The sequence below is a fragment of the Nocardia sp. CA-107356 genome, assembly GCF_050946365.1.
Taxonomy (GTDB): Bacteria; Actinomycetota; Actinomycetes; order Mycobacteriales; family Mycobacteriaceae; genus Nocardia.
Genome location: NZ_CP191992.1, coordinates 7,399,754 through 7,628,407, shown reverse-complemented (window position 1 = coordinate 7,628,407; position 228,654 = coordinate 7,399,754). Strand labels below are relative to the sequence as shown.

General features: G+C 65.0%; 212 protein-coding genes, 2 tRNA genes and 6 pseudogenes (2 of these 220 only partly in view). 130 read left to right on the top strand and 90 right to left on the bottom strand.

Annotated features, from left to right (window positions below; genetic code table 11):
* Positions 1–910 carry the 5' portion of a WS/DGAT/MGAT family O-acyltransferase gene (locus tag ACQP1G_RS34355; protein ID WP_433193841.1) on the bottom strand. 488 nt of this gene lie to the left of the window's left edge, so 910 of the gene's 1,398 nt are visible here — the first part of the coding sequence; the start codon lies at positions 908–910; its stop codon lies beyond the left edge, outside the window.
* Positions 911–1,603: 693 nt separating this feature from the next.
* Here ACQP1G_RS34355 and ACQP1G_RS34350 point away from each other — a divergent pair.
* The 4 genes from ACQP1G_RS34350 to ACQP1G_RS34335 all read left to right on the top strand — a co-directional run bounded on the left by ACQP1G_RS34350 (position 1,604) and on the right by ACQP1G_RS34335 (position 6,564).
* Positions 1,604–2,134, top strand: coding sequence for a hypothetical protein (locus tag ACQP1G_RS34350; RefSeq protein ID WP_433193840.1), 531 nt, complete (start codon positions 1,604–1,606; stop codon positions 2,132–2,134).
* Between the two features lie 587 nt (positions 2,135–2,721).
* A complete protein-coding gene (locus ACQP1G_RS34345) occupies positions 2,722–3,624 on the top strand; it encodes a metal-dependent hydrolase (RefSeq protein ID WP_433193839.1) in 903 nt (300 codons plus the stop codon).
* Positions 3,625–3,635: 11 nt separating this feature from the next.
* The gene (locus ACQP1G_RS34340) at positions 3,636–4,727 is read left to right on the top strand and encodes a PDR/VanB family oxidoreductase (RefSeq protein WP_433193838.1); all 1,092 of its coding nucleotides are present in this window, start codon (positions 3,636–3,638) and stop codon (positions 4,725–4,727) included.
* A 64-nt stretch (positions 4,728–4,791) separates the two neighbouring features.
* Positions 4,792–6,564, top strand: coding sequence for an SDR family oxidoreductase (locus ACQP1G_RS34335; RefSeq protein ID WP_433193837.1), 1,773 nt, complete (start codon positions 4,792–4,794; stop codon positions 6,562–6,564).
* Between the two features lie 6 nt (positions 6,565–6,570).
* Here the strand turns inward: ACQP1G_RS34335 and ACQP1G_RS34330 are convergent, their stop codons facing one another.
* A complete protein-coding gene (locus ACQP1G_RS34330) occupies positions 6,571–7,077 on the bottom strand; it encodes a hypothetical protein (protein ID WP_433193836.1) in 507 nt (168 codons plus the stop codon).
* A 1,062-nt stretch (positions 7,078–8,139) separates the two neighbouring features.
* Here ACQP1G_RS34330 and ACQP1G_RS34325 point away from each other — a divergent pair.
* Together ACQP1G_RS34325 and ACQP1G_RS34320 are read left to right on the top strand one after the other, a co-directional pair.
* Entirely contained in the window at positions 8,140–9,138 is a 999-nt protein-coding gene (locus tag ACQP1G_RS34325) for a zinc-binding dehydrogenase (protein WP_433193835.1), read from the top strand.
* A gap of 67 nt (positions 9,139–9,205) precedes the next feature.
* On the top strand, positions 9,206–9,355 hold the full coding sequence (locus ACQP1G_RS34320; protein WP_433193834.1) for a hypothetical protein: 150 nt from the start codon (positions 9,206–9,208) through the stop codon (positions 9,353–9,355).
* Positions 9,356–9,357: 2 nt separating this feature from the next.
* Here the strand turns inward: ACQP1G_RS34320 and ACQP1G_RS34315 are convergent, their stop codons facing one another.
* On the bottom strand, positions 9,358–9,789 hold the full coding sequence (locus tag ACQP1G_RS34315) for a nitroreductase family deazaflavin-dependent oxidoreductase (RefSeq protein WP_433193833.1): 432 nt from the start codon (positions 9,787–9,789) through the stop codon (positions 9,358–9,360).
* A 157-nt stretch (positions 9,790–9,946) separates the two neighbouring features.
* Between ACQP1G_RS34315 and ACQP1G_RS34310 the strand changes: the two genes are divergently transcribed.
* The 4 genes from ACQP1G_RS34310 to ACQP1G_RS34295 all read left to right on the top strand — a co-directional run bounded on the left by ACQP1G_RS34310 (position 9,947) and on the right by ACQP1G_RS34295 (position 12,419).
* A tRNA-Ile gene (locus tag ACQP1G_RS34310) sits at positions 9,947–10,020 on the top strand.
* A 99-nt stretch (positions 10,021–10,119) separates the two neighbouring features.
* On the top strand, positions 10,120–11,052 hold the full coding sequence (locus ACQP1G_RS34305) for a tyrosine-type recombinase/integrase (protein ID WP_433193832.1): 933 nt from the start codon (positions 10,120–10,122) through the stop codon (positions 11,050–11,052).
* 74 nt (positions 11,053–11,126) lie between these two features.
* Positions 11,127–11,717: an HD domain-containing protein gene (locus tag ACQP1G_RS34300; RefSeq protein ID WP_433193831.1), complete on the top strand. Its 591-nt coding sequence runs from the start codon at positions 11,127–11,129 to the stop codon at positions 11,715–11,717.
* A gap of 45 nt (positions 11,718–11,762) precedes the next feature.
* Entirely contained in the window at positions 11,763–12,419 is a 657-nt protein-coding gene (locus ACQP1G_RS34295) for an HAD family hydrolase (RefSeq protein ID WP_433193830.1), read from the top strand.
* 246 nt (positions 12,420–12,665) lie between these two features.
* On the opposite strand, the gene ACQP1G_RS34290 is transcribed toward ACQP1G_RS34295, so the two are convergent.
* Positions 12,666–13,454: an HNH endonuclease gene (locus tag ACQP1G_RS34290; RefSeq protein WP_433193829.1), complete on the bottom strand. Its 789-nt coding sequence runs from the start codon at positions 13,452–13,454 to the stop codon at positions 12,666–12,668.
* A gap of 262 nt (positions 13,455–13,716) precedes the next feature.
* Entirely contained in the window at positions 13,717–14,985 is a 1,269-nt protein-coding gene (locus ACQP1G_RS34285) for a helix-turn-helix transcriptional regulator (protein ID WP_433193828.1), read from the bottom strand.
* Positions 14,986–15,134: 149 nt separating this feature from the next.
* On the opposite strand from ACQP1G_RS34285, the gene ACQP1G_RS34280 reads away from it, so the two are divergent.
* The 4 genes from ACQP1G_RS34280 (at position 15,135) to ACQP1G_RS34265 (ending at position 17,560) form a co-directional block, all read left to right on the top strand.
* Positions 15,135–15,362, top strand: coding sequence for a helix-turn-helix domain-containing protein (locus tag ACQP1G_RS34280; protein WP_433193827.1), 228 nt, complete (start codon positions 15,135–15,137; stop codon positions 15,360–15,362).
* A gap of 420 nt (positions 15,363–15,782) precedes the next feature.
* Entirely contained in the window at positions 15,783–16,145 is a 363-nt protein-coding gene (locus tag ACQP1G_RS34275) for a hypothetical protein (RefSeq protein WP_433193826.1), read from the top strand.
* Positions 16,142–16,483 carry a hypothetical protein gene (locus ACQP1G_RS34270; protein ID WP_433193825.1) on the top strand — a complete coding sequence of 114 codons (342 nt, stop codon included), beginning with the start codon at positions 16,142–16,144 and terminating at the stop codon, positions 16,481–16,483. The genes ACQP1G_RS34275 and ACQP1G_RS34270 overlap by 4 nt, the downstream gene beginning before the upstream one ends.
* A gap of 176 nt (positions 16,484–16,659) precedes the next feature.
* Positions 16,660–17,560, top strand: a protein-coding gene (locus ACQP1G_RS34265; RefSeq protein WP_433193824.1) for an IS5 family transposase whose coding sequence is annotated in 2 segments (ribosomal slippage) — positions 16,660–17,025 and positions 17,027–17,560 — 900 coding nt in all. Because the reading frame shifts where the segments join, the coding sequence is not laid out codon by codon here.
* Between the two features lie 7 nt (positions 17,561–17,567).
* Here the strand turns inward: ACQP1G_RS34265 and ACQP1G_RS34260 are convergent.
* Positions 17,568–17,768 (bottom strand): hypothetical protein, encoded by a 201-nt coding sequence (locus ACQP1G_RS34260; RefSeq protein WP_433193823.1) that lies wholly within the window; start codon positions 17,766–17,768, stop codon positions 17,568–17,570.
* Between the two features lie 80 nt (positions 17,769–17,848).
* Here ACQP1G_RS34260 and ACQP1G_RS34255 point away from each other — a divergent pair, with 80 nt between their 5' ends.
* From ACQP1G_RS34255 to ACQP1G_RS34180, 16 genes are all read left to right on the top strand, one after another.
* Positions 17,849–18,229 carry a hypothetical protein gene (locus ACQP1G_RS34255; protein WP_433193822.1) on the top strand — a complete coding sequence of 127 codons (381 nt, stop codon included), beginning with the start codon at positions 17,849–17,851 and terminating at the stop codon, positions 18,227–18,229.
* Positions 18,226–19,146, top strand: a complete 921-nt coding sequence (locus tag ACQP1G_RS34250) for a hypothetical protein (protein ID WP_433193821.1) — start codon at positions 18,226–18,228, stop codon at positions 19,144–19,146. Before ACQP1G_RS34255 ends, ACQP1G_RS34250 begins: the two co-directional genes overlap by 4 nt.
* Complete coding sequence (locus ACQP1G_RS34245) at positions 19,143–20,252, top strand: hypothetical protein (protein ID WP_433193820.1); 1,110 nt, start codon at positions 19,143–19,145, stop codon at positions 20,250–20,252. The genes ACQP1G_RS34250 and ACQP1G_RS34245 overlap by 4 nt, the downstream gene beginning before the upstream one ends.
* Positions 20,249–22,258: a hypothetical protein gene (locus tag ACQP1G_RS34240; protein WP_433193819.1), complete on the top strand. Its 2,010-nt coding sequence runs from the start codon at positions 20,249–20,251 to the stop codon at positions 22,256–22,258. Before ACQP1G_RS34245 ends, ACQP1G_RS34240 begins: the two co-directional genes overlap by 4 nt.
* A 49-nt stretch (positions 22,259–22,307) precedes the next feature.
* Positions 22,308–22,907 (top strand): hypothetical protein, encoded by a 600-nt coding sequence (locus tag ACQP1G_RS34235; RefSeq protein WP_433193818.1) that lies wholly within the window; start codon positions 22,308–22,310, stop codon positions 22,905–22,907.
* A 23-nt stretch (positions 22,908–22,930) separates the two neighbouring features.
* A complete protein-coding gene (locus tag ACQP1G_RS34230; protein WP_433193817.1) occupies positions 22,931–23,308 on the top strand; it encodes a hypothetical protein in 378 nt (125 codons plus the stop codon).
* Positions 23,309–23,343: 35 nt separating this feature from the next.
* On the top strand, positions 23,344–25,404 hold the full coding sequence (locus tag ACQP1G_RS34225) for a hypothetical protein (protein ID WP_433193816.1): 2,061 nt from the start codon (positions 23,344–23,346) through the stop codon (positions 25,402–25,404).
* Position 25,405: 1 nt separating this feature from the next.
* Positions 25,406–25,882, top strand: coding sequence for a hypothetical protein (locus ACQP1G_RS34220; RefSeq protein ID WP_433193815.1), 477 nt, complete (start codon positions 25,406–25,408; stop codon positions 25,880–25,882).
* Between the two features lies 1 nt (position 25,883).
* Positions 25,884–26,240 (top strand): hypothetical protein, encoded by a 357-nt coding sequence (locus ACQP1G_RS34215; RefSeq protein ID WP_433193814.1) that lies wholly within the window; start codon positions 25,884–25,886, stop codon positions 26,238–26,240.
* Positions 26,241–26,244: 4 nt separating this feature from the next.
* Entirely contained in the window at positions 26,245–26,724 is a 480-nt protein-coding gene (locus ACQP1G_RS34210; RefSeq protein WP_433193813.1) for a hypothetical protein, read from the top strand.
* Position 26,725: 1 nt separating this feature from the next.
* A complete protein-coding gene (locus ACQP1G_RS34205; protein WP_433193812.1) occupies positions 26,726–27,103 on the top strand; it encodes a hypothetical protein in 378 nt (125 codons plus the stop codon).
* Between the two features lie 2 nt (positions 27,104–27,105).
* Entirely contained in the window at positions 27,106–28,110 is a 1,005-nt protein-coding gene (locus ACQP1G_RS34200; RefSeq protein ID WP_433193811.1) for a toprim domain-containing protein, read from the top strand.
* A gap of 158 nt (positions 28,111–28,268) precedes the next feature.
* On the top strand, positions 28,269–28,487 hold the full coding sequence (locus tag ACQP1G_RS34195; RefSeq protein ID WP_433193810.1) for a hypothetical protein: 219 nt from the start codon (positions 28,269–28,271) through the stop codon (positions 28,485–28,487).
* Between the two features lie 48 nt (positions 28,488–28,535).
* On the top strand, positions 28,536–28,937 hold the full coding sequence (locus ACQP1G_RS34190) for a hypothetical protein (RefSeq protein ID WP_433193809.1): 402 nt from the start codon (positions 28,536–28,538) through the stop codon (positions 28,935–28,937).
* 3 nt (positions 28,938–28,940) lie between these two features.
* On the top strand, positions 28,941–29,891 hold the full coding sequence (locus ACQP1G_RS34185; RefSeq protein WP_433193808.1) for a hypothetical protein: 951 nt from the start codon (positions 28,941–28,943) through the stop codon (positions 29,889–29,891).
* 82 nt (positions 29,892–29,973) lie between these two features.
* A complete protein-coding gene (locus ACQP1G_RS34180; protein WP_433193807.1) occupies positions 29,974–30,729 on the top strand; it encodes a DUF5131 family protein in 756 nt (251 codons plus the stop codon).
* On the opposite strand, the gene ACQP1G_RS34175 is transcribed toward ACQP1G_RS34180, so the two are convergent.
* Positions 30,726–31,823, bottom strand: coding sequence for a three-Cys-motif partner protein TcmP (locus tag ACQP1G_RS34175; protein WP_433193806.1), 1,098 nt, complete (start codon positions 31,821–31,823; stop codon positions 30,726–30,728). The two genes, ACQP1G_RS34180 and ACQP1G_RS34175, sit on opposite strands and share 4 nt — an antisense overlap.
* 1,114 nt (positions 31,824–32,937) lie before the next feature.
* On the opposite strand from ACQP1G_RS34175, the gene ACQP1G_RS34170 reads away from it, so the two are divergent.
* Together ACQP1G_RS34170 and ACQP1G_RS34165 are read left to right on the top strand one after the other, a co-directional pair.
* Positions 32,938–33,459 (top strand): hypothetical protein, encoded by a 522-nt coding sequence (locus ACQP1G_RS34170; RefSeq protein WP_433193805.1) that lies wholly within the window; start codon positions 32,938–32,940, stop codon positions 33,457–33,459.
* Positions 33,460–33,719: 260 nt separating this feature from the next.
* On the top strand, positions 33,720–34,163 hold the full coding sequence (locus ACQP1G_RS34165; protein WP_433193804.1) for a hypothetical protein: 444 nt from the start codon (positions 33,720–33,722) through the stop codon (positions 34,161–34,163).
* Here ACQP1G_RS34165 and ACQP1G_RS34160 read toward each other — a convergent pair.
* The gene (locus ACQP1G_RS34160) at positions 34,154–34,447 is read right to left on the bottom strand and encodes a hypothetical protein (RefSeq protein ID WP_433193803.1); all 294 of its coding nucleotides are present in this window, start codon (positions 34,445–34,447) and stop codon (positions 34,154–34,156) included. The genes ACQP1G_RS34165 and ACQP1G_RS34160 overlap by 10 nt on opposite strands.
* 283 nt (positions 34,448–34,730) lie before the next feature.
* The gene (locus ACQP1G_RS34155) at positions 34,731–35,129 is read right to left on the bottom strand and encodes a hypothetical protein (protein ID WP_433193802.1); all 399 of its coding nucleotides are present in this window, start codon (positions 35,127–35,129) and stop codon (positions 34,731–34,733) included.
* On the opposite strand from ACQP1G_RS34155, the gene ACQP1G_RS34150 reads away from it, so the two are divergent.
* From ACQP1G_RS34150 to ACQP1G_RS34130, 5 genes are all read left to right on the top strand, one after another.
* Positions 35,128–35,313: a hypothetical protein gene (locus tag ACQP1G_RS34150; protein WP_433193801.1), complete on the top strand. Its 186-nt coding sequence runs from the start codon at positions 35,128–35,130 to the stop codon at positions 35,311–35,313. The genes ACQP1G_RS34155 and ACQP1G_RS34150 overlap by 2 nt on opposite strands.
* Positions 35,314–35,378: 65 nt before the next feature.
* Positions 35,379–35,651 (top strand): hypothetical protein, encoded by a 273-nt coding sequence (locus tag ACQP1G_RS34145; RefSeq protein WP_433193800.1) that lies wholly within the window; start codon positions 35,379–35,381, stop codon positions 35,649–35,651.
* Positions 35,648–36,025: a hypothetical protein gene (locus ACQP1G_RS34140; RefSeq protein WP_433193799.1), complete on the top strand. Its 378-nt coding sequence runs from the start codon at positions 35,648–35,650 to the stop codon at positions 36,023–36,025. Before ACQP1G_RS34145 ends, ACQP1G_RS34140 begins: the two co-directional genes overlap by 4 nt.
* Before the next feature lie 260 nt (positions 36,026–36,285).
* On the top strand, positions 36,286–37,596 hold the full coding sequence (locus tag ACQP1G_RS34135; protein WP_433193798.1) for a GTP pyrophosphokinase: 1,311 nt from the start codon (positions 36,286–36,288) through the stop codon (positions 37,594–37,596).
* A gap of 273 nt (positions 37,597–37,869) precedes the next feature.
* Positions 37,870–39,426 (top strand): hypothetical protein, encoded by a 1,557-nt coding sequence (locus ACQP1G_RS34130; RefSeq protein WP_433193797.1) that lies wholly within the window; start codon positions 37,870–37,872, stop codon positions 39,424–39,426.
* Positions 39,427–39,663: 237 nt separating this feature from the next.
* On the opposite strand, the gene ACQP1G_RS34125 is transcribed toward ACQP1G_RS34130, so the two are convergent.
* Positions 39,664–40,922, bottom strand: a protein-coding gene (locus ACQP1G_RS34125; protein ID WP_433191780.1) for an IS3 family transposase whose coding sequence is annotated in 2 segments (ribosomal slippage) — positions 39,664–40,649 and positions 40,649–40,922 — 1,260 coding nt in all. Because the reading frame shifts where the segments join, the coding sequence is not laid out codon by codon here.
* A 145-nt stretch (positions 40,923–41,067) separates the two neighbouring features.
* Here ACQP1G_RS34125 and ACQP1G_RS34120 point away from each other — a divergent pair.
* The 3 genes from ACQP1G_RS34120 to ACQP1G_RS34110 all read left to right on the top strand — a co-directional run bounded on the left by ACQP1G_RS34120 (position 41,068) and on the right by ACQP1G_RS34110 (position 46,618).
* Entirely contained in the window at positions 41,068–41,451 is a 384-nt protein-coding gene (locus tag ACQP1G_RS34120; RefSeq protein WP_433193796.1) for a hypothetical protein, read from the top strand.
* A gap of 368 nt (positions 41,452–41,819) precedes the next feature.
* Positions 41,820–45,542, top strand: coding sequence for an NACHT domain-containing protein (locus ACQP1G_RS34115; protein WP_433193795.1), 3,723 nt, complete (start codon positions 41,820–41,822; stop codon positions 45,540–45,542).
* Between the two features lie 707 nt (positions 45,543–46,249).
* Entirely contained in the window at positions 46,250–46,618 is a 369-nt protein-coding gene (locus ACQP1G_RS34110) for a hypothetical protein (protein WP_433193794.1), read from the top strand.
* A gap of 24 nt (positions 46,619–46,642) precedes the next feature.
* Here the strand turns inward: ACQP1G_RS34110 and ACQP1G_RS34105 are convergent.
* A pseudogene (locus ACQP1G_RS34105) lies at positions 46,643–47,707 on the bottom strand (IS630 family transposase).
* Between the two features lie 443 nt (positions 47,708–48,150).
* Between ACQP1G_RS34105 and ACQP1G_RS34100 the strand changes: the two are divergent.
* From ACQP1G_RS34100 to ACQP1G_RS34090, 3 genes are all read left to right on the top strand, one after another.
* Positions 48,151–48,429 carry a hypothetical protein gene (locus ACQP1G_RS34100; RefSeq protein ID WP_433193793.1) on the top strand — a complete coding sequence of 93 codons (279 nt, stop codon included), beginning with the start codon at positions 48,151–48,153 and terminating at the stop codon, positions 48,427–48,429.
* A gap of 230 nt (positions 48,430–48,659) precedes the next feature.
* Entirely contained in the window at positions 48,660–51,359 is a 2,700-nt protein-coding gene (locus ACQP1G_RS34095; protein WP_433193792.1) for a tetratricopeptide repeat protein, read from the top strand.
* Positions 51,360–51,369: 10 nt separating this feature from the next.
* Positions 51,370–52,266: a phosphotransferase family protein gene (locus ACQP1G_RS34090; protein WP_433193791.1), complete on the top strand. Its 897-nt coding sequence runs from the start codon at positions 51,370–51,372 to the stop codon at positions 52,264–52,266.
* Positions 52,267–52,621: 355 nt separating this feature from the next.
* Here ACQP1G_RS34090 and ACQP1G_RS34085 read toward each other — a convergent pair whose 3' ends face one another.
* From ACQP1G_RS34085 to ACQP1G_RS34065, 5 genes are all read right to left on the bottom strand, one after another.
* Positions 52,622–53,176 (bottom strand): hypothetical protein, encoded by a 555-nt coding sequence (locus ACQP1G_RS34085; RefSeq protein ID WP_433193790.1) that lies wholly within the window; start codon positions 53,174–53,176, stop codon positions 52,622–52,624.
* Positions 53,177–53,183: 7 nt separating this feature from the next.
* Complete coding sequence (locus tag ACQP1G_RS34080) at positions 53,184–54,401, bottom strand: DUF6973 domain-containing protein (protein ID WP_433193789.1); 1,218 nt, start codon at positions 54,399–54,401, stop codon at positions 53,184–53,186.
* Positions 54,402–54,403: 2 nt separating this feature from the next.
* Positions 54,404–54,697, bottom strand: coding sequence for a type VII secretion target (locus tag ACQP1G_RS34075; protein ID WP_433193788.1), 294 nt, complete (start codon positions 54,695–54,697; stop codon positions 54,404–54,406).
* On the bottom strand, positions 54,694–54,933 hold the full coding sequence (locus ACQP1G_RS34070) for a YbaB/EbfC family nucleoid-associated protein (RefSeq protein WP_433193787.1): 240 nt from the start codon (positions 54,931–54,933) through the stop codon (positions 54,694–54,696). Before ACQP1G_RS34070 ends, ACQP1G_RS34075 begins: the two co-directional genes overlap by 4 nt.
* Before the next feature lie 574 nt (positions 54,934–55,507).
* Positions 55,508–57,109: an ISL3 family transposase gene (locus tag ACQP1G_RS34065; RefSeq protein WP_433193786.1), complete on the bottom strand. Its 1,602-nt coding sequence runs from the start codon at positions 57,107–57,109 to the stop codon at positions 55,508–55,510.
* Positions 57,110–57,363: 254 nt separating this feature from the next.
* On the opposite strand from ACQP1G_RS34065, the gene ACQP1G_RS34060 reads away from it, so the two are divergent.
* Positions 57,364–57,774: a hypothetical protein gene (locus tag ACQP1G_RS34060; RefSeq protein ID WP_433193785.1), complete on the top strand. Its 411-nt coding sequence runs from the start codon at positions 57,364–57,366 to the stop codon at positions 57,772–57,774.
* Between the two features lie 468 nt (positions 57,775–58,242).
* Here the strand turns inward: ACQP1G_RS34060 and ACQP1G_RS34055 are convergent.
* Positions 58,243–59,734 (bottom strand): annotated as a pseudogene (locus ACQP1G_RS34055) (transposase); the annotation flags it as partial.
* 418 nt (positions 59,735–60,152) lie between these two features.
* Here ACQP1G_RS34055 and ACQP1G_RS34050 point away from each other — a divergent pair.
* Positions 60,153–60,368 carry a hypothetical protein gene (locus ACQP1G_RS34050; protein ID WP_433193784.1) on the top strand — a complete coding sequence of 72 codons (216 nt, stop codon included), beginning with the start codon at positions 60,153–60,155 and terminating at the stop codon, positions 60,366–60,368.
* A 405-nt stretch (positions 60,369–60,773) separates the two neighbouring features.
* A complete protein-coding gene (locus ACQP1G_RS34045) occupies positions 60,774–62,123 on the top strand; it encodes a serine hydrolase domain-containing protein (protein WP_433193783.1) in 1,350 nt (449 codons plus the stop codon).
* Between the two features lie 692 nt (positions 62,124–62,815).
* On the opposite strand, the gene ACQP1G_RS34040 is transcribed toward ACQP1G_RS34045, so the two are convergent.
* A complete protein-coding gene (locus tag ACQP1G_RS34040; protein ID WP_433193782.1) occupies positions 62,816–62,995 on the bottom strand; it encodes a hypothetical protein in 180 nt (59 codons plus the stop codon).
* Positions 62,996–63,012: 17 nt separating this feature from the next.
* The gene (locus ACQP1G_RS34035) at positions 63,013–64,068 is read right to left on the bottom strand and encodes a saccharopine dehydrogenase NADP-binding domain-containing protein (RefSeq protein ID WP_433193781.1); all 1,056 of its coding nucleotides are present in this window, start codon (positions 64,066–64,068) and stop codon (positions 63,013–63,015) included.
* A 260-nt stretch (positions 64,069–64,328) separates the two neighbouring features.
* Here ACQP1G_RS34035 and ACQP1G_RS34030 point away from each other — a divergent pair, with 260 nt between their 5' ends.
* Positions 64,329–64,970: an IS110 family transposase gene (locus ACQP1G_RS34030; protein ID WP_433209075.1), complete on the top strand. Its 642-nt coding sequence runs from the start codon at positions 64,329–64,331 to the stop codon at positions 64,968–64,970.
* Positions 64,971–64,980: 10 nt separating this feature from the next.
* Positions 64,981–66,438, top strand: a complete 1,458-nt coding sequence (locus ACQP1G_RS34025) for an amidase (protein ID WP_433193780.1) — start codon at positions 64,981–64,983, stop codon at positions 66,436–66,438.
* A 368-nt stretch (positions 66,439–66,806) separates the two neighbouring features.
* Here the strand turns inward: ACQP1G_RS34025 and ACQP1G_RS34020 are convergent, their stop codons facing one another.
* Positions 66,807–67,493 (bottom strand): TetR/AcrR family transcriptional regulator, encoded by a 687-nt coding sequence (locus ACQP1G_RS34020; RefSeq protein WP_433193779.1) that lies wholly within the window; start codon positions 67,491–67,493, stop codon positions 66,807–66,809.
* A 34-nt stretch (positions 67,494–67,527) separates the two neighbouring features.
* Between ACQP1G_RS34020 and ACQP1G_RS34015 the strand changes: the two genes are divergently transcribed.
* A complete protein-coding gene (locus ACQP1G_RS34015) occupies positions 67,528–68,919 on the top strand; it encodes an FAD-dependent monooxygenase (protein ID WP_433193778.1) in 1,392 nt (463 codons plus the stop codon).
* 385 nt (positions 68,920–69,304) lie between these two features.
* Here the strand turns inward: ACQP1G_RS34015 and ACQP1G_RS34010 are convergent, their stop codons facing one another.
* Positions 69,305–69,973 (bottom strand): class I SAM-dependent methyltransferase, encoded by a 669-nt coding sequence (locus ACQP1G_RS34010; RefSeq protein WP_433193777.1) that lies wholly within the window; start codon positions 69,971–69,973, stop codon positions 69,305–69,307.
* A 1,107-nt stretch (positions 69,974–71,080) separates the two neighbouring features.
* Between ACQP1G_RS34010 and ACQP1G_RS34005 the strand changes: the two genes are divergently transcribed.
* The 4 genes from ACQP1G_RS34005 to ACQP1G_RS33990 are packed head-to-tail and all read left to right on the top strand — an operon-like array spanning position 71,081 to position 73,196.
* Positions 71,081–71,410 (top strand): type VII secretion target, encoded by a 330-nt coding sequence (locus tag ACQP1G_RS34005; RefSeq protein WP_433193776.1) that lies wholly within the window; start codon positions 71,081–71,083, stop codon positions 71,408–71,410.
* A complete protein-coding gene (locus tag ACQP1G_RS34000; protein WP_433193775.1) occupies positions 71,410–72,135 on the top strand; it encodes a WXG100 family type VII secretion target in 726 nt (241 codons plus the stop codon). Before ACQP1G_RS34005 ends, ACQP1G_RS34000 begins: the two co-directional genes overlap by 1 nt.
* Positions 72,136–72,624: a hypothetical protein gene (locus tag ACQP1G_RS33995; protein WP_433193774.1), complete on the top strand. Its 489-nt coding sequence runs from the start codon at positions 72,136–72,138 to the stop codon at positions 72,622–72,624. It abuts the gene before it with no gap.
* A complete protein-coding gene (locus ACQP1G_RS33990) occupies positions 72,612–73,196 on the top strand; it encodes a hypothetical protein (RefSeq protein WP_433193773.1) in 585 nt (194 codons plus the stop codon). Before ACQP1G_RS33995 ends, ACQP1G_RS33990 begins: the two co-directional genes overlap by 13 nt.
* 298 nt (positions 73,197–73,494) lie before the next feature.
* Here the strand turns inward: ACQP1G_RS33990 and ACQP1G_RS33985 are convergent, their stop codons facing one another.
* The 5 genes from ACQP1G_RS33985 to ACQP1G_RS33965 all read right to left on the bottom strand — a co-directional run bounded on the left by ACQP1G_RS33985 (position 73,495) and on the right by ACQP1G_RS33965 (position 77,648).
* The gene (locus ACQP1G_RS33985) at positions 73,495–74,298 is read right to left on the bottom strand and encodes an SAM-dependent methyltransferase (RefSeq protein ID WP_433193772.1); all 804 of its coding nucleotides are present in this window, start codon (positions 74,296–74,298) and stop codon (positions 73,495–73,497) included.
* A gap of 748 nt (positions 74,299–75,046) precedes the next feature.
* Positions 75,047–75,469, bottom strand: a complete 423-nt coding sequence (locus ACQP1G_RS33980; protein WP_433193771.1) for a VOC family protein — start codon at positions 75,467–75,469, stop codon at positions 75,047–75,049.
* On the bottom strand, positions 75,466–75,597 hold the full coding sequence (locus tag ACQP1G_RS33975; RefSeq protein ID WP_433193770.1) for a hypothetical protein: 132 nt from the start codon (positions 75,595–75,597) through the stop codon (positions 75,466–75,468). The genes ACQP1G_RS33980 and ACQP1G_RS33975 overlap by 4 nt, the downstream gene beginning before the upstream one ends.
* Positions 75,598–75,615: 18 nt before the next feature.
* Positions 75,616–76,629 (bottom strand): GlxA family transcriptional regulator, encoded by a 1,014-nt coding sequence (locus ACQP1G_RS33970; protein WP_433193769.1) that lies wholly within the window; start codon positions 76,627–76,629, stop codon positions 75,616–75,618.
* A 137-nt stretch (positions 76,630–76,766) separates the two neighbouring features.
* A complete protein-coding gene (locus tag ACQP1G_RS33965) occupies positions 76,767–77,648 on the bottom strand; it encodes an alpha/beta fold hydrolase (RefSeq protein ID WP_433193768.1) in 882 nt (293 codons plus the stop codon).
* Between the two features lie 303 nt (positions 77,649–77,951).
* Here ACQP1G_RS33965 and ACQP1G_RS33960 point away from each other — a divergent pair, with 303 nt between their 5' ends.
* Positions 77,952–78,425: a hypothetical protein gene (locus tag ACQP1G_RS33960; protein WP_433193767.1), complete on the top strand. Its 474-nt coding sequence runs from the start codon at positions 77,952–77,954 to the stop codon at positions 78,423–78,425.
* 343 nt (positions 78,426–78,768) lie between these two features.
* Here the strand turns inward: ACQP1G_RS33960 and ACQP1G_RS33955 are convergent, their stop codons facing one another.
* From ACQP1G_RS33955 to ACQP1G_RS33940, 4 genes are all read right to left on the bottom strand, one after another.
* The gene (locus ACQP1G_RS33955) at positions 78,769–79,290 is read right to left on the bottom strand and encodes a GNAT family N-acetyltransferase (RefSeq protein WP_433193766.1); all 522 of its coding nucleotides are present in this window, start codon (positions 79,288–79,290) and stop codon (positions 78,769–78,771) included.
* Positions 79,291–79,684: 394 nt separating this feature from the next.
* Positions 79,685–81,082, bottom strand: coding sequence for a nucleobase:cation symporter-2 family protein (locus ACQP1G_RS33950; RefSeq protein WP_433193765.1), 1,398 nt, complete (start codon positions 81,080–81,082; stop codon positions 79,685–79,687).
* Between the two features lie 469 nt (positions 81,083–81,551).
* The gene (locus ACQP1G_RS33945) at positions 81,552–82,274 is read right to left on the bottom strand and encodes an alpha/beta fold hydrolase (protein WP_433193764.1); all 723 of its coding nucleotides are present in this window, start codon (positions 82,272–82,274) and stop codon (positions 81,552–81,554) included.
* Positions 82,275–82,387: 113 nt separating this feature from the next.
* Complete coding sequence (locus ACQP1G_RS33940; protein ID WP_433193763.1) at positions 82,388–83,401, bottom strand: GlxA family transcriptional regulator; 1,014 nt, start codon at positions 83,399–83,401, stop codon at positions 82,388–82,390.
* 78 nt (positions 83,402–83,479) lie between these two features.
* On the opposite strand from ACQP1G_RS33940, the gene ACQP1G_RS33935 reads away from it, so the two are divergent.
* The 3 genes from ACQP1G_RS33935 to ACQP1G_RS33925 all read left to right on the top strand — a co-directional run bounded on the left by ACQP1G_RS33935 (position 83,480) and on the right by ACQP1G_RS33925 (position 85,930).
* Positions 83,480–84,112, top strand: a complete 633-nt coding sequence (locus ACQP1G_RS33935; protein ID WP_433193762.1) for a TetR/AcrR family transcriptional regulator — start codon at positions 83,480–83,482, stop codon at positions 84,110–84,112.
* Between the two features lie 134 nt (positions 84,113–84,246).
* A complete protein-coding gene (locus ACQP1G_RS33930; protein WP_433193761.1) occupies positions 84,247–85,209 on the top strand; it encodes an alpha/beta hydrolase in 963 nt (320 codons plus the stop codon).
* A 490-nt stretch (positions 85,210–85,699) separates the two neighbouring features.
* The gene (locus ACQP1G_RS33925) at positions 85,700–85,930 is read left to right on the top strand and encodes a hypothetical protein (protein WP_433193760.1); all 231 of its coding nucleotides are present in this window, start codon (positions 85,700–85,702) and stop codon (positions 85,928–85,930) included.
* A gap of 332 nt (positions 85,931–86,262) precedes the next feature.
* On the opposite strand, the gene ACQP1G_RS33920 is transcribed toward ACQP1G_RS33925, so the two are convergent.
* From ACQP1G_RS33920 to ACQP1G_RS33910, 3 genes are read right to left on the bottom strand one after another with little or no spacing between them, the layout of a single operon-like run.
* Positions 86,263–86,940: a GntR family transcriptional regulator gene (locus tag ACQP1G_RS33920; RefSeq protein WP_433193759.1), complete on the bottom strand. Its 678-nt coding sequence runs from the start codon at positions 86,938–86,940 to the stop codon at positions 86,263–86,265.
* Positions 86,927–87,658, bottom strand: a complete 732-nt coding sequence (locus ACQP1G_RS33915; protein ID WP_433193758.1) for a maleate cis-trans isomerase family protein — start codon at positions 87,656–87,658, stop codon at positions 86,927–86,929. The genes ACQP1G_RS33920 and ACQP1G_RS33915 overlap by 14 nt, the downstream gene beginning before the upstream one ends.
* Before the next feature lie 14 nt (positions 87,659–87,672).
* A complete protein-coding gene (locus tag ACQP1G_RS33910; RefSeq protein WP_433193757.1) occupies positions 87,673–88,413 on the bottom strand; it encodes a maleate cis-trans isomerase family protein in 741 nt (246 codons plus the stop codon).
* Positions 88,414–88,498: 85 nt separating this feature from the next.
* On the opposite strand from ACQP1G_RS33910, the gene ACQP1G_RS33905 reads away from it, so the two are divergent.
* Complete coding sequence (locus tag ACQP1G_RS33905) at positions 88,499–89,464, top strand: D-2-hydroxyacid dehydrogenase (RefSeq protein WP_433193756.1); 966 nt, start codon at positions 88,499–88,501, stop codon at positions 89,462–89,464.
* A gap of 12 nt (positions 89,465–89,476) precedes the next feature.
* The gene (locus ACQP1G_RS33900; protein WP_433193755.1) at positions 89,477–90,871 is read left to right on the top strand and encodes an amidase; all 1,395 of its coding nucleotides are present in this window, start codon (positions 89,477–89,479) and stop codon (positions 90,869–90,871) included.
* A 108-nt stretch (positions 90,872–90,979) separates the two neighbouring features.
* On the opposite strand, the gene ACQP1G_RS33895 is transcribed toward ACQP1G_RS33900, so the two are convergent.
* The gene (locus ACQP1G_RS33895; RefSeq protein ID WP_433193754.1) at positions 90,980–91,474 is read right to left on the bottom strand and encodes a DUF3830 family protein; all 495 of its coding nucleotides are present in this window, start codon (positions 91,472–91,474) and stop codon (positions 90,980–90,982) included.
* Between the two features lie 16 nt (positions 91,475–91,490).
* Entirely contained in the window at positions 91,491–92,738 is a 1,248-nt protein-coding gene (locus ACQP1G_RS33890; RefSeq protein ID WP_433193753.1) for an aspartate aminotransferase family protein, read from the bottom strand.
* A gap of 129 nt (positions 92,739–92,867) precedes the next feature.
* On the opposite strand from ACQP1G_RS33890, the gene ACQP1G_RS33885 reads away from it, so the two are divergent.
* The 7 genes from ACQP1G_RS33885 (at position 92,868) to ACQP1G_RS33855 (ending at position 99,448) form a co-directional block, all read left to right on the top strand.
* Positions 92,868–94,340, top strand: a complete 1,473-nt coding sequence (locus tag ACQP1G_RS33885; RefSeq protein ID WP_433193752.1) for an NAD-dependent succinate-semialdehyde dehydrogenase — start codon at positions 92,868–92,870, stop codon at positions 94,338–94,340.
* Positions 94,337–95,512: a tartrate dehydrogenase gene (locus ACQP1G_RS33880; RefSeq protein ID WP_433193751.1), complete on the top strand. Its 1,176-nt coding sequence runs from the start codon at positions 94,337–94,339 to the stop codon at positions 95,510–95,512. Before ACQP1G_RS33885 ends, ACQP1G_RS33880 begins: the two co-directional genes overlap by 4 nt.
* 118 nt (positions 95,513–95,630) lie before the next feature.
* Positions 95,631–96,518, top strand: coding sequence for an ectoine/hydroxyectoine ABC transporter substrate-binding protein EhuB (gene ehuB, locus ACQP1G_RS33875; RefSeq protein ID WP_433193750.1), 888 nt, complete (start codon positions 95,631–95,633; stop codon positions 96,516–96,518).
* A gap of 4 nt (positions 96,519–96,522) precedes the next feature.
* Entirely contained in the window at positions 96,523–97,248 is a 726-nt protein-coding gene (locus ACQP1G_RS33870) for an amino acid ABC transporter permease (RefSeq protein WP_433193749.1), read from the top strand.
* Positions 97,248–97,916 (top strand): ectoine/hydroxyectoine ABC transporter permease subunit EhuD, encoded by a 669-nt coding sequence (ehuD, locus tag ACQP1G_RS33865; RefSeq protein ID WP_433193748.1) that lies wholly within the window; start codon positions 97,248–97,250, stop codon positions 97,914–97,916. The genes ACQP1G_RS33870 and ehuD overlap by 1 nt, the downstream gene beginning before the upstream one ends.
* A gap of 4 nt (positions 97,917–97,920) precedes the next feature.
* Positions 97,921–98,685, top strand: a complete 765-nt coding sequence (ehuA, locus tag ACQP1G_RS33860; RefSeq protein ID WP_433209072.1) for an ectoine/hydroxyectoine ABC transporter ATP-binding protein EhuA — start codon at positions 97,921–97,923, stop codon at positions 98,683–98,685.
* Positions 98,686–98,710: 25 nt separating this feature from the next.
* Complete coding sequence (locus ACQP1G_RS33855; RefSeq protein WP_433193747.1) at positions 98,711–99,448, top strand: glutamine amidotransferase; 738 nt, start codon at positions 98,711–98,713, stop codon at positions 99,446–99,448.
* 756 nt (positions 99,449–100,204) lie between these two features.
* On the opposite strand, the gene ACQP1G_RS33850 is transcribed toward ACQP1G_RS33855, so the two are convergent.
* The gene (locus ACQP1G_RS33850; protein WP_433193746.1) at positions 100,205–100,774 is read right to left on the bottom strand and encodes a TetR/AcrR family transcriptional regulator; all 570 of its coding nucleotides are present in this window, start codon (positions 100,772–100,774) and stop codon (positions 100,205–100,207) included.
* Between the two features lie 112 nt (positions 100,775–100,886).
* On the opposite strand from ACQP1G_RS33850, the gene ACQP1G_RS33845 reads away from it, so the two are divergent.
* On the top strand, positions 100,887–101,780 hold the full coding sequence (locus tag ACQP1G_RS33845) for an NmrA/HSCARG family protein (RefSeq protein ID WP_433193745.1): 894 nt from the start codon (positions 100,887–100,889) through the stop codon (positions 101,778–101,780).
* Between the two features lie 517 nt (positions 101,781–102,297).
* Here the strand turns inward: ACQP1G_RS33845 and ACQP1G_RS33840 are convergent.
* A complete protein-coding gene (locus ACQP1G_RS33840; protein ID WP_433193744.1) occupies positions 102,298–102,786 on the bottom strand; it encodes a TIGR03618 family F420-dependent PPOX class oxidoreductase in 489 nt (162 codons plus the stop codon).
* Between the two features lie 85 nt (positions 102,787–102,871).
* Between ACQP1G_RS33840 and ACQP1G_RS33835 the strand changes: the two genes are divergently transcribed.
* Positions 102,872–103,315 (top strand): winged helix-turn-helix transcriptional regulator, encoded by a 444-nt coding sequence (locus tag ACQP1G_RS33835; RefSeq protein ID WP_433193743.1) that lies wholly within the window; start codon positions 102,872–102,874, stop codon positions 103,313–103,315.
* Positions 103,316–103,787: 472 nt separating this feature from the next.
* A pseudogene (locus ACQP1G_RS33830) lies at positions 103,788–104,693 on the top strand (IS110 family transposase).
* On the opposite strand, the gene ACQP1G_RS33825 reads toward ACQP1G_RS33830, so the two are convergent.
* Positions 104,690–104,914, bottom strand: coding sequence for a DUF664 domain-containing protein (locus tag ACQP1G_RS33825; RefSeq protein ID WP_433209069.1), 225 nt, complete (start codon positions 104,912–104,914; stop codon positions 104,690–104,692). The pseudogene ACQP1G_RS33830 and the gene ACQP1G_RS33825 overlap by 4 nt on opposite strands.
* A gap of 38 nt (positions 104,915–104,952) precedes the next feature.
* Positions 104,953–105,690 (bottom strand): SDR family NAD(P)-dependent oxidoreductase, encoded by a 738-nt coding sequence (locus tag ACQP1G_RS33820; RefSeq protein ID WP_433193742.1) that lies wholly within the window; start codon positions 105,688–105,690, stop codon positions 104,953–104,955.
* An 84-nt stretch (positions 105,691–105,774) separates the two neighbouring features.
* On the opposite strand from ACQP1G_RS33820, the gene ACQP1G_RS33815 reads away from it, so the two are divergent.
* Positions 105,775–106,374, top strand: a complete 600-nt coding sequence (locus ACQP1G_RS33815; protein ID WP_433193741.1) for a TetR/AcrR family transcriptional regulator — start codon at positions 105,775–105,777, stop codon at positions 106,372–106,374.
* Positions 106,375–106,459: 85 nt separating this feature from the next.
* Here ACQP1G_RS33815 and ACQP1G_RS33810 read toward each other — a convergent pair whose 3' ends face one another.
* A complete protein-coding gene (locus ACQP1G_RS33810; protein WP_433193740.1) occupies positions 106,460–106,669 on the bottom strand; it encodes a hypothetical protein in 210 nt (69 codons plus the stop codon).
* A 293-nt stretch (positions 106,670–106,962) separates the two neighbouring features.
* On the opposite strand from ACQP1G_RS33810, the gene ACQP1G_RS33805 reads away from it, so the two are divergent.
* The 5 genes from ACQP1G_RS33805 to ACQP1G_RS33785 all read left to right on the top strand — a co-directional run bounded on the left by ACQP1G_RS33805 (position 106,963) and on the right by ACQP1G_RS33785 (position 111,930).
* Positions 106,963–107,574, top strand: coding sequence for a hypothetical protein (locus ACQP1G_RS33805; RefSeq protein WP_433193739.1), 612 nt, complete (start codon positions 106,963–106,965; stop codon positions 107,572–107,574).
* Entirely contained in the window at positions 107,483–108,496 is a 1,014-nt protein-coding gene (locus ACQP1G_RS33800; protein WP_433193738.1) for an aminoglycoside phosphotransferase family protein, read from the top strand. The genes ACQP1G_RS33805 and ACQP1G_RS33800 overlap by 92 nt, the downstream gene beginning before the upstream one ends.
* Positions 108,497–108,873: 377 nt before the next feature.
* The gene (locus ACQP1G_RS33795) at positions 108,874–109,053 is read left to right on the top strand and encodes a hypothetical protein (RefSeq protein ID WP_433193737.1); all 180 of its coding nucleotides are present in this window, start codon (positions 108,874–108,876) and stop codon (positions 109,051–109,053) included.
* Positions 109,054–109,435: 382 nt separating this feature from the next.
* Positions 109,436–110,698, top strand: a complete 1,263-nt coding sequence (locus tag ACQP1G_RS33790) for a cytochrome P450 (RefSeq protein ID WP_433193736.1) — start codon at positions 109,436–109,438, stop codon at positions 110,696–110,698.
* 11 nt (positions 110,699–110,709) lie between these two features.
* Positions 110,710–111,930, top strand: a complete 1,221-nt coding sequence (locus ACQP1G_RS33785; protein WP_433193735.1) for a cytochrome P450 family protein — start codon at positions 110,710–110,712, stop codon at positions 111,928–111,930.
* Between the two features lie 63 nt (positions 111,931–111,993).
* Here ACQP1G_RS33785 and ACQP1G_RS33780 read toward each other — a convergent pair.
* From ACQP1G_RS33780 to ACQP1G_RS33755, 6 genes and pseudogenes are all read right to left on the bottom strand, one after another.
* Positions 111,994–112,218: pseudogene (locus ACQP1G_RS33780) on the bottom strand (TrkA C-terminal domain-containing protein); the annotation flags it as partial.
* A gap of 199 nt (positions 112,219–112,417) precedes the next feature.
* Positions 112,418–112,534 (bottom strand): annotated as a pseudogene (locus tag ACQP1G_RS33775) (potassium channel protein); the annotation flags it as partial.
* Between the two features lie 104 nt (positions 112,535–112,638).
* Positions 112,639–113,358 (bottom strand): hypothetical protein, encoded by a 720-nt coding sequence (locus ACQP1G_RS33770; RefSeq protein ID WP_433193734.1) that lies wholly within the window; start codon positions 113,356–113,358, stop codon positions 112,639–112,641.
* Positions 113,359–113,556: 198 nt separating this feature from the next.
* The gene (gene glpD, locus ACQP1G_RS33765) at positions 113,557–115,236 is read right to left on the bottom strand and encodes a glycerol-3-phosphate dehydrogenase (RefSeq protein WP_433193733.1); all 1,680 of its coding nucleotides are present in this window, start codon (positions 115,234–115,236) and stop codon (positions 113,557–113,559) included.
* A 97-nt stretch (positions 115,237–115,333) separates the two neighbouring features.
* Positions 115,334–116,854, bottom strand: coding sequence for a glycerol kinase GlpK (gene glpK / locus ACQP1G_RS33760; protein WP_433193732.1), 1,521 nt, complete (start codon positions 116,852–116,854; stop codon positions 115,334–115,336).
* A 38-nt stretch (positions 116,855–116,892) separates the two neighbouring features.
* A complete protein-coding gene (locus ACQP1G_RS33755) occupies positions 116,893–117,708 on the bottom strand; it encodes an MIP/aquaporin family protein (RefSeq protein WP_433193731.1) in 816 nt (271 codons plus the stop codon).
* Positions 117,709–117,966: 258 nt separating this feature from the next.
* On the opposite strand from ACQP1G_RS33755, the gene ACQP1G_RS33750 reads away from it, so the two are divergent.
* From ACQP1G_RS33750 to ACQP1G_RS33735, 4 genes are all read left to right on the top strand, one after another.
* Positions 117,967–118,731 (top strand): IclR family transcriptional regulator, encoded by a 765-nt coding sequence (locus ACQP1G_RS33750; RefSeq protein ID WP_433193730.1) that lies wholly within the window; start codon positions 117,967–117,969, stop codon positions 118,729–118,731.
* A gap of 62 nt (positions 118,732–118,793) precedes the next feature.
* Complete coding sequence (gene glpK / locus ACQP1G_RS33745; RefSeq protein ID WP_433193729.1) at positions 118,794–120,317, top strand: glycerol kinase GlpK; 1,524 nt, start codon at positions 118,794–118,796, stop codon at positions 120,315–120,317.
* A 288-nt stretch (positions 120,318–120,605) separates the two neighbouring features.
* Positions 120,606–121,499: a DUF5995 family protein gene (locus ACQP1G_RS33740; protein WP_433193728.1), complete on the top strand. Its 894-nt coding sequence runs from the start codon at positions 120,606–120,608 to the stop codon at positions 121,497–121,499.
* 45 nt (positions 121,500–121,544) lie between these two features.
* Positions 121,545–122,858: a vWA domain-containing protein gene (locus ACQP1G_RS33735; RefSeq protein ID WP_433193727.1), complete on the top strand. Its 1,314-nt coding sequence runs from the start codon at positions 121,545–121,547 to the stop codon at positions 122,856–122,858.
* Positions 122,859–122,875: 17 nt separating this feature from the next.
* On the opposite strand, the gene ACQP1G_RS33730 is transcribed toward ACQP1G_RS33735, so the two are convergent.
* Positions 122,876–123,154, bottom strand: a complete 279-nt coding sequence (locus tag ACQP1G_RS33730; protein ID WP_433209066.1) for a hypothetical protein — start codon at positions 123,152–123,154, stop codon at positions 122,876–122,878.
* A gap of 155 nt (positions 123,155–123,309) precedes the next feature.
* On the opposite strand from ACQP1G_RS33730, the pseudogene ACQP1G_RS33725 reads away from it, so the two are divergent.
* The 4 genes and pseudogenes from ACQP1G_RS33725 to ACQP1G_RS33710 all read left to right on the top strand — a co-directional run bounded on the left by ACQP1G_RS33725 (position 123,310) and on the right by ACQP1G_RS33710 (position 127,298).
* Positions 123,310–123,605: pseudogene (locus ACQP1G_RS33725) on the top strand (hypothetical protein).
* Positions 123,606–123,715: 110 nt separating this feature from the next.
* Positions 123,716–125,119, top strand: a complete 1,404-nt coding sequence (locus ACQP1G_RS33720) for a DUF1254 domain-containing protein (RefSeq protein ID WP_433193726.1) — start codon at positions 123,716–123,718, stop codon at positions 125,117–125,119.
* Positions 125,120–125,131: 12 nt separating this feature from the next.
* Positions 125,132–126,559: a DUF1254 domain-containing protein gene (locus tag ACQP1G_RS33715; RefSeq protein ID WP_433193725.1), complete on the top strand. Its 1,428-nt coding sequence runs from the start codon at positions 125,132–125,134 to the stop codon at positions 126,557–126,559.
* A gap of 13 nt (positions 126,560–126,572) precedes the next feature.
* Positions 126,573–127,298 (top strand): hypothetical protein, encoded by a 726-nt coding sequence (locus ACQP1G_RS33710; RefSeq protein ID WP_433193724.1) that lies wholly within the window; start codon positions 126,573–126,575, stop codon positions 127,296–127,298.
* Here the strand turns inward: ACQP1G_RS33710 and ACQP1G_RS33705 are convergent, their stop codons facing one another.
* Positions 127,299–127,742, bottom strand: a complete 444-nt coding sequence (locus tag ACQP1G_RS33705) for a group II truncated hemoglobin (RefSeq protein WP_433193723.1) — start codon at positions 127,740–127,742, stop codon at positions 127,299–127,301.
* A 278-nt stretch (positions 127,743–128,020) separates the two neighbouring features.
* On the opposite strand from ACQP1G_RS33705, the gene ACQP1G_RS33700 reads away from it, so the two are divergent.
* Positions 128,021–129,250: a cytochrome P450 gene (locus ACQP1G_RS33700; protein WP_433209063.1), complete on the top strand. Its 1,230-nt coding sequence runs from the start codon at positions 128,021–128,023 to the stop codon at positions 129,248–129,250.
* 8 nt (positions 129,251–129,258) lie between these two features.
* Positions 129,259–129,984: a TetR/AcrR family transcriptional regulator gene (locus tag ACQP1G_RS33695; RefSeq protein WP_433193722.1), complete on the top strand. Its 726-nt coding sequence runs from the start codon at positions 129,259–129,261 to the stop codon at positions 129,982–129,984.
* Here ACQP1G_RS33695 and ACQP1G_RS33690 read toward each other — a convergent pair.
* Together ACQP1G_RS33690 and ACQP1G_RS33685 are read right to left on the bottom strand one after the other, a co-directional pair.
* The gene (locus tag ACQP1G_RS33690; RefSeq protein ID WP_433193721.1) at positions 129,974–130,735 is read right to left on the bottom strand and encodes an SDR family oxidoreductase; all 762 of its coding nucleotides are present in this window, start codon (positions 130,733–130,735) and stop codon (positions 129,974–129,976) included. The genes ACQP1G_RS33695 and ACQP1G_RS33690 overlap by 11 nt on opposite strands.
* Positions 130,736–131,013: 278 nt before the next feature.
* The gene (locus tag ACQP1G_RS33685) at positions 131,014–132,996 is read right to left on the bottom strand and encodes a TerD family protein (RefSeq protein WP_433193720.1); all 1,983 of its coding nucleotides are present in this window, start codon (positions 132,994–132,996) and stop codon (positions 131,014–131,016) included.
* 230 nt (positions 132,997–133,226) lie between these two features.
* On the opposite strand from ACQP1G_RS33685, the gene ACQP1G_RS33680 reads away from it, so the two are divergent.
* Positions 133,227–133,715, top strand: coding sequence for a hypothetical protein (locus ACQP1G_RS33680; RefSeq protein WP_433193719.1), 489 nt, complete (start codon positions 133,227–133,229; stop codon positions 133,713–133,715).
* Positions 133,716–133,897: 182 nt separating this feature from the next.
* On the opposite strand, the gene pabB is transcribed toward ACQP1G_RS33680, so the two are convergent.
* Positions 133,898–135,985, bottom strand: coding sequence for an aminodeoxychorismate synthase component I (pabB, locus tag ACQP1G_RS33675; RefSeq protein WP_433193718.1), 2,088 nt, complete (start codon positions 135,983–135,985; stop codon positions 133,898–133,900).
* An 89-nt stretch (positions 135,986–136,074) separates the two neighbouring features.
* On the opposite strand from pabB, the gene ACQP1G_RS33670 reads away from it, so the two are divergent.
* The 3 genes from ACQP1G_RS33670 to ACQP1G_RS33660 all read left to right on the top strand — a co-directional run bounded on the left by ACQP1G_RS33670 (position 136,075) and on the right by ACQP1G_RS33660 (position 139,113).
* On the top strand, positions 136,075–137,130 hold the full coding sequence (locus ACQP1G_RS33670) for a phosphotransferase family protein (protein WP_433193717.1): 1,056 nt from the start codon (positions 136,075–136,077) through the stop codon (positions 137,128–137,130).
* 94 nt (positions 137,131–137,224) lie between these two features.
* Positions 137,225–137,809 carry a DinB family protein gene (locus ACQP1G_RS33665; RefSeq protein WP_433193716.1) on the top strand — a complete coding sequence of 195 codons (585 nt, stop codon included), beginning with the start codon at positions 137,225–137,227 and terminating at the stop codon, positions 137,807–137,809.
* A 173-nt stretch (positions 137,810–137,982) separates the two neighbouring features.
* On the top strand, positions 137,983–139,113 hold the full coding sequence (locus ACQP1G_RS33660) for an NDMA-dependent alcohol dehydrogenase (RefSeq protein ID WP_433193715.1): 1,131 nt from the start codon (positions 137,983–137,985) through the stop codon (positions 139,111–139,113).
* A gap of 325 nt (positions 139,114–139,438) precedes the next feature.
* On the opposite strand, the gene ACQP1G_RS33655 is transcribed toward ACQP1G_RS33660, so the two are convergent.
* The gene (locus tag ACQP1G_RS33655) at positions 139,439–140,068 is read right to left on the bottom strand and encodes a winged helix-turn-helix transcriptional regulator (protein ID WP_433193714.1); all 630 of its coding nucleotides are present in this window, start codon (positions 140,066–140,068) and stop codon (positions 139,439–139,441) included.
* 215 nt (positions 140,069–140,283) lie between these two features.
* Positions 140,284–141,474 carry a serine hydrolase domain-containing protein gene (locus tag ACQP1G_RS33650; protein WP_433193713.1) on the bottom strand — a complete coding sequence of 397 codons (1,191 nt, stop codon included), beginning with the start codon at positions 141,472–141,474 and terminating at the stop codon, positions 140,284–140,286.
* Between the two features lie 85 nt (positions 141,475–141,559).
* Here ACQP1G_RS33650 and ACQP1G_RS33645 point away from each other — a divergent pair, with 85 nt between their 5' ends.
* Together ACQP1G_RS33645 and ACQP1G_RS33640 are read left to right on the top strand one after the other, a co-directional pair.
* Positions 141,560–142,390, top strand: coding sequence for a serine hydrolase domain-containing protein (locus ACQP1G_RS33645; RefSeq protein WP_433193712.1), 831 nt, complete (start codon positions 141,560–141,562; stop codon positions 142,388–142,390).
* 121 nt (positions 142,391–142,511) lie between these two features.
* Complete coding sequence (locus ACQP1G_RS33640) at positions 142,512–143,045, top strand: DUF3145 domain-containing protein (RefSeq protein WP_433193711.1); 534 nt, start codon at positions 142,512–142,514, stop codon at positions 143,043–143,045.
* Between the two features lie 87 nt (positions 143,046–143,132).
* Here ACQP1G_RS33640 and ACQP1G_RS33635 read toward each other — a convergent pair whose 3' ends face one another.
* The 4 genes from ACQP1G_RS33635 to ACQP1G_RS33620 are packed head-to-tail and all read right to left on the bottom strand — an operon-like array spanning position 143,133 to position 147,322.
* A complete protein-coding gene (locus ACQP1G_RS33635; RefSeq protein WP_433193710.1) occupies positions 143,133–143,390 on the bottom strand; it encodes an HPr family phosphocarrier protein in 258 nt (85 codons plus the stop codon).
* Positions 143,391–143,426: 36 nt separating this feature from the next.
* Positions 143,427–145,565, bottom strand: coding sequence for a PTS fructose transporter subunit IIABC (locus ACQP1G_RS33630; protein ID WP_433193709.1), 2,139 nt, complete (start codon positions 145,563–145,565; stop codon positions 143,427–143,429).
* A gap of 12 nt (positions 145,566–145,577) precedes the next feature.
* The gene (locus ACQP1G_RS33625) at positions 145,578–146,558 is read right to left on the bottom strand and encodes a 1-phosphofructokinase family hexose kinase (RefSeq protein ID WP_433193708.1); all 981 of its coding nucleotides are present in this window, start codon (positions 146,556–146,558) and stop codon (positions 145,578–145,580) included.
* Positions 146,555–147,322: a DeoR/GlpR family DNA-binding transcription regulator gene (locus ACQP1G_RS33620; protein WP_433193707.1), complete on the bottom strand. Its 768-nt coding sequence runs from the start codon at positions 147,320–147,322 to the stop codon at positions 146,555–146,557. Before ACQP1G_RS33620 ends, ACQP1G_RS33625 begins: the two co-directional genes overlap by 4 nt.
* A gap of 144 nt (positions 147,323–147,466) precedes the next feature.
* On the opposite strand from ACQP1G_RS33620, the gene ACQP1G_RS33615 reads away from it, so the two are divergent.
* On the top strand, positions 147,467–149,173 hold the full coding sequence (locus ACQP1G_RS33615; RefSeq protein ID WP_433193706.1) for a putative PEP-binding protein: 1,707 nt from the start codon (positions 147,467–147,469) through the stop codon (positions 149,171–149,173).
* A 25-nt stretch (positions 149,174–149,198) separates the two neighbouring features.
* On the opposite strand, the gene ACQP1G_RS33610 is transcribed toward ACQP1G_RS33615, so the two are convergent.
* A complete protein-coding gene (locus ACQP1G_RS33610; RefSeq protein WP_433193705.1) occupies positions 149,199–149,675 on the bottom strand; it encodes an SRPBCC family protein in 477 nt (158 codons plus the stop codon).
* 119 nt (positions 149,676–149,794) lie between these two features.
* On the opposite strand from ACQP1G_RS33610, the gene ACQP1G_RS33605 reads away from it, so the two are divergent.
* Complete coding sequence (locus ACQP1G_RS33605; protein ID WP_433193704.1) at positions 149,795–150,328, top strand: winged helix-turn-helix transcriptional regulator; 534 nt, start codon at positions 149,795–149,797, stop codon at positions 150,326–150,328.
* A gap of 26 nt (positions 150,329–150,354) precedes the next feature.
* Complete coding sequence (locus ACQP1G_RS33600; RefSeq protein ID WP_433193703.1) at positions 150,355–150,543, top strand: hypothetical protein; 189 nt, start codon at positions 150,355–150,357, stop codon at positions 150,541–150,543.
* Between the two features lie 32 nt (positions 150,544–150,575).
* Here ACQP1G_RS33600 and ACQP1G_RS33595 read toward each other — a convergent pair whose 3' ends face one another.
* From ACQP1G_RS33595 to ACQP1G_RS33570, 6 genes are all read right to left on the bottom strand, one after another.
* Positions 150,576–151,385, bottom strand: a complete 810-nt coding sequence (locus ACQP1G_RS33595) for an IclR family transcriptional regulator domain-containing protein (RefSeq protein WP_433193702.1) — start codon at positions 151,383–151,385, stop codon at positions 150,576–150,578.
* Positions 151,386–151,407: 22 nt separating this feature from the next.
* Entirely contained in the window at positions 151,408–151,794 is a 387-nt protein-coding gene (pcaC, locus tag ACQP1G_RS33590; RefSeq protein WP_433193701.1) for a 4-carboxymuconolactone decarboxylase, read from the bottom strand.
* An 81-nt stretch (positions 151,795–151,875) separates the two neighbouring features.
* Positions 151,876–153,057, bottom strand: a complete 1,182-nt coding sequence (locus ACQP1G_RS33585; RefSeq protein WP_433193700.1) for a thiolase family protein — start codon at positions 153,055–153,057, stop codon at positions 151,876–151,878.
* Positions 153,054–153,836, bottom strand: a complete 783-nt coding sequence (locus tag ACQP1G_RS33580) for a CoA-transferase subunit beta (RefSeq protein WP_433193699.1) — start codon at positions 153,834–153,836, stop codon at positions 153,054–153,056. Before ACQP1G_RS33580 ends, ACQP1G_RS33585 begins: the two co-directional genes overlap by 4 nt.
* Complete coding sequence (locus ACQP1G_RS33575; protein WP_433193698.1) at positions 153,833–154,654, bottom strand: CoA transferase subunit A; 822 nt, start codon at positions 154,652–154,654, stop codon at positions 153,833–153,835. Before ACQP1G_RS33575 ends, ACQP1G_RS33580 begins: the two co-directional genes overlap by 4 nt.
* 374 nt (positions 154,655–155,028) lie before the next feature.
* Positions 155,029–155,958, bottom strand: coding sequence for a LysR family transcriptional regulator (locus tag ACQP1G_RS33570; protein WP_433193697.1), 930 nt, complete (start codon positions 155,956–155,958; stop codon positions 155,029–155,031).
* A 130-nt stretch (positions 155,959–156,088) separates the two neighbouring features.
* Between ACQP1G_RS33570 and mmsB the strand changes: the two genes are divergently transcribed.
* Positions 156,089–156,982, top strand: a complete 894-nt coding sequence (mmsB, locus tag ACQP1G_RS33565; RefSeq protein WP_433193696.1) for a 3-hydroxyisobutyrate dehydrogenase — start codon at positions 156,089–156,091, stop codon at positions 156,980–156,982.
* A gap of 88 nt (positions 156,983–157,070) precedes the next feature.
* Here the strand turns inward: mmsB and ACQP1G_RS33560 are convergent, their stop codons facing one another.
* On the bottom strand, positions 157,071–157,733 hold the full coding sequence (locus tag ACQP1G_RS33560) for a TetR/AcrR family transcriptional regulator (protein ID WP_433193695.1): 663 nt from the start codon (positions 157,731–157,733) through the stop codon (positions 157,071–157,073).
* 124 nt (positions 157,734–157,857) lie between these two features.
* Here ACQP1G_RS33560 and ACQP1G_RS33555 point away from each other — a divergent pair, with 124 nt between their 5' ends.
* The 5 genes from ACQP1G_RS33555 (at position 157,858) to ACQP1G_RS33535 (ending at position 166,746) form a co-directional block, all read left to right on the top strand.
* A complete protein-coding gene (locus ACQP1G_RS33555; RefSeq protein WP_433193694.1) occupies positions 157,858–158,991 on the top strand; it encodes a VOC family protein in 1,134 nt (377 codons plus the stop codon).
* Positions 158,988–159,926 (top strand): fumarylacetoacetate hydrolase family protein, encoded by a 939-nt coding sequence (locus tag ACQP1G_RS33550; RefSeq protein ID WP_433193693.1) that lies wholly within the window; start codon positions 158,988–158,990, stop codon positions 159,924–159,926. Before ACQP1G_RS33555 ends, ACQP1G_RS33550 begins: the two co-directional genes overlap by 4 nt.
* 11 nt (positions 159,927–159,937) lie before the next feature.
* Entirely contained in the window at positions 159,938–161,824 is a 1,887-nt protein-coding gene (locus ACQP1G_RS33545; RefSeq protein WP_433209060.1) for an acyl-CoA synthetase, read from the top strand.
* Positions 161,825–161,876: 52 nt separating this feature from the next.
* On the top strand, positions 161,877–163,406 hold the full coding sequence (locus ACQP1G_RS33540; protein WP_433193692.1) for a bifunctional 3-(3-hydroxy-phenyl)propionate/3-hydroxycinnamic acid hydroxylase: 1,530 nt from the start codon (positions 161,877–161,879) through the stop codon (positions 163,404–163,406).
* A gap of 1,228 nt (positions 163,407–164,634) precedes the next feature.
* Complete coding sequence (locus ACQP1G_RS33535) at positions 164,635–166,746, top strand: insecticidal delta-endotoxin Cry8Ea1 family protein (protein ID WP_433193691.1); 2,112 nt, start codon at positions 164,635–164,637, stop codon at positions 166,744–166,746.
* 425 nt (positions 166,747–167,171) lie between these two features.
* Here ACQP1G_RS33535 and ACQP1G_RS33530 read toward each other — a convergent pair whose 3' ends face one another.
* The 3 genes from ACQP1G_RS33530 to ACQP1G_RS33520 all read right to left on the bottom strand — a co-directional run bounded on the left by ACQP1G_RS33530 (position 167,172) and on the right by ACQP1G_RS33520 (position 169,054).
* Positions 167,172–167,720 (bottom strand): N-acetylmuramoyl-L-alanine amidase, encoded by a 549-nt coding sequence (locus tag ACQP1G_RS33530; protein ID WP_433193690.1) that lies wholly within the window; start codon positions 167,718–167,720, stop codon positions 167,172–167,174.
* A 16-nt stretch (positions 167,721–167,736) separates the two neighbouring features.
* Complete coding sequence (locus tag ACQP1G_RS33525) at positions 167,737–168,369, bottom strand: DUF1906 domain-containing protein (protein WP_433193689.1); 633 nt, start codon at positions 168,367–168,369, stop codon at positions 167,737–167,739.
* A gap of 406 nt (positions 168,370–168,775) precedes the next feature.
* On the bottom strand, positions 168,776–169,054 hold the full coding sequence (locus tag ACQP1G_RS33520; RefSeq protein WP_433193688.1) for a hypothetical protein: 279 nt from the start codon (positions 169,052–169,054) through the stop codon (positions 168,776–168,778).
* A gap of 112 nt (positions 169,055–169,166) precedes the next feature.
* On the opposite strand from ACQP1G_RS33520, the gene ACQP1G_RS33515 reads away from it, so the two are divergent.
* Positions 169,167–170,099 carry an alpha/beta fold hydrolase gene (locus ACQP1G_RS33515; protein WP_433193687.1) on the top strand — a complete coding sequence of 311 codons (933 nt, stop codon included), beginning with the start codon at positions 169,167–169,169 and terminating at the stop codon, positions 170,097–170,099.
* Positions 170,100–170,110: 11 nt separating this feature from the next.
* Here ACQP1G_RS33515 and ACQP1G_RS33510 read toward each other — a convergent pair whose 3' ends face one another.
* From ACQP1G_RS33510 to ACQP1G_RS33500, 3 genes are all read right to left on the bottom strand, one after another.
* Entirely contained in the window at positions 170,111–171,001 is an 891-nt protein-coding gene (locus tag ACQP1G_RS33510; protein WP_433209057.1) for an SCO6745 family protein, read from the bottom strand.
* Positions 171,002–171,112: 111 nt separating this feature from the next.
* A complete protein-coding gene (locus ACQP1G_RS33505) occupies positions 171,113–172,084 on the bottom strand; it encodes a phosphotriesterase family protein (protein ID WP_433193686.1) in 972 nt (323 codons plus the stop codon).
* On the bottom strand, positions 172,081–173,583 hold the full coding sequence (locus ACQP1G_RS33500) for a long-chain-fatty-acid--CoA ligase (protein WP_433193684.1): 1,503 nt from the start codon (positions 173,581–173,583) through the stop codon (positions 172,081–172,083). Before ACQP1G_RS33500 ends, ACQP1G_RS33505 begins: the two co-directional genes overlap by 4 nt.
* 267 nt (positions 173,584–173,850) lie before the next feature.
* Between ACQP1G_RS33500 and ACQP1G_RS33495 the strand changes: the two genes are divergently transcribed.
* From ACQP1G_RS33495 to ACQP1G_RS33485, 3 genes are all read left to right on the top strand, one after another.
* A complete protein-coding gene (locus ACQP1G_RS33495; RefSeq protein ID WP_433193683.1) occupies positions 173,851–174,429 on the top strand; it encodes a TetR/AcrR family transcriptional regulator in 579 nt (192 codons plus the stop codon).
* Between the two features lie 336 nt (positions 174,430–174,765).
* Complete coding sequence (gene fabG / locus ACQP1G_RS33490) at positions 174,766–175,527, top strand: 3-oxoacyl-ACP reductase FabG (RefSeq protein ID WP_433193681.1); 762 nt, start codon at positions 174,766–174,768, stop codon at positions 175,525–175,527.
* A 9-nt stretch (positions 175,528–175,536) separates the two neighbouring features.
* Positions 175,537–175,989 carry a MaoC family dehydratase gene (locus tag ACQP1G_RS33485; RefSeq protein ID WP_433193680.1) on the top strand — a complete coding sequence of 151 codons (453 nt, stop codon included), beginning with the start codon at positions 175,537–175,539 and terminating at the stop codon, positions 175,987–175,989.
* 61 nt (positions 175,990–176,050) lie between these two features.
* Here the strand turns inward: ACQP1G_RS33485 and ACQP1G_RS33480 are convergent, their stop codons facing one another.
* The 6 genes from ACQP1G_RS33480 to ACQP1G_RS33455 form a co-directional block, all read right to left on the bottom strand.
* Entirely contained in the window at positions 176,051–177,106 is a 1,056-nt protein-coding gene (locus ACQP1G_RS33480; protein WP_433193678.1) for a phosphotransferase family protein, read from the bottom strand.
* 15 nt (positions 177,107–177,121) lie between these two features.
* Positions 177,122–178,351: an acyl-CoA dehydrogenase family protein gene (locus tag ACQP1G_RS33475; protein ID WP_433193677.1), complete on the bottom strand. Its 1,230-nt coding sequence runs from the start codon at positions 178,349–178,351 to the stop codon at positions 177,122–177,124.
* A 58-nt stretch (positions 178,352–178,409) separates the two neighbouring features.
* Positions 178,410–179,030 (bottom strand): HAD family hydrolase, encoded by a 621-nt coding sequence (locus ACQP1G_RS33470; RefSeq protein WP_433193675.1) that lies wholly within the window; start codon positions 179,028–179,030, stop codon positions 178,410–178,412.
* Positions 179,031–179,186: 156 nt separating this feature from the next.
* Positions 179,187–179,996, bottom strand: coding sequence for an SDR family oxidoreductase (locus ACQP1G_RS33465; RefSeq protein ID WP_433193674.1), 810 nt, complete (start codon positions 179,994–179,996; stop codon positions 179,187–179,189).
* Positions 179,996–180,118 (bottom strand): hypothetical protein, encoded by a 123-nt coding sequence (locus tag ACQP1G_RS33460; RefSeq protein ID WP_433193673.1) that lies wholly within the window; start codon positions 180,116–180,118, stop codon positions 179,996–179,998. Before ACQP1G_RS33460 ends, ACQP1G_RS33465 begins: the two co-directional genes overlap by 1 nt.
* A 204-nt stretch (positions 180,119–180,322) precedes the next feature.
* Positions 180,323–180,808, bottom strand: a complete 486-nt coding sequence (locus ACQP1G_RS33455) for a MarR family winged helix-turn-helix transcriptional regulator (RefSeq protein ID WP_433193672.1) — start codon at positions 180,806–180,808, stop codon at positions 180,323–180,325.
* A gap of 210 nt (positions 180,809–181,018) precedes the next feature.
* Between ACQP1G_RS33455 and ACQP1G_RS33450 the strand changes: the two genes are divergently transcribed.
* Complete coding sequence (locus ACQP1G_RS33450) at positions 181,019–183,214, top strand: hypothetical protein (protein ID WP_433193671.1); 2,196 nt, start codon at positions 181,019–181,021, stop codon at positions 183,212–183,214.
* A gap of 4 nt (positions 183,215–183,218) precedes the next feature.
* Here the strand turns inward: ACQP1G_RS33450 and ACQP1G_RS33445 are convergent, their stop codons facing one another.
* Positions 183,219–183,830 carry a TetR/AcrR family transcriptional regulator gene (locus ACQP1G_RS33445; protein ID WP_433193670.1) on the bottom strand — a complete coding sequence of 204 codons (612 nt, stop codon included), beginning with the start codon at positions 183,828–183,830 and terminating at the stop codon, positions 183,219–183,221.
* A gap of 97 nt (positions 183,831–183,927) precedes the next feature.
* Here ACQP1G_RS33445 and ACQP1G_RS33440 point away from each other — a divergent pair, with 97 nt between their 5' ends.
* Genes ACQP1G_RS33440 through fadD11 form a run of 7 tightly spaced genes read left to right on the top strand, consistent with a single transcriptional unit; the run spans position 183,928 to position 191,014 of the window.
* The gene (locus ACQP1G_RS33440; RefSeq protein WP_433193669.1) at positions 183,928–184,809 is read left to right on the top strand and encodes a metal-dependent hydrolase; all 882 of its coding nucleotides are present in this window, start codon (positions 183,928–183,930) and stop codon (positions 184,807–184,809) included.
* On the top strand, positions 184,806–185,837 hold the full coding sequence (locus ACQP1G_RS33435) for a PDR/VanB family oxidoreductase (RefSeq protein ID WP_433193667.1): 1,032 nt from the start codon (positions 184,806–184,808) through the stop codon (positions 185,835–185,837). Before ACQP1G_RS33440 ends, ACQP1G_RS33435 begins: the two co-directional genes overlap by 4 nt.
* A gap of 21 nt (positions 185,838–185,858) precedes the next feature.
* A complete protein-coding gene (locus ACQP1G_RS33430; RefSeq protein ID WP_433193665.1) occupies positions 185,859–186,368 on the top strand; it encodes an SRPBCC family protein in 510 nt (169 codons plus the stop codon).
* Complete coding sequence (locus ACQP1G_RS33425) at positions 186,365–187,858, top strand: flavin-containing monooxygenase (protein ID WP_433193663.1); 1,494 nt, start codon at positions 186,365–186,367, stop codon at positions 187,856–187,858. Before ACQP1G_RS33430 ends, ACQP1G_RS33425 begins: the two co-directional genes overlap by 4 nt.
* Positions 187,858–188,733, top strand: coding sequence for a short-chain dehydrogenase/reductase (locus ACQP1G_RS33420; protein ID WP_433193662.1), 876 nt, complete (start codon positions 187,858–187,860; stop codon positions 188,731–188,733). Before ACQP1G_RS33425 ends, ACQP1G_RS33420 begins: the two co-directional genes overlap by 1 nt.
* A complete protein-coding gene (locus ACQP1G_RS33415) occupies positions 188,730–189,161 on the top strand; it encodes an alpha/beta hydrolase (protein ID WP_433193660.1) in 432 nt (143 codons plus the stop codon). Before ACQP1G_RS33420 ends, ACQP1G_RS33415 begins: the two co-directional genes overlap by 4 nt.
* Entirely contained in the window at positions 189,158–191,014 is a 1,857-nt protein-coding gene (gene fadD11, locus ACQP1G_RS33410) for a fatty acid--CoA ligase FadD11 (protein ID WP_433193659.1), read from the top strand. Before ACQP1G_RS33415 ends, fadD11 begins: the two co-directional genes overlap by 4 nt.
* Positions 191,015–191,056: 42 nt before the next feature.
* On the opposite strand, the gene ACQP1G_RS33405 is transcribed toward fadD11, so the two are convergent.
* Together ACQP1G_RS33405 and ACQP1G_RS33400 are read right to left on the bottom strand one after the other, a co-directional pair.
* Positions 191,057–194,485 (bottom strand): protein kinase domain-containing protein, encoded by a 3,429-nt coding sequence (locus ACQP1G_RS33405; RefSeq protein ID WP_433193658.1) that lies wholly within the window; start codon positions 194,483–194,485, stop codon positions 191,057–191,059.
* Positions 194,486–194,720: 235 nt separating this feature from the next.
* Positions 194,721–195,749: a DUF3068 domain-containing protein gene (locus tag ACQP1G_RS33400; protein WP_433193656.1), complete on the bottom strand. Its 1,029-nt coding sequence runs from the start codon at positions 195,747–195,749 to the stop codon at positions 194,721–194,723.
* Positions 195,750–196,117: 368 nt separating this feature from the next.
* On the opposite strand from ACQP1G_RS33400, the gene ACQP1G_RS33395 reads away from it, so the two are divergent.
* The 3 genes from ACQP1G_RS33395 to ACQP1G_RS33385 all read left to right on the top strand — a co-directional run bounded on the left by ACQP1G_RS33395 (position 196,118) and on the right by ACQP1G_RS33385 (position 201,999).
* Positions 196,118–197,371 (top strand): TetR/AcrR family transcriptional regulator, encoded by a 1,254-nt coding sequence (locus tag ACQP1G_RS33395; RefSeq protein ID WP_433209054.1) that lies wholly within the window; start codon positions 196,118–196,120, stop codon positions 197,369–197,371.
* A 154-nt stretch (positions 197,372–197,525) separates the two neighbouring features.
* Positions 197,526–199,355, top strand: coding sequence for an acyl-CoA dehydrogenase (locus ACQP1G_RS33390; RefSeq protein WP_433193655.1), 1,830 nt, complete (start codon positions 197,526–197,528; stop codon positions 199,353–199,355).
* A gap of 424 nt (positions 199,356–199,779) precedes the next feature.
* The gene (locus ACQP1G_RS33385; RefSeq protein ID WP_433193654.1) at positions 199,780–201,999 is read left to right on the top strand and encodes an MMPL family transporter; all 2,220 of its coding nucleotides are present in this window, start codon (positions 199,780–199,782) and stop codon (positions 201,997–201,999) included.
* Between the two features lie 189 nt (positions 202,000–202,188).
* Here ACQP1G_RS33385 and ACQP1G_RS33380 read toward each other — a convergent pair whose 3' ends face one another.
* Together ACQP1G_RS33380 and ACQP1G_RS33375 are read right to left on the bottom strand one after the other, a co-directional pair.
* Entirely contained in the window at positions 202,189–202,827 is a 639-nt protein-coding gene (locus ACQP1G_RS33380) for a TetR/AcrR family transcriptional regulator (protein WP_433193652.1), read from the bottom strand.
* 137 nt (positions 202,828–202,964) lie between these two features.
* The gene (locus tag ACQP1G_RS33375) at positions 202,965–203,735 is read right to left on the bottom strand and encodes a glycerophosphodiester phosphodiesterase (protein ID WP_433193651.1); all 771 of its coding nucleotides are present in this window, start codon (positions 203,733–203,735) and stop codon (positions 202,965–202,967) included.
* 47 nt (positions 203,736–203,782) lie between these two features.
* Here ACQP1G_RS33375 and ACQP1G_RS33370 point away from each other — a divergent pair, with 47 nt between their 5' ends.
* Positions 203,783–204,229 (top strand): hypothetical protein, encoded by a 447-nt coding sequence (locus ACQP1G_RS33370; protein WP_433193650.1) that lies wholly within the window; start codon positions 203,783–203,785, stop codon positions 204,227–204,229.
* A 26-nt stretch (positions 204,230–204,255) separates the two neighbouring features.
* Here the strand turns inward: ACQP1G_RS33370 and ACQP1G_RS33365 are convergent, their stop codons facing one another.
* Both ACQP1G_RS33365 and ACQP1G_RS33360 read right to left on the bottom strand, forming a co-directional pair.
* A complete protein-coding gene (locus tag ACQP1G_RS33365) occupies positions 204,256–205,518 on the bottom strand; it encodes a serine hydrolase (RefSeq protein WP_433193649.1) in 1,263 nt (420 codons plus the stop codon).
* Positions 205,519–205,523: 5 nt separating this feature from the next.
* Positions 205,524–206,828 carry a serine aminopeptidase domain-containing protein gene (locus ACQP1G_RS33360; RefSeq protein ID WP_433193648.1) on the bottom strand — a complete coding sequence of 435 codons (1,305 nt, stop codon included), beginning with the start codon at positions 206,826–206,828 and terminating at the stop codon, positions 205,524–205,526.
* A 57-nt stretch (positions 206,829–206,885) separates the two neighbouring features.
* Between ACQP1G_RS33360 and ACQP1G_RS33355 the strand changes: the two genes are divergently transcribed.
* Positions 206,886–207,425: a helix-turn-helix domain-containing protein gene (locus ACQP1G_RS33355; protein WP_433193647.1), complete on the top strand. Its 540-nt coding sequence runs from the start codon at positions 206,886–206,888 to the stop codon at positions 207,423–207,425.
* A gap of 187 nt (positions 207,426–207,612) precedes the next feature.
* On the opposite strand, the gene rox is transcribed toward ACQP1G_RS33355, so the two are convergent.
* Positions 207,613–209,037 carry a rifampin monooxygenase gene (gene rox / locus ACQP1G_RS33350; protein ID WP_433193646.1) on the bottom strand — a complete coding sequence of 475 codons (1,425 nt, stop codon included), beginning with the start codon at positions 209,035–209,037 and terminating at the stop codon, positions 207,613–207,615.
* A gap of 868 nt (positions 209,038–209,905) precedes the next feature.
* Here rox and ACQP1G_RS33345 point away from each other — a divergent pair.
* The gene (locus tag ACQP1G_RS33345; protein ID WP_433193645.1) at positions 209,906–211,705 is read left to right on the top strand and encodes a serine/threonine-protein kinase PknD; all 1,800 of its coding nucleotides are present in this window, start codon (positions 209,906–209,908) and stop codon (positions 211,703–211,705) included.
* A 126-nt stretch (positions 211,706–211,831) separates the two neighbouring features.
* Here the strand turns inward: ACQP1G_RS33345 and ACQP1G_RS33340 are convergent.
* The 4 genes from ACQP1G_RS33340 to ACQP1G_RS33325 form a co-directional block, all read right to left on the bottom strand.
* Positions 211,832–211,903 (bottom strand) — tRNA-Val (locus ACQP1G_RS33340).
* A gap of 32 nt (positions 211,904–211,935) precedes the next feature.
* Positions 211,936–212,415, bottom strand: a complete 480-nt coding sequence (locus ACQP1G_RS33335; protein ID WP_433193644.1) for a peroxiredoxin — start codon at positions 212,413–212,415, stop codon at positions 211,936–211,938.
* 72 nt (positions 212,416–212,487) lie between these two features.
* On the bottom strand, positions 212,488–212,910 hold the full coding sequence (locus tag ACQP1G_RS33330) for a DUF3052 domain-containing protein (protein ID WP_433209051.1): 423 nt from the start codon (positions 212,908–212,910) through the stop codon (positions 212,488–212,490).
* Between the two features lie 158 nt (positions 212,911–213,068).
* Positions 213,069–213,626: a hypothetical protein gene (locus ACQP1G_RS33325; RefSeq protein ID WP_433193643.1), complete on the bottom strand. Its 558-nt coding sequence runs from the start codon at positions 213,624–213,626 to the stop codon at positions 213,069–213,071.
* Positions 213,627–213,924: 298 nt separating this feature from the next.
* Here ACQP1G_RS33325 and aceE point away from each other — a divergent pair, with 298 nt between their 5' ends.
* The 8 genes from aceE to ACQP1G_RS33285 all read left to right on the top strand — a co-directional run bounded on the left by aceE (position 213,925) and on the right by ACQP1G_RS33285 (position 224,539).
* Positions 213,925–216,744, top strand: coding sequence for a pyruvate dehydrogenase (acetyl-transferring), homodimeric type (aceE, locus tag ACQP1G_RS33320; protein ID WP_433209048.1), 2,820 nt, complete (start codon positions 213,925–213,927; stop codon positions 216,742–216,744).
* Between the two features lie 11 nt (positions 216,745–216,755).
* Positions 216,756–218,090: a PucR family transcriptional regulator gene (locus tag ACQP1G_RS33315; RefSeq protein ID WP_433193641.1), complete on the top strand. Its 1,335-nt coding sequence runs from the start codon at positions 216,756–216,758 to the stop codon at positions 218,088–218,090.
* Positions 218,091–218,218: 128 nt separating this feature from the next.
* On the top strand, positions 218,219–219,133 hold the full coding sequence (locus ACQP1G_RS33310) for an ACP S-malonyltransferase (RefSeq protein WP_433193640.1): 915 nt from the start codon (positions 218,219–218,221) through the stop codon (positions 219,131–219,133).
* Between the two features lie 122 nt (positions 219,134–219,255).
* Positions 219,256–219,555 carry a meromycolate extension acyl carrier protein AcpM gene (gene acpM, locus ACQP1G_RS33305; protein ID WP_107655016.1) on the top strand — a complete coding sequence of 100 codons (300 nt, stop codon included), beginning with the start codon at positions 219,256–219,258 and terminating at the stop codon, positions 219,553–219,555.
* 10 nt (positions 219,556–219,565) lie between these two features.
* Complete coding sequence (locus tag ACQP1G_RS33300; RefSeq protein WP_433193638.1) at positions 219,566–220,816, top strand: KasA/KasB family beta-ketoacyl-ACP synthase; 1,251 nt, start codon at positions 219,566–219,568, stop codon at positions 220,814–220,816.
* A 197-nt stretch (positions 220,817–221,013) separates the two neighbouring features.
* A complete protein-coding gene (locus ACQP1G_RS33295; RefSeq protein WP_433193637.1) occupies positions 221,014–222,447 on the top strand; it encodes an acyl-CoA carboxylase subunit beta in 1,434 nt (477 codons plus the stop codon).
* Positions 222,448–222,607: 160 nt separating this feature from the next.
* Entirely contained in the window at positions 222,608–223,966 is a 1,359-nt protein-coding gene (gene dctA / locus ACQP1G_RS33290) for a C4-dicarboxylate transporter DctA (protein WP_433193635.1), read from the top strand.
* A gap of 105 nt (positions 223,967–224,071) precedes the next feature.
* Complete coding sequence (locus ACQP1G_RS33285) at positions 224,072–224,539, top strand: winged helix-turn-helix transcriptional regulator (RefSeq protein WP_433193634.1); 468 nt, start codon at positions 224,072–224,074, stop codon at positions 224,537–224,539.
* Here the strand turns inward: ACQP1G_RS33285 and ACQP1G_RS33280 are convergent.
* Positions 224,441–224,851 (bottom strand): nitroreductase family protein, encoded by a 411-nt coding sequence (locus tag ACQP1G_RS33280; protein WP_433193632.1) that lies wholly within the window; start codon positions 224,849–224,851, stop codon positions 224,441–224,443. The genes ACQP1G_RS33285 and ACQP1G_RS33280 overlap by 99 nt on opposite strands.
* A 281-nt stretch (positions 224,852–225,132) precedes the next feature.
* Here ACQP1G_RS33280 and ACQP1G_RS33275 point away from each other — a divergent pair, with 281 nt between their 5' ends.
* The 4 genes in view from ACQP1G_RS33275 to ACQP1G_RS33260 are tightly spaced (at most 58 nt apart) and all read left to right on the top strand, a layout consistent with a single transcriptional unit that may run on beyond the window.
* A complete protein-coding gene (locus ACQP1G_RS33275) occupies positions 225,133–225,492 on the top strand; it encodes a hypothetical protein (RefSeq protein WP_433193631.1) in 360 nt (119 codons plus the stop codon).
* Between the two features lie 58 nt (positions 225,493–225,550).
* Positions 225,551–226,432, top strand: a complete 882-nt coding sequence (locus ACQP1G_RS33270) for an SGNH/GDSL hydrolase family protein (protein ID WP_433193630.1) — start codon at positions 225,551–225,553, stop codon at positions 226,430–226,432.
* Positions 226,429–227,667, top strand: coding sequence for an acyltransferase family protein (locus tag ACQP1G_RS33265; RefSeq protein WP_433193629.1), 1,239 nt, complete (start codon positions 226,429–226,431; stop codon positions 227,665–227,667). Before ACQP1G_RS33270 ends, ACQP1G_RS33265 begins: the two co-directional genes overlap by 4 nt.
* Positions 227,668–227,685: 18 nt before the next feature.
* Positions 227,686–228,654 carry the beginning of an Eco57I restriction-modification methylase domain-containing protein gene (locus tag ACQP1G_RS33260; RefSeq protein ID WP_433193628.1) on the top strand. Its footprint extends 1,254 nt past the window's final position, so 969 of the gene's 2,223 nt are visible here — the first part of the coding sequence; the start codon lies at positions 227,686–227,688; its stop codon lies beyond the right edge, outside the window.

Sequence of the window (228,654 nt, the reverse complement as noted above, 5' to 3'; positions counted from 1 at the left end):
TGTGCCGTGAGGTGTCGTGCACCGAAACCGGCACCGAGGCGATCAGGGATTTGTCGGGCAGTTCATCGTGCTTTTCCAGGTAGGCGCGCAGTACACCCGCGACGATGGTCAGCACCACGTCGTTGACCTTCACATCGAAGGCGGTCTTGATCTCCTTGATCGCGCCGAGATCGGTCTGGGTGAAGGCCACCGCGCGCTCCGGGCTGATCGCGCCATTGAACGGGGTGCGCGGTGCGGTCAACGGTAATGCCATGCCCGCCTGGTTGTTTCGGCGCCGCTGCGCGAAACCGGCAACCATGCCGAGGGTTTTCGGCACCATCCCGACCAGGCCGAGCCTGTTCGGGAGATTCATCACGGCCTCGGCCGCCAACTGCAAGTCGTTCGGCTGGGGTTCGGGCCGCCATTGCTCCGCCGGTTCGGGCTTGCTCAGGCCGGGTTCCAGATCGCACAGATGCATCATCATGTTGGTGCCGGTAATGCCGTCGACAGCGGCGTGGTGGTACTTGCAGATGACCGCGACCTGGCCGTCCTCGAGGTCCTCGACCACATTCATCTGCCACAGCGGGCGGCCGCGATCCATGGGCACACTCGCGATATCGCCGACCAGGTCCGCCAGTTCCTGGCGGGCGAGCGGGCGCGGCGTTTCGATGCGTCGAATGTGGTGGTCCAGGTCGAAGTCCGGGTCCTCCACCCAGATCGGATGATCGAGGTTGAACGGCACCTCGTGGATTCGCCGCCGCATCTGCGGGATCAGCGGCAGTCGGCGGCCGAGTTCTGCTTTGAATGTTTCGAAGGTGTAGTGCGCGCCCCCTGCGGTGGGATCCAGGATCAGCAGCGCACACACGTGCAGGTGCTGGGTCCCGGTCTCGAGATACAGGAAGCTGGCATCCAATCCGGTTAGTCGTTCCATAGCAAGAGCCTACTAGAACGTGTTCTAATGGGCCGGGCAAACGCAGGGATATCGGTCACAGTGGAGCCCTCTATTGTCAGGTGGGGTTGCGGCGTAGGGCTCGTCCGAGGTGTCGCCGCCGTGATCGATACAGATGTGGGGGATGTGTGCGCCGACACACTTGGGGGCTGTGCGCCGTGTGATGCGACGCTGGGCTGCGATACGAGCATCGTGCGCGGCGCGGACGAATATGTCTGCGCCCAGTTCGCCGCAGGTGGTCTATCGGCGCTCGGTCCGGTTCGATGGCTGCTCGATTTGCTGACGTCAGCGACCGTACCGGTCCATCGCAGCACAACACCGCGTCGGCCAACTCGAACAGCGCATCGGCCCGTCCGGTCGAGCACCGGTAGAAGCCCTGACGGAACACGGACGGGTCCCTGGGTTCGGCACTGCCACAACCGATTCGGCCGTGCCCCATTTCCGTCGCAGCGAGCAGGCCGGGACGGGCGCCACCCGGAAGGCGTGACGGATTCTCACCGATCTGGCGAGGATGGCCCGGGTGCCGATTGTCGGCAGATTTAGCAGCCGGCCCCGGCATTCGTCTGCCGTTCGCTCGGCGAAATCCGTTGTCCGAGAGTAAAGTACCGCCTATCGCGCGGGGGAGATTTTGTGGATTCCGGTCGAGTTTCGATGTATCGCGATCAGGCAGGTGCGATGGTCGTTCGCTACACGGCCGGGGCGCAGGCGGCGGTGCGGATTACCCGCGACGAACTGGCGCTGAAATGGCGGAGACCCGAGGTGTGGCTGATCGCCGCGGGCGTCAGCGCTGTCATCATGGCCTACCGCTTCGTCCGGTATCTGATTTCGCAGGCAGGTTCGCCCGGTCGCTATTACACCTGGACCAGCGGTTTCGCCGTGGTAGTGACAGCCATAGCGATCTATGCGGGGGTGCTCGTGATCCTGGTGGTGTTGTCGCTGTTGGAAGTTCGGCGCGGCTCGCCCCGGGTGCGGCGCTATGCGAATCCTGGTGCGGTACTGCAGATCCGGTACCTGAGCGACGGTCTGGAGTTGACGACCGCAGTCGAGTCTGTGACCTACCCCTACAGTCAGATCAAACGGATTCGGATCCAGGAGCACACCGTGGCGTTGTCCGGTGAGATCGGCCTGCGTGTGCTTCCGTGCGAACTCTTTCCCGCAGACGCGCTCTCGTTTCTCGAGCGTTCGGCGGCGGTCAGGCCCCGCTAGCTTGATTTGTAGCCTTTGCGGCGCGGCCGTGGTCCGGTGGGTTTCGACGCTGCCTGGTTGCTGTCGGTCTTGATGTGCACGTCGTAGCGTGGCGCGGGCCGCTGGTTGCGGTGTCCGGTCGGTCGCCCGGGTCCTGGCCGGGTGGGTTTCGATGCATTGGCCGGGCATGGGGTTGGACGGTGCTGCTCGAGGCTTTGTGGGCGATCGTGGACGAGGCTGGGCGCATTGCCTGGCACGTGAGCGCGGACTCGACCATGGACCGCGCCGATATGCATGCGGCGGGAGCTGGCGGAGACGGGCTACCCCGACGCGATCACGCTACGCAGTAATTGAGCCAACTCGGCAGCCGATGAAACCGGCACGGCACTTTCGACACACGCCTTAGGGCGACCGTCCGGCTTGAACGGTGTTCAAGTTGGTTGTTATGGTGCGGCTATGGAGATCGAAACCGGTCCGACGCACATGTGTGTTACTAGAGGTTTCATATATGTGTATGATCATTGCTACGGCCATGCAGGAAGGTATGCAACGTCGCGGTCGTGGCTCGTTACGGGTTGTGGCGCGGCCGGTGAGATCGAGGAGTATCGATGAAGCTACTTCGTAGGGCACAGCAGCGGGCGGACGTCGATCCCGGCGAGGTCGCCCTCAACGCGCGCAATGTGCGATTCGACTGGGCGGATACCCCGCTGCACTGGATGCCCGCGGAACCCATTGCCTCGCATCTGATCAACGCGCTGAACCTGTTGTTGCCCGAGGGTGAGCGCATGTTCTGCGCCGCATATGCCGAGGCGCTGCCGTATGTGAAGGACGAGAAGCTGCGCGAGGCCATGCTCGGCTTCATCGGCCAGGAGTCCATGCACGCCGAGACGCACGACAAGGTGCTGTACGAGGTGCTCGCCGCCAACGGTATCGATCCGGAGCCCTATGTGCGGCAGGCGGAATACCTGTTCCGCAAGTCGCTGGGGCCCAAGGACGTCGACGGGGTGGCACAGCGGCAGGTGATGGTGGAGCGCCTTGCGTTCATCGCCTGCCTGGAACACTTCTTCGCCTACCTCGGAGACTGGGTGCTCAATGCCGATCTGGAGAAGTTCGGCGCCGACCCGCGGGTGGCGGATCTGTTCCGCTGGCACGGTGCCGAGGAGGTCGAGCACCGGCACGTCGCGCACGATGTGGCCGTGTACTTCGGCGCGGGCTACGTGCGCCGTGCGGCGATCATGATGATCGTCTTCCCGATCTTCATCACGCTGGTGGTGCGTGGCACCAAATTCATGGTGCACCAGGATCCTGCGCTGCCCGATCTCGGCTATCCGCGATTGATCACGCGGGTCTTCGGATCGATGTGGCGCGGTGCGCTGCCCGGCGTGCCATCGCTGCTGTGGAGCGCAATGACGACATTCAAGCCCGGCTACAACCCCGAATCGGTCGGGTCGACGGCACAGGCGGTGGCTTATCTCGCCAAATCTCCTGCGGCGCAGGCGGTTGCGTCTTGAGCTGGCGGCCGATGCCGCAGCAGCCGCCCGGGGACCTGTTCGGTAAGCGTGATCAGGATCGGGCGGTCCGGGTGCTCGACGCGGTCGCCTCGGCGCGGCTGCGCTGGACCACCATCGTCAACCGCCGTGATCTGTCGCCACGGGCCGATGATCACCGGCTTTCGCTGGTGGTGACCGGACGACGTATCGAGGCGCACGATCAGGATGTGGTCAGCCTGCGGCTGGAATCGCCCGACGCGCAGGAACTTCCGCCGTGGCGGCCGGGTGCGCATCTCGATCTGGAGCTGCCCTCGGGTCGGTTGCGGCAGTACTCGCTGTGCGGCGATCCGGCCGACACCCGTGCCTACCGTGTTGCGGTGCGCCGCATTCCGAACGGTGGCGGCGGTTCGGTGGAGGTGCACGACGCGCTGCCGGTCGGCTCGCGGATCGTGGTGCGCGGTCCACGCAATGCCTTCCCGTTCGCCGTGCCTGGCCACGGATCACCTTCCGGCCGTTTACATTTCATCGCGGGCGGGATCGGGATCACACCGATTCTGCCGATGGCGCGGCTGGCGATGCGGCTCGGTATCGAGTGGTCGATGGTGTACACCGGGCGCAGCCGCGACGCGATTCCGTTTCTCGACGAGATCGCGGGATTCGGCGATCGGGTCTCGGTGCGCACCGACGACGAATACGGAGTGCCCGATGCGGCGGCGTTGCTCGTCGGTGTCACCAGCGATACCGCGGTGTACTGCTGCGGACCGGTGCCGATGACCACCGCCGTCGCCGCCGCGGTGCGCGAAATACCCGGTGTGGAGCTGCATTCCGAGCGGTTCTCGCCGCCGCCGATCGTGAACGGTATCGCCTTCGAGATCGAATTCGCCTCCACCGGTGCGGTTGTCGAGGTGCCCACGGACAAGTCCGCGCTGGAGACCATTCTGGAGAGCCGCCCGGATCGGCCGTACTCGTGCCGCCAGGGCTTCTGCCGTACCTGCAAGGTGCGAGTGCTGTCCGGTGAACCCGAGCATCGCGAGACCGTGCTCACCGCGGCCGAGCACGAGGCGGGGGAGATGCTGGTCTGCGTATCACGGGCGCGGGGTGGGCGATTGGTGCTCGACCTGTGAGTTGCCGGAGCAAGCGAACCACGGGCACCGCGCCGGTGCCGGGAAACCTCGAGGAGATACGGCAATGACGACGACCGACCTGGCTTCGACCCGGACGCGGCGGACGGTACGTAGCGGCGAATTCGATATCGCCGTCTTCGAACACGGCGATCCGAGCGCGGAAACCATTGTGCTGGTGCACGGCTGGCCCGACACCCATCACCTCTGGGATGCGGTGGTGCCGCTATTGGCCGGACGCTTCCACGTCGTCACCTACGACACCCGCGGTCACGGGGAGTCCACCCGCACCCGGCACGCCAAGGACTTCCGCTTGGATGCGTTGGCCAGTGACTTCTTCGCCGTCGCCGACGCGGTCAGTCCGGATCGGCCGGTGCATGTGCTCGCGCACGACTGGGGTTCGGTGCAGGTGTGGGAGGCGGTGTGTGAACCGCGGGCCGCGGCGCGAGTCGCCTCGTTCACCTCGGTCTCCGGGCCGAACCTCGACCACCTCGCGAAGTGGCTGCGCGCCAGGCTGACCCGGCCGACACCGCGCAATCTGTGGCAGCCGCTCACCCAGGCGCTGTCGTCGGGATACACGGTCTTCTCCATGACGCCCGGACTCGACCGGGTGTTCCGGGTGGTGGCGCACGAGAAGCGCTGGCAGCGCATCGTATCGATCATGAACGACACCGCGCCGTCGAATATCGTGCTCGGCCCGACCTTCCGCCGCGACGCGGTCGAGGGCCTGCTCATCTACCGGGCGAATATCCTGCCGCGGCTGCTCGCCCCGCGCGAGCGCCGCACCGAGGTGCCCGTGCAGTTGATCGTCGCCGGACGCGATGTCGCGGTGCGGCCCGCGGGCTACGACGATGCGCACAAATGGGTTTCGCGGCTGTGGCGCCGCGATGTGCCCGCCGGGCACTGGATGCCGTTCTCCCATCCGGAACTGCTCGCCACCGCGACGACCGAACTCATCGACGCCGTCAATGGCGGTGCGGCGCCGCGTGGTCTGCGCCGCGCCGAAATCGGGCGCAGTCGACGGCCGTTCGAGGATCAGCTCGTGGTGCTCACCGGCGGCGGCAGCGGTATCGGTCGTGCCACGGCGTTGGCGTTCGCGCGGCTCGGCGCGGAAATCGTGCTCTCGGATATCAATCTGGACGCGGCCGAGCAGACAGTGGAGCTGATCGAGGCCGAAAGCGGTGTGGCGCATGCCTATCGGCTCGATGTCTCCGTCGCGGACGAGGTGAACGCGCATGCGGCGGAGGTGTTCGCCGCGCACGGAGTGCCCGACATTCTGATCAACAATGCCGGAATCGGGCAGGCCGGTGGATTCTTCGATACGCCGTCGGCGGAGTTCGACCGGGTGATGCGGGTCAATCTCGGCGGAGTGGTGAACGGCTGTCGTGCGTTCGGGGCCGCCATGACCGAGCGCGGACTCGGCGGGAATATCGTCAACCTGTCCAGTATGGCCGCCTACAGTCCGCAGCAGGGGTTCAGCGCCTATTCCACCAGCAAGTCGGCGGTATTCATGTTCTCCGACTGTCTGCGTGCGGAATTGGCCGGGCGCGGTGTTTCGGTGCATACCATCTGTCCGGGCATTGTGCACACCAATATCGTTGCCACCACTACGTTTTCGGGTGTCAGCGCGACGGAGGAGAAGCGTAAGCAGGAGCAGTATGACAAGCTGTACCGGGCGCGGCGTTACGGTCCGGAGAAGGTGGCGGCACAGATCGTGCGCGCGGTCGAACGCGATCGCAGCATCGTTCCGGTCACCCCGGAAGCGCGGCTGCAGTACCAGTTCAACAAGTTCGTTCCCGCGATGGTGCGGTTCTTCGCCGCGCGGGTGAAGCTCACCTGAGTCGAATCACGAAGGCGTCCTGGTGAGTTCGGCCTCGATGGCCGCGACTCGCTGGGCGTCGATCCCCCATGGATGCTCGACGCCGACCAGGCTGTCGAGATCCCAGAGCACACACCTCTCGCCGGGCTCGGCAACGATCGACCAGGCCACTACGGTGCGGCCGAGTTGTTCGGCCATGGAGCCGTGCGAATTGCCCTGCGCCGGTACGCCTTCCGGAAAATGATGCAGGAACCGGCCGTAGGCCGCGGTGCAGAATGCGGCATACATCTGCGTGCACAGGATGAAGCCGTGCCACGCCTCGTCGACCGCATGCGACGGCATTCCGACCACCTGACCATCACGCATCGCGGCGCCGCAGCAACGTAACCACTGCCGCAACCCGGCCTCCACCAGCTCGCGTGGTTGCCACGGGCTGGTCTTGAAGACCGCATCGGGGAACTCGAGTGCGGCCACCGCTTTGTCGACATCCCGGAGGTCGACCCGGCGAGTACGGTTTCTAGGACGCAAAAGCACCACGATTCACTGTACGTCGATTTGGGAATACCTTGCCGCCGGATCTGAGCAGCGGCCCCAGTGGGAGATCTGCGTCGAACAATGGACCACTGGGTGATCGGAACGGTGGAGATTTTCGATCGAATGCATTTCAGCGGCTCTGAGTCGGTCGCGGGCGATACGATTCGGGAATGCTGGTCTTTTCCGTTGTGCTGCTCGCCATTCTCGTGATCGGTGGTGGTGTCGCGGTGTTGATCGCGGTCCTGATCACACGGGCGACGAGAAGGCCATTGCCGCCGGGGCGGCGCGGCTACCCGGGTCAGAGCGGGAGTGACGGCTCGCCGTGGACTTACGGGGCCGCGGGATTCGAATCGGGGACTTTCGGTGGCTATGACCTCGGCAGCGGCGGGCACGGCCATGGGCATGGACATGGGCATGGACATGGGCACGACAGCGGCAGCGGGAGCAGTTGCGGCGGGGGCAGCAGTTGTAGTGGTGGTAGCAGTTGCGGGGGTGGCGGCAGCAGCTGTGGTGGCGGGAGTAGTTGCGGCGGGGGAGGTTCCTGAATGATGGCGCTGTTTCTGGTCTTTGTGATCACGGTCGTGATCATGGGCGGTGTCGCGGGCTTCGTAGTGCTGGCATCCAACTGGTCGAGTCGGTCTCGCCGGGGCGCGGGGTGGATCGGTGGCTCCAGTTCGTCATGGTCGGCGGGGGATTCCGATGGCAACGACTCGGGAAGCGGGGGTAGTTGCGGTGGCGGCGATGGGGGCAGCAGTTGCGGCGGCGGTAGCAGTGGCTGTGGGGGTGGTAGCAGCAGTAGTAGCTGCGGGGGCGGAAGCAGCTGCGGCGGAGGCGGTTCCTGACCCGCCCGCTGTCGCACCCCGTGACGGTGCCGGTAGGGCGATCGCCAGAAGAGGCCCGGGTCTGGGGTCACCACCCAGCGCGTGGGGTGTCGGCGGAGCTCGATTCCGGGCGGGAGTATTTCCGCGTTCAGCGTAATCATTCCGTTCGACTTGACCTCAACTCGACTTCAGGTTTCAGGCTGGTTCCTGTCGGGATCGAGCGAGAATGTTGGAGGTTGTCATGCGCGCTGTGCACGCTACGGAATTCGGTGGGCCCGAGGTTCTTTCGGTGCGGGAGGTACCCGAGCCGGTTGCCGGGCCGGGCCAGGCGGTTGTCGATGTCGCGGCGGCCGATGTGATGTTCTTGGACGTCCAACTCCGAAGTGGTTGGGGCACTGAATTCTTCAAGCTCGATCCGCCGTATGTGCCGGGCGGCGCGGTCGCGGGGGTTGTCGCTTCGGTCGGTGCGGACGTCGACCCGAGCTGGATCGGAAAGCGCGTCACCACCCAGACCGCCGCCAGCGGCATCGGCGGTGGGCAGCCGATCGGTGGGTACGCGGAGCAGGCCCTTGCCAAGGCCGAAACCCTGGTTCCGGTGCCCGATGAGTTGAGCCTGTCGCAGGCGGTCGCGCTGGCCCATGACGGCAAGACGGCGCTCGCCATCTTCGATCGTGCCACGATCCAGCCTGGTGATCGGGTGCTGATCACCGCGGCGGGCGGGGGATTGGGCACGTTGCTGATCCAACTCGCCCGTGCGGCCGGGGCGCATGTGGTGGCCGCGGCGCGAGGAAGCGCCAAACTGGAGCTCGCGTCGCGACTCGGCGCGCATGCTGTCCTCGACTACTCCGAACCCGACTGGTCGGCGAGGGCGCATGCCGCAACCGGCGGAAGGGGCGCGAGCGTCGTATTGGACGGTGCGGGAGGCGAATTGGGCGCGGGCGCCATCGAAGCCGCAGCGGACGGCGGGCGGTTCATCGGATATGGCGCTGCCGCAGGACAATTCGCTGATTTCGACCGGGAAGCAGTGGCCGCACGCGGCATCGGTGTACTCGGACTGTTCGACCTGACTGCCACGGATGACATCGATTGGCATGCGTTGGCTGAACGTTCGCTCGCCGAGGCGGTGGCGGGGCGGCTGGAAGTCGTTATCGGCCAATCCTTTCCGCTCGAGCTAGCCGACCGCGCCCACGCCACGATCGAGTCTCGAACGGCCATCGGACGCACAGTTCTTACGGTCTGAACGGCCTTGCGTGACAACTTGTCTCACGCATTGTGCAGGCACCCTGGTTCGGCGCTAGGGTGCCCGCGTGGAAACACTGATTATCGTTGTCGTCATCTTGGTTGTATTGGGTCTCGTCTCCTTCAGCGTTCAGCTGGCCAGCCGCCCGCCGCGCAACGAATCCCGTTGGGACCGTGCTGATGTCGACGACGACTATGACCGCTGGGAGAGCGACTGAACTCAGCCGACCGGCGTCAGCACCACCACCGCGATCGGCCGCTCGGTCATCTTCTGATACTCGCTGTAGCGTCCCTGATTGACCTTGTCGACAATCGCCCAACGCCGAGCGTAGTCCGGATCGTCGGGCAACGTAGCCCGCGCGACAACCGCCAGTTTGCGCCGCCCGACCTGAATCTCACACTCCGGCTCAGCCTTTACATTCGCCAACCAACTCGGTGGCCGCGGCGACCCCCCATTCGACGCGGTCACCAAATAATCCGCCCCATCCCGCCCGTAGGTCAGCGCCGAGGTCCGCCGCTGCCCCGTCTTGCGCCCCACCGTCCGCAACAACAACGTCGGATTCCCGAACAGCAGCCGATGTCCCACCACCCCACCACTGTTCTCATAAACCCACTGATGCACCTTCAGAACATTCGTGAACACACTCGCCACAACCGACCCTCCAGCCTGGTTCCGGGGTTACGCCCCCACCCTAACCGCGCCCCGGCCACCTGGCCGTCACCCCGCAGCTGTGTTCCGCGGTATCCGAGTGGTGCCCGCCCCGCTCCATTCGGTACCATCCCCAACGCTGTCGGTATTCACCGCACACGGGGCGGTAGCTCAGTCGGTTAGAGCCGTGGACTCATAATCCATTGGTCGTGGGTTCGAGCCCCACCCGCCCCACAAACCCCCTCTGAGCAGGGGGTTTTTGTTTTTCGCGAGAGGTTTCGATCTAGAACAGTGCTCTTCCACGAATAGATTATTGCGGTAGCATCGGACGGCATGGGGACCGTTTCGCTGGACGACATCCGCGAGTTACGCGACGACTTCGCGACCGAGCTTCGGCGGAAGAACCGCGCCAAGAAAACGATCGACGTCTACATGGTCCACATCGGCTACTTCGCCGATTACCTGATCTCAGAAGCGCTGCCGACGGACGCGCCCGAGATCACCCGTGACCACATCGGCGGGTACATCGAGACCCTGCTGTCAAGGACGAACCGCCGCACCGGTGAGCCACTGTCCCCGCAGTACGCGCGCAGCCAGTATCGGAGCCTTCAGCAGTTCTTCAAATACCTTGCGGCCGAGGAGATCATCGAGTCCAACCCGTTCGACAAGCTGAGTCTGCCGGACGCTCCGGACAAGCTCGTGCCGGTACCGAGTCTCGAATCCCTGCGCGCCCTGCTCGACCAGTGCGCCGGAACCGACTTCGATTCGCGGCGGGACAACGCCATCGTCCGTCTATTCGCGGACACGGGGTGTCGCTGCGGCGAGGTCGCCAACCTCGGTCTGGACGATCTCGACTTCGAGGAAGACAGCGCGCTGGTCGTCGGCAAGGGCGGCCGGCCACGATCGTCACCGTTCGGCGACAAGACGCGCATCGCACTGCGTCGGTACTTGCGGGCCCGCAACCAACATCCGTTCGCGAAGAAGAGTGACCGGCTGTGGCTCGGTCGGCAAGGTCCGATGACCGACCACGGCATACGGCAGATGCTAGAACGCCGCGCGCAGGCCGCGGGCATCGACCACATCCACCCACACATGCTGCGCCACTGGTTCGCCCACAACTGGCTCGCCAACGGCGGCCAGGAGCAGGACCTCATGATGCTGGCCGGATGGCGCTCGAGGCAGATGCTCGATCGATACGGCAAGTCCGTTGCCGACGAACGCGCAAAAGCAGCCCACCGCCGAGCACGTCTCGGGGACAAACTGTGAGATACCCGTACAGCGGCGGGTGCGAGTTGGGTTTGATGACCGGCCGTCGCCCTCAGAGCGGCTACGGTGGCGACATGGCTGCAGAGCTTCTGGAATGGGCCGAACGGACCGCGCAAGAACTGCTGAGCGACCTCCCGACCCGACTTGCGCATGTCGCGGGCGTCGCGCGTCGTGCTGAGCTTGTTGCAGGCTTGGTCGATGATGGCGACCTGCTTATCGCCGCCGCTTGGCTGCACGATGTCGGTTATTCGCCGCGGTTGGTGCGCACAGGGTTTCATCCTGTTGACGGTGCGGAGTTTCTTCGGGACCAGGGGGTGCCGCCCCGGCTGTGCGCGCTCGTCGCAAATCACTCATGCGCACGAGTCGAGGCGCGGAACCGCAAGGTTCCCTTGCCGTGGCCGGACGAGTGCGGTCCGCTTCGCGATGCCCTTTGGTGGGCTGACATGACCACCACGCCGACTGGCGATACCACCGATATTTCAAGCCGCCTCGCCGAAGTGTGCGAGCGCTATGGACCAGACCACATCGTCTCGCGTTCCGTAACCGAGGCTGCACCGGAATTGTTGGCCGCAGGCGCGCGGACCATGGAGGCCGCCCATCTCTCCGGTCAATGGTCACCCGGCCGCTCGAGGACAGGGGCGGGCAGGACCGTACGTCGGGATTGATGAGATCCTGGAAGTTCGAACTCGATGGAAGGAACGGGTAGAGACGTGATCCGTGCTGTGGTCTTCGATGTGGGCGAAACGCTGGTCGACGAGACCCGAGAATATGGAACTTGGGCTGACTGGTTGGGGGTGCCGCGGCACACGTTCGCTGCAGTATTCGGTGCCGTCATTGCGTCCGGCCTCGACTACCGCGAGACCTTCCAGGTATTTCGGCCTGGGTTCGATCTCGACCTCGAGCGGCAGGCTCGGGCTGAGGCTGGCCAGCCCGAGTGGTTCGGAGAAGACGACCTGTATCCCGACGTGAGGCCTGCACTGTCGAAGCTCCGCGAGATGGGCGTGTGGGTCGGAGTCGTCGGTAATCAGACAGTCCGCGCCGGAGGTCTGTTGCGTGGGCTGGATCTGCCGACCGATTTCATTGCCACGTCGGATGATTGGGGAATCCAGAAGCCGGACCCCGAGTTCTTCCGCAAGGTAATCGAGGCCGCGGGCTGCGCTGCGGCTGAAATTGTCTATGTGGGGGATCGGATCGACAACGACGTAGCACCAGCAAAGCAAGTCGGGATGCGGACTGCGTATCTACAGCGCGGTCCGTGGGGTTGGATCCATCGCGAGAAAGAAGAGGTCACGGAACTCTCCGATTGGAGAATCCGTGACCTCAACGAGCTGCCGGGGATAGTCGGCGTTGAGAACGCGGCGACCTAGCTGTGCTGTCTCATGAGGTTGGTTCGGTTCTGCCGGCCGTGGCGGTAACTCGTCGGTCTCGTGCCCGCGCCAGCGCATGAATGCGACCACGTGCGCGTTCAGGCTCGAATCGACCTGAGCGACTGCGGCTTTAGCTCGTTCGTGTAGATCGCGGGTCCGGCCGGACGGTCATGACCGCACCCGACCAACTCCCGCGACGAGACTCCGAACAGCTCGCACTTGAGCCAACCGCATGAGACACCGCGCCTACTGCTCGACGGCCGTGGTCAACCCCCAGCTGGAGACGGCAGCCTCGAAATGGTCGATCAGTGCCGCTGTGCTGATATCGGTCACCTTTACCTGTGTTCCACGCAGCCCGCTGTAGGCCGGGTAGGCATCGAGCTGGGGCGAGACGACCACTTCCATAGTCGTCGGGTCAATCGCGATCAGCCCCGCATCGAACAGTTTGTGAATATCGGCCCGCAGCGGCAAGCCCTCTTCGGGCAGATGTTTTCCGTGTTCCGCGAACTTGCGCAGGTGCGCGGCTTCCAACGCCGAGGGATGGCAGCGGCCCGTGATCGCACACACCAACCCGTCGCGTTGAAGCACGGCATCCCGAAACTTGTCCTGCCCGTTCCGAACCCGCGACTTCACCATCCGGTGCCCACCCGCGATCGGCTTCGACACTTTGGTCTGCCCGCCGGTCGGTTTTCCGGGTGCCAGGGTGGGGAGGAGGACCGCGGCCCGGTCGAGCAACTGATCAAGCAGCTCTATGTCGAGCGGCCGGATCGAGCTTTGCCGATCGTTGTTCGACCTCGCTGTCATGAGGCGTTCTGTCGACAGCGCACCGTCGATGGCCTGCCAATGGTTGGCGATGTGCGCGGTGTACACGGTTCGCGTCTCGTCGCTCACGACCGGATCGTCGAACTTGTGGCCGCCCCGGTCGCAGCGGAACTTCGTCGGACTGCGCTTGAGCCGGCCGACCGAGGCTCTGCCACACTCCGGGCATCGTTTGATCTGCACCGGCACGTCATGTTCGACCGCGATCGCATCCACGACCGAAACACCATGTACGAGTAGGCGATCGTGTACTACGACTGTGTCGCCCTCAGCCACGCGTAGGCAGTTGCCCACTGTGTTCGTGTAGACGTACTGCACGCCCGGGATATCGGGGTACCCGTCGTTGCTGTGCCAGTCCCGATCCTCGCCCACCGACTTGAAAGCCCACGCTGGCACCGATGCCCCTCCTCAGCTGAATATGTGCAGCCGAGACAACATCGACCACGGCGGCCAGCGTACGCAAGCGCGCCGACAACAACTAGCTGATCAGCGAGTTTACCGTCGTGTGCCAGTCGTACAGACGCTCGTCGAGTGCACGGACCGCGGGCAACGAGTCCCACTGACGAAGTGACTGCCGCACAGCTTTGATTCGATCAAGCGCGGTGGCGTACCAATTTCGGGCGAGGAGATCGAGTGCTTCCTCGAGGAGACTGCACGCGGCCTCTGGGTTCTTCTCCAGAACACATGCAGCTGCGGCATCCGCGAGGTAGATCGGTTTCTGTTTGACCTCTTCCGGCGGCAGATCGCCGATCACGCTTACCAGCGTCTCTCGCGCTTCACGGCCTCTCCCGGCAGTGAGTAGCGTGTTGCCCTTGAAGCCAGCCAGTCGGGTCGGCGAAAACCAGTCCATCCACGACGGAGAAGGATCGGTCTCAGGGCTGTAGGTCTTGTATGCATCTTCGGCGTGGTGAATCAGCGTTAGCGCGCGTCGCGTATCTCCGAACCGTGTTTCGACCTCGGCCTCGACAGCGTCAAGCCATGCCGTGAATTCGGCGTTTGCGCCGCCCCGCCGCGCGAAGGCTCGGGCAGCGCGGAGTCGTTCACGCGCTTCCTCCGCGCGTGCCGGTTCGCCGGAGAAGGCCGGAGCGAATGCCATGTGTGCGAGCGCTGCCGCGCCGAGAAGGGAGTCGGACGCCTCATGCGCGGCCTGGAGGGCAAGAACGAGGCTTGTATGTGCTGACTCTGGCTGCTGCAGGTCAAAGAACTCCAACCTGCCAGCGAGCAGGTTTGATTCTGAAACTGCGCGGGCGAGAACCTCTTTCGCAGCGCCGGGCACCTGTGGCAGGAGGTCGATTCCGAGCTGTGCGTGCTCGGCAACAAGCCGATGAAGTCGCGCCGCGGGGATGGACCAATACATGTGGCGATGCGAGACCGTCACGGTTGCGAAATCCGTTGCAACAGAAGGTGGAAGCTGATGCGACGCCGCATTGTGTAGCCGTTGACTGGCTGAGACTCGAGGCTCAGGCAGCCCACTGCGATCGGTTGCTTGGCGTTCATCTGCCCATGGAGGGGTGAATCCAAGCTCGGTGATCGGGCGTCGAAACAGTGCCTCAAGCGCCGACACGTGATCGTGGTGAGGCCATGGCGGTTCCGCCGATTCCCATCTACGCACGGTCCGGGGAGCGACCTCGGCCCGGAGCCCGATCTCGCGGGCCGTGTCAGTCAGCGCCTTCGCCAGATCGGCTTGAGACCTGATGCCAAGGGCCTGCCTGGCGGCGCGAAGTGCTGCGTTACCTGCGGTTGACATGAGGACAGTCTAGTGCCTTAGAGCGGACGTTGCAGCAAAAGCGGCCGTGATTTGTCCCATCAATGGCCTATATTTTGGCCTTTAATAGGACTTTGTGCCGAGAGAGCCTGTCTTGGAAGAACTTTCCGGATTTCCCAGGAGGACTCTCGATGACAATCAATCTCCCTTCTATCCAGGTCCCCGAGGACCTCATCACTGTCAGGACCGCGGCGTCCCTTGTCGACGTCGACGCCAAAACCATCAAGAACTGGATCAAAGCCGGTGACCTCCAGGGATGGCTGGTCAACGGTCGTCGGTGGCGTGTTCGTCGTGCGGCGGTGCTTGCTCTCGTTCAACCGGTCGACGCGCCTACTTCTGTCGCTGGCGGTGCGGCATGAGCACCCCAGTCGAGAGGACGTTGCAGGCTCGGATCGCCGCGCACGAGTCCTGGGCAAAGACCTCGGATCGAGCCGCTCGGACGGCGAAAGCCCGTGATGCGCTGCTGACTAAATTCGATCGCCTCGTTGATCCCGATGGGCTGCTCAGCCCAGAAGAGCGGGCTTACCGAGCGGCGCAGGCGCGGAAGGCCCATTACACCCGGCTGGCTTTGAAGTCGGCCCAGGCTCGTCGTCGCCGCGGTGGCAGGACCCGCTACGAAGGCGGTGAATCGTAATGCGCGCCCGCACCTTTGGTTTCGCGGTTGCTGCAGTGTCGATCGGCTACCTGGTTCTGGAGCATCCCGCGGTTGTCGGTTTCACCGTGATGCTGTTGGGTGCGTTCGCGTTCTGGGGAGCGTCGCGTCGGTGGGGGGTGCGGCGATGAGCTTGAGCGAACCGTTCCACGATCCGGCCGAGTTGCTCGATGAGTTGGATTCGATCATCCATGAGCAGGAGTTGCTGCGGCTGCGGACGATTGCGTTGCAGGCCCGCTACAAGGCGTTGGAAGCGCACGCCGATCGGTTCGATAAGCCGGGGAAGCACGAGCTGTTTCCCGAGGAATACGGGCGCATCAACGTCGAATACGCCGCAAGGAATCTCGGCGACGCGGCTAGAGATATGGCCGGCACATGGAAATACCACCTCGGGCCTGCGCGGGAGTTGGCGGCGAAGGTCCGCGAGTACCCGCAGCCTGAGCGTGAGCAGGCCGATCGGCCGTTGGTTGATCGGGGGCGGTCGCGGTGAGCGCGCCGTGGCAGCCGGGGCCGGTGCCGCAGGGGTACACGGTCACCCATTTCGACCGCGGGCGCGGTGCTCATAACCCGCTGCAGTCGATGGCCGGTCCAGAGTTCACCGGGGTCGGCGCGGTGTATTCCCCGCTCGGTTTGTTGCCGCCGACAGTGCGGCTGGCCGCGTTCGCGGTGATCCTGCTGGTCGGGATGGCCGGGTGCACGGCGGCGATGGTCGATTACCAGCACTACACGCCCTCGCCGAACGTCTGCCGTTCCGCGAATTCTGGTGTGCCACGGGAGAAGCCAGGTTCGTGTGTGCCCGCGTCGCAGATTCCGGGGGTGCAGCGATGAGCACTTCGGATCGAAGCCAGGAGCAAGCGCGTCTAGGACGTGTTTAAGAAGTAGGTTCGCGTTGGTCGCGCGGGTGTGAAAGCGCTTGTCGGGCATGGTGTGTCGTTTACTGGGAATGGGCGAGGTCTCCGGTAAATGGTTTGTTTACCAAGACGAACCAGAACACCGGAGACCTCGTGATCAGCGTAGCAACGAGGCGGGCGGACTTGACCGAGGAGCAGTGGGTGGCGATCGAGCCGTTGCTGCCCGTCGGGAAGAAGTCCGGTCGCCCGCCGAAGTGGACGAAACGGCAGCTCATTGACGGGATTCGGTGGCGAGTCCGGGTCGGGTCGCCATGGCGGGATGTGCCGGCGTGCTACGGATCGTGGGAATCGGTGTACGGGCTGTTTCGACGGTGGCAGCGCGCCGGGGTGTGGACCCGGATTCTGTCGGCGTTGCAAGCGCTCGCCGACTCCGAAGGCCGGATCGCCTGGGATGTCAGCGTCGATTCCACGATCGCGCGAGCGCACCAGCATGCCGCTGGTGCGCGGAAAAGGGGACCTACAGACCGAACCGCCGTGCACCGGGGATGATCCCGAGCCCGACGATCACGGGTTGGGCCGCTCGCGTGGCGGATGGACCACCAAGACACATCTGGCGTGCGAGCAGGGACGAAAGCCGTTGGCGGTGGTGATCACCGCTGGTCAGCGTGGTGACAGTCCACAGTTCGAGGTCGTGCTCGAGCAGATCAGCGTGCCGCGCGTCGGCTCGGGGCGGGCGCGGACCCGCCCCGACCGGGTCTTGGCGGACAAGGCATACAGCTCCCGTGGCAACCGGGCCTACTTGCGGCGGCGCGGTATCAAGGCGACTATCCCGGTGAAGGTCGACCAGGCCGCCAACCGCCGCAAGAAAGGCTCGGCCGGTGGGCGAGCGCCGGCCTTCGACAAGGACACCTACAAACAGCGCCATGCCGTCGAATGCGGCATCAACCTGCTCAAACAGAACCGTGCCGTCGCAACACGATTCGACAAGCTCGCGGTCCGATACAAAGCAACCGTCGAAATCGCCGCCATCAACATCTGGCTCTCAACTTCTTAAACACGGCCTAGAGGCCGAGTTTGAACGCTTGAACCTTGCGCACGGCGTGCTGTCCGACATCGCGCACGCCGTTGCTGACGTGTCGAAGGCGAAGGGATACCGCGACAACGAGTTCGAGATGTCGAGGAATGAGCTCGCCGCAGACAGCAGCGCGGAAGTGCACGCCGAACGGATGGCAGTGTTCGACCAGCTGCTCGACTTCCGTCACTCTGCGGAGTCGGTCGCGAAGATCCGCACCGTCATCGACGGTGGACGGCGGGTCCGTTCCCGTGGAATCGGGCGGTCGCGATGAGCAAATACCTCGATCCAGATGGCGAACGGTACGGGATTCCTACGTGGCCGTGGCGGATGGCGCCGCAGCATTTGCGGACGTGGCGGCAGTTGGACGCGGAGGACCAGCGGCCGACCGGGGAGTACGAGGCGCAGGTGCGCGGCACGGGCAGGCGCCAGGCGTATCTGTACGACTCGCAGCAGGTGCGGCCGAAGCGGAAACCGTCTGCGGCGCAACTGGAGTCGTTGACGATCGCTCGCTGGGTGCGGTCTGCGGATGCGTGTGAGCGCCACGGTGTCAACGCCGCCGACATGCGTGAGGTGATCGAGCAGGCCCGCGCGGATCTGGCTGCCCGCCGTACCCAGCGGCGGGGCCGGGGGATGGAGCGGTCCCGATGAGCCGTCAACCGGTGACCTGTGCGTGTGGTGGTGTCGGGTACGCGCGCGGCATGTGCCGGCCGTGTTATCAGCGGCACCGTAACCGTCAGATTGCCTACGGCCGATGGGATCCGCAGGAGTTCGTTGCCGCCGACGCCGCGCGGGCACACGTCGAGCGCCTGCAGGGCATGGGGATCAATCTGACCCAGCTGGCTGCGCTTTCCGGTGTCGACCGGTCATCGGTCGACCGGATCACCCGCGACGGCGAGATACGTCTCACGTCGGAGATGGAGGCCGCCATTCTGGCGGTCCAGGTGCCCGAGCGGGCCGCTGATGTTGTGCCGGGCAATGCGTTGGTGCCGATTCATGGTGCGCGGCGCCGGATTCAGGCGTTGGTCGCGTTCGGATATCCGCGCAACCAGCTGGCTCGCGAGCTAGGCATGGTGACCAACAGCGGCGTGATGGAGGGCTTGCTCGGCAAACCCCGCAACGCTGAGTCGTTGGCGCGGACGATCTCGGCTGATCGGGAACGTGCGGTGAAGGCGTTGTTCGACCGGTTGCAGATGACGCCGGGACCGTCAGAGCGGGCGCGGGCCCGCGGCCGGCGCAACGGGTGGGCGCTGCCGTTCGAGTGGGACGAAGCCGCGTTGGACGACCCGCGCGGCAAGCCGGTACGGGCGCGGTGGACCCATGCTTCGGCGACCGCGGAGCGCCGTGAGCAAGTCACCGATCTGACCGAGCGCGGCCTGTCCGCCGAACAGATCGCCCATCGACTCGGTGTCACCTCCCGCACCGTCGTACGCGCCCGCGTCCTTACGAAACCGCAATCGACGCAGCCGGTTTCGGAGATCGAGGTGATGGGGGCGCTCGCGTTGCGGGCACGGGGGCAGATCGAGGCCCAGCGTGCGGGCCGTCCAGGAAGGGAGCGAACCCGATGAACCACAAGGACACGACAGCTGGGCGACCGGATCGGTACGCGGCGTTGGAGTTCGAACACCGCGATCGGATCGTGGCAGGTCTGCGTGACACCGGGATCAGCTATCAGGAGATCGCGCGGAAGTTGGGGATCCGGGCGCGGCAGGTCGAGGAAGTGCTCGGTGAGGTCGCCGCGCTGCGGGCTCGCCAGCTCAGTCAGGCCGAGATCGCGCGCCGGGTCGGGTTGCCGCGAACCACGGTGCAGGATCTGCTGCGCGGTGAGCGGGTTTCCCGGTCGACACCACGGAAAACCACTGTGCTGGCTGCGGTTTCGCATATGCACGGGATGCAGTTGGACGTGTTGGGCTGGTTTCTGGGCATGGAACGCAACCACGTCTACAGCCTGGCCAAGCAACTGTATGCCGAAGGCGCGATCCACGCGTTGGAAGACGTACAGGCCGGAGAGAAGTGGGTTGTTCCGACGAGGGTGACCGCGGCCCGCTATCTGGGGTGGCGTCCGTCGGAGTGGCATCCGCCGTTGGGGCTGGCCGAGCACTACCGGGCCGTCGCACAGGCCCGCGTCATGTTGGTCGGCGCCGACCCGCAGCTGTGGACCTCCGAGCGGGTGCTGCGGCACCGGATCGGCAAGACCGCCGAGGCAACCAACCGCAAGGCCAAGCCCCGCGAGGTGCTGGTTTCGACGGGCCGCACCCCGATCTTGGGACACCCGCACGTGCACGACGGCCGGTTCCTGGGTGTGGTGCAGGGCCGCCACGGCTGGTGGGCGCTGGAGGTCGAGCTGTCCAAGAAAGACCCCGAATACATGGATATCGCGTTGAAAGGCGCGATCCGCGCCGCCCGCGACAGCCGCGACGAGGTGATGGCCGGGGTGCTGTACCTGTGTCGCACCGCAGCGGTGTCCGACAACGTCACCGCCGCCTCACAACGGTTGCCCGACAACGAATTCGGCGACGCGCTGGCGCTGGATCTGGTGATCCGTGACTTCGACCGCGAGTGGGCGAAATTCCTGACCCGCTACGCCGCGATACGCGAAGCCCAGAAGCAGCAGAGCCCGAATCGCCGCCGCCGCACCCTCATTCACCTCACCACTCAGGAAGCAGCATCATGACCAACCAGAACTGCCAGCCGATCCTCACTCCCACCGACTGCGCACCGCTAGGCGCACCGACCACCGCACCTACACCGGATCCGGCGGTGCCGGTCGACCAGGCGCCACTGCCGTCGATCGAGGTACACCCGGTCAAACCGCCGGTCACACAGCTCGACGGTATCGACCTGCCCGACATGGCCGCAGTCGCCCACATCGCGGGCGCCGCGACCCTGTGCGGGGTCGTGGTCGTGGCGATGCTGGTCATGATCGTGGCCGTTGCCTACTACTGGCCGCTGGCGCCGCACCGGCTGCGGAACTTCGCGATCGGATCGCTTCTGCTGCCCGCGACCTCGGCGCTGGCCGGGGGCTCCTGGTCGACACCCGCGGTCCTTTTGTGGTCAGGCGCCTCCCGAGTCGCTGATGGTGATTGGGCCGGGCTGCGGATGATGCTCGCGCTCGGTGTGCCGTTCGCGGCGCTGGTCGGCACGTATGTGTGGGCGAAGTTCGTGCACAAAACCCACACCGTCGGGTTGAAGAGCTTGGGGCGCACCGAACGGGTGAAGGACGCGATGGTCGCCCGCAAGCTGGCCCGCGCCGCCCGCGCGGCGAAACTGGGTGCCCCCTACAGCTGTGGTGAGGGGATCGTGCTGGGTCCGCTCGCGGACCGCACCAGCGCGAAACCGGCCGGGTTGTGGCAGGAGCTGACCGCGAGTCATCACCAGTGGATGGTGTTGCCGCACAAGCAGGCCAAACGTCACTTGGTGCTGACCGGCACGACCGGATCCGGGAAGACCGAGACGATCAAACGCTATTTCGTCGGGATGCTCGACTACGAGTGGCGGGCCTTCCAGCAGTGGAAAGACGTGCCCGGAATGCGGCGCAAGCATCCGCGCCCGCTGCTGGCGGTCGTGTCGTGCAAGGGCGGTGAGGACGACAAGGACCTCGGCATCGAGATCCGCGACTACGCCCTGCGGATGGGCATCGACCCAGCCCGGATCGCGATGGTGATGCCCGGTGCCGACCGCCTCGACATGTTCGACATGCCCGCTCGCGACATGCGCGCGGTCGCGGCCGACCTGCTCAACGCGGGCGAGGCCACCACCAGTGAGGGCCAGCATTTCGACGAGATGCGCCGCCGCATCGTGTCTTTGGTGATCGACGCCCCGGTCGGTCCGCCGCGCTCATCCACAGAGTTCCTGGAGCGGTTGCACGCGGACAAGCTGATCGACATCTGGGGCGGGGCGCCGGATGTGAAACGCATGGTCGCCGCGATGCAGGACGAGAAAGTCCCGCAGATCGACGACGTGCTGATCAAGGCATCGAACCTGTTCGACCTTTTGCGAGATCTCAACGGGCAGTTCGTGTTCGACGGCGGCAAACGGCTCGACGACATCGACGTGCTGTATGTGACGGTACCCGGGCAGGACAAGGACGCCGCTCGCGCTCAGGTCTCGGCGATCCTGCGGATGGTGATGCAGCGCGCCGGACGCACCGCGAAAGAGCAGCGCCGCAGCGTGACCCTGATCATCGACGAGGTCTCGGCGACCACCACCAGCAAGGGATCGATCGGGCTGGTCGATGTGTGCGAACGCGGACGCTCCCAAGGTGTGGCGCTGTTGTTCGCGGCCCAGTCCCAGGAGGGATTGGCCGCGGATGCGTGGTCGCTGAATCGGCTGTTGAAGTCGTGCGCGGGTGGCCTGTTGCTCGGCTACAGCGAAAACGCTGGAGACCTGTGCAAACACCTCGGCTCAGTGCGCGGCATGCTGCCGTCGCGTCATCTGATCAAGGGCCAGCGCCACGGCGACGAGGGGCAAGTCTCGGTCGGGGAAATGTGGCTCGTTGATCCGGACCGGCTGCGTCAGCTCGATACCGGCGAATTCGTCTACGCCCGCGCCCGCCGCGCCCAATGGGGCCGCGTCATCCCCGTCGAGGCCACCGAACTCACCCCGCTGCCAGGCACACCCGCCGCCAAGGACGCTGCGGCCGGCACAGCCGCAGCGACCGGCGACACCGCCGCCGCCTGACCACCTCCCATTTCCCTGATTTCACCGATTCGATTGTGAGGCAACACAAATGCGCATCATCCGCGACAACCAAAACCCCGACGACGACCCGGAAAACAACCGCAAGCCAACTCAGCCGAGCGACCCGAAAGCCCTCGGCGACATCCTGGCCGACGAAGTCGCCGACTTCCTCGCCGCCGTCGCCGAGATAGCCGACAACCCCACACCCCGAAACAACCCCGCCACCGAGCCGGTCAAGCCCACACTCCGATTGGTCACCAGCGACGACACCGCGATCCCGGAAGCGGTCACCGATCCGGCCGCGATCGTGAAAGCCGGGCGAGCGGCACGGCGACGGATGATCCGCGGCGCCGCTGGTGGCTCCTCCGTTGTGGTCGGTCTCGCTGTGCTCGCGGGGTGGGGGCAGCCGTGGCTGGTCACCGGCCCGTTGGCCGCTTACGGGACAGGTTGGTTGGCCTACCTGTGGTGGAACGCCGCCCTGCGCCCTTCTATCCCGCAGGTCCTCGGCTCCGCTGTCACCGGCATCGGGCACGCCGTCGCCGCCGTCTTCACCGCGATCGCCGCACTCGTCCACGGGCTGATCGACCGCGCCGATACCGCCCGCACCCGGCACGAAAACCACCGCACCACCACGACAACCGCCCAGTAACCCACCACAAGGAAGGAAATCCATTGAGCACCAACCGAACCCCCGACGACCCGATCCTGCCGGTCCCGTCCGAACTCTACGAAGACCTCGGCGAAGTTCAGGAGCGCGTCGAGGAGCTGTATCGCGACCTGGCGCGGATCCGACGCAGCTACGAGCAACTGAGCCGGTCACCGGAGTCGCTGCGGGTCGATGACCTCGGAAGCCCAACCACCCCGCTCAGGGCATCCGCGCATGCACAGGAGTGGCTCACCGAAGCGGCATCGAGCCTGCGGCGCACGCACGCCGAGATCGACACAGCTCGCGGCCACGGCAGCCGGTTGGCACTCACCGACGCGGCGTGCGAGCACCGCGACAAACAGCCCGAACGGCAGCGATGCGGCGACCGGTGCCGCACCCGATAACCCGAATCCTCTACCGCTGAAAGGAATACAACAACATGACCGACCGTAGTCCCGAAGACGAGTTGATCGCTGAGGCCCGCAAGTTCGGGTACGCGATGAAGGAAATGCTGCGTTTGCACGCCCAGGCCGGGAACTGGCTGGAGCGTCGCCGCATCCGCAAGCAGATCAACCTGGAATTGCGGCAGCAGCGCCGCAGCGAGCAGGCCGACCGCGAGAACCAGCTGGTGTGGACCCAGCAGATGATCGACCGCTACCGCGCGCATTCGGTCGCGGTCACCGACCGCGGTGGCGATCCGAGTGTGGATCATGAACGCCGCTACCGTGATTCCCAAGCCTTGGCGCGGCATGCGGGGGATCTGCGGGCGCGGATCGTCGCCAACGGGCGGTTGACGAAGGTCGAACAGGGCATCGCGCTTGATGGCTTGGACGCGGCCACGATCTTCCCGCGGTTCGAGCCGGGCCGGTTTTTCACCAATGCGCACAAGGTGCGCGGTGTGGACGCGTTGCGGTACCGCGCCCACGTCGCCCGCACCATCCGCGAATACGCCGCTCCGCAGCACGAACAGCGGCGGCAGGCCCCGACCTATCAGGCCAGGCTGGCGTGGATGAGCGGGACGGGGCAGGACCCGGTCACCGAAACCCGTGGGTTCGACACCGCGCGTGAGGGTTTGGAATGGATGCACCGCGATATCGACCACACGATGTGGGTCGACGGGCAAACCGTGGACGCCAGCCTGCGCGATCCGGCCGGCCGCCAGGTGTATCACCGCCACGGCGCCCCGGAAACGGTGGCCGAACAGCTCGAACAGCCCCTCGGCATCATCCGCGACCCCTATGGTGGGTACCGGCAGAACCCGAGTGCGGGATTCTTCGCCGATGCCGACACTCTCGCTGATCACCAGCGCACCGTCGCCGACGCGCACGCCGAGCAGCTGCATCCGGCCGCCGAGCGTCCGCCCCAGCAGCCGGGGAAACCGTTCGTGGTCAACGTCGGTCCCTCCGATGTGCTGCACCTTGACGACGTCGAGTACGCCAAGGTTCCGCCGCAGGACCGTACGCAGTTGCGCACGTTCGACACTCGTGAGCAGGCATACAACTGGACGTTGCATCAGCTCGACACCTACCGCGACACCAGCAGCCGCGCCGGGGAAGACTTCTCGCTCACCATCCGCGAACAGGGCCGAGTACACGACGCCGAGATCGTCGACGGGCCGCTCGGGATGGTCACCGACGAAGTCCGTGCCCTGCGCGAACAGCACCTCCGTCCCCAACGCGGACAGGCCACCGAGCCGTCGAAAACCCGTCCCGCCGAGCAACAGTCGGCCAAATCGGTGGATCCAGATCGGTTCGCTCAGATCGAACGCCAGTTGAGCGACATCTCCGATGACCGGGACCGGCTGGAGAACCGGGTCGGGATGTTGCAGCGCGGTCTGGACGCGGTCACCGCCGACCGCGACGAGATGAAACGCAAACTCGACGCCGCTGAAGGCCACATCGAGGCGTTGAAGAACCGAAACATCCGTCTCGCCAACGAGATCGGTGAACTGCGCGACCGCCCGACCGTGGATCAGGTCGCCGCCGAACGCGACCGGTACAAGCGCGAACACGACGAAGCCGTGCAGAAACTCGCCCAGGCCACACCCGAACACGAGCGGTATGGCAGCCCGGAACACCGTGCCGCCGAGGAACGTCGCAACGGGCGAGCAGAACAGCGGTCCGGCGGCCCAGACTTCCACGCGTGGCGGGCCTGGAAACAGCAGCAACTCGCCGAGCAAGCCGCCGCGGACGCGCGCAGGCAGGAGATGGCCGAGGCGTACGGGGACTCCCAAGCGTTCGCCGAGCACCTGCGTTCGATCGACCCCGATCAGACCCGGTTCACCACGCTCGGGCAGCGCACGGGTGAGTTCATGCGCTGGTGGGACGAGGACGGCGGCGCCGAGAAATACCAGCGCGAACGCAGCAGCCGCGAGACCACCGACCGGGCAGCGGGCCAACGACTCGACGACACCCAGCCGTGGCGGCCCACCGATGTCGACCCCCACCAGGACATCGAACGAAACGGCCAGCGCCGCAACGGAATCGAAAGGAGCCGCTGAGATGAACCACAACGACAAGAACCCGGTACCCAGCAACGCCGAGATCGATGCGGCGGCACGCGAACTCCGGGCGACGATCGCGATCAAGAGCGCCGAACTCGCCGACCGGCTCCTTGCACGCCCCGCATACGGCACACCGGAGTGGGAGCGGGACTGGGACCAGCGCAATACCCCCGAAGGACAGCGGCAGGAGGCGGACTGGCACCTGACCAAACTCCGCATCGACCGAGCCGCTGATGTCGACCCGCTCGGCAACGCGCTCAACGCCCGCGATTTCGGCGCCACCTGGGAACAGATCGGTGGCGCATACGGAATCACCGCAGCCGATGCCGCCGACCGATGGGACCGCACAGCATCCGCATACATCGAAAGCTACAGCGGCACGTCCACTAGTCCGCGTCGTGAAACCAACACCACCGCAACCGAACCCGAGCAGGCCGAGGATCGGCCGCGCCGCCGGATCGAAAGGAGTCGCTGACATGCAACGCGAACACGAAGAAGCCATGCGCGCCGACTTCACCACCTATGTCGAGCTGGGACGGCAGATGTATCGGCCTTCGACCAGCGAGGCCGAGATCCAGGTCCTCGATATGCAGCAGCAGGTTGTGGCCGACCGGTGGGAGTCCGGTCCGCACGCCGAGCATTGGAACTACCTCGAAGACGCCCGCGAGGACTGGCGACGAGCACCAGACACCATGCGGCGGTTCCTGGAAAACGTCGACCACAACGGCGGAGACGGCCTCACCGATATCCAGCACCGCAGCCACGAACAAGCCCGCGACATCACCGCGCAAGACCGCCCGCGGCCACGGTCGCGGATCGAGCGGGGGCGGTGAAGTCATGAGCAGCGAATTCGAGTTCGAGCCGACGCAGTGGCAGTACTACAACGAGCGCGGCGCGGTACCGATGGAAGACGGTATGCGCGCGGACTTCACTCGCGCATACCAGCTGCGCAAGACCGCCGAATACGCCGAAACCACCACCGACCGGGAGATCTTCCTCGGCCGCGCCGCCGCGATCGCCTACCGCTGGACCAGCACGGGCGTGGAAAGTCATTGGCGACGGCTGCAGAACACGGTCGAGAGCTGGGAGCGCTCACCACAGCGGATGGGCGAACAGTACGACTGGATCGCTGAGGCCGAAGGGGTTTCGCGTGCGGTGATGGCGCCGATCAACTGGCGTCACCAGCAGCAGGCCCGCGAACTCACCGGGCACGGCGCCTGGCTGGGGTCGACCCGCCGCGATCAAGCCCGCCACACCCCGGACACTCCGGTGCCGGTGTTCGGTCGTCGCCGCTCTGGGATCGAACGGAGCCGGTGACATGCACATCGAGCACGAGGAAGCGATGCGGGAGGCGTTCACCGAACTGGATCGCCTTACCCGATTGGCTTTCCGGTCCGACTTCGCGACCCAAGCCGATATCAACCGGCTCTACACCGACGGCGCTGCGATCGATCAGGGCTGGCACTTCGGCCCGCACCAGCAGCAGTGGGAATTCCTGAAACAAGCCCGCTCACAGTGGGAATGCGATCCGGAAGCGATGCGGCAGGCCCTGATCGAGTCGCACCGCGCGCCAGGTGGCCGATTGGACGCGGTGCAGCGCCGCAGCATCGAACAGGGCCGCGTGCTAGCCACAGCCGCGCGGATGCGGTTCGAGCCGCCCGGTCCAGCCCGCGGGCAGTCCGAGCGGGGGCGCTGAAGATGGAACCGCAACCACAGCAAGGTCTTTCGTATCAGGTCGTCACCGACGCGTTGACAAGGACGGTTGGGCCACCACCACATCCGCGTGCCCCTCAGCAGTGGACGAACTACCTGTGCCCGGTACACGAGTCCGACGGCGGGCATCACAACCCGTCGCTGGGGGTGCGGTACGACCCGCAGCAGAGCAAAACGATGGTGCGGTGCTGGGCACGCTGCAACGACGAAGACGTGCTGGACCGAATCGGGTTGCGGGTGCGGGACCTATGGGACCGGCTACCCGAACGCGACCCGAACCGGCGCACCACACCACCGGACCGGCCACAGCGTCCAGTGCAACAGCAGTCGCTCACCCCGGTCGAGCGGGCGATCGCCGCAGCACGGTTCCCGATCCTGAGCAAGCCGGACTTGGGGGTTCAGACCGGGCCACCGGTCAATGTGGACACCTACGTCTACCGGTGGCACACCGGTCAGGTCGAAGGCTGCGTCGTGCGGGTGCACACCCCGCACGAGCACGGACACGCCAAGAGCTTCTTCCAGCGCCATTGGACCGGAACCGAATGGGAGAACACCGGTTTCGCGGCACTGCCGTGGCGGCTCAACGACATCCGGGATGCCCTCGACACCGGCCGCGAGATCTACGTGTGCGAAGGCGAAAAGGACGTTCAGGCCGCGAACCGGGCCGGGCTGATCGCGACCTGCAACGCGATGGGCGCCGGATCCTGGACCGACGAGCACGCGCGCTGGTTGCGCGGAGCGGGGCGGGTGATCGTGGTCGCCGACCGCGACCGCCCTGGATACCGGCACGCCGCCAAGGTCACCGACACCCTGCACGGCCACGTCGGCGAAGTCCGGGTCATGGAGGCCCGCGACGGCAAAGACCTCACCGACCACTTCGCCGCCGGACACCGCATCGAAGAACTCGAACCGGTCCCTTACCTCGATCGACCACAGCAACAGCAGCAGCGGCAGCGGTTTCGACCGGTGAGTCGAACCCGCAGCCGCTGAACAGACCACAACGAAGGAGCTCCCAGTGAACCAGCCGACCCCCGAACACCGCGAAATCCGCGACCGCGCCCAGCAACTCGGACGTGAGGTGTTCAACGCCACCGCCGCGGCGAACAACCCTGACATGGTCTACCCCGACTGGCCCCGAAGACGTGCCGTTGCCCGACCTCGGTCACCGTGTGGTCACCGCCGAGGACGCCTACTACCGCCACCTGACCGAGCATCGCGAGCACCTGGGACGCGACACCGAATTCCGGACCGACTACGAGCTCCTGGACTGGCTCAGCGCCGAGGGCGCCGACCTACGCGACTACCAGACCTGGAGCTGCGACCCGGAAGAGCCACTGCGACGCAGCGACCGCCGCCGCAGCCGCTGAAACACCTTCACCTTCATTCGAATTACATCCCAGGAAGGAACCCCCATCATGACCACCTTTGGACAGCGTTTCCGCCGCGCCGCACGACCGTCTTCGGCGTTCAGCAAGACCAGCAACCCGGGCACCACCGTGTACGGGCGCATCACCGCGATCGTCGAGGAGCCCAAGCTCAAATACGGCGGCGCACCCGACGAAGTCGAACTCGACGACAACGGCCAACCGGTCATGCAGCTGGTGATCACCTTCGATACCAGCAGCGGACCGCGGAATCTGTATGTGTCCTGGCGCATGGAACAAGCCATCGGCCTCGCGCTGGAGAACGCCGGAACCGAGGACTTCGCGGTCGGTGCGCTGCTGTCGGTCACCTACACCGGACCCGACCCCGACTACCCGAAAGCCCGGTTGTTCACCGCCGTCTACAACCCCGCCGCCGGGCAGAGCGGTGCGTGAACCGTGACCGGACACGACTCCGGCGCGGACATGGTGCGCAGCAACGACGCTGCGCACCACCACGCACCAGACAATGCACAACCCGGTGCGCAGGCATCGAGACGGCCGGTGCGGGCGTGGCCAGTGCTGTTGCTGGCGCTGCCCGCGTTCGTGGCGATCTGGTCGGGCTGGGTCGGACTCGGCGAGCTGACTGGCTTCGGTCCGGTGCACCCGCTGCCCGGTATCGCCGACGATTTCGAGATCAATACTGCGATCACGTTGCCGATCGGGATGGAGGCATACGCCTCCTACGCGCTCTCGGTGTGGCTGTCCGGCCGGATCCGTTCGAACCGTACCCGCAGCTACGCGAAATATTCGGCGTTCGGCAGCCTCGCGCTCGGCGCGGTCGGCCAAGTCGCCTACCACCTCATGCAAGCCGCCGGTGTGACCGTGGCGCCGTGGCCGGTCACCGTGCTGGTGGCCTGCCTCCCCGTTGTGGTCCTCGGCATGGGCGCGGCACTTGCGCACATGATTATCCGTGAGCACCATGACGCATCAGGCGTGCGCACCGATCCGGAACTGCGGCATAAGCCCGAAGCGGTACGCACCGTCTCGGTGCGTGAAGTCCACACCGAAACCCGGTCGACAACAAGCGAACTGACCGCCCACCACGGCACCTCAGAGCTGACCAGTGCGCAGCCGATCCAGATCGAAGCCGCTGGGCACCACGAACGCACCGACTCACCGCAGCGCACCGACCGGTGGGCGACGGTAGCCGAAAAGGTTTGCAGCACCGACCCCGCCGGACGGCGTGACCCCAGCACCGTCGCCGCGATCCTGCGGCTGAAGTACGAGGAGGGTTGGTCGCACGCACGGATCGCCGAGTACGTCGAACTCAGCGCCTCATCGGTGACCCGGACACTCGCCGCAGCGCAGGAATACACCAAACCCGGTGTGGCAGGCGATGACTATTGAGAAAGGAATCACACGATGCAGCGTGTGGGACTACGAATACGCGGTGTGGACGTAATGTCAACAAGATTCGGGAGGAGGTGTCATGTCGGACAAGTCGGGCATCGAATGGACTGAGGCGACGTGGAACCCGGTGACGGGCTGCGACCGAGTATCGGCCGGGTGCGACCACTGCTATGCGATGGTCCTGGCGAAACGTCTGAAAGCCATGGGCGCCGACAAGTACCAGCGCGACGGCGATTTACGCACGTCCGGGCCAGGTTTCGGGGTGACCATCCACCCGCAGGCGTTGGATGTGCCGCGGCGGTGGCGCGCACCGCGCGTGGTGTTCGTAAATTCGATGTCGGATCTGTTCCACGCCAAGGTACCGGTCGGGTTCATCCGCGACGTGTTCGACGTGATGCGCGAGACCCCGCAGCACACCTATCAGGTGCTGACGAAGCGGTCGCTGCGGTTGAAGCGCCTTGCCGATGGTTTGGACTGGCCGGCCAATGTGTGGATGGGTGTATCGGTCGAAAACATCGACTACCTCGACCGCATCGATCACCTGCGCGAAGTCCCCGCCGCGGTGCGGTTTCTGTCGTGTGAGCCACTTCTGGGACCACTTGATGGGCTCAAGCTCGACGGCATCGGTTGGGTAATCGCAGGTGGGGAGTCCGGTGTCGGTCATCGGCCGATGGACCCGGCATGGGTTCGCGATATCCGTGATGTCTGCCAAGATGCTGACGTGCCGTTCTTCTTCAAACAGTGGGGTGGCAGGACACCGAAGACGCTGGGCCGTGAGCTGGATGGCCGGTTGTGGGACCAGATGCCGACGAGCTCGGTTCCGGTGGTGGTTTAGCTCGATTCGTGAGCCCGGACGTTGCTGGTGAAACGCAGCGGTCCGGGCTCACTCATTTCGATCGCGCCCTTATCGAGCAGCGCGTTCAGAGCGGGAACGACCTGGCTCTCTTTGAAAACCGTGCGGTAGAGCGCAAATGTGCGCAACTGCATCACCGTGCATCCCGCTGGGCCTTCTGCGCGTAGCGCGTTCAGGAGGAGCCGCTTGAGCGGCTCGACGTTCGGCTCGAAAACGATCTCCAGCGTTTGCTGGCCGGGGTCGCGGGGGTCGCGGTAGCCGACGCCGGAGACATCATCCACTTCCCACATGGCCTCCTTCATCTTTTGGAGCCCTCTGCGATGGTCGGTTCCAAAGACCAGGTACAGGGCTTGACCACGGTTGTCGATGAGCTCGAAGTCCAGGACGAAGCCGAAGCCCGCTTTGCGGATCACGTCCCGGTAGTGTTCGATCACCCATCGAGCTTTCCGGTCAGAAGGTAGCTCGCTCACTTTGCGCCAGGTGGTGCCGCCGAACACCTCATCACCATGTTCGATCGAGTCGACCTCAGCGAACCGGGCAAAATATTGGGGCTGGATAGTGATCAGCACTTCGCTGCTGGGGTTCTTCGCGATCCTGCGAACCAGGTCAAGTGGAACACCGCCGCCCCACGTGTCGAGTACGACCAGCATCGGCCGCCCCCATGCCTTGTACTCGGTCAGCAGTCGTTCGAGCGTAGGAACGCACTGACCTTTGCGGATATCCAGGTCGATACCGTATCTGGCCAGATCGTCGAGGCTGACCGGCTGGGATGCGACCTCGAGCCGTTTCCGCAGGAGGGTCACGCAGCGTTCGTCGTGGTCAACGAACAGCAGCCGCATCTTCTTGTATCGAGTTCGGTTTCGCTCGTCTCCGATGAGCGTCTGGAGCGCTATCACTGGCGACCCTGGTTCGCCTTTGGTGTAGATACCTGGGCCGGAGAAGCCCTCCGCGTAGGTGACGTTGCCGCCCCACCCATTGGTCATGATCGGAAACCACTTACTGAAGTACTGCCGATACACAGCGTGCTTGGCGACCGTGTGAGGCTCGATCGGCCACGGAACCGGATTCGTACTCACCGAGCCTCCCCTCCGGCCACCCCGTCATTCCGCGAAGACAGCCGAGCCTGTCAAACCCCTGCTGCCGCAAGAGTTTACCGGCTTGACTCTGCAGAAGCAGGCGCGTTGAACGCTTGGCTATCGCGAACCCACCCGAACAGCGGGCCGCCAGACAGACTGCAGGCGGGGCCTATTCGTATGCGAGAGACCGATATTCCGCCGGGACAGTGCCGGGACAAAGCCGGGACACCGCCGGGATTTCCAGGTCCCGGCAGAGTCCCGGCACATCTCAGCTCAAACTCCGTTTGAGCTGGGTGTTTGGTGCCGTTTCCTGTCCCTGCCCGGCTGACACTCTCTATGGCTTCGCTGTTCATAGAGAGTGTCAGCCGGGCAGGGACAGGAAACAACACCAAACACAAACAAGGAAAGTCCAGAAGGGAAGGGGGAGAAGAGAAGACCACAAAAGAGAGACCACAAAGGAGGGGTTGGGAGCGGGGTACGTCAGGTGCGGAAGTTACGTCTAGAGCAGCGCCACCTCCGGTGGCGTGTTCGCGCGCTAGGGCGCGCTCAGTGCGGTGGTCGAGTCGGGCTGGCGGGCGGCGGTGCAGGGCACGCGAATTCACCGATAGGGAGGTTTATGTAGCGCGTGCGCAGCGTTGATGGTCTGGGAGGGACCACAAGAGGAGGAATTCGAGGAGGCTGGCATCGCGTGGGTTGATGCGTTTCCATCAAATGAGACTGTCGGCCCCACGAAATACGCCGCCAGCGCCCAGTTCTCTCACGGAAACGTTGCACGTCATCGACACCTAACGTGTGCTGATCTGCGGTTGTGTCGTGTGCAGCAGGGATTTTCGGCCGGAGGTGGCCCATAGCGTTGATGCGAATGGATCAATCCCTCGGCCGGATACGTGCGTCACGTCGCTTGGCGCGAGGAATCCAGGGAGGAAGTTGCTGCGTTGGAGAAGATCGGCAGTCCGTTGATGGATGCCTCGAAACGGTGTGGGTGGCGATTCAAGCCCGTCATCCCGACACTCCCGATGTGGTCGTGACGATGGCCGGTGGTTCCACAGGCAGGAGTGGTGGTGTGCGGCTGGGACGGTTCGGGCCGGACCGGTGGGAACACGGGACCGAGTTGATGCCTGAACTGTTCGTTGGTTGTGAAGGCTTCGCCGCCGGCGCGGACGAGGTGCTCAGCACGGTTCTGCACTACGCCGCGCACGGGATCGCACGCACACGAGCAGTCAAGGACACCAGCCGCGCGGGTGCCTACCACAACGGCCGCTATAAGCAGATCGCCGAGGAAGTCGGCCTCACGGTCGAACGCACATCCGGTCGGGGCTGGGCTACCACCTCCCTCGCGGACAGCACCAGCACCGCATACCGTAACGAACTCCCGGTTCTTACTACGGCATTGGTGGCACACCGTCTCCACGAACCAGGTCAGGCGAGCGGTGTCGACAACACCGATCACGATGACGACGAGACCGACGAGGCCGGGGGCGATCCCAAGGCGCCGCGTGGTGGATGCGCAATGGTCTGCCGATGTGACCCGCCTCGGCGCGTGCGCGCGTTCAAACGCACCGTCGATGCCGGTCCGATCCTCTGCGGGGTCTGTCAGAACGCGTTTCATGTCGACCTGTCGACGAACGTGGGTTGAGGGCAATGCATCAACAACAGGACTCCGCCGAGACCGGGCACGTTGCCGGAGCGCTGTCCACGGCGATCGAGCACGTGTGGAACCAGATCAGGCGACGCCACATCGACATCCCGGAGGTGGTGATAGCCCTCGCGTCGGGATCGACCAGCACACCTGGCCTGCGTACAGCGAAATTCGCGCCGAACCGGTGGCACCGAGATGGTCAGTGGCTTCCCGAGTTGTTCCTCAGCACCGAAACCCTGAGTGCCGGACCTCGCCACATGCTCGGAGTACTGCTCCACGAAGCGGCACATAGCCTGGCCTGGAACCGCGGCATCCGCGACACCAGCCGCGCCCACCAGTACCACAACAAGCGGTACAAGGAGCTTGCCGAAGAACTTGGCCTGACAATCCGCCGGCATTCGACCTGCGGTTGGTCGATCAGCACCGTTTCAGAAGAGACCGTGAACCGCTACCAGGACGAGATCGCAGTTCTGGCAACAGCAATCACAGCACATCGACGGCTCGAACCCTCGGTCATCCGGCCGGGAGACCAGCACATTCCGGCCGGCGAGGACAGCGGCATTCGTGACCGCAACGGCCGTCCGCTGATCTGTGGCTGTTCTCCAGCCCGCCGCATCCGTGCCCACAAAACAACGATCGCGGGCGGACCGATCCTGTGCGGCGTCTGTCGAAAGCCGTTCACCTCACCCGATCACGACTGATGCATCGCCGTCCGTCGCCACACCGAGGTCATACCCCCATGTGAACGCGCTCGAGTGGACCGTGACCCCACCTTCTCGATGAAACCCTCTCTACGCAGCCGAAGCAGCATCGGCCCGAACCTGCGAGGTTCGGACAGCTCGGGCCATCCGTCAGCGCGCATCGCGTTGTGCACGTCCGCGTTGATGAACTCCGTTCTCACCGGCAACGCGAGGATGAGCTTCTCTGCTGCCGCGAGATACTGTTCGGGATCGGAGACGGTTGTCTGCTCTGCTTGCTCAGTCATCCCCGATACCTCGATCCGCTCGATAGCTCTGCTGCGGGAATCGCCAGCAGTCATAGCTGCTCTCAATTACAGTGTGGCGGTCTCCGCACGCTTTCACGCGCGTTTGATCGCTGACAAGTCGTCCACGCTGGACTCCGATCCCCTTGCGAACAACGAGAACTCGTCGTTGCTCAGGGCCATTCGAACGTGTACGGAATCGCCAAGCCACTTCGCCTTGCGAATCACGCACCCCGCGAGATAGGAAGCGGGGCAGTTGGTTTCGATCGCGAGCGTGTCAGAGGGGCTAAACCCTGCGTGGCTGCTGAGGACGGCGGTCCGGAGCGCTTCGACGTGACAGCGCCCGGGCGATAGTCCATTGCCGTGTCTCGACGCGGCCCCGCCCGTTCCGCGCCGGGATCGCGAATGCCACCAGGCCGATCCAGGAGCCGTCAGTGGTTTGCGCCCACGCGTAGAGCAGGCCGGGCACCACGGCTGTGCAGTCGAGTCCGGACGATTTGACGCGCATCGACACCACATCGCGACGGAATGCACCCTGCGGCGGGATCGCGATGCCCAAATTCACATTCACCGGCATCGGCGGGTCGATGACGCGCTTCAGCGGCGCCGTGAAATCATCGTCCCAGTATTCGAACACATGTACGATAATCTCATACCGGTCGTTTGCTCGGGAAAGGCTGGCCATGGTGAATATCGGGGATCATGTGTTGCTGGTGGCGGGCGGCGTCTCGGTGTTCACGGTGACCGAGATCGACGGCGACCACGCGATCGTCGAGTCGACCCAACTCGACTCAACAGGCTGCTATCCGTTCCGCGTACCGGTGGCCGAACTCGTTGCGGCCGATAGCGACTCGGGTGGTGGTGGCTAGAAGTCAAATCGCGCGTGCGATCGATGCCACAACCGCGCGGGTGCGATAAAGGTACGATTCTGGATATGAGCACACGGAAGGTGAGCCTGACCCTCCCCGAGGAGTTGGTAGTGCGGGCCGAGAATGCCGTCAAGACCGGGCAGGCTCGCTCGGTGAGCGCGTACATCGCTGCCGCGGCCGGGTCCGGGGAGACCCGGACGACCGTGGACGAGACGATCGCGCGCTGGCGTGCCGAGCACGGCGAACCGACCGCCGAGCAGATTGCGGCCGCCGAAGCGCGAGCGCGGGCGCTGTTCGACCGCGCCGACGACCGCCTGCGCGGTCACGGTGCCGCGTGAGGCCCACCGCCGCCGGGACCATCCTCGATGCGTCAGCTTTGGTAGCGCTACCTCGCAGCATCTACGCCCAAACGGTGATCGGATTCAGCGTGCGGGAACGACGCCCGCTGGTCATTCCCGCAACGAGCTTGTATGTCGCCACGCTCGCCGGTGCTGACCCGTCCGACTTTGACGCTGACGGTTTCACGGTTACCCCGTTCAGCCAGGCCATCGTTCCGGGCGTGGCGTTAGTTGCTCAAACCGCGACAGCACCGATCACCCCGGATATCGCACATGTCGCGTGGGAAGCGCAGGTCACGGGATACCCAGTACTGACCGGCGATCCAGCGCCCTACGGACAGCTGAATGTTTCAATCGACCTGGAAATCCTATAGCCGTGGGCACGGGTGGGCCGGAGCTACGCCAGCCGACTTTTCGGAGACCACGCTGATGGCAAGAACCTACTTCCACGATCCCGCAGCACCGACGCCAAACAGTGTCACGGTTGCGGTGAAGTGGCTTGCCTGAGTGTACTACCTGTTATCGTAGCGACCATGAGCAGCGCGTCCGCCTCACTCCAGTATGGATTTCGTCTAAGTAAGACATCAGGCATCGCGGAGCTATTCAAACGGGACCGCACTCCCCGGAGCATATCATGGATGTGATTGCCGATTTCGTTTCTCGATATACGAAAGAAATTGACTTCTATGAGAACGTAGCGCGTCGAGCGAGGGACCTGCTGGAGGCAGAACTCAAGAAAGAGGGCGTAAGAGGTGCTGTCTCGCATCGCGCAAAATCAATTGATCGGCTTGAAGAAAAATGTCGACAACGCGACGCCAAGCGCGAGGAATCGTACGTGTCCGTCGAGGAAATATACGACGATATTGTCGACTTGGCCGGAGCGCGCATTGCTCTGTACTTCCCGTCTGACCGCGAAATTGTGGCCTCAACAATTGTTCGGATCTTCGATCTAATCGAAGATCCGAAGGGTTTCCCGGACCCAACAAAGACGAGGCCGGGGAACCCGCGTTTTGCGGGCTACACCGCACAGCATTTTCGCGTTCGGTTTAAGGAGCCTGCGCTAACTGCCTCTGAGAAGCGCTACGCTTCCGCGAAAATCGAAATCCAGGTCGCGTCCGTATTTATGCATGGCTGGTCGGAAGTGGAGCACGACCTGGTGTACAAGCCGCGTGACGGCGACCTTTCCGACGAAGAGTACGCACTCCTAGACCAACTCAACGGATTGGCGATATCGGCAGAAATTGCGCTTGAGACCCTTCAGAAGGCGATAGAACGGCGTATTGCCGAGCGTAATCGAAAGTTCGGAGACCACTACGAATTGGCAACACATCTGCTGGGCAAGTTGGGAATTTCCGACAAAGTTTCCGTTAACAATGCAGGTTTGGGTCGAATGGACTACTTGTTCGATCTAACCTCTCGCCTCGGTTTGAATTCCCCAATAAAGATAGATGCGTACATCGACACATTGCATGACAATTTTGAAAGGCGCCCTCTGGCTGACCAGGTCACTGACGCACTCCTTGCGGAGGACGATAGTCGTTATCGCCTGTATCTTGAGATACAGAATATGCATAAGCTGAATCTGAAAAGTCCAAATGAGACGCTTGGCGCATTTCTGGTAAGCTGGATCAAGATTGAACAGCTCGAACTCAATATCTGGGCGGATATAGAACCCGAAAATCGCCGCCCGCAACCGTTTGGGCGACGTCTCTATAACTCAAACATAGTGAATCCCGAGATTCGGAATGAACTCAGAAGTATTCGAAACATCAGAAACCGCATCGTACACGGGCAAGAAAGTGAATACACGCTTGCCGATCTCGATGGCGCGACGAATCGGCTGAATGAAATTTATAGTCAAATTGTGCAGGCCGCAACGGCGCAAGGTCTATTGAAAGGCTGGGAACCAAGGCTGGATGGACCCGTTCGGCCGCCATCGAGCTAACGGTTTTTTTTGACGGTATTCGCCCTGTCAGCGGCGATACTCACTCAATATTGTGAGGACCGACCTTCTCGCATCCTCGGTGAACCTGCCCAGCGCAGGAACGCGACCATGTGCGTGTCCAGGTGCGAATCATCCTGGGCGACAGCGGTTCGCTCGTTCGTGAAGTTCCGCGTCGACTCGGACACCAAGGTCGCACGCCGATTTAGGCGCAGACACGAACACGACTCGCGAGACCGCATGTGCGGTGTCGGTCCCCGGTGAGACCATCCCGGCATGACGATCAGCATCCCCAGCGGCCAGCCGAGCTACCGATTCATGCGCTACGTGCGACCGCCGGTTAAAAACAACGAAGAGTCGCTGTCGCTGTTCCCCTTGCGTCCTGCCTTGCGGCCTCTTCGTCTGGGGGTTGATGTCACTACGCTGCCGAAGCCCCCAGGCGGTTTCCTGGCGAGATTCCTCGGACGCGACGAGATCGATGTGCAGCTCATGGTTGCGTCCGGCGACGCGGTACCCGCCGCCTGGACGAACGTACTCAGCGATCCGCTGGTGCGCCGAATCGGATTCGTTTCGGTCGAGAATGCCAAGCGTGTCCTCGACACTGTGCAGTTCAGCGTGACTACGGAAGGCGAGCGGGAGCGGTCACGCAGTACAGCCCACTTCTTCGATGACTACCAGCAGCTCGACGCTCAGACCGCGCCGCCAAACTCCGCTCCGCTTACGATCGAGCAGCGCCACCACGCCGCCGCGTACGCCGCTGCCGCCGCTGCGGTCGGTATCGACGCCATCGTGACCACGACGCCGACAGTGGGCCGGTCCGATGTGGCGGACAACGATATCGTCGCCAGCGTCACGCCCGAGGACGCGGTGGCACTCATCGGGCACTACCTGCGGATGACCGCGAACCCGGATATCGATGTACGACGGGGATCGCTTGTCGGCGGCGGAACTTGGGTGAGTACCGAATCCACGGCGACCATCGAGAACTTCTACGACTGGGGCGTGGTGTCGAACATGACGTACTTTGACTGCTTCCCGACTATCGCCGCCAGACAAGGTGATATCGAGACGGTCACCGCGCTCAAGTCGATCCGCGTCAGGCTGGCGCGCGCCGCTCGTGCCCTCGACCACATGCTTGCGGCGTTGTCCAACCCCGTGAACGGCAAGCGCCGAGCCGATGTGATCGAGACTGCCGCTGAGGCATTCGACCGGCAACTGCTCTACCTCGCTGCCGCCTTCGACATCTACGGGCGTCGATATCCGCTGCTCATCGACTCCACCCGGGACCCGATGAGGTTTCGCCAGTCGCTCGACGGCAAGGGCTACGTCAAGGATCACCTGGAGAAGGAGTACGACGCCGATGTCCTAACCGACGTGACGAGGCTCCACGTGTATGCGGGTGTGTGCAAGGTACTGCGCAACCACATCCACGACGGCATCTTGCCCGTCGATCACCACCCCGGGCGCAGCTACGGCAGCTCGGTGAACGTCGCCTTGAACATCGATGCGATGCCCGAACTTGCACCCGGAGCCGACGACAGGATGACCCAGGAGCACTACGACGCGCTCGGCGTATGGCGGGCAGATTCCGCCGAGGTATTCGGTGCCCCCGTGATCGTCGCTGACTTGGCGACTGCCGGGTTCGCGCTCATGGGCGCTGCACTGGCGCTTGTCGAGGCGTTCACCAAGCTCATCCTGCGGAATAAGCCACAGAATGCGGCGGCACCGAGCGTCCTCCTCGGATGTGTCCAAGCACAGCCCGGAGAAACTGAGCCGCCGCAGCCGGAGCGCGCAGCGTTCCACCAGGCGATGTTCGGATGGCATTCCGCCTGAGCCAATGCGGGGACGGTCAACTCGGTCTCCTGCCGGGCGGGGGCGTAGTCTCGAACGGGCTGCGACGCGGTCGAACGAGGAATCGTAAACCAATAGATTATGGTGAAATGCTCCGTGACATGCAGGTTCTTTGCTGGTGCGCACAGCGCCGAGAGTGTTTGATCTCATAATCCATTGGTCGTGGGTTCGAGCCCCACCCGCCCCACAAACTGAACCGCCCCGACTTTCCGGCCGGCTTCATGGTTGAGTTACCACCGGCTGGGATGGCTGTTGTCGAGCGTAATAGGCGGTCTCGTACTCGGCGGGTGGGACGTGCCCGAGCAGGCTGTGCAACCGCCGATTGTTGTACCAGTCGACCCATTCCATCGTCGCGTACTCGACGTCGTCGAGGGACCGCAACGGCCCAGCGAGAAACGGACTATCCCCGGCGACGGCTTCGGTTTTGAACAATCCGATCGTGGACTCGGCCAGGGCATTGTCATAGGCATCGCCTACACTGCCGATCGAGGCCGAGATGCCTTCGGTGACAAGTGTTTCCGCGAAGGCTATCGCAGTATATTGCGACCCGGCGTCGCTGTGATGTATCAACCCTTCGGGCACAGCGTGACCGTCGTGGTCTCGTCGCCACAGCGCCATCTTCAGCGCGGCTGCAACCATCGCGGTGTCCTTGATCGTGGCCGCCTGCCAGCCCACGATGGAGCGGGAGAAGCAGTCGATGACGAACGCCACATATACGAACCCGGTCCAGGTGGGCACGTAAGTAAAATCGGTGACCCACTTGCGATTTGGCTCGGGCGCGGTGAAGTCGCGGTCGAGAAGGTCCGGGGCTCGGCGATGCCCGGCGCCTTTCCCTGCGATTGTGGTGCGGTGTTTGCCACCGCGGACCACGCCCGACAGGCCTTCGTCACGCATGAGCCGGTCGACGGTGCCGATCCCGACCCTGTGGCCCTGACGACGCAGAAACGGGGTCATCTTGCGGCGCCCATACAATCCTTCGGGAGTGCCGACGGTGGCCAGCAGCGCGTCGGTCAGCAGCGCGTCGGTTACCGTCCGCGCCGACGCAGGCGCGGTCTTCCAGTTCCGATAGGTGCGTCCGGCGACCTGCACGCCCTGCTCGGTGAGCACGCGACAGATCGGATCGACCCGGTAACCCACAGCACGCATCTGATCGATGAACTCACAGATCAACGGCGGCGCGGGTCGATCTCCCGCGCGAAGAAAATCGAGGCCGCTTTCAGAATCTCGTTGGCCTCCTTCAGATCTCGGACTTCTCGTTCGAGCTCCTTGATCCGCACCTGCTCGGCGCTCGTCACCCCGGGAGCCTTCCCGGTGTCGATCTGGGCCTGCTTCACCCAGACACGCAGGGTCTCGGCGTGGATGCCGAGCTTCGGAGCGAGCGCCTGGCAGGCGGCATACGCCGACGGATACCCGTCGAGTCGCTCCAGCACCATCTTCACCGCACGCTCACGCTGCTCGATCGGATAACGCTTGGGCATGGCCCACATCCTTCACAAAGAAGGAAGCGGCCAGAAAGTCGGGGCGGTTCAAACCCCCGCTGAGCAGGGGTTTTTGTTTTTCTGGAGAGGTTTCAATCTAGAACAGTGCTCCTCCACGAATAGATTATGGCGGTAGCATCGGGGGATGGGGAGCACTTCGCTGGACGACATCCGGGAGCTGGCCGACGACTTCGCGACCGAGCTCCGGCGCAAGAACCGGGCCAAGAAGACCATCGACGTGTACCTGGTCCACATCGGGTACTTCGCGGAACATTTACTCTCCGAAGCCCTTCCGACCGAGGCGCCCGACATCACCCGCGACCACCCCGGCGGGTACATCGAGACGTTGCTGTCGAGGACGAACCGGCGGACAGGAGAGCCGCTGTCGCCGCAGTACGCGCGGAGCCAGTACTGGAGTCTCCAGCAGTTCTTCAAGTACCTGACGACCGAGGAAATCATCGAGGCCAATCCGTTCGACCAGATGAGGGACCAGGGCACGCAGACCCGGTTGCCCCGCCGAGACCTGTGAGGGTTGTGAGCGGTCGTAGTCATGGATGATCCATGCGTTGATCGGCACTCCTCGCAATGTACGTCGCAAACCGTTGAGGATAGGTTGAATCCCGCCGGGTTTCGTGCGCACCACACCCGGCGGGATTCAGGTTGTCGACCCCGTGCCTAGCCATAGCCGCCAGACGCTACGAATCGAGCAGTTCGTCCGAATACGCGGTAGGTGCCTTGACAACAACCGCGGCCAAAACGTGTTGTGGGCGGCCAGCACCCGAGTCCCGCACCCGCACACCGGGTTTGCGGGTTGCTAAATCGGACGCGGTGTAGCATCTCATGGTTGTCGAGCATCACAAACCGCTATAGGCCAAGACGGTCGAGATCAGGAATCAAATGGGCTACCTGTACGAAAACAGTAATCCAGACCGGTTTCAGCAGTTGTGTCAATCGCTTCTATTAAGAGAATTTCCTGGGCTTCAATGCTTCCCGATTGGGCAACCCGATGGCGGCCGCGATGGCGCAGAGTCGGACACGCAGACAATACTTCAAGTCAAGTTCAAGCGCGCCGATGAGCCCGAAAACGCCGAGTGGGTTATCGATGCGCTAGAAGGAGAATTGCCGAAGATAAATAAACTGATAAAAAAGGGTGCTAAGAAATACATTCTAGCCACGAATGCGCGCGGAACTGCTCATCTCGGTGGAGGGCGTATCGACAAGGTTGACGACTGGTTCAAAAATAATCTAGAGATACCGGCAGTTTGTATGTGGCGCGATGATATCGATCGCCGAATGGATACCGTCGGTAGTCCATTGAAATTGAAATATTCTGAGCTGGTGACGCTTGAAGACGGTATCGAAGTTGTCTATGCCAGCCTTTTGAATGGCCGTAAGGAGCATCATCGTGATGCGATTAGGCAGTTGGTAGCGTATCAGTACAAGGCCGACAAGACACTCAAATTCAAACAGGTGGACCTTAGCAATGACCTGCTAGCTCTATTTGTCGATGTTCCGGCGAGAATTTCTCCAGCTTTGTTTCGGCGTAGTAGATCTGAGAAGTTCTTTACGGTCGATGATGATATAGAAAATTTGGCCTCGGATGAAATTCGCCGAGAGCATAGTTTCGACCGAAAGGTTGTCGTCCATAATTTTTCAGCACCGCGCGGTAATTCTAAGTTTGGGGCTGGCGAAGTACTTTTGAATCTCGGGGCGCAGGACGGAGTGAAGAGAATATTGCTCGAAGGCGCGCCTGGGCAAGGAAAATCTACTCTTGCTCAATATGTGTGTCAGGTTCATCGGGCAAAGTATCTTCGCAAGACTGAACTTTTGGATCGTATCCCCGAATCGCATAATCGAACTGCATTCAGATTGCCGATAAAGGTCGATCTCCGTGATTTGGCCTCCTTTTTGGAGGGCAAGTCGCCATTTGACAACCAACGCCGATCTCTAGTGCGGCCGAAGGCGCTTGAGGGGTTTCTGGCGGAATTAATATGGTTCCGCTCAAGTGGGATTGATCTCGATGCTCAAGAAATTCTCACGATACTGAAATCTGGTCCGATCTTACTGTTCTTGGATGGCCTAGATGAAGTCGCAGACATAAGTCTTCGTGATCGCCTGGTGGTGTCTATTGCCGATACTCTGGATCGACTGGACGAGGTAGGCGCAGATGTGCAGGTTGTCATAACCAGTAGACCATCGATTTTCGGACATTCAGCGAGATTGGAAGACCATGGCTTCTTGACCATCTCTTTGGATAAACTCGATAGTTCGAAGATTCAAGAATACACGTCCAAATGGGTTGTCGCTCGAAAGTTGTCTGCCAGCGAAACGCAGGACGTGAATAACATCCTGTCCGAAAAATTAGAATTGCCTCACATCGTCGAGTTGACGCGAAACCCGATGCAGTTAACTATTCTGCTGGGTCTTATACATCAAGTCGGGCATTCTCTGCCGGATCAGCGAACAGACTTATATCGAAAATATGTTGAACTGTTCTTCATTCGTGAATCGGAAAAGACGGTTGCTGTGCGGGAGAATCGCGCAGTGCTTGTTGGGTTTATAGGCTATCTGGCCTGGTTGCTTCAAAGTCAGGCTGAGTCGGAGCAGGCGTCGGGTAGTGTCTCTCGAGATCAGTTGGTTCAGCTGGCGCGTGAGTATCTTGAATCCGGGTCACATGATTCATCGCTTGCCAGTAGCCTGTTTGGAGGTGGTCTTGAACGAATTTTTGTATTGGTCGCTCGAATAGAAGGCCTATACGAATTTGAGGTACAGCCCCTCCGAGAATATTTTTGTGCAGAGCATCTCTACTCAACAGCCCCAGTCGGTACGTACAGAAGCACCAATCCGCCAGGAGATCGCGCACAACGGTTTGAGGCTATCGCCGCCAATCCATTCTGGTTGAATGTGACCCGCTTCTATGCCGGATTTTACATTGCCGGGGAGGTTGGGAGCTTGGTGATGAGTATAAAGGAGATGATAGCGAGCTCGGACCTTCCACGATCTATTCATGCCAGACGAGTCGGGCTTGCGCTTTTGCAGGACCGAATCTTCACCAACAAGAAATTTGCGCAGACCGAACTGATCGATGCAGTTTTCGACGAACTCGGTGTAGACATTTTCAGCATCTCATTACTCGATGATATCGGCACATTGGAGCCCGAATGTGGACAATCTGATCTGCGGAATATTCTATTTTCAAAACTTATCGCCAACCCGGATGCGCATAGGTCTATCGCTTACGGGCGGATGCTGCGAAGCAATGGCGGAGATCAACTGTCGGTCCCTTTTATCGAGGTACTGAATAATCTGTCTGGGTTGAATCGGACGCGGTGGCTCTCCATCCTGATGTCTAGTGGTGCAGCAGCGAACATTGAACCGGATGTGATCCTGTCTTTGATTCTCGAAGACGAACCATCGGATGTTGTGCAGAGTTCACGTATAGCCAGACTAGCGGTCCATGAGCCGCATATTGTTCTTGGTTCCGAGGAATTGCTGCGAGCATATCTTGATGGCGTTCTAGGCGGTACCATCCATATAAGTATTCGCGCGACCGCATCCTCTGAGCTTTCTTTGTGCGCGTCTCTATTGAAAGTCTCCTCGTCGAGCGGCGCTTTCGGGTACATCTTTCGTCAGATCGAAGCTCTTATCGATGAGAATTCGCGTCACGCGAAAGAAGATCGTACAGCTCGATCTCAGACTATGCCGCCTGAAGTTTTCGATTTCACGGACCAAGTTATTGGCGCCTATGGGACGCGGTACATATCTGGAGATGTGTCATACTTCGATTTCTGGAACGATATTTCAGCCGCTGCAGATAGGTCCTTCGGGCCAACCTGGGCAAGTGCCGCGATTGCGATACGCGCAGCAGGGCACAAGCCAGAAGGTCCTCTCCCCAAGGCTGATTCGTTATTTGACCCGGACGTCCCAGTTTGTGTACGGGTACGTTCTGCTCGTATGCGCCGCGGCGGTAGTTCATGGTGGAAAACACAACTAGGAATGGCTTCTTCTCGGCTTGAAAGGATGATCTGGGTAGGGGTTGTGTCGATGTGGGCGAGCATGTCGAATATTCTTGAACTTGCAGAAGATATAGATGTTATTCTGGATGAGTTGACTGGTCGAGAATTCCATGCGGTTTTCCAAACGGTGCAAGCTGTAGCGTGGTATGGAGAGCTTCGTCGCGATCGGAAAGATTTTCCACTAGCTGAGCTTGTACGGTTTTCGGATAGGGCCCTTTGTATCCTCATTATATGTCTAAAAGCCAAAGTCTCTGAGATTCCGGTCGAATTGAGCTTCAAACGGCACACCAAGCTTGCTGCTTGGGCAGACGCTCAGCGAAGAAGGGAAGAGGTCGAGCTTGAGGTTCCAAATAGTATCGAGGAGATCACAGCGTGGCTTCAAGAAGCGGAATCTATTGGTAACGTATTTTGGATGAAGCAGCGACCTGCTGAAAAATTGCGCGCGAACCGTAGCAAATCTCTACTTGTATACAACGAAGTCGTCAAAGATTCTGTGCGCTACGGCAGTGAAATTCTTTCCGATAGCATCGAGTCGATGGTGACTGAGTATCGACCCAATTCACTTGTGGATATTTCTGTCCGCGAGGGATGGACCTTCGAATGAAGTGATGATGCGTGCGTCATATCGATTTTTAGTCTCGCCGCTACTACGCCAGTCGCCGCGCGAAGTGTTAGGTAGGAAGGACTAGGCTGCTCCAGCCCAACCCGCTATCCCGGCAGGCAGGATAGCGGGTAGCGTGATTTGCTATTGTGTCGCCGACCCAAACTGCCCAGTCCAACCTCTGTAGAGATCGTCGGTGCCCATGACCAATAGAGGGGGCAGCACCGGGCGATGCAGGCGATGCGTTCACGCGTCGCCCGATCGACCTTCTTCGGCCTGCCCCCGCTAACGCTTTTGGAAGGCGAGGAAATATGAATGGAACATCGGCAATGCCACGCCCGCTCTCTTCGTTGGAAGAGTCAATCATTCGGAAATTGTTGTCGGTCGACTTTCCCGGTGCGAGTGAGTTTGTATCACAAATCGCGCACACTCGGGTGGCTGCCAAGTGGAGCGACGGGTCGCCGAGTCTCTATCTGCATGTCTCTTCCGATGCGCCAAAGTCGAGCTTTGAAGATGGCGAGTTGCCGGTATCCGGTGAAGTGACCGATCCGCGCGGGACTGTCACTGGATTCATCACCCTTTGGGCAGAGGATGGGTATCTACACGGGCTCGAGTACGCTTGGCACGCAGACCGGTGCCCAGTGTCGCTACCGAAGCCGGCCGATGTCTTGATCAAGCGGTTCAAGTAACACCACCTGCGAGGCGGGCTGATGAGTGCCACACCGATTCAGCCGCGGGCGCTGACCGAGCTCGAGTCCGGTGTCGTCACCAAGCTGCTGTCGTCCGGTGCCGTCGGTGCGGGTGAGTTCCTGTCGCAGATCCCGTTCGCGCAGGTCGTCGCGACCTGGGGTGTTGGTTCGCCCAGCGTTGACCTGGCGGTGCTGCCCGGTGCGGTGCCGGCGTCCGCATCGACGGACGGGATCTTTGCCAGCGGAGCGGTCACGGACCGCAACGGGGCACCTGTCGGTGAGGTCATCCTGTGGGTCGAGAACGGCAGGCTAAGCGGAATCGAATACGCCTGGTACACCGATGAGCGCCCACGGGCACTGCCCGAGCCCGCGCAGATCGAGGTTCTGTAGAGCTGTCCTCGACTCGTGCAGCACCTAGTGGGCCGTATTTGAAGTTGCTGGACGGCGGGCCTTGGCGAGGATCTGGTCGGCGGTCTTGGTCCAGATGAAGGGTTTGGCGCGGGGGTTCCAGCCGTTGATGAACTCGCGGATCTTGGTGGTCAATTCCCGCACGTTGCGGAAGGTGCCACGGTGGATGGCTTGACGTTCGATGATGCCGAACCAGACCTCGACCAAGTTCATCCACGATGCCGAGGTAGGAGTGAAATGCACTCGGATACGCGGGTTTTCGGCCAGCCAGTCACGCACCTCGGCCTTCTTGTGGGCGGCGTAGTTGTCCATAACCAGATGCAGCTCGCGGCCGGGGTAGGTGCGAGCGACGTGGCGCAGGAAGGCCAGGAATTCCTGGTGACGATGGCGCGGCTTGCACACCCCGGTGACCTTGCCGTAGCGATCTCGAGGGCAGCGAACAGTGTGGTGGTGCCGTGACGGACGTAGTCGTGGGTTTGACGTTCGGGGATGCCGATCTGCATCGGCAACGTCGGCGCGGTCCGGTCCAGGGCCTGGATCTGCGACTTCTCATCGACACACAGCACGATCGCGTTCTCCGGCGGATCCAGGTAGAGCCCGACGATGTCGGTGACCTTGCCTGCCAGCTCCGGATCGGTGGAGAACTTGAACGTCTCACCCCCGCCACGGCTGCACCCCGTACTCACGCCATACCTTCGACACCGTGCCATGCGCGATATCCAGATGACCGGCCAGCAGACGCGAACTCCAGTGTGTGACACCGTATTTCTTCGGTGGCGGTGTCAACGTCGTGGTGATCAGCTTGTCCCGGTTCAGGGTCCGCGGCCGACCCGAACGATCCTCATCGCGCAGTCCGGGGATCCCACACGCTTCGGAGCGGGCCCGCCAGTTGATCACCGTCTGCCGCGAGATATCGAACCGCCGCGCGATCTCGGCATGAGCCACCCCATCGGCAGCCAACACGACAATCCGGGCCCGCAGCACCAGCCCGGACTTCATCGACCTCGACCGGATCCAGCCCTGCAGGATCTCCCGATCACCGTCACGCAACACCAGAGGGGCAGCTCGCACATCCAGATTCAACCAGACAACCTACCGCCCAACTATTTTGGAAGCGACCCACTAGTCGAGTGTCGCCTGGCCTTCGACTGTGCAGCGGGCGCACATGCCTCCATGCCTATCCGTCCCGAATTGGCAATTCCGGAAGTCGGTTTGCGCGGTTACCGAGATGATCTATCTCGGTCCGTTGATCTTTGGGCGTGCCGCACGGCCGCCTCGTACAGCGCCCCATGCGGCGTATACGGACGTTCGTTCATCTCCTAGAAATGACCGGTGGGTCGCAATTGGGCTGAATAAATATAGCTTTCGTCGCCAAATACAACTCGGCAACAGACCAACCAGCTGGCACACTCGATCACCACATCGAGCAACGGCGAGTCCGCGGCTGCGCATACGTTGCCCCAGCTCCCTAGTGACGAGGTAGCAGGGCGCAGCTTGGGCCGAGCATGGTGGGATTGGGTGGTCTCGGAGTCCTTTTCGGGCTCTTCCTCCCACTGGCGCACGACCCCCATTTCGACGTCACCTACTCGCTGATGGAGTCGCGCCAGTTCGGCACGCCAGGAGTTTGGGTGCTGGTCATCGGAGCGGTTCTGCTGCTGCTCGCCGCGTGTCTGATGTTCGAGAGAGTCCAGACCCCGGAAAAGCTTGCAGCACTGCTCATCCTCGCATGCATCGAAGTCGTCGGATCCGTGTTCGCCACCACGGTCGCCTTCATCCTGATATGGACTGACTGACTCCCGCAGCCATATCACCGGAGCCGACTTCAGATACGGCACAGCCGTACTCCTATGGGGTCGGCGGAAATGGAAGGCGAAACCACTGCTGACCAGGACAGGTGCATGCAACGGTGCCGCCAAAATTGTTCGTACACTACAGGATTCGTTGTCCAGCGACGGATGTGCATCTTACAATGCAGTGAGGCCGCCCAGGCGGTCCTGTAAGCACTGGTGTCAGGGGGTTCACGGTGTCACCGCAATCAGATCTGCGCTCGCTGTTCAGCCCGGGACACGACGGTGTGGACGCGCAGGACGTTTTCGCCAATCGCCATGATGAGTGGCGGGCGACGACCGACAGTCTGCTGGCGCACTGGGGCGCGGTGCGAGCGCCGGGCTTCAGTGTGGAGGATTTCGCCACTCCGCGCCGCAATGTGCTCGTCTTCTACGGTGTCGGCGGCATCGGGAAAACCACTCTGTCCAAGCGGCTGGAAACGCACCTGACGACTGGTTTGGAGTCCGTGGGCTCGGAATGGGGGCCGGTCCCTGCGGAGGTCGGCCGCGTGCTGCCGATCCGGATCGATCTGTCGCGCCAAGGCGGAGTCCAGTTCGAAGATGTCATCCTGGCCATGCGGCTGGCGGTGGCGCGAGTTGGGCATCCTATGCGGGCGTTCGATCTTGCATTGCGGCGGTATTGGGAGGTCAATCATCCTGGTGAGCCGTTGGAGGGATATCTGCGCCGCAACGGATTTCTGCGCCGGGCAGGTGATGTGACCGATCTTCGGGAGCAGATGCGTGCGGTCGCTGAGGATGTCGTTCAGGCGTTGACGTTGCCGACCGTGGCCGGGGTGGCCGCGACCACCGCGGTGCGCGAAATCGTGCGGGCGTTGCGGCAGCGACGCAGTGCCGTGCGGGCCTTGGCGCGCTGCACCCGGTTGGCCGACCTGTTGGAAGCCGATCAGGATGCGGAGACGCTGAGCTATTTCCCGCATCTGCTCGCCTGGGATTTGGCGCAGGTGCCGGTCGATCGCTCTGGTGTGCTGGTGGTCCTGTTGGACACGTTCGAAGAGGTCGGGGACCGCAGTCACCGAGACCTCGAGCGGCTGTTCCAACGGATGGTGTGGCTGATGCCCAATGCCCTGTTCATCGTCACCGGCCGCAACCGGCTGCAGTGGGACGACCCCTCGCTGGAGGGGCAACTCGACCAAGCCGGACCGTTCCCGTGGCCGCAGCTCGCACCGGCGGCGTCAGCGGATCCCCGCCAGCATCTGGTCGGTTTCTTGTCCGACGACGACCGGGAGCGCTATCTGCGCACCCGGCTGACCCGCAACGACGAACCGGTTATCCCGCCAGAGGTGCGGTCCGAGATCGCTTGTCGCTCTTACGGTCTGCCGCTGTTCCTCGACCTGGCCGTGATGCGGTTTCTCGACATCCTCAGCCGTACCGGCACTGTGCCGGGACCAGCTGAATTCGATCATGACTTTCCGGCATTGGTTGCCCGGATCGTGCGTGACCTGACCCCGGGAGAACGCACGGTCCTGCGGACCGTCACCCTGCTGGACTCGTTCACCGTCGACCTGGCCACCGCCGCCGCCGGACTCGACAGCGACGCCTCTGCGCTCAACCTCGTCGAAAGACCGTTCGTCGGTAACGATCCCGCCGCGCCGTGGCCGTATCGGCTGCACGATCTGATCAGGTCCGCGGTCCGCGAAGCCGACGCAACCAGCGAAGACCGCTGGTCGCCGAGCGACTGGCGCCGCGGGGCGCAACGCACCCTCGACGCGGTAGGCACCCAGATGCCCGCGCCGGGCGGCTACCAACATCGACGCCAGCTGATGGCCTGTCTGACACAGGGACTACGGATCGCCTGCGACTTCCAACTCGAACCAGGCTGGATCGTCGACGCCGCGTGGCGGTACGTGATCGAGTCGGTCTGGGAGCCCATCGACATCCCAGATCCCCGTAGTCGAACCGACGACGAGCCCGACACCCCTTGCGCCGCAGTCGCGTTGGCTCGGGTCCTGCATTCCGCGTCCCGGGGGCAACGCGCACACCGGCAAGACACTGCCGACGAACTCGAAGCCGTTCTGAGCCTCGGTGTCTTGCCGGAACCTGCCGAAGATATCGCGCACTATTTCCTGGGTGAAAGCCTGCGCCATCTCGGGCGCTACGAAGCCTCGGCCGAGCACATGGGCCATGTCGCGGCCGGGCGCAGCCCAATGGCCGGCGAAGCGCGCCGCGGACTCGCCCACATCGCCCGACACCTCGGAGACTTCCCGACCGCCCTCGACACCATCGAGGCACTCGACCACGACACCCATTACTACCGGGCACTCGGCCACCTGTGGTGGACACAAGGCGATCTCGCGCTGTCATGCTCCACCTACGGCACCGCACGCGAACTGGCACTCGCCGACCACAACCCCGGACATGCTGCGCTCGCCCAAGCCGGGCTCGCGTTCGCCGCGGCACTCGGTGACCGCACCCGTGCCGACCAGCAGATCGAGCTGGCCCGCAGCCTGCTCGAGAACGTCAAGCAGAACTGGTCGGAAACACAGGTTCGTACCGCCGGCCTGCTGCGAGACGCGGGCTTGGACGCGCACGTGCCCGCCCGCGCCAGAGAGCTCGAACGCGACGCCGCCGAGGCCGGTCTCGGGTCCGCGCTCGCATATATCCGGTTCGCCCGCTGCTTCCACCACGCTCTACGCGCAGAAAACGACCAACTCCTCGTAGCCCGCGATCAGCTCCAGCTCAGCGTCGATCACGGCGAATACGCATACCTCGTGGAAATCACCCACTTCTTCGACGGCACCGAACCCGACCCGGACCTGCGGCGCGCGAACTGGATCGACGGACCCGACACCGTGGTAGCCCGATGGCAGAGACTGATCGCCGAACGACGCGCCGCACTCGGCTACGAACCCAATACCCAACCACCCCAACCGAGTTAGACTCGCGCAGATGACCGTCGGCCTCGACGCCCCCTTCTCCGATACCACAGCCCGCCGCGCCCTCGAACTAGCCGGTACCCGCCTCGGTGTAGCCACCGACGACGCACGGCTGATCCGGATGGGCGAGAACGCTATCTACGCGCTCCCGCACGCCGATGTCGTCGCCCGCATCGCCCGCGGCGAGCAACGCCGGGCGCGCGTGGAGAAGGAACTGGCCGTTGCACGGTGGCTCGCCCGACACGACTTCCCAGCCGTCCGGGTAGCCGAACAATTCGAACAGCTCATCCCCGCCGACGGCCGCCTGATCACGTTCTGGCAGCTGGTCGACATCGCCGGCGAGCCGACCGAGGTCGAGCTGGCTGCCCTGCTTCGTGACTTCCACATCCTGCCCGAACCCGGGTTTCCGCTACCGACATTCGACCCGTTCAGCTCCGTGCCGGCTCGGTTGGCTGATCCAGGGAACGCTGATCCCGCCGCGGTCGAGTTCCTCACCGAGCTCTACTACACACTCCGAACTCGTTATGCGGAACTGGAACTCACCACCCCGCACACGGTGATCCACGGAGACGCGCACATAAACAACGTCATTCCCACTCCTTCGGGCCCGATACTGTCGGACTTCGAAGCCGTCGCCCGTGGTCCCCGGGAGTGGGACCTGACCACCGTCGCCATGACCGTCGACCGATTCGGTCTGCCCCGCACCACCTATCAGGCATTCGCCGACACCTACGGCTACGACGTCACCGGCATCCCCGGGTATCCCGTCCTATGCGCTGCCCGAGAACTCACCATGGTCACTTGGCTCATGCAGATCATCGACGTCAGCCCGCGACACGCTCAGGAGTTCGCCCACCGCGTCGACTCTCTGCGCAGCGGCGACCAACAACAGGGATGGCACATCTTCTAAGCCCCCGGCGACCTAGGGAACAGGTTGCAGCCATCGGTGCAACCGGTCACGATTCCGGTGTCCCCGCGCACGCGGGATGATCCCGCCGGGGAACGATCAGCGACGGTGCTGATGCACCCGAAGGCGATCTCGCATCCCACCAAGTCATGAATTGCCGGTGGGGTGAATCCATTGGTCGCGGGTTCGAGCCCCGTCCGCCTCGCAAACCGTTATCTACCAGCTGAAATGCGTTCGCGACCCCCTGCCGTGCGCTTTCGGCGGTGCCGGTCGTTCCGCATGGCCGTCAACCTCGCATGGTCGCGGGGGGAACCTTTTCAGTTGCCGCGGACGCTATCCCACGATCCGCGGATTCGGCTCAATTCGCGGGAGCCACGCGGAGTTTGGGATCGGCGCCGAGTGAGTGGAGCGGGGTGAGCACGGTGTCCGGGTACACGACTTTTGTGCTCGTCCAACGGAAGTCCAGTTCGTCATCGGTGGGGAACCACCAGGTCGCAGCTCGCAAGGGGCTTCCGCCACGAAGGAACAGGTAGTAGGCAGTCGTCGGCTTGTCGTCGTTGTATGGGCCGGGCAAGTTCTGCCAGCACATTCCGGGGGTATTGGCGAGTTCGTTCAGCTTTTCGGCTTTCATGCCCGGCGTAACGACCACCATGGTGTCCCACTCGTCCTGGAGACCGGCGGCTCGGGTGATTTCGACCATCTTGACCGGTACGTCACCGGAAGCCGCATTCCTCGCGGCGGTCAGAAGCGTGAGACCGCCACTTGGCGATGATCCGCCTGACCGCACGTCGAACGAAGCACGACAGTCGCTGCTCGCCGCGCCCCGGTTATCAGCGGGCCGGTCCGGCCCACATCCGGCAGCCAGCAGCACCGGTATCAAACCGGCGGCGAGGGCCAGGGCTTCGATTCTCATCAGATGATCACTTGCTCCCGGGTAGCGGAATACCGACGCCAGCGGGCGATCCGGTCATCGCCTCGGTCACCCGATTGCTCCAGGTGATCTGCGGGGCGGCCAGTTGACTGCCATCGGCATTCGAAGTCTGGATGACTACTGCTTTGCCATCTTTGATCTGCTGTCCGACCAGCGCGGCCAATTCCTCCGGAGTGGCTTTGGGGTTGGATGCCCCGATCGCGCGCCCGATTTCATTGTTGTAGAGGTCCATTGCTTCACGTTGCGGCGTATTGCCGCCGGTCTTTTCGTGGGCCGTGGCGTACGTCTGCGCCCAGTCCTCACCGAATTGTTGCGACATGAGAGCATTCCAGTACATGTGCCGATAGGCATCACCTTGACCATCGGCCACCGAGTCCGGATACTCCGCCAAGGCGGCATTTCTGGCCAGGTCGGGGAGGGTGAGGGCCTTTGCGACCGCGTCGACGCCCTGGTTCTGCAGCAGATTCTCCATGGCCGAGATCTCTTCGGAGGTCATCAGCGAAGGGCTCACGTTTATGCCGTTATCCTTGAGGATGTCGGCTGGCCACCCGACCGGCCAGAGCCTCGGCAGCCCGGTGGAGACATCGGTTTGATAGTCCTCGAGGATTTTCGCGAGCTGCGGATCGTCCGGCTTGACAACAAGACCCTGCTTCACCCGGTCGGACAGCTTCTCGATTTCCTTGATGTAGATCTCCGCGCCTTCCTGATCCGCTCTCTGCACGAGCGTGAAGGCTGCCGAGATGAAGTTGTCCAGACGCCGGGTGACGATTTCCTTCGCAACTACCGCGACATCCCCGAACGGAACATAGTCACGGTAGGTTTCGGCGTTCGATTTGCGGGACTTGACGTGGCCGTCCTCGGTGACGAACAGATCCCATTTCGACTCCTCCGCTTCGGCTTTGCGGCTTCGGATGGTCGAAATATTGGTTTCCAGGGTCGAGACCAGGGAGCCGAGCTTCGACGCCATTTGTTCGATGACGTCCGAGGTCTGAATCGTATCGCCGCGATCCTCCTGGCCGCGCCGTCGTGCCGCGTCACCGGCCGAACTGTCGAAGTAGTCGCCGGACTGCTCTATCGCATTTCCCGCCGCGGTGGCCTCGGTCTCGATGAACTTGTAGGTCTCGTTCATCATGTCGACAACCTGACCGAGATAGCGGAGGTCCCACCCGAGCACTTTAGATATGGTCAGCGAATTGTCATCCGCCATCGTCAGCCCCCAAGCTGCTCGAGTTGGGTAGCCCAGTCGGCATCTGTCTGCTCATATACACCCGCGGCAGTCTCCACGCTGTCGCAAAAGCTGCTCAGGCGGCGATTGTGGTATGCCAGCACGGTGTCCATCGCCTTCAGTGATTCCTCGACTTTGACAGCGAGGTTCGAATCCGCCATCCGCTCGCGGGCCAGATCACGGCTCACCTTCGCGATCGGCGTCTTCGTCGTGATCCTGCCCGCGTTCATGCGCACGGACGTGGCGAGTGCGCGCATCTTCACGGGGTCGACGTTCACCTGGACTCCTCGAACAGTTGCACGGCTTCGGCTTCGGCATTGCCGAGCGCGGCACGGTGACGGTCGATAATCAGGTTGGCCAGGTGCTGAGGGCCGTTGTCCATCGCATAGTCGGCGATGTAGAGATCGGTAATCCGACCACCGGCATCCGTCTCGATGCTCACGCTGCCGTCTCTGGAACGCGCGGAGCCACGCACCGTCGCGAGCCGCTCATTGATCCGCTGGATCTCGAGCATTCGCTCATCGTTATTCATCGCTGTTCCCCCGTCGAGTGGCGCTTCCCGAGAGCCTACCTAGATCGGGCTTCGGCTATTGCCCGGGGCTTCGCTGTGCCTCGCGCGGGCGCGGCAAGGAACATACGGCACCCCGTATTTACTCCGTATTTTCAGGCGAATTCGCCTGAATCCGGTGCGGCGCAGCCTGATTCAGCTCCCGCGGCAGTAGCCGCGTGCGTGCTGGGATCGGTTCCGACGGTAGCGCTGAGTCCGGGCGCTTCGAGGCGCTTGCCACGGACTCGGAAGCCGCCGCTCCATGGTCGGCTTTGACGTATAGGGTTGAAACCCTCGGTCCGGTCAGTAGTGTTGCGTCGTAACGGTTTCGAGCTCCAGCGGAGGAAAGTACTTGTCGGCAACCCCTCGGACCTGCGCGAACGACGAATCTCAGCCCAATCCTCCACAGAAAGCATCCCTTCGTCCTCCTGGCTCGGTTGAAGCCAGGATCAATCGGACAGGGGGTCGAAATTCGGATGCCACGCTGTGATCAGTTTTCAGGATCTGGCACAAATTTGGTGATCGCGGATCCCGGGGTTGTTCACTCGCTCAACAGGATTCGCTTTCGGAGTAGGTCGGTCTTCGCTCGGCCGAACATTTGCCGTTTGAGCATTTTGATGCGGTTGACGTGCCCTTCGACCGTTCCGCTGCTCCATGCCATGGTTAGGCCCGCGGTGACTGCGTCCTGGTCGCGGCGCAGTCCTCGGACGAACGAGTGCAGTGCCGGTTGATCGTCGGAGTCGACGGCGACCATCCACCGCTCGAGATCTCGACCGCGCCGCTCGCCCATGATCTCTGCGAACGCGCGGACGTGGCCGGTGAGAGCGGCAAGTTCCGGACTGATCGCCAGGACCCGATCGAGACTTTCCTGGTGCTCGGGGGCAAGGGCGGCGGGGTTGGTCATGATCCAGCCGACGACCTTCCGGACGGCCGGCGGTTTGCGTGGCGGGGCCGGGACGAGCGCGAGGGCGCGGAAGGGGTGTAGATAGTTGCGTACCATCCTCTCGCTGCCTTGGTAGCCGAGGGCCTTGATCTCTTCGAACAGCTGGGTCGCGTTGGTGCAGCCCTCGTTCCACCGCTGATGTAGATGGGATTTGTGTGCTTCGAGCACACTGATGCGGTATCCGGTGCGGTCGTTGACCAGCAGTTCGTCGGCCGATTCGGCGCGGGCGAAGCGGCGAGCGGTGCCGCGGGCCAGCCCCAGCTCACGACTGATCGCGCGGATGGTCGTGCCCTGGGCCAGCAACGCATGGACCTCGGCCCAGCGCTGGCGGGTGCGGACTGCAGTGCGATCCTTCCGCTGATCGGGTGTGACCGGCCCGCGATGCATTTCGGCGGCAACGTCGGCGATGTCGGGCCGGTTCTGCGGTTCGGGTTCGGCGATCGCGGCGGCGAGGCTGGCGCGGTGGCGTGCCACGGTGCGTTCGACTGCCTCGCCGAGGTTGTGCCAGATGTGCCAGCGGTCGGCGACCTGCACCGCGCCCGGCGCTCCGGCAGCGGTGCCCTCGGCATAGGCGCCGGCCCGGTCACGGCAGACGATCTCGACGCCCGGATGGGTTCGTAGCCAGGCTGCGAGGGTGTCGGCGGTTCGGTCGTCGAGGACCTCGATCGGGCGGCGGGTCTGCATGTCGATCAGGATCGTTCCGTAGTTGTGCCCGCGACGCAGGGCGAAGTCGTCGACACCCAGCACCTGCGGGATCGAGGTCTGAGGATCGGGCAGCGCCCGGATCTGGCGCAGCAACGTCATCCGACTCACCGTCGCGGCCAACTGCCGGGTCAGTCGCGCCCCAGCGCGGCCACCCAACGCCAGCGCGACCGCGCATAACGCCCGTTCCAGGATCAGCGTGCGGCGGGCGTGGCGGACCGCCAGCTGAGGCACTTGCTCAGCGAAAGTTGTTTTGCCGCAATCGGAGTTGCCGCAGAACAACCTGCGGACCTGCAACCTGATCACGACCTCCCGGCCGGTGATCGAGGTATCCGACAACCGCCGCTGATATCGGCTGTGGACACGGCCTGACAGCGTCCCGCACTCGGGGCAGGCGACGGGATCGCCGCCGGTGGCGGCCTCGATCCGCACTGTTGAGCCCGCCGCGCGGATCAACTCGATTCGCAGACCGTCCAAATGCGGAAACAGGACCCCCATCGGTTCAAGATCAGAACACCCGCGACATCATGAGCTATCAACCGCCCCTTCGCATCCCGAACGGGTCAATCACGAAGTCTGTGCCAGATCCACGATTCAACCGGAGTTGACATGAAAGTGCTCATCCAGCGCCGACAGTGCGATGTTCGCCAGCAGTGGGGACAGAATCCGAGGGCGAGCGTAGCGATAAGGCCCTAGCATTCGGTGCCTGGGATTTCGCCTGCACCAGCAGGCGCAGAACGGATGTGGAGTAGATGCGCGCACTCAAGCAGACAGTTAGGCTGGCCCTCACCGCGTCGGCGGTCGTTGCCGGATCAATAGCCGTGGCTGGCCCGGCGAATGCGGCATCATCCCCGATCGAGGCCTGTGGCGGCAGCTACCACGAAGTCGACCACCAGAACATCACCGGCGCAGTCATCCACCTTCTGTACAACGGCTCCAGCAACTGTGTCGTCACATGGAAGACTGACCATATCGGAACAGCAACGCCGGTAGCGGCTGTGCTCCGGATCGCCGGCCAGCCCATCGAGAATGAAGCGAAGGACGCTGACAGTTACAAGTACTATGCCGGGCCCGTGTACAAAAATGCCGCCGGCAAGTGCATCGTTTGGGGAGGCCAGGCCTCCGGGGCCCCGTGGACCTCACCTCCCGAACACTGCGGCTGAGTGACGACCTGAGTGAGCCGGTGAATCGGCCCCGTGACATGAAGTAGGACTTGCTGCCGCTGGTCAGTGGCAGCAAGTCGGGACCGGTAGAAACAGCGCAGGAAAAACGAAGTTCGTCATATTCGCTGGTCAGGAGCCTGCGGGTGGCCCACCGAGTCAGGCAAGCGGTTTGGGGATGGTTGGAGGAGAATCGGCGATGCATATACCTGAACTGCAGGCACTGTGTGCTCACGATCTCCTCGGTACTCACCGCGATGGACATCGTCGTGCACGACAGCGATCTCGAACGCAAGATCGTGCGCGCCGAATTCCGCAGCATGTCGCCCCGCTCATGAGAAGTTCCCTTTCCGACAGGTGAGCCTTCATATCTCGTCACACCCTTTACAGGGTCGGACGCGTTGATGTCGGCAGAACGTGAAACTGGGTCAGGCACAAATTTCGTTATTCGGCCAGTTGGATTGACTAGTTGCTCAACAGGATTCGCTTTCGGAGGAGGTCCGGTTTTGCGCGCCCGAACATCTGTCGTTTGATCATCTTGATTCGGTTGACGTGCCCCTCGACCGGGCCGCTGCTCCTGGGCAGGGTCAGCCCGGCGGTAACCGCATCGAGGTCGCGGCGCAGGCCCCGGACGAACGAGTGCGGGGCCGGGAAGTCTTCGGTGTCGACGGCTTTCATCCACTGCTCGAGTTCACGGCCGCGGAGCTGACGCATGAGCGTAGCGAAAGCACGGACGTGACCGGCCAAGCCGGTGAGTTCGGGGCTCACGGCCAAGACGAGCCGTTGACGATCGTCGGGCTCGAGGCTGGCGGGGTCGGTCATGATCCAGGTGACGGCCCGACGAACCGAGGCTGGTTTGCGGACTGGGCGGGGAACGCGGCCGGTCGTGCGGAATGGCTGTAGATAGTTCATGACGGTCTTGGCTCTTCCTTGGTAGCCGCGGGCTTTGATCTCGTGGAAGAGCTCGGTGGCGTTGGTGCAGCCCTCGTTCCATCGCTGATGCAAGTAGGGCTTGAACTCCTCCAACAGGCTCGGACGCTGTCCGGTGCTGTTGTTGACCAGCAACTCCTCGACACTGGCCGCCCGCGCGAAGCGCCGAACTGTTCCGCGGGCGAGACCGAGCCGGGCGCCGATCGTCAGGCTGCTCACGCCGTCGTCGAGCAGAGCGTGGACCGCGGCATAACGTTCACGGGCTCGCACAGCCCACTTGTCGGTCCTTTCCGCCGGCGACTCGATCCTCGCGCTGGTTACCGGAATTTCCTGCTGGGCCGCGATATCCAGCTCGCTGGCTGACTCCGCATCGGCCCATCGCGTGTTCGGCGATAGCAGTCAGACAGTCGCGGTGTCGGGCGACGACGCGTTCGACCGCTTCGCCGAGGTTGTGCCAGATGTGCCAGCGGTCTGCGACCTGCAATGCTTGGGGTGCTCCGGCGGCGATGCCTTCGGCATAGGCGCCGGCGCGGTCCCGGCAGGCGATCTCGACGCCGGGATGGGTCCGCAGCCAGGCTGCGAGGGTTTCGGCACGGCGGTCTTCGAGCACATCGACCGGGCGTCGGGTCTCGATGTCGATCAGAATTGATCCGCAATGATGATGCCCGCGACGCAGCGCGAAATCGTCGACACCGAGCACCCGTGGAGTCGCCCGGCCCGGATCGGGCAGTGCCCGGATCTGCCGCAACAGCGTCATGCGGCTGACCGTGGCCGCTAGATGTCGGGTCATCCGAGCCCCGGGACGACCGCCCAAAGCCAGCGCGACCGCACACAGCAGCCGTTGCAGGATGCTCGTGCGCCGGGCATACCGCGCCGCTAACCCTGGGACTTGCTCAGCGAAAGTCCTTCTGTCGCAATCGGAGTTGTCGCAGAACAACCGCCTCACCCGCAACCGGATCACTACCTCACGGTCGGTGATCGCGGTGTCAGACAACCGCCGCCGATAACGGCTATGGACCCGGCGGGACAACATTCCGCAGCCCGGAACAGGCGGCCTCCTCGTCGCGAGTCCTCACATCGAGGTTCACTCGAAACCCGACCGCGGTCATGCCGTCGAACTGCAGCCCATCCAGGTGCAGGAACAGGACCTCGATCGGTCCAAGATCAGCACGCCGGCGACATGATCGATCATCAAGCGCCCGTTGGCAATCCAGGACCGGTCAATCACGCAAACCGTGCCAGATCCAGTTTTCACGTTCCGCCGACAGCCTGCTGCCCTCTTCGGTGCGATACTGCTCACCGCAGCCCCGACGGGCGCTACGCCGACGCTCGCGGAAGGCCCCTGCCTGCTTGGGCAGGTAGATCCGACGACCCGAACTCCGGATGCAAGGGCAGCGACTCAGCCGATTGGCCCAGGCCCCAGCCGACGAAAACTGAGAACCGCGGATCTCATGCGGTCCGAACAACGGCGGCCAACGGGTCAGCTGGCGATCCTCGCCGACGATGACGCCGTGCCGACCCAGGAACTGCGCCGGATGGGGCTTGATCCGAAGGCGATCGCCCAACACCTCCTCGCCGCGATTCACTCCGACGGATACCGGACAACTCGGCAGCGCGCGAGTTCGCCGACGGCCGAACCGTCGAGCGATTGCCCGATGGCCGGGTAGTCACCAATTTGGCCAGACGGCCGGCGTGAGGAACGACACGAGGAGTCCTGATACGACGAATAGCCCCTCAGCCCGTGGCTTGGGTTCACGTGGTCGTCGCAATGCTCTCGATGTGAGGGGTTGCGGCGACCGAGTCGTTTGCGGAGGATGTGGTCGCGTTCGGTGACGAGCTGGTCCAGTTGGTCAGCTGTGCGGGAAGCCGCAGCGGTGTTGGGGATTACGCGGCCGCAGTGTTATGCGATCCTGCGGGTGAAGGGCATGGTTCGCAGAATGGACACGCCGCCGATGTCTTGCACGAGGAATCTTGGAATATTCGACGTCGAGTGGGATGCCGGCTTGTATTCGGCTGAACCATATTCAGCCTGTTGTCCGCTCTGGCCCGATTGGGCACGATAGCCTTTCGCTATGAGTCGCATCTACAGATTCCTGGCCGGAACTGCGGCGGTATCGCTGGTCGCGGGGAGCGTTGTCGCCGGGGGCGCGCACGCCGCGCCCGCCGAGCAGCTGTCGTGTGGAGTGTCGTCCGGGCGAGAGCCGGAACGGGCGGCCCCGGAACAGGTTGGACTGGATTCGGGGCTACTCGCGGACGCCGTGGCATTCGCGAGCGCGCGTAATCGGTTGAATGTGCAGGTATTCCGGCACAACTGCCTGATCGGTGAGGGGCCGACGAACGACGCGACCGGAAATGTCGCCTGGAATATCTGGAGTGCGACGAAGAGCGTTGTGTCGTTGCTCGCCGGAATAGCCTGGGATCAGGGGAAACTCGATATAGCAGCGCCGATCGATCGGTATCTGCCGCCCGGCCTCGGTGATGCGCAGCATCGGTCGATCACCGTGGAGAATCTGCTGACCGAATCGTCCGGCATGGCAGTGGGTATACTTTCCGAGGGCATCACCGGGGTGATTCCGATCGATCCGAATAGTGCCGTGCAGGCGCTCGGAGTGCCGTTGGAGAATCCGCCGGGCGCGGCATTCAGTTACAGCGAGCGCGATGTCGATTTGCTCGCCTATGTCATCGAGTTGGCCATGGGTGAGCCATTGCAGCAGTTCGCGCAACGTGAGCTTTTCGATCCGCTCGGCATCGAACGCGGTGATTATTATTGGGCGCGCGATCGCGCCGGTCACACCTACGGATACGCCCATCTGCTGATCCCGCCGAACAATTTCGCGAAGCTCGGCCTGCTGGTGAGCAACAACGGACGCTGGGGCACACGGGAACTCGTCTCCGAGACCTATCTGCGCATGGCACGCCAGCCGTCACCAGCGAACAAGTGCTTCGGCTACCTGTTCTGGATCGGCCTCGGATGCTCTGAGAACTCCGGCTTCCAGCCCGCCGACATGTACTACATGGTCGGACTCGGCATGCAGAACGTCTTCATCGTGCCGAGTCTGGATTTGACGGTGGTGTGGACCGGAGTCTTCGGAAATGTCAGTAACCAGGGCATTACGGGGGCCCTGCAGAACACCACGGAGCTGCCGCACGAATTCTTCCGCCGACTGTTCGCGGCATTCCAAGACCATCCGGTGCCCGATCCCGGTCCGTATGTCGAACCGCCGCCAACCGAGGATCCGGGCGAGTACGTGGATACGAATCTGCTGATCGCCGTCTTCGGTGTCGGGCCCGCGGCATATCCGGGCTGCAATGTCTTCAGCTGCCTGAACTACCCGTTGGCACCACCATTAGCGGATACCCCGCCGGGCTGCGTCGTTCAAGTCTGCCTCGGTCCGGATCCGCGCACGCCCGGCATCCGCTGAATCGGACGCCGAAGAAGGCGCGCCTATCAGCTCGGAAATCCGGCGTTAGCGCTCATGTCGCTACGAGATCCGGGTCGACGGTGTCTTGGCCGGCTTCACCGCGTTCGCGCGCTCCGAGCGCACGATCGCTGGCGGCGGCGACCAGGAGCGTTTCCTTTCTTCGGAATTCGCGCCAGGGCGGAGAACTGCGACTACCCACCACCCGACTCCGATCTCACACTGCGGAGATGATCGAAGCCGCTCTCGGGACTCTGTACGCCCGCGATGACAGCGCGATCCGAGGATGCGCGGCCCGCATTACCGCCGCCAAGCGGTTGGTGTCTGACAGCGTGCTCCGACAGGGTCGGTTTCGCCACTTGCCCTTGCGATCCCGTCCCGCGGGCAGCTGCGAGGTTGATGTGTACATCAAGAGGTTTGATAATACGTATCATCGAAAAGTATTGGGGCGCTGGCGCGTTGATCCATCCTGAGGCGATGAAGGCGATGTCGTCTGGCGAGCCGAGCTCCAGTCCAGTAGCCCATCGCCACGCCAACTGAGTTGATGGCGACATCGATGATCACCCATCTGAGGTCAAGAGTCGTGACCTTGTCCAGTGCGGCAACTGAACGCTTTCAACTCTGCTCAGGCCATCCTCTGCCCTTGCGGCCCCGACGGATTATCGGCGTTCGTTCCACGCGCAGTGCTGACCGGGCTACGGCGTCACCTTCTCGTTCCAGTCGATGACGAAGCGGTGGACCGGGCCGAACATCTTCTCCGGCTCGAGGAACGTCCGGGTCGCGAGGGGCATGATCAGGGCGAACAAGGCTTTCGCGATTGGGCCGGAGGTCTTGCCGTTGTTGGTCTTTGCCGCGTTGTCGGAGATGTCCTGCACGCGCGGCCTGCGTCGACTTACGGTTCGATGCGCCAGGTGATGTCGAACTGCGCGAGTGCGTCGAGGAAGTTCTCCGGGTCGAACGCTTCGGCGGCCGCGAGCGTCCCCGGCTTGGTGGTGCCGTCGGCGAGCCGGACTGCGGCCGCTACTGCCATCAGTGCGGAGTCGCGGTAGGCGTCCGTGCCGCTCAGTACACCGCGCGCCGTCTGACCGTTACTGCCGAACGCGTCGACGACGAAGTCGTAGCTCAGGCCCGAAGTCGGTTCGTTCGGAAGTGATTCGACGATTTCGGCGGTGAGGGCGCCGAGCTGGCTGTGGAATGCGGTCTCGAGCACGCCCTCGACGTAGGAGACGTTCGAGTGGCGCGGAATGGTGAGCACGGGGGGCTGTGGGAACTTCGAGACCGTGGTGGATTCGGTAGCGTCGGGGAAGGTCATTTCGGGGTGCCTGGCCGCCGCGCCGGTGTGGAATTCACCGTCTTGGTAGTGCCACCCACCGGTGCGGAACCAATCGCGGCTCGCCAGTACGGTTTTCGCGCTGCCCTTCGATCCGTTGCCTTCGCTCGTTCCGTGCAGGCTCATGGAGATCTCCACCGGACCGGTGAGGCGTCGGGAGGTCAGGTAGCCGAGCAGGTCACCGGGAAGATTGCTATTGGTGATGCCGGGGACCACCGCGACGCCCGCCGCCTCGGCGCGCGCCGAGTAGTCGTCGAACACCCGCTTGATGAACAGTTGCTCTCCGGACAGGTCGGTGTAATGCGCACCCGCGTCGATCGCCGCCGCGAGCACTGCCTCGCCATGGTCGACGTAGGACGGCAGACTGCTGATCACCACGTCGGCCCCGGCAAATGCCGCGACAAGGGCGGCATGATCGGAGACTTCCGCGACCCGGACCTCGGCCGCACGCACCCCGGCGGCCGTCGCGGCGGCGTGCATCCGATCGGCGTTGCGGCCCACCAGGATCGGGGTGATTCCCCGGCGGTCGAGTTCGATGAGCAGATGGCCGCCGGTAACGCCGGTCGCGCCGTAGACGGTGATCTTCGTGGTGGACTCGGTGGCGTTCGTTGTTGTCATGACTCAAACCGTATGGCGGGAGCGTGAGTGTATGAATGGCTCTATTACTCAAATTGATGTCTTCAACACTCACTGGGCATGGGCGTCGAACCTGATTCTGCTCTCGGCGATGGTCCAAGCACCGCGTGGCACAGTTCTACAGCGCAGGAGTAGAAATCGGACCGACGGCGCCGGTGGAACGTGCTCGCAAAGAGCTCGCGCGGGAGCTGGTCGCCGACGTTCGCGCACTGGATGTCCGTTTGAAGGCCAACAGGCACCGCATGCAGCAGGAGGCCGATGACTCCGGCAGTAGTTTGGTCAACATCATCGGGGTCGGGCCGGTGGTGGCTGCGCGTCTGCTCGGGCGAACCGGGCGCCCTTCGCGGTTCCGGACCTCCGGCGCGTTTGCCGTCCATATCGGCGCCGCGCCAATCGAAATCGCCAGCACGAACCAGTCCCGTCACCGCCTGTCCCGCCAAGGCGACTGCAAACTGAACAATCGTCTGCACACCATCGCCTTGACTAGAGTGCGGATGCCGGGGGCCGTGGACGCCGCTATTACGACGGCAAGATCGGCGAAGGCAAGACATACAAAGAAGCCATACGGCGCCTCAAACACCATCTCGCAGACCATGTTTGGCGTGTCATTATCGCTGATGAAGGGAAACGAACCCGGGCGGCGGGCTCCGGAGGACACGCGGGGGCGACTCTGCAATCCAGCGCGGCCAGCTCAACCCCGTCAGCCAACTCTTCGGACAAGTCACTTCCGGAACCCGCCGCAGCCCAGCCTACGACCAAAACCTTTCCGCAGCTTGACAAACACAGAGGAACCTCCGGTTTGGTTACCCAGCTGCGGATTGGCGATACCTTTTCCGGTGGATGTGGGCGACTTGTGGGGTCGAGCGCCTGCGGCGGGCCGTTAGGGTCGGATTCATGGAGTGGAGTTTTCTTTCGGCCGAACAGCTCACGGCCGCCCTGCGCGCTGGCGAGGTGACCTCGGTGGAACTGACCGACGAGGCGATCTCCCGAATCGAGCGGGACGACAAGGCGATCAACGCAATCTGTGTGCCGGACTTCGATCGTGCGCGGGCCGCCGCGCGCCGGGCCGACGAGGCACGCGCCAGCGGCGAGGACCGGCCGCTGCTCGGCATTCCGATGACGGTCAAGGAGTCCTACAACATTGCCGGACTGCCCACGACCTGGGGGATGCCGCAGTACGCGAACTATCTGCCCGTCGAGGACGCGGCGGCGGTGTCGCGGTTGAAGGCTGCGGGCGCGGTGCTTCTCGGCAAGACCAATGTGCCGTTCATGCTGCAAGATTGGCAGAGCTTCAACGATATCTACGGCACCACCAATAACCCGTGGGATCACGGTCGCACGTCGGGCGGATCCTCCGGCGGATCAGCGGCGGCGCTGGCATCGGGATTCGGCGCGCTGTCCATCGGCTCCGATCTCGCGGGTTCACTGCGCAACCCGGCGCATTTCTGCGGTGTCTACGCACACAAGCCGACATTCGGGCTGGTGGCGACCCGCGGAATGGTGCCGCCGCCGGCACCGGCGTTGCCGGTCGCCGGCGACCTCGCCGTCTGCGGTCCGATGGCGCGCACCGCCCGCGACCTCACTGTGCTGCTGGACGTGATGGCGGGACCGGACCCGCTGACGCTCGGCGTCGCCTACGATTTGACGCTGCCGCCCGCACGGCACCAGCGGCTCTGCGACTTCCGTGTCCTGGTCCTCGACGAGCATCCGCTCATGGCGACCGGGTCGGCTGTGCGGGCCGGGGTGAACCGAGTCGCCGATGCGCTCGTCGACGGCGGGGCCCGCGTCGAGCGGCGCAGTCCGCTGCTGCCGGATCTGACCGAAGCCGCGACGCTCTACGCGCAGTTGATGGGTTCGAACGTCGGCGCGCGTATTCCCGCCGAGGCGTATGAGCAGCTGCGCACCCACGCCGCCGGACTGAGCGCGGACGACCAGAGCCTCGAGGCGGCACGGTTACGCGGCATGGTCCTGAGTCACCGCGATTGGATCGAGGCGGACATCCACCGTGAACTGCACCGCCACGGCTGGCGGCAGCTCTTCGCCGAGTTCGATGCCGTGGTGTGTCCGATCACGTCGATTCCCGCGTTTCCGCACGACCACAACCCCGACCGAGGGGAACGACGGATCGACATCGACGGCGTCGCGTACCCATACATCGATCAGCTCGTTTGGGCCGGTGTGGCCACCATGCCCGGACTCCCAGCCACCGCCATACCGGCGGGCCGGTCCCCCGAGGGGCTGCCGGTGGGAGTGCAGCTCATCGGCCCGATGTTCGAGGACCGCACCCCGCTGCGGCTGGCCGAACTACTCGAGCAGACAATCGGCGGCTTCCAGGCACCCGAAGTAGGGTAAGCCGTTAACGATCGTGTCACCGGGCACATGAAGCCGTGTTCGGCCTGGTAGCGGCCGATCCCACGCGCCGGTCAGTGTGCTGGGCGTGGCCGAGCGCGGTGAACGGAGCTGGTACCCCATCTCCCGAACCAGATGGTTCACCGACCATATCCGCGAAGGCATTCGCGTCTAGGAGAACCAGCGTGAGGACCTGATGCTGTTCCTTCTCTGGGGGTGTCCAGGGGGTGAGGCCCGGATCTGAGAAAGTTTGTGCAGCTCAGCGGCTTTCGCGGAGACAGTGCAGCTCACGACGGATGTGGTGGAAGAACCGGCGTGTGTCGCGTCGATGGTTCCCCGTTCGGGCGGGACCGGCCTCGGCGCATTCGTGATCACTTTGCCGTCTGCTGAGAGTCCGCGATCCCGGTGAGGATGCGGCGCAAGCCGTACGAGAATTGTTCCGCCGGGCTCAGATCGGCGGATTTGGTGATACGCGAGACCCGGGGATATGCGCCGCTCTCGATGACCTTGCGCATGTAGGGGGCGACGGCAGCACGCCACTGGTCCTCGGTCTGACCGGTGCGCCGCTGGGTCTCTTTCTCGGCGAGCTCGCGCATGACCGCGCCGCGCACGTAGTCCCTGATCAGCCCGACGGCCGAGCCCACGTCGGCGATGTCGGAGGTCAGCGGGGCGGCTGCGGTGAGGGCGTGTTCCAGGCCGCGCAGCCAGTTGGGGCCGAGCGACGGCCGGGTGGCCAGCAGCGGGGCGAGCCAGGTGTGCCGCAGCCACAGCTCGCGCTCGTGGTGGGCGTACGCCTCGAGGTCGGCGTGCCAGTCTCCCGTCAGCGGCACGTGGTCGTCCTGTACCGCATCGGCCATGAGGTCGAGCAGGTCGTCGCGGCTGTCCACGTAGCGGTAGAGCGAGGTCGTGCCGGTCGACAGCTCGGCGGCGACGCGGCGCATCGACAGCGCGTCGAGCCCCTCGGCATCGGCGATGGCGATGGACGCGTCCACGATGCGCTCCAGGCTCAGGGCCTGCCTTTTCGACCGGTACGGCTCACGCTCCCAGATAAGTGACATGGACAGAGTCTACAGAATTGGATACAGTGTGCCCATGAATGGGCACACTGTATCCGCTGATGTTTTGATCGCCGGCGGCGGATCCGTCGGGCTGATGCTCGCGGTGCTGTTGCGCCACCACGGCGTCGAGCCCCTCGTCGTCGAGGAGAAGCCGGAGCTGTCGCCCCACCCCAGGGCCACCGGCATCGGGTCGCGGACGGTGGAGATCCTGCGCGAGGTCGGCCTGGATCACGCGGTCAACGAGGCCGCGGTCGACTTGCGGGCGGGGAAGATCAGAGGACGCACACTCGCCGAGGCCGACTTCACCGAAACCTCGGAGTGGAAGGCGAAAACCGCGGCCGAGCTCACCTACACACCGGCCCGGATCCGCGGCACCTGCGCGCAGAATCGGTTCGACCGCGTGCTGATCACCAGGGCGGGCGACGTGGAGTTCGGCGTGGCGCTCGACTCGTTCGAGCAGGACTCCGGCGGCGTCACGGCGACCCTGTCCGACGGGCGTGTCGTGCGGGCGCGCTATCTGGTGGCGGCCGACGGTGTGCGCAGCCGGGTTCGGCAGATCCTCGACATCGGCCTCACCGGTCCCGGTGCGATCGGTCGGGAAACGACGAGCATCCTGTTCGACGCTGATCTGCGTCCGCGCAAGCCGTTCGCAATGTGCAATATCGATCATCCGGACGCCACCGGCCTGCTGGTAACCGTCGACGGCGAACGCGAGTGGGTCTTCCTCAGCACCCTCGACACGGAGCCGACTCCGGAGCTCATCCGCACTGCGCTCGGCGACCCGTCGATCGAGGTGGAGATCCGCAGCGTGCTGACGTTCCGGGGGCGCGGCCAGGTGGCCGATCGCCTCTCCGTCGGTCGGGTCTTCCTGGTGGGCGACGCGGCGCACGCCATCCCCCCACTGGGCGCGTTCGGGCTGAACGCCGGCATCGCCGACGCACACAATCTGGCGTGGAAACTCGCACACGTGCTGCGCGGTGAGGCCGGGCCCGAGCTGCTGGAGACTTATCACGCGGAGCGCCATCCGGTGGCGCTCATGACGATGGAGCAGGCGCGCCTGCGGTTCAACGATCCGTCCCTGCACTGGGGGAAAGACATGGCAGCGGCGCGCAAGGCAGCCGGGGCGATCAACGCGCCTGTGGTGCACATGGGCTACCGGTACGGCGGCGCGGAGCTCCCCTCCACCGAGGACGTCGCCCTCGACCTCGATGGGTCGCCGGGATCCCGCCTGCCGCACATGTGGGTGGCCGACGGGGTGTCCACGCTAGATCTCGTCGGATCGCAGTGGTGCGTACTCACGGCCGATCCCGAGCTCACGGCCGATCCCGAGGTGGAGGCCGACGTTCCGGTGCACGTCGTGGATGGCTGGCCGTACGGGACGGTGCTGGTCCGCCCTGACGGTTTCGTGAGCCGTTCGCACGGCTAGCGCGCCGCCTTCGGACAGGTGGCGAGCACCGGACTTGGTGACGGCTTGTATGGCGGTGGTCCCGGCTGGAACGGTTGGCCCATTGCGCGCAACTCCTTGCTGACACTGCGACTCGAAACAGCCTATGCGACAACGGCAGACCGAGCCCGGCCGATCACGTAAGCGGTTACGTCCGACGAGGCCCCTGGGGCTGGATTCATCGCGATCAGAAAGAAGTCGGCTGACCTGTCGGACCAGCAGATCAGCGACCTTACGGAACTTGCTGGGATCGTTGCCGGTGAGAACGGCTCGGTGTGAACTAGCTGTGTCATCTCATGAGGTCGGTACCACCGGCAGGCCGTTGAGGCAGCTCGTCGGTACGCGGTCGAGTCAGGCGCAGCCTCAGTCAGGTATCGCCTTTGGTGGCCACACCCGTGATCAGCGGTCGAACAATCGGGGGCATTGCCCGCCACGACGCTTCCTGCACATCTTCGAGCTCCAGCCCGCAGGCCCGGATCAGCTCGAGGGTCGCACGGTTGCAGTGGCAGCCCTCCGCGAACCGGCGCCACGGGCCGGCGAGGCGGTCTTGCCAATGGGCGAGTCGCGGCGACTGGGAACGTACGTGCTCGAGAAACAGGAGCTGGCCGCGGGGGCGCAACACGCGCCCGATCTCCCGCAACACCGGATCTGGGTCATCGACGGTGCACAACACGAGCGTTGAGACGACCGTATCCACGGTTTCATCCGCAAACGGCAGTTGTTCCGCCGATGCGTCGAGCACACGCGCCCGACGTCGGCTGTGACGCAGCCTGCGCGCCAACCGCGTACGCATCGCGGCCTCCGGTTCGGTCAAGATCAGCTCGTCGAGGCCGTCAGGGTAGTACCCCAGGTTGAGACCAGTACCGCTGCCGAGTTCGACAGTCCGCCCCCTCGCCCGGCCGAGCAAATCCCGCCGACGAGCGCCCATACCCGCCCTCTCGCCCACCCATAGCAGAGGGTCGTACAGCGCCGCGAACACCCGGGCCCACAGGTCCGAGCCCGCCACCGCTGCCGCCGGGACGGCGCCACTGCTCACAACTCCAACCTACGCCGGCGGGCATCATCGCGTATGCCCAGCTGATCGAGCAGGGCGGTGGCAGTCACCGGCGCGCCTTACTTTGCGGCTCGGGCCATGGACCTCAGCTCGGGCTCTCCCGTGGGTTCAGCCGGACTGAAGCGATTTCGGCGGGAACCCACGGCGTTGCGAAGACAGCGCCCCGGAATAGCGATGGGTTCGTTGTCGGCTGCTAGGAGGTAGCGGCCCCTTCGGAGCTGGTTTTGCCAGAACCTTCACGTTGGCAGGCGACAGTATCCGAATATGGCCATAGGTGGATCATTGATGATCCAGAGATCTGAGTGCCTGCGAACAAACTGATCGCTGGCGCGTAGGGGGCTATGCGTGGGGATGGCCCGCGTGTCGGGCGGGGAGGGGCGGAACCTGCCACGCGCCACCAGGCGTTTCAGCTTCCCCCGCAACGACTCGACCTTCGACCGATCGATACCCAGCTCGGCGGCGACCTGCCCGGCCCGCAACCCGCCACCCGACTCGGCGAGCACCGCGAAGATCTCGCCGCAATCCTCCTACAGCGCCAACGCTTTCATCCCCGCTGCGGCACCAGCGCCAATCCGATCGGCGATCCATCCGGAATCGGCTGCGACGCAATCATTCCCGTTCCACCGGCCGAAACTTCGCTCACCGCAGGCGGGGTCGGTTCGGCGGTCTCGGCGCAGATCTCGCTCATCGTTTCCCGCGTGATCGCCAGTCGGTGCTATTCAGCTGTTCGGTCGGCTCCGCGACCTGGCGACGCAGCTGCTCGACCTGTTCAGCAGTGGCCGCCCCGCGCCGGTCCAGTTCCTCACGTCACGACACCATCGCCCACTCCGCATCGACGATAAACTCTTGGCAATAACCACAACAACAGTGGCCCAAGCGTTTTCGCAGGTCAGCCGACCTGGGCTGCTGAACGATCAGTTTGGCTCACAGGCACCGAGACGCGCACAGGCAGTGCCGCCGATCGTTCGCAGTCGGGACGGTTGCCACGCGCCGCCGCCCGAGATATCGGCGAAGTTGCGCTGAGCAGGAATTTTGTGTGAAGGTGCTTCGGTGTAGAGCGGCCGGCGTACGGCCGGGAGGGGAGATCTGATGTCGGAGACTTTCAAAGTTGATCCAGCCGCTGTGGACACGTTCGCCACGGCTTTGAAGACGCTGGCCGAGGCCAATGCGAATGTCGCGACCTATCTGGACAAGTGGCTGGTCTTGGACAACACCGTGTGGGGCGACGGCGGGCTCATCCGGGTCGGGCTGAGCGCTGTTGCCGAGGCGCACAACAAGCTGAAGCCCAATTACGCCACCCTCGGCACCCTCTCCGAGGCTGCGGCGACCGAATTGACAAAGGTCGCACAGGTTTACCGGACCACCGACCACGCGCGCGCCGACGAGTTGGACCGCACGTACCCCACAGGCAGCAACTGATGACCAAGACGCCGTCCGAGCACCTGGCGGAACCTTCGCTCGAGGACCCGCTCAACGACAGTTTCGAGTTCCTCATCACCTCGAACGCCATTTCGCCGACGTACTGGGCTTGTAAGTGGTGCGAAAACGTCCTCGGGACAGACCCGCTGAAGTGGCTCACCACCAAGATCTCCGGTGATTGGGAGGCCCTGCAGAAGGCGGGCAAGGCGGTGGAAAACCTGGCTTCCTACAGCGCGAGCTTCTCCGAATCGGTCAAGTCCGGCGCGACGACTGTCGACGCGACGTGGGACGGTAACGCGGCGACCAGCGCCCAAGCCTATTTCACGGAGCTCTCGACAGCCATTTCCGCGCAGGTCGAGCCATTGAAGGAGATGGCGACCGAGATCAACCGCTTCGCGTCGACTGCGTACCACCTCTCCACCGCCATGAGTAATGCCTTGCAGACCTTGCTGGACTGGGGCGCCATGGCGGTGATCGAGTGGGCCGCGGCCGAGGCCTCGGCGCTCACTGGCGTCGGAATTTTCGCAACGGCGGCCCTGGTCGCCGCCGCCGCCGCGACCACGGCGAAGGTGATCGCGGAATGGGGCCTGCTGGTGGAGAAGTTCAACGCCGCGTATGTCGCACTCGAGGCCATCGCCGGGGTCGGTTTCGGCGTGGTCGCGGTGGTCGAGTCCGCCGATATGCCGAGCCTGCCCACCGCCACCTACGACCACCCTGGAGCCTGAATGAACGCGCCCGAGCCGATTCATGATCTGGCCCACGGCGATCTCGGGGCCTCACGCCAACTGTCCCGGGCGATTCGGGTGCTGATGGATACCGCCACCGATCCGCAATTGAAGCAGCAGTTGCGCGGTGTCGTCGAAGGTAAAGGCAGCGCACGCGAATTGATGCACAGCGAGGCATTCAATCGGGTGCTCGATCGCACGTTGCCCGCCGCCATGCAGCAATTCGCGGACATGCCGGAGGAGGAACGGCAACGGCTGGCCGCCCAGGGCGAAGCCGAGTTGGTGCGACTCCGGTCTGAACCACTAGAGGACCAGCGGCCGTCGGACCAGCCGACGCCCCCTCCCGCGGATCGGCCGGCGCCCGCCGGGAGCGCCGTCATCCCGGGCACCCGCAAGCCCAACCGCGATCGCATCGTAACCCCGACTGATGACGACGACGAGGACGACGAATACTTCCGGGACCGCCAGCAGCGCGGATGGCTGCAGTGACCAGGGCGCGGGTGGTCTTCGACACTGAGATCAACCCGGATTGGACACCGACTCTCGCGACGGCACCGACGGAGCTCGTTCTCACCGAGCCGATGCCGGGGTTGTGCAGCGAGCACGGTTGCACCGCCAGTGAGACCCGTTCCGTCGCAGTCAATTCCAGTGGCCCACTATCGGAGTTGCCGACACCGCGAGCCATGTTGCGCTCCATGAAACCCGGGCGGCGGGACCCCGTCCTGGCGCGCGTCCGCTTCGACTGCCCGGCCTGCGAGTTCTGTCTTCACGAGGTCCGGCGCTTTCGTCGAATCGCGCTGCTGGCGCTGCTGGCGATACCGCTGACAATCGCGGCCGTCCTCATCGCACGGGCGCTCGAACTCGAATCGCTATATCTACCTTTGGCTTTCGTGAGCGTGCCCGGATGCATGCCGATCGCGTTGCTGGTGGCGATGCTGTCCTGGAGTCGCTCCCGCTATTTCGCTGATGTCTGGATGAACGAAACAGCCGACCAGCTGATCGTTTCCGCGCACCCGGATTTCGTGGCCGCGGTCGAGCGAAATCGGGCCGGGAATCGCTGAACGCCCACTGGAGCCCACCACAACAGGGGCCCAAGCTTTTCCGCAGCTCCGCCCACCGGAGCCATTAAACGATCAGCTTGTTCACAGGCACTGAGGTCCACATTGCCGCAGGGAGAAAGCCGCTCGGTCTCGACTGGTGCGTCGACGAGTTCGGGCCGCTTGACCTGCAGCCTGTCGCTGGCCGGGGCTGGCAGCCGTGACGTAGGCCAAAGCGGTTGTGGCCACGGCTGTTACAGCTCGGGTTCTAGCGGCTGTCCGGGCCTCGTCCCGGGTCGGTCTCCTGGGTGCGGGGGTTGTATTACTTGCGTGCAACGCCCGCGTAGGCGGACGCTTGCGCGTCCATTTTCTTCGGGGGTGCGACACCGTCCGGGTGCCAGCGGTGCGGCACCTCTACACCGGGATCGACCAGCTCTAGTCCCTGGAAGAACCGCATGAATTCGTCTCGGCTTCGGACTTGGCACGGCAAGCCGCTGCGGCGGTAGATGTCGACCACGGTACCTATTGCCGTCGGATCGAAGTCTGGCGTGACGTGTGTCATCACTAGATACGAGCCAGGAACGAGCCTGTCCATCAGCGCATCGACGATTCCGTAGGGATCCTGCTCGTCGGGGACGAAATGCATCAGGGCGTTGAGACTGAGCGCGACCGGCTGGGTCAGGTCCAGTGTCTCGAGCAATCCCGGGGCATTGAGAATCTTTTCGGGTGTCGTGACGTCGGCGGAGACGTAGTTGGTACGCCCCTGCGGTGAGCTGACCATCAATGCCCTGGCGTGGACGAGCACGATCGGATCGTTGTCGACGTAGACGACTCGCGTCTCAGGCGCAATCTGTTGGGCCACCTGATGCAGATTCGGCTCGGTCGGGATACCGGTTCCGACATCGAGGAATTGACGAATGCCCGCGTTTGTGAGGAACCGTGTCACGCGGTGTATGAAGGCCCTGTTCTCCTGCGCGGCGACCCGCACACCTGGCCAGATCGCCACGACCTGTTCAGCCGCTTCCTCGTCTGCGCTGTAATGGTCCTTGCCGCCGAGGTAATAGTCATACATTCGGGCGGTGTGGGGCTGATTCTGCCGTAGGTCGACAGGAGAGCCGGGTTCCACGGGCGGAGTCCTTTCATAGTCGAGACAACATCAAGGTAACAAGCGGGCGGTATGCGGGCGTGTCGTTCAACCTTGTTGGGGGGCGCACTGTGCGGCCCGCTGCCAGCGTGTGAGCGCGCCGAGCAATCGTCTGCGGCGACAGTGGTCGGCGAACAGGACTGATTCCATGCTTGCCACGCTAGTCTACTGGGCGCCTTGGATCCGGCTACCGGTCAGCGCTCTACTACCGAACCCGGGATCGCAAGCGCTGAAACGAGTTTCGAGGCCTTCTGCAGTCACTGCGCCAGCGCTGGCCGGGCGAGAAGTTGTCTGTGATCGTCGATAACGTCTCCCCGCGCAATCCCGTGAGGTGCTCGAAAGTGGTACCCGGGCAACGACGTCGAGCTGTGCCGACTTACTCCGCTGGCAGACTCACCGGTGATGATCCTGCCCGATGGTCATCGATTGGGAGTGCGACGGAAGGGGTTTCGGGAAACACTATGAGGTCGTTGCACGCCGCGCCCTGGGATTGATCGGATAGCAGAGTGATTGCCCGTGTGTGCAGAGCTGGATCGAGGCAACGGTGGATTGAGGCTGCGAGCGAGTGGTCGCTCCACAGTGAACCATCCTCTTCTACCGCATATCGCTTGTCCACCAAAGCATCTCGGGTAGCGGATGGCGGACGAACCCGACGTGCGCTCATGCCGAATATTTGATATGGCTGCAAGGCTGGCGCGGCCGATGCTGGTTCGGCTGCAGGCCGGCGGCTCTAGCGCGCGGGGTTCCAGGCTTTATGCACGAACTCCAGGTGGTTGCCATCGAAATCTGCGACATTGGCGGCGTAGTAGCCGGGTGCGAAATATGTCCGGTCCGCTGGCCCGCCTTCGTCGATGCCACCGGCGTTGATCGCGGCGACGTGGGCGGCGTCAACGGCTTCGTTGGTGTCGCACACGATGCCGAGGTACAGACCTGTCTCGCCGGGCTTGCGCTGCCGCAGCCAGATGCTCGATCCGACTCCGGTGCCGGAGATGTATGTGTCGTCGCCGAGACCGAAGAGATCCGGGACATTGTCAGGTCCAGACGCGGCATCGTATTTCCCGAATTCGCGCCAGCCAAGGGGCTTCAGTGCCTCGACGTAGAAGCCCAGCGACTTCTCGATGTCCGTGACCGAGATGTAGACATGATCGATCATTTCGCGGCATCCTTCCGCACTGCGGTGTTCTTACGGGCAAAGTCGTGAAACGTGCGCCACGGTACGCCGGTGATCTGCGCGACCGTGTAGTTGAGGCGGGCCTGCGCGTAGGCACTATTTTGCCGCATACCGGGGTCGCCGAAGGATCAGCTGTTGTGCATCGGGCTCACGGAGCGGTCTTCGGCGAGGCTTGCGCCGGTGGCGAAGTGCTGGCGGTAGCGCTCGGGGGTGGTGGCGAGGCGGCGGGTGAAGACTCGGTGGAGGGTTTCACCGTGGCGGTAGCCGACCGCGCGGGCGATCGCGGTGATGGTGAGTTCGGTGGATTCCAGGAGGCGGCGGGCCGCTTCGATGCGGAGGTCTTCTACGAATGCGGCTGGGGTGGTTCCGGTTTCGACGCGGAAGGCGCGGGCGAAATGTCGTGCGCTCATGCCGGCGCGCTGAGCCAGAGCGGAGACTGCCAGGTCGTCGTCGAGGTGGTCGGGGAGCCACCGTTGGACGGCGCGGATGGCGGGGGTGCGGGCGGGCTGGGCGCGTAGTTGGGCGCTGACTTGGGCTTGGCCACCGGAGCGGCGGGTGAAGACGACGAAGGCGCGGGCGATCTGCTGGGCCATTTCGCGGCCGTGATCGTCCTCGACGAGGGCCAGGGCGAGGTCGATGCCGGCGGAGACGCCCGCGGAGGTCCAGCGGTTGCGATCGTGGACGTAGATGCGGTCGGGCTCGACGGTGACGCGAGGGTAGGTGCGGGCCAGTCGATCGGTCGTACCCCAGTGGGTGGTGGCTCGGTAGCCGTCGAGCAGGCCGGCGGCGGCGAGCAGCAGCGCGCCGGAGCACACCGAGGTCACTCGGCGGGATTTGCGGGCCAGGGCGGGCAATTCGCGGACCACTTCCGCGGACACCGGCCCGGAGATCCAGCCGCCAACGACCATCAGGGTGTCGATCTCGTCGGCGGAGGTGGCCAGGTCGTGCAGCGAGTGTTCGACCGCGATGGTCAGACCGCCGTCGGCTTTGATCGACCGGCCCTGCGGCGAGGCCGTCACGAGCCGGTACATCGTCTTCTCGGCGACCGCGTTGACGAACCCGAAAACATCCATCGGCCCGGCCAATTCGACCAGCTGCATACCCTCGTAAGCGACGAAAACGATGGTGCGCGGCGCGGGCATTCCGCCATCATCGCAGCCGGGACAGGTGGCCGCCACGATCAGTGCGTGACCGTGACGGCAGTCGGGCTCCCGCATCGACGCCCACAGCGGGAATATCGCCGCGCGCAATGGCGGTCGGGAGGCCCACCCCGGCAGCATCAGCCGACGCGCCCGACCCCGGCGCTCTTGCCGTGCACCGCGTGCTGATCGAGGAACGGGATGATCACTGCGGCAACATGATCCGCGAACTGGGCGTGCGGATAGTGTCCACCGTTGTCGACCATCACGACCCGGCCCGAACCATCCGGCATGGCGGCCACGATCGCGTTCGCCTCGGCCTCGGGATCGGCGAAATCCGGGTCCGCCGAACCCATGATCACCAGCGCGGGGCAGCGGACGTCCGCCAACCGGGCGTGCGCGTCCGCAGGGGTGGTCTGTCCGGTCTTCATGAATTCCGCCCAGCGCTCGGGCTGTCGCAGAATGTTCTCGAGGCCGGCGAGGTATCGGTCGTAGTCGGCGGGCTTGGTCGGATAGGCGATGTCCAGATACCGCCGCCACCAGGGCAGTGAATTCATCATCGAGGTGAGGGCGAGGCGGACCATGCCGCGGCGGTATCGGCGGCTGGTGAGCAGGGCTCCGGCGTGCAGGCGTTGGGTGAGGGTGAAGGGTTCGATCTCAACGATCGCGGTCACCAACTCCGGGGCCTGTGCCGCGGCGATCGTTGCCGACCCGCCGGACAGCGAGTGCCCGACGATCACCGCCGGGCCGCCGAAGGCCCGGATGACCCCCAGCAGGTCCTCCGCTACATCGGTGCGGCTGATAGCGGCTTTCCCGGTCACCGACGGCCAGTCGAGGCTCGATTCGCCGTGCCCGCGCATGTCCACGTTGACCACCCGGTAGCCCGCGGCGGCCAGCGGGCCGACGAGGTGGCGGAAGTCGTGCCGCACGGTACCCATGCCGTGCGACAGCACCACGAGCGGTCCGTCACCGACCACATCGCAGGCGAGCTGTCCGTGTTCGAGCGTCACGTACTCGGTCATTGTCGTTTCCTTCCAGCGGAATCATCCGGTGGCCGCGGCTGCGACCTGCTGGAATTGAACGCCGGGAAATCGGCGCGGCCGATACCGAAGGCCGAAAGGGTCAGCCGTATGGCCGATTTCCTCAGATCCTGACGGTGTCGCCGCGAAAACGACAGTCGCGGACCGCGGTTTCGATCGGGCTTTTCTGCTTTCGTGAACTCGGTCCGCACCGCCCAGAGGTACGCCCGACAAGGCGAGATTCAGTGGCCAGGCTCCTGCTTTTCGCATGGTGGTGGCGACGACGGTGCAGGCCTAATATCAGATGTGTCGGGGAATGTCAATGAACTCGACAATCGGCGGGTCAGTTACGTGCGACGGACTCGCCGGAAGAAGGTAATGATGATGACCAACAAGACGCATCGAACTGCCACATACCAGCTGCTCGCGAAGGTCGCGCTCGTCGGAGCCGCGATCGCGGCTCCGATGACGGCGGCGGCGGTTCCGGCCATGGCTGCGCCGACGTCCGTGCCCGGTGTGGTGCAGGTTGATCGCCCTTGGGGCGGCGGCGGCGGTGACGACGGCGGTGGTCGGGGCGGTGGCTGGGGTAATGGTGGCTGGGGTAACGGCGGCTGGGGCAATGGCGGTTGGGGCAATGGCGGTTGGGGTAACGGTGGCTGGGGCAATGGCGGTTGGGGCAATGGCGGCTGGGGTAACGGTGGCTGGGGCAATGGCGGTTGGGGCAACGGCGGTTGGGGCAACGGTGGCTGGGGCGGCGGCGGCTCGTTCGGCAGTAGCTGACCGAACGGATCTGCGCGGGATAGAGATCGGTGGGCTGGCAGCGGACCGGTTCGACCGCCACACCAATCCGGCCCGAAGCCGGTGGCCGCGGGCTCGGTGCGTGAGTCTGCGCACACGGTTGTTATTGATCAGTATTTTCCCTGGTCAGAAAGGGTGCTGCAGTGCCAAGTCGGCTCGCAGTTCGCGGAAGTACTACTGGTTGGGCCCGATCCGCGGCACTCGCCGCGCTTGCGCGCTGGCTCGATGGTCATTCGGACGAGCCTTGGGTAGCCCTTGCCGGCACGAGGCATGACAAGCGAATGATGTCGGCGCCGCATATGGCAGGCGCCGACATCATTACCGACTACCGCTGGTCAGCCGCCGTGCGATAGCAGGCCAGGTGCTCTCCCTCGGGACCACGGCTCTGGCCTACCAGGTCGAACCCGGCCTTCTCCAATACTCGCGCCGATGCCGGATTCGCCAACTCGACATTGGCGAAGACGGTGTGTACTTCCGGTGCGGCCAAAGCGAATTCGGTCAAGGCCCGAGTCGCCTCCGCGGCATAGCCCCGGCCGCGTCGCGAAGCCACGATGCCGTAACCGATTTCGAGTTGCCCGTCATTGGGCGGCCAGAACAGTCCGATCCCGCCGACCACCAGCCCGGTGGCGCGTTCGATGATCAGCCGTTGCCCATAGGTCCCCAGCCAGGCCGGGTGCTCGGCGAACAGTGCGGCGATCACCTTGTCGCCTTCGGAGGGAAAATCGTCCGCCCAGTCGGCCTGCCGGTGGTCGCCGAGCACGGCGGCGGCTTCTTCGCTGGTCCATGACCGCAGTATGAGGCGGTTGGTGGTCAGCTCGGTGGGATCGGTTGTGAGAATGCGAGACACGTACGGGTCCTTGTCATTCGAAGTTCGACCCGGCCCGCGCGTTTCACCCTCGGGCGGACCGGAAAAAGGCATGCTGAAGACGGCTTGGGACAGCCATATTCATCAACCTCCGGACACTATGAGTGTTTGCGAATCTCGCGCGACCAACCGTAGCGCATGGATGCGCCGATCAGCCGAAGATGCGGGCGGATGCGCTGCCCGAGCTGTCGACGTATTCGGCCTTCAGCATGCGCAACAGCAGTGGACTTGGCGAACCGCAGCTCGTCGGCGCGTGCGCTCGCCAGGTTCGCGCGGACCAGACAGGGCGTGCCGCTGATGCGTGCCGACGGTCTTGCACACCGCATGGGGGTTCTGGAGTCGAGCCCTAACTCCGATGCGGTCGAGCGCCCGCCGCTTATGGCTTGGCGTCGTTGTTGAGCCGGTCGCGCTCGTCGACGGCTGCGGCGAGGACGGAGGAACCTGGTCGTTTGCCGAATTTCCATTCGTTGAAGGCCAGGTTGAGGAGGACGGCGGCGACTGCGGCGGCGCTGATTCCGGAGTTCAGGACCACTGCGATTTTTTCGGGGAGGGCATCCCAGAATTCCGGTGCCGCAACGGGTATGAGGCCGAAGCCGATGCCGACCGCGACGATGATCATGTTGAGGTTGTCCTGGTAGTCCACCCTGGACAGGGTGCGAATCCCGCTCGCCGCAACCGATCCGAAGAGCACGAGTCCGGCGCCGCCGAGTACCGGGTACGGAATTCCGGCGACGATCGCGCCGACCACCGGGAGCAGGCCGAGCAGCACGAGAATCAGGCCGCCGGTTGCCACTACGAACCGGCTTTTGATTCCGGTCAGTGCGACCAGGCCGACGTTTTGTGCGAACGCGCTGCAGGTGAAGGATCCGAAGACCGGCGCGACCGTCGTCGACAGCATGTCGGCTCGCAACCCGTCCGCCACGCGCCTGGCATCGACGTCGGTCCCGACGATTTCACCGATTGTGAGGATGTCGGCCGTGGTTTCGATCAGGGTCACCAGGATCACGATTGTCATCGCGACGATGGCACCGACTTCGAAGGTCGGGGACCCGAAGTGCAGCAATTGTGGCGGCGCGACCAGGCGGGCGTCGCCCACGTCGGAGAAATCGGCCTTGCCTGCGCACGCCGCGATGACGGTACCGAGCACCAGCCCGATAAGAATCGACAGTCGCGACAGCGCGCCCTGGAACAGGCGACTGATCACCAGGATGATCAGCAGCGTCAGGCCGGCGAATCCGATGTTGGCCAGGGAACCGTAGTCGGGTGCGGCGGAGTTGTTGCCCATTGTCCAGTTGAAGGCGACCGGCATCAGTGAAAGGCCGATTACGGTGATGATCGTGCCCGTAACCACCGCGGGGAACAATCGCACCAGTTGCGCGAAGAACGATGACAGCACCAGGCCGATTGCCCCGGCGACGATGATGGAGCCGAATACCGGACGTAACCCGCCGGTGGTGGCAATCGCCACCATGGTCGATACGCCTGCGAAAGAAACCCCCTGCACGATGGGCAATCGGCTGCCGAACGGTCCGATTCCGAGGGTTTGCAGCAGCGTGGCGAGGCCCGAGACAAACAGCGCCGCCGTCACCAGTAATCCGATGTCGGCGGCGGATAGACCCGCCGCGCCGCCGACGATGAGCGGTGGCGCGATCACACCCCCGTACATCGTCAGAATGTGCTGGGCTCCGTAGGCGGCCAACTGTCCCGGTGAGTGTCTTGCATCCTCCGGTCGTCCACTGTCCGCCCGGCCGCGACGCCAAGTCAGCATCCCCATACCTCATCCTCTCCGACCGCGGAAATGATGTTCCGCTACACGGAAATGTGACAGGCATCACTCGAGCGTGGCTACGGTAGGTATGTCCAGTCTTCGGTCCCTCGTCGCTACACCGCATTGTTGGTTCGGCTAGTTGCCTCTGTCTCTGCCTCGCCCCACGCTTATTGCGAGTCGATGTGATGCAACCCTGTGACGCCCATCCACCCCGCTGTTCTGCAGGTCGAGACCTACACTCCTGCGTGACCTGCCGCACTGACGAATGTGCCGCGCTGACGAATATGTCGAAAGGCGAATATGCCGAAAGGCGAAGGCGGCGTCCGGTTTTGGTCCAATACTGAATGTGCACTCGGGCGAGTCGCCGCGGTGGCAGTGTGATAGTCGGGCTTCGGCGGCGCAAGTCTCGGAATGCATTGAACGACAACCGATCAGGGAGCCATGTGCCGACGTCGCTGTTGAGCTGGCAGATGGGTCAGGAGAGTTCGGCCAGAGCCGCGGTGATCATGGCGGTGACCTCGTCGGGATGTGTCTGCATGACCAGGTGGGGGGCGTCGAGTTCGACAACCTTGCGCAGATTGGCGCGACGGTAGCCGAAGCGTTCCACGTCCGGATTGATGGTGTGGTCGGCGGTGGAGACGATTCCCCAGCCGGGCTTGGTCTGCCAAGCCGCCGCCGACGCCGGCTCGGTGAAGGCGAAAGCCGATAGCGGGCGTTGGGATACGGCGAATACCTGGGCTCGAACAGGATCCACACCGGCGGCGAAAACAGCAGGGAACGCGTCGATCTCGACCGATACATCGGTACCGGGCTCGCCGCCCTCGACCGGATACGGGGCATACACCAGGTGGGCCGCGAGATCGGAGTCCGGGAAGCCGCCCTGCAGTTGGCCGAGACTCTCGCCTTCCGCGAGCGCGTATCCGGAGATATAGACCAAGCCGACCACATTGTCGGCCACCCCGGCGACGGTGATGACCGCGCCGCCGTAGGAGTGGCCGGCCAACAACACCGGGCCGTCGATCCGTTCCACGACCGCGCGGATGGCAGCGGCGTCGGCGGAAAGGCTCCGGTTGTAGACCGGCGGAACCAGCACCGGAACATCCTGTGCGAGTAGACGTTCGGTCACCGGGGACCAGCTGGCGGCATCGGCGAACGCGCCGTGGACCAGGACGACAGTTGGCTTGGCAGCGGTGGACATAGGCTTCCCCTTTTCAATTGGGCGCAGTGGACAACGGATGAGTCCGTGCAGCACTGAGTTTCGGCCGTTCGATGCGCGGCGCGCCCCTCGCTGCGGGCCGCGAATCCCGCGGATCAGGACACCGCCACAACGGCATCGTGCTCGAATGCGGCCGACCCGGTGGAGCGGAATCGCTGCTGATACTTCTGTGGCGAGACGCCGAGGCGCGCGATGAATGCCCGGCGCAGGGCCTCGCTGTTACCGAATCCGGCGGACATGGCGGCCTCGGTCACCGAGTGCCCGGCGTGCAGCAGATCGCGTGCGACACAGAAGCGGATGAACCCGACGTACTCCGCCGGTGAGCGTTCCAGCTCGGTGCGGAACAGCCTGGTCAGGTGGCGTGGGCTGACCTGGGCGTGGGCGGCCAGCGTTTGCACGGTGTGCGGGAAGGCCGGATCCGCACAGATCAGATCCACTACTCGCCGTACCAGTGCGCTGCGTGGGACGGGCCCGGTCAGCGACGCCGAGAACTGTGATTGGCCGCCCGCGCGCTGCATGTAGACGACCAGTGACTGTGCCACCCGCCGCGCGGTATCCGAGCCGTGGTCCTGTTCCACCAGAGCGAGCGCGAGATCGACCCCGGCCACGACACCGGCCGAGCTGTACAGGTTCCCGTCGCGCACGAAGATCGCGTCCGGCTGCACGTCGACCTGCGGATAGTTGCGCGCCAAGTCGTGTACGAATTTCCAGTGGGTGGTGGCCCGCCTGCCGTTGAGCAGTCCCAGCTCGGCCAGCACGAACGCACCGCTGCAGATCGAGGTGAGCCGGCGGGTGTTGGCCGAGAGGATGCGGGCGGCGGCCAGCACCTCGTCGGTGACGAATCGTGCGGGCGGCAATTCACTGCCGGGGACCATGACCGTATCGAATCGCCCGGCGTCGCCAGCCGCGCCGCTCACCTCGAGAGGTCCGCCGATCGAGGTCTGCACGCTGGCGCCGTCGGGCGAGACCAGCACCACCTCATAGCCCGGTACCGACTGGTTCGCTTCCACGAAGACCTCTGCCGGACCGACGAAGTCGAGCATCTTGACGCCGTCGAAGACCAGGATGCCGATACGGCGGCGGGACTTTTCCGCGAGTAAGGAGGACACGTCCACCATTATTCTGGAGGGGCCCCTCCAAAACAAGCATTGTGCGCAGTGTCGCATGTTGATTGGTACGGTGAGCCCATGGGACGGCCACGGCAGTTCGACGAATCGAAACTGCTCGACGCCGCGATCGAGCTGTTCTGGTCCAACGGGTTCGACGACACGTCGGTGGAGGACGTCTCACTCGTCGCCGGTGTCGGCAACGGCAGCATCTACGCCGCGTACAGCAGTAAGCGCGGCCTGTTCCTGGCCGCTTTCGAACGCTACTGCGAACGCCGCGCGACCTTCGTGTGCGAGACCGTGCTGGCCGCACCCGGCTCCGCTCGCATGGCGACGCGCACGCTGCTACGCGCCATGGTCGAGGACTGCGTGGCACAGCCGGACCGCCGCGGCTGCCTGATGATCAACAGCATCGCCGCTCTCAGTGGCCGGATTCCGGAGGTCGCCGAGCTCGCGGCACGTACCGGGGCGGCCATGGAGCGCGGCGTCGCCGAGCGACTGAGCAGTTGCGCGCCCGACGGCGCGAGCGCCGAGGTAGCCACGCTCAGCGCCCACATCATCGTCACCGCGCAGGGCCTGATCCTGTGGAGTCGTATGGGCGTTCCCGCTGACCGCCTGCACGAGATCGCCGAGGTATCCGTGGCTACTTTGCCGTCGGCGTGGGCCGACCAGGTCGGCGCCACCGCGGCTGCCCGAAAGGCCTATGCGGGCTAGCCGCCGATTCGCTGGTGTCCTGATTTCAGGGATTTCTGGCCCCACAAGCGGGGTGATCCCGGTACCGCTGCGCGGAAACTGATCGTGTGCACGCCGATGCGCGCATATCGACGCGACGAAAAGGTAGGACAACCATGGTGGGTAATCCGCACGGCATCTCGCTGGAACCGGCGGCGCAGGCGTTCGTGGACGCGACGTCGGAACCGCCGTTCCTCTACCAGCTCTCCCCTGAGGAAGGCCGCAAAACGGTTGACGGCGTTCAGGATTCCCCGATCTTCAAACCCGATGTCGATGAGGAATGGGTTACCGTCGAGGGCGGCCCGACGGGCTCGGTTCGCGCACGTATCGTCAAGCCCCGAGGCGCGACCGGACCGCTGCCGGTGATCGTCTACACCCACGGCGCCGGCTGGGTGTTCGGCGACGCCCACACCCATGACCGGCTCATGCGTGACCTCGCCATCGGAGCGAACGCTGCCGTCGTATTCCCCGAATACGACCGCTCACCCGAGGTCCACTACCCGGTCGCCAACGAACAGTCCTACCGCGTCGCGCAGTGGGTGAGCACCGATGGCGCCGACAAGGGCCTGGACACTTCTCGCATCGCCGTCGCCGGTGACTCCGTGGGCGGAAATATGGCCATCGCACTCACGCTCATGGCCAAGGAACGTGGCGACGTGTCGTTCGTACAGCAGGTCCTGTTCTACCCGGTCACCGACGCCAACTTCGATACCGGTTCGTACCGGGAGTTCGCCACCGGCTACTTCCTGACTAGAGAAGGCATGCAGTGGTTCTGGGACCAGTACACCACCAGCCCCGAGGACCGCGCCCGGATCACCGCGTCCCCACTGCGCGCCACACCCGACCAGCTCACCGGTCTCCCACCCGCCCTGGTCATCACCGCCGAGGCCGACGTCCTGCGCGATGAGGGTGAGGCCTACGCCGCCAAGCTCCGCGCTGCCGGCGTACCGGTCACCCAGGTCCGCTACGGCGCCATCACCCACGACTTCGTCATGCTCAACACCCTGCACGACACCAACGCCGCCAAAGCCGCAGTGGCACAGGCAGCGAGCGTGTTGACCGCCGCCCTGCACGGCTGATCGCGACGGCTCGAAACGAGCGGGCTACTCGGTCGGGCAGCCCGGCCGAGTAGCCCGGCGCTCTTATCAGGAGATGGCCGCGTGGTGGTAGTCCTCGGCCGCGAACGCCTTGCCCAGTTCGATCAGGGATTGGGACCCGGTACAGACCTGGGAGCGGGCCTTGACCATCCTCGAGGCGGACCGGGCGTGAGGCCACGGTCGTCGCGCCGACCGGCGCGAGTCCGTCGAGGAGCATCGGTCTGGAGCCGCCTTGCGGAGTCGAGCCGTTCGAGTTCCGGGTGGTGAAGGCATTGTCCGGTTTGTGATTCGGGCGTATCGCAGGGTGTTGGACCGCGACACATGCGTATGTTCTGACCAGGGTTTTCTTTCAAAATTGGCGGCCGCTGGGCGGTGTGATCCGCGTAGCGTGGCGGTCGGTAACCGCAGCGGTCGAGTACGACGGCTGCACCCCCGATGGCAAGGATGTAACCACCCGAAGGGAGTAGGCATCATGATCAGGAAGACTGTGATCGCGGTATGCGCCCCGGTAGTGGCGTTGTGTATCGGTGCCGGCGTCGCGCAGGCTGCTGACCCCGCGGACGTCGCGGCCAGTATCAAGTCGGAGTGCATGGCGCTCCAAGGCGGCGACTATACGGATTGCGCCCAGACCGTCGCGTCCCGCGAATGCGCTGGCGATCAGGCATGCGTCGACCAATCGATCAGCATGGCTCTTTCTATGTGACCGCACCCGATGTCACGGTCGGCCCCCAGGGATCGGCAACGATTCCGGGGGGCCGAACCACCAGCCGCCGCACCCGGAAGCCGGCTGTGCGGGGGCTCCGGACAGGATGTCGATCTGGCCGGTGAGTAGGCGGCGACCACGGCCATGGTTCCGGTGGAGACCATTGGGGCGAGATCGTTGTTGTCGCGCAACTGTTCTTCGGTCGGTTCGGCTCGTGCACGGCCATCAGTTCGACTGTGTCGCTGCTGTTTTCGCTACAGACTTGATCGTAGGCGAGCCGCAGTGCCTCCGCGATCGTCTACTGGTCGCGGCCCGAGCTCAGCTCATGCGGGCTACGGAGCGAACTCGCCGGTGTATTGACGGCGCAGCCGCTGTACCGCATCGTCCATATGCTCGACCAGCAGCATGCGGGCCCGGCGCACCGGGCCCGACCCGATCGCGTCACGCAACTCGACGTGCTCTTGGGCTTGTTCGCGCAGGTCTGGATACGTTGTCTGTAAGGCGCCCAAGCACATTCGGGTTTCGATGAGCAGGGTGCGGGCGGCTCGGACCAGGCGCGGGCTGCCTGCGCTGTCGACCAGCGCCTCATGGAAGGTTTGGTCGGCGTCGGAAACGCCTGCGGCATTACCGTTTTCGGCGTGGGCGCACATGGCGGTGACGCTGGGTTCGAGGGCGGCGTGGGCGATATCGCGGCGGCCGTCGAGGATGAGGGCGAGGGCGCCGCCTTCGATGGCGGTTCTGGCTCGGTAGATATCGACGACGTCGTCGATGGTGAGTTCGATGACGAAGATCCCGCGGTTGCGGATGCTGTAGAGCAGGCCCTCGGTGAGCAGTCGCTGCATGGCCTCGCGCACCGGACCGCGCGACACTCCGAATCGCGTTGCGAGGTCGGCTTCGCCCAGTTGAGCGCCGGGCGCGAGCGTGCCGCGCATGATCGCCTCGCGGAGCCGGTCGGAGATCATTTCCGCCGTCGACTGCCGGTTCACCGGCTCGAAATCAACGACCGACATGGATATGCCTTTCCGAGAAGAGGGAGCCGAGCGCCGCGGATGCCACCGTGCTGCCGGTCAGCCGCAGGCCCTCCCAGATGGTGACCTGATTGGCCGTCAACACAATCTTGCCCAAGCGCGCCTCGAGTTCCGGCAGCACTGCGAGGGTGTGCATGGCGGTATCCGGAATCAGCAGCGCCTGCGCGTCGGGATGATCGTTGGCGACTGCCAGCTCGCGCACCTGTGCGGCAGTCAAGGTGCCCACTTCCGCGGCGGTATCGATACCGGCGCTGGAGAATGCGACCACCTCGATTCCGGCATCGGCCAGGAACTCCACGAACAGCTGCGCGACCTCATCCGGATAGCTCGCGGCGACCGCGACACGCCGCACGTCGAGCGCATGTGCGGCCGCAACGAAGGCGAGGCTGGTGCTCGATGCCGGTACACCCGCGGCCGAAGCCAGCGCGCGCACCTGATCTCGCACGCCCTGCGGTCCGTATACGAAACTCCCTGAGGTGCAGGCCCAGACAACGGCGTCGGGTCGGTCCGGTGCGAGCAATGAGGCGCCGTGGCGGAGCTTGTCCGGACTGCCCAGATCGAGCAGCTCCGCAATGGCGTGCAGATCGGTGCCGTAGATGTGGGCCACCGGCAGCCGTACGCCGAGGAGCGACGCGGCGAATGGATAGTCGTCCTCGGCCGCGTGGTCGGGGTAGATGAAGCCGACGGTGGGTGCCTGCATGCCTTTTCTTCCAATCAGAAAACGTTGAGTAGCCACTTTCCCGGACCCGTCATCGGCAGCTTCATCCGGCCCAGGCATGCCCACATGGTGAGCTGATTCGCGGTGAGTACGGGTTTGCCGAGGGCCTGTTCGAGCGGCTCGATGACGTCGTAGGTCGGCAGATTGGTACAGCTGACGAAGATGGCCTGGGCGCGCGGGTCGTCCGCGCCGACAATGCGTTCGGCGATGGTGCGGTAGTTGACCTTCCAGATGCCGCCGCCCAATCCCAGGTGGTCCGAACGGATTACGGCGCAGCCGGCCTCGGCGAGGAATTCGTGCAGCTTGTGCGTGAGGATTTCGTCGTAGGGGGTGATCACCGAGACTCGGCTGATGTCCAGATGCCGGATGGCCTCCACGAGCGCACCGGAGGTGGTGACGGCGTCCTGCGCTCCGGCCCGACAAATGGTGTCGCGCAGTGCCTTCTCATAGGCGAGGCCCCTGATGAAACTGCCCGAAGTGCACAGGTAGGCAACGACTTCCGGCTCCACGTGCATGACATCGCGCGTCGCCGCGGTCAGATGTACAGGGTTGGAGACCAGCTCGGCCATCGCCAGTGAGACCGGCACCGGTTCATACGGTGTGCGGGCGAGGTGCAGGCTGACGTCCAAGGGCGCCCAGCGCCAGAGTTCGCGTTCGAGCGCGAGGTCGAACGGTGCGATGATCCCGATACCCCGTTGTGCGACGGGCCCTTCGATATCGGGCAAGCCGAGTTCCAATGCGGCCCCTCTCGCGCTCAGCCGTCAGACCTCCGAGAACGATCGGATTGTTGACAATCATACGATGCGATTTTAGTGTGTCAATGTGGAACAGGGCCCAATTGTCACCGTCCTGCACAGTGACAGTGTGCCCGACGGTGACCTCATGGCCACGGTGGCCGATCGAGCCGAAGTGCGATACACGGAAGCGTCCGGACTCGCCGACGCGCTGCGCGGCGCGGACGCGTTGTTCGTCTACGACTTCCTGACTCGCGCGATCCCCGGTGCCTGGCATGCGGCCGATCGTTTGCGGTGGCTGCATATGGGTTCGACCGGGGTGGATCCGGTGATGTTCCCCGAACTGCGGGAGAGCGAGGTCGTGGTCACCAACACACGTGGCGTATTCGATACGGCCATCGCGGAATACGTCTTGGGCCAGATCCTCGGTTTCGCCAAGGATCTGGCCGGATCGCTGCGCTTGCAGCAGCGGCACGAATGGCGGCACCGTGAATCCGAACGCATTGCGGGAGCCACCGTCCTGGTAGTCGGAACCGGCTCGATCGGCCGCGCCATCGCGCGGTTGTTGCGGGCCGCGGGGATGACCGTGCGGGCGGTGGGCCGCCGCGCGCGTGCTTGCGACCCGGATCTCGGCACCGTCAGCACCGATCTGCTCGCCGAACTTCCCATTGCCGACTACGTCGTCGCGGTCGCACCGCTGACGCCGCAGACCCGGGAAATGTTCGATGCCAGGGCATTTGCCGCAATGAAGCCACATGCCAGGTTTGTCAATGTCGGTCGTGGGGAACTCGTTGTGACCGACGACCTTCTCGCCGCACTCAGCACCGGATCGATATCCGGCGCGGCACTCGATGTGGTGGATCCGGAACCGCTACCGGCGCGGCATCCGCTCTGGGATCTGCCGAATGTGCTTATCACTCCGCACAATTCGGGTGATTTCAGCGGCTGGCGAACCGAGGTCGTTACGGCGTTCACCCGCAATTTCGACAATTGGATCGCCGGCCGGCCTTTGGACAACGTGGTCGATAAAGAGCTGGGGTACGTGCCCGGCTGAAGGAGCCCTGCAATGAGCTACCCGGACATCAACACTCAACCGGCCGCGATGACCGCCGTCGAGTTGGTCTCGGCCTACGCGGCCGGAACCCTGTCGCCGGTCGAGGCGACCGAGGCGATCCTGGAGGCCATCGCGGCGCGTGACGGTGCGGTGAATGCGTACTGCCTTGTCGATCCCGATCGGGCGCTGGTGCAGGCCAAAGATTCGGAGGCGCGCTGGAATTCGGGCTACGCCCGCGGGCTGCTCGACGGTGTGCCGATCTCGATCAAGGACATCTTCCTGACCGAAGGCTGGCCCACCCGGCGCGGCAGCACATCGGTCGACCCGCGCGGGCCCTGGCAGGTGGACAGCCCGGTGGTGGCCCGCCTGCGCGAGGACGGCATGGTGTTCCTCGGGAAGACGACAACGCCCGAAATCGCTTGGAAGGCGGTGACCGACAGCCCACTGACCGGTATCACCCGCAATCCGGCCGATCCGGCGACGACGTCGGGCGGCTCCTCGGGTGGCAGCGCGGCCGCGGTGGCGGCGGGCATGGGCCCGGTATCGGTCGGTACCGACGGCGGCGGCAGTATCCGCATTCCGGCCGCGTTCTGTGGCATCGTCGGCTTCAAGCCGACGCATGGCAGGGTGCCGCTGTATCCGGCGAGCCCGTTCGGTCCGCTGGCGCATGCGGGGCCGATGACCAGGACGGTCGAGGATGCGGCGCTGCTGATGGACATTCTGTCGCTGCCCGATCCGCGCGATCCGACCGCGCTGCCGCCCACGGTGACGACCTTCCGCGGCCAGATGTCGCGCGAGGTGCGCGGACTCACCGTCGCCTACTCGCCGACCCTCGGCTATGCCGAGGTCGATCCGGAGGTCGCCGCGGTCGTGGATGCGGCGGTGCGGCGGTTGGCGGCGGCCGAGCTACGGGTCATCACGACGGATCCGGGCTTCGCGGACCCGCGCGACGCGTTCGAAGTGCTGTGGGCTGCCGGTGCGGCCACCATGCTGGCGAAGTTCCCGGACGGTACGCGCGAACAGATGGACCAGGGTCTACGCGCGGTCTGGGAACGTGGCGAATCCATCAGTGCCGTCGACTATCTCGACGCCCGCGACGTCGCCGCCCGACTCGGCATCGCCATGGGCGCATTCCACACCACCTACGACGTGCTGATCACTCCGACGATGCCGATCACCGCATTCGAGGCGGGCCACGATGTCCCGCCCGGGAGCGGGCTGGCCAGCTGGCCGCAGTGGACCCCGTTCACCTATCCGTTCAATATGACCCAGCAACCCGCGATCAGCATTCCCGCAGGGACCACCGCCGCGGGACTGCCGGTCGGTCTGCAGATCGTCGGGCCGCGCCATTCCGACGATCTGGTACTCGCCATCGCCCGCTACGCCGAGCACGTGCTGGCCTCCTGACCTGCTCGCGTCGGAGCTGTCAGTGGCCGCGGTCGGGCGTCGACCTGCCCGATCGCGGCCTACGCCAGGCGATTCGGACGACTGGATCCGGCCGCCGATGAGCACGGGTCAGGCGCGAGCGAACGCCAACGTTTCGCCCTGAACTCCGTGCAGCCAGAGGGTGTTGCAGGCTGTCGCGAGATCGGTCAGACCATCTTCGATGGTGGCGAAGACATTCCCGGGCACCCAGCCCAGGTCGCCATTGATGAGCAGGTTGTTACGCCCGTAGAACAACGCGAGATCGGTGGCGCCCTGGTCGTGGTGCGCCGCCGTACCCGGCTCATAGCCGTACGCCGGGTTGCCGATCTCCCACGGTTCGAAATCGAACAGGCAGACATCGCCCGGAATGGGGGTGACGGTCGGATTCTCCCGATGTGGCGCCGCCACGATCCGCGGCACCAGTGTGTACACCTCGTTGCGGGCGTACTTGGCGTGGAACGCGTCGCCCTCCTGCGGCAGGGCATCCCACACCGCGGCGCAGGTCCTTGGCGCCTCCGCGTCGAGCAGTCGGGCACGGCAGGTCACGCCCGCCTTGGTCAGCGTGATGGTGATGTAGCGGGTCATCGGTGCTGTCTCCTGGTCATGTGGCGATTTCGGCGAGAACGGTGGACCAGATCGCGAGCGCGTCATCGATCTGGGTATCGGTCACGATCAGCGGCGGGATCATCCGCACCACGTTCATATACGCACCGCAGGTGAGCAGTAGCAGGCCCTTTTCGACCGCGAGCCGCTGCGCCGCCGCGGCCGTGGCGGTATCGGGTTCACCTGTGGCGGTGGTGAATTCGGCGCCGCAGAGGAGTCCGAGGCCGCGCACATCCCCGATCGCCTTGGTGGCGCTGTCGCGCATTCCGGCCAGCAGTTGCGTGCCGCGCACGGCGGCGTTGTCCACCAACCGCTCCGATTCGATCACCTCGAGGGTGGCGATCGCGGCGGCACAGGCCACCGCATTGCCGCCATAGGTTCCGCCCTGGGATCCCGGCCACGCCTTGCTCATCAGTTCGCGTGACGCCGCGATTCCGGATAGCGGGAACCCGCTGGCCAGGCCCTTCGCGATGGTGATGACATCGGGGCGGACGTCGAAGTGCTGATGTCCGAAGAACTTTCCGGTCCGGCCGAAACCGGTCTGGATCTCGTCGAATACGAGCAGGATGCCGTGCCGGTCCGCGCGTTCGCGCAGGCCGCGGAAGAACGTGCTGTTGCCGGGGACGTACCCGCCCTCGCCGAGCATTGGTTCGACCACGAATGCGGCGGTCTCGGCGGGGGAGGTGACGGTGGCGAAGAGGTAGTCCAGTTCGCGCAGCGCGAAGGCGGTGGCCTCGGCCTCGGTCCAGCCGTAGCGGAACGCGGTCGGGAACGGCGCGACGTGCACACCGGACATGAGCGGGCTGAATCCGGCGGAGAAGCGGGTACCCGAGGTCGTCATGGTCGCCGCCGCCACGGTGCGGCCGTGGAATCCGCCGTGGAAGACAACGATATTCGGCCGTCCGGTCGCCTGGCGGGCCAGGCGCAGCGCCGCCTCGATCGCCTCGCTGCCGGAGTTGGCGAAGAACAGCGTATCCAGCCCTTCGGGCAGCACCGTGCCGAGCCGCTCGGTGAGTTCGAGCAGCGGCCGGTGCATGACGGTGGTGTATTGGCCGTGGATCAGGCTGGCGACCTGTGCCTGGGCCGCCGCGACCACATGGGGGTGGCAGTGTCCGGTGCTGGTCACGCCGATACCCGCGGTGAAGTCGAGGTAGCGGCGTCCGTCGGTGCCGTAGAGGTAGCAGCCCGATCCGTGGTCGACGGTTATCGGGGTGGCCTGCTTGAGAACGGGGGATAGCTCGGTCATGGTGATCCGCCTCTCGGGCGTGCATCCGCTGATTATCTATTGTCGGATTGTTGACAATATGCATAACATGGGCGCGGGGGTCGCAGCAATGGCCGGAGGCTGCGTCATGAATGAAAGGGAGCCAGCGCCATGCTCATCGAGACCACCCTGACCACCGCCGAACGCGCCGCGATCGACACTGTGCCGACGGGTTTGTTCATCGGCGGACGGTGGCGCGCCGCGTCCGACACGCTGCCGGTGACCGATCCGGCGACCGGGCAATTGCTCGCTACGGTGGCCGACGCCGATCCGGGCGCCGGGCTGGACGCCCTGGCCGCGGCCGATGCGGCACAGGCGCAGTGGGCGCGGACGCCGCCGAGGCAGCGCAGCGATATCCTCATGCGCGCGCACCGGGCGCTGCTCGCCGATACCGAACGCCTCGCGCTGATCATGACTCTGGAGATGGGTAAGCCGCTGGCCGAGGCTCGCGGCGAGATCGCCTATGCGGCAGAGTTTTTCCGCTGGTTCGCCGAAGAGGCTGTGCGCCTGGACGGCGGGTATATGCCCGCTCCGGCTGGCGGCTCGCGCTTCCTGGTGACCAGACAGCCGGTCGGTCCCAGCCTGCTCATCACGCCGTGGAACTTCCCGCTCGCCATGGGCGCCCGCAAGATCGGTCCGGCACTGGCCGCCGGGTGTACCTGCGTGGTGAAACCCGCTGAGCAGACGCCACTTTCGATGCTTGCACTGGCGGATATCCTGGATCAGGTCGGCGTCCCGGCCGGTGTCGTCAATGTGATCACCACCTCCGATCCGGGTGCGGTCATGACACCGCTGATTCTGGACAGCCGCTCGCGCAAGCTGTCGTTCACCGGTTCCACCGCCGTCGGCAAGCTACTGCTCGAACAGTGCGCGCGGACGGTTATGCGCACGTCGATGGAACTCGGTGGCAACGCGCCGTTCATCGTGTTCGACGACGCGGATCTCGACGCGGCCGTCGAGGGCGCGCTCGCCGCGAAGATGCGCAATATCGGACAGGCATGCACCGCGGCCAACCGAATCTTCGTGCAGCGCAATATCGCTGACGAATTCGCTGCCCGGCTCGCCGACCGGCTGGCGGCGCTGCCGATGGGGCGGGGGACCGAGCCGGGAGTTGTCGTCGGTCCGCTCATCGACGCCGACGCGGTGGCGAAGGTGGTGCGCTTGGTCGCCGATGCCGTCCGTCGCGGCGCCACTGTGCGCACCGGCGGGGTGGCGCTGGACGGACCGGGAAACTTCTATCCCGCGACGGTGTTGACGGGTGTGTCGGATGACGCCGAGATGTGGCGGACCGAGATCTTCGGACCGGTCGCGGCGATGGCCACCTTCGACACCGAGGCCGAGGTGCTCGCGCGGGCCAACAACACGCCGTATGGATTGGTGGGCTATGTCTTCACCGAAAACCTGCGACGCGGACTGCGGGTGTGCGAGGCGCTGGAAACCGGCATGGTCGGGCTGAATCAGGGGGTCGTATCGAATCCGGCCGCGCCGTTCGGCGGCGTGAAGGAGTCCGGGCTGGGCCGGGAGGGTGGACTCACCGGGATCGATGAGTTCCTGGAGACCAAGTACATCGGAGTGCACCTATGAACACAGCATCGCGTAGCGATTCCACCAGGGGTGGCGGTTGGGCGACGGTTGGGCACACAGCATCGCGCGGCGATTCCACCAGGGGTGGCGGCGGGCCTTATCGCATCGCGACCATTCCCGGTGACGGCATCGGCGTCGATGTCACCGCCGAGGCCGTCACGGTGCTCGACGCGGTGCTGCCCGGTATCGAATGGACCGAATTCGACTGGTCCTGTGAGAATTACCTGCGCACCGGAGCGATGATGCCTGCCAACGCGCCTGATCAACTGGCCGGGTTCGACGCGATCCTGCTCGGTGCGGTCGGCTTTCCCGGTGTCCCCGACCATATTTCGCTGTGGGGGTTGCTCATTCCGCTGCGCCGGGCCTTCGGCCAGTACGTCAATCTGCGTCCGGTGCGGCTGCTGCCGGGTACCGAATCCGCGTTGCGTGACCGCAGCGCCGAGGATCTGGACATCTTGATCGTGCGCGAGAACTCGGAGGGTGAATACTCCGCGATCGGTGGCATGCATCATCCGGGCCGTCCGGACGAATTCGTGCGGCAGGAATCAATTTTCACCCGGGTCGGCTGCGAACGGATCATCCGCTACGCCTTCGAGCGGGCGGTCGAACGCGAGGGCCGATTGTGCTCGGCCACCAAATCGAATGGCTTACTGCACTCGATGCCATACTGGGACAGCATATTTGAGCGAACCGCCACCGAGTACCCGCAGGTGGCGACCCGGCAGATTCACGTCGACGCATTGGCCGCCGAAATTGTGCTGCATCCGGATCGGCTCGATGTGATCGTCGCGTCGAATCTGTTCGGCGATATCCTGTCCGACCTCGCCGCCGCGGTGACCGGTGGGCTCGGCCTTGCGCCGTCGGGCAATATCAATCCCGAGCGGACGGCGCCATCGATGTTCGAGGCGGTGCACGGCAGTGCGCCCGATATCGCCGGGCAGGGCATCGCGAATCCGGTCGCGCAGATCCTTGCCGGGGCAATGCTGCTGGAGCATCTGGGCGAGCATACTGCCGCCGCGGCGGTGGATCGCGCGGTCTGCGATGTCTTGCGCGCAGGTCGAATTCGCACACCGGATCTCGGGGGCATCGCGACGACCAGTGAGCTCGGCGGCGTCATCGCGCGCCGTGCGGCCGAATTGGTCGGGACCGGTTCGGTGCTTGCGAAACCATAAATCCCGTCCCACCGCACTTCATCGGATTCGTCATGCGACCGCAAAGAAGTCGACCGGGCGATCGCAACGTTCATTCGCAACCATGAGGCGACTCGCGTGTCTGTGGAAGGACGGGGTCATGAAGATCGAATTCGGGGGTGCGCGCGGTCGGTTGCGTCGCGCCATGGCCGCCGCGGTGGCCGCGGCCAGCCTGGTGGTAGTAGCGGGCTGTGGGTTGGGTGGCGACGATGCGGCGGCGGTGACCTACGAGGACGCGAAATCGTCCGGCAAGATCAAGGTCGGCTTCGCCAATGAAGCGCCGTGGGCCTTCCTCGGTGCGGACGGTCAGCTGACCGGATATGCGCCGGCCGTCGCCCGCGTGGTGCTGCAGAAACTCGGCATCAATGAAATGGAGGGCGTGGTCACCGATTTCGACGGACTCATCGACGGCGTCCGGGCGAAGAACTACGCATTCGTCGCGGCCGGGATGTTCATCAACCCGAAGCGGTGCCAGAGTTCGGCGTTCGCCACGCCCGACTACCAGGTGGGTTCGGCCTTCCTGGTGCCGCAAGGCAACCCGCGCAATATCACTCGCTTCGAGGACATCACGCGGGAGAACGTCCGGATCGCCACCCTTGGTGGTGCGGTCGAGAACGGCTACGCCCAAACCTCGGGTGTGCCATCCCAACTCGTCGAGCCGATGGCCAAACAGGACGACATCCTGCGTGCGGTGCGCAACAAGGACGTCTACGGCGCGGCGGTGCTCGACGTCACCGCCTCTTGGCTGGTGAAGAACAATCCGGACGCCAAATTGGAGGTCGGCCCGTCCTTCCGATTCGGCAGCCGTCCGGACGTCGGCACCTTCAACTTCCGCATCGGCGACGATAAGTTCCGCGAGGACTTCAACCGCGAGCTGCGCGCACTGCACGACAGCGGCGAATGGCTGAAGCTGGTGGAGCCGTTCGGCCTGACCAAGGCGAACGAGGCCGACCCGGCGGCGACGGCCGAGCAGTACTGCGCGGCTTGACCTCGTGTCGTCACATTTCTCGACCTACCTCGAGCGGGTAGTCCAGGGTCTTCCTTTCACGCTGTGGGCGGCGGTCGGCGGCATCGCGCTGACCGTCGTGCTGTCCTTCGCCGCCGGGATCGCGATGCTGTCGCCCGCGCTACCGGTGCGGTTCGTCACGCGCATCTATGTCGAGGGGTTCCGGGGCAGCTCGGAAGTGGTGCAGCTGTTCTTCTTCGCGGTGGCGATACCGATCTTCTTCGGGGTATCGCTGGGGGCGACGGCGAAGGGGCTGCTGGTCATCGGCATCATCGTGCTCGGTCTCAATCACGGTGCCTACGGTGCCGAAATCGTCAGGGGCGCTATTCGATCCGTACCCGAATCGCAGGTCGAGGCCGCGATCGCGCTGAATCTGTCACCGGCACAACGCATGTGGCGGGTGATCCTGCCGCAGGCCGTGGTGGAGATGTTGCCGTCGTTCAACAATCTGTTCATCCAGCTGGTGAAAGCGACTGCGCTGCTGAGCTTCATCGCGGTGCCGGAGGTGTTCAAGAAGGCCGATGAACTGCGTGCGGTGCCCGCGTTCTCCCGCGAACTCGGTCTCATCTACGCGATCCAGCTGGTGGTGTACCTGCTCATCGCGGTGGTCGTCACGCTGATCATGCGGGTGCTGGAGCGACTGGCGGCACGGCGGGTCGGGCGGGGGCCGACGCGGTCGAGCACCGGACTTTCGGCGCGGGTGGGCGTCTGATGGAGAAATGGCGGTGGGACCGCTTTTTCGATGCCTTTCCCTTCATCTGGGACGGGCTGCTCGTCACCATCGAGTACACCCTGCTCGGATCCCTGCTCGCGTATGTGCTGGGTCTGGTCTTCGCCGTGATCCGACGGCTGCGGATTCCGGTGGTCGATCAGCTGTTGTGGGCGTTCATCGAATTCATCCGCAGCACACCACTATTGGTGCAGATCTTCGTGCTCTATTGGGTGGTGCGGCCGGATCTGCTCGGTGGACTGTCCATCGATTCCCAACGTCTGGTCGTCGGTGTGACCGCGCTCGGCGTGCACTATGCCTGCTACACGTCGGAGGTGTTCCGAGCCGGCATCGAGGCGGTGCCCGCGGCGCAATGGGAAGCGGCCACGGCCTTGAATCTGCCGCGAACGCGCACCTGGATCGATGTGATCCTCCCGCAGGCGGTGCCCCGGGTACTGCCCGCGCTCGGCAACTACACGATCGCCATGTTCAAAGAGGTGCCGCTGCTGTCCTCGATCGTCATTCTCGACATGGTCTATCAGGTCAAAACCGAGTACGCCGCCGATACCGGTGGCGCCGGGCCGGAGGCCTGGTTCGCGGCCGGTCTGACCTTCCTCGCACTGAGCTATCCGTGCTCGATCCTGGTACGAAAGTTGGAACGACGTGTCTGAACCGATGATCCGGTTCACCGGTGTGGAAAAGCGCTATGGTGCGACCGTGTGCCTGGACAAACTCGATTTCTCCATTGCGCCAGGCGAATTCGTCACCTTGATCGGGCCGTCCGGCTCCGGGAAAACCACCATTCTGCGCCTGCTGATGGCGCTCGAACGGATAGACGCCGGCACCATCGAGGTCGGCGGAGAGTTCCTGAGCCACCAGCAGCGCGGCGGCAAACCGGTGCCCGCCGGTGCGGCGCACCTACGCCGGATGCGCCGCAAGATCGGCATGGTATTCCAGCAGTTCAATCTCTTCCCGAATATGACGGTATTGCGCAATGTCACCGAGGGGCCGATCCGCGGTCTCGGACAGTCGAAGGACGCTGCCGAGGAGCGGGCGCGGAAATTGCTCGAACTGGTCGGACTCACCGACAAAATCGATGCCCGCCCCGCCCACCTGTCGGGCGGCCAGCAGCAGCGAGTGGCCATCGCCAGGGCGCTGGCCATGGAACCGGAGGTGCTTCTGCTCGATGAGGTGACCTCGGCGCTCGACCCGGAGCTGGTCACCGGCGTACTACACCTGTTGGCCGATATCGCGGGCGATACCGAGATCACTTTCCTCTGTGTAACCCACGAAATGCGGTTCGCGCGTAGGGTTTCCGATCGCGTCATGATGTTCGACGCCGGTCGGGTGCTCGAGGACGGTGACCCGGAAAAGATCTTCACCGATCCCGAGCACGATCGAACTCGTGAATTCTTACAGGCGGTGTTGGATGAAAACTGACATCCGATCTTCCACAATCTGATGCATGACCAAGCCGTGTCTGATCCTGCAATTGCGACCCGAGCGACCCGCCGCGGACGATGAATACCGCGCCATCCTGCGCACCGCTGACCTCGACGTGGGTGATACGGTCCGAGTGCTGATGGATCGGGAATTCCCCGATATCGAACTGGACGATTTCTCGGCGGTCATCGTCGGCGGCGGGCCGAGCAATGTCAGTAGCCCCGAGGCCGAGAAATACGACTATCAGAAGAAATTCGAGCCCAAGCTGAAGAAGCTGATGACCGAGATCATCGGCCGGGATTTCCCCTATCTCGGCGCCTGTTACGGATTGGGCATCCTGGCGGATGTGCTCGGCGGCTCGGTGAGCGAGCAGCAGTACGGTGAGCCGGTCGGCGCGCAAACCATCGATCTGACCGAGCACGGCCGCAACGACCCGCTGCTACCGGGGATCGCACAGTCGTTCCGGGCGTTCGTCGGACATAAGGAAGCCTGTCAGGACGTGCCACCTGGTGCGGTGCTGCTGGCCGGATCGGCCGATTGCCCGGTGCAGATGATCCGCGTCGGGCAGCATGTGTACGCCACCCAATTCCATCCCGAGCTGGACAGTGACGGACTCGCGCTCCGCATCGAAATCTACCGGCACGCAGGCTATTTCGAACCGCATCAGGCCGAGTCCCTGATCGAGCTCGGTCATCGAGAATCGGTCACCGTTCCGAGTGAGATCCTGCGCCGATTCATCGCGCGGTACTGCCGCGGATAGGGCTCACCAGTTCCGCAGTCTCCGCAGTTCACCGGCACGTCCGCCGATCCCGGGCCTCCCGCACATGGCCGGGGGTGGCGTGCGATCCGGTGCAGATAGGTCGATTCGTCCGTATCCAGGCGCAGCGCCGCGCCGATGGCGTGTAAGACCTCGTACGAGACGCTGTCGCCGTTGCCCTGTTCCAGACATGTGTAGTGCGCGATGCTGACACCGGCCAGATGTGCGCGCTACGTACTCCACGTCGTCTGAACAGCGCAAAGAACACCTCAGAATTCCTCACTCAGTTCCACCACCGACTCGGTCAGCCGATCAAGGCTGCGCGCAGGCGGCATTGCAAGTGTCGGAGAGGCTGGCCGGTCGCGCGGTAGGCGGCAGAAGAGGATGTTTCCACCAAATTGCTGAGTCGAAGGCGATGTCCGTCACGGTGAGATCGATCTTTTTGCTGTGAGTCGGCGGGAGTTCCTGGTGCGCAAGCGCTACGACGATGACCGGATCGCCGCACTGGTCTACCTGGTCTCCATGATCAACGCCGCAACCGGCTGCTGGTGATCACCAAGACCACAGGCGGCTATACCAGCTCGGCACATTCGACAACGTGGCGAACTGATCGGCACACCAGTCCCTGCCCTGCCCAGGATCGTTCTATCCCGGGCCGGGCCGCGCCGTATGTGCCATTCCGAACAGCGCGATCAGCGGCATCGGCGAACGTTCGGCCGGTCCGTTCGAGCTGCGCGCAGGTCTGTGGCGTGCACAGTGTCACGCTTGGACGCGAAGGCCGTCGAAGAGGAAGTCCAGCAGTGTGTGGGCTTGCTGGGTTCGGTCCGGATCTCCTTCAGTGGCAAGGGCTATCGCGTTGACGAGTTTCAGTAACTGGGGTGCGGTCAGCCCGGAACGGATCTCGCCCGCGTCCTGAGCGCGCTGCAAAAGGCCGGTTGCCGCGGCGAATATTTCTTTCCGGCACCAAGGTTCGGTCGATGTGCCTATGACTGCGAGCAGCGAAGCCGCGAGGCCGTGGGTGGTGCTGCCCTGTGCGACAACGGTGTCGAGCCACAACCTGAGCGCCTCGGCGGGGGCGTGTGCCGTGGCCAACTCACCGGCTCGGTGGGTCAGTGCCTCTATGTGGTCGTGGTGGACCGCTTCCAGTAGTGCCTGTCTGGTCGGGAAATGGCGGTAGAGCGTGGCATTGCCGACCCCTGCGGCGCGTGCGATGTCGTCCAGCGGCACCTGTGGGCCGTGTTCGGCGAAGGCTTTGGTGGCGGCGGTGATGAGCCGCTCGTAATTGCGCAGCGCGTCGGCGCGGGCCGGTCTGCTCGGGGCTGGTGTCATTACTCTCCGATTGCAAAACGGGGATAGTCCCCGTATCGTAGCCGACGGTTAAACGGGGACAATCCCCACTTATTGTCGATACAGGCGAACAGCGCTACTGAAGGAGGCTGCGATGTCGGACATCGTGTTGGTTACCGGAGCGACGGGCACCCAGGGTGGCGCAACGGCTCGCGCACTGCTGGCGGCGGGTTGGCGGGTGCGTGCCCTCGTGCGTGACCCGGACGCGGCAGGTGCTCGGGTGTTGGCAGGGGCGGGTGCGGAACTGGCGCGTGGCGATATGGGCGATCGAACCACGCTGGATACGGCGGCAGCGGGTGTTCACGGGGTGTTCAGCGTGCAACCGACCGCGGGATACCCTGGCACACCTCCCGGTTTCACCGTCGACGATGAACTGAGGCTGGGCCGCAATGTCGCGGATGCGGCCGCGGCAGCGGGTGTTGCTCACTTCGTTTACGCCTCGGTCGGCGCTGCGGACGCCGATCACGGCATTCGCCGCTGGCAGAGCAAGGCGGAGTTGGAGAGATACTCGACTCGGCTCGGCCTGCCGACCACCGCATTACGCCCGGTGCGCTTCATGGAGAATCAGCTCGACCCACGCTTCGGCTTGCACGAGGGAGTACTCACCGATGTCATCCATCCGGACGTACCCGTGCAGCTGATCGCGGGTACCGACATCGGCGTCTTCGCTGCGCGGGCTTTCACTCACCCGGACGAATACATCGGAGCCGCGGTGGAACTGGCGGGCGACGAGCTGACCATGACCGAGATCGCGGAGGCCATGAGCCGGTCCCTCGGACAATCGATCGAATACCGAGCGATCCCACGAGAAGCGCTGTTGGACAAGGACCCCGACGCCCTCGCCGGCTACCGGTTCGCCAATCAGGGCGGAGGCTGGAATGCCGACATCGTGGCGCTGCGGCGATGCCATCCTGAACTGCTGGATTTCACCACCTGGCTGGAGCGTGAAGGTGCATGGCAGTACTCCGCTGACACCGCCCGACCCTGATGAACATTGCCGAAGACGTGCGCGGGCAACTCGATCGGCGGTACTGCGTAGTACCGGGTCCGCACGCCCCGCCCGAGATATGCACGCTCATCGGCATTTCAGGATGCTCAGACCGACTCGGTGGTAGCGATGTGGTCGAAGACCGATCCGCGGACGGGAGAGGTGACGTTGTCGTCTCCCTCCCCGTGCTCGGGCTTTTGAGGAGTGTGTAACAAACATCTCACCCCCGCCGCCCGAGCCAATTCCTCGCGCCGCAGGCCAGGGACTCGGCGCACTCTCCACCCTGGTCGCTGAGCTCGGTCCGGCCTTGTCACCGAACTCAGCAGCCGCGCCCCACTCCCGGAGTTTTGCGCTGCAGATGCCTGCCGAAGTCGCGTCGCTGGATGTGCGGGGAATCCGGTCAGTCCCGCGAAATCCGTTGTGCCGCGAGCGTGATGACAAGCGGTGCGCTAACGCGCGCCGCCCGGGGTGGGGAACCGAACCGCTACCGCGAGCACCCACATGCACTCTCGCCTGATCAGTGCCCGGCGGCGAGGGTGTCTCCGTACAGCTTGGACACACGAAGCCTGATCACCAGTCGGTTGTCCTCGACCATGTTTGCCAGGAATGTTGCTTCGTCCTCAGGGTTGTCGAATTCGGGGAACATCGAGAGCATTTCGCGGCCGGTGGCGTCTCCGGGAGTAGTGCTGACGGGGGAGATTTCGGCCGCGCCCTCGGCGACCGCGAAAGTGAGCTGGTCAGCGCTGCTCACATAGAGCGCAGCACGCGGATCCCGGGTGAGCTGACGTACTTTGACGCGATCGGCTGTTGAACCGATCGAGATCATGCGCGTGGCCGGATCCCATCTGTAGGCAACCGTCGACAGATGCGGGTGCCCGTCACGCTTGATCGTACCCAGCGCCCCCATCCGATTAGCGCCGAGAAAACGCTCCAACCTCTCTGCGGAGAGTCGTGTCGGCGGCGCTCCGCGGCCCGGCTCGTACGAAGTTTCATGGTTGTCGGTCACGGGCTGTCCTCCGCTGTCATGGTGCACTATTTGTAACTAAGTGCATGATCTGTCACCAACACGTTCAGCGGAAGGAGGCACTTTCATGTCTCAGGGGCACATTGATGTTCCAGCGCAGGTCGAGGCAATCAGAGTTGGCGAAGCTGAGGGCTCATCCATCGACAAGGCGTGTTCGGTGCTGGAAGTGCTCAACCGGATCAGCGGCAAATGGGCTATCGGCGTCTTACTGCTGACCACGCAGCGTCCGATGCGCTTCACGCATCTCGAGCGCGAAATCAAGGGTGTCAGTCGTCGAATGTTGACGCTGACCCTCCGTAACCTCGAGCGCGACGGTCTATTGGTCCGGACGGTCTATCCAACAGTGCCGCCCAGGACCGAATACGAAGCGACACCGATGGCCCGAGAGCTCTATGAGACGCTGCTGGTGTTGACGGGCTGGGCCGATCGTCACCGACACGAGATCGATTCGGCGCGTCGGGTTTACGACGAGCAGTCGACATCCCGGGCAACGTCAACAGGATCACCATGATCAAACGCCGGATGTTGACAGCGTCGAACCCGAACTCCGCCAACGAATCCCACCTGACACCGCGTGTCTGTGCCGCTCTGCCGCAAAGGTGACAGCGAGGGCTGCCGCACCCCTCCGGGCTTGCCATCTGATCAGACTTTTGCCGGAGCTGACATCGGCGCGCAAGGAGTGCGTAACCAACATGTCACCCCCGCCAGCGGGGCCGCCTCAGCACTCTCAAGGCCCGGAGCAGCCCGCGCGATCAGCGGCTACTTAAGACTGGCGGTAGGGCTTGATCCCGGCCAGGATCAGCCCCAGGTACCCGGTGGGCAGCTCCCTGAGCGGCTGCCCACCAGTGTCGTCGGTGTGGCTCTCTAATGGCTTGCGTCCCACCGGGTTACCGTGCGGGTGCGGCTGGAAATGGGTCTGCTCTGGCTCGAAGTAGCGGTGCCTTCCTGCACGGATACTTATCCGTCGATCTGGAAGGATAGCGATGCCGGTCATCATCGGAATGGACCCGCACAAACGCTCGGCTACCGTCGAGATCATCGACCTCGACGCGGAGATTCTCGCGACCGGGCGTTACGGTACCGGCACCGCCGGATACGGTGAAATGCTCTGTGCGGCACAACGATTTCCGCAACGGGTGTGGGCGATCGAGGGCTGCAACGGTGTCGGACGGCATGTGGCGCACCGGCTGGTGGCCGACGGGGAAACCGTCATCGACGTGCCGGCAAAACTGTCGGCGCAGGTGCGGGTGTTCGCTACCGGCAACGGCCGCAAGACCGACCCGGTCGACGCGCATTCGGTCGCGCTGGCGGCGTTGCGGTCGCCGAATCTGCGCCGGGCACAGGCGGATCCGGACCTGGTCGCGTTGGGTCTGCTGGTCGATCGTCGTGACGAGCTCGGCCGTGCCCGCACTGAACTGTTACGGGGCGGCTTGACCTGCAAGATCCACCTTGCCGGTGAGGGCGGACGCCGCCCACTCGCCTTGCTGATCACCCCGGGGCAGTGGGGCGACGCTCCGCAGCTCATCCCGGTCATGGAGCGTGTCCGTGTCGCCCGCCGGGATGGCGGGCGACCGCGGACTCGGCCTGGCCATCTCGAAGGCCTAACTCATCCCGTCGCAACCGCCGCTACCTGCGGCGACGCAAGATCAAGCACACGATCCCCGAACCGAAGAACCAGCGGGCCAACCGACAGCACAAAGGCAGCAGGGGCGGTCGGCCCGTCGACGATCTACAAACGCAGGAACGAGGTGGAGCGGACGATCAATGCCCTCAAGAGCTTCCGGGCTGTGGCGACGAGGTTCGACAAACGCGCCTACGTCTTCTGCGGCACCGTCACCGTTGCCTCGATCCGACTTTGGCTCCGGTCGCGACCCACCGGAGAGGCCTAGTGGTACCCCTTCGCCCCGTCAAGCAGCTCCCTCACGATGTCCGCGTGCCCCGCGTGCCGTCCGGTCTCCTCAACGAGATGGATGAGCGTCCAGCAGATGTTGGCGTTGCCGGAGCGGTAGTCGGGGTGGCGGCCGACGTCGTCCAAAGAGGCCGCGGCCACGATCTCGTTGGCGTACTGGGCCTCGTACGACGCACACGCGCGGCCGGTAGTGCGCCTGATCGCTTCGAGGGAACCGGATGCGCACCACCGGCCGTCGTTTAGGCCCGGGTGTAGCCGCCGTCGGCGAAGAGTTCGGCGCCGGTGACGAACGACGAGGCGTCCGAGGCCAGGAAGAGGGCCGCCTCGGCGATCTCCTCGGCATCGGCCAGCCGCCCCAAGGGCACGACTGCCTCGGCGAACTGATCGACGTCCGGCCCCGCGGCGCCCAGCAGGCCGGGGGTCCGCGTGGGCCCCGGGCTGAGCACGTTGACCCGGAACTGACGCTCCCGCGACTGCCGAGCCCAGTTGTGCACGAGGTTGCTCACCGCCGCCTTCGAGGCGCTGTAGACCTCGAGGTGCTCGTTGGGGCGCACGCTGTTGCTCGAACCGATGACCACGACGGAGGCGCCCTTTGCCAGCAGCGGGAGCGCCTTTTGGACGGTGAACAGGGGGCCCTTGACGTTGACGGCGAGCGTCAGGTCGACGTTCGCCTCGGTGTGGGCGCCGAGCGCCGCGTCCGCGACGATTCCCGCGTTGGCCACCAGCACGTCGATGCACCCGGCCTCCTCGCGGACTTGCGCGTAGAGCGCGTCGAGGTCGGCCAGGACCGAGACGTCGGACCGTACGCCGGTTGCCGCCGGGCCCATCTCCTTCACCGCCGCTTCGAGGCGGTCAGCGTCCCGGCCTGTCACGAAGACCCGTGCGCCCTCCTGGATGAAGCGGTGGGCGATGGCCAGCCCGATCCCGCTGGTCCCTCCGGTGACCACGGCTACCTTCTCCTGCAGTACGCCTGGCATGGACAACCCTTTCAGTTATGGAATGGATCGTCCATAATATAGCCAGTAATGGACGAACGAGTCAAGAATCAGTACGCTGACACCATGCCGAGACCACGCGCATTCGACGAACGCCAAGTCCTGGAGCGGGCACGGGAGCAGTTCTGGGCGACCGGCTTCGCAGGGACACGGATGGACGACATCGCCCAGGCGACCGGCCTGGGCAAGGGCAGCCTGTACGGCGCCTTCGGCGACAAGGGCAAGCTGTTCCACCGTGTGTTTGGCGACTGGTGCACCGCAGTCGTCGAGGTGGCCGAAGGGCGGCTGGCAGGTGGCCCGGACGCAGAGGCCTTGGCCCGGCTTTCGGGATACGTGCACCTAATGGCGGAGAACACCGCTTCCGACACCGAGCGCCGCGGGTGCCTGTTGGCAAAGGGCGCGGCGGAACTGGCCCAGCACGATCCGACGGTCGCCGGGCGGTCGGCCGAGACCATGACGGCGCTGCTGATCCTGCTGCGGACGGAGATCTGCGCCGCCCAGCGCCACGGCGCCATCGACAGCGCCGCGGATCCGGAGCGGTTGGCGGCACTGCTGCTAACGGTGGTCCGCGGTATCGAGGCGGTAGGCAAGGCCGGCCTGGACCCGGAGACGCTGCGGAACATTGCAGACACCGCACTGGCCGTCCTGCCCATGCCCGAGGCGTAGAAACGCCTCACAACCGGCACAGTCCGGCCCGCGAGAACTAACTTGGTGCAAGCACGGTCACGTGATCCGCCGGACAGTTGCTGAACTAGGCCGTGTCCCAGTGCCAGGTTGACGAGTTCATGGGCGGACGGACGGTGCTTAACAAACATCTCACCCCCGCCACCCGGGCCAGCTCCTCACGCCGCAGGCCCGCGACCCGGCGCACACCGCCGTAGTCGCGCAGCCCGACGTCCTGCGGGCGCAGGCGGGCCCGGCGCGATTTGAGGAACCCACTCAGCTCGGTCCGGTCGTCCACTCGACAACCCTACGTCCCGGCGGCCCGGTGTGGCCTTTCACGACGACGGCGGCTACGCGCGGGCAACTCTGGCGCGGTTTCTTGATGACGTAGTCGGACCGGCGCTGCGTGGCTCGTACGACAGTCGCACCGCGCCCGAACTGTTTGCAGTCGCGGCTCGACTGTGCGACCTGAGCGGCTTCATGTGCTTCGATTCAGCTCGGCAAGGACTGGGACAGAAGTACTTTCGACAGGCCCTGCGGCTCGCGAAGGCAAGCGGTAATGCCGCGTTGGCGGCGCATATCCTCACGGACATGTCGATGCAAGCGCACTACCTGAATCGCACGAAGGAGGCGCTGTGGTTCGGCACCGCTGCGGTACGCGCGGCAGAGCAGTCGGGTTCGCCGAGCAGTACCGCGAGGTGCAACGCACTGCTGGCGCGTGCGCATGCGCTGAACGGCGACACAACCGCTGGCGCACAAGCGATGCTGGAGGCAGAGCGGCGGTTGAACCGTGCACGACCGGATGACGAACCGGATTGGATTCGGTTCTTCACCGAGCGGCAATTGTCGGCAGAGTTCATGTATGTCGCACACGATGGACGGCGGGCTGTCGATGTCCAACAACGCGCGCCGCTGGTTTTGGCCGACTCCATTGGCATGGAGCGGCGGCAGGTGCTGGTAGCGGCGACCCTGGCGGCGTCCTACCTGCCCGAACCCGGCGAGGCCACAGCGGGCCACGGTGTCGAGATCGAGCAAGCCTGTCAGGTGCTCCGAGACACGATGCGCGCTGCCCAGGGATTGACCAGCGCTCGCGGAATCGAGTCGATCAACGTTGTTCGTCGTCGCCTCGCACCGTACGCTGACCTACCCGCCGTTCAACACGTCGAGAACGAATTTCGAACAACGGTCGCACTGGTCGGGTAGGGCTGGCATGTCATCAGAAGAGTTCGCGGCACTGTCCCGCGCGTGCGAAGCGTGCGGGCTCGATCCCACTGGCGCGGAGCTCATTCACCATTCGAGCAACGCTGTTTACGTCCTGCGCCGTCACACAGCCGTTGGACGGGTGAGCACTAACGAGGCGGACCCGGACAGGCCGACACGGACGTACGCGGTAACTCAGTGGCTGACCACACGGCACAATTTCGGTGCTACAGCTCCCTTGCCTGGCGTGGAGCCGGTGCGGGTCAACGGGTACACGGTCGGTTTCTGGCAGTACTACCCGCAACTGCCCGACATCCCCGGACCGACATCGAAAGAGCTGGGACGCCTGCTGCGTTCGCTGCATGACCTACCCACGCCGGACATCGAACTCCAACGATGGACACCCCTCGAGTCTCTGCACGAAGCGTTGCTCGAGGACCGCACGACTGGCGCAATAAGCGACGAAGAACGGTCATGGTTGCTGCGGTGCATCGACGAGATTCGCAAGGAACTGAGCGAACTCGACTGGCCGTTGGGAGTCGGGCTTATCCATGGCGATGCCTGGGCGGGAAATCTGCTGTGGGACAACAGAACAAATCCAGTGCGACCGATACTCGGAGACTGGGACTGGGTCAGCATCGGGCCGCGAGAAGTTGACCTGATACCGACATGGCACGCCGCGGTGCGCTACGGCCGCGACGACACGTGGGTTCGGAACTTCATCGAGGAGTATGGCTACGACTTATCGCAGTGGTCTGGATACCGACTGCTACTAGACATGCGCGACCTTGTTCAGATAACCGGCCCACTGCGACGAGCGACGGCGTCAGTAGAACACGCCGACCGGTTACGACAACGAATCGATGACATCCGCGCAGGCAACCGGACAACCTCATGGAGCCACTACGTTCCGCACGGATATTAAGGGCACCAACGACACAAAGGTCGTCCAAAGCACCACCTCTGTGACCGGGCTGTACTTCTGTACCGCTTCAGCCGGGCTCGGTGAATTCGGAGCCGCAGTCCCGCATTCCCTCTGCCCGCAACCGCGCTCGTGGACGACCCAACCTATGCGGGGCGGGGGTGTTGCGTGCCGAGACCGGGAAGTTTGTGTCCGTCCCGATTCTGTACTGGCCTGGTCGCGGTGGTCGATGGCCGGATAGGTGACCACGCGCCGATCATGCCGCGTCCCGAGCGCTGCTCGTGGGTGGGTGTGCGGGTTGTGGACGATCGTGCGGACTTCGTGCCCGGCGCCGTCGGGGTGCTGCGCCGTTGACCGAGATCGGGCCGACGAGACGTGAGATGGCTCCGTCGGTAGCCGCGCTACTCGCTACCTTCCATGCCGAGACCTGGAAGAAGCTCGCGCTGGCTCCGGTTGACGGCGTCGTACTACTGCATACTGCGAGCGGGATAGTCGTCGTCTATGCCGACGGTTGGCTCGAGGACTACGACGACTCGGACGCCGGGGATTCCACTATGTGATCAAGAGCAATTCGACATACTTGCCGGTTGCGGCGGATTCGCGGGGAGTCCGGGGCGATGCCCCGAGCGTTGTCGACGCATTGAGAGCCACATTTTCGTGATGCTGCTAACGTGGGCGGGTCGTCGAGTTCTGGGCGGCTGGTAGGGCGTCCGGTGATTTCACGTCGAAATCGCTTGTCCTGCAGACGCTGTGAGGTGACTCCAGTGACCTGCGGTTGCCCGGCCAGGGTCCGGGTCTCGACGCGGACCTCATGGCCGGGGTCACTTCTGGTCGGCGTCGCAAGGAGGGCTGAACTGAGTGCTGAGGCCGCAGGCTGGGTAATCGCCGCGGTGCTTTCATCGATCCTGGCCCCTTCCTGATTCAACGTCTGGAGTCACGTCTTTGACCAAGCCACAGTCTGTTCACACCACGGCGACCGGCGTCTGCCCCGTCCTACACGGCTCGCCCCTCGATGCCGGCGAACCACGAGTGTTGTTGCATACTCCGGAGTTCGCCGATGATCCGCATCGCGCCTACCGGGATGCGCGCAGTCAGTACGGTTCGCTGGTTCCGATGGAGTTGGCGCCGGGGGTGCCCGCCACCCTGGTGGTCGGATATCAGACCGCACTGCGAATCCTCAACGATCCGGACCACTTTCCGGCCGATCCGCGGAACTGGGAACAGACGATTCCGGATGACTCGCCCGTCAAGCCGATGATGATGTGGTATCCGAACGCACTGCGCAATGCCGGTGCGGCGCATGCACGCTATCGACAGGCATACACCGGAAGCATCGACGGAATCGATCTGCACGCACTGCATTCGACGGTCGAGAAGATCGCCATACCGGTGATCAATACCTTCTGCGAGGCAGGTACGGCCGATCTGGTCACCCAGTACGCGCTGCCGGTGGTCTTCGAGGTGCTCAACCAGATGGTCGGCTGCTCAACGGAACTGGGGCAGCGGGTCGCGACCGGTATGGCAATGCTCTTCGATACCGTCGAGGCCGCCGCCGGTATGGCGATGCTCAGCGAGGCGCTGATGGAGCTGGTGCAGCTGCGGCGGGCCGAGCCCGGTGACGATGTCACCTCCCGGATGGCGCATCACTCGTCCAAGCTCGACGATACCGAAATGCTATGCCAGCTGATCAGTTTCTACGGCGCTGGCATCGAACCGATGCAGAACCTGATTACCAACACGATGCTGCTGATGCTCACCGACGACCGGTTCGGCGGCGATATGCTCGGCGGTAGCCTGCCGACCCGCGACGCGCTCGACGAGGTGTTGTTCAACGACCCGCCGATGGCGAACTTCAGCATCACCTATCCGCGCCAGCCGATCCTGATCGATAACACCTGGCTGCCAGCCCATCAGCCGGTCGTCGTCAGCCTTTCGGGCTGCAATAACGATCCCGCGATCCGCGGCGGGGATCGCACCGGCAACCGCTCGCATCTGGCGTGGGGCGCCGGGCCGCATGCCTGCCCCGCCAAATCCGTTGCCTACCTGGTGGTGCAGGACGCCATCGATCAGCTGCTCGACGCGCTCCCCGAAATGAAACTTGCCGTGCCCATGGACGAGTTGGCCTGGCGGCCCGGTCCATTCCACCGGGCCTTGGCTGCACTGCCGGTCGACTTCCCGAAGTCCCCTCCCTTGCCAGTGTTCTAAAGGAGATAACGATGGAGCATGAACCGATAGCCCTCGACCTGACCGGCGCCGATATCCAAGGTGAGAACGAGCGGATCAGGGCCCGCGGGCCGGTTGCGCTGGTCGCATTGCCCGGCGGCGTGCCCGCCTGGTCGGTGACCGATGCCGCCGTGCTCAAGAGCCTGCTCGCCGACCCCCGGGTGTCGAAAGACCCCCGGCAGCACTGGACTTCCTTCATCAACGGCGAGATCACGCAGGAGTGGCCGCTGTATCCGTGGGTCGCGGTGGACAATATGTTCACCGCGTACGGTCCCGACCACCGACGCCTGCGCAGGTTGGTCTCGCCCGCATTCACCCACCGTCGCACCACCGCGCTGCGCCCGCGCATCGAGGCCATCACCGATGATCTGCTGAACGCGCTCGCGGCCACCCCGAAGGGCGAAGCAGCGGACCTGCGTGAGGGATTCGCGTATCCGGTGCCGATCGAGATCATCACCGAAATGATGGGCGTGCCGGAACATCTCGGCGCCGGTATGCGCATATGTGTCGACGGGTTCTTCGACACCTCGTTCGGGCCCGAGCAGGCACAGGCCAACTACCTCGAGATGTACCGTCTCGTCAGCGAACTCGTTGCCTACCGGCGCGAGACGCCCGGCGACGATGTCACCAGCGTGCTGATCGCCACCCGCGATGAGGACGACGGTTCGCAGCTGAGCGAGAAGGAACTCGTCGACACGCTGATGCTGGTCATCAATGCCGGGCACGAGACCACGGTCAACCTGCTCGACCAAGCGATCTTCGCGCTGCTCACCCATCCGCAGCAGCGTGCCGACCTGCTCGAGGGCCGGGTGCCCTGGTCGGATCTGGTGGAGGAGGCGCTGCGCTACGAGGCGCCGGTCGCGCATCTGCCGCTGCGCTATGCCGTCGACGATATCGAGATCGGCGATATCCGAATCACCAAGGGCGAGGCCATCCTTGCCTCGTACGCCGCCGCGGGCCGCGACCCGAACCTGCACGGCGCCACCGCCGCCGCGTTCGATGTACACCGGGCCAATAAGGAACACCTGGCCTTCGGCCACGGTGCCCACCACTGCATCGGCGCGCCGCTCGCCCGACTCGAGGCGACCATCGCACTCCCGGCCATCTTCGAGCGCTTCCCGAATCTGCGCTTGGCCGTGGATCCGTCCGAATTGGCCCCGGTCGGCAGCTTCGTCTCCAACGGACACCGCACGCTGCCGGCCTTCCTGGACTGATTCAGACGCCGAGGTGGGGTGCCGCCGCATCGGAACCCCACCCGGTAGCACTGAACGGATCGCGTCGAGCTGGGCCGGTGTGCCGAGGACGATCAGAATCGTATTGGCCGTGAGTCTGGTTTCGCCGGTGGGGTTCGCGATGAATCGGCCGGTTGATGTTCGGATGGCCAGTACCAGTGCGCCGGTCGTCTGACGTAATGCCGTGTCCTTCAGGGCACGGCCGGCCAGGGGCGATTCGGGGACGATCCCGACTTCCGCGATGCGGTAGTGGAGTGTGTCGTCGTGCATGACGACATCGAGGAATTCGGCCACATTCGGTGGTAGGGCGAACACGGCCATCCGGCGGCCGCCGATCAGCCGGGGGCCCGGCCCGATTCGCTCCGGCCCGAAGCAGTTTCGACTTCGAGACCTCGGTTCGGGCGCGAGCGATGATGACCAGATTGCCCGCACCGACCAGGATGAGCAGCATGCAGATCTGGCCCGCCGCGTTGAGCGGGTGGACCTCGCGAAAGCCGACGGTCGTTATCGTGGTGACCGTCCGACAGAGCGCATCGAGCAACCCGAAGCCGAGAAGGCCATAGCCGATGGTTCCGGCCACCAGCATCAGCAAGAACGCCAGAGCGCTCGGCTGATCCGTCGCAACGGGCTCACGCGAGGATTGTCCACCCGCGGCAACGGTCATATCCGACAATCGCCGCGCGACGCGCGTTATGAGATTGTCGGTTGCTCCTCGGTTGGTATCGGGGTCACCGCGCCCTCGACAACTCCGACGGCGGCACCGACGGCCGCGCCGACGGCGGCAGCCGGGGCGGCGATCACTATGTAACCGATGGCCGCTCCGAGAATGGGGACGACCACCAGGCCCCCGGGGAGGAATGGGATCCCGGCGATGAAACCCGCGACCGCGCCGACGGCGGCACTGGTGCTGGCGAGCGGGCTCGCCAGGGTGGAGCCCACCGACGCGCCGATGACCGCGTCACCCACGACAGCGCTGGCGATCTGGTTGGAACGAGCGCGTTCGACACCTCCCGACTGCAGGGCTTGGGACAGCGCGGATTCGGTGCTCGCAGAAGCGTCGTTGATCTGGGTGGCCACTTCGGGCGGCAGAAAATCCGGGCGATCGACCTGGAGTTTGCCGATGCGGATGCGATTGTTGGGGGCGGCGAAGGGCGCCTGCGGGCCTTGGTCCGGCGGTGCCGCGTCCGTACCGTCCGGCGCCGCTGAGTCCGGCTCGGCCACCGGTGCGGCGGCGTAGTGCAGCGGGAAGGACGTGAATGCGGCGGGGTCGTCGACCGGAGCCGATGGATCGGCGAGCAGCGCCAGTCCATAGGGCGTCCGCGCGAGCGTCGTGGTGCCGAGTGGTTGCGACTCGGCGCTAGCGGATGTTGTGCTGGTCAGGGCGACGGACAGGGGAAGCGCACTGGTCAAAACCAGTGCGGCTGTACGTCGACAGATGGGACTAACCGGACGTGTGGGTCGATGTTTACCCATAGATGACCTCATTCCGAACATCGATGATTTACTACCTACATTCGGAACCGCCCCTCTTTCGGATGAACCCATTTTTTGGTATGGCGACTCGGCCCTGTGCGGTGACTACCGCACAGGGCCGAGTGTCGGCTGGGATCAGGCCACGGCGACCAAGCGGGCCGCGTTGGCCGTTTCGTCGTCGGCGGCCTTGTTGGCCGCCAGTTCGGCCTCGACTCGCTCGCGGTAGCGGGTGATTTCGCGGTCCGTGGTTGTCGCGTCCCAGTCGAGTCGGCCGCCCATGAGGAAGGCCACCGCGGGCGCCGCGGTCAGACCGCGGTCAGCGGCTTCGATGGAGATGCGGGTGCGGCGGGTCAGGACATCATCGAGGTGCAGTGCGCCCTCATGGGTTACCGCGTAGACGACCTCGGCACCGAGGTACTCCTCGGCACCCGGGAGCGGTTCGGCCAGTTCCGGTTCGGCGGCGATCAGGTCGAATAGTTCGCAGACGCCCGAACCGTAGCGGCCGAGCAGATGTTCGACGGTCGCGACGGACAGGCCCGCGCGCTGCGCGTGGCTGTGTACATCGGCCGCCATTTCCTGATAGCCGACCGCACCGAGTAGCGGTAGATGTTCGGTCACCGACGGGGCGGCGGCGCGGCCGAGGCCCTTGACGGCAGCATCGACCACATCGGCGGCCATCACCCGGTAGGTGGTGTACTTTCCGCCCGCGATCACGAACAGACCCGGAACCGGTTCCGCGACAGCGTGTTCCCGCGACAGCGTCGCGGTATCGCTGGATGCGCCCGAAAGCAGCGGCCGCAGACCGGCGTAGGTGCCGACAATATCGTTGCGGGTCAACGGCTCTCGCAGCACCGCGTTCATATGATCGAGGATGTACTGCACATCGGCGTCGCTGGCGACCGGATGGTTCTTGTCCAACGCCCAATCGGTGTCGGTCGTGCCGATGATCCAGTGCCGGGCCCAGGGGATCACGAACAGCACACTCTTCTCGGTGCGCATGATCAGACCGGTATCCAGGTCGAGCCGTTCGCGCGGGACCAGAATGTGCACGCCCTTCGACATGCGAACGTGGAACGGGAATTCCACGCCGGTCATCTTGTTCATCTCGTCGGTCCAGACGCCGGTCGCGCTGATCACCCGGCGGGCGCGCACGGTGTATTCGCGGCCGGTCTCCAGATCGGTGACGTGCGCGCCGATGACCCGCTCACCGTCGCGCAGCAGTCCGGTGACCTTGGTGCGGGTGAGCACCGCCGCGCCGTGCTGGGCGGCGGTGCGGGCGATGGTCATGGTGTGGCGTGCGTCGTCGACCTGTGCGTCGAAGTAGCGGATCGCGCCGATCATCGCGTCATCACGCAGCGCCGGTGCCAATGCCATTGCGCGCGTGTGGGACAGGTGCCGGTGCATGGGCAGCGCCCTGGCTCCGCCGATGGTGTCGTAGAGCGCGACACCCGCGCCGATGTAGGCGCGCTCCCATACCCGGTGCTGCAGCGGCAGCAGGAACGACACCGGGCGCACCAGATGCGGGGCGAGCCGGTGCAGCAGCAGGCTGCGTTCCTTCAAAGCCTCACGCACCAGCCAGAAGTCGAGCTGCTCGAGATAGCGCAGGCCGCCGTGGATGAGCTTGCTCGAACGGCTCGAGGTGCCCGCCGCGAAGTCCCTTGCCTCGACCAGGGTGACGGTCAGGCCGCGGGCGGCGGCATCGAGGGCGGCACCGGCGCCGACCACGCCGCCGCCGATGACGAGTACGTCGATTTCATTGTCGCCCAGTGCGTTCAGCGCATCGGCGCGGTAGTTCGAGTCCAAACGTGCGGACACGGTATGTCTCCTTGTTTCAGTGCTACTGAGTCTTCGAGATTCGGGCCGAGCCGGTTTCGGGTACCGTTGGCGACTGCTTGCAGATCGCTCGAAAGGGTCAGTCGTCCACGTCGATCCAGTCGAGAGTGCGCGAGACCGCCTTCTTCCAACGGGCATAACCGCGTTCGCGCTGCTCCTCGGTCCCGGTCGGCGTCCAGCGCTTGTCCTCGTGCCAGTTCTGTACGAGTTCGTCGGTGTTGCTCCAGAATCCGACCGCCAGACCCGCCGCGTAGGCGGCGCCGAGCGCGGTGGTCTCGGCGACCACCGGTCGCGAGACCGGCACATCGAGGAAGTCGGCCTGCAACTGCATGCACAGTTCGTTCGCGGTGACGCCACCGTCCACGCGCAAGGTGTCCAGGCGCACCCCGGAGTCGGCCTCCATGGCTTCGACGACATCGCGGGTCTGGTAGCAGATCGATTCCAGTGTGGCCCGCGCGAGATGGGCGTTGGTGCTGTAGCGGGACAGTCCGACGATGACGCCGCGCGCGTCCGAACGCCAATAGGGTGCGAACAGTCCGGAGAACGCGGGCACGAAGTACACCCCGCCGTTGTCCTCGGCCTGTCTGGCCAGCGATTCACTTTGTGCCGCACCGGAAATGACGCCGAGCTGATCGCGCAGCCATTGCACGGCCGAGCCGGTGACCGCGATCGAACCCTCCAGTGCGTACACCGGCTTCTCGTCGCCGAGTTGGTAGGCGACGGTGGTGAGCAGGCCGTGCTGTGAGCGCACGATATCGGTTCCGGTATTGAGCAGCAGGAAGTTCCCGGTGCCGTAGGTGTTCTTGGCCTCGCCGGGACGGAAACACACCTGACCGACGGTGGCGGCCTGCTGATCGCCGAGCACACCGGCCAGCGGCACCTCGCCGCCGAACGGGCCGTCGGCCCTGGTCTTGCCGAACAGGTCCGGATTCGAGGAGGGTGCGATGGTCGGCAGCATCGCGCGCGGAATCCCGAAGAGGGACAACAGTTCGTCGTCCCAGTCGCAGGTTTCCAGATCCATCAGCATGGTGCGGCTGGCATTGGTCGGATCGGTGACGTGCGCGCCGCCGTCGATGCCGCCGGTGAGGTTCCACAACAGCCAGGTGTCGGTGGTGCCGAAGATCGCCTCGCCCTTTTCGGCGTCGGCGGCGACGCCGGGAACGTTGTCCAGGATCCAGCGCAGCTTCCCGCCGGAGAAGTAGGTGGCGGGCGGCAGACCGGCCTTGCGGCGGATGATGTCGCCGTGACCCGCGCGTTCCAGCTCGGCGGCAATCTTATCGGTCCTGGTGTCCTGCCAGACGATGGCGTTGCAGTACGGGCGCCCGGTCCGGCGATTCCACACGACGGTGGTTTCGCGCTGGTTGGTGACGCCGACCGCCGCCAGATCGCTCGCGACGAGATCGGCCTTGTTGAGGGTGGATTGAATGACCGAGCGGGTGCGCTCCCAGATCTCGGTCGGATTGTGCTCCACCCAGCCCGCTCGCGGCAGGATCTGCTCGTGCTCGAGCTGGTGACGGGCGATCTCGTTGCCGCCGTGGTCGAACACCATGAAGCGCGTGCTCGTGGTGCCCTGATCGATGGCGCCTACGTATTGGTTCACCGCTGTCCTTTCGGAAAAATGAACTAAGAGAAGAAGATTCAGAACAGGAACTGCGCGGCGAGTCCGGCGAGCGCGCCGCCGGCCAGCGGGCCGAGTACGGGCACCCAGGCGTAGGACCAGTCGGAGTTCTTGCGACGGGGCTCGATCGGGTGTTCGGGCAGGTGTTCGGCATAGCCCGCACCCGCCGCTACCGGGATTCGCGCGGACCGCACTCGCGTGGGCTCGCCGATCGGCAGCAGCGCGTGCGCGATGCGCGGGCCGAGGTCGCGGGCCGGGTTGATGGCGTAACCGGTCGGGCCGCCGAGCGAGGCGCCGATGCCGACGACGAGCAGTGCCGCGGCGAGCGGACCCAGACCGGTCGGCGTGTGGCCGAACGCGATGACCACCAGGACCAGGACGAAGGTGCCGATCACCTCGGTGGCGAAATTCCAGCGCAGAGCCCGGATCGCGGGCCCGGTTGCGAAGACCGCAAGCTTCTTGTCCTCCTCGGTCTCGGCGTCGAAGTGCCGCTTATAGGCCAGATAGGCCAGATTCGCGCCGAGGAAGGCGCCGACCAGCTGTCCGCCGAGATAGGCGACGGTGTTGCCGACCGAGATGTCGATACCGGGCGCGTACTCCTGCGCGCCGCTGAACAGAATGCCGATGGTGACCGCGGGATTGAGGTGGCCGCCAGTTTTGTAGGCGACGTACACCCCGGCCATGACGCCGAGACCCCATCCCATATTGATCAATAGCCAGCCGCCATCGAATCCCTTGGACTTGGTCAGCAACACATTCGCGACCACGCCGACACCGAGCAGCAACAGGATCCCTGTGCCGAGTGCCTCGCTTACGAAAATCGAGCCGAAGTTCACCGTTGAGCCTCCGTCTGTACATGCTTGCCGCGATTGCGGCCGCCGGAGCAGACGCTACGACCGGATCGGCGAAGCGGACATAGCTCGCGTTCGACAATGCCGAACGGGTGTGGTGGCCATCGCTCTGCATCGCAACTACCGTCCAGCAACCATGGAGGTCACTATGGCGCAGGTCACACCACATCGCGAGGGTGTTGCTCGCGGGTTCCTGCGTGTTCGACATTGTCGAACTCGGAGCTTCCGGATAGGTTTCCGCTTATGCCAGGTCCGATCCAATCTATCGAACGAGCGGCGGCCGTCCTGCAGCTGCTCGCTCGGGGTTCCGGCCGGCTCGGGGTCGGTGAGATCGCGGGTGCGCTCGATCTGGCCAAGCCGACCGCACACGGTATCCTGCGCACGCTGCAGGGTGTCGGGTTCGTGGAACAGGATCCGGCCAGCGGCAAGTACCAGCTCGGTGCGGCCGTACTGCATCTGGGAACCAGCTATCTCGATAACAACGAACTGCGCTCGCGGGCGATCAACTGGGCCGATGCGCTGGCCGCGCGCGCGGGCGAGTCGGTGCGCATCGGAGCGGCGGCGGAAGGAACCGTGGTGGTCGTGCACCATGTCTTCCGCCCGGACAAAACTGAACAGGCGCTCGAGGTCGGGGAACTGCTGCCGTCGCACGCGACCGCACTCGGCAAGGTGCTGCTCGCTTATGACGCCGAGCTGGCCGCCGCGGTGCGCGCCGGTGAGTTGGCGCCGCTCACCCGGCGCACGATCGTCGATCGAGCGGCGCTCACGCGGGCGCTCGCGGCGGTTCGGCAGGCCGGATGGGCCGGGGAGACCGAGGAATTCCGGTCCGGCGTTGCCGGAATCGCGGCGCCGATCCGCGCGCAGGGCGGGCTGGTGGTCGGCGCCATCGGAATCAGCGGGCCGGTCGACCGGCTCTGTGATCCGCAGCTGCGGCATCGGCCGACGCTGGTCGGCCTAGTGCGCGATGCCGCGCACGCGGTATCGCGGGATCTCGCTGCCGGGTACTGAGTTTCGCTGAACTCGATCCGAATCACGCTCCACCGAACCGAATTTCCGATAGGAAGCAGGCGATGTCGCAACGCTATGTACTGGCGATCGACCAGGGCACCACATCCACCAGGTGCATCCTGTTCGATCAGCGCGCCCGCCTGACCGGTGTCGCACAGCGCGAACACCAGCAGCACTATCCACGACCGGGCTGGGTCGAACAGGATGCGATGGAGATCTGGCGCAATGTCGAGCGGATCGTTCCGCAGGCGCTGCGCGATTCCGGGATTTCCGCCGAACAGGTTGTGGCCCTCGGCATCGCCAATCAGCGCGAGACCACCGTGGTGTGGGATCGCCGGACCGGCGTGCCGATCCGCCGGGCGATCGTCTGGCAGGATGTCCGCACCGATGACCTGGTGCGCGAATTCGAGGGCAAGCCGGGTGCGGAACGGATCCGCGAATTGTGTGGACTGCCATTGGCGGGCTATTTCGCCGCGCCGCGGCTGCGCTGGATGCTGGATACCATTCCGGGACTGCGAGATCGCGCCGAGCGCGGCGAAGTGCTGTTCGGCACCATGGAAAGCTGGCTGATCTGGAATCTGACCGGCGGCGCGGACGGCGGCGTGCACCGCACCGACGTCACCAATGCCAGCCGCACCCTATTGATGAACCTCACCACCCTCGCCTGGGATCGGGAATTGCTGGACTTCTTCGGCATTCCCGCCGCGATGCTGCCGAACATCCAGCCATCGACCGCCTCCTACGGGACGACCACCCGGGTGGTGCCCGGCATTCGGATCGCCGCCGCGCTGGGTGACCAGCACGCCGCGCTATTCGGCCAAACCTGTTTCGTTCGTGGGGAAACCAAATGCACCTACGGCACCGGTGGCTTCCTGATGATGAACACCGGGCGTGAACTGGTGCAGTCTTCACATGGTCTGCTCACCACCATCGGCTATCAGATCGAACCGGAACCGGTATACGCGCTGGAGGGTCCGATCGCCGTCGCCGGATCGCTTGTGCAGTGGGTGCGCGACAATATCGGCCTGGTGTCGAGTGCGCCCGAAATCGAAACCCTCGCTCGCACAGTCGACGACAACGGCGGCTGCTATATTGTGCCCGCGTTCTCCGGTCTGTACGCGCCGCATTGGCGCAGCGATGCGCGGGGGCTCGTGATCGGCCTGACCTCCTATATCAACAAAGGCCACCTCGCCCGCGCCGTCCTCGAGGCGACCGCATGGCAGACCCGCGAGGTCGTCGACGCCATGAACGCAGACTCCGGCCTGCACGCCCGCACCTTGCGCGTCGACGGCGGCATGACCTCCGACAATCTGCTCATGCAGATAGTCGCCGACGTCCTCGACATCCCTGTCATGCGCCCCTTCGTATCCGAAACCGTTTCCCTCGGAGCCGCTTACGCTGCCGGACTCGCCGTCGGCTACTGGCCGGACCTGGAAGGTCTGCGCAGCAATTGGCGACTGGCGGGCCAATGGGTCCCCCAGATGGACCCGATCCACCGCGAGGACGAGTACGACAACTGGAAGCGCGCGGTAGCCCTCACCTTCGGCTGGTCGCAGTCGAAACGATCGGCGGGCCCCGCCGGCTGAGTCTCGGGTCTCGTAGCGAACATTCTCCCTGCAGAAACCGTGGTGCCCTTGTCGCCGATCGAGAAGTCCGCGAACACCTCATCAGCGGGTCGGTCACCGAATCCGGCACCCTCATCTTGGTTGCCGATATCGCCGACATCGGCCTGACCCAGCGGTTCATCGCCGCATCGGGCGGCACCTGGAACGCCGCCACCATCCAATACGGTGACCGCGAGTTCGTCGGATAGCCCCGGTCGACACGTGCTGACGCATTCGGCGCAAACCTGAATCCGACTTTAGACTTCGGCGATGCGGAATTCGTTGCGAACGGTCATCTTAGGGCTGATCAGTGCGGTACTCGTGGTGGCTGCCGGGCTGACTCCGGCGGCCGTCGCGCAAGCGGTCGATCCGGCGGTGTGTGGTACGCCGCTGTCGCCGGATGAGGTGGACACCATCGCCCGGCTCTCCGATACCGGCACGCTGGCCGGAGATGCGTTGCAGCGGTTGGAGATCGCGGTAGCCCGACACCATGAGATCACCGAGATCCTTATCGCGCATCGGGATCGGCGCGGACTGTTCTCGCTCGGTCTCGACGGTGTCGAGCAGTTGGCGGTAATGCCGTTGCAGCATGATCCCGGTGCGTTCCTCGATCGGGAGTATGCGCATGCGATCAGCCTCGAGCTACTGGGTCGATTCCTGAACAACGTGCACGCGGCCTTTACCGGCGCGCCCGTCGAGCCGCACTGGGCGCAGTATTTCGAGCTGGCTCGCCGCTGTGCGGTGTCGCCCGCCCGCGTCGCGATGGCGGGCTACAACGCGCATTTGACGGTGGATCTCGCGTATTCGGTGGCTACCGTGGGGAGTAGGCCGGAGAACGCGCCCGACTACTTCAAAATTGTCGATGCCATCGCCACAACCGGTCAGGTGATCGTCGATCGGACCAAGGCGATCTACAACGGCGATCTCGGTCCGCTGTGGCGGTTCTATTTCGTCGGCGAGGGGCTGGATCTGCTGCTCGGTGCGGGCGTCGCGACCGGTCCGCTGTTGCGGGCCGCGGATCTCGGGTACAACGTGGTGATCTACGGTAACGGGCTCGCGCTGGAGGATCCCGGACTGCACGCCGCGACCGCGGTGGAGATCCGGCTGCTCAGCGATTCCGTCGACGTCGCGTTGGATGTGTTGACGCTGCTCAGAGGTTTGTGAGACACCTAGGCTGTACAGGTCTGGTCGGCAGGGCAAGGAGTTCCAGTGGGCACATCACTCGTCAAAGGACAGAACGGCCCGCTGGTGGTGTCGAATGTCGTTGTCTCGGTGCGATCGACGGCCGCGTTCGATGTTTCGGCGCTCTTGGTGAACGAAGCGGGCCGGGTGCGCACCGACGCCGACTTCGTCTTCTTCAATCAGCCGCAGGCGCCCGGTGTCGAGTTGCGGTCGGGAGCCCCTGCGGCGCTGGTTGTTTCCTCGACCGAGGTACCTGTGGAAGTCGCTCGAATACGGGTGGTCATCACGCTGAACGATATTGGGGCAACCTTCGGGCAATTCGCGCCACCGGTTGCGACCGTTGCCGACGGATCCGGAAACACCCTGTACGAGTACGTGATCGATGGACTCGGCAGCGAGTCGGTTGTCATCGCAGTAGAACTCTATCGGCGTAATTCCGACTGGAAGATCCGCGCGGTCGGGCAGGGCTATGCGGGTGGGTTCGCAGCGCTGGTCATCGACCATGGGGTCAGCGTCGAGGACGAACCCTTGTCTGTCGGATCCGCAGGGCAGGTCGCGGGGCAGATGTCCACAGCGTCAGCGCCTGCCGCGGCGTCGGCTGCTCCCGAGGTCCGCGCCGTCCCCGGCGAGGCCGAACTCTCCTACGAGAAGCGCGCCGAACTCGACCTGCGCAAACGTGAAGTCGCCAAGGTCCTGATCACCAAGGACGCCTTCGGGATTCGTGCCCGAGTGGTCCTGGTCATCGACAAAACCCTCAGTATGAGTAGGCAATACAGCAAGCGGGTCGTACACCGGGTGGTGCAGCGAATGATCCCGGTGGCGACCCAACTCGATGAAGACGGCACCTTGGAGGCCTACCTCTACGCCCTGTCCTTCGCGAAACTGCCCGATATCACGGTCGAACACGGCGAGGCATGGGCCCAGACCTTCCTGCACCTCACCGGCATCCACCAGGGCATCGACTACGCCCGAATCGGTGGCCGCAATGACGAACTGCCGATCATGCGCGACATCATCGCCTCACTGCGCCCCGGCGGAACCCCGACACTGGTGCTGTTCTTCACCGACGGCGGCTTCGCGAAGAAGCGCGAAATCGCCGCACTGATGCGCGTCGCGTCGCGCCTACCCGCCTTCTGGCAGTTCGTCGGCCTCGGCAAGGCCAACTACGGCCTGCTGCGCACCCTCGACGAAATGTCGGATCGTGTCGTGGACAACGCGGGGTTCTTCGCCCTCGACGACATCGATCAGGTGGACGACGCGCAGCTCTATGCCCGCCTGCTCGGCGAGTTTCCGGACTGGCTGCGGGCGGCGGCCCGAGCCGGCATCCTCGAATTGCGTTGATCCTCGGCCAGTTTGGGTCAGGTGCCGATGACGGCGTTCATGATGGTGCCCGCGCTGGTGGCGATGACACCGCCGATCATGGCTCCGGCCACCATCTTCGGGGATTCCAGGCCGCCGCCGGTCCACTTCTCCCAAGCGAAGCGGCCACCGGCGTAGATGATGGCGCAGATGCCGGCTAGCAGTACGAACCAGGTCAGATAGCGGACCATCTGGAGGAATTTATCGGACACCGGTGGGGCTTCGGGGGTGGGATTGCCGATCTGCGCCCAAGTGTCGTAAGCGGTGGCGAGGATCATCTCGGATTGCTCATTCTGGATGCGGGACAAGGGGGTAATTCGCTCACCGAGGATGGTAACGGTTTCTCGGTGAACGCGCAGTCACGTCCTTCCGGCCTTGCCGGACCCGATGACGATGGGATGATGGAAAGGGCGTGATGGTCGAGGAGTAAGCGATGAACATCATTCTGATGTCGATCGGCGACGCCTCTGTGACGCTGGCGCAGATCCGGAATCCGCGCCGCAAGCCCCGCCCCTATCGGACAAACTGCTGCAGATGGTGCGCTATCCGACCTGGTTCGCCCTGCTGTCCGGAATAGTCGGCATCAGCTACGCGGGTGGTTGCTTCGCCTGGGAGAAATGGACCCGCGGTGCTTTGTAATCGCCGAAGATGGTGGCCGGAGCCATGATCGGCGGTGCCGTCGCAACCAGTGCGGGCACGATCATGAATTCGATTCTCGGCAGTGGCTGACCGCCGCACCGCACTGTAGCGCCGCCTGCCCGATTTATGGCAAATCTGTGGCTATACTCCGGCTGATCTCTCGAAGTTGTCCGACCTGATCGGGAAATAGGGAGAACGCCATGAGTGATGTGTCGCGGCGATCTTTGCTGCTGGCCGGTGCCGCAACGGGCGCGGGCCTGGTGGCGTGCGGCAAATCGACGAATTCCGAGGGCCCGGGGAGTTCCAGCAGTGTGCCACCCAGTGATACGCGCTCGGTCGCGACCGACGCCTATATCTTCGGCTATCCGCTGCTGCTGATCGATGTCACGCTGCAGTCGAATACCGCGGCCGTGCCCGCGAATCGGATCGCCGCCTTCGGCCCGTTCGATCCAAGGATGAACGCGGTGGTCATGCCGAATGTCGACACCCTTTATGCGACAGCCTGGCTCGATCTGGGCGCCGAACCAGTGGTGCTGCAGGTTCCGGAGATGGACGGCGACCGGTACTGGCTGATGCAGATCATGGACGCCTGGACCAACACGACCCACAATCCGAGCAGTGTGGCACCTCAGGTCAAAGGCGGGCAGAGCCCGCCGTTCAGCTATGTGATCACCGGCCCCGATTGGTCCGGCACGCTGCCGGATAACCTGACTCCGTTGGCGATGCCCACCGCAACCGCATGGTTGATCGGTCGCATCGAACTGCGCGATCAGGCCGATCTCACCGTCGCCGAGGGATTGCAGCATCAGGTGTTCGTGTCGCCGCTGAGCGCCTGGCAGCGCGGTGAAAGACCGACGCCGGCGATCGATCCGAATACCATCGCCCCGATGGCGGCACCGCAGCAGGTCGCTCGGATGGACGGACGTACCTTTTTCGACCGGCTCTGCGAACTGATGCGCACCAATCCGCCCGCCGCCGACGATGCCCCTGCGCTGCAACGCTTTTCGACGATCGGCATTCAGCCGGGCGGCTCGGTGGCGGATGTTTCGGTCGCTGACCTCGATGCCGCGGTGGCCGCGGGCCAACTGCACATCCCGGACTTCGCCAATCCCAAGGCCAAGCGTGTCAACGGTTGGGACTTGGCAACCAATCTGGGCGCTTACGGCACCGACTACCTGCTGCGTGCCTCCACCGCGTGGACTTCGCTCGGCGCAAATCTGCCCAGAGATGTCGTCTATCCAGAGATCAGTGCGAATGCGGGGGAGCAGGGAGCCCCGCGGCGGTACCGGTTGCGCTTCGCGCCGGGGCAGACACCGCCTGCCCGGGCGTTCTGGTCGCTGACGGCTTACACCGCGGAGCGTTTCCTGGTACCGAACGCGGCAGAGATCTACTCGGTCGGCCACCAGCGTCCCGTCGTGGCGTTGCCGGACGGTTCGGTGGAACTCGCCATCCAGGCCGAGGATCCGGGAGGTGAGGTGCCACATGGCAATTGGCTGCCGATTCCGGAATCAGGGACATTCCGGCTCGCGCTGCGCCTCTATGTACCCGAGGGCCGGGTGCTCGACGGCAGCTGGCAACCGCCGAGTTTGACCCGAGTCGGATGAGCGAGGAGATCGATGAATAGCCACCGTGCCATCCGCACCCAGCCGTTGGTCTCGCGCCGGACGGTCATCGGGCTCGCCGCCGCCGGCATCGGACTGGCCGCCTGTGGGAAGTCGGGCAACACATCCGAGTCGACATCGCCGGCCACCTCCGACGGTGTCGAGGCCATCGCCAAGGACGCGTACATCTTCGGCTATCCATTGGTGTTGATGGACGCCACGCGGGTTGCGGCCGAAACGATTGCACCGGCCAACACCTTCATGCATTCCGTAGCGCTGCCGACGCCGGAGCGCCGTGAAGTGGTGCGAGATAACCTCGATACCCTGTATTCGACCGCGTGGCTGGATGTTTCGGCCGATCCGATCGTATTGCAGGTGCCCGCAATGGATCCGGGCCGCTACTGGCTGATGCAGATGCTCGATGCCTGGACCAATACCGTGCACAACCCGAGTAGTATTCGGCCGCAGGTGAACTCGGGCGGCCCGCCTTTTACCTACATCGTTACCGGTCCGAAGTGGTCGGGTACGGTGCCCGATGGTATGACCCGGCTGTCGGTACCGACACCGACCGTGTGGTTGATCGGGCGGATCCAGGTCAACGGTGCCGATGACATTCCGGCCGTGACGGCGCTACAGCAACAGCTGAAAATGGTGCCGCTCGGTGCATGGGCCAAGAGCAAGGACGCGCCGTCGCCGTCGGCCCAGGCGCCAACGGGCGCTTCCGAGGTCGCACCGCCGAAGCAGGTGCTCGATATGGACGCGGCGACATTCTTCACCAGGATGTGTGCGGTCATGGCGGTGAATCCGCCGCCTCCCGAGGACGAACCGGCCATGAAACGCTTCGCCGCCATCGGGATTCGACCGAGCGGCAGTGTCCACGGCGTCTCGACCGAGCAGCAGGCCGCGGCGGCCGATGCGGCGAAGAAGGAGATTGCGACCTACACCGACCCGAAGACGCTGAACGAGAACGGGTGGCGCCATAATCCGGAGGTCGGCACCTACGGCATCAACTATCCGCTGCGGGCCAATGTCGCGTGGTTCGGCCTGGGCATCAACCTGGCGCAGGATGCGATCTACCCGAGCATATTCGGCAATGCCGACCGCAACGGTGTGCCCGCCAAATTCCGGCTGCATTTCCCACCGGGACAACTCCCACCGGTCGACGCGTTCTGGTCGCTGACCGCCTATGACGCCGACAGCTACCTGGTATCGAATCCGGCGAATATCTACGCGATCGGACATCAGGTTCCGGTGGTGGCCGATTCGGACGGTTCGGTCGATCTGGCGGTGCAGAACGAGGATCCGGGTGCGAGCGTGCCAACGGGCAACTGGCTGCCCATTCCGGCATCGGGCCACTTCTCGCTCACCATGCGGCTGTATGCGCCGAAAGATGTTGCCATCGACGGGCGTTGGCGGCCGCCCGTGCTGACGGTAGCGCCGTAGGCGGCGGGATACCATGGGCCGCTTGGCTTTCCCGATTTCGGTCGCCGCCGCGGCGGTGCTGGTGTTTGCCGCGCCGGGTGCTGCGGCGGATGCGATCGATGACGCGGCTTGGGATGTGCCGTCGCGTACCTCGTTCTCGTTCCGTTCGGTGATTCCCGGTATCGAGTGGGGCACCGCGAATGAACGCGAGATGCGCACGGGGTTGTCGCTGGTCAAGCTCTATATGGTCGACTACGCGCTGCGCCGCGGCGATGGTAGCGCGGCGGATCTGGCCTTGGCCGAGCGGATGATCCGCTATTCCGACGACTCCGCGGCCGATGCGATGGCAGCCAAGTATCCACACGCGATCGACGCCATCGCCGCGGAGTACCGCCTGCCCAGCACCAAAGCGGGTGCGGCCTGGGGCATGTCGTACACCAGCACCGCCGACGTCGCCAGCTTCCTGGCGACCAAACAGCTCACCGATCCCGGCTCACCGATCTTCGGGTGGATGTCCGCGGCGGGCGACCGGGCGGCCGACGGCACCTCCCAGGACTGGGGGACCGCACGGCTGCCGGGGGTCGAGGGCACCAAATGGGGCTGGTCCGATAGCGGGCCGCTCGAGGTGGCATCGGCGTCGTACGGAGCGGGTTTCGCCGTCGCGGCGCATACCCGCGGCACACCCGAGGATCAGACGGCCGATCTCGATGCGGTAATGCCGCGGCTGGTGCTGGACCTGGTCATGCGCCTGACCGGGTAGTCAGTCCTGGCCATCCCAGGTCCAGTGTGGCACCGCGCGGATCGGGTGCAGCTCGTCATCGGATTTGGCATGCGAATTCTGTTGTGCCACATGCGCGCCGAATTCGGCGTGTTCGCGCACCGCATCGCGGAAGGCCGGATCGTCGAGCAGGCCGGCCTCCTCGAACGCTTCCAGATACAGCTGGGCGAATCGCTCGCGCTGTTCGTCGGTGATCTCGAGGCCGCGGTGCACGGCGATGATGTAGTCGAAGCCGAGGTCGCGGGTGAAACGGTCCGGTCCGCCGAAGGATTCGGCGGTGAACCAGGTGAGGTGGTCGACGTGGGTCGGGCGGCGCTCGGTGAACTGGGTTTTCAGCACCGGATCGGCGAGCACCTTGTCGTAGAAGGCTGCTTCGATGCGATGCAATGGCTCATCGCCACCGGCGTGCTCGTACAGGCTGGGCATGGGGAAGACCTCCGAACAGGGAGTCGAACCTGGCGAGTCCCATTACAGGCGGTCCGCGGTGCCACGTCCACCGTTTCGCGCTAAGCGATCACGGCAGAAATTATAGCGGATTGCTATTTATATGTGGCGCTAATGGGTGGCAACCGCCATTCAGTTAACAGGTTTTACTAAACACTGTTCACGGACCCCGGTTGTGTGGTTTTATCTCGTTGAACCTGTTCCACACAACGTTGTGAGGTCTGCAGCCCAAGTCAGACCGGTAGGAGATAGCCGTGACCGTGACCACGCCAGCGATTCCCGCAGGATTCGACTTCACCGATCCCGACCTGCTCGCCACCCGCCTGCCCATCCAAGAATTCGCCGAGTTGCGCCGGACCGCGCCGGTCTGGTGGTGCGCACAGTCCGGACGGGCCAGCGGCTTCGACGACGGCGGGTACTGGGTCGTCTCCAAGCTCGAACACATCAAGGAGATCTCGAAGAATCCGGAGGTGTTCTCCTCGCACGAGAACACCGCGATCATCCGGTTCAACGAGGAAACCACCCGCGAGCAGATCGACATGCTCGGCAATATGCTGATGCTGAACCAGGATCCGCCGCAGCACACCAAAACCCGCCGCATCATCTCCAAGGGCTTCACCCCGCGCGCGGTGGAGAGCCTGCGCGCGGCACTCACCGAACGCGCGGCCCGAATCGTGCACGAGGCCAAGCGGACCGGCCGCGGCGACTTCGTCGAACAGGTCGCCTGCGAACTGCCGCTACAGGCCATCGCCGAGCTCATCGGCGTCCCGCAGGACGACCGCAAGAAGCTCTTCGACTGGACCAACCAGATGATCTCCTATGACGATCCGGAATTCGACGGCAACCACCACGCCGCGACCGCCGAGGTCATGGGTTACGCCTGGAATATGGCCGAGGAGCGGCGCTCCTGCCCGGCCGACGATATCGTCACCCAGCTGATCAACGCCGATATCAACGGTGAGAACCTGGGGTCGGACGAATTCGCGTTCTTCGTGATCCTGCTGTCCGTCGCGGGCAACGAGACCACCCGCAACTCGATCACCCACGGTATGAAGGCCTTCGTCGACAATCCGGAGCAGTGGGAGCTCTACAAGGAGCAGCGCCCGCGCACCGCGCCCGACGAGATCGTGCGCTGGGCCACCCCGGTGACCGCCTTCCAGCGCACCACTACCCAGGACACCGAAATCGGCGGCCAGGAGATCAAGAAGGGGCAGCGGGTCGGCCTGTTCTACAGCTCGGCCAATTTCGACGAGGACGGTTTCGAGGACCCGTTCACCTTCAATGTGCTGCGCAACCCCAACCCGCACGTCGGATTCGGCGGTACCGGCACGCACTACTGCGTCGGCGCCAACCTGGCCAGGCTGCAGATCGATCTGATGTTCAACGCCATCGCCGATGTCATGCCGAATCTGCGGCAGGTCTCCGATCCGGTGCGGCTGCGCTCGGGTTGGTTGAACGGCATCAAGCGCTGGGAGGTCGAATACGCTTGAATCCCCTTATGAACAGCTCGAGGCCGCGGGGGCGGGCGCCGGTGGTATCGGATGCGGATATTCGCCGGGTGGCCCGCGCATTGCTGGTCGAACATGGTCCCGACGCGGTCACGCTGCGGGCCATCGCGCGCGAGCTCGGCATCACCGCGCCCGCGCTGTACCGGTACTACAACTCCCACGAGGACCTGCTGGAGAGCCTGCGTCTGGAGTTCTGTGCGGACCTCGCCGCCGAGCTGTCCGAGCAGATCGCGACGCTGCCCGATGACGGTGCGGTGCAATTCTTCGCCATCTGCAAGGGTTTCCGGCGCTGGGCGCTGGCGCACACCAGGGAATTCACCCTGGTGTTCGCCTCGCCCGGTGCGGGCCGCGCGCGAATGCTGCGGCGATTCGACGAACCGTTCGGGCGGATCTTCCTGGCCGCCACCGGTCGGCTGCTGGCTACCTATGATGTCGTGACGCCGCCGACCGATGTGATTCCGGCGGAGCTGCGCGATGATCTGGTGCTGTTCCAAACCGAGCTGCTGGCGGCGCTTTCGGAGTCCGGACAGAAATTTCCGGCCGAAAAACTCGATCTCGGGGTGACATATCTGATGATCCAGATCTGGGCCCGGCTCTACGGGCATGTCACGCTCGAGGTGTTCGGGAATTATCCGATCCCGCTGTCGAAGCCGGAGATTCTGTTCGATGCGATGCTGGCGGATCTGGGGCGGACCGCCGGATTGATCAGCGAGTGAGCCGGGACAGCCATTCGGCGTAGCCGATGCCGATCGCCTCGCCGTGCCCGTCCAGGCAGAGGGCGCCGGAACGCAGCGCCCGCCCGATGCGGCCCGGGATGGGTACCGGCAGCGGAAACAGCTTGCGGCCGGTGTGCTTTCGATAGATATCGGCCAGTTCGGTGATGGTGTGCACGGACGGCCCGGCGATATCGGGGATGCGTCCGGCCGGTCCATTGTCCACCGCGTCGGCCAGCCGAGTGGCGACGGCGGTCACATCGATGGGCTGTACCTTCGCCGATGTGTGCGGGGCGATCCGCCATCGTGCTGGCAGTGCGAGCATTTCGGTGACGAGTTCGTGGAATTGGCTGGCGCGCAACAGCGTCCACGGAATCTCACCGGTGGTGACCACCTGCTCCTGGGCCACTTTCGCCTTGTAGTAGGCGATGGGCACCAGATCGCAACCGACGATGGAGATTTCGACGTGGTGGCCGATGCCGGCCTGCCGCTCGGCCTCGAGTAGCCGACGCACTCCGTCCACCATCACCGACCGGGTCCGGCTACGGGCGCTCACCGCGTCGACGACGGTATCGCACCCGTCCACTGCGGATTCCAGTCCGGATCCGGTGGCGAGATCGGCGGCCCGGTGCTCGGTTACTCGATCTGCGGGAGCGGTCCGGCTCACCACCCGAACCTCATGTCCGCGGGCGCTGAGCTCCCGTACCACTGCGGTCCCGAGCACCCCGGTTCCGCCGACTACCGCAACCCGCATGATCCCACTCCCTCCAAACGGCCCTGTTCGGTATATCGCACGCTACGGCGACACGGTACGCGGCTCAACGTGCTTCATCGCATATGCCTGATTCGCCACACCGGTGTTCCGATGCACGGACGCGTGCGGTATCGGACACGTGACCGGCTGACGATGACCAGGGCGGGAACCTCGTGCAGGTGCGCGGCGAGGTGCTGGCCCGAGGCCAGATCGCCGAGCTGGTCCGGGCGGGTGGGTGGGGTCGAATCCGTCCGGTTGATCCGGGCGCGATGGCGCAATCAGATCCGCGCGCCTTTGGCACGGTTACAGGCGCGGCAGAGGATCTGCAGGTTGGTCGCGCTCGTCGCGCCGCCGCGGCTGAGCGGGATGATGTGGTCGAATTCGAGGTAGTGGCCGTCGCCGCATTCGACGCATTTGCCGCCGTCACGCTGCCACACTTCGGCCTTGACCTCCTGGGGGATGCTGCGAGTGTCGCGCTGTCCCGGGGTGAGGATCAGGCGTTTGGCGACCCGCAGCGCGCCTTCCAGGGCGGCCGCGACGTAATCCGGATCGTCGACATCGAAAGTGGCGCCGCCGCGCGCCGAGGTCGCCGCGATAACCACTGTGCGCTGTTCGACCCGCACCGAAACCACCCGGTTCCACGGCAGTTCGGTACCGATGTCGGTGCCGACGAAGCGTAATTTCTTATTGCTGGCGATCAGCCTGCCGTCGGTGAGCTTGGGGCCCCTGGCGAGCTGGCGGACGTGCACCGCGGGCAGATCGAGATGCACCTTCTCCTCCGGATCCAGGTGCAGGCCGGGTGTGCGGACCACCGGCAGATCGCCGCCGCGCAGCCGGGACAGGGTGCGGCCGCGATACATCCGCCTGCGCAGATCCTCGACCAGCGGCCCGCTGAGCGCCAACTCCTCGATCGCGTACTCGAACGCCTCGAATTCGGCCTGCTCGATCTCCCCATCCGCGAAGGCGAAGGTGACCGACCGCTCCACATAACTGAGTGCGACATCCCGCAACGCCGCCCGCCCCAACTGCTCATCAATCCGCTGATACCGCAGCGACGCCCACAGCCCCGCCCACTCTGCCCCTCGCGGCCCGAATCCGGTGAGCACCCGCCAAGCCTGGGTATGCCAGTGCGTCAGAAACTCCTCGATCTCACGCTCGCAGCGCTCACAGGGCGCAAGCCCGCCGAACAGCTTGCGCCGTCGAGGATTTCCACACCGCTCACAGCCGCGCGGTCCGGCTTGCGGTCGCGCGCGCGTGGCGCTCGTCCATTCGGCGCCATCCCACCAACGCATCCGCGCAGGATCCTCGGGATCCGAATGCCATTGCGCGCGTTCGGGATTCGGCGGTGGCGGCACGGGCGGTTCGACTTCGTGCCGCCTGCGATCGAGGTCGACCAGTCTGCTCGGCCGCGACCAGTCTGCTCGATCGCGAGGCTCGGTGTATTGCTCGGCCTGGTCGTTACCGACTTCGGCGGGCGCCTGCGGTCGGGTAGGTAGGTGGTCGTCAGGGGATTCGGTCGGCCGCAACGGTTGTTCCGCTCGGTCGATGCGGGTGGGTCGGGCCGGAGACGGGTCGCCCTCGTCCCAGGGCACGACGGGGTGACCTTGCCGCGGCTGGGCCGCGCCGAACGATCCGGCCGGTGCTGTGCGGGCCGATCCGGCCGCCGAAACGCGTTGCCGCGCCGAGGAAGTGGATGGTTGCAAGGGTGGCCGGGCGGGCGGGTCGGGTTGGGGTGTGCGCTCGGGTGTTCGCTCGGCGGGATCGCCGACGGTGACGCCGAATTCGGTGACGAGTCCGGCGAGCCCGCTGGCCCAGCCCTGCCCGATCGCGCGGAAGCGCCACTGGCCGTCGCGGCGGTAGAACTCGCCGAACATCATCGCGGCCACCGCATCGGTATCGGCGATGTCGAACCGGGCGATCGGTCCGTTGGCGGCTTCGATCGTGAGGGTCAGACCCGCGATATCGCCGAAGGTTCCGTCGTCGACCGATCCGGCGACGACGATCCGTGCCACATCCGCCTCGGTGCGCGGTAGCGATACGCTCAATCGCGCGGTACCCGGCGCGGGCTCCTGATCGAGCGTCACCGCCTGCGACATATGCCGGGGTGCGTTGAAGAACACCAGATCCCGATCGGTGCGCACCGCACCCGCATCCGCCAGCAATAGCGCATGCGCATCCACCGCATGCTCCGACCGCCATGAAATGACCACGGCAAGAAGGGAAGTCGGTACCGGCGCATTGGCCCCTTTGCTCAGTTTCATCGTGCTCGAACTATGCCACGAAGGTCCGACACGCCGAATCGGCCGGTGGTCCGGTTCGGCGATGCGAGCGAATGCGTCACGCAGTTCACGCGGCCGGACGGGGCTGCGGCGGTCGGCAGTGCGGGTGCGTTCGGTCGGCAGGTGTGTGCTGGTGGCGCGCGGTCGGCGACACAAACCGGTCGGTTGGGGATATCCGGTCGCCAGCACGCGGGGTGCGGCAGAGTGGAGGCATGACTACCCCGAAGGGAGCGGGCCGGAAGGGTTCGACTCCGAAAGCGTCGGGTGGACGGGTGCCGAGTCCCGGCGACATCTTGGCGGCCGCGCAGTCGGCGGTGGAGGCCGCGCAATCGGCGGCGAGTCAAGCATTGGACGCCGCGCAGCTGACGGCCGGTCAGGCCTTCGACGTGGCGGTGCGGCTGCCACCGGCCTCGGCGCACTTGGCGGCCCAACTGCCGGATCTGATCGAAAGCCTCTCGACCGCCATCGACCGGCTCAACTCCACCATCGACCGCCTCGACCGCACCCTGGCGCTGGCCGACCCGGCCTTGGCCGCCTACGACCGATTGCTGCCGCGCCTGGAGGCGATGATCGGCCTCGGCGAAGATGTCTTCGCCGCGCTTGCCAAGCTTCCCGGCGTCTCCCTGCTGGGCCGCTTCACCGGCAGAACGCACGAGCCGCCAGCCGCCCCCGAACCCCCGAAACGCGGCCGTCGCAAATAACCGCCGCGCCTTCTCGGGGGTTCTGCGGGCCGCAGCCGGTCGCAAAGCCCGAGAAGGTGTGCGGATTCGAGTCGGACCATGGCCGCGTGAGTGCTCAGCGGGTGGCCCGTGGGTGTTCAGCGGGTGGCCGCGTGGGTGTTCAGCGAGTGGCGGCTCGAGTGCCCAAGTGGCGGCTCGAGTGTTCAGCGGGTGGCGGCGCGGTAGGTGGCGGCGGCCTTGAGCAGGGTTTCGTGATACTCGTCCTCGGGATCCGAATCGAGGACGATGGCGCCGCCGGCGCCGATGCGCCAGCGTCCGTCGTGGCGCACGGCGGTGCGGATGACGATATTGAGGTCGGCGGTGCCAGCCAGCCCGAGGAAGCCGATGGTGCCCGAATAGATCCCGCGCGCTTCGGTTTCCAGCTCGTCGATGATCTCCATGGTCCGCAGTTTGGGCGCCCCGGTCATCGAGCCGCCGGGAAAACATGCACGCAGACAATCGATGACATCGACATTCGGCCGCAGTGTGCCGCGCACGGTCGAAACCAATTGGTGCATCGTCGTATATGTCTCGGTGGCCATCAATTTCGGCACGTGCACACTGCCGATCTGGCAGACCCGGCCGAGGTCATTGCGCAGCAGGTCGACGATCATCAGGTTCTCGGCCCTGGTCTTCGGGCTGTCGGCCAGCTCGCGGCGCAGCCGCTCGTCCTCGACGGCGGTGGTCCCGCGCGGCGCGGTGCCTTTGATCGGCTTACTTTCCACGGTGCGTGCGCGGTCGACCTTGAGGAAGCGTTCCGGTGAGGAGCAGGCGATTTCGAGATCGTCGAAGCGCAGATACGCCGCGTACGGGGCGGGATTGCAGCGGCGCAGGGTGCGGTAGAAGTCCAGGCCGTCGGATTCGGCGGCCGCCATGGACGCGCTGTCGGTAATGCAGATTTCGTAGGACTCGCCCGCGTGCAGCCGCTCCTGACAGACCGCGATATCGGCGAGATACCGCTCCCGCCCCCGGGTGAAAAGCGGTGCGATGGCGGCAGTATCGGAGAACACCTCCAGTGTCGGCGGATTCGCCCACGTCGGCAGGAATTCCAGGATCTCGCGGGTATCGCGCAACCAATCCGCGCCCGCCCGAAGGGCTTCCGGCGTCGGATCGGTGAGTGCGAGCAAATGGGTCCGCCCGCCGACATGGTCGACGACGACGATCCGGTCGGCGAAGATCCACTGCGCATCCGGCGTCGCTGCGCGATGCGCGGCATTCGCCCCGCAATCGGCCTTCACCTCATAACCCAGGTACCCGACATATCCGCACGCGAAATCGAAAGGGAGTTCCGGTAGTTCGGTGTGCCGCAGATGCAGCTGCCCGGCCAAATAGTCGAGAATTCCGCCGGGTACGGTTCGCCGATTCCCGTCCGAGGATTCGACCGTCACCACATCCTCGCCGACCCGATAGCGGATCACCTCGGCCAGCGGCCCGCTCGCATCACCTAGAAATGAAAACCGATCCAGCCCGGGTTCGACATGTTCGCTGTCGAGCCAGAATGCCGTGGGGGAGTTGCCATATAGCCGGATGAACGCGGCCTCGGTATCGATCGCCCGCTCGATCACCGAATGCCGCAACTGCCAGGAGCGCCGGGATTCCCGATACTCGTGTCTACCGCCCGTCAGCGGCTCCGCATGCTCGAAAGGCGCGATAATACTCGACCGAATACGCTGGCCCGCAGTAAGTTTCGCGAAATTGCCGAGCAATGCCGCGCCGTACTCGCTGGCAATCGACTCGGGATGGAACTGCACCCCCCACTGCGGTCTGCTCCGATGCCGCACGCCCATGATCACCCCATCGGCCGCGACGGCGGTGATCTCGAGACTGTCCGGCAGCGGCCGCTGTGCGGAGAGTGAGTGGTACCGCACCGCGGTGAAACCTTCGGGGAGGCCGGCGAACAGGTCGTTGCCGTCGTGCTCGATGTGATCGAGATACCCGTGCCGTGCGGTGGGCGCGGTCGTCACGATGCCGCCCTCCGCGATGACAAGTGCCTGATGTCCGAGACAGACGCCGAGCAAAGGCAGTTCGGTCTCGCGGATCACCGCCGTCGAGATACCGATATCCCGGGTGACATCCGGGCGGCCCGGACCAGGGGAGATGACGACGTTGTCGAAGCGCTCCAGCCGCAGCCGCCCGATATCGTCGACCTCGTCATTGCGCACGACCGTGGGTTCTTCCCCGTTCACCTCGCTGATCAGCTGATACAGGTTGTAGGTGAACGAGTCGTAATTGTCGATCAAGAGCGTGCGCATCGTGCTCCGAACCCTACGCCGCGCCGGTCGTGGCAAACTGTTGTCATCTGCCTTCAGTTTGGCGGACCGTGTGGTGCACAATGTGGGGCATGTCTGTTGCGCAACCGGTCGATGTGGATCGAGACCTGGTCGACTTCGCGGTCGTCGGTAAATGGATGGATGAGCAGGGTCTGCCAGTCGGTGAATTCGACAATGTGACCTCGCTCGGCGGTGGCACGCAGAACATCATGCTGCGCTTCGCCCGCGGTGGCCGCGACTATGTGTTGCGCCGCGGCCCGCGGCATCTGCGTGCCAAGAGCAATGACGTCATCCGCCGCGAGGCCAGACTGCTCGGCGCGCTCGACGGCACCGGGGTGCGCGCCCCGAAGGTGATCGCCGCCTGCCCGGACGAATCGGTGCTCGGCGCGGTCTTCTACCTGATGGAGCCCATAACCGGGTTCAACCCGCAGAACGAGTTGCCGCAACTGCATGCGGGCGATCCGGAGATCCGGCGGCAGATGGGACTGTCCGCGGTGGAGGCCATCGCCCGTCTCGGCGCACTCGACTATCAGGCGCTCGGCCTGCAGGACTACGGCAAGCCGGAGGGCTTCCTGGAACGTCAGGTGCCGCGCTGGCTCGGCGAACTCGAGTCGTATTCGGCCAACGACGGTTATCCGGGCCCGGAAATTCCCGGTGTGCGGCAGGTCGGGGAGTGGCTGGATCGGAATCGGCCCGCGCAATGGACCCCCGGCATCCTGCACGGGGACTGCCACCTGGCCAACATGATGTTCTCCTACGACGGTCCGGAAGTGGCCGCGATGGTGGACTGGGAGATGTCGACCATCGGCGATCCGCTGCTCGACCTGGGCTGGCAGATCGCGACCCGACCGGAACCCGGCACCACCGGTGCGGCGCTGATCGGCAAGCTCGGCGCCGTCGGCGGTCTGCCCACACCGGAGGAGATGATCGCGCACTACGGCAAGTTCTCCGACCGTGACCTGAGCAACGCCACGTGGTACACGGTGCTGGCCTGCTTCAAGTTGGGAATTGTGTTGGAGGGCACGCACGCTCGCGCATTCGCGGGGAAGGCGCCCAAGCAGGTCGGTGACTTCCTGCACGCCATCACGCTGGAGCTCTTCGAGCGGGCGCAGGGATTGATGGAGTGATCGGACCGGTTCGCCATGGTCACCTGTCGGGATCTTGTCGATGACTGGCTGAATATGTATCGCTGAATATATCCAGCCAATTTAGGGTTGTCGCATGGCAATCGTTCCTGACGTGAAGAACTGGACCTGGGTTCTCGAACGCTCCTGTCCCGAATGCGGATTCGACCCGGAGTCCACTACCTATGTGGCCGTGCCCGGGTTGGCCCGTCAATATGCGGGCCGCCTGTCGGCAACCCTCGCGCGGCCCGACGCCGCCGCGCGCCCGGACGGCTCGACCTGGTCGGCACTCGAATACGCCGCCCATGTCCGCGACGTCTGCCGCATCTTCACCTACCGCACGGCCATTGCGGCGCGCACCGACGCGGTGGATCCGCAGGTCCCCGGCTTCGATGCGAAGGGGCTCGGCGCCACCGAGACCGCCGACGGCATCCCGGTGTTCTCGAACTGGGATCAGGACGTGACGGCCATCGCCGATCGATACGACGAGCAGGATCCGGGCAAGGTCGCCACGGAACTCACCGACGCCGCCGAGGCGGTCGCGCGCGCCTTCGAATCGGTACCCAGCGCCCGCCTCGGCAATCAGGTGCGGCGCAGCGACGGCTCGGTCTTCACCGTCGAATCCCTGGCGGCCTACTTCATCCACGACGTAATCCACCATGTGCATGACGTGCGCGGCTGAAGTCGGGCAATATCGGAACCGAGCGGGCGCGGGACCGGCTGGAACTGGAACTCGTTCGGTGGTCTCACCAATCCTTGTGGACGAATTTTCGATCCGGTACTAGAACGCGTTCCAGTTTTCTCGTACTGTGGGTGCAGTCATATGAAGCCCGTGCATGCGAGAGGTCGGCAGGAATGAAGACGAAAGGCGCGATCCTGTGGGGGATCGACCAGCCGTGGTCGGTGGAGGAGATCGAGGTCGGCGATCCGGTATCCGGTGAGGTCCAGATCCGGATGGAGACCGCCGGTATGTGCCACTCGGATCACCACATCGTGACCGGTGCGACACCGATGCCGGCGTTCCCCGTCATGGGCGGCCACGAGGGCGCGGGCGTGATCACCAAGCTCGGGCCGAACTGCCCCGCCGACCTGCAGGTCGGCGATCACGTGATCCTGTCGTTCATTCCCGCGTGCGGGCGCTGTCCGGCGTGCGTGAGCGGCAATATGGCGCTGTGCGACCTGGGCGCCGGACTGCTGATGGGGCAGGCCATCAGCGACGGCACCTACCGCATCCAGGCGCGTGGTGAGAATGTCATTCCGATGTGCCTGCTCGGCACCTTCGCGCCGTATATGACGGTGCACCACACCTCGGTGGTCAAGATCGACCCGAGCATCCCCTTCGAGGTCGCCTGCCTCGTCGGCTGCGGCGTCCCCACCGGCTTCGGCTCCTCCACGCACGTCGCCGAGGTCAAGCCCGGCGAGACCGTGGTGATCGCGGGCATCGGCGGCGTCGGCATGAGCGCGCTGCAGGGCGCGGTGCTCTCCGGTGCGTCCAAGGTCGTCGCAATCGACCCGAACCCGTGGAAGCGCGAGCAAGCGCAGAAGTTCGGCGCGACGCACACCTACGAGAGCATGGCCGCCGCAATCATGCCGCTGCTGGACGCCACCGAGGGCCGGATGGCGCAGAAGGTCATTCTCACCATGGGTGAGATGCACGGCGAGTACATCGAGGAGGGGCTGATCCTCACCGCGAAGGCGGGCACCCTGGTCGTCACCTCCATGGGGCGGATGGACGAGAGCGACGTCAAGCTGAACAGCTTCCTGCTGTCCATGCTGCAGAAGACGGTCAAGGGCTGCATCTTCGGCGGCGGCAACGCCCGCCAGGACGCACCGCATCTGCTTTCGCTGTACAAGTCGGGCCAGCTGAACCTCGACGATATGGTGACCCGCCAGTACTCGCTGGAGGAGATCAACCAGGGCTACCAGGACATGCTGGACGGCAAGAACATCCGCGGCATCATCAAGTACACCGAGGCCGACTGGTAAACCATCGCGTCACCGCTCGGCGAGCCTGGTCGCGATCCGCGTGATCGGCTCGTACGGAACCGGCTTGCCGAGCGGAACTTTCAACGTCCCCTTGCCCGCCCGGTTGTTTCCGTCGGAACGCGCCGTAGTTGTCGGTGGCGCTGCCGGGTGCGGCTGCGCTGCGGGTGGGCTTGGCCGAACCGACCGCCATCCGCTACGCCACCAACGCCCAGCATCTACTCGATGGCTTTGCGTAGGATCTCTGACCGCGATTGTCCGCAATTTTCGAGGGCGCGGTTGGCCGGGTTGCGTTGACGGGAGCGGGGTCTGGATTTCCGGAGCGTGATCAGGACGAGGTCTGGTCGGTGTTGCGGTCATGTGGGGTTGGCAGCCGGAACAGGCCCGTCAGCCTACGCAGGGCCGTGCTGTCTCCGGATGCCGACGCGTCGCCGATCTCGATTGCATCGGCGAAGGTGAGGTTCTGGCCGGTCACGCGGAGGAATGCGGACGTGCTGATGGTGATGGTCGCGTCGGGGTGCTGGGCAGGTCCGTGTAGTGCCTCGATTGTTTTGTCGTGGATGCGGGCGTGGAAGACCTCGTCGTCGATGTGGAACTCGTAGACGGCGTGCAATCCGGTGGCGGCGTCGGGGTCGAAGCAGGCCCGTAGGCCGAGCACCGCCCAGCCCGGGTGGAATGTCTCGGTCGCACGGGGTTCGCCCATTGCCCACTTCAGGCCCCACCGGGCGAGCGCGAGGATCGCTGGGCCGAGTTCCTCGCCTGCACGGGTGAGGGCGTAGGCGGGCGTACGGGCGGGCGGCGGGAGTGTGATCTTGTGGGCGAGTCCTTCGTGTTCCAGATGTTTCAGGCGGGCTGCGAGTAGGCCGGTGCCGAGGCCGCGCAGGCTGGCCTGCAAGTCGCCGAACCGTTTGGGTCCGGTCAACAGCTCGCGGATCTCCAACGCCACGCGCGACAACATCGACGTGACACTGGTAGTCAACGGCAGCCGACTGTGACGCCCGCTCCGCTCCCCGCGAGGGGAGCGGAGCTCGGCAGCCGATTGGACGACGGACAAAGCTGCTCGGCGACGCTCACTCCACCGAAGGGTCGGGTGGCATGCCCAACCAAGTGCTTACCCTCGAGAATGAGGCAGGTCCTCGAGAAACGCCCGGCAGCCTGGCCGGCAGCACGGCGTCAGGCGGTGCAGCGGAGCATGGCCTCGCGGAGGTTGCGGCTGCGGACGTCGTCGAGGACGGCGAGGCCGAGGCGGTTCATCGCGTAGCCGAAGCCGAGTCCGGTTGTCGGATCGGCGAATCCGAAGGAGCCGCCGAGGCCGGTGGTGCCGTAGGCGCGTTTGTCCGAGCCGAAGCGGAACGAGCCGCGGGATTTGCGGAAGCCGAGGTGGTAGCGGGACTTGGTGTGCAGCACCAGATCATCGGCGGGTACATCGTCGGCGGCGGGGGCGGCGAGCCGATCGAGCACCCAGTCGTCGATCGGGAGCGCGCCGGTGCGACCGGCCGCCGCGCCGTACGCCTTGGCCAGCGACCGGGCATTGCCGACGCCGTTGGAACCCGGCATCTCGAGTTCGAGGAGTTCGCGCCTGCTCGCGCGCACCGGCGCGCCGATGCGCGGATTGGTCAGCGCCGCATGGGAAAGCCCGCGTTTGGCGAAGATCTCGGCGCCGATCCGCATCGGAATATCGCGCTCGTAGCGCAGGATATCCAGGCCCTCGGTGGCGGCCAGGGTGGCGATCCGGTCCATGCTCTGCTCGGCGGGCAGACCGATGAAGAAATCCAGACCGAGCGGTTTCGCGATCTCCTCGGCGAAGATCCGGCCGAGCGTCCGGTGTTCGGGATCGACGCGCCGCACCAACTCGCCCTGGTACAGGCCGAGGGTGATCGCGTGATAACCGTGTCGCGTGCCCGGCCGCCACGCAGGCCGCTGGGCCGCGAGAATCGTTGCGAGACCGTCGAGATCGGCGATCTGCGGCAGTCGTACCACGCTGTCCAGCCCGGACAGTCCGGCCTGATGATCGATCAGCTGACGCACCGTGACCGCGTCCTTGCCGTGCGCGGCGAACTCCGGCCAGTACTTCGCGACCGGCTCCTCGTAGTCCAGTAGCCCCTGCGACACCGCGCGGGCGACCACGAAGGCGGCCATGCCTTTGGTCGAGGAGAAGACCGGAACGATCGTGTTGCGCTGCCAGGGCAGTGTCGCGTGGCGGTCGCGATGGCCTGCCCACAGATCCACCACCGGTCGGTCACCCGCGTAAACGGTCACGGCGGCGCCGATTTCACCGTGCTGGGCGAAGTTGCGGCGGAAGGCGTCGGCGACAGGGCCGAATCCGGCCGCCACCTCGCCGTGGATCGTCGGCTGTGTGCTCATGATCAGTTGATGGTACCGGCGGTACCGAGTTCCGTGCGAGGAAGGTGCGGACCAGCGCGGTGCCGGCGTCTCGTAGGCTCGATTCGTGCGTTCACTCGAGCAGATCAAGGACTGGCCGGTTCGGCATGCCGCGGCGGGTGTCGTCACCCGGGACGGCGCGCAGACGGCGGGCGATGTGCAGCGGGTCTTCCCGCTCGCCTCGGTGACCAAGCCGCTGGTCGCCTACGCGGTGCTGGTCGCGGTGGAGGAGGGCGCGATCGAGCTCGATCAGCCCGCGGGCCCGCCGGGAGCTACCGTCCGGCATCTGCTGGCGCATACCTCTGGCATCGCCTTCGATACCACCGACATCCTCGCCGCCCCTGGTACGCGACGGATCTATTCCAGTGCGGGTTTCGAGCTACTCGCGGCCTTCGTCGCGGAGCAGACGGGTATCGCCTTCCCGGAGTACTTGCGGGAGGCCGTATTCGAGCCGCTGGGCATGACGGCCTCGGTGCTGGCCGGTCCGGCCGGGCATGCGGGCCGGTCCACCGCAGCGGACCTGGTCCGCTTCGTCGCGGAACTGCTGAATCCCCAGTTGATTTCGGCGCCGACGCATGCCGCGGCCACTTCGGTCCAGTTTCCCGGGCTCAACGGTGTGCTGCCCGGTTACGGATCGCAGCGTCCCAACGACTGGGGGCTGGGATTCGAGATTCGGGACGGAAAATCGCCGCATTGGACCGGCGGGGCGAATTCCGCAGGTACCTATGGCCATTTCGGGCAGTCCGGCACATTTCTGTGGGTCGATCCCGAAATAGGGGTGGCGAGTCTCACTTTGAGCGACGAGAATTTCGGCGACTGGGCACGGGAGGCTTGGCCCGTCTTTTCCGATGCGGTGATCGCCGAGGCGATCCTCGCTCGGAACTCTGTTCCGAAGTAACAGATCGGACACGCCTCCGAAGTAACATGTGTAACTCGCGACACTTGAGTACACTCGGGCAACGCCAGGTTCGACGGGTCGTTGGGGAAGACGTTCCTCGTCGAAGCTGGAGGTGTCAGTGGTGCGCGCATCGAGTCAGTTCGCGGACGCGACGGCGGGTGTGGTCTATATCCACTCATCGCCAGCCGCGCTGTGCCCGCATATCGAATGGGCACTCACCTCTGCCCTCGGCTCGCCCGCGAAATTGCGCTGGACCGCCCAACCCGCCGACGGTCAACTCCGTGCGACCACCGACTGGATCGGCCCGGTGGGTACCGCATCGCGAATTGCCCAATCCTTGCGGTCGTGGAATGTTCTGCGCTTCGAGGTCACCGAGGACCCCAGCGACGGTGTGGACGGCGAACGCTACAGCTTCGTCCCCACGCTCGGCCTCTGGCACGGCGCCACCTCCGCCAACGGCGATGTCACCATCGGCGAAATGCGCCTGCGCGCCATGCTGCAGGCCAACCGCGAACTCGGCAATTACACCGGCTACGACCTGGCCGCCGAACTCGACCGCGCCCTTGGCACCCCCTGGGACGAAGACCTCGAAATCTACCGCTACGGCACCGAATCCGGTGCGGAGGTTACCTGGCTGCGCCGCGATGTCGGCTGATCGGCAATAGCGCGGCTAATTGCCGCAATGCCCGCGCTCACCGGAGCGCGGGCATTGTCGTTGTGCGGTTCTGGAACTCGGTCTCGATCAGGCGTCGAGGTCGGTGGCGACGAGTTTCGCCACGAGTTCGAGTGCGTGTGGGTCGTCGCTGGTGACGACGACGTCGGTGCCGTTGGCGGCACCGAGGGTCATGATCATGAGCGCAGATCCGGCATCGACGGGTTCGCCGCCGACGAGTGCCAGCGTCACTTGCGCTCCGGCATCGGTGACCGTATCGGCGATGATATTGGCGGGGCGGGCGTGCAGGCCGATGGTGGAGGCAACGGTGACGGTTGTGCTGGCCATGAGAGCGGTTCTCCTTGGGTACGAACGAGTTTCGGATCAGGCGGTGGCGAGGTCGGTGCGTGGTTCGATGAACTCCTTGGCCGCGGTGACGCAGAGTGCGGCGACGGCGGTGCCCGCGGCGAGTGCGGCGAGGAACCAGACGATGTGGCCGACGGCGAAGAAGACGAAGATGCCGCCGTGCGGTGCTCTGAGCGTGGTTCCGGTCGCCATGATCAGCGCACCGGTGACCGCGCCACCGGCCATCATCGAGGGAATCACCCGCAGTGGATCGGCGGCGGCGAAGGGAATGGCGCCTTCGGAGATGAAGGAGGCACCGAGAAGCCATGCGGCCTTGCCATTTTCGCGTTCGGCGGTGGTGAAAAGGCGGGGGCGCAAGCTCGACGCGAGGGCCATCGCCAGCGGCGGGACCATGCCCGCCGCCATGACGGCGGCCATAATGCGCAATGACGCGGGATCGGTGACCGACAGCCCGGCGACGGCGAAGGAGTAGGCCGCCTTATTGACCGGGCCGCCGAGGTCGAAACACATCATCAGGCCGAGGATGATGCCGAGTGCCAGGGCGGAGGTGCCGGTCAGGCTATTGAGCCAGTTGGTGAGTCCACTGGTGATCGCGGCGAGCGGCTTGCCGAGGACGATGAACATCAGCGCGCCGACAATGAGCGAGGCGAACAGCGGGATGACCACGACCGGCTTGAGTCCACGGGCCCACTGTGGTGCAGGCAGTTTCGCCACCCAGAGCGCGGCGAATCCGGCGACCAGACCGCCGACGAGGCCGCCGAGGAATCCGGCGCCGACGAATACGGCCACCGCACCGGCGGTGAATCCCGGTGCGAGACCGGGGCGGTCGGCGATGGCGAAGGCGATGTAACCGGCGAGCGCCGGTACCAGGAAGCCGAACGCGAGCGAACCCAGCTGGAACAGTACCGCGCCGAGGTAGGTCGGCAGACCGCCGTCGGGCAGGGCGGTCAGCGAGTTGTCGAGCACGATGGTTTTGGCGTGATCGGCGATTTCGTAGCCGCCGAACAGGAAGCCGAGCGCGATGAGCAGACCGCCCGCGGCGACGAACGGGATCATGTAGCTGACGCCGGTGAGCAGGATCTGGCGTAGCCGGGCGCCCCAGCCGAGTGCGGCAGGGGCCGAATCGGCGGCGGAGCGTGCCGATCCCGCGACGGTCGCCGCCGTCGGGTCCAGTGCGGCGCGCAGCGCGTCGGCGACCATGGTGTCGGGTTCGTTGATCGCGCGTTTGACCCCGGACTCGATGACGGGTTTACCCGCGAACCGTTCCCGGCCGCGCACCCCGACATCGGCGGCGAAGATGACCGCGCTCGCGGTGGCGATGATGTCGGGGTGCAGCGGGGTGCTGCCACTGGAGCCCTGCGTCTCGACATGCACCGTGACGCCCGCGCGGTCACCGGCCGCGACGAGTGAATCGGCGGCCATATAGGTGTGGGCGATGCCGGTCGGGCAGGCCGTGACGGCGACGATCGATCGAGCGGCCACCGTATTCGCCTCGTCGTTCGAAACACGTTGGGGTGCAGAGGTTGTCGGGGCGAGGTCGGCTGCGGTGTGGGGCGGGGATTCGTTCGACACCGGTTCCCGCGTGCCGTTCACCGCCGATTCGCGCGCTGGCATACCGTCCGACTGTCCGGATGCGCTGGTCGAAACCGGTTCGGGCGCGGAAGTTTTGGGCGTCATGGCGGGCGGCTGCGCGAGCACATTCGTGACGAGGTCGACGACTGCGTCGGGTGTCGCGGCGGCTCGCAGCGCGCCGACGAACTCCGGTCGGACGAGTGCGCGGGCGAGACCGGAGAGCAGTTTCATATGCTCGGCGCCCGCACTTTCCGGCGCGGCGATGAGGAATACGAGATCGGCAGGTCCATCGGGCGCACCGAAATCCACCGGCGGTTCGAGGCGTGCGAATCCGAGCGAGGCGCTGGTGACGGCCGCATTGCGGCAGTGCGGGATGGCGATGCCGCCGGGAAGTCCCGTCGCGGACTGCGATTCACGCGCCAGTGTGGCATCGCGTAGTGCGTCGACGTCGGTCGCGCGTCCGTTTTCGGTGAGCCGTTGGGCGAGCGTCGCGATGACCGCTTCCTTGGTGGCGCCGAGGTCGGTGTCGAGGCTGATCAGGTCGGTGCTGATGATCGAAACGTGGGGAGTGGTCGGGTGGGCCATCACGGTTGTCCTTCAACGACTGTGCAGAGATGTGGTGGAGACGGCGGTCGGGGTGGGTGCGTACAACGTCGTGACAGCCACGGCGCGGGGGTCGGTGTGATGTGAGCCGGGCAGCCCGGTACCGGGCAGCGCGGCGGCCGCGCTGCCATAGGCGACGGCGCGGCGCAGCCGATCCGGCGCGGCCTGGCCTTCGAGATCGGCGAGGAGATATCCGGCCAGTGCGGAGTCGCCCGCGCCGACGGTGCTGCGGGGGGTGATGGCGGGCGCGGCGGCATGCCAGGCGCCATCCGCGGTGACCAGCACGGCTCCGGCCGCGCCGAGCGTCGCCAGTACGGCATCGACGCCGCGCGCGACCAGCGTGCCCGCCGCGCGCGCGGCGGCGACGGGATCCTCCAGTTCGGCCGGGGCGCTTCGGGTGAGTTGAGCCAGCTCGTCGATATTCGGCTTGAGTAGTTGCGGCGCGGCCGATTCCAGCTCGGCGGCGAGGGCGAGCAGGGGAGCGTCGGAGGTGTCGACGGCGATGCGGGTGCCGCGCAGCCGATGCAGCAGATACGCGTACCAATCGGTGGGGACCGCGGGTGGCAAGGAACCGGACAGCACAACCCAGCTGGCTCGCTCGGAGAGTTCATCCAGTTGATCCGCCAGTGCGGCAAGGCATTCGGCGGACAGTGCGGCGCCGGGCTCATTGATCTTGGTGGTGGTGCCGTCGCGTTCGGCGACGGTGAGATTGGTGCGCGCCGATGCGGCGCACGGCACCGCGCGATGGTCGATGGCGGCGTCGGTGAGCATGCGCAGCAGGGGATCACCATCATTGCCGGGCAGCACCGCGACGGTGTCCATCCCGGCGGCGGCGATCACCCTGGACACATTGATCCCCTTGCCGCCGGGCTGCGACAGCACGGTCTCGGCCCGGTGCACGGCGCCGCGCCGCACTGGCTCGGGCAGGCTGACGGTGCGGTCGATGCTCGGGTTCGCGGTGAGGGTGACGATCATGCGGTCACCACCTCGATGCCGTATTCGGTGAGTTCGTTGTGCACCGAAGGGAGCAGTCCGGTATCGGTGACCAGCACGTCGAAATCGTCGACCGAGCCGAAGCTGAGCAGATCCTCCCGGCCGACCTTGGTGGCGTCGGCGACCACCACGACGCGGTGGGCGCTGGCGATCATCGCGCGCTTCACCGCCGCCTCGTCGGGATCTGGGGTGGACAGTCCGTGGCCGATAGTCAGTGCGTTGGTGCCGATGAAGGCCACATCGACCCGGAGTTCGCCGAGCACACGCAGCGCCTCGGCGCCGACCGAGGCCTGCGTGACCCCGCGCACCCGGCCGCCGATCAGGTGCAGCCGCACTCCGCCGTGCCCACTGAGCCGGGCCGCGATCGGTACGGAATTCGTCACGGCCACGAGTTCCCGGTCGGCGGGCAGGGCGGCGGCTATGCGCGCGGTGGTGGTTCCGGCGTCGAAGAGCGCGCTGCCGCCGGTCGGGGGCAGATAATCCAGGGCCGCCTTGGCGATGCGGTCCTTTTCTGCGGCGTGGGAGTGTTCGCGCTCGGTAGTGCCGAGTTCGATCGCGGTGAGCGCCGCGGCGGGCACCGCGCCGCCGTGCACCCGGCGGATCAACCCCATGCGATCGAGGACGGCCAGGTCGCGGCGCACGGTCTCGGTGGTGACCCCGTATTGCTCGGCAAGATCGGCAACCGATACGCGCCCGCGTTGCCCGACCAGGGCGGCGATGGCTTGCTGGCGCTCCTCTGCGTACATCCGATCCTCCGATGGCAATGTTTGTTTATGTTGTTTTATGCCCGTCTATGTTGTTTTGTCAAGGATTTGAGTAGTCTGGATCACGTCGCGCCGAGGTGAGTAATCGGTCGCACTCACTCGACATCGACGTGGAGGAGGAATCGAATGTCCGGACCGCCGCAGGTCACGCGCATATCTCAGGGGGCATTGACGCTGCGCGGAACCCCGGCGGTGCCCGGAATCGCCGCCGCACCCGCGGTGCGCCCGGCGCCGCGGCTCCGTCCGGATCTCCGGTCGGAGCCCGTCGCCGAGTCCGATCGGGCATCCGAACGCGAAGCCTTCCTGGCCGCGACAGCGGCGGTCGCCGATCGATTGCGCGAGCGCGCCACCCATGCGAGTGGTGCGGCCGCAGAGGTGCTGTCCGCGAATGCCGCAATGGCCGCCGATCGCGGTTGGCTCGGTGTCGCGGAGATATCGATCGCTGCGGGCAGTCCCGCCGCGGCGGCGGCGATCGCCGCGACCGATCAGTTCGCCGAGGTGTTCACCAAGCTCGGTGGGCTGATGGCCGAACGCGTCACCGATCTCCGCGATGTCTGCGACCGCGTGGTGGCCGAGTTGGCCGGGGCGCCCGAACCGGGTATTCCGACACCGCAGCGGCCCTCCATCCTGCTCGCCGACGACCTCGCCCCGGCCGATACCGCCGGACTCGACCCGAATCTCATTGTCGGCCTTGCCACCTCGCGCGGCGGACCCACCAGCCACACCGCGATCATCGCCCGCCAACTCGGCATCCCGTGTGTCGTCGCGATCGCCGGACTCGACGACGTGCCCGCCGGAGTTCAGGTATTGATCGACGGTTCGGCCGGATCGGTCGCCGTCGGCCCGGACCCGGAAACCGCTGCCCGCGCCGTCGCCGAATATCGCAGACGGGAGTCGCGCACGGCGGCCTGGACCGGCCCCGGTGCTACCTCCGATGGCCACCCGGTCGAGATTCTCGTCAATGTCCAGGACGCGGCCGGAGCCCGCGCCGCGCGATCGCACCCGGCCGAGGGCATCGGCCTGTTCCGCACCGAATTGTGTTTCCTGGACCACGAATCCGAGCCGAGCGTCGCCGAACAAGCGGATATCTATCGCGATGTTTTCGACGTCTACGCCGGGTCGAAGGTGGTGATCCGCACCCTCGACGCCGGATCGGATAAGCCACTGCGCTTCGCCGACCATCCGGACGAGGCGAATCCGGCCTTGGGTGTGCGCGGCATCCGCATTGCCGCCCGCGACAGCGGAATCCTGGATCGGCAGCTCGACGCGATCGCCAGCGCCGCTGCGGATCGCATACCCACGCCATGGGTGATGGCCCCGATGATTTCCACTGCGGCCGAAGCGAAGTCGTTCGCCGCCGCGGTGCGGGCGCGTGGACTGGTGCCGGGCGTCATGATCGAGGTGCCCGCGGCCGCGCTACTGGCCGAGGCTATCCTGGAACACGTCGACTTCCTCTCGATCGGCACCAACGACCTCGCGCAATACACCATGGCCGCCGATCGCATGTCCGCCGAACTCGCGGCCCTCACCGATCCGTGGCAGCCCGCGGTGCTTGCGCTGGTCGCGCGCACCGCGACCGCCGGTACCAGCGCGGGTAAGCCGGTCGGTGTCTGCGGTGAAGCCGCGGCCGACCCGCTATTGGCTTGTGTCCTGGCCGGATTCGGCATTCGCTCGCTTTCCGCCGCCGGTGCCGCCGTCGCCGCGGTCGGTGCCGCGCTGTCCGAGGTCACCCTCGACGACTGCCGCCGCGCCGCCGCCGCGGTCCTGGCCACATCCGACCCGGAGCGTGCCCGCGCCGCCGCCCGCGCCGCTCTCGATCCGGTCGGACGCTGATCCGCTCGGCTTCGCCGGGAAGGGCTTACTGCGCCGCCCGGCGCAAGGCGACCTCATCCGGAAACTCGCTCGGCTGGCCGGTGCCGGTGGTGATCAGGTCACGCAGGCTTTCGTTGATGTAGAAGCTCCAGCCGGTCGAACAGGCGTCGAAGCATTCGAATTCGGGGACCAGACCGATATGGGTGAAGCGGAGTTCGGTCTTGCCGTTCTTTTCCGAGATGTCGAAGTGGATCTCGGTGCCGTTCCATTCGGTCTTGTCCTCGACGAATTCGAGGCGATTGTCGACGGCGAGCCAGACCACCTTCTTATTGGGCACGACCTCGGTCAACCTCATCTCGCTCCGGTGGATGCCGGGGACGGTGAAGACGAATTCGTCGCCGGACCGTTCGGTACCACCTTCGACAGCCCGCGACCACCAGCCGCGGACGTCGGTGACGGCGTTGAAGACTTCCTCCGCTGTCCGGTCCACCGAAATCGTGGTGGTGAAGCTCTGACTGGTCATCGTTTTCTCCTGTTTCGCGTGTCGAGAAGACTGATATTCAACCATTAGGTTGAATGTTATGGATCGACGCTAACATGCGCAGTTTCATCATGCAAGCGCCCTCGAGTAGGCTGGTTCGCATGCTGGGCAAGACCTATGACTCCGAGGTGTGCTCGGCCGCGCGCGCCCTCGAGATGGTCGGCGAGCGGTGGAGTCTGCTGATCGTCCGCAACGCCCTGTTCGCGGGCACGACCCGCTACAACGACTTCCGCACGCACCTCGGCATCGCGACGAATATCCTCGGGTCCCGCCTCGACGGCCTGGTCGACGCCGGAATCATGGAGCGCAGCAGATATGCCGAGAATCCGGATCTCTACGAGTACCTACTGACCGCCAAGGGCCGCGAACTGGTCCCGGTCCTCCTGGCGCTCACCGAATGGGGTGACCGATGGATGGCCCCCGACGGCCCCCCGATCAATTACACCCACGCCGCCTGCGGCGGCCCCATCAGCCAGCGCACCATCTGCGCCACCTGCGGCGACGTCCACGACCCGGCCGAAGTGCTGGCCCGTCCCGGTCCGGGCATGCCCCCCGATCGCGCGGCTCGAATGCTGACGCGCGCGACAGAGCAACTGCGTGACAGCTACTCCGCCGACGGCCGGCATCCGGTGTAGCCCTCGGCGAAATAGACTGCGCCGCGGTGGGATCCGGTGCGCATCGCGAGTTCCCCGCGTTGCTGTTCGAGGTCGAACGAGGACGCGCCGTCGATCGAGTGCAGCATGGTCGTCGCCAGCCGGTGGAGGTGGCGGTCTGTACCGGGCGGTCGGCGGCCCAGAGCTGGTTCCTCTATGTGATCCGGGCGGCGCTGGAGAAGCTGCCCGCAGCGTGACGCGGTCGCAGGCCGGATGGAAACCGGGCAGGTCAGCCGAGTCGGGTGATCGGCTTGGCGGCGGTGAGGTCCCGTTCGATGCACTGGGCGGCCATCTGCAGGCGCGGAATCAGCTCGGCCCGAATGGATTCGATGCTGCGGCGGGAGGCGTGCGTCGAAATGTTGATCGCGGCGATCACAGCCGTCCGGTCGCGCACGGGGGCGGCAACCGACCGCAGACCTTCCTCCAACTCCTGATCGACGATGGAATAGCCCTGTGCGCGAACCTTTTCCACGGCGGTGCGCAAGACGTCTTGATCGGTGATGGTGTTCGCGGTGAGCCGGACCAGTGGCGTGCGCGCCAGATAGGCATCGAGTTCGGCCGCCGAGAGTCCGGCCAGCAGCACATGGCCCATGGAGGTGGCGTGGGCGGGGAAACGTGTGCCGATAGTGATGCTGACGGTCATGATCCTGGATGCGGCGACCCGGGCCACGTAGACGACATCCGGACCGTCGAGCACCGATACCGAACTGGATTCGTGCACGTCGGCGGAGAGCTGTTCGAGGTGCGGCTGCGCGACCTCGGACAGGGTCATGCTGGACAGATACGAATAGCCCAGTTCGAGCACCTTGGCGGTGAGCGAGAAGCGTTTGCCGTCGGTGCGGACATAGCCGAGATCGGCGAGGGTCAGTAGGAACCGGCGCGCGGCGGCGCGGGTGAGTCCGGTCAGGCGCGCGACATCGGAGAGCGTCAGGTGCGGATTCTCGGCGTCGAATGCCTTGATGACCGCGAGGCCGCGTTCGAGCGACTGGACGTAATGGGTGCCGCGCTGGCCGTCGTCGTCGTTACCGCCGGTCGTCATCGTCGTCCTCCTCGACAGGGTGCTACAGCGCGGTGTCATCCCCGAGTTCGGCGAGTACCTGCTGCCCGATCGCGAATGCGGCATTGGCCGCGGGCACGCCCGCGTAGGCGCCGGTGTGCAGCAGAACTTCGGCGATCTCGGCGGCGGTGAGACCGTTGGTGATCGCGGCGCGGACATGTATCGCGATTTCCTCGTGCCGCCCGAGGGCGGTGAGCACCGCAAGGGTAACGCAGCTGCGGGTGCGTCGGTCCAGGCCCTCGCGGGTCCAGATCGAACCCCACACCGCCTCGGTGAGGTATTCCTGGAACGGTCTGGTGAATTCGGTGGTCCTGGCGACAGCCCGGTCGACGTGAGCCTCGCCGAGCACTTCACGCCGGACCGCCATACCGTTATCGGCTCGTTCGTTCATGAGTTCTCCTTCGGATGCGTGAGAATCAGATCGTTGATCGCCTCCGGCGCTGGCCAGATGTGCCGGGCAGTGTGGGGATGTTCATGATGTCGCCTCCAGAACAATGGCCAACCCCTGGCCGACGCCGATGCACAAGGCAGCAAGTCCCCACCGGCTGCCGCCGCGCCGCATTTCGCGAGCGAGCTGGTTGATGACGCGGCCCCCGGATGCACCGAGCGGGTGGCCGATCGCGATCGCGCCGCCGTTGACATTGACGATCCCAGGATCCAGCTCCGGCCAATCGGCAAGGCAGGCAAGCGATTGCGCGGCGAAGGCCTCGTTCAACTCGACCGCGCCGAGCTCGTCCCAGCCGATTCCGGCCCGCCGCAGGGCGATTCGCGCGGCCTCGACCGGGCCGATGCCGAAGACGTCCGGATCCACCCCGGCCGCACCGCGTCCCGCGATCCGGGCCAGCGGCGCGCGACCGAGTCGGTCGGCCAGGGATTCGTCGCCGAGCAGCAACGCGCAGGCGCCGTCGTTCAACGGTGAGGCGTTTCCGGCGGTGACGGTGCCGTCCGGACGGAACGACGGCTTCAGCGCTGCCAGGCGCTCGACCGTCGTCTGCGCCCGCAACGACTCGTCGCGGGCCAGTTCGGTGCCGGGGACGGCTACGACATGATCGTCATAGAAACCGTTGTCCCAGGCCTTCGCGGTGAGCTGATGACTGCGGGCGGCGAACTCGTCCTGCGCGGCGCGCTCGATGCCGTAACGGCCCGCGAGGATTTCGGTGCTCTCACCCAAGGACACCGTCCACTGCGCGGGCATCGCCGGATTCACCAGTCGCCAGCCCAAGGTAGTGGAATGCAGTGTTTCGTTGCCGACGGGAAATGCCTTGCCGGGCTTCGGCACAACCATGGGCGCGCGGCTCATCGATTCGACACCGCCGACGACAACCGTTGCGGCATCACCGGTTTCGATCATTCGGGCGGCCTGCATCGTGGCGTCCATGCTCGACCCGCACAGCCGGTTCACGGTCGTGCCGGGCACCGAGGTGGGCCAATCCGCCAGCAGCGCTGCCATGCGTGCCACATTCCGATTATCCTCGCCCGCCTGGTTCGCGGCCCCGAAGACGATCTCGTCCACGGTCGCGGGATCCAGGTCGGCGCGATCGGCGAGTGCACGCAGCACATATGCGGCGAGGTCGTCGGGCCGGATGCCGCTCAGCGCCCCACCGTATCGGCCGAATGGCGTGCGGATGCCGTCGTAGAGATATGCGCCGCTCATGACGCCGCCCGCAGGGCCTGTAGCGTCGCTAGTTCCGTGGCCGACGGCGGCGTACTGACCGCTGGCTCGGGCGCGACTCGCAGCCGCCAGCCGGTGGCGTCACGGACCTGCTCGACGGTGACACCCGGATGGACGGCGACGAGAACCAGTTCGCCGGTGTCATCGGGCCGCATAACCCCGAGATCGGTGATCACCAGGGTCGGGCCCGCCCCGCGCAGTCCGAGCCGCGCGCGATCACCGTTTCCGCAGCCGTGGCCGAACGAGGTGATGAAGTCGACCTGCTCGACGAAGGAGCGCCGCGATTGGCGAACGACGACGAACACCTCGCCGCAGGAGGCCGCGATCTCCGGCGCACCGCCCGCTCCGGGCAGCCGAACCTTCGGATCGGCGTAGTCATCGCCGATAACGGTGGTGTTGATATTGCCGTACCGGTCGAGTTGCGCAGCACCGAGGAAACCGATATCGATGCGGCCCGGCTGCAGCCAGTAGTTGAACACCTCGGGCACGCTGATCACGGCATCGGCCGTCTCGGCGAGCACACCGTCACCAATGGACGCGGGCAGCCGATCGGGCTTGGAACCCAATGTTCCGGATTCGTAGATGAGCACCAGATCGGGGGCGTGGGTATTGCGTGCCAGATTGGCGGCCGTCGACGGCAGTCCGATCCCGACGAAGCACCGCTTGCCCTCACCCAGGGCACGGGCGGCGGCGATTGTCATCATTTCGTCGGCGGTGTACGTCACTTCCATTGGGGTGGTTGGGGTTTCGGTGTCGGTCATAGTGTCTCCGTGGTGGCGGTGTACACGTGCTCGTCGAGCCAGCGGGTGAAGGTGTCGCGATCACGGCTGATGGCGTCCCACGCTTCGTAGTAGGCGTTGTCGCGTTCGGAGTAGCTCTGCGCGTAGGACGGATGCGCGCCGCCGGGCACCTCGGCGACGGTGGTCACCGCCCATGCGGGCAGCACGATCGCACCGGGCATCGGGGTCAGCTCGTCGACGATCTCCTCGACCGTGATCAGGCTGTGTCGCGCGGCGAGCACCGCCTCTTTCTGAACCCCCAGCAGCCCCCACAGCTGCACATTTCCGGCACGGTCGGCGCGCTGTGCGTGGATGACCGTGACATCCGGGTTGATCGCCGGGACGGCGGTCAACTGCTCACCGGTGAACGGACAGGTGATCGGCTTGATGGTGTCGGTGACCGTCGGCAGATCGGTGCCGACGTACCCGCGCAGTACCGCGAACGGCAATCCGGACGCACCAGCGACATAGCGGTTGGCCATACCCGCGTGGCTGTGCTCCTCGATCGCCAACGCCGTCGGCCACGCCTGCTGCACCGCATCGCGGAATCGGTGCAACGATCCGACACCGGGATTGCCGCCCCAGGAAAAGATCAGTTTGCGCGCGCAACCGGCCCCGATCAGCTGGTCGTAGACGATATCCGGCGTCATGCGCACCAACGTCAGATCTCGTCTGCGCTGCCGGATGATCTCCTGTCCGGCGGCCACCGGGATCAGATGCGTGAACCCCTCCAGCGCGACCGTATCGCCGTCGCGGACGAGTTCACCGACCGCATCGGCCAAGGACGCAATCCTGGCCATATCACTCCTCATTCGAAATCGTGGAAAACCGTCTGCTCACCCGAGCATTCGGCTGGTCCGCAGATCTGTTCCGCCAGCTCTTCGACCGCGCGATCCGCTCAGCCGCAACCAGGGCTGGCCGCGAGACACCTCCTTATGTGCGCATTGCGCACAGATGGTTGATATGCGAACAAGCATAGGCTGAGCCCGGCGATGGCTCGAGGCCGGGGGATTGTCGCCGCAAGCGGGCTACACGCCGATGCCCACCGACGCGGACTCGGTGGACATCCGGTGCGGCTTCTCGATTGGCATACAGCCGCCGCGGCATCTGGTGGCAGCACCGCCCGGACCAATCGTTGATGGGCGGTGACAGTCAGCGTGCTCGGGGGCAGGTATCAGTCCGGTACGCCCTGCAGTTCCGCGGCACGGTCGGCGACCTCCGAGCGCAGTGCGGCCAACACCGCCCGAACCGCGTTGCTGCGCAGGGATTCTTCGCGCGCCACCGACCAGTACGAAATTCGGTAATCGAACTCCGTGCGCAGCAGACGCCGCAATTCCGAGCGCCCGTCGCCGAGGTAGGCGGGCAGAATCGCGACGCCCGCGCCCTCGGCGGCGGCCTCGAGATGGGCGAAGACACTGGTGGAGCGCAGGCTGGTGGCCGGTTCCGGCAACTGTTTCGCCGCGCGGTCGAGCTCGTCCACCTGCAGTGACGATTCGATGTAGAAGATCAGCCGATGGTCGGCGAGGTCGGCGAGGTGCCGCGGTGCGCCGTACCGGTCGAGGTAGGTCCGGCTGGCGTACAGGCCGAGGCGGTAGTCGGTCAGGTGCCCGGCGATCGCCCGGTGCACATCGGGTTGGCCGACCACGATCTCCAAATCGACCCCGGACCGGTTCTGCCGGACTCGCTGGGTGGCGCTGATGAGCTCGATCGACAGTCGCGGATGCGCCTGCTGTAGTCGCGCGAGCGCGGGCACCGCGAACCGGGCGACGAAGGCATCCGAGGCGGCGATGCGCACCAGTCCGCCGATACCGTCCGTGCGGGTCTGCATAGGAGTGGCCAGCTGCTGCATCGACTTCTCGATCTCCTCGGCGACCACCAGTGCCCCGCGCCCGAGTTCGGTCAGTTCCCAGCCGCGCGGGCTGCGCACCAGTAACCGGCCGCCGACCGCCTTCTCCAGGGCCGCCACGCGCCGGGACGCGGTGGTCGAATTCACGCCGAGCGCGGCGGCCGCCGCGGAGAACCTGCCGAGGCGGGCGACGGCGAGCAGGACGAGGAGGTCGTCGGGGCTTGGCTGGATTCCTGGTGCGGCACCGCTCTGGGTCATGGACCGATTCCAACACTGAACCTGCAAATATGCAGTGCGTGACTGCGAAATCGGGCGTGTGACTGCATTGATATCGGGTCTACGGGTTTCGTAACGTGGTCCGCATCACATCGAGAAACGGAGCGCGGCTATGGCGACTATCGGGTGGATCGGCCTGGGGCACATGGGAAGTCGAATGACCGCGAATCTCGTCAAGGGCGGGCACACCGTACTCGGATTCGATCTGGACCCCGCGGCCACCGATGCGGCGGCGATGGGCGGCGTCGAACCCGCGGTATCCCTGGCGGAGGCGGTGCGCGATGTCGACGCGGTATTCACCATGCTGCCCAAGGGCGAGCATGTCCGCGCGGTCTATCTCGGCGAGGGCGGCGTTCTCGCGCATGCGGCGCCGACCACGTTGCTGGTGGACAGCTCCACCATCGATATCGACTCCGCCCGCACCCTGCACGAGACGGCGCGCGACCGCGGCTTCCGATTCGTCGACGCGCCCGTCTCCGGTGGCATCAGTGGCGCCGCGTCGGGCACACTCACCTTTATGGTCGGTGGCGAACCGGCCGCGGTCGATGCCGCCGCGACGCTGATCGAGCCCATGAGCGGCAACATCATTCGCACCGGCGGCGCAACGAGCGGCCAGGCCGCCAAGATCTGCAACAACATGATGTTGCTGATCAATCTGGCCGGTTGCGCCGAGGGGGCGGTGCTCGCCGACCGGCTCGGCCTCGACCCGCAGGTGTTCTGGAATGTGGCCTCGGTGTCGTCGGCGGATTCATGGGCGCTGCGCACCTGGTATCCGGTGCCGGGCATTGTCGAAACCGCCGCTGCCAATAACGGATTCGCCGCCACCTTCACCGCCGAACTGGCCAATAAGGACATCGGGCTGGCGCTGGCCGCCGCCGAAGCGACCGAAACCGTACTCCCCGCAGCCCAACTCGTGCGCGACCAGCTGCAACAGCTCGTCGATTCCGGTCGCGGTGACAAGGATTGCTCGCTGATCATCTCCCATATCGACAACGCCATCGGCTGACGCCACCGATCGGGAGACGGTCTACCGGCGCGCCGCCGATCATGGCAAGCGGGTGCATGCACTCGGCCTCGACGTCGCGGACGAGTGGTCAGGCGGCGGTGTCGGTCTTCGGCAGCGCATCGAGGGACGGCAGTGGGCGCTGGCAGATCTCGTGGGCTTCATCGGCAGGTAGGCCGAACATGCGCAGCAGATCCTCGGTGACCTGATCGCTGGCCTCGGCGTCGTCGCGGTCGACCTGGTCGTGCAGTAACTGGCCGAGGCAGATGGCGGCGCCCGCGACGATGGTCATGGCCAATTCGACGTCCTGAACCCGAAATCGGCCCGCGCGGGTCCCGGCCTCGATATCGCGAGCCGCCCGCGGGGCCAGACCCCGGTCCGAGCGGATCAAGGCCAGTCCGTTGCTGAGCAGTACCTTGCTGAGGGTGGGATTGCGGCGGTGCAGCCGACCGGTGAGTCGGAAGCTCTGCGCGAAGATCTGCGCGGGATCGTCCAGGTTCTCGCACAACAGATCCAGCGCGGCGCCGTGCCGGTCGAGCGCCTCCTCGGTCGCGGCCTGGAACAACTCCTCCCGGCTCTGGAAGTGGTTGTAGAACGAACCCATGCCGACGTCGGCCGCCTGGGTGATCTCCAGGATCGGCGCGTTCAGTTTCCCGGCCGCGATGAACGACTGTGCCGCGGCGACCAGCGCGGCGCGGGTCCGTGCCTTGCGGCGTTCCAGGCGGTTGGGTTCTTCGCGAGTCTTGTCGGCCATCTCTCTCCCCAGATCTGCGGACGCCCATCATAGCCCACCGGCTCAGTATTGACGAATTCTTCAAAGTCTATTGACTGACGCAACCCTCTTGAGTGACGATATCGTCAGTAGAAGGGAGTGGCCGATGACGGACCAGCACGACCCGCATGCGGGTCTGCACAGCGCACAGGGCGCCCTGCCCGGTGAGCATCCGGGGCGAGTGCGGAATCCGACCGTGAAGGTGCGCGACCTGGCCTGGCTGGAGTTCGAGAAGCCGGACCTCGATGGCGCCGAAATCTTCGCTCGCGCATTCGGATTCACGACGGCGCTGCGCACCGCCGAGGAGTTGCGGCTGCGCGGTACCGATGCCGGATCGCCCTGCGTGCGCATTCACCGGGGTACCCGCTCGCGGTTCCTCGGTCCGGCGTACCAGGCAGCCGATGCCGCCGATCTGGTGCGCTTGGCCGAAGCGGCCGGTGGCGAGGTGCTGCCGCTGACCGAGAGTCTGGGCGGACTGGTCGTGGATTTGACCGATCCCAGCGGCCTGCGGGTCCGGGTTGTCGCCGAGACGCAGGTACTGGATGCCCTACCCGCGCAGCGGCCGCACATCTTGAACTTCGGGCACAAGCCGGAGCGGGTGAACGGCACGCAGCGGCCGCCGCGCGCGCCCGCCCTGGTGCAGCGGCTCGGACATGTCGTCGTGCAGACGACCAAGTATCGGGAAACACTCGACTGGTACCTGCGACACCTGGGTTTGATCGTCAGCGACTTCCTCTACTACCCGGGGCAGCGGGAGCGCGGGCCGGTAATGAGCTTCATCCGTTGTGATCAGGGCGCGGTTCCGTCCGATCACCACACGCTGGCGCTGACGCTCGGTCCGTCCAACCGGTACGTCCACTCGGCCTACCAGGTGGCCGACCTCGATGTGCTCGCCGCGGGCGGTGAGTATCTGCGCGACCACGGATACCGCCGGTCGTGGGGGATCGGTCGCCATATCCAGGGCAGTCAGATCTTCGACTATTGGCGCGATCCGGATGGGTTCATGGTCGAGCATTTCAGTGACGGCGACATGTTCGACTGCACACTCGAGCCCGGTTGGGCGCCGATGAGCGCCTCGGGGCTGGCCCAGTGGGGGCCGCCCGCGACCAAAGACTTCCTCGGCATCGCTCCCGGCCGGGAATCGGTGCGCGAGCTGCGCGCGGTCGTCGACGCGCTGCGTGCGGACAACGAATTCGATATTCGCCGCCTGCGCGGCCTGTTGAAAGTAGCCAATTCATGAGTGTCTCCGTCCTACGCACCGCCGATGCCTGGTGGGTGTGGACGCCAGCCGGTGCTGCTCGCATCGACACCGCGGCGACCACGACCAGTGCGTTGCTGGCCGACCGTCAGGCCATCGCCGCCGCGGCCGTGAGCTCCGATCTCGTTGCCGTCGACAGTCTTTCGCGCGTCTCGCCGGTCACGGCGCCGTGCCGGGTGGTGGCGCAGATGACGAATTTCGTTTCGCACGTGAAGGATTCGGGCATGGATCCGGAGACCGTGCCGCTGACCTTCTTTCGGAAGGCATCCGGCTCGATCAGTGGTCCGTATGACGACGTGGTGCGGCCCGCGCATGTGCGGTTGCTGGACTACGAGGTGGAGATCGGGCTCGTCTTCGGTCGTGAGATGCCGGTCGGCACCGAGATCACCGCCGACAACCTCGCGGACTATATCGCGGGACTCGTCGTCACCAACGATGTCTCCGCCCGTGATGTGCAGTTGCCGAAAACCCAGTTCTACGAGGCGAAGTCGTATCCGACGTTCACTCCGGTCGGTCCGGCGCTGGTGCTGCTCGACGCCGATGAACTGAAGCGGTTCACCGATCTGCGGCTGCGGCTGTGGGTCAATGGCGATATGCGCCAGGACATGACGGTCGCCGATATGATCTACCGGCCGGTCGAGGCTCTGCGTGAACTGACCCGATTCCAGCGAATGGATGCGGGCGATCTGCTGCTCACCGGAACTCCGGTCGGCACCGCGATCAGCGCGCCACCCAAGGCGGTGCAGTTCATCGCCAACCTGCTGCCAGCGGCGGTCAAGTGGAAGATGTTCTTCCAGGGCCAGGCCAAGAATCCGAAGTATCTGCAGGACGGTGACCTGGTGGAGGCCACGATCGCCACCGATGACAGCGCGATCGATCTGGGCCGCCAGCGCACCGTCGTGAGGTACGCGCGGTGACCGAGCAGGTAGTGACCGGAAATCTGCTGTGGCCGCGCTACGAGTCGCCCGGCGACCTGCTCGATATCGAATCCGTGCCACTGGCCGAGCGCGGCCTGCCGGAATCGACGTACGCCCTGCTGACGCGGGCCGCGACATTGTGGCCGGACCGTACCGCACTCACGATGCTGCCCGAGGCCGCGCGCTGGCGGGAACCGGTGCGGCGCAGCTATTGCGAACTGCTCGCCGACGTCCACCGCTATGCGAATCTGCTGCACGAACTCGGTGTTCGGCGCGGTACCGCGGTCGCGCTCATCGCGCCCAACTGTGCCGAGTTGATTCCGGGGACGCTGGCCGCCGAACTGGCCGGTGTCGCCGCGCCGATCAACGGCGGCCTGTCCCGGCAGCACATCGCCGAATTGCTGCGCCGCTCCGGTGCCAGGATATTGATCACCGCCGGACCCGAACTCGCCACGGACACTTGGGAATCCGCGCGGGAACTGGCGGCCGACGGGCTGGTCGACGCGCTGCTGGTCCTGCGCCCGACCGCATCGGCGCCCGCCGACCCGCTGCCCGCGATCGACGGAGTCCGGATCGGCTATCTGGATGAGCTTGCAGCGCAGCAGGATCCGACATCCTTTGCGGGGCAGCCGCCGACCGCGACGGAGTTGGCGGCACTGTTCCACACCGGCGGCACCACGGGGACGCCGAAGCTGGCCGCGCACACCCATGCGGGCGAAGTCGCCAACGCCTGGATGATCGCCGCCAATTCGCTGATCGACGAGGACGCGGTGGTGTTCGCGGCGCTGCCGCTGTTCCATGTCAACGCACTGGTTGTCACGCTGCTCGCGCCCCTGTTCAAAGGGCAGTCGGTGGTCTGGGCCGGACCGCTCGGCTACCGCGACTTCGCCCTGTACGGCGAGTTCTGGAATATCGTCGAGCACTACCGCATCGCCGCGATGAGCGCGGTGCCCACCGTGTACGCGGTCTTGGCCCAATGCCCGGTCGATGCCGATATCTCCAGCCTGCGCTACGCGATGGTCGGTGCATCGCCGCTGCCGTCCGCGGTGCGGGAGAGCTTCCAAACCCATACCGGAGTCACCCTCGTCGAGGGGTACGGCCTCACCGAGGCGACCTGCGCGAGTGCACGAAGCTTTCCGGGGCAGCCGCGGGCGGGTGCGGTGGGGCAGCGCATGCCGTACCAGCACGTCAAGGTGGTCCGTGTCCGCGCGGATGGTGGCTGGGAGGATCTCGCGCCCGGCGCGGCCGGTGTGCTCACCATCAGCGGCCCAACGGTTTTCGCTGGCTACATCATCGGCCGTACCGACAGCGGCTATGTGCTGGACGGGCTCGGGAAGCTGGTTGACGGCTGGCTCGACACCGGGGATCTGGCCCGCATCGACGCCGACGGATTCATCCAACTGCAGGGCCGCGCCAAGGACCTCATCATCCGAGGCGGCCACAATATTGATCCAGCGATCATCGAAGACGCACTGCTGGCGCACCCGCAGGTAACCTCCGCGGGCGCGGTCGGCCGCCCCGACGTGCATTCCGGCGAAGTACCCGCCGCTTACGTCACCCTCGTCCCCGACGCCACCGCCACCGAGGCAGACCTGGTGGCCTGGGCGAGCGAACAGGTACCCGAGCGGGCCGCCGCGCCGAAATCCGTTGTCGTCCTGGATGCGCTGCCGGTCACCGACGTCGGCAAACCGTACAAACTGGGGTTGCGCGCCGACGCGACTCGGCGTGAACTCGGCGATGCCCTCGCTGAGGTGCCGGGCGTCCACAGTATTGCCGCGGTCGTCGACGATGGTTCGATCCGCGCGACCGTCGAACTGGACGCTGCCGCCGATGCGCGGGCCGTGGAGCAGATTCTCGGTCGGTATGCGATCGCGTCGAAAGTCGTGGTGCACCGATGAGAGTCGCGGCCGTCGGGCCGATGGCGGCTGGCTGGCTGTGCGGAGCGAACTCGTGAACGCCGAACTCGCCCCGGTCGTCATCGTGGGCGCGGGCCCGACGGGTCTCACCGCGGCCACCCTGCTGGCGCGATACGGCATCGAATCAGTGGTGCTGGAACGCTGGGAAGGCGTCTTCCCGCAGCCGCGCGCGGTCCATCTCGACGGCGAAATCCGCCGGATCCTGGCGCGGCTCGGGGTCAGCGCCGATTTCGACGCCATCACCAGACCGGCGCTCGGACTGCGCCTGGTCGACCGGAATATGCGGGTGCTGGCCCAGTTCGATCGCGATCCGGCGGGCGGACGCAACGGTTATCCCGAGGCGAATCTGTTCGATCAGCCGGAACTGGAAGCGATTTTGCGTGCCAACCTGGTCCGGCACCCGCGGGTCACGCTCCGCGGCAATGTCGAGGTTATCGGCATTGCGGAGGAAACCGATGGTGTCCGAGTGGATTTCACCGACCGGATCACCGGCGCACCGGAGGTGGTGCGGGCGCGGTACGTGCTCGGCTGCGACGGCGCCAATAGCCTTGTGCGCGCCGCCATCGGCGCGCAGATGCGGGATCTGGGGTTCGAGCAGCGCTGGCTCGTTGTCGATATCGCCACCACCGCCGAACTCGATCAGTGGGACGGCGTGCACCAGGTGTGCGATCCGGTGCGCGCGGCCACCTATATGCGCATCGGAAAGACCCGCTACCGCTGGGAATTCCGGCTCCGACCGGGTGAAACCGCCGCCGACTACCCGGATATCGCACAGTTGCACCCGCTGATCCGGCCATGGACCGCCGACACCGCGGCCGAGGACCTCGAACTCGTCCGGGTAGCCGAATACACCTTCCGCGCCCAACTCGCCGATCGCTGGCGCCAGCGGCGGATATTCATCCTCGGCGATGCCGCGCACCTCACCCCGCCGTTCATCGGCCAGGGCATGGGTGCGGGGCTGCGCGACGCGGCCAACCTCACCTGGAAGCTGGCCGGTGCACTGCGCGGCGAACTTCCCGACAGCGTGCTCGACACCTACGAGGCCGAGCGAAAACCCCATGCGCGAGCCATGATTCGCCTGGCGAAACTGATGGGTGTGACCATGACCGACGGCGGCGAATTCGGCAATCGCCTGCGCCGCCTGCTCGCACCCCACCTGCACCGGGTGCCCGGCCTCACCGCCCTGGTCGCCAGCGGTGAAACTCCACGGCTGAACCGCTCGGAACTGATTGCACCGCATCGCCTTTCGCGCACCTACGCGGGCCGATTGGTCCCGAATGCCACTCTCGAGAACGGCCGCCGACTCGACGACCACATCGGCGACCGCTTCGCCATCATCACCTCGACAATCCCATCCCCACGGCACCGCGCGCTCATCGAACAACGCGGCGCCGCCCTCCTGATCGCCCACCCGGGCACTGACCTGCACCACTGGCTACGTCGAACCGGTAGCCGGGCCATCCTCATCCGCCCCGACGGCACCGTCTTGCGCGGCGCCCGCACGTTATCTGCCCTCTATGCCGCATTGCCGCATCCGCGCCGCCAGTTGAGAGATAACCACTGAGTTCCGCTGTCCTCTGCAACCGCGCCAGGCCGGGCAAGGTCTAGGACCTGTGCCGAAGCGAGTTGAGGGGTGGGAACCGAGTACGCCGGAAGGGGCAACGACGACACAGGGTTGTTACCTGGGGAAGGCCTGCCCAGCGACGATGCCGTTGCATCAGACGCGAAACCTTCGCCTCCAACGGAAGCAGCATCGGCCGAAGATTGGGGCGCCGTATTGGAATTCGTCGCCTCCGAGTCTTCTGGAACGTCGTCATGTGGAACGACTTCCGGAACGGTCGACGGTTGTATTCACACAGTTCATTCCTGGTCGATAGGCAATGGATCGGTGCCTTACTCCGATGTTCCACTTCCCTGGAAGGGAAACAGTCATACCATGCCCGCAGAGGCGGCAGCAGGCTTCTGGCGTATTCGGGTCTCATCCCAACAGGATTTCGCGCATTGGCCTGTCTCGAACAACAACGCTGAGATACATCGCATCCCCGACGGCGAAGAGAGCTGTTTTCACAGGTGAACAGCGCTATTCCCGGTGGGCGGCAGGGGATTCGGCAGCGAAAGACGGCCCCGCCCGTCGAGTATAGAACCGACCGGGCGGGAATTATTGTTGGAACGGGGAATTGTGCGCGGAATCGGTGTGTGGTGCGGGTGGTGGCGCGTAGGATCTCACTCATGGCCAGGGGGTCGCGGAAGCGAATCCGGTTGGCGCGACAGAGATTCGCCGACAGACCCGCCGAATTATTCGATGTGGCCGGGAACCCGTCATCGGATTCGCTGGCGAAAGGGCTGAGAGGGTGTGTCTCGCAGCGACGCTCGGCTCAGCGACCGGCAGTTCGGGCGCAGTCGGTTCCGCGCATTCGAGTGCGTGCTATCGCCCTGTTCGCTCTGCTGGAGCCGAGGCCGGAGGTAGCGTCGGTCCCAGGCTGCTCGACCCGCGCGCCCGGGGGTAATTGCGAGGATCCGGGGGTGCACGAGGGCCGGGCACTCAATCCGCGGCGGGCCGGCGACCCGACCTTCCACCAGGGCACGTTCCGAGTCGGGGACGGTTCGCCGCATCGAAGGACTGGTGGCCCACAAAAAGGCGGACGCAGCCGTCCGCTTCGGCCGCGACCGCACCGGCGGTGAGACCCGGAGCTCTTCCCGCGTCACAGATTGGAGGACAAGCCCGAAGGACGTGTTCGTACCGAATCGAAGATGATACTTCAGATCCGACATTCAGAAATGGGGAAATCGCAATGGCAAATCTCGAGGAATCCGTGGAAACGCCGTATTATTCGGGATACGACGGCGCGGCATCGAGTGAAGAGTTCGATTCATCCTCGCAGAATCTAGCTCCGGAGCAGCACTCCGGCAAGGTCTTCTTTCGGCAATCGGACTACGAGATTCTTCAGGACTGGCACGACTGGTCGGAAACGTATGAGGGTACGGTCCGGATTCCTCCCTTTGTGGGAGCTGTCGGAACGTTCCTGCTCAAAGAACTGGCGTCGTTCGCTGCCCAGAAGATACTGGGAGCTCTCTATAACAAGCTGTTCCCGAGCGGCAACGAAGCTTTGTTGATGGAGATTCTGAGGGCTACCGAAGCACTGATAGAAGAACGTCTCGAACAGGATGCCGTGCAGCGTGTGCAACAAGAGCTGGTGGGCCTGCAAAGCAATGTGAAAACGTTCCTAGAAGACGTGGAAGACTTCGAAACGCATCACGCCGGTTCGTCGCCCGATGATTCCGAGCAGCCGCTGGAGATCATCGATTCCGTGCATACACTCAATCAACTCTTCATGAACAGAATGCCACAGTTCCGGATCCCGAGATGGAAAGTGCAGCTGCTACCACTATTCGCACAAGCCGCGAACCTCCATCTGCTGTTCATACGTGACGTCCTCCTCAACGCCGAGAAATGGGGGCTGAATCCCGCGCAGATCGAAACGTACAGAACCAGGATGAAGGACTTCACAAAAGAATACTCGAATTACGCGATCACGACCTACAAGGAGGAGTTCGAAAGGAACTTCTCAGGTATACCGGTTCAGCGCAAGGTCGAGTTCAGGAACTACATGGTCCAGTCCGTGTTGGACTATGTTTCCATGTGGTCCGTTCTGCGTTTCAAGGGCTTGGTCATCAATTCCAGCGCTTGTGTCTACAATTTCAATTATTCATCCAACTCCGGCTTCAACCATCGTTTGAGCATTTCGGCGTGGCCAGTTCTCAACAGGCTGTTTCAAGGGCCGACGAATAATACGCTGTGGTGGGCTCGGGTCTACAACACGATAGCCAGCAATCCCATGTTCTATGGACACAATGTGCGCGGGATCTATGTAGGCCAGATCGGGAATATGGAGACTGGGCCTGTCGGCAGCACCCGAGGCCGTCCCCTGAAGGCACCCATCGTGGCGGAGGAACTCGGCGAGCAAACACAAGCGGACTACATAGACGAGTATTGGCACACCAAATACCTGAATTCCCACTCCAGCCCCATATGCCGAGTCGACTTTCAAGCATTCTCCTATACCGGCGGTAGCAAGACGCGTATGGTAGACGGTTATCAGCTTCGAGCTGAAGACAATACCTCCTATCGGTTCATAGCCGAAACGACGGGTGGTGCTGTTCACTATCCGGGTTGGCGGGTGTTGCATATCTCGGGTATGTCGGTCGAAGCAAACTACAATTCTCTTCCCGCAATAAAACTCGGAACATGGCAGAATTTCCCCGTCCCCGGAGACATAGGCACTCTGGTGACAACGTTCCGGCGAACAATCATATCCGAGATGGGTACCGAGACGGGGAACGGTTGGATAAGGCACGTGGTACCCGTCGACGATGATGGAAAACCTCTGGGGTTCGCTATTTCACCCTTGCAGTTCCACGCAATTCTGAAGACCTACGGCGAGGTATCCGAGGAGCAGCACGCGAACTTCGGCGATGCAGTACTCCTGGCCGGGGATAATGTGACCACCCGATGGGTGGACTACGAAATAAAGAACCGGACTTCTTCCTCGGTCACATACGATATCTACCTCAAGGTGGCGGTACAGTCGGGCACCGCCACGCTGGGATTCTCCTGGAACAGCGGAGGCCGCGGGATGGATATATCGGCCGATACCCATGAAGGTATCGCGGACAACAACTACCGAGGTCAATTCGTGAGGACTTTCACCGGAGTGGAACTGAAGCCGAACGAGACAGCAATCTTCGGTATCCTTCAGTCAGGAAAACCCGTGTTGATACAAAACATCCTGTTCGTGAGATCCGATACGGAACTTGTCTATCCGTTCGAAACAGTGGAGATGGCGGAGACAGAAGCAGCGGCCCGTTCGTTCGACACTCTCCGTAGCAAAGTAGCCGACCAGTAGGAGACCATCGAACTACGCTCGTGTCCTGTCTCGGGTTCGGACGCACCCGAGACAGGACACGCGTCGGACCGCGATGCGCGACACCCTGCGCGGTAGCCCTCGCTGGTGCCCGAATTTCGGAGCAGCCGAAGCGCAGCAAGAACGGCCAGAGATCTGCACCCCGTGCTGAGCCAACGCTCACCGCCGCCCGATTCGGCACCACGAGAACGTCAACGCATGAGCCAGGGACACCCCGGCCATCCGCAGTGTGTAGGCGCCGCAGCGCCGCAGGCGCTGATATCGGTGAGACGGCCAGCTCAGTAGCGTCCGAGAACTCTAGTCAGCCGTGGCGGCGTTTTTCGGAGGATTCGGTCGTGCTGGGCTCGGTGGTCGGGTAGCGGGTCTGCAGCGGTGAGCGTCTGACTGCCAGGCACCAGTTACCTGCCCTAGGCCTCGCTGTACTCGGCCAGCTTCGAGTTCAGGTAGTCCCACGGGAAATTGGGGCCGACATCGGTGTGCGTGCCCTCGTGCTCGCCGATGGTGTAGGCGTTGTGGTCGGCGATCCCGGCCTCGTCGTTGCCGAGTTGTTCGGGTGTGATCGTGCGAATCGGGATCCCGTACTTGCGAGCGTCCTGCACGGCGATCCATGCGGCACAGTCGATTCCGGCCTGCATGTTCGAGAACCACTCATCCCGCGTCCAAGCCACGCGCGCGCCCGCGAAGCACAGATTGATCGAGCGTGGATTGCCGCTGAGCACGGCCCACGCGGACTTGTCGGTGTCGACCACGTCGATCACCGTCCCGGAGTTGTCCACGGTGTAGTGGTAGGACACGCCCGAATTGGCATTCTGCAGGTAGTGCGCCAGCGACTGGGCATCGCCGTCGCCTTCCTGGGTGTGCAGCAGGAACCAGATCACCTGCGCGCCCTCGCGCGAGGCGCAGTTGGGACTGACGCCGGTCTGGTCGTCTTGCTTGGTGATAGGTGATGTTGCCATGGTGTTCCCCCTCGGGTTATCGGGTGTCGGTCGCGGCCGACCATTGTCCGTAGTCGGGTTTCAGGACATCGCTGACGTCGATCCCGACGCCGGCGATCGCGCGGTGGTCGATCTCGATCTGGTGCAGGTGCGCGTTGGGGTGATCACCGTTGATGGCGGGATCACCGGACCAGTTGTGCTGCCAGAACCATTGGGCGACACCGTCTTCCAAAGCCCAGTCGATGCAGCGGGCATTGCAGTAGACGCCGGTCCACTCGGCGCCGACCACCGAGGCCCAGCCGCGCAGGAACGGAGCGATGAGGTTGTTCCAGTCGTCGAGGCCCGGGTTGTCGTCGACGGGAGCGTAGAGCGGACGGTAGCCGGGGCCGCCCGCCTCGAAGTGCAGGCGCAATGCCGTCTCGGCATGCCGGGCGCCGCCGTCGTAGCCGCCACGCCAGTCGGCCGTATCCGCTTTGCCGTACTGGTAGTTGGTGACGATCTCGAGGCCCGCGGAGCGCAGCCGGTCGCAGTAGTCGCGCCGCAGTGGTTTGGCGGGGAAATTCGTTCCGGGTCTCGACTCGGAAAAGTATCCGATGACCCCGGCAAACCCCGCAGTCTGGATGTTGTCGGGCTCGATGAGAGCTGCGGAGAAATCGATCAACCGCGTCATGATTGTGCTGTCCTCCTTGACGGCTGGGTATCGCCGGTTGGGCAGGCAAGGACTTCCTCGGCGCAGCACCGCATGCCGATTTGCCGCGCGTGCCCTGGCATCTTGGTTCCACTTGTGTTGCACAACAAGGGATCCCGTCCGCATGCCGCATGACGGCAGTTATGGCGGGAATTCAAAGGCAAGATGCGGCACGTGTCACGAGATCGGTCTGCTCGCAAGATGATTCGGTGCTAAGTCGATATGGTCCTGTGCCCCAGCCCCCCGTAGGCCAATTCGCTTGAGGGGGAATCATACAACTGAAACAGGTTAGTTGAAACCAAAACCGGTTTAAACGTGTTGTTGTGCATACTTTTTCGATGGGCGGTCCCGTAGCGTTCGCCGAAAATCGGGCGGAGGTGGCTTTCCGTCATCGGTATTCATCGGCGGGTCGGTGGGTCTCGGATTCGGCGCGGGTCGGCTTCTGCGGGTTCAGTGGCTCGGCTGCGGCGAGGTGCAAGATCGGATAGCGCAAGCCGGGAAAGCGGTCGCTCAGCTTGTCGGCGATCGACATCCCGGGGGCGGTCCTGTCCAACCGGGGGGTGGAGCGCTGACCTTCGGGGTTGGTCGAGGGCGGCTCCCGGGGCCGGACCTCGCCGGTGATCCTGGGCGGCTTCACCGCCGAGTACGGCTTCCGAGTCGTGGTCACCCTCGGCTCGGCGCTGGCTGGGATCCAGTGGAGCCTGCACGGAAGTTGAACTTGACGTCAGAATTGAATAGCGTGTGGGGCCTACACTGCGGTACATGAGGTGACCCTGACGATGGACACACGCAATCTGCTGGACGAATGGCTGCTGCTCGGCAGCCGCCAGGTCGCGACGAATGGGATCGAGCTGCGCGTCGTCGAATACGGCGACGGCCCCGCCGTGGTGTTCTGCCATGGCTTTCCCGAACTCGGATTCTCCTGGCGCCACCAGGTTTTCGCGCTCGCCGAGGCCGGTTTCCGGACGTTGACTCCGGACATGCGCGGATACGGCGGCAGCTCGCGCCCCGACCGGATCGAGGACTACGACATCACCACACTGTGCGCTGACCTCGTCGGTGTGCTCGACGATGCCGGAGTCGAGGACGCGATCTTCGTCGGCCATGACTGGGGCGCGTCGGTGGTCTGGCAGCTGGCCCTTCATCATCCGGATCGAGTGCGGGCCGTCGCTGGCCTGAGTGTTCCGGCCACCTCGCGATCCGCGGCGCCACCGCTATCGATACTGAGGTCCCGACTGGGCGACGACTTCTACATGTGCTGGTTCCAGGAGCCGGGCCCGGCCGATGCGGCGCTCGCATCGGACGTGCGCCGCACCCTGCTACAGGACGATGTCATCAGTGCCAGCGATCTGCTGGACGGCAACGGTTCGCAGATGGTTGTTCCGGCCTGGCTGAGCGAGGCCGAACTCGGTTACTACATCGAAGCCTTCACCGCCACCGGATTCACCGGCGGGCTCAACTACTACCGCAACCTCGACCGCAACTGGCACCTGACCGGGCACCTGGCCGACGCGAAGATCAACCAGCCGACGCTGTTCATCGCCGGATCGGAAGACGCCGTCATCCGGTTCACCCCGGTCGCCAAGATGACCTCTGTGCTCTCCGACCTGCGCGCCGCCGTTGTGCTGGACGGGGCCGGACATTGGATTCAGCAGGAACGCGCGGCCGAAGTCAGCGCCGCACTGATCGACTTCGCCCGCGGTCTCGACTGAGTCGTCGAGGTTTACCGCGCCTGCGCCCGGATCGCCTGCCGATAGCGTGCGGAGAGCATATGCGGGAATCCGAGGTCGCCTTCGAGCACTCGGATCGCCAACGGCGCAGCGAGGGTACGCAGACGCGCGCACCCGGCTTCGCCGATCGCTTCGTACGGATGGACCGCGAGTTCATCGGTCCGGCTCTCGATCGCGGCGCGCCGCACGGTGCCGTGCTCGCTCAGCGCGAGATCATCGTCCGCCATCCAACCGCGGTCGCGAAGCCGTCGCACCCCCGCGGCCCATTCCGCCTCGCTCCAGGATCGGCTCGCGCGCAACACTTCCGGTGATATCTCACCTGTCGCGCTGTGGGTGATCAATGCCTCGATACCGTCCAGCCCTTCGGTCATCAGCAGGGCGACGTGTCCGTCGCCGCGGTATTCCCGCAGCAGTGTCTGCGCATGCCACAGCACCAGATGCGGTTCGTCGGGCCACGGCAGCGCCGCGTGCGCCGCGAACAACGGACGGCCCTGCGGGCGTTCAGCGGCGCGTTCGGCGGCGCGCCGGGCCAGGTCGGCGGCTGCACGCACCTCCGGGCCGGTGACGTCCGCGCCCCACGCCTGCCGAAGTGACCGGTCGGCGGCACGCAGCCGTGCCCGCAAAATATCTGCGGGAGCGGCGATTTCCCAAGCGGCAGGGATGACGGCGCGCACCGCGGCCGGATCGAAGTTGAAGAATGTGGCGATGGTGACCGCGTCCGGGATCGGGCCGAAGGCCGCGGACCGGGACGCGAAGTACATCATGCGTGGATCCGTGATGCCCAGCTCACGGTATGCATCCGGGCCGTGTGGGGTGAAGTAGATCATCCCGTGTATCGGCTCGAGAGCGCGGAACGTCAGATGGGCGCTGTGCGGTTCGACCATGGTCAAGGGATTTGCTCCGGTATCTCGTTGTGCTCGAGAAGCTGCAGTTCGATCGGCCGCACCGACGTCCGTGCGGCCGATCGAGTCATCGAATCTGCTCGAGGCCCCGCATCACTCGGATGGCTTGTCCTCGAAGTAGCGGCGCGGATTGTGCACCAGGATCGCGTCGATATCGTCCTCGGTCAGTCCCCGGGTGAGCAGCGCCGGAATCACGTCCTCACTGATGTGACGGTAGTTCCACCGCGGCGTCAGTTGGGCCTTGGCATCGGGGTCGAACCAGTCGATGTGGCATGCGGCGTCATGGGCGATAACGATCTTGTCCAGGTAGCCGCGCCGCACCAGTTCGACAATGGTGTTGATCCGATCCTCGAACGGCAGCAGCACATCGAGCCCGAATCGGTCCATGCCGAGCAGTGAACCCGCGTCGGCGAGTTCGGTGAGGTAGTCGAGGTCGGTGGTGTCGCCGGAATGGCCGATCACCACCCGGCTCAGATCCGCGCCTTCCTCGGCCAGCACCCGTTGCGCCACCAGCCCGGATCGGGTGTGCGGGTTGGTGTGCACGGTGATCGGCGCACCTGTTCGCGCCGACGCCTGCCCGACCGCACGCATGACGCGTTCGACGCCGGGTGTCAGTCCGGGTTCCTCGATGGCGCACTTGAGGAATCCGGCACGGACGCCGGTGTCCGCGATGCCCTCGGTGAGATCTTTGACGAACATTTCCACCATCGGCTCGGGCCGGTCGAACAGCAATCCCGGTCCGGTGTAATGGAATTGGAACGGTAGGTCGTTGTAGGTGTAGATACCGGTCGCGACGATGATCCGCAATTCCGTTCTGGCCGCGATCTTCTGGATGCGCGGCAGGTAGCGGCCGAGTCCGAGGACGGTCGGGTCGAGGATGGTGTCGATGCCGAGTGACTTCAACTCGTCGAGCTGTTTCACCGCGTCCTCGACGCGGGCATCCTCATCCCAATCGGCGTAGTTCTGCCGGAATTCCTCGCCGAGTACGAAAACGTGCTCGTGGACCAGGACGCGCCCGAGTTCGCCGGAGTCGACGGTTCCGGTCGCGGTGGGTACTGCGGTCATCGGGATGCCCTATCTGTGAACAGGTTCGGATCGAGTGCGCGTTTGAGGATCTTGCCGGTGGCGCCCTTGGGCAGTTGGTCGGTGAAGGCGAACCGGTGCGGCACCTTATAGGCGGATAGCCGCTGCTTGGCCCAGGACCGCAGTTCCTCCGGTTCGAGTTCGACCCCGGGGGCGGCGGCCACGACCGCGCCGACCTCCTCGCCGTATTGGTCGTCCGGAATACCGATCACCGCCACTTCGACGATGTCGGGATGCTGGTACAGCACTTCCTCGACCTCGCGCGGGTACACGTTGTACCCGCCGCGAATGATGAGATCCTTTGCGCGATCGACGATGTAGACATAGCCGTCGGCATCGACGCGGCCCAGATCGCCGGTCTTCAGCCAGCCGTCGGACAATTCGGCGGCGGTGGCATCGGGCCGATTCCAGTACCCCTTCATGATGCTCGGGCCGCGCAGGAAGATCTCGCCGACGGTTTCGGCGGGCAGTACCGTTCCGTCGGGGTCGCGAACTTCGATCGATGTCCCGGGCAGTGCGGCGCCCACCGATCCCACCCGCTGTTCGCGATCCGCCGGGTTGTACGTGGCCGCACCGGTGGATTCGGTGAGTCCATAACCCTCGAGGATGGTGCAGCCGAAGCGATCCGAGAAGGCCCGGATCACCTCACCGGGCAGTGACGCTCCGCCGGAGGCCGCCAGCCGCAAGCTCGCGAAGTCGGTCGCGCCGTAGTCACCGGCGGCGTGCAGCATGGCGTTCCACATGGTCGGTACTCCGGCGACGTGGGTGAGCTGCTGGTTGCGGATCATCTCGATCATCGCTCGCGGCTCGAAGGGGGTCACCATGGCGAAGGATGCGCCCGCGTGCAGCGCGGTGAGCAGGCACACCGCCTGTCCGAAAACATGGAACAGCGGCAGCCCCGTGCCGAAGCGATCCGCCGAGCCGAGCTGCAGCTGATCGGTGAAGATTCGGGCGGTCTCGGTGAGATTGGCGACGGTGAGTTCGACGCCCTTCGGTTTACCGGTGGTTCCCGAGGTGTAGAGCAGCACCGCGGTGTCGTCGGCGCGGCGGCGCACCGGTTCGGTCACGGGAACGGTCGGCTCGACGTGCGCGCCGGGCTCGAGCACCAGCAAGGGCAGATTCCGTTCGGTGGCCGCCTGCTGCGCGGCATCGCGCGCACTGTGCCATGCGATGGCCATTCGCGCACCGGAATCATCGAGCACGTAAGCGATTTCGGGCACGGTGGCCATGGTGTTCATGGTGATGGCGACGGCCCCGATGAGCTGCGCGCCCAGATACGCGACGACGAATTCGGCGACGGTGGGCGCCACCAGCAGCACCCGATCGCCGCTGGCGATACCGGCTTCGCGCAGCATGCCGCCGTAGGCCGCGCTGCGCCTGGCCAATTCGCCGTAGGAGATGTCGGCGTCCGCGGTGCGCAGCGCCGAGGCATCGGGGCGTTCGGTGGCGTGTTGCCAGAAGCGTTCGGCGACATTGGTCACGGTGTCTTTCTCCAGATTCAGAGATGGGACAGAGCTGATGTGACGCACGCCACCTCAGTGGGTCGGAACGCTACTTGAATGTGGCGTCATGTTCAATAGGAGTTGCGGTTATGCTGGTTGACCAGCCGCGTCGCGTGGTTCGAGCGGTGACGTGCGCTGTTACGATCCACGACGTCAGCGAGCCCGACGACAGCGAGTGAGACGGTGAACACCCAGGAAGTAACCGAGGACCAGTCCGGTCGGGAGCCTCCGCGTAGCAAGCGCGGCATGCGTACCCGGTCCGCGCTGGTGGCCGCGGCGCGTGAGGTGTTCGAGCGCGACGGCTTCCTCGATGCCAGGATCAGTGACATCTCCAAGGCCGCTGGGGTCGCGTCCGGATCGTTCTATACCTACTTCGACAGCAAGGAAGAGATCTTCGCCGCGGTCGTCGAGCAGGTGCGGGAGGAGATGCTGCACCCGCACGTTCGGGAGCGGGTCGGCATCGACGACCCGCGCGAACTGATCGCCGCCGCCAATCGCGAGTATCTGCAGTCGTATCGGCGCAATGCGCGGCTGATGGCCGTGCTCGAACAGGTGTCGAAGATCGACGAGAATTTCCGGGTGCTGCGATTCGAGCGCGCCATGGCCTTCGTCGAGCGCAACGCCGAGATGATACGGAATCTGCAGGAGCGTGGCCTGGTCGATGCCGAGTTGGATCCCGGGATCACGTCGCAGGCATTGTCGAGCATGGTGAGCCGCATGGCTTACTTCGTCTTCGTCGAGGGGCAGAAGATCTCCTTCGAAAAGCTGGTGAAGACGCTCGATCAATTGTGGTTCAACGCTCTTCAGCTGAAGGAAGCTCCCTGAGCGGGAGTTGCCGGATCATTCCTGTGACCCGTATCACGTGATGTGGAGCACCTACTGAACTTGACGTCAGATTCAAATTCGATGACCCTGGGGCACGCACGTCAGCATCAGGAAGGGCTTAGGAAATGGGTCGTTTCGACAGAGAGCCGGCGATCGTCGCCGGAGTCGGCCGCGGCATCGGACCGGCCATCGCGCAACGGCCGAGACTTTCGGTTCGGTCGACTTCCCGGTCGACAACGCCGGTATCAATCCGGTGTACGGGCCGATCGGCCGCGTAGTTTTCGAACCATAAACGGTGAATTCGACAAGGGAGAACCGTGACAAGGGAGAACCGCAATGAGCAGTGAGACAACCCGAACTGCCATCGTGACCGGCGCCGCCCGTGGCATCGGCGCGGCCACCGCACGGCGGCTGGCGGCCGACGGATTCGCCGTCGCCGTCCTGGATCTCGATGAGCAGGCGGGCAAAACCGTCGTCGCCGAGATCGAATCCGGCGGCGGCCGGGCGCTCGCGGTGGGCGCGAATGTCGCCGACGAACAGGCCGTGGCCGCGGCGGTGGAGCGGGTCGCCGCCGAACTGGGCGCGCCGACCGTCTTGGTGAACAACGCGGGCATCATCCGCGACAACATGCTGTACAAGATGACCGTGGACGACTGGGACACGGTCATGAACGTGCACCTGCGCGGGTCCTTCCTGATGAGCCGCGCGGTACAGAAGTACATGACGGAGGCGCGCTGGGGCCGCATCGTCAATCTCTCCAGCACCTCCGCGCTCGGCAACCGTGGCCAGGCCAACTACTCCGCTGCCAAGGCCGGATTGCAGGGATTCACCAAGACGCTCGCGATCGAACTGGGCAAATTCGGGGTGACGGTGAACGCCATCGCGCCGGGTTTCATCGAGACCGAGATGACCGCCGCCACCGCCGAGCGTATGGGTGTCTCCTTCGAGGAGTTCAGCAAGACTCTGGTGGCGCGGATTCCGGTGGGACGTGTCGGCAAGCCCGACGACATCGCGCATACGGTGTCGTTCTTCGTCAGCGAGGGCGCGTCGTACGTCACCGGCCAGGTGCTCTACGTCGCCGGCGCACCGACGGACTGAGGAGCGAACATGAAGGTATTCAATGGAATCGGCGAGCTCGAACAAGCCGTCGGCACCCATCTCGGCTACAGCGAGTGGCACACCGTGACACAGGAGCAGATCGACCTGTTCGCCGAGGCGACCGGTGACCATCAGTGGATCCATGTCGATCCGGAGCGGGCCGCGCAGGGACCGTTCGGCACCACCATCGCCCACGGCTACCTCACCCTGTCGCTATTGCCGCTGCTGGTCTCGCAGGTGTATCGCGTCGACGGGCTGAAGATGGGAATCAACTACGGCTGCAACAAGGTTCGCTTCCCATCGCCGGTACCGTCCGGCAGTCGGGTGCGCGCGAGTGTGGAGCTGGCGGAGATCAAACCGACCGGCGCGGGGTTCCAGGTGATGGCCCGGGTGACCATCGAACGCGACGGCGGCGATAAGCCCGCCTGCGTCGCCGAGGCATTGTCGGTGCTAGTGCCCTGAACCAACATACGAAACGGCCCGTCACCCGGCGATATCACCAGGGGGACGGGCCGTTTCGGGTTCAGATACCGGTCGTGGTGGCGATCCGGTCCGCGGTGTCGATGAGTCCGTCGATCAGGTCCATGGTCGGAGTGCCGGCGGAGGCGCGGTTGCGGGGGTCGTCGAGGGCGCGGCGCAGCACACCCTCGGCGATGATCGCGAGCTTCCACAGGCCGAGGGCATGCCAGAAGCCGAGTGCGCGCCGATCGCGTCCGGTAATGGCGAGATATTCCTCGATCAGTTCGGCGCGTGACGGAAACCCTGGGAGCGTGCACATTTCCGTGCCGGGGATGCCCGCTTCGCCGGGCATGGGCCAGTAGGCGAGCAGGCTGCCGACATCGGCCAGTGGATCGCCGAGAGTGCACAGCTCCCAGTCGAGTACGGCGGCGATCTCACCCGTACCCGGCGCGGTGATCACATTGCGCAGGTTGTAATCGCCGTGCACGAGCGTGAGTTCACGCTGTTGCGGAACGGAGTTCCGGAGTCGCTCCGTCAGGCGGTCCACCAACGGCAGCTCCCGCGTTTTCGACTTCTCCCACTGGGCGGACCACCGTTTGAGCTGGCGTTCGGCATACGGTTTGTGGCTGGCCAGGTCGGTCAGTCCGGTGGCTGCCAGGTCGACGGCATGGATGCGGGCCAGCGTTCGCACCAGCGACAGCCCGGCGGTGTGGCGCAGGTCGGTGGTGAGTGGTTCAGCGGTCGCTACCCCGTCGATGACCAGTCCGTCGACGAATTCCATGAGTACGAGCGCGGTGTCGCCCTCGTGCCGGACATCGTGGACGAGCGGCACCGGGACATCGGTGGGGTATAGGGCCGACAGGACGCGGGCCTCCCGCGCCACATCGTGCGCGGACGCCAACAGGTGGCCCAGCGGGGGACGGCGCAATACCCAACGCCGCCCTTCGGCGTCGGTGATCAGGAAGGTCAGATTGGACTGGCCGATTCCGACCCGCTCGGCCCGCACCGGTGCGGTGCAGACCGAACCGAGTGCGGATACCCAGTCCACGAACGCTGCCGCATCGATATCGAAGCCGCTCGCATCCGCGGTGGGCCGAATGAGCCCGTTGCTTGTCTGCATTCGTTCCTGTCCGTCCTACGCCCCGGCCTGCGCGGTGGCCCTGAACTTACCGAGTTCGGCCTGCGCGATGGTCCGTTTGTGTACTTCGTCCGGTCCGTCGGCGAGACGCAGGGTGCGCAGGTGCGCGTACATGCTGGCGAGCGGGAAATCGTCGGTGACACCGGCGCCGCCGTGCACCTGGATCGCCCGGTCCACGATCCGCAGCGCCATGGTCGGTGCGGCGATCTTGATCGCGGCGATCTCGGTCCGGGCCGCCTTATTGCCCACGGTATCCATCATCCAGGCGGCTTTGAGGGTCAGCAGTCGAGCCTGTTCGATGTCGATGCGGGCCTCGGCGATCCAGTCCTGGATATTGGCGCGCTCACTCAGCTTCTGCCCGAACGTGATTCGTGTTTCGGCGCGGGCGACCATCAGCTCCAGCGCGCGTTCGGCCATACCGATGGCGCGCATGCAGTGGTGGATGCGGCCCGGACCGAGCCGGGCCTGGCTGATGGCGAAACCCTCGCCCTCGCCCTTCAGCACATCGGTGACGGGGACCCGCACATCGGTGAAGTCGATCTCGGCGTGGCCCTCGCGGTCGGCGTAGCCGAAGACCGGCAGATTGCGCATGACCGTGACGCCGGGCGCGTCGATGGGAACGACCATCATCGATTGCTGCCGGTGCTTGGGCGCGTCCGGATCGGTCTTGCCCATCACGATGAGCACCTTGCAGTTCCTGTGCAAAGCGTTGGAGGCGAACCACTTGCGACCGTTGAGCACATAGTGCTCGCCGTCGCGTTCCATACGCAGCTGGATATTGGTGGCGTCAGAGCTGGCCACGGCAGGCTCGGTCATGGCGAACGCCGAGCGGATGGTGCCCGCGAGCAGCGGCTCCAGGTAGCGCTCCCGGTGCTCCTGGGTGCCGAAGAGGGTGAGCACCTCCATATTGCCGGTATCGGGGGCGGAGCAATTGCACGCCTCCGGTGCCAGATGCGCGCTGCGGCCCATGATCTCGGCCAGCGGGGCGTACTCCAGGTTGGTCAGGCCGGGACCCCATTCGGGATGCGGATGGAAGAGGTTCCACAGGCCGCGGGCACGGGCCTCGGTCTTGAGCTCCTCGACAATCTGCGGATGGTGGTGCGGATCGCCGGCCGCGGCCATCTGCTTCTCGTAGACCGGCTCGGCCGGGTAGACGCATTCGTCCATGAAGGCGAGCAGGTCGCGCTGATATTGCTGGGCGCGGTCGGACGGGGTGAACAGATCCATCGAGGCTCCGATCGTCGGTGCGGGCTGTCGAAAGCGACTGCGCCGCAAGGTGGGTGGGTCAGCTGAGGTTTCGCAGGGCGGGCCACAGGCGGGCGGCGGTCGATTCGGCGTCGCGGTGCACAATGCCGCCGAGTCCGAGCAGTTCGGCCGCGGTGATGTTCTGCTCGAGGTCGTCGACCATGATGGTCTGCTCGGGTGCGACGCCGAGTCGTTCACAGCCGATGAGATAAGCCCGGCGGGACGGTTTGCGGACTCCGATGTCCGCGGAAATGGTCACCGCGTCGAACATGGTCGGCAGGTCGAAGCCGGCGTAGCAGTCCTCGCCCAGCGAATTCGACAGCAGCCCAACGCGATAGCCCGCCGCGCGCACATCCGCGACCAGCCGGATCATCTCCGGGTCCGGATGCAGCCGGGACTGGATGCGATCGACCAGACCCGCGGCATCGATATCGGCGCCGTGCGCGCGCAGCCGCCGCGCGAACCCTTCCTCGAACGCACGCTGACCGATGCGACCCTCCTCGTGATCCACCAGCAGCGCACTGCTTTCCGGATCGCGGGTGAGTAGCCGCAGTGGCAGCCGCGGGTCGCCCAGTTCCGTTCCGAACTCGGCGAAGGCGGCGAGCACGGCCGTGGTGAGCACCCCGCCGAAATCGAACAGCACCGCGATGCGCTCGCTCACGACTTCACCTCGCTGACGCTCGGTTCCGTCGTGCGCGAAGGCGCACTGTGCTGATGGTTCACTCGCTGACGCTCGCTCACGACTGCACCTCGCTGACGCTCGGTTCCGTCGTGCGCGAAGGCGCACTGTGCTGATGGTTCACTCGCTGACGCTCGCTCACGAGAGCGACCTCCGGTAGCGCTGCATACCCGCGATCCACCGTTCGTGGTCGGAAACCTTGCGGCGCAGGAATTCTCGGACATCCGCATGCGGCAGTACGAGGAACCGTTCGGCCTCGACCGCCTCGATCACCTGATCGGCCACATCGAGGGGAGCCAGCACGGCTCCGGCTCCGGTGACGGCCCGGGTGGCGAGGTCGCCGACGGATTCGCCGTCGGCTCCGAGCCCGGTGAGCATGGCGGTGTCGACCCCCATCGGGCACAGGCAGCTGACCCGCACACCGCGGTCGCCGTAGGTCACCGCCAGCCATTCGGCGAACCCGACCGCGCCGTGCTTGGAGACCGTGTAGGTGGCCGAACCGATCTGAGTGAGCAGTCCCGCTGCCGACGCGGTGCTCATGAAGTAACCGCTGCCGCGTTCCAGCCAGCCGGGGACCAGCAACCGCGCTGCGCGTACATGGGCCATGACGTTCACCTCGAGTGCCTGTTCCCACTGTGCGTCGGTGGCGTCGAGGTCGGGGCCGCCGCCCACACCCGCGTTGGCGAAGAACATGTCCACGGGGCCGAATTCGCTGGTGGCCGTGTCGATGAGCCCGCGGAGATCGGATTCGGACGCCGCGTCACCGGCCTGCCCGGACACCGCGCCCGGAAACTCGTCGGCCAACCGGCGCGTGGTCGCCGCGAGCCGTTCGGCGTCGCGGTCGGTGATCAGGACCCGGGCCCCGTGCTCGAGCAGACGTTGCGCGATGGCCGCGCCGATGCCGCCAGCGGCTCCGGTGACGATCGCGACCGCATTCTTCACATGCATCAGTTCTCCTCGGCATTCTGCACACTGCCGGGACCGGGGACATCTGTCGTCACGATCCGGAAATCGGCTGATGCGGGTTCCCCAGTGGGGCGGGTAGCCAGGTGCACCTCTCGGCTCTTCACGACCAGAAACCTCCATGTTCATGCGCGATGACCGGGTGTCCGTCAGGAGCGCCGACCTCGGGTCGGGAGCGGACCGAGCCCCCGGACGGCTCCGACACTAATTGAAACTGACGTCGGATTCAATTGTTGGCTCGCGAACTCGTGGGCGGCCATCGAGATAGTCGGTGGGGTCCGTGAACTTGTGTTACCACGCCACGGGCCGACCTACAGCTGATACCCCTCGATTTCGGCGCCGGAATGGTCGCCGCCAGCGGTGCTGAAGGCGGCGAGGGCGCGGATCAGGCCGGAGCGGTCGGCGGCGGGCATGCGCTCCACGACGGCGGCGATCTCACGGCGGCGGCGGGCGGTGACGGCTTCGACGACTTCGCGGCCGCGGTCGGTCAGTTCGACGATCAGTTCCCTGCGCGAATGCGGGTTGGTCTGGCGGTCGAGCAGTCCGGCGGTGACGAGGCGGTCGACCATGCGGGTGGCGGTGGACGGCTGCACGTTCAGCAGCCCTGCCAGCGTCGCGACCTTCGACGGTCCGCGGGTCGACAGGATCACCAGCGTGCGGAATTGCGGGATGGTGATCGTTTCGTCGACGTGGGCGATCGACCGCGCCGACATGGCAACGAGTAGCCGCGATGCGGTCAGCAGGGCGTCGGTGATCTCGTCGACGGATTCCTCGGCGACCGCATCCCTCCGTGTCATGACTTCCTCCGTCGCTGCCTGTGCCAATATCCCTCCATCCTGCCGTCTCCCCGCGACGGTCGCGCATTCGCATCGCCGGTGCGGGATACCGGAATCCGCCATAATTCATGTAGATGACAACTGTTGCAGACTGCTTGAATCCGGTAGTGTCCCGGAACCGTGGCGTCGGGTGCGGTGGTCGAATCCAACAGAGATGTGTTCAGGTGGGGGATGGTCACCGCGCTCGGCGTGGTCGCGGGGTACGCGTCGGTGCTGCTGGCCAACTCTCGCCACTTCTATACCGATGACACCGAATCCCAGTACGGACCGATGTGGGTGATGCTCGGGCGGCATCTGCGCGAGGGCCGTTTCCCGGCGCTGGTGCCGTGGGAGTGGATGTCGGGCAACTATTCGCTGGAAGAAGCCGGGCTGTACAACCCGCCGCAGCTCGTGGTCGATCTGATCGCCCCCTCGGTGGATAACCTCGCGCTGTACGTGACGGTGGTCAAGCTGATCTTCTCGATCATCGCCGCGCTGGGGGTGTTCCGGATCTGCCTCGCCTACGGCGCCCGCGGCTCGTGGGCGGCGCTGGCCGGGGTCGCGTTCCCACTGTCGGGCTGGTTTCTGTTCTTCGACGAGGCCAGCTGGGCGACATCGCTGACCGGCACCGCGTGGATGCTGCACGCGTGGGCGTCGGCGCTGCGCTATGTGCGCGGGCGGAACGGGCCGATCGCCACCTTCGTCTTCCTGTACCTGGCGATTTCGGTCCAATATGTCTTTCCCGCAGTCGAATCCGCGTTGATGATCGGCACGGTCGCCATCGGGGAGATCGTCTATCAGCGCAGCTGGCGGCCGTCGCTGCGACTGCTCGCCGTCGCCGCCTGTGCCGGGCTGGCGGGTCTGGAGACCTATCTGCCCGGCATCCTGTCCTCGCCGGTGACCTGGCGCGGCAACGAACGCATCCTCAATGATCCGTTCCTCGACGTGCCGTGGTCGGAGTCGTTGAATGCGAGTCTGCCGAGTACCGTTCCGGCATTCACCGGCTGGTGGGGCTACATCCAGCCGCTGCCGATGGTCTATATCGCCTGGTTCCTGATTCCCTTGCTGGCCTTCATCGATTGGCGACGGGTCCGGGAATCGGCACGGGAGTTCAGCGGCCCGGCACTGTTCGCGACGGCGGTGCTGATGTGGACGGCCGGGCCGGGGCGGATCGGGCCGCTGCGCTGGCCCGCCCGCGTACTGCCGATGCTCGCGGTGGCGCTGCTGGTGCTGGTGTGCGTGCTGCTCAGCCGCTACGGCGCGTTCGCCGACCGGCGGCGTCGCGGCGTCGCGGCCGCGGTGTTGATCGGACTGCTATTCGTTCGAACATTCTCCGCGGCACCGCATTTGGTCATCCGGCATCTGGTCGCCGTCGCGGTCGTCGCCGCCCTCGTGGTGGCGTTCGTGTGGTTGGCGCGGACCCGGGGTGCCGCGGTGGCGTGTGTGCTGGCGATCGTTGCGATGTTCCCGATCGCCTATGACCAGGTGCGCGCGCAGTCGCCGACGCCGATGTCCTACCACTTCCCGCAGCGGCGCTCGGAGATGACGGCGGCGTTCCCGCATTTCGACGGTGTCACACTGCAATTGGCCGATCGCGCGTTGGTACCGCCGTCGGATCAGAGCGGCACCGGAGCTTGGGGCTCGCTGGTCTTCGGCAATTATGCCAAGAATATGCGCCTGAACTACGTCAACGCCTATACGCCGATCGGCTATGCGACATTCAGTGCGATGTTGTGCATGGGCTGGGACGGCAGCACCTGCCCCGACGCCTACCGCCGTGTGTTCTCCCTCGAATCCGCCACGGGCCGAACCATTGTCGATCTGATGAAGGTCGATCGCGTGGTGTTGCAACGGGCTCAGTATCCGGACGCGCGCGACCGGCCGGCGCCACCGGGCTGGCGCTGGGTCGACCATCCCGGCCATGACCGCTACATCTGGGTCCTCGAACGGGTGGACGGCCCGATCTCGACTCGCAACGGGCTGATCGCCGATACGAAAGATGTCGCGGCTACCTCGGTTTCGAAGGACAGCGTGACCAGCCGCCTCCAGGTGAGCTCGGCGGGTGGCGGCCGGGTGGTGCTGGCGCGCCTGGCCTGGCCCGGCTACCGAGCCACCCTCGACGGCCGCGACGTTCCGATTTCCGCAGTCGCGAAAACCTTTCTCGCCGTCGATATTCCGGCCGGAACCCAGGACGGTGAACTGGTCGTCACCTGGCGGCCGCCCGGGTGGAAGATCGGTATCGCCACAGCCTTGGCGGGACTGCTCGGACTCGGTGCACTGCACTGGCTCTGGATACGGTCACGGCGCCGCGCCGCGGTGACCTCTGATGATCGAGCCCAGGAGGTGCCCGATTCGGAGCCGGAGCGCATGGAGCCCGCGCTCGTCTGATCGGTCAGCGGGTGACGATCGGAACGATGTATTCGCGGGCGAATGCGTCCAGCGCGTGCTCGGATTCGAGGTCGATGGTGCTCACCGGTTGCAGGATCAGCGAGTGCACCACTCGGCAGGCGATCTCGATGCGCGCACCGATATCCGGGATATCGGGTAAGTCAAGCTCTTGCAACGTATTCCGCAGGATCGTCGTACTGGCCACGACCGACATCGTGAAGAACGAGCTGCCCTCGGTCGTGAGCTGGGGCAGGAGGCGGTCGGGCTCGAGGGTGAGCATCCGGTCGATCAGCGGGTGCGTGCGCCACCGGGTGATGACGGTGACGAAGATCGTGGCGACGACGGCGTCGATGGTGTCGTGCCGGGACGGGATGTCCTCGAGGTCGGCCAGTAGTCGCTGTACCTCCCGTGCGGTGACAGCCCGCACGAGGTCATCTCGGGAGCCGATTCGCCGATAGACCGTCACGCGGTCGACCTCGGCTTGTCGAGCGACGTCCTCGATCGTCGTCTTCTTCACGCCCACCCGCTCGAATTGGACAAGGGCGGCGTCGAGGATGCGCCCTTCGATGGTGTCGGTTCGGGCCAGGTCTTTCGAGGTGGGAGTGGCGGCGGGCACCGTTCAACGCTAGCAGCTACCGGGTCATTTGCAACAATCTCAACCGATTTGTGGCTGCAACATTGCAATACAATTTGTTGTCTTGTACGGTCGACGCATGGCAGATTCCGGTGCAACGACGCGCTCGTACCAGGAAGAAGGGCACGCGATCCACGCGCGTGACGTTCATTTCGACTTCTCCTCGGTCCCGATGCACTACATCCCCGGCGAGGTGCTGGCGACCCATGTCACCAACGTGATGCATCTGGTCCTGCCCGAAGGGGAGCGGGCGATGGCGTCCTGCCTGGCCGAGGCGCTGCCGTTGATCGAGGACGAGCGTTTGCGCGAAGAGGTGGCCGGGTTCATCGGTCAGGAGTCGATGCACGCCAGCAGTCACGAAGGTGCGCGGACGCATCTGCAGTCCATTGGTCTCGATGTCGAGTCCTATGTGGCGAAGGTCGGGTGGCTGGTCGATCGGGTGCTCGGCGATCACGGCCTGACCGGCAGGGCCAAACAGGAGTGGCTCAAAGAACGCCTCGGATTATTCGCGGGGATGGAGCATTTCACCGCGGTGATCGGGGAGTGGCTGCTCGAATCGCAGGTCCTCGAAGACCTCGGGATGCATCCCACCATGCTCGATCTGGTGCGCTGGCACGGCGCCGAGGAAGTCGAGCACCGCAGTGTGGTCTTCGACGCCTACCTGCATGTCGACGGCGGATACGCACGCCGGGTGCGCACCGGACTGCTCGCGAGCGGACTCCTGTTGCCGCTGTTCGTGGTTTCGACCGCCTACCTGTACCGCAAGGATCCGAGCCCCGCCAAGGGCAGGTCATGGGCCCGGCAGTTCGTGAGCGCGACCGCCCGGGGCGTGATTCCGAATTTCGTCACGTTCGTCACCGAGATGCCGCGCTACCTGCGTCCGAGTTTCCATCCGTCGCAGCTGGGTCCGATGGACAACGCGCTGCGCTACCTGGCCCATTCACCGGCGGCGCGAGCATGACCGCACAGGCCGACGCCGCCACGATCAGCCTGCGGATGTTCGGCGCCGTCATGGACATCTACAAAAAGGTATTCACCGCGCCCGGAATCTCCCGCCCGAATCCGGTGCGGTGCAATGGCTTCGAGCTGGATGCGGTGGTCGAGTCGGTGTGCGCCGAGGCGCTGGACGTGGTGAGCCTGACGCTGACCCGACTCGGCGGCGAACAGTTGCCGTCGTGGCGGCCCGGCTCGCATCTGGATGTGGTCCTGCCGTCGGGGCGGCAACGGCAATACTCGCTGTGCGGTGACCCACGCGATCGGCGGCGCTACCGCATCGCGGTGCGCCGTATCGCCGACGGCGATGGCGGGTCGGTGGAGATGCACGGCTTGCGCCCGGGCGATGCGGTGCGAATTCGCGGCCCGCGCAACGCATTCACCTTTGTCGAGAACGCACCGGCCTATCTGTTCGTGGCCGCAGGCATCGGGATCACACCGATCCTGCCGATGGTGCACGCGGCCGGTCCGCGTGGGCGGCTGGTGTATCTGGGCCGCTCCCGGGCGAGTATGCCGTTCCTCGACGAATTGCCCGGCGACGCCGACATCCGGCCGGACGATGAAACGGGCGCATCCGATATCGCCGCCATCCTGGCCGAGGCGACTCCCGGCGCGGCGGTGTACGTCTGCGGTCCGCCGCCGGTGCTCGAGGCGGCGCAGCGCAGCATGTTCACGCTGAATCCGACGGGTTCGCTACACACCGAACGCTTTTCGGCGCGACCGGTCCTCGACGGCCGCGAGTTCGATATCACGTTGGCGCGCTCCGGTGTGAGTGTGCGGGTCGGCAGCCAGGAGTCCGCATTGGCGGCGATCCGCCGCGTGCGGCCCGATGCCGTGTACTCGTGCCGACAGGGGTTCTGCGGCACCTGCAAGACAAGTGTGCTCTCGGGTGCCGTCGACCATCGTGACCGCCTGCTCACCCCCGGCGAACGCGACGACCACATGCTGGTCTGCGTCTCTCGCTCCGTCGGCGGACCATTGATTCTCGATCTCTGACAGCGAAAGGCATACGGTCTCATGACCACACGCTTCCGGCTGGCCGCATCCGATGACACATTCCTGGCCACCGCCGCTCGCCGCTACATCCATATCGTCGATATTCCCCGGGTGCCCGACGATGTCTGGGACATGCTGACCGCCGAGGACGCACTGGTGTCCTGGTCGGGTGTGATCACCACGGCGCGGTGGACCTCGCCGCGACCGTTCGGCGTCGGCACCACCCGAGTCGTCACGCTCGGCGGCATCATTCGGCTCGAAGAGCGGTTCTATCGCTGGGATGTGGGCTCGCGCATGACATTCACCGTCGATGCCGCCTCGATTCCGGGGCTGAAACGTTTCGCCGAGGATCTCACCCTGCGGCCCATCCCCACCGGAACACGGCTGACCTGGACCTTTGCTCTCGAGGGCAATTCGCTGCTGCGGCCGATGCTGGCCGCGGCCAGTCCGGTCAACCGCTGGGTCACCAAGACCATCGCCCAGGGCATCCTCAGCCGGGCGCGCCACGAGTCAGAGGAGACGCCTCGATGAGCAACACCGCTGCGAGCACTTCGGCCGAGTCGCCGGTACCTACCGAACACCGGCAGATCGTCATCCTCGGCGCGGGATTCGGCGGGATCGGCCTTGCGATCAAATTGCGCGAGGCCGGATTCGATGACCTCGTGCTACTCGAACGCGCGAACGATCTCGGTGGCACCTGGCAGGCCAACACCTACCCCGGGTGCGCCTGCGATGTGCCGTCGCAGCTGTACAGCTATTCGTTCGCACCCAACCCGGACTGGTCGCGTACCTACGGCCGCCAGCGGGAGATCCTCGACTACATCCGCCGCGTCGCCGCCGAGCACGATGTGGTTCGCCACATCCGGCTGGGCACCGAAATGCTGGACGCGCGCTGGGACGACGAGGAGTCGGTGTGGCGCATCGACACGTCGCAAGGAAAGCTCACCGCCGACTACTTCATCTCGGCCGCAGGGGTTTTCGCCGAGGCGAAGTACCCGACACTGCCCGGACTGGACACCTTCGAGGGCACGACCTTCCATTCATTGCATTGGGATCACTCGCACGACCTGTCCGGTGAACGTGTCGCGGTGATCGGCACCGGGGCGTCCGCGGTGCAGTTCATCCCCGAGATTCAGCCGAAAGTGGCGGCGCTGACCGTTTTTCAGCGCTCCGCGCCGTGGATCGTGCCGCGGCTGGATCGGCCGACGCTCGGCCTCGAACGTCGCTTATTGCGCCGGGTTCCACTGGCGCAGAAGGCAGTTCGCGGTACCTGGTACACGCTGATCGAAGGGTTCGGTCTGGTCGGATTCGTGGACAACCGGTTCCGCCACCCCTACGAACTGCTGGGCCGCATCCAGCTGCGCCGCCAGATCCGCGATCCTCGGCTCCGCGAGCAGGTGACGCCCGACTACATGATCGGCTGCAAGCGCGCCATCTTCTCCGACGCATATCTACCGGCGCTGGACAAGAGCAACGTCGAGGTGGTCACCGACGGGATCGCCGAGGTCCGAGCCCGATCGATCCGCACGCACGCCGGTGCCGAGATCCCGGTCGACACCATCATTTTCGGCACCGGATTCGCGTCGATCCCCACTGCCTTCGAACGCATCGTCGGCCGCGACGATATCTCGATCGCGGACCTCTATCACAAGCAGCCGCAGACCTACCTCGGTGCGGCGGTCGCTGGTTTCCCGAACTTCTTCTGCACTCTGGGCCCCTTCGGCGCGGCGGGCAACCAGTCCGCGGTCTTCATGATCGAGTCGCAGATCGCCTATATCGTCGACGCATTGACGACCGTGCGCGCCCGCGGCGCGCGCCGGGTCGAAGTGCGCGCCGAAGCGCAGGACACCTTCATCGAGGAGATGGCCCGGCGCAGTGCCGCCACCGTATGGCTCACCGGCGGATGCCAGAGCTACTACACCACCCCCGATGGGCAGAACGCGGGTCTGTATCCGAGCTGGAGCTTCGAATATCGCCGTCGCACAAGACGATTCGATGTCGACGCGTACGAGGTGGTCTGATGAACCTCACCGCGTTCAACCCGCTCGGCTGGTTCGCCACCGCGACCTACGACGTATCCGGCAAAGTCGTGCTCATCACCGGAGCCGGGCAGGGCATCGGCCTCGAACTGGCCAGGCTCTTGCACGCCCGTGGCGCCGTGGTGATCATTGTCGATATCGATGAGACAGCCGCGCGCCGAGCCGAATACGAATTCACCACCCGCGTGCACTCGATCAGCGCGAACGTCGCCGACCGCGAACAGATGGCACAGGCCGTCGGCGAGGTGATCGAGCGGTTCGGCCGCCTCGATATCGTCGTTGCCAACGCGGGCGTGACACCGGTGCCCGCGACGGTGCGCACCATGGATCCGCGCGATTTCGACCGGGTCATGAGCATCAACCTGACCGGGGTGTTCAACACCGTGCATCCGGCGCTCGACCACGTCGTGCGCGCGAAAGGCCATGTCGTCGTGGTGTCTTCGTGCGCGTCGTTCGCACCCGGTATGGGCGGCTCCCCGTACATGATCAGCAAGGCCGCGGTCGAACAGTTGGGCCGGGCGCTGCGCGTCGAACTCGCCGCCGCCGGCGCCAGCGCCGGTGTCGCCTACTTCGGCATCGTGGACACCGCGATGACCCACGACATGCTCGACACCGACGAACTGGGCCGCAGAATCGACGGCCTGCTGCCCTGGCCGCTCAATGTGCGGATCACCGCTGCCCAGGCCGCCCGCACCATCGCCGACGGCATCGCCCGCCGTGCCGCGCGCACCATCGCACCCATCGGATGGGAGCCCTACGCGCTGCTGCGCGGTGCGGTCAACGTCGTCCTCGACAGCAAACTCGCCGCCGATTCGACGGTGCACGAACTGATTCGCGCGATCGAGCAGCGCCGATGACCGCGCCACCGACCGCCCGCGCGTCATGGCGTGCCAGAACGGTGCGGCGGTTATCCGCACTGACCGCCCGATACGACGGCGCGCGCCGCGACGGCCTGCTCTCGGTTCCGCTGTCCCGCAGGGCGATCGCACATTTCACCAACGATCCACTCGACCTGCGACCCGAGCACTGGATGCGGTTGCCGCCCGCACTCATCCACACCAGCGATGCCGAATTCTTCGGCGGTGACGCGCTGGCCCTCGCGCAACGGTGGATCGACGTCGGCGCCGCCTGCGAATTGCAGGTGTGGCCGGACCAGATGCACGTCTTCCAGGCGTTGCCCGCCCTCGTCCCCGAATCGCGGTTCGCCTACCGCGCTGCCGGCCGTTTCATATCCGCCGCTCTCGACCCCGCCGCCGCGGTCGATCTCGAAAGGCCCTCCGCGTGAGCACACCTCGCTTCGACACGCTGCCCGCAGCATTCCAGTACACCGCGTCGATCGCTCCCGACGCGGTCGCGCTGCGCACCCCAGGCGACGGGAGGACGCTCACCTGGCGTGAATACGCGGAGCAGGTGGGCCTCATCGCCGCCGGTCTCGCCGGTCTCGGCGTCGCGCGCGGCGACACCGTCGCGTTGATGATGGCCAACCGCATCGATTTCTACCCGCTCGAGGTTGCCGCGCAACACCTCGGCGCGACCTCGTTCTCGGTGTACAACACCCTGCCACCCGAGCAATTGGCCCACGTACTCGGCAACGCTGGCGCGCGGGTGGTGATCTGCGAACCGCAATACCTGGAACGCCTGCGCGCCAGCGGAATCGAGCTCGATCACATCATCTGCCTCGACGACGCTCCGCCCGGCACGCTGTCGGTGACCGAGCTGATCGCCATGGGCGCAATCGATTTCGACTTCGAGGGCACTTGGCGTGCGGTGCGCGCCGATGACGTGGCCACCCTGATCTATACCTCCGGCACCACCGGCAACCCGAAAGGCGTGGAAACCACCCATGCCAACCTCATGTTCCAGGTGTACGGCATCGCCGACGTGCTCGGATTCGAGTTCGGCGACACGATCACCTCGTTCATGCCGACCGCCCATATCGCCGACCGGCTGACCGCCCTGTATGTCCAGGAAGTGCTCGGCACCCAGGTGACCTGCGTCGAGGACGCCAAGCAGATCGCGGCCGCGCTGGCCGACCTGCACCCGACCGTGTGGGGAGCAGTGCCGCGGGTGTGGGAAAAGCTGAAGGCGGCCATCGAATTCAAGGTCGCCAGCGAAGCCGAACCGCAGCGCCGCCAGGCCATGGAGTGGGCGCTCGCGGTCGCTGCCCGGCGCAGTTCCTACCAGTTGGCCGGTGCGCCGGTACCCGCGGATATCGCCGCCGAGTGGGAACGTGCCGATGAGCTGGTACTGCGGGGGTTGCGCTCGGCGCTCGGCTTCGACCGGCTCCGGTGGGCGCTGTCGGGCGCCGCGCCGATCCCGCCACAGACCCTGGCATTCTTCGCCGGACTGGGCGTTCCGATCGCCGAGATCTGGGGCATGTCGGAGCTTTCGTGCATCTGCAGCGTCAGTCATCCGCGCGATGCCAGACTCGGGACGGTCGGAAAACTGTTGCCCGGCATGGAATCACGCCTTGCCCCCGACGGAGAACTGCACGTACGCGGCCCACTCGTCATGCAGGGCTACCGAGACCAGCCCCAGCAAACCGCCGAAGCGATCGACGACAAAGGTTGGCTGCGCACCGGTGACATCGTGACGATCGACAACGACGGCTACCTCACCGTCGTCGACCGCAAGAAAGAGCTGATCATCAACGCGGCCGGTAAGAACATGTCGCCCACCAATATCGAGAACACGATCAAGGCCAGCACACCCCTGATCGGCGCCATGGCCGTCATCGGCGACGGCCGTCCCTACAACACCGCGCTGATCGTCCTCGACGCCGAGACCGCCGGACCCTACGCACGCCAGCACGGACTATCCGACGCTTCCGCCGCCGCGCTGGCCGCCGAACCGGCTGTCGTCGAGGCGATCAAGGCCGGAGTGAGGGCCGGAAACGAGCGGCTCGCCCGCGTCGAACAGATCAAACGCTTGCGCATCCTCCCGGTGTTCTGGGAGGCCGGTGGCGCGGAGATCACCCTCACCATGAAACTCAAACGAAAGATCATCGCGGATAAGTACGCACCACAGATCAACGAGCTCTACCAGGATCAACTCGCCGCGGAAGTGCACGAACCCGGGCTAGGAGGCTTCCTGTCACCGCCGTTCGGCGCGAGCGCCGGATCGCCGACCGGCCACTGAAGCGGTGCGGTCGGCTGCGAGCCGCTGAGATCGGCTCCCGGGTCAGGGGCGGTCTATCCGATGCCCGGTCGAGGCTTTCCGGAGGAAGGGGCGCGGGATGTCGGGAGCCGACTCGGGGTCTGCGCGCAGGGCTTCCAGGATGCGGTGTAATGGTGGGCCCTCGTCGGCCACGAAGCGGATCAGTCCCTGTGCGGCGCACCGCGCGAGTGCCGGTGCCGCGGCGGCGATCGCATCGTCCATTCGGCCGGCCTCGGAAAGGCATGCCGCCCATAGCAGTTCGGCAGCCGTCACGGCGCGGGGTCGGTCGTTGGCGGCGATCTCGCGCACCAGACGCTCGGCGCGGGTGCAGGCCTGTTCCGCCGCGGCGGGGGAGTGCGCGCCGAGTAGTAGCCGAATCGCAGTGTCCTGCCGGAGTTCCGCGGTGAGCGTGTGCAAGCTACTCGGCAGGCGGCGATACGGCGGCAATTGAAGCAGCGCGTCGCGGTCCTGCGGATCGATGGGCAGCCCGATGCGCACCCGTTCGTTCACGATCCGCGCGGCGAGGCGGGGCAGCGTGAGGTTCTTCGCGATCTCGGCCCCCTCCATCAGCCGGGCTTCGGCCGCGTCGAGGTCACCGCACAGTGATTTGACCCGCGCCCCGATACCGTAGGTGGCCATCATGAAATCGACGAGGGAGAATTCCGTTCCCAGCTCCGCACTTTCGTCGAGCAGCGCCTCGGCCTCGGCGATATCGCCGAGGTCGTAGCGAAGCGCGCCGAGCAGAGCCGAAGCCAGCCGGGCGCCATACGAGTGGATTCCGATCGTCTGTGCCAGCGCGAGCCCGGTGCGTAGCTCGGATTCGGCCGCCGCGATGTCGAGTTGCTCACTCGCTGCGGTACCGGACAGGCAGTAGCCGTACACGACACCGAAGGGACCCTCGCGCTTCGGGTGATACGGAGCGGCCCACCGCTGCCACCGGCGCGCCTCGCCGAAGTCGAAGTTGTACAGCGCGCACATGGACGCGACGTCGGCAGCGGCCATCGCGAAGAACGAGTCGAGCTGCCCCTCCGCAGCGCCTTGCCGCAGTCGCTCCTCGACCAGCTCCGGTAAGCCGTCGAAGTCATCGGCGAAGAATCCCGATGTGGTGCGAGCCAGGGCGAGCTCGGTCCGCATATCGGCGATGTCGGTCTCGTCCCCCATGCCCGAGTCCAGCATCGCGTCGACCATATCCAGCGCGGTACGGGCGGGTTGGAGCCGTTGCAGCGCCACGTTGGACCAGGCCACCAGCAGCTGCACCCGCGGGTTCAGGTTCGCGACGGCCGGTGGCAGCTTCGCGACCAGCCCGAGCAGTGTCGCCATCTTCGACCGTTCCAGCAGCTCTCGTCCGTGTTCCTCGATGATCCGTACGGCGCCGAGGGCGTCGTTCGCGGCCAGGGCGTGGTCGACCGCTTCGTTCAACATCGTGTGGTCCGCGAACCAGGTCGAGGCGGCCGCATGCAGCCCTCGCAGCCGCGTCGGATCGTGGCGGGCAAGCCTGCGCCGCAACAGATCCGCGAAGAGCCGGTCGAATCGGAACCACTCCGAGTCGTCATCGACGCGACGCAGGAAAAGGTCCACCTGCTCGGCCTCCTCCAGCATTTCCTGTCCGTAGGACACCCCGGCGAGCGTATCGGCGAGGCTGCCACAGACGGTCTCGGTCACCGAGATCGACAGCAAGAAGTCGAGCAGCGCGGGATCCAGTGTGTCCAGCACATTCGCTGCGACGTATTCGTCGATGGCGTAGCTGTGCCCGGACAGCCGCCCGATGTATTCGGCGGGATTGTCCTTGCCGCGCAGTGACATCGACGCGAGCTGCAGCGCGGCCGCCCAGCCCTCGGTCGACTCCCATAGTTCGGTGATGTCGCGCGAGCCCAGTGGCAGCCGGTTGACGTCGAGTAGGAACGAACTGGTCTCCGCTTCGTCGAATCGCAGATCATCGGAATCGATTTCGACGAGTTCGTCGCGCACCCGCATCCGGCTGATCGGTAGTCCGGCCGGGCTTCGGCTGGTGACGATGATGCGCAGATGGTGGCAGGCATTGTCGAGTAGGAATTCCATCGCCGCGAGCGCATCGCGATCGGTGACCTGATGCCAGTCATCGATGACTACCGCGAATATTTCTCCGCTGGAATGGATTTCATTGATCAGCGTGGTGATGACATAGCGGGTGGCATCGGTCGCGCGTTGCTCCAGGATCTGGTCCAGCTCACGGCCGAGCTCCGGTCGTGTCCGGCGAATCGCCTCGACCAGATGGGCCAGAAACCAGACGGCGTTGTTGTCGTCGCGATCGATGCTGAGCCAGGCAACCTGAACGCCATCGGATTCGAGGGTGCTCGCCCATTGGGCGGCCAGGGTGCTCTTTCCGAAACCGGCCGGTGCGTGGATCACGGTCAGCCGACGTTGCTGGCCGTCCCGCAGTATGTGCAGCAACCGGGAGCGGTCCACCAGCGCGCGCGGCGGCGTCGGCGGCCGGAACTTGGTCAGTGCGGCCGGTGGGACCGTGGGCGCTACCGGACGGGGCGGAACATGCTGCGGCGGTGTGGCCGGTTCGGCGCCGACCGAGCGGGCGGGACCGGCGTCCGGAACGCGGTCACGCAGTGCGTCCCGCAGCAGCCGCTGGTAGGCGGCAGCGGATTCCGGGCGTCCCGTCGGGTCGATCGTCATGGCCGCTTCGATGGCGGCGATGGCATCGGCTGGAATCGATGTCTCGCTCAGGTCCGGGATCGGCTCGGTCGTCATGCGCACGAATTGCGCCATCACGCTCTCGCCGGTCCGGCGTTCGAAGGCCGCGTGCCCGGTCAGCAGGCAGAACAGTGTCGCGCCGAGACTGTAGATATCAGAGGCCGGGCTCGGCTGCTCACCGCTGAGCACCTCGGGTGCGGTGAATGCCGGTGTGCCGGTGATATGTCCGGTCGTCGTCTCGAAGCCGCCGCCGATGCGGGCGATGCCGAAGTCCGCCAATTGCGGTTCGTCGTAGTTGGTGATCAGGATGTTGGCGGGCTTCACATCGCGGTGGATGGTGCCGTCGGCATGTGCGGCGGCCAGCGCCCCGGCGATGCGTTCACCGATGGACAGCACCTCGTCCCACGGTATCGGTCCGGTCGCACGCAACCGGCTCTCCAGCGAACCTCGGGCGTGGAACGGCATGACGATATAGGGCCGACCGGTGGCGGTGATATCGGCCTGCAGGATCTGCACGATGTTCGGATGCCCCGACAGCCGCCCCAGCGCATGCTGTTCGCGGACGAACCGCTCCCGGTCTTCGCCGACGAATTCCGAGGTGAGGACCTTGACTGCCACCAGGCGATCCAGCGACCGTTCGAAGCAGCGGTAGACAACGCCGAATCCGCCTCGCCCGATTTCCACCGCATCGAAGAATCCGGCCGCAGCCAGCTCGGCCGCGAGACCGACCTGCAGATCACGTTGGGTTGTGGTGGGGTCGAATTCTGGCATGGGCCTACTCGCTCACCATGTCGAACCCCGGCGATACGCCGTCGTCGGCCAGCGGTGCTCGGCTTCGCACCGGCTGCGGAGGTAGCAAACCATTCGATCACCTCGCGAGGCAGAACATCAGCCCCGACCATTCGATCATAGCCACGATCACATCGGTAGCCGAGGATTTGCTATCCTGCACTCGTCGGCACGCTTGGGTCATATGAGAACTACTGTGCTGCAAAGATTTACGGGCTCAGTGCCGTGAGGTTCGCAGGCGTGAGATGCCGAAGGTCAGTGCTGCCATTGCGGCGATGGCGGCGGCGATGGGGGCGTAGGTGCGCAGTACGGAGATCTGTCTGCGGGCGTCTTGTGCCTGCACGGCCATTTCGTGGACGGACTGCTCGTCGAAATGCAGGGTGCCGTCGAAGACGGTGATGGCGTCGGGGGCGTCGGTGGCTGTGGCCAGGTAGCGGTTCTGATGCTCGCTCACCATGACGACCGCGCCGGTGACCGGCTCGATCCAGATGTCTCGGGTGGCGGCGTAGTACAACGACAGCAGCACCTCCTCGTCGCCGGTTCGTCCCAGCAACTGCGCGGGAAGTGCGATCCCGCCCCGCATCGGTAGTAAGGGAGCCAAGCTGACCGGCGGTATGTGAGATCGGAAATGCAATAGGCCCATGCCATCTCGCGCGGTGGTGTCGTCGACGTATTGCAGGCGTTCCTCCTGTTGGGAGATGACGTCGAAGTACGGATAGTCGTGTCGACCGGTGTCGAAGGGAAACTTGTACTGGAATCCGGTGCGGACCGTCTCGAGCGGTCGCTGACCCGGCTCGAATACCGTGCGCGCCGGAACGCGCCGAGGTGCGCCGCTCGTCCGGCTCATGCTGACCTGATCGACCAGCGCATCGAGCAGTCCGGATTGTCCCGGGCGATCCAACCTCGATGTTTGCTGCGCGACCCGCAGGGTCATGCTGTCGGAATCCGTCGGCTCGACGCTGGTCACCAGGGAGGACACCTGAACGGGGACCTGCCGTTGGATCTGCACTCTGCCCTGCATCAATAGATCGAGGTCCAGCACTGTGCCGGTGCCGACCGCCATGGTTACCTGCCGTACCGGTGCGGGCACCTTGATCAGCGCATCGGCGGTATGAATCGGCAGCAGTATCGCGACCAGCGTGAATATGGCGGCGCTGGTGATTGCGAGGAATCCGAGGGCGCGGCGGCGCGCACGCGCCTGGTGTCCGCCGCGCATGCCGGTGTGCAGGTGGTGATGGCTGCGCATCGACCACTCCCTTCGATAAACTGACGATATCGGCACTTATGGTGACATAGTCAGCTGAAGGAAATTGAAGAATTCGTCACTTTCGATCGAAGGAGTTGGGTCGGTCCGACGGTGGGGGCCGGGCCCTCGGCACCCTGTCGACCCGGGTATCTCGCTGCCCATCGCCAACAACATCGGCGACATCAGCCACGAACTCACCTACGCCCGAGCGCATTCCGACATTTCGGGACTCGCGCTGGTGCTCGGCATCGAACCATCCGACCCGCACCGCTGAAGGAGCGCACTCGGTGCCGCCGTACAAAGGTCCGCGACGACGCTATCCGGGCGTGCTCGCTCGGAAGTCCGAGTGGTGCTGGACACTGGACACGATGGACGGCGATGTGAGGCGCAGCGAAGTGGGATCAGTGCGTCGGCGACCGGCGGACCGGCGCCAAACGATACTGCGGGCGGCGACGGCGGCGTTCGCGAGGAATGGCTATCACGCCACCTCGATGGCCGATGTCGCTGGTGAGGTCGGGATATCGTCGGCCGCACTGTATCGCCATTTTCGCGGTAAGCAGGAGTTGCTCGGCCAGTCCTTGCTCTCCGGTCTCGAATCCGTGCTGTCCCGATTGGCGATCGCGCAGGTCACCGGTCCGGATGCGGTGCTCGGTGCGCTGACGACGGCATGTTTGGAGCTGCGCGGGCTGCCGCGGTTGTGGCAGCTCGAAGTGCGCAATCTGGCCGCGGCGGATCGCATTGCGGTGCTGGCTCGTGTGGTGCGGCTGAACGGCTTCCTGCGGACGGCGATCAGGGTCCGTCGACCGGATCTGGGCCCCGACGATGTCGAGTTTCTGGGGTGGTGCGTGCTGTCGGTCGCGGTGAGCCCCTCGTACCACCAGGTCCAGCTTCCGGAAGCGACCTTCGCGCGCGTGCTGGACGCCATCGTCGGTGCGGTCGTCGGCGCGGAGCTTCCGGTTGCCGGTGACCAGGTGACTTCCGTATCCGCAGGACCCCGGCGGGGGCGACGGACCGTTGTCGACAACGTCGATCCCACGCTTCGCACGGAGCGGATGATCAGCGCCGCGGCGCGACTGTTCAACACCTACGGATACGGGGCAGTCGGAATCGAAGACATCGGCGCCGCGGTCGGAGTGTCGGGACCGTCGCTGTATCACCATTTCGCCAGCAAAGTAGACCTGCTGAACGAGATCGTAGATCGCAATGAACAGTGGATTCGCCTGTATACCTCCCGTGCGATGGCCGAAGCGGATACCCCCAGTGACGCGCTGCGTGGCCTGCTGCGTTATTTCGTGCGGTTCGCCATCCGTGAACCGGACCTGCTCGGGACCACGCTCAGCGAGGTAGGCCATCTTCCCGGCGAGCAGGCGAGTAGATACCGGCGCGCACACCGTGACGGGATTGTGCAGTGGGTGCGGATGCTGCAGGTCGTGCGGCCCGATGTATCGGCGGATGCGGCGCGGGTGCAGATCCAGGCGATGACCTGCATTGTGATCGACGCCGTCCGTAACCCGCGTCTGACCGGCAGAAACGACCTCGCCACTGTGCTGGTCGAGGTCGGAGACCGTGTGGTATTCGCCGATACTTCACTCGCCATCACCCGAAGGCTTAGTGGTGCGTAACTTATAGTCACTCAAGCTGGCATCTGTGTAGACATCACTTGCGTGATCGTTTAGTGGTGGATAACTTATCCCTCAGTGGAGCGTGCCTGGCTCCGTCGGTTCGGATCGGGATCGACGCAGCTGTCGGCGACTTGCAGAGTGGAAAGGGCACCTGGTGGGGCACTACAAGAGCAACGTGCGTGATCTGGAGTTCAACCTGTTCGAGGTGCTCGGGTTGAACACGATCCTGGGGACGGGCGCCTTCGGCGACCTGGATGGTGACACCGTCCGATCGATGTTGGCCGAGGCGGCGCGGCTGGCCGAAGGCCCGCTGGCGGAATCGTTCGCCGATGCCGACCGCAATCCGCCGACCTTCGATGCGGCGACACATTCGGTGCGGTTGCCGGATTTGCTCGAGCAGTCGATTCGGGCGTGGCGCGACGGCGAGTGGTTTCGGGTCGGGCTCGACGAAGCGATCGGCGGAGTGGCGGCCCCGGCGGTGCTGAAATGGGCGATCAACGAGTTCGTACTCGGCGCGCAACCGGCTGCCTACATGTACCTGTCGGGCCCGACGATGGCGCATATCGTCCATGCGGTCGGAGACGACCAGCAGAAGCGCTGGGCATCGATGGCGGTCGACCTGAACTGGGGAGCGACGATGGTGCTCACCGAGCCGGATGCCGGCTCGGATGTCGGATCTGGCCGCACCAGGGCCATCCAGCAAGATGACGGCTCCTGGCATATCGAGGGTGTGAAGCGGTTCATCACATCCGCCGATTCCGGCGACCTGTTCGGCAACATCATTCATCAGGTGTTGGCTCGTCCGGAAGGTGCGGGACCGGGGACGAAGGGCCTGAGTCTGTTCCTGGTGCCCAAGTACCTATTCGATCCGCAGACCGGCGAGCGCGGTGAACGCAACGGCGTCTTCGTGACGAACGTCGAGCACAAGATGGGCCTGAAAGCCTCTGCGACCTGCGAACTTACCTTTGGCGCCAACGGAACCCCGGCCAAGGGCTGGCTCGTGGGTGGTGTGCACAACGGTATTGCGCAGATGTTCAAGGTGATCGAGGAAGCCCGCATGATGGTGGGCACCAAAGCCATCGCGACGCTGTCGAGCGGCTACCTCAATGCCCTGGACTATGCCAAGCAGCGGGTCCAGGGTGCCGACCTGGCGGCAATGGCCGACAAGAATGCTGCGCGCGTCACCATCACCCATCATCCGGATGTGCGACGCAGCCTGATGACGCAGAAGGCCTATGCCGAAGGTCTGCGTGCGGTCTACCTCTACACCGCGGCGCACCAGGATCTCGAAGTAGCTCATGCGGTTTCCGGCGCCGACGCGGACCTGGCAGCGCGCGTGAACGATCTTCTGCTGCCGATCGTGAAGGGCGTCGGGTCCGAGCGAGCCTACGAGATGCTCACCGAATCCCTGCAGACGCTGGGTGGATCCGGGTACCTGCAGGACTACCCGCTGGAGCAATATATTCGGGACTCCAAGATCGACTCTCTCTACGAGGGCACGACAGCAATTCAGGCGCAGGACTTCTTCTTCCGTAAGATCGCCCGCGATCAGGGAGTCGCCCTCGCTCACCTTTCTGCGCAGATTCAGCAGACGATCGACGCCGAAGCGGGCAATGGTCGTCTGAAAGCCGAGAAGGCGCTGCTCGCGACGGCCCTCGAGGACGTACAGTCCATGGTCGTCAGCCTGACGGAGCACTTGTTCGCCGCGCAGCAGCAGCCCACCGAGCTCTACAAGATCGGTCTGGGTTCAGTGCGGTTCCTGCTCGCGGTCGGCGACCTGCTGATCGCGTGGCGTCTGCTGGTCGGTGCTGAAACAGCCCTGGCGGCAATGGATTCCGGTAGCGCCGATACGGCGTTCTATCAGGGCAAGGTGGCTGTCGCAGCGTTCTTCGCAGCGAATGTACTGCCCCGACTGAGCGCGGACCGGACTGTGATCGCGCGTCTCGATATCGACCTGATGCAACTCGACGAAGCCGCCTTCTGACCTCACGCGGGTGTGGAGAGGTCGGCAGGCGCGGTGGCGTACTGGGTTTCGAGTTCGTCGAATGCGTCTTCGACAGAGCGGGCGATGAACTGGACTCTCGGGAGCGCCCCGGGTGCGAACTGCGAAAGTGCTTCGGGGGGTGGGTGATCGACGAAGGTGGGCCCATGTGAAGTCCTGGCGGGCGGCTGTGGAGTCCGTGTTCGTAGCCGCCCATGTCGAGCGCGGTGATCCGGAGATCGCCCCGGTGGCCGGGTCGACTGGACGCCGTCGCTCGTCGGGCCTGGCGCTATCGGCCGCATCACGGCGGGTTTGCTGACCATTTCTGCGTTTATGAGGAAATCGTCATTTAATGTGTTATCGTACCGGGCGTAGTGCGTGCTCGCTTCGTTGATGTGTCGGTTGGTGTCTCGATGAGAGGACCCGCGTGTCTCGGTATCTGTTCGCCCTTGGTCAGCTCGTAGCGCGTCGCCGCTGGTGGGTGCTGGCGGTGTGGATCGTGCTGTTGGTCGGCGCGATCTGTTTCGCGGCCGGAACCGGTGGGAAGACGAACGACAATTTCACGGTCCCCGGTACCGAGTCGCAGGATGCCGTATCACTGCTACAGCAGCGGATGCCGACGTTCAGTGGCGCGCAGATGCAAGTCGTCTTCGCTACGCCCGGTCTGGCCAAAGTGACCGACCAGCAGGTGCGGGCCGAGATCGAACAGACGATGGCCGGGTTGCAGGGGCTCCCGCAGGTCGCGCAGGTCGTCGACCCGTTCCAGGCGCAGGCGGTGTCGCCGGATCAGCGTGTCGCACTGGGCACCGTGCAGTTCTCGGTGTCGGCCGGGGAGGTCGACGCGGACACCCTCGACGGGGTGGACCGCATCGCGGGCCCCGCGCGGGAGGCCGGACTCGAGGTGCAGTTCTCCGGTGCGGTGTACCCGGGCTTCACGGCCGACATCCCGCATACCCCCGAGATTCTCGGCATCGTCGCGGCATTCGTCATTCTGCTGATCACCTTCGGCGCGGTGGTTGCCGCAGGATTGCCCATCGTGACAGCGTTGGTGGGTGTCGGTATCGGGCTCACCGGAATTCTGGGAGTGGCCGCTTTCGTCGACGTGCCGTCGGCGGCGACATCGCTGGCCCTGATGCTCGGTCTGTCCTGTGGCATCGACTACGCGCTGTTCATCCTGTCGCGGCATCGGCACAACATCGTGCTGGGAATGCCTGCCGCGGAATCGATTCCGCTGGCCGTCGGGACCGCGGGTAGTTCGGTGGTGTTCGCGGCGGTAACGGTGATCATCGCGCTGTGCGGGCTGACGGTGGCAGGCATCCCGTTCCTCACGGTCATGGGTCTGACGGCCGCGGGCGCGGTACTGGTGGCCATGCTCGTCGCGCTGACGCTGCTACCCGCGCTGCTGGGTTTCGCCGGTGACACCGTCGCCAAGTTCATCTCGCCGCCGCTGCATCCGGGCAAGGCGGAGGAGGTGGCGCGGATCGCCGCCTACGAGCCCGAGCGCACGTGCGGGCACGCGTGGGGGCGCTTCGTCACCCGATTCCGGATCCCGCTGCTGGTCCTCGGTATCGCGATTCTCGCTGTGGTGGCCATCCCCGCTACCCGCATGGACCTCGGGCTGCCCAGCGGTGCCACGCAGGCGGAGTCGAGCACCGCCCGCAAGGCCTACGATCTGGTCAGTCGGTCGTTCGGACCGGGTTTCAACGGACCCCTGCTGGTGGTGACCGACCTGTCGCACGCCACCGGCGCGGACGCCGCACAAACACTGATGGGCAGACTGCGACAGGAATCCAACGTCGCCGCCGTACAGCCTGGTGGCTCCGGGAACGGGATGCTGCTGATCCAGGTCTTCCCGAAGACCGGTCCCAACGACTCCGCGACGACCGATCTGGTGAACCGGTTGCGTGACGACCGTGACCGCATCGAAAGCGGCACCGGCGCAACGTATCTGGTCGGTGGTACCACGGCGGCCAACATCGACACGTCGAACCGGCTGGCCGCGGCACTGCCGGTGTTCCTCGCGGTCGTCGTGGGTTTGGCGCTGCTGTTGCTGACAATCGCGTTCCGCACTGTTCTCGTCCCGCTGTCCTCGATCGTCGGCTTCATGCTTTCGGTCTTCGCCGCCCTCGGCGCGCAGGTGGCGGTATTCCAATGGGGCTGGGGCGCAAGTCTTTTCCATGTCGCGAAGGCGCAGACGCTGAGCTTCCTTCCGATCATCACGCTGGCCATCATTTTCGGCCTGTCCAGTGACTATCAGATCTTCGTCGTCTCCCGGATCAAGGAAGAACACACGCGCACTGCCGACGCGATCGCTTCGGTACAGAACGGTGTCGCGCACTCCGCGCGCGTCGTCACCGCTGCGGCACTGATCATGTTCGGGGTGTTCGTCGCCTTCACCGCCGTCGACAACCCGATCGTCAAACCACTGGCGTTCACCCTGGCAGTCGGCGTCCTGTTCGATGCCTTCATCGTCCGGCTGACCCTGGTGCCCGCGGTCATGGCCCTGATCGGAAACCGGATGTGGTACCACCCGCGCTGGTTCGCCCGCTATATCCCGGACCTCGACATCGAGGGCGCCGAACTCGAACGCCGATTCGCCCACGACGCCGAAGTCGAAGTGCCACAGGGCATTACCGGAGTGTCATGACATCCGTTCGCTGACTGCCACGATGCTGCGATCGCGGATCACCGGGGTGTAGGCGTGTGCGGCCGTGAGCGTCAGTGCTCGGTCGCGGATGACGGCCGCTACTCCCAGCGATGCCAGCAGCTCGCCTGAATGGTCGCGTTTGTGCGCTCCGATGGTGAGCGAGCCGTGGAAGCGGCGGTGCGTCGGGTATTACAGCTGCGGCTGCGGCGGCAGCGGGGTGGTGGTCAGTTTCTGGGCCGAACGTTTGTTCATACCGAACATGCGCAGCACATGGCAGGTCATTTCGTCGGCCAGCGTCCCGGCATCGGCGTCCGGGCGCGCATCCAACAGCTGCAGTAGTCCCAGCAGCGCCCCACCCGCCGCCATGATCGCCATATCCGGGTCCATCGGCTCGAACCGTCCCGCCTCCTGCGCGGCGATGATGTCGCGGCGCGCCCGCGGAGCCAGGCCCTCATCACGCAGTAGCACCGACATTCCCGAGTTCAGGAGCACCCGCACCATCTCCGGCACCTGCCGCTGCAACCGCCCGGTCATCCGGAAACTCACCGCGAATACCTCCGCCGGATCGTCGTACAGCGCCACGATCGCATCACGCATCTCGCTGTAGACCTGCAGCACCGACCGCACCGCCTCGTCGAATAGCTGATCCTTCGACTCGAAATGGTTGTAGAACGAACCGAATCCGACATCGGCGGCGTCGGTGATCTCCTGAATGCTCACCGCGGAACGCCCCTCCGACAAGAACTTCCGCGCCGCCCCCAGCAACGCGTTGCGGGTGCGCTCGCGCCGCCGGTCGACTCGGTTTCGCACAACGGGTTCGGCGGTCATCGCATCCTCTTCCATTCGATAACGTCATAAGAATCGTATCTGAGGAAAGAATCAGAGACGATCAAGATCCGGTCCATCCACTGTGCCGTGCACAACACCGACCCTGTTGCGCTCGGCTGACATGCGGACCTCGTTTTCTATGCCGGGGTCCACTGCCCGCGTTCTGCGAGTACATCGCGCAGTGCGGTCGGCCGATCGGTCATGATGCCGTCGACACCGATATCCAGGAGCCCGTGAATCTCCGCCTCCGCGTCGACCGTCCAGGCATGCACCTTGATTCCGCGCCGGTGCGCCGTGCCGATCAGCCGAGCGTTGACGAACGCCAGCCCACCAGGTCGTGCCGGCAGTTGCGCACACGGTGCCACCGGCCGCCCGGCCGGGAAACCGAATGACGACGCACTCAACCGCACCGCTGCCACCGGCCCCATCGAGGTGCAGAGCTGCTCGCCCAGTGCCGCCCGTGCCCGAATTTGGCGACGCTCACGAAACGATCCGATACAGACTCGATCGATGGCGCCGCAGCGGCGGATCGCGTCGATCAGGGGCTCGACGGCGGCATCGCTTTTGGGATCGATATTCACCCGCAGCTCCGGCCAGGTCCCCAAGAGGTCTTCCAGCAGCGGGATCGGCTCCCGACCTGCGACGCGCGCGCGAGCGACGTACTCCCACGGCAGCCTCTCGATCATTCCGCGCGCGTCGGTGACATCGTCGAGGCTGCGGTTGTGGAATGCGACGAGCAGCCCGTCTCGTGTCGCGTGTACGTCGGTCTCCACGTAGCGATAGCCCAGATCCACCGCGGCCTCGAAGGCCAGCATGGTGTTCTCGGGTGCGTGGGTGGCGTCACCGCGATGCGAGAAGGCAATCGGCGTCGGCCAATCGAGGAATGCGTATTCCGGTGCCCGTCCCATCCTCATATTCTTCCAAAGCCAAGAGGATTCACGAGACCATGTCAGCTGTGACGACTCCAGACGCTACCGGACCCAACACCGACCCAGTCCTGCGAGAACAGCTCATAACTCAGGTTCGCGGAGCCCGCAACCGATTCCGGCGCGGAGCCGCGATATGGGCCACCGCCTACCACACCAGCCTGATCGGGGCCGCCGTGCTGAGCGCAACCGCCGCGCTGGTCCTCAAACTCCCCGACCCACCCCTCAATAACCTCGCAACCGTCTGCGCGTCCCTGGCCGCACTCCTGGCCACCCTCAATATCCTCGGCGGCTTCGAGGGAAAATGGCATGCGAATCGAAATGCGTTCTACGACTTGGACGCCCTGCTCATCGATGCCGACGACCCGGAGACCTCCACCCGCGATATTCGCAACGGACTGAAGCGCACAATGCGCAACCAACGCGTGTCCTGGATCGCCCCACCCCGCCAGACCGACCAAACCACCGACAAGTAGCCGTAGGCTCATCATCGTGGGCCAGGTCAGGGTGCGCTTCCCGGGCTGACTGCTGTGGGCGCGGCCATGAGTTCGAATGCACCGCGCAGGGCTGACTGGGCGGCCACCACTAGGGCGATGGTCGGTAGTGGCTCATGCGGGTCGGACACCAGCAGGCTGACGGCCAGGGTGCGGTCGGTGGCGGTGCGGGCCAGGTAGTGCAGGGTGACGACGCCGGGTTCGCTGCCGCCCTTGTACCAGACGGTGGGGAACCGGGAGGTGTCCAGGCCGAGACCGGCATCGTTGCGGGACAGTGCGTGATCGATCTCGGGCTGGTCGAGCCGCAGCAGGCCGACGAAGGCGTGGCAGATATCGATCGGGGAGGCGAACCACTCGATCCGGTCGATCTCACGCGGTGCCGGCCAGATGTCCGGTAGGTCGAGAAGCTGTTGCCGTTCCAGGGATTCCAACAGCGCCCGGCGCTCGTGCACCGGTAGGTCCGGATACCGTTGCGCCAGAGCGGAATCGGGCGATGCCTTGAAACGGAAGAATGCCCGGGTGGTGAGGAAGGGGATATTCGCCTCGGGTGCGCGATGACCGAACAGTCGGAGCTGGTGCTGCACCGCGTCGCGGCCGAGCCGGTGGATCAGATGGTCGGTGGCGGTGTTGTCGCTGAGGCTGATCATCAGCTCGGCGTATTCGGACAGGGGTGCGGTGTGGCCCTGCGGGTGGTCCTGCATGATGCCCGAGGGCAGGCTCTTGTGGACGTCGCGGATCGCCAGCGGCTCGTCCCAGCGTGCGCTGCCCTCGGCGACGGCCTGGCCGAGCGCGCCCAGGACGTACAGCTTGAACGCCGATCCGGTAGGACGCCGGGTCTCGGGCGAGAGACCGTGTACCAGCCGGCACTCGTCCCCGGGCCCGATTTCCATGGCGGCGAAGCAGACTCGCGGGCCCAGGGCCGACAACTGCGCATCGCATTCGTCCCAGGAGGTGGGCGGCGGCGTCGGGACCGCCAGGTCCAGGTCGTCGACGAGTCCGGCCGGGTTCACGTGCAGCGTCAGCAGCAGTTCGGTGGCGGCGCTGCGCACGAGGGCCTGGATGCGCTCGGGCTGGTCGATGCGGATCTCGCCGATGGTGAGCGGGCCGAGTGCGGCCAGGGCGGCGGCGAAGCCTGCGGCGCCGCCGGAGTCCAGCAGTCGGGGGACGAGATGATCACGGATTTCGGTGTCCGGCAGCGTACTTCCGGACGAGGACGCGGCGATCATCCAGTTCAGTTGCGCCGCCGCGTTGCGGGAAGCCGGGCTGGTCACGACGGTCACCTCCCGAGGCGAGCCAGCAGCCGGGACATCGGGCCGCGGCCCGCGCCGGGGGCCAGCCATCCCGCGATGGCGTCCACCACAGCCGGGTCGACATGGTGCGGCGCTTGATAGTCCGCAGGACCCGAGGGCCCGCTGCCAGGGAAGAACATGTGGTCGTCGGCCGCGAAGACCCGGATGCTCACACCGGGCTTTGCGTCGAGTCCTGCCCGCCACCCGGCCAGGTCGTCGGCCTCGGTGACCTGGTAGTCACGACCGCCCTGCAACACCAGGATCGGCCGGTCCAGGGCCGCGGCGGTGGCCACCTGATCGAACTCGCGCAGGTCCAGCCAGTAGGAGGCGGGCCAGCCGAATAGCAGTTCCGCGCTGGGGGTTTCGGGTGACAAGGCCGGATCTTCGGTCCGGGCGATCGCCTCGACGGTGCCCGCGAGGGACGCGGCCATATCCGCGGCAGGGTCCAGGCCAGCGATGTAGCTGAATATGCGCGCCGCGGCGCGCGGCAGCGGGACCGTATCCGCGGCCAGCATCACCACGCCCGCGATCGAGGGTTCGGCCGCGGCGACGCGTACCGCGGCCTTACCGCCACCGCTGTTGCCCGCCACGAAGACCCGGGCGGGATCCACCCCCGACTGCTGCTGCAGCAGCCGCACGGCGGCAATCACATTCGGCAGATACTCCTCGACCATGGTGAAGCCGGGCTCGTGCTGCATGTGGGTGTGCACATGGGTCACCTTGTCGAACCGCACCACCGCGACACCGCGGCTGGCCAGACCCCACGCGAGGTCCTTGAACGGCTTGTTCGGCCCCACGGTCACGTCCCGGTCGTTGGCTCCGGAGGAGATCAGCACCACCCCCGGCCGGCTGCGGCCACCTCGGGGCAGGGTGAGCGTGCCCGGGACCGTGAGCGGTCCGCATTCCAGGGTGATCTCCTGTTCGGTGAACCGGCGCGGCGTGGCGTAACGCGGTGGGGTCCAGCATGATTCGGTCGGCGGCGCGAGCCGCAGGCCGTGCAGCCGGCCCATAGCGTCGACCGCGAGCCTCACCTCGAGCCCTCCGTTCTCGCAGTGCACCGGCACGACCGCTCGGGTGAGCTCGTCATCGAGCGGCGTGATGGTCACCTCGCCCAGCGTGCGGATCTCGCCGGTCTTCGCGGCCTCGCTGAGCCATCCGGTCCGGACGGTGTCAGCGGACACCGCCGCCGCCAACGCGGGTGCGAACAGCTCCTCGAGTTCGTCGAAACGCCCCTCGCGCAGCATCGCCACCACGGTCGTCGCCACCGTTGCCGGGTCGGTCTGTATCGTCATCGCTCACAACCTTTCTCGTTGTATGAGAACGGTAGCAAGATATGAGAACATTGAGAAGTGGATGCTTTGGAACTGGTCGCACACCCGGCGCGGATGCGGATCGTGCACGCGTTGCGCGGTGGTCGTACTCTCACCACGGCCGAACTGTGCGCCCGGCTGCCCGGGGTTTCGAAGGCGATGGTGTACCGGCACGTCGAGGCGCTGGCCGCGGCCGGAATCCTGGAGGTCGCGCAGGAGCAGCGGGTGCGCGGCGCGGTCGAACGGCACTATCGGCTGCGTGCGGACCGGGCGGCGATCAGCGCCGAAGAGGCGGCGACGGCCACGGTCGAGGATCATCGCCGGGTCTTCGTCACGGCGATGGCCGTGCTGATCTCGGAGTTCACGTCCTATCTCGACCACGAGAATGCCGATCCGGCACGTGATCTCGTGGGCTACCGGCAGCACGCGCTGTGGCTGGACCACGAGGAGCTCGAACAGCTCATCCTGGAGCTGCGTCGGGTGATCGTGCCCCGTATGGCCAACGAACCCGCCCCCGGCCGCGGGCGATATCTGCTCAGCCCCATCCTGTTTCCGGTCGAGAAGGCGCCGGGGATGTAGCAGGTGGTGTTGCGTTGCCGGGCTGAGGATTACGCCCCCGAACTACTCGGTGAAGATGTTCTGATCGAACGCGCCGAAATGCGTCGAATCCGATGCGATGGCGGTCGAGGACGCACCCCTCGGTGCGCAGGATGATCTCGACCCGAGACAGGTGTGTTCGCCTGCACTTTCGGTTGCTCAGGTGAAATCAGTTGGCGGGCTTGCCGAACCAGCGGCAGAGGTGGTCGTTCAGGTCCTGCTGGTGCTCGCCGATCCAGGCGACGTGGCCGTCGGGGCGTAGCAGGATGGCCGGAACATCCAGTGCCGCAGTGGTATCCGCGATGAGGTCGACTCGGTCCGACCAGCCCTCGACGGTCAGACGTTCGGTGCGGTCGAGTAGCAGGCCGCGGCCCCGATGTAGTTGGTCGTAGAGGGGGCCCTGTTTCAGGTCGATGTCGCGCAGGCGGCGGCCGAGCAGATCGGGGCTTGCGCCGAAGTCGTAGCGGATGTCGATCGCGGTGATCTTCTCGATCAGGTATCGGTTCACCTCGTCGAAGGCCATCAGTTCGGTGAGCAGTCTGCGCACGGCCTGCGGACCCGGTTCGGTGGACTGCAGTTCCACCTGGGCGCGGGTGTTGTCCAGTACGTCCTCGGCGACCGGATGACGTTCGGTCTGGTAGGTGTCCAGCAATATTTCCGGCGCCCAGCCGCGGATCTGTGCGGCCAGTTTCCAGCCGAGGTTGACTGCGTCTTGAACGCCGAGGTTCAGGCCCTGGCCGCCGGCGGGCGGGTGGATGTGCGCTGCATCGCCGGCCAGCAGCACCCGACCGACCCGATAACGCTCGGCCAGCCGGGTGGCATCGCCGAAGCGGGACAGCCAGCGCGGGGAGTGCACGCCGAAATCAGTTCCGGCGATGGCGCGCAACTGTTGTTCGAAATCCTCGAGGACGGGCGGCTCCGCGCGATCGCTGACTTCCGCGGCGGGAACCACGACGCGGTAGACCCCTTCTCCGAAGGGCACGAGACTGAATCGCTTATTGGTCTCGTAGATTCCGGCCGCCTTGGCGGCGATCTCCTCCTGTGGCACACCCACTTCCATCTCGCCCATCAGCGTGTCGTTCCGCGAGGGCTCTCCGGGGAAGCCGACGCCGAGCAGTTTGCGCACCGTGCTGCGCGCGCCGTCACAGCCGACGAGGTAACGGGACCGCAGCTGCTCCCCGTCGGCCAGCTCGACGGTCACCCCCTCGTCGTCCTGCTCGAAACCGGCTACCGCACAACCGGTCCGGACCTGCGCACCCAGTTCGATCGCACGTTCTTCGAGCAGATGATTGATGACCGGCTGCGGGATGCCCAGCAGATAGGTGTGCGCGGAATCCAGGCCCTCGGGCGCGGGTTTGGGGATGGCGGCGAAGATACCGCCGACCGGACGCTGTCTTCCGCGTTCGAGAATCCGATCCAGCAGTCCGCGCATCGCCATCAGCTCGATACTGCGAATATGCAGACTGACTACGCGAACGAACGATCCGGGCTCGGGTTCCTTCTCCAGAACGAGTACCCGCACATCGTGCAGCCGCAGTTCGGCGGCCAGCATCGCACCGGTCGGCCCGCACCCGGCAATGATCACATCGAACATGAACCACCCATTCGGCTAATTCCCTCCCACCCGGTCGCCGTGCGTCACCGTCGTCGGGCGCGGCCGCGTGTGCACGCGTCTCGCTGATTCCGGATTTCCGCAAGTCCTGGCATCGGCCGCCCATTGTGTGGCACCCCCGGGTCTCGCCGCAAGCGATTTATGTTGACAGGGGAGGGGAGTTTGCCTCCTCATTTTCGAGGGTGTTCAGCGAACCGCGAATTCGGCGATGGCTGCCTCTGACCTGGGCACAGCCTCACGTCCAGGACGCGCGGCGGTCACACCGAATCGTCCGCGCTCATGTCCGGGTCAACGCGGCGCAGCGCTGATGCCAACCATTCAGACCGGCGGCGCTCGGCTGGCATCGCAGCCAGCCCGTGTGTCGCCGCCCCGACCGCTTCGGCCGTGTGCCCCAGCAGCGCCAGAATGCCGCCACGCTGTACAGCCACGAATCCGGTACTCCACCACTACATCGACGCCGGGGGTTCGATACCGTCCGCCGCTTCCGTCGTCGCGTCGGGCAGAGCCAGCGCGCGTTGGGCTTCGCTTGGCTCTCCGTGCGTGGCCGAGAACTCAGCTCGCCTCATTCGCCCGTCGGCCCTGATGATCGGGTGCACGTCCCGTACCGCCAGCGCGGCGTCCGACAGGGCGATGACCTCGCCACAATCCCCGCGCTCAACCTCACGTAGCCGAGGAAGCCCGGGCTGTGTGCAAGCCGGTCCGGGTCGTGGGACTCTTTCGCCAGGCTCACTGCCGTTCTCGACTGTTTGGCCTGCGTAAATCAACTAGTGTGGGGCTACCCGCTCGCGGGCGGGGGTTGGAATGCAAGCAAGTACACCGTTTGCCAGTCGGGTGGTCACGGGACGGCACAATGGATGACACGTCATTGGGTGGCGGGGACGCCACTTGTCCAGCGGACGCGTTCGGACGCTATCGGCTGCTGTCGCTGGTGGGTCAGGGCGGCATGGGCCATGTGTGGCGGGCGCATGATTCGCTGACCAACCGGGTGGTGGCGCTCAAGGTGCTGCCCGAGCGCTTCGCCGATGACAAGCAGCTGCGCGAGCGGTTCCGCCGGGAGTGCCAGGCGGTGGCGCAGTTGACCGAGCCGCATGTGATCCCCATCCATGACTTCGGCGACATCGACGGTCGGCTCTATCTGAACATGCGCTTGATCGAGGGCACCGACCTGCGCAAGGTGATCACGCGAGAAGGGGCCTTGTCGCCGCGGCGGGCAGTGGCGATCATCGCGCAGGTGGCCGGCGCGCTGCAGGCGGCCCACGACGCCGGGCTGGTCCACCGCGATGTCAAACCCTCCAACATCCTGCTAGGGGCCGATGAGTTCGCCTACCTGATCGACTTCGGGATCGCCCACGCCGCCGACGACCGTACGCTGACCACGGTCGGCGAGACCATCGGCACCGTCGCCTACATGGCGCCGGAGGAGATCGGCGCGGCGGTCAAGGCCGATGCCCGAGTGGACGTGTACGCGTTGACGTGCGTGCTGTATGAATGCCTGACCGGCGGGCCGCCGTTTGCGAGCGCGTTGGGGATGCAGGGTGTGATCGCCCATCACCTGCACACCCCGCCCCCGCGACCCAGCACCACTACACCCGATGTGCCGACTGCGTTCGATGCGGTCATCGCCAAGGGCATGGCCAAAAACCCCGACGATCGTTACCAGACCGTGCGCGAGCTGGCCGCGGCGGCCGGCGCCGCGGTGGGCGATTCCACGGTCAGCACCACAGGGGGCGTGGCTGCGCGCCATGGGCGGCGAATCAGATTGTCGCCCAAGGCCGCCGAGCTGCTCGCCGCCGCGGTCGCGGTTACGGTGGTGGCCGCCGTAGCTATCGTCATCGGTGTCCAACGGGAATCAGGCGGCGGTGGCAACTCGCCCACACCTGTCGCCCCGGCCTACTCGTCACCGACTCCGCTGCCTTTCGCCGGCGTCGACCTGCCCACCGGTGTGGCGGTCGACACGGCAAGCAACGTATACGTCACCGACATGGGTAGCGATCGGGTGTTGAAATTGGCGGCGGGCGCGTCGACGCCGACCCCGCTGCCGTTCACCGGCCTGAAGAATCCCCAAGGTGTGGCGGTCGACACGGCGGGCAATATATACGTCACCGACACGAGTAACGATCGGGTGTTGAAATTGGCGGCGGGCGCGTTGACGCCGACCCCGCTGCCGTTCACCGGCCTGAAGAATCCCCAAGGTGTGGCGGTCGACAGGGCGGGCGACGTATACGTCGCCGACCAGGGTGATGATCGGGTGGTGAGGTTGCCGGCGGGCGCGTCGGCGCCGACGACGCTGCCGTTCACGGGCCTCCAAGATCCCCACGGTGTGGCAGTCGACACGGCGGGCAACGTATACGTCACCGAATTGGGTACCGAGCGGGTGGTGAGGTTGGCGGCGGGCGCGTCGGCATCGACCCCGTTGCCGTTCACCGGCCTCAAAGATCCCCAGGGTGTGGCGGTCGACACGGCGGGAGACGTGTACGTCGTCGACTGGGGCAACAAATGGGTGGCGCGGTTGGCGGCGGGCGCGTCGGCGCCGACCCCGTTGCTGTTCACCGGCCTGAAGAATCCCCAGGATGTGGCGGTCGACACGGCGGGCAACGTATACGTCACCGACCTGGGCCCCAATCCGGTGGTGAAACTCCCGGCCGGCTGAACCCCGTTCCGCGTAATTCGGGGGTTCCGGAGATCCTCCAACGCACTGTGCCCCACGTTTGCCCCTTGAATCGAACGGCATTGCCGGGGCTGCCCATGAAAAGCGGGTCTATCCAGCATTCTTCGGTGGGCGCAGAGGGGTTCGAACCCCCGACCGCTGGTGTGTAAAACCAGAGCTCTACCACTGAGCTATACGCCCGGGATCCGTCGGTGGGTGACCGACGGGCCGGTCTAGGACTCTAGCGCGGCGAGCGCTTTCTCCCAAGCCGCCTGGTCACGGGGCTCGCCGGGGCCGTTCATTTCGGCGAAACGGATGACGCCGCCGCGGTCTACGACGAAGGTGCCGCGGTTGGGGTAGCCGGATTTTTCGTTGAAGACGCCGTAGGACTGGGCGACGGCGCCGTGCGGCCAGAAGTCGGACAGCAGCGGGAAGACGTAGCCCTGTTCGGCGGCCCAGATCTTGTGGGTGGGCGGCGGGCCGACCGAGATGGCGAGGATTTCCGCGGCATCGTTCTGGAATTTGGGTAGCTCATCGCGCACCTTGCACAGTTCGCCTTGGCAGATCCCAGTGAAGGCAAGGGGATAGAACACGATCAGCACGTTCTTCTTGCCGTGGTAGTCCGACAGGGTGACTTCCTGGTTGTTCTGGTCCTTGAGCGTGAAATCCGGCGCGGGCGTGCCGACTTCCAGCGGGCCAACATCGAGCGGCATCACTGATCCTCCATCGTGTCGGGCTGCACCGGGCGGTGGGAACACCGCCCGGCGAAACCATAGCGAAAGCGGTCAGCGCTGTTTCGAGGGTGCCTTGGGCTGCACTAGGCGGCTGCCGGACCAGGCACCGAGGCTGATCGCCGAGGTTTGCGTCAGACCCGCAGTGGGCGCCGCTTCGGCGATATCGCTCGGATCGACATGACCAGGTTGCCCGGTTTTGGGGGTGAGTACCCAGATGAAGCCTTCGTCGGCCAGCGGGCTGATGACTTCCATCAGCTCATCCGCCAGATCGCCGTCGTCTTCTCGCCACCACAGCAGTACGGCGTCGACGACCTCATCAGAGTCTTCGTCCACCATCTCCCCACCGCTGGCCTCTTCGACATCGGCCCGCAGGTCGTCGTCGGTGTCCTCGTCCCAGCCCAGCTCCTGGACAACCATGCCGTGTGTAATGCCAAGCTTCTGAGCGTAGTTCTGCGCGTCCGCCGCGGCGACCACGGTGGTGTCCTCCTCAACTCCAGACAATAGGTAGTTGCAAGCGAACATGGTTATCGCCTCGAGCGCAAGCTGATCCGACGAAATACCCATGGAATGTCGCATGACAACCTCGTGTCATTGACCGATTTTCGCTACCCGCTCGATTCATGGGATGAATTTCAGCGTTTCGGGCAGGCGTCCTTGACCGCGTTGCGTGCGTCGTTGACCCGTTTGCTCGCATCGTTGAGCGCGCCGACCGGTGCGGTGTAGGTCATCTTGCGGGTTTCGGCGGCCAGCTGGCGTGCGGCGGCGACGTATTCGGCGAATTTCGCCACCAGCTCGGCCGGTAGTGCGCCGTTGGCGTTGTTCACACCGCTCTCGACCTTGGTCGCGGCGTCCTCGAGCGTCTTGGCGGCGGTATCGCGCTTGGCGTTGTAGTCCGGCGCGTTCGCATCGTGTGCATCTATGAAGTCGTTGTACTTCGAGACGCCGACACCTGTAGTTGTGGGGAATTGACCACAGTTGTCGCTGATCGCCTGTGCCTGTGCCGCGGCCTTGCGCGAAGAGGTGGCGGCTGCGGAGGACGAGGCCGCCTCGGTCTTATAGGCGGCGAGCTCCGAGGCGTTCGGATTGGCAACTCCGTCAACATGTTTCGCGCATCCGGCGACGGTAAGGCCGACCGCGAGCGCCGTTGCCGCACACACCGCCCCGAACCCGCGTGGGTCCAGTACCTTCATCGTCCTGCGCGCTCCCTTTTTGTCGTCGGCGGTACTCGACTCACATTCCCTGCGGAACCGTACTGCAGATGCCCCTGACATGATGACCTGGGCCACATCTTCGGCAAGGATGGAGGTGCGCCCGAACCTAACGTAGACGGGTGGTCCGCCAACCAAGCGTGTCCGCCCGGGGAAACAGACGCCCATCAGCTTGTCCACCCCTGTACGAGGAGCAGATTTGACCGACCTGATCCACTCTTCCGCTCCAGCGAAATCCGCTGGTACCAACTCCGCGCCCGGCGATTCGAACGGATCGAACGTGCCGCCGACGGGCGGGCGGGTGCGGGTGATCCGCGAAGGGGTGGCGTCCTACCTACCGGACATCGACCCGGAGGAAACCTCCGAATGGCTCGAATCGTTCGATGACATGCTCGACCGGGAAGGTCCGGGCCGCGCGCGTTACCTCATGCTCCGGCTGTTGGAACGCGCCGGTGAGCGTAGGGTCGCCATTCCATCCCTGACCTCCACCGACTACGTCAACACCATCCCCACCGAGAACGAGCCGTGGTTCCCCGGCGACGAAGAGGTGGAGCGACGCTTCCGTGCTTGGATCCGCTGGAACGCGGCGATCATGGTGCATCGGGCGCAGCGTCCCGGAATCGGTGTCGGCGGCCACATCTCGACCTATGCGTCCTCCGCGGCGCTCTACGAGGTCGGCTTCAACCACTTCTTCCGCGGTAAGGACCATTCCGGCGGCGGCGATTCGATCTTCATTCAGGGGCACGCCTCGCCGGGCATCTACGCCCGCGCCTTCCTCGAGGGCCGGTTGAGCACCGACCGCATGGACGGCTTCCGGCAGGAGTACAGCCACGGCGGCCCGGGCCACGGCCTGCCGTCGTACCCGCATCCGCGGCTGCTGAACGACTTCTGGGAGTTCCCGACGGTGTCGATGGGCCTCGGCCCGATGAACGCCATCTACCAGGCACGGTTCAACCACTACCTGCACGACCGCGGTATCAAGGACACCTCCGATCAGCACGTCTGGGCCTTCCTCGGCGATGGTGAGATGGACGAGCCGGAGTCGCGCGGCCTGATCCAGGTGGCCGCGAACGAGGGCCTGGACAACCTCACCTTCGTGATCAACTGCAACCTGCAGCGCCTCGACGGCCCGGTGCGCGGCAACGGCAAGATCATCCAGGAACTGGAGTCGTTCTTCCGCGGCGCGGGTTGGAATGTCATCAAGGTCATCTGGGGCCGCGAGTGGGACGCGCTGCTCGGCGCCGACCGCGACGGCGCGCTGGTGAACCTGATGAACAGCACCCCCGACGGCGATTACCAGACCTACAAGGCCAACGACGGTGCCTACGTCCGTGACCACTTCTTCGGCCGTGACCCGCGGACCAAGGCGCTGGTGCAGGACCTCTCGGATCAGGACATCTGGAACCTCAAGCGCGGCGGTCACGACTACCGCAAGGTCTACGCCGCCTATGCGGCCGCGATGGCACACAAGGGTCAGCCGACGGTGATCCTGGCCAAGACCATCAAGGGTTACACCCTCGGCAAGCACTTCGAGGGCCGCAACGCCACGCACCAGATGAAGAAGCTGACCCTGCAGGACCTCAAGGACTTCCGTGACCTGCAGCGGATTCCGATCTCCGACGCCGAGTTGGAGAAGGATCCGTATCTGCCCCCGTACTACCACCCGGGTATGGACGCGCGCGAAATCCAGTACATGCTCGATCGCCGCAAGGCGCTCGGCGGCTTCCTGCCCGAACGGCGCACCGCGGCAAAGCCGCTGCAACTGCCGGGCGATGAGGCGTACAAGTCGGTGCGCAAGGGTTCCGGAAAGCAGAACGTGGCCACCACCATGGCCCTGGTTCGGCTCATGAAGGAGCTGCTGCGGGACAAGGAGATCGGCAAGCGGATCGTGCCGATCATTCCGGACGAGGCCCGCACGTTCGGTATGGACTCGTGGTTCCCTTCGTTGAAGATCTACAACCGCAACGGGCAGTTGTACACCTCCGTCGACGCGGAATTGATGCTTGCCTACAAAGAGAGCGTTGTCGGCCAGATCCTGCACGAGGGCATCAACGAGGCCGGTTCGACCGCGTCGTTCACCGCGGCGGGCACCTCCTACGCCACGCACGGCGAGCCGATGATCCCGCTGTACATCTTCTACTCGATGTTCGGCTTCCAGCGCACCGGCGACGGATTGTGGGCTGCGGCGGATCAGTTGGCGCGCGGTTTCGTACTCGGGGCAACCGCCGGGCGAACCACGCTGACCGGTGAGGGTCTGCAGCACAACGACGGCCATTCGCTACTGCTCGCCTCCACCAACCCTGCCGTTGTCACCTACGATCCCGCGTTCTCCTTCGAGATCGCGCACATCGTGCGCGACGGCCTGCGTCGGATGTACGGCGGCGGCACCCCCGAGCCCGGTCCCGGCGCACTGCCGGGCACCCATCCGCACGGGTCCGCGGGCGCCTTCGGCGGCGAGGACATCTTCTACTACATCACCCTTTACAACGAGCCGTATGTACAGCCCGCCGAGCCCGACGATCTCGATATCGCCGGACTGCTCAAGGGCGTCTATCTGTACAAGCGCGGCGGCGAGGGCAATGTGCGCGCGCAGATCCTGGTCTCGGGCGTCACGGTGCCCGACGGCGTGCGCGCCCAGGCGCTGCTCGCCGAGGAGTGGGGTGTGCAGGCCGATGTCTGGTCGGTGACCTCATGGGGCGAGCTGCGCAAGGAAGCCCTCGACAAGGAGATCGCCCAGCTGCGCAACCCGGGCACCGACGCGGGGGTCCCGTACGTCACCCAGGCACTGGCCCGGGTCGATGGTCCGTACGTGGCCGCGACGGACTGGATGCGTGCGGTGCCGGATCAGGTCCGCAAGTGGGTCCCCGGCGACTTCACCACACTCGGCACCGATGGTTTCGGTTTCTCCGATACCCGCCCCGCGGCGCGCCGGGTCTACAACGTGGATGCGCAATCGATCGTGGTCGCGGCCCTGGCCGCACTGGCACGGACCGGCAAGATCGATCCCGCGAAGGTCACCGAGGCAGCGGCCAGATACCGCATCGATGATGTCGACGCCGCGCCGAAGTCGGCTCCCGGCACCGAAGATGAACTGGCATAGCGGACGATTGGATGGTGGAACGTAAACCGCCGCGGCCGCGTCGGATCTCCGAAGGCTCCTCCGAGCACGAGGTGTATCTGCCGACGGGCGCGCTCTCCCCGAACCGGCAAACCCGTGACCCGCTTCCGGACACGCTGCTCAAACGCGTGAAGCAGTTCTCCGGACGCCTCTCTACCGAGGCGGTCGGGTCGATGCAGGATCGGTTGCCGTTCTTCGCCGATCTGGACGCCGCGCAGCGCGCGGGTGTGCAGATGCTGGTGCAGACCGCGGTGGTGAACTTCCTGGAATGGCTGCAGGATCCGGAAAGCGATATCCGGTTCAGTCTGGATGCCTTCCAGGTCATCCCACAGGATCTGGCGCGGCGGCTGACGCTGCGCCAGACCGTGGATATGGTCCGCGTGGCCATGGAGTTCTTCGAACAATGGCTGCCCGCGCTCGCGCGCAACGACCGGCAGCTGGTCGCGCTCACCGAGGCGGTGCTGCGATACGGGCGTGAGCTCGGCTTCGCGGCCGCCTCGGTGTACGCGAGCGCCGCGGAATCCCGTGGTGCGTGGGATACCCGACTAGAGGCGCTCGTCGTCGATGCCGTGGTGCGCGGCGATTCCGGTCCGGACATGCTCTCGCGGGCCGCGACATTGAACTGGGATGCCACCGCCCCGGCGACGGTGCTGGTCGGCACCCCGCCGGGGGATCAGGGCGTCTCGATGGTCGGTTCGGTGCACACCATCGCCGCGCGGCACGGTCGTGCGGCACTGGCCGTCGTCCAGGGTTCGCGACTGGTGATGGTGGTCAGCGGGAATCTCGGCGATACCTCTTATGCCTCACCGTTTCTCGCGGATCTGCTGGCGGAGGTGTTCTCCGACGGTCCGGTGGTGATCGGCCCGACCATGCGCACCCTCGGTGCGGCGCATGCCAGCGCGGTGGAGGCACTGGCCGGAATGGAGGCGGTGGTCGGCTGGCGTGGGGCCCCGCGACCGGTGCACGCGGCCGAATTGTTACCGGAGCGCGCATTGCTCGGTGATCGAGCTGCGATCGACGCTTTGAACGAGTATCTTGTCCTTCCGTTGGCCGCTGCGGGTTCCTCGCTGGCGGACACACTCGAGGCCTATCTGGATTGCGGCGGCGCTGTCGAGACGTGTGCCCGGCAGCTGTACGTTCATCCAAATACGGTTCGCTACCGCCTCAAACGGATAGCCGAGATCACGGGCCGCGATCCGATGAATCCGAGGGACGCTTATGTGCTCCGGATCGCCGCGACAGTGGGTCGTTTGACACGAACCCGTAACGAACCGTCAACACCTGCCCCAGAAGTCACTCAATACTCGATGGGTCACGAGGGGCTGTAACGGATCCCGCGCACCGGTCGATCGGAACAACCCACGTGGGCTTTTGTGGGACCCCCACAAAAGCGAGCAAAAAGGTTCATTCGCGTCGACATCTCGTCCGGGGCACCTCACAGTGTTTTCTTAGAGGTGTGATCGCGTTGCTCGCCCCTGGACAGGGGTCCCAGACACCCGGCATGCTCGCGCCTTGGCTCGACCTTCCAGGCGCGACCGATCGCCTCGCCCTCTGGTCCAAGGCTTCCGGCCTGGACCTGGTCCGTCTCGGCACGACCGCGACGGCGGAGGAGATCACCGACACAGCCGTGACCCAGCCACTCGTCGTGGCCGCAGCACTGCTGGCATATGCCGAAATCGAGTCGGATTCACTTCCGGCCGATACCATCGTCGCCGGACATTCGGTTGGTGAGCTCGCCGCCGCCGCGGTCGCCGGAGTGATCTCCGCCGACGAGGCGGTGACCTTGGCCGCCATCCGCGGTGCGGAGATGGCCAAGGCGTGCGCGCTGGAACCGACCGGCATGTCCGCGGTGCTCGGTGGCGATGAGGCCGCCGTGCTCGCACGGCTCGAAGAGCTCGACCTCGTCCCGGCCAACCGCAACGCCGCGGGTCAGATCGTGGCCGCCGGACGTTTGACCGCCCTGGCGGAACTGGCGGCGAACCCGCCCGAGAAGGCGCGGGTGCGTGCGCTGCCCGTCGCAGGGGCTTTCCACACCGTGTTCATGGCTCCGGCCCAGGACGCTGTGACCGAAGCCATAGCCAATATCACACCGAACGAGCCGACCCGGACCCTGCTTTCGAACTTCGACGGCAAGCCGGTCGCCTCGGGGGCCGACGCGGTCGCTAAGCTCGCGGCGCAGGTCACCCGGCCCGTCCGGTGGGACCTGTGCACCGAAACCGTGCGACAAGCGGCGGTTTCGGCTGTGGCGGAGCTGCCGCCGGCGGGCACGCTCGTCGGTATTGCAAAACGGGAGCTGAAGGGCACGCCAACGCTGGCCCTGAAGACCCCGGAAGACCTCCCCGCGTTGGCCGGGCTCACCACCTCCGGCTAGCTTTCCCACCGCGACCGTGCAAAAAAACCACGATCGTGACCGAGCAGACGGTAACCATCGGCTCGCTCGATTCGAAAAACAACAGTGAAGCCCTACAAAGTAGATAAGAAGGGAGCCACGAAGTGGCCGCTCTGACCCAGGAACAAATCGTCGAGGAACTCGGCAAGATCATCGAAGAGGTGACGGGTATCGAGCCGTCCGAGGTGACGATCGAGAAGTCCTTTGTCGATGACCTGGACATCGACTCGCTGTCCATGGTCGAGATCGCGGTGCAGACCGAGGACAAGTACGGCGTCAAGATCCCGGACGAGGATCTGGCCAGCCTGAAGACGGTCGGCGACGCTGTCGGCTACATCCAGAAGCTCGAGGCCGAGAACGCTGACGCGGCCGCGGAGCTCAAGGCCAAGTTCGACGCCGAGTAGGGCCGACACTGTGACCACTCCTTCCACCTTGAACGGGAACTTCCCCAACGTCGTCGTTACAAGCCTGGCGGCGACCACGTCGATCGCTGGTGATGTCGATGCGACGTGGAAGGGACTCCTCAACGGCGAGAGCGGAATCGACGTTCTCGAGGATTCCTTCGTCGAGGAGTACGACCTTCCGGTCCGCATCGGCGGTCACCTGAAGGTTCGGCCCGACACCCTGCTGAGCCGTGTCGAATGTCGGCGCATGGCCTACGTCGAGCAGCTCGCGACCATCCTCGGTCGTGAGGTCTGGCAGAACGCGGGCAGCCCCGAGGTCGACCCGGAGCGTCTGGGTGTGGCGATCGGCACCGGGCTGGGCGGCGGCGACGCGCTCATCGACTCGGTCGACAAGCTGAAGAACGGTGGCTATCGCAAGATTTCGCCGCTGGCCGTTCAGATGGTCATGCCGAATGGTCCGTCGGCCGTCGTCGGTCTCGAACTGAAGGCCCGGGCAGGAGTGGTCACTCCGGTCTCGGCATGCTCATCGGGCTCCGAGGCCATCGCCAATGCATGGCGGATGATCGTCATGGGTGACGCCGATATGGTCGTCACTGGTGGCGTGGAGGGTTTCATCGACGCGGTGCCGATCGCGGCATTCACCATGATGCGCGCGATGAGCACCCGCAACGATGACCCGAAGGGCGCCTCGCGTCCGTTCGACAAGGATCGCGACGGCTTCGTCTTCGGTGAGGCCGGTGCGCTGATGGTCATCGAGACCGAGGAGCACGCCAAGGCACGTGGTGCGACGATCCACGCGCGGCTGCTGGGCGCCGGTATCACCTCCGACGGCTTCCACTTGGTCGCACCCGACCCCACGGGCGATGGTGCCGCACGGGCGATGACCAGGGCGATGCAGACCGCCGGTCTGACGCCGAAGGACATCACCCACATCAATGCCCACGCGACCGCGACTCCGATCGGCGATACCGCCGAGGCGAACGCGATCAACAAGGCCGTGGGCAATCACGCTTCGGTGTACGCGCCGAAGTCGGCACTCGGGCACTCGATCGGTGCCGTCGGTGCGCTCGAATCGGTGCTCACGGTGCTCAGCATCCGTGACGGCATCGTCCCGCCGACGCTGAACCTGGAGAACCAGGATCCGGAGATCGATCTGGATGTGGTGCACGGTGAGGCCCGCCGCCAGGAGATCGAGTACGCGATCAATAACTCGTTCGGTTTCGGTGGGCACAATGTCGCGCTCGCCTTCGGTCGGGCATAGCCGCACGGCTACCGATTCAGTCTGTGCGGAGCCCTACGTGGTCAGGCAAGCTGCCGCCTCCGGGCTCGACCGCACAGACGGCTGACTGCACAACGATCCCCGGTGGGGTCGGCCAACCGAAATGGCCGACCTCACCGGAGTTCGACATACGCAGCCGCTGGTAGCGGCGCACTTCCTTGAGGTGAGGAGAAAACGCGATGACAATTGTGGCTCCCGCGTTTCAACCAGAAACTGCGACCGATCCGCGCGATCCGCTCGGTCGACTCCAACGCTTCTTCGATCCCGGAACCGTTCTGCCGCTGCACCCACGCGATAAGTCCGGTGTGCTCGCCGCGATCGGCGAGGTCGACGGTGTCCGTACCGTTGCCTACTGCTCGGATGCGACCGTCATGGGCGGCGCGATGGGTGTGGAGGGCTGCAAGCACATCGTCGACGCGATCGACACCGCCATCGATTCCGCCATCCCGGTAGTCGGCATCTGGCATTCCGGCGGCGCTCGCCTGGCCGAGGGTGTCGAGGCCCTGCACGCGGTCGGCCTGGTCTTCGAGGCTATGGTCCGCGCATCCGGTCTGGTGCCCCAGATTTCGGTGGTGCTCGGCTTCGCGGCCGGTGGCGCCGCCTACGGTCCTGCGCTGACCGACATCGTGATCATGGCGCCCGAGGGCCGGATCTTCGTGACCGGTCCCGATGTGGTGCGCAGTGTGACCGGTGAGCAGGTCGATATGGCGACCCTGGGTGGTCCGGAGACGCACGGTAAGAAGTCCGGCGTCACCCACATCGTGGCCAATGACGAGGCCGACGCGCTGCACCGCGGTCGTCGCCTGGTGTCGATGTTCGCCGAGCAGGGCGAATTCGATCTGGTCGCCGCCGCGCACGGTGATGTCGATCTGAAGGCGATGATGCCGGAGTCGGCCAAGCGCGCCTACGACGTGAAGCCGATCGTCCACGAGCTGCTCGACAACGTCGACGGTGAGTCCTCGTTCGAGGAGCTGCAGGGCGGTTACGCGCGCAGCATCATCACCGGTCTCGGACGGCTCGGTGGGCGCACCGTGGGTGTCCTTGCCAACAACCCGATCCGCCTCGGTGGCTGCCTGAACTCCGAAAGTGCCGAGAAGGCGGCGCGTTTCGTGCGGTTGTGCGACGCGTTCGGTATTCCGCTGGTGGTGCTCACCGATGTGCCCGGGTACCTGCCCGGTGTCAGCATGGAGTGGGAAGGTGTGGTGCGGCGCGGTGCGAAGCTGCTGCACGCGTTCGCCGAGGCGCGCGTCCCGCGCGTCACGCTGGTGACCCGCAAGATCTACGGTGGCGCCTACATCGCGATGAACGCCAGGTCGCTCGGTGCGACCGCGGTGTACGCGTGGCCCGGCTCCGAGGTGGCCGTCATGGGCGCCAAGGCCGCAGTCGGCATCCTGCACAAGAAGGCCCTCGCGGCCGCGCCGGAGGAAGAGCGTGAGGCGCTGCACGAGCGTCTGACGGTCGAGCACGAGCGCATCGCCGGTGGTGTCGAGCGGGCCATCGCGATCGGTGTCGTCGACGAGGTCATCGACCCGGCCAAGACGCGCAGCACCATCGCCGCGGCATTGGCGGCTGCCCCGGTGCGCAAGAGTCACCACAAGAACATTCCGCTGTAAATCGAGTGGCGGAAGCGGGCCTCGGGACTTTTCCGGGGCCCGCTTTTCGTTCGTATCGTTCTCGGCATCGGACCTGGGGCTACGGGTATATATCGATCGGGTTGCCGTGCAGCAATATTGTTGAAACTTTGGCGATACGCGTTGCTCGTACGTTGCGCGAATGAGCGTGACGATCGAATCCACCGCATCGACGGACCCGGTGCGCACACCGCCTTGGTACCGTTCGCTATTCCCGCAACTGCTGATGGCGATCGTGGCCGGAATTCTGGTCGGCAAGCTGTGGCCCGACCTCGGTGCGGATCTCGAACCGCTGGCCGATGGGTTCATCAAACTGATCAAGATGGTGATCGCGCCGATCATCTTCTGCACGGTGGTGCTCGGCATCGCCCATGTCGGGGATATGAAAGCGGTGGGGCGGATCGGGGTCAAGGCGCTGATCTACTTCGAGGTGATCACGACTTTCGCGCTGCTGTTCGGGCTGCTGGTGGGCAATCTGGTCGAGCCGGGGGCGGGATTTCATGTCGACGCGCAGACATTGGCGACCGGTGCGGAGAAGATCGCGAAGACCACGAAGAACGGCGAGCTGCCGCATACCGTCGACTTTTTGCTGAATATCATTCCGGCGTCGGTGATTTCGGCGTTCGCGGAGAATGCGCTGCTGCCGGTGTTGTTCTTCGCGGTGCTGTTCGGGTTGGCGCTGGCCAAGTTCGGCGAACACGGCCCGCCGGTCATTCTCGAGGCTGTCGATCACATCGGGAAGATCTTCTTTACGATCATCGGCTGGATCATGAAATTGGCGCCGGTCGGTGCGTTCGGGGCAATGGCCTACATCGTTGGGCAGTACGGGCTTTCGGCACTGAGTAGTTACGGCAAGCTGATCGCCTGCTGCTACGGAGCTGCGGTGTTGTTCCTGTTGGTGCTGGCGGTGGTGGTGCGGATTTTCGCGCGTGTGAATCCGTGGAAGCTCATCGAATACATCAAGGACGAACTGTTCCTGGCGCTCGGCACCGCGTCGACCGAGGTGGTGCTGCCGCGGATCATGATCAAATTGACCGAAGCCGGATGTTCGCGGGCCACCACCGGGCTGGTGGTGCCGACCGGGTACTCGTTCAATCTCGATGGTGCGACGCTGTATCTATCCATCTGCGTGCTGTTCCTCGCGCAGGCGCTCGGTGTGGATCTGAGTCTCGGGGAGCAGATCACGGCGGTCGGGGTGCTGATGTTGACCTCGAAAGGTATGGCGGGGGTGCCGGGTTCGTCATTCCTGGCGCTGTCGGCGACGATCACCGCCATCGGGCACGGGTCGATTCCGGTGGCAGCGGTCGCGCTCCTGCTCGGGGCCGATCGGCTGATGGATTCGATGCGGGTCACGGTGAATCTGCTCGGCAATTGCGTTGCGACATTTGTGGTGGCGAAGTGGGAGGGGCAGCTGGATTCGGAGCGGATGCGCAAAGTGCTGGATGGCGAGGCCGTGGCGCCGTTGGAGGATGTGGATCCGATGGTCGCGTATTCGCACTAGGTGGCGTGAGCACCCATCCTGCGCCGAATATCGCGGAGGTGGGCGTTCGGTGCATCCGGTCGGAAATCTATCGGCGCGGCCCTGGCGGCTCGGTAGCATCGACAGGTGCGCTACGAGGAACTTGCCGATGAGCCGTGTTCGATCACGCGGCCGCTGGTGATTCTGGGCGAACGCTGGACCCTGGTGATCCTGAAGTACGCGTTCGCGGGCGTCCGACGCTTCAACGCGTTTCAGAGCGCGCTGGGTATCTCCCGGAGTCGGCTACAGGATCGCCTCGACCGCCTGATCGAGCACGGGATCCTGGTCAAGCAGAAGGCGGCCGTCGGTGCGCACGAGGAGTACCGGCTGACGCCGAAGGGGCACGATATCTACCCGATCCTGATGGCGATCCGGGACTGGGGTGATGCGTACATGGCGCCCGACGGGCCGCCGGTCGCGTACCGGCACCGTGAGTGCACCGGCGAGGCGCACGTATCACTCGAATGCGATTGCTGCGGTAGCGAACTCACCGCTCGGGACGTCACACCGGAGCCGGGCCCCGGGTTGGCCGGAGTCTCCGATCAGGTGGGGTGACCGCCGGCGATTCGGCTCGCGCACGTAGGCGCCGGTGTACTGCGCGGGAAATGCGAAATCCGGTTCCGGCGTTGCGGTTGCGACGTGTTCGAGGAGTTCGTTGCGGAAACGGTCGGTGCCCGCGCCCTCGGTGAGGACGACCTGCCAGGGCTGGGTGTTGCACCAGGAGGGGGTGCGCTGGGCCAGTCGCAGTAGGGCTTCGATGGTGTCGCGGGGGATCTGGTCGGTCTTGAACTGTCGGCAGGTCCACCGGTCGTCGAGGATGCGGATCGAGGCCGTGAACTCGTTGGTCTGCAGGCTGGTCGGGCTCATGAGGCGCCCTCTCGAATCTTGTCCTATTTCGAGACTGAATCCAACATCTGCGGTCTCGTTTCGGAACTGCCGATGATGTGACCCGGGTGCGCGTGCGGCGATGATCGGGTGCCATCGCGAAAATGGCTGGCTCGCAGTGGGATACGCGATGGGCCAGACGGTGGAAGTGGGGTCTCGGCCAGCGGGACAATTCGGTGAAAGATGCCATGCGGGTACAGGTCGACTTGTAGTCTCCTGCCTGGACTGAAATGATGCTGCTCCTGATCTCTAGAATGGGGAACGTGTTGAAGGTTTGTCTCGCCACCGTGTTTGCTTGCGGTGCGGTGCTTCTCGGCGCCACCGCATGCAGTAGCGGGACCGAATCGCATGGCGACCACACTCCGACCAACGCGTCGACGAGTGCGGTAGTGCCGACCAGCGCGGCAGCGCCGTCGAGTAGCGCGCCCGAGGCACCGGCGGCGCCCGCTCCGCAAGTAGTACCCGCGCCGGAAGCGACACCGATAGCGCCGCCCGCGCCGGAACCCCGAACGGCACCGGCGCCGCAGGCGCCACCGGCCGCGCAGACCGCACCACAGCCGGAACCGGCCAAACCGGCACCGACCTTGACCGCACCCGGATTCGAACCACGCGCGGGCTACTGACAGCGGAGTGATCACTGTGGGAAGTAAGCTCTCTCGTCGTTGCGCCCGGTGGCTCGGGGTGGTTACGGCGACCGTGGCAGCCGCGGCCGGGGTGCCCGCGGCAGCGCAATCGGCCCCGGCTGCCGCGCCGGGCAGCACCCTGGTGGCGTTCGGAGACTCCTTCGCCGCCAACGGTCTCCGGTGGGAAGTGGATGCGAAGGAGTGTCTGCGCGGACCTACCTCATGGCCGACCCAGCTGAGCCGATTGATGGGTGTCGCGGGTAGCTCCGACTTCGTGGACGCGTCGTGCTCCGGCGCGGCGATCCAGACCGCACGGGGCTATTCGCTGGTTCAGGAGGCGATGAACGCCGACAAGGCAGGAGCGTTCGGTCCCCGAACCAAGCTGATCGCGTTGCAATTCGGGCTCAACGACTCCTGGGGCACGAGCGAGACCACGCTGTGGACCTCGTTGGTGCCCTGTGTATTCAATCTCGCCGACGGGTGCGGGCTGGAGGCGGCGGAGCAGGGCCGGATCACCGACTATCGCGCGGTATCCGGTAGTGAGTATGCCCAGCGCGTCCGCGAGGTGGTCGAATATCTGCGCTATTACGCGCCGCAGGCGAAGATCGTGCTGGTCGGCTATCCCGAATTGTTTCCGTCCGGACAGGACCGCGCGTGTATGAGCGTGCTCGGTGTCGGGCAGTACGTACAGCCGAGGGGCGCGGCGCTGATCCAGTATCTGGATCGCATCGATGCGGCGCAGCGAGAAGCGGCGGCGCAGCTCGGGATCGAATTCTTCGATTCCAGAGCGGTGACCGCCGGGCACGGATTGTGTTCGGCGCAGCCATGGTTGAACGGTGCGCTCGATCCGCGCGCGGATCTGGTCGGGATTCCGTTCCATCCTTCGGCCCACGGTGATTCGGTGATCGCGGGAGCGCTGTACGAGCGGTACGGCAAGTGACGCAGCCGCGACCCGCGCTCCCGTCGCTGACCGGAGCACGATGGTGGGCGGCGTTCGCGGTATTCCTGCTGCACGCCTTGGTATTTCTGCCGGTCTACCCGTTTCAGAAGTCCGAGTTGTTCCGGCACATCCATCAGGTGATGCCGATGCAGTTGGGCGCGGCGGGGGTCACGTTCTTCTTCGTGCTCTCCGGATTCATCATCTATTGGTCGTTCCGGCCGGGGAATTCGGTGCCGCGGTTCTACTGGCGGCGAGTGCTGAAGATCTATCCGACGCATCTGGTGGCGACGGTCGCGTTCATCGTGATCGCGAGTGTGCCGCTGTCCAGGTTGGTGGTGTGGGTGCCGAACGTCTTGCTGATCCACACCTGGGTGCCGAAGTGGACGACGGTCGGCGGTCTCAATGTGCCGTCGTGGTCGCTGGGTGCGGAAATGCTGTTCTACCTGAGCTTTCCGCTCGCGCTGCCGCTGGTGCGGCGCATTCGCGGGGATCGTGTGTGGTGGGTGATGGCGGGGCTGCTCGTGGCAATTCTCGCGCTGCACACCGCATACTTCCTGTGGGTGCCCGGACCAAAAGGTATTGCGAATGCCTTTGCGCCACGGCTGGTTCCGGGGGACGTGTCGCCGTACTTCGAATTACACGCTTCACCGGCGTGGTTCGCGCAGCCGGATATTCCCGTTGCCCCGGCCTATTGGCTCAGTTACACCTTTCCGGTGTCGCGGTTGCCCGAATTCTTCCTCGGGGTGCTGGCCGCGCGGCTGGTGCTGGAGGGGCGTTGGCGCAATACGCGGTTGACCTGGCCGTTGCTGAGTTTGGCCGTCGCCTTCGCCGCCACCTGGGTGGTACCGGTGAACTACAAAATGTCGGCACTGCTGCTGGCGCCGATGACTGCGGTGGTCGCGACGCTGGCCACACGGGATCTGGCCGGTATACGCGGGTTGAACGCCTCGCCGCGAATGGTGTGGCTCGGCAATATTTCCTTCGCATTCTATTTGATCCAGTTTCCGGTGATGGTGCTGATCACCCGGATCTTCATCGGCGGCAGACAGTTCGGTCCGCTCGGCTGGCTCGGGTTCGCCGGATTGAGTTTGATCGTCGCGACGGCAGCGGCCGCGGCGATCTATCGATGGGTGGACGAACCACTCATGCGCCGCTTCTCCGGCCGCCGCACCGCGAGCCCGCCCGCGACGACGCGAGAACCAGTCGACCGCGTTACCGCCGGAGTTGCGCCATGACGAGGCAGAATCCCTGGCATGAATCCCGGGGACCCTGCCGCGCGCGACCGCAAACGGCACGGTAGGCACTACACGCCCCCTGCCCTGGCGGGCTTTCTCGCGCAGCGGCTGGTCGAGCATCTGCCGCGACCCGGAGGTGGTGGGGTGCCCGGCCGGGTGTTGCGGGTGCTCGATCCGGCGTGTGGGGACGGTGAGCTGTTGCTCGCGCTGCATCGGGTGGCGGGTGCGGTGTTGCCCGGGGTGCGGGTGGAGATGGTCGGGTATGACCTGGATGGGGCCGGGGTCGCGGTGGCCCGGGAACGGGCGGAGGCGGCGGAGGTCGCGGCCGAGTGGCATGTCGGGGATTTCCTGACGGCGTCGGTCGGGATCGCGGACCGGTCGTTCGATGCGATCATCACCAATCCGCCGTATGTGCGGACCCAACAGTTGGGTGGGCCGACCGCGCAGCTGATCAGCAAGCAGTTCGGCTTGCGGGGCCGGATCGACCTCACCCACCCGTTCGTCGCGGTCGCGCCCCGGCTGCTGCGGCCGGACGGGGTGCTCGGGTTGTTGTGCGCCAACCGGTTTCTCACCACCAAGGCGGGTGCGAATATTCGCAGCCTGCTGCTCACCGAGCTGTCCCCGGTCGAACTGTACGACCTCGGCGATACCAAGCTTTTCGAGGCGGCGGTGCTCCCCGCCGTCACCATCGCCACCCGCACCCCGTCCCGTGCCGTCTGCCGATACGTCTCGGCCTATGAGGTCGACACCGCCGAAACCATCAGCGGAACAGATCTTTTCGAGGCCCTGACGGCCGAACACAGCCACCTGGTCACCCATGCCGGACGTGCCTTCGCAGTCGAGGTCGGCACTCTGGCAACCGACGATCAGTCTCGCGATCACGCGACAGCAAGAGATCGCTCAGCGAATGATCGGGCCGTTCTCGGCATCGGGAGGACGGCGGTTGATCCGGCGGCGGGTAGTCGAATGCTGCTGGGCGATGTGACG

Bases quoted from the DNA above. Each gene is read 5' to 3' on its own strand.
- ACQP1G_RS33915 (WP_433193758.1), bottom strand. From the start codon at position 87,658: ATGCAGGCACCCACCGTCGGCTTCATCTACCCCGACCACGCGGCCGAG.
- ACQP1G_RS34130 (WP_433193797.1), top strand. From the start codon at position 37,870: ATGACGATCAGCATCCCCAGCGGCCAGCCGAGCTACCGATTCATGCGC.
- ACQP1G_RS33835 (WP_433193743.1), top strand. From the start codon at position 102,872: ATGTCTCAGGGGCACATTGATGTTCCAGCGCAGGTCGAGGCAATCAGA.
- ACQP1G_RS33555 (WP_433193694.1), top strand. From the start codon at position 157,858: ATGACGGACCAGCACGACCCGCATGCGGGTCTGCACAGCGCACAGGGC.
- ACQP1G_RS34210 (WP_433193813.1), top strand. From the start codon at position 26,245: ATGAGCAGCGAATTCGAGTTCGAGCCGACGCAGTGGCAGTACTACAAC.
- ACQP1G_RS33570 (WP_433193697.1), bottom strand. From the start codon at position 155,958: ATGACCCAGAGCGGTGCCGCACCAGGAATCCAGCCAAGCCCCGACGAC.
- ACQP1G_RS33535 (WP_433193691.1), top strand. From the start codon at position 164,635: ATGGCAAATCTCGAGGAATCCGTGGAAACGCCGTATTATTCGGGATAC.
- ACQP1G_RS33480 (WP_433193678.1), bottom strand. From the start codon at position 177,106: ATGCAGACAAGCAACGGGCTCATTCGGCCCACCGCGGATGCGAGCGGC.
- pabB (WP_433193718.1), bottom strand. From the start codon at position 135,985: ATGCGCACGCTCTTGATCGACAATTACGACTCGTTCACCTACAACCTG.
- ACQP1G_RS33925 (WP_433193760.1), top strand. From the start codon at position 85,700: ATGATCAGGAAGACTGTGATCGCGGTATGCGCCCCGGTAGTGGCGTTG.
- ACQP1G_RS33450 (WP_433193671.1), top strand. From the start codon at position 181,019: ATGGTCACCGCGCTCGGCGTGGTCGCGGGGTACGCGTCGGTGCTGCTG.
- ACQP1G_RS33465 (WP_433193674.1), bottom strand. From the start codon at position 179,996: ATGCATGTGAAGAATGCGGTCGCGATCGTCACCGGAGCCGCTGGCGGC.
- ACQP1G_RS33420 (WP_433193662.1), top strand. From the start codon at position 187,858: ATGAACCTCACCGCGTTCAACCCGCTCGGCTGGTTCGCCACCGCGACC.
- ACQP1G_RS33325 (WP_433193643.1), bottom strand. From the start codon at position 213,626: ATGAAGGTACTGGACCCACGCGGGTTCGGGGCGGTGTGTGCGGCAACG.
- ACQP1G_RS33855 (WP_433193747.1), top strand. From the start codon at position 98,711: ATGACCAAGCCGTGTCTGATCCTGCAATTGCGACCCGAGCGACCCGCC.
- ACQP1G_RS33530 (WP_433193690.1), bottom strand. From the start codon at position 167,720: ATGGCAACATCACCTATCACCAAGCAAGACGACCAGACCGGCGTCAGT.
- ACQP1G_RS33975 (WP_433193770.1), bottom strand. From the start codon at position 75,597: ATGCGGCAAAATAGTGCCTACGCGCAGGCCCGCCTCAACTACACGGTC.
- ACQP1G_RS34045 (WP_433193783.1), top strand. From the start codon at position 60,774: ATGAGTCGCATCTACAGATTCCTGGCCGGAACTGCGGCGGTATCGCTG.
- ACQP1G_RS33880 (WP_433193751.1), top strand. From the start codon at position 94,337: ATGAACACAGCATCGCGTAGCGATTCCACCAGGGGTGGCGGTTGGGCG.
- ACQP1G_RS33665 (WP_433193716.1), top strand. From the start codon at position 137,225: ATGGCAATCGTTCCTGACGTGAAGAACTGGACCTGGGTTCTCGAACGC.
- ACQP1G_RS33620 (WP_433193707.1), bottom strand. From the start codon at position 147,322: ATGTACGCAGAGGAGCGCCAGCAAGCCATCGCCGCCCTGGTCGGGCAA.
- ACQP1G_RS33575 (WP_433193698.1), bottom strand. From the start codon at position 154,654: ATGGCCAGGATTGCGTCCTTGGCCGATGCGGTCGGTGAACTCGTCCGC.
- ACQP1G_RS33740 (WP_433193728.1), top strand. From the start codon at position 120,606: ATGCGGAATTCGTTGCGAACGGTCATCTTAGGGCTGATCAGTGCGGTA.
- ACQP1G_RS33560 (WP_433193695.1), bottom strand. From the start codon at position 157,733: ATGGCCGACAAGACTCGCGAAGAACCCAACCGCCTGGAACGCCGCAAG.
- ACQP1G_RS33615 (WP_433193706.1), top strand. From the start codon at position 147,467: ATGTCCGGACCGCCGCAGGTCACGCGCATATCTCAGGGGGCATTGACG.
- ACQP1G_RS33610 (WP_433193705.1), bottom strand. From the start codon at position 149,675: ATGACCAGTCAGAGCTTCACCACCACGATTTCGGTGGACCGGACAGCG.
- ACQP1G_RS34025 (WP_433193780.1), top strand. From the start codon at position 64,981: ATGGAGTGGAGTTTTCTTTCGGCCGAACAGCTCACGGCCGCCCTGCGC.
- ACQP1G_RS33670 (WP_433193717.1), top strand. From the start codon at position 136,075: ATGTCTGTTGCGCAACCGGTCGATGTGGATCGAGACCTGGTCGACTTC.
- ACQP1G_RS33900 (WP_433193755.1), top strand. From the start codon at position 89,477: ATGAGCTACCCGGACATCAACACTCAACCGGCCGCGATGACCGCCGTC.
- ACQP1G_RS33625 (WP_433193708.1), bottom strand. From the start codon at position 146,558: ATGATCGTCACCCTCACCGCGAACCCGAGCATCGACCGCACCGTCAGC.
- ACQP1G_RS34335 (WP_433193837.1), top strand. From the start codon at position 4,792: ATGACGACGACCGACCTGGCTTCGACCCGGACGCGGCGGACGGTACGT.
- ACQP1G_RS33845 (WP_433193745.1), top strand. From the start codon at position 100,887: ATGTCGGACATCGTGTTGGTTACCGGAGCGACGGGCACCCAGGGTGGC.
- ACQP1G_RS34220 (WP_433193815.1), top strand. From the start codon at position 25,406: ATGAACCACAACGACAAGAACCCGGTACCCAGCAACGCCGAGATCGAT.
- ACQP1G_RS34345 (WP_433193839.1), top strand. From the start codon at position 2,722: ATGAAGCTACTTCGTAGGGCACAGCAGCGGGCGGACGTCGATCCCGGC.
- ACQP1G_RS33440 (WP_433193669.1), top strand. From the start codon at position 183,928: ATGGCAGATTCCGGTGCAACGACGCGCTCGTACCAGGAAGAAGGGCAC.
- ACQP1G_RS33965 (WP_433193768.1), bottom strand. From the start codon at position 77,648: ATGACCGAGTACGTGACGCTCGAACACGGACAGCTCGCCTGCGATGTG.
- ACQP1G_RS33655 (WP_433193714.1), bottom strand. From the start codon at position 140,068: ATGTTGTCGCGCGTGGCGTTGGAGATCCGCGAGCTGTTGACCGGACCC.
- ACQP1G_RS34135 (WP_433193798.1), top strand. From the start codon at position 36,286: ATGGATGTGATTGCCGATTTCGTTTCTCGATATACGAAAGAAATTGAC.
- ACQP1G_RS34070 (WP_433193787.1), bottom strand. From the start codon at position 54,933: ATGCTCGAGATCCAGCGGATCAATGAGCGGCTCGCGACGGTGCGTGGC.
- ACQP1G_RS33435 (WP_433193667.1), top strand. From the start codon at position 184,806: ATGACCGCACAGGCCGACGCCGCCACGATCAGCCTGCGGATGTTCGGC.
- dctA (WP_433193635.1), top strand. From the start codon at position 222,608: ATGAGCGTGACGATCGAATCCACCGCATCGACGGACCCGGTGCGCACA.
- ACQP1G_RS33705 (WP_433193723.1), bottom strand. From the start codon at position 127,742: ATGCCCAGCCTGTACGAGCACGCCGGTGGCGATGAGCCATTGCATCGC.
- ACQP1G_RS34255 (WP_433193822.1), top strand. From the start codon at position 17,849: ATGAGCAAATACCTCGATCCAGATGGCGAACGGTACGGGATTCCTACG.
- ACQP1G_RS33295 (WP_433193637.1), top strand. From the start codon at position 221,014: ATGACAATTGTGGCTCCCGCGTTTCAACCAGAAACTGCGACCGATCCG.
- ACQP1G_RS33750 (WP_433193730.1), top strand. From the start codon at position 117,967: ATGCCAGGTCCGATCCAATCTATCGAACGAGCGGCGGCCGTCCTGCAG.
- ACQP1G_RS34190 (WP_433193809.1), top strand. From the start codon at position 28,536: ATGACCACCTTTGGACAGCGTTTCCGCCGCGCCGCACGACCGTCTTCG.
- ACQP1G_RS33885 (WP_433193752.1), top strand. From the start codon at position 92,868: ATGCTCATCGAGACCACCCTGACCACCGCCGAACGCGCCGCGATCGAC.
- ACQP1G_RS33950 (WP_433193765.1), bottom strand. From the start codon at position 81,082: ATGGGGATGCTGACTTGGCGTCGCGGCCGGGCGGACAGTGGACGACCG.
- ACQP1G_RS34155 (WP_433193802.1), bottom strand. From the start codon at position 35,129: ATGGCCAGCCTTTCCCGAGCAAACGACCGGTATGAGATTATCGTACAT.
- ACQP1G_RS34065 (WP_433193786.1), bottom strand. From the start codon at position 57,109: ATGGGGGTCCTGTTTCCGCATTTGGACGGTCTGCGAATCGAGTTGATC.
- ACQP1G_RS33715 (WP_433193725.1), top strand. From the start codon at position 125,132: ATGAATAGCCACCGTGCCATCCGCACCCAGCCGTTGGTCTCGCGCCGG.
- ACQP1G_RS33690 (WP_433193721.1), bottom strand. From the start codon at position 130,735: ATGCGGGTTGCGGTAGTCGGCGGAACCGGGGTGCTCGGGACCGCAGTG.
- ACQP1G_RS33595 (WP_433193702.1), bottom strand. From the start codon at position 151,385: ATGACGACCGGCGGTAACGACGACGACGGCCAGCGCGGCACCCATTAC.
- ACQP1G_RS34160 (WP_433193803.1), bottom strand. From the start codon at position 34,447: ATGACTGAGCAAGCAGAGCAGACAACCGTCTCCGATCCCGAACAGTAT.
- glpK (WP_433193729.1), top strand. From the start codon at position 118,794: ATGTCGCAACGCTATGTACTGGCGATCGACCAGGGCACCACATCCACC.
- ACQP1G_RS34215 (WP_433193814.1), top strand. From the start codon at position 25,884: ATGCAACGCGAACACGAAGAAGCCATGCGCGCCGACTTCACCACCTAT.
- ACQP1G_RS33995 (WP_433193774.1), top strand. From the start codon at position 72,136: ATGAACGCGCCCGAGCCGATTCATGATCTGGCCCACGGCGATCTCGGG.
- ACQP1G_RS33935 (WP_433193762.1), top strand. From the start codon at position 83,480: ATGGGACGGCCACGGCAGTTCGACGAATCGAAACTGCTCGACGCCGCG.
- ACQP1G_RS34250 (WP_433193821.1), top strand. From the start codon at position 18,226: ATGAGCCGTCAACCGGTGACCTGTGCGTGTGGTGGTGTCGGGTACGCG.
- ACQP1G_RS34200 (WP_433193811.1), top strand. From the start codon at position 27,106: ATGGAACCGCAACCACAGCAAGGTCTTTCGTATCAGGTCGTCACCGAC.
- ACQP1G_RS33635 (WP_433193710.1), bottom strand. From the start codon at position 143,390: ATGGCCAGCACAACCGTCACCGTTGCCTCCACCATCGGCCTGCACGCC.
- ACQP1G_RS33945 (WP_433193764.1), bottom strand. From the start codon at position 82,274: ATGTCCACCGCTGCCAAGCCAACTGTCGTCCTGGTCCACGGCGCGTTC.
- mmsB (WP_433193696.1), top strand. From the start codon at position 156,089: ATGGCGACTATCGGGTGGATCGGCCTGGGGCACATGGGAAGTCGAATG.
- ACQP1G_RS33710 (WP_433193724.1), top strand. From the start codon at position 126,573: ATGGGCCGCTTGGCTTTCCCGATTTCGGTCGCCGCCGCGGCGGTGCTG.
- ACQP1G_RS33605 (WP_433193704.1), top strand. From the start codon at position 149,795: ATGCTGGGCAAGACCTATGACTCCGAGGTGTGCTCGGCCGCGCGCGCC.
- ACQP1G_RS33375 (WP_433193651.1), bottom strand. From the start codon at position 203,735: ATGGGACGGGCACCGGAATACGCATTCCTCGATTGGCCGACGCCGATT.
- ACQP1G_RS33505 (WP_433193686.1), bottom strand. From the start codon at position 172,084: ATGACCGCAGTACCCACCGCGACCGGAACCGTCGACTCCGGCGAACTC.
- ACQP1G_RS33510 (WP_433209057.1), bottom strand. From the start codon at position 171,001: ATGGTCGAACCGCACAGCGCCCATCTGACGTTCCGCGCTCTCGAGCCG.
- ACQP1G_RS34240 (WP_433193819.1), top strand. From the start codon at position 20,249: ATGACCAACCAGAACTGCCAGCCGATCCTCACTCCCACCGACTGCGCA.
- ACQP1G_RS33525 (WP_433193689.1), bottom strand. From the start codon at position 168,369: ATGACGCGGTTGATCGATTTCTCCGCAGCTCTCATCGAGCCCGACAAC.
- ACQP1G_RS33730 (WP_433209066.1), bottom strand. From the start codon at position 123,154: ATGATCCTCGCCACCGCTTACGACACTTGGGCGCAGATCGGCAATCCC.
- ACQP1G_RS34170 (WP_433193805.1), top strand. From the start codon at position 32,938: ATGCCTGAACTGTTCGTTGGTTGTGAAGGCTTCGCCGCCGGCGCGGAC.
- ACQP1G_RS33785 (WP_433193735.1), top strand. From the start codon at position 110,710: ATGGAGCATGAACCGATAGCCCTCGACCTGACCGGCGCCGATATCCAA.
- ACQP1G_RS33630 (WP_433193709.1), bottom strand. From the start codon at position 145,565: ATGGCCCACCCGACCACTCCCCACGTTTCGATCATCAGCACCGACCTG.
- ACQP1G_RS33980 (WP_433193771.1), bottom strand. From the start codon at position 75,469: ATGATCGATCATGTCTACATCTCGGTCACGGACATCGAGAAGTCGCTG.
- ACQP1G_RS34325 (WP_433193835.1), top strand. From the start codon at position 8,140: ATGCGCGCTGTGCACGCTACGGAATTCGGTGGGCCCGAGGTTCTTTCG.
- ACQP1G_RS34080 (WP_433193789.1), bottom strand. From the start codon at position 54,401: ATGGCGGATGACAATTCGCTGACCATATCTAAAGTGCTCGGGTGGGAC.
- ACQP1G_RS33415 (WP_433193660.1), top strand. From the start codon at position 188,730: ATGACCGCGCCACCGACCGCCCGCGCGTCATGGCGTGCCAGAACGGTG.
- ACQP1G_RS34115 (WP_433193795.1), top strand. From the start codon at position 41,820: ATGGGCTACCTGTACGAAAACAGTAATCCAGACCGGTTTCAGCAGTTG.
- ACQP1G_RS34305 (WP_433193832.1), top strand. From the start codon at position 10,120: ATGGGGACCGTTTCGCTGGACGACATCCGCGAGTTACGCGACGACTTC.
- ACQP1G_RS34085 (WP_433193790.1), bottom strand. From the start codon at position 53,176: ATGAGAATCGAAGCCCTGGCCCTCGCCGCCGGTTTGATACCGGTGCTG.
- ACQP1G_RS33680 (WP_433193719.1), top strand. From the start codon at position 133,227: ATGACTACCCCGAAGGGAGCGGGCCGGAAGGGTTCGACTCCGAAAGCG.
- pcaC (WP_433193701.1), bottom strand. From the start codon at position 151,794: ATGAACGAACGAGCCGATAACGGTATGGCGGTCCGGCGTGAAGTGCTC.
- ACQP1G_RS33660 (WP_433193715.1), top strand. From the start codon at position 137,983: ATGAAGACGAAAGGCGCGATCCTGTGGGGGATCGACCAGCCGTGGTCG.
- rox (WP_433193646.1), bottom strand. From the start codon at position 209,037: ATGTTCGATGTGATCATTGCCGGGTGCGGGCCGACCGGTGCGATGCTG.
- ACQP1G_RS33580 (WP_433193699.1), bottom strand. From the start codon at position 153,836: ATGACCGACACCGAAACCCCAACCACCCCAATGGAAGTGACGTACACC.
- ACQP1G_RS34300 (WP_433193831.1), top strand. From the start codon at position 11,127: ATGGCTGCAGAGCTTCTGGAATGGGCCGAACGGACCGCGCAAGAACTG.
- ACQP1G_RS33395 (WP_433209054.1), top strand. From the start codon at position 196,118: ATGGACGGCGATGTGAGGCGCAGCGAAGTGGGATCAGTGCGTCGGCGA.
- ACQP1G_RS33475 (WP_433193677.1), bottom strand. From the start codon at position 178,351: ATGGATCTGTTCACCCCGTCCGACCGCGCCCAGCAATATCAGCGCGAC.
- ACQP1G_RS33720 (WP_433193726.1), top strand. From the start codon at position 123,716: ATGAGTGATGTGTCGCGGCGATCTTTGCTGCTGGCCGGTGCCGCAACG.
- ACQP1G_RS33585 (WP_433193700.1), bottom strand. From the start codon at position 153,057: ATGAGCGGCGCATATCTCTACGACGGCATCCGCACGCCATTCGGCCGA.
- ACQP1G_RS33455 (WP_433193672.1), bottom strand. From the start codon at position 180,808: ATGACACGGAGGGATGCGGTCGCCGAGGAATCCGTCGACGAGATCACC.
- ACQP1G_RS33400 (WP_433193656.1), bottom strand. From the start codon at position 195,749: ATGCGCAGCCATCACCACCTGCACACCGGCATGCGCGGCGGACACCAG.
- ACQP1G_RS33990 (WP_433193773.1), top strand. From the start codon at position 72,612: ATGGCTGCAGTGACCAGGGCGCGGGTGGTCTTCGACACTGAGATCAAC.
- ACQP1G_RS34235 (WP_433193818.1), top strand. From the start codon at position 22,308: ATGCGCATCATCCGCGACAACCAAAACCCCGACGACGACCCGGAAAAC.
- ACQP1G_RS34015 (WP_433193778.1), top strand. From the start codon at position 67,528: ATGAATGGGCACACTGTATCCGCTGATGTTTTGATCGCCGGCGGCGGA.
- ACQP1G_RS33430 (WP_433193665.1), top strand. From the start codon at position 185,859: ATGACCACACGCTTCCGGCTGGCCGCATCCGATGACACATTCCTGGCC.
- ACQP1G_RS33485 (WP_433193680.1), top strand. From the start codon at position 175,537: ATGAAGGTATTCAATGGAATCGGCGAGCTCGAACAAGCCGTCGGCACC.
- ACQP1G_RS34180 (WP_433193807.1), top strand. From the start codon at position 29,974: ATGTCGGACAAGTCGGGCATCGAATGGACTGAGGCGACGTGGAACCCG.
- ACQP1G_RS34285 (WP_433193828.1), bottom strand. From the start codon at position 14,985: ATGTCAACCGCAGGTAACGCAGCACTTCGCGCCGCCAGGCAGGCCCTT.
- ACQP1G_RS33695 (WP_433193722.1), top strand. From the start codon at position 129,259: ATGAACAGCTCGAGGCCGCGGGGGCGGGCGCCGGTGGTATCGGATGCG.
- ACQP1G_RS33890 (WP_433193753.1), bottom strand. From the start codon at position 92,738: ATGACCGAGCTATCCCCCGTTCTCAAGCAGGCCACCCCGATAACCGTC.
- ACQP1G_RS34150 (WP_433193801.1), top strand. From the start codon at position 35,128: ATGGTGAATATCGGGGATCATGTGTTGCTGGTGGCGGGCGGCGTCTCG.
- ACQP1G_RS34245 (WP_433193820.1), top strand. From the start codon at position 19,143: ATGAACCACAAGGACACGACAGCTGGGCGACCGGATCGGTACGCGGCG.
- ACQP1G_RS33805 (WP_433193739.1), top strand. From the start codon at position 106,963: ATGTCGATGCAAGCGCACTACCTGAATCGCACGAAGGAGGCGCTGTGG.
- ACQP1G_RS34000 (WP_433193775.1), top strand. From the start codon at position 71,410: ATGACCAAGACGCCGTCCGAGCACCTGGCGGAACCTTCGCTCGAGGAC.
- ACQP1G_RS33315 (WP_433193641.1), top strand. From the start codon at position 216,756: ATGGTGGAACGTAAACCGCCGCGGCCGCGTCGGATCTCCGAAGGCTCC.
- ACQP1G_RS34110 (WP_433193794.1), top strand. From the start codon at position 46,250: ATGAGTGCCACACCGATTCAGCCGCGGGCGCTGACCGAGCTCGAGTCC.
- ACQP1G_RS34145 (WP_433193800.1), top strand. From the start codon at position 35,379: ATGAGCACACGGAAGGTGAGCCTGACCCTCCCCGAGGAGTTGGTAGTG.
- ACQP1G_RS33280 (WP_433193632.1), bottom strand. From the start codon at position 224,851: ATGAGCCCGACCAGCCTGCAGACCAACGAGTTCACGGCCTCGATCCGC.
- ACQP1G_RS33550 (WP_433193693.1), top strand. From the start codon at position 158,988: ATGAGTGTCTCCGTCCTACGCACCGCCGATGCCTGGTGGGTGTGGACG.
- ehuD (WP_433193748.1), top strand. From the start codon at position 97,248: ATGGAGAAATGGCGGTGGGACCGCTTTTTCGATGCCTTTCCCTTCATC.
- ACQP1G_RS33380 (WP_433193652.1), bottom strand. From the start codon at position 202,827: ATGACCGCCGAACCCGTTGTGCGAAACCGAGTCGACCGGCGGCGCGAG.
- ACQP1G_RS34275 (WP_433193826.1), top strand. From the start codon at position 15,783: ATGAGCTTGAGCGAACCGTTCCACGATCCGGCCGAGTTGCTCGATGAG.
- ACQP1G_RS33650 (WP_433193713.1), bottom strand. From the start codon at position 141,474: ATGAGCACACAGCCGACGATCCACGGCGAGGTGGCGGCCGGATTCGGC.
- ACQP1G_RS33970 (WP_433193769.1), bottom strand. From the start codon at position 76,629: ATGCCCGCGCCGCGCACCATCGTTTTCGTCGCTTACGAGGGTATGCAG.
- ACQP1G_RS34120 (WP_433193796.1), top strand. From the start codon at position 41,068: ATGGGGAGCACTTCGCTGGACGACATCCGGGAGCTGGCCGACGACTTC.
- ACQP1G_RS34280 (WP_433193827.1), top strand. From the start codon at position 15,135: ATGACAATCAATCTCCCTTCTATCCAGGTCCCCGAGGACCTCATCACT.
- ACQP1G_RS33815 (WP_433193741.1), top strand. From the start codon at position 105,775: ATGCCGAGACCACGCGCATTCGACGAACGCCAAGTCCTGGAGCGGGCA.
- ACQP1G_RS34350 (WP_433193840.1), top strand. From the start codon at position 1,604: ATGGTCGTTCGCTACACGGCCGGGGCGCAGGCGGCGGTGCGGATTACC.
- ACQP1G_RS33795 (WP_433193737.1), top strand. From the start codon at position 108,874: ATGGCTCCGTCGGTAGCCGCGCTACTCGCTACCTTCCATGCCGAGACC.
- ACQP1G_RS33515 (WP_433193687.1), top strand. From the start codon at position 169,167: ATGGACACACGCAATCTGCTGGACGAATGGCTGCTGCTCGGCAGCCGC.
- ACQP1G_RS33345 (WP_433193645.1), top strand. From the start codon at position 209,906: ATGGATGACACGTCATTGGGTGGCGGGGACGCCACTTGTCCAGCGGAC.
- ACQP1G_RS33930 (WP_433193761.1), top strand. From the start codon at position 84,247: ATGGTGGGTAATCCGCACGGCATCTCGCTGGAACCGGCGGCGCAGGCG.
- fabG (WP_433193681.1), top strand. From the start codon at position 174,766: ATGAGCAGTGAGACAACCCGAACTGCCATCGTGACCGGCGCCGCCCGT.
- ACQP1G_RS34090 (WP_433193791.1), top strand. From the start codon at position 51,370: ATGACCGTCGGCCTCGACGCCCCCTTCTCCGATACCACAGCCCGCCGC.
- ACQP1G_RS34165 (WP_433193804.1), top strand. From the start codon at position 33,720: ATGCTCGGAGTACTGCTCCACGAAGCGGCACATAGCCTGGCCTGGAAC.
- ACQP1G_RS33820 (WP_433193742.1), bottom strand. From the start codon at position 105,690: ATGCCAGGCGTACTGCAGGAGAAGGTAGCCGTGGTCACCGGAGGGACC.
- ACQP1G_RS34050 (WP_433193784.1), top strand. From the start codon at position 60,153: ATGCGGTCCGAACAACGGCGGCCAACGGGTCAGCTGGCGATCCTCGCC.
- ehuB (WP_433193750.1), top strand. From the start codon at position 95,631: ATGAAGATCGAATTCGGGGGTGCGCGCGGTCGGTTGCGTCGCGCCATG.
- ACQP1G_RS33895 (WP_433193754.1), bottom strand. From the start codon at position 91,474: ATGACCCGCTACATCACCATCACGCTGACCAAGGCGGGCGTGACCTGC.
- ACQP1G_RS33685 (WP_433193720.1), bottom strand. From the start codon at position 132,996: ATGAAACTGAGCAAAGGGGCCAATGCGCCGGTACCGACTTCCCTTCTT.
- ACQP1G_RS34035 (WP_433193781.1), bottom strand. From the start codon at position 64,068: ATGACAACAACGAACGCCACCGAGTCCACCACGAAGATCACCGTCTAC.
- ACQP1G_RS34205 (WP_433193812.1), top strand. From the start codon at position 26,726: ATGCACATCGAGCACGAGGAAGCGATGCGGGAGGCGTTCACCGAACTG.
- ACQP1G_RS33360 (WP_433193648.1), bottom strand. From the start codon at position 206,828: ATGACGATACAGACCGACCCGGCAACGGTGGCGACGACCGTGGTGGCG.
- ACQP1G_RS34340 (WP_433193838.1), top strand. From the start codon at position 3,636: ATGCCGCAGCAGCCGCCCGGGGACCTGTTCGGTAAGCGTGATCAGGAT.
- ACQP1G_RS33850 (WP_433193746.1), bottom strand. From the start codon at position 100,774: ATGACACCAGCCCCGAGCAGACCGGCCCGCGCCGACGCGCTGCGCAAT.
- ACQP1G_RS34060 (WP_433193785.1), top strand. From the start codon at position 57,364: ATGCGCGCACTCAAGCAGACAGTTAGGCTGGCCCTCACCGCGTCGGCG.
- ACQP1G_RS33920 (WP_433193759.1), bottom strand. From the start codon at position 86,940: ATGTCGGTCGTTGATTTCGAGCCGGTGAACCGGCAGTCGACGGCGGAA.
- ACQP1G_RS33335 (WP_433193644.1), bottom strand. From the start codon at position 212,415: ATGCCGCTCGATGTTGGCCCGCTGGAAGTCGGCACGCCCGCGCCGGAT.
- ACQP1G_RS33405 (WP_433193658.1), bottom strand. From the start codon at position 194,485: ATGCCAGAATTCGACCCCACCACAACCCAACGTGATCTGCAGGTCGGT.
- ehuA (WP_433209072.1), top strand. From the start codon at position 97,921: ATGATCCGGTTCACCGGTGTGGAAAAGCGCTATGGTGCGACCGTGTGC.
- ACQP1G_RS33425 (WP_433193663.1), top strand. From the start codon at position 186,365: ATGAGCAACACCGCTGCGAGCACTTCGGCCGAGTCGCCGGTACCTACC.
- ACQP1G_RS34030 (WP_433209075.1), top strand. From the start codon at position 64,329: ATGCAGCAGGAGGCCGATGACTCCGGCAGTAGTTTGGTCAACATCATC.
- ACQP1G_RS34225 (WP_433193816.1), top strand. From the start codon at position 23,344: ATGACCGACCGTAGTCCCGAAGACGAGTTGATCGCTGAGGCCCGCAAG.
- ACQP1G_RS34020 (WP_433193779.1), bottom strand. From the start codon at position 67,493: ATGTCACTTATCTGGGAGCGTGAGCCGTACCGGTCGAAAAGGCAGGCC.
- ACQP1G_RS34005 (WP_433193776.1), top strand. From the start codon at position 71,081: ATGTCGGAGACTTTCAAAGTTGATCCAGCCGCTGTGGACACGTTCGCC.
- ACQP1G_RS33495 (WP_433193683.1), top strand. From the start codon at position 173,851: ATGCGTACCCGGTCCGCGCTGGTGGCCGCGGCGCGTGAGGTGTTCGAG.